The following is a 223,976-nucleotide window of genomic DNA, read 5'->3' on the forward strand; positions in this document are numbered from 1 at the left end:
GCAGTCGGACTGGCAGTGGCCGTTGCGTGGCGACTGGATGGCACAGCTGGAAGAGGCAGTGCTGTCCGCGCCGGGCCGTGTGCGGCTGGCCGCGCACAGCCTGGGCTGCCACCTCGTCGCCGCCTGGGCGGCACACTCCTCGCACACCGAGCGCGTCGCCGGCGCGCTGCTGGTCGCGCCGCCGGATCTGGAGCAACCCGACACGCCGCCGCCGGTCGCCCGCTGGCGCCCCGTCGTGCGCCGGCCGCTGCCGTTTCCCGCGCTCGTGCTCTACAGCGAGGACGACCCCTTCGCCTCGGCCGCCGCGTCGCGTGCGCTGGCCGCCGACTGGCGCGTGCCGGCCGAGAGCCTGGGTGCACGCGGCCATCTGAATGCCGAATCGGGCCTTGGCGACTGGCCCGAAGGCGTCGCGAAGCTCGCGGCGCTGGGCCCCGTCGCCGCTCGGTGACAATCACGACCATGGCGACCAAAAAACCGAAGGGGCTGGGCCTGGGCCTCGAAGCGCTGCTGGGCCCCAAAGTCTCCGAAACGCCGGCCGGCGACGGCCAGCCGACGACGCTGCGCCTGGAGCAGCTCGAGCCCGGCCGCTACCAGCCGCGCACGCGAATGGACGAGGGCTCGCTGTACGAACTGGCCGAGAGCATCAAGGGCCAGGGCGTGATGCAGCCCATCCTCGTGCGCCCCGTGGCCGAGGGCCGCTGGGAGATCATCGCCGGCGAGCGCCGCTTCCGCGCCGCGAAGATCGCCGGCCTCGACCGCGTGCCGGTGCTCGTCAAGCCGGTGCCCGACGAGGCCGCGGCGGTGATGGCGCTGATCGAGAACATTCAGCGCGAAGACCTGAACCCGCTGGAAGAAGCCCAGGGTTTGCGGCGTCTCGTCCAAGAGTTTGGACTCACTCACGAACAGGCGGCGCAGGCCGTCGGCCGTTCGCGCAGCGCCGCGACAAACCTGCTGCGCCTGCTGAACCTGGCCGACCCGGTGCAGCAGATGCTGCTCGCCGGCGACCTGGACATGGGCCACGCCCGTGCGCTGCTGGCGCTGGAGGCCGCGCCGCAGATCATGGCGGCGCACGAGATCGCCTCGCGCAAGCTCAGCGTGCGCGACGCCGAGAAGCTGGTGCAGCGCCAGTCGCGGCCCGAACCCACGCCGCGCGAGAAGGCCGCCGCCGGCAAGTCGCGCGACGTGTTGCGGCTCGAGGAGCGCCTGGCCGACACGCTGGGCGCTGCCGTCGAGATCCGCGTGCGCAGCCGCGGCCGGAAGCAGTCGGGCGAGATCACGATCGCCTTCGGCTCGCTCGACGAGTTGAACGGCCTGCTGGAACGTCTGGGCGCGGCCGAGGACTGACGCCGCTGGCCCGCCCCGGGCCGCACCCGCGCGGTGCGCGAGCACCATCGCCGCCTGACCCCGCAAGGCCAAACCGCCTGCAGGCTTTTCGCCGCCGTCGCATGATGGGCGCGCGACGTGTCCCGGCGTGCCTTCCACCACGGCAGGGCGCCGCGGGGACGGAAGGAGTCGTCTGCGCCCCTGGTGGGGCACGGCTCTTGCGAGAGGCGGGTGCGGCGGATTCCTCGGAACAGTCGGTCGATGACAGGCCAAACCCGGTGGAAATCGCAGCCCGCGCAGGGCAGGATTGATCTGCCTGCCGAGGCAAGCGGCCATGCCGCTGGCGTGACGGAAAGCTCTGATGGAGCCTGGGCCCGTACAGCCGGGACTTCATCAGAACTTCCCCAGGCGAGGAAGTCGGGGCCGCTGCGGCTCCGACAGCCCTCGCCGTCATCGACCAGGAGCTCGCATGGACGTGATCGGCAACCTGAAGGCGCGCTACGAACGCCTCAGTGCGGAGGAGATCTCGCTCGAGGACTACCTCGCGGAATGCAAGCGCAACCCGCTGGCCTACGCCACCGCGGCCGAGCGCATGCTCAAGGCCATCGGTGAGCCGAAGAGCATCGACACGCGCAACGACCCGCGGCTGTCGCGGATCTTCGCCAACAAGATCATCAAGGTCTACCCGGCCTTCGCCGAGTTCTACGGCATGGAGGACGCGATCGAGCAGGTCGTGTCCTACTTCCGGCACGCAGCGCAGGGGCTGGAGGAGAAGAAGCAGATCCTGTATCTGCTCGGCCCGGTGGGCGGCGGCAAGAGCTCGATCGCCGAGCGCCTGAAGCAGCTGATGCAGGAGGTGCCGTTCTACGCGATCAAGGGCTCGCCGGTGAACGAGTCGCCGCTGGGCCTGTTCGACCCCGACGAGGACGGCCCGATCCTGGAGAGCGAGTACGGCATCCCGCGGCGCTACCTCAACCGCATCATGAGCCCCTGGGCGGTGAAGCGGCTGGAGGAGTACGGCGGCGACATCCGCCGCTTCAAGGTCGTCAAGCGCTACCCGTCGATCCTGCGCCAGGTCGGCATCAGCAAGACCGAGCCGGGTGACGAGAACAACCAGGACATCAGCTCGCTGGTCGGCAAGGTCGACATCCGCCGCCTGGAGAGCTACGCCCAGGACGACCCCGACGCCTACAGCTACTCCGGCGGCCTGTGCCTGGCCAACCAGGGCCTGCTCGAGTTCGTCGAGATGTTCAAGGCGCCGATCAAGGTGCTGCACCCGCTGCTGACGGCCACCCAGGAAGGCAACTTCAAGGGCACCGAGGGCTTCGGTGCGATCCCCTTCGACGGCGTCGTGCTCGCCCACAGCAACGAGAGCGAGTGGAAGGCCTTCCGCAACAACAAGAACAACGAGGCCTTCCTCGATCGCATCTACATCGTCAAGGTGCCGTACTGCCTGCGCGTCAGCGAGGAGGTGAAGATCTACGAGAAGCTGCTGCGCAACTCGTCGCTGGCCCAGGCCACCTGCGCGCCGGGCACGCTGAAGATGATGAGCCAGTTCGCCGTGCTGACGCGCCTGAAGGAGCCGGAGAACAGCTCGCTGTTCAGCAAGATGCTGGTCTACGACGGCGAGAACCTGAAGGACACCGACCCGCGCGCCAAGAGCTACCAGGAGTACCGCGACTACGCCGGGGTCGACGAAGGCATGACCGGCATCTCGACGCGCTTCGCCTACAAGATCCTGTCCAAGGTCTTCAACTTCGACAGCACCGAGGTCGCCGCCAACCCGGTGCACCTGATGTACGTGCTGGAGCAGCAGATCGAGCGCGAGCAGTTCCCGGCCGAGCTGGAGCAGAAGTACGTCGGCTTCATCAAGGAGCTGCTGGCGCCGCGTTATGCCGAGTTCATCGGCAAGGAGATCCAGACCGCGTACCTGGAGAGTTATTCCGAGTACGGCCAGAACATCTTCGACCGTTACGTCACCTACGCCGACTACTGGATCCAGGACCACGAGTACCGCGACACCGACACCGGCGAGGTCTTCGACCGCGCGGCGCTCAACGCCGAGCTCGAGAAGATCGAGAAGCCGGCGGGCATCGCCAACCCGAAGGACTTCCGCAACGAGATCGTCAACTTCGTGCTGCGCGCGCGCGCCAACAACCAGGGCAAGAACCCGGTGTGGACGAGCTACGAGAAGCTGCGCACGGTGATCGAGAAGAAGATGTTCTCCAACACCGAGGAGCTGCTGCCGGTCATCAGCTTCAACGCCAAGGCCAGCGCCGACGAGGCCAAGAAGCACGAGGACTTCGTCACCCGCATGGTCGACAAGGGCTACACGCCCAAGCAGGTGCGCCTGCTGTGCGAGTGGTACCTGCGCGTTCGCAAGAGTTCCTGAGATGACGTCGAGCGCCGCACGCAGCTTCCCCCTCTCCCGTCTGCGGGAGAGGGCAGGGGTGAGGGTGCAGGCGCATCACCAGCCCTCACCCCAACCCTCTCCCGCCCTGCGGGAGAGGGAGTAATGCCATGCAGCAGATCATCGACAGACGGCTCGCCGGCAAGAACAAGTCGATCGGCAACCGCGAGCGTTTCCTGCGCCGGCACAAGGAGCAGATCCGCGAGGCGGTCAAACGCGCGATCGACGGCCGCGGCATCCGCGACATCGAGCGTGGCGAGGAGATCCACATCCCCAAGCGCGACCTGAGCGAACCCGTCTTCGGCCACGGCCAGGGCGGGGTGCGCGAGATCGTGCATCCGGGCAACCAGGAGTACATCCGCGGCGACCGCATCGAGCGCCCCAAGGGCGGTGGTGGCGGTGGCAGCGGCAGCGGGCAGGCCAGCGATCAGGGCGAGGGCGAAGACGACTTCGCCTTCGCGCTGAGCAAGGAAGAGTTCATGCAGGTCTTCTTCGAGGACCTGGCGCTGCCGCACCTGGTGCGCACCCAGCTCGCCGAGGTGCCCGAGTGGAAGACCCACCGCGCCGGCTTCAGCAGCGACGGCACGCCGAACAACCTGCACGTCGTGCGTTCGATGCGCGGCGCGATCGGCCGGCGCATCGCCATCGGCGCCGGCAGCCGGCGCGAGCTGCGTGAGCTGGAGGACCGGCTGGCGGTGATGAAGGCCGAACTCCAGCCCGGCGACGCCGTTGCCGAACGCGAGATCGAGGCGCTGGAGGACGAGATCGCCCGGCTGCGCACGCGCGTCGAGCGCATCCCCTACCTGGACCCGATCGACCTGCGTTTCCGCAACCGGGTGCGCGTGCCGGTGCCGACCAGCAAGGCGGTGATGTTCTGCCTGATGGACGTTTCCGGCTCGATGGACGAGGCGCGCAAGGAGCTGTCCAAACGCTTCTTCATCCTGCTGTACCTGTTCCTGACCAAGCACTACGAGCGCATCGAGCTGGTCTTCATCCGCCACCACACGCAGGCCCAGGAAGTCGACGAACACGACTTCTTCCACGCCCGCGAGACCGGCGGCACCGTCGTGTCGAGCGCGCTGGTGCTGATGGAGGAGATCATCCGCGCGCGCTACAGCCCGAGCGAGTGGAACATCTACGGCGCCCAGGCCAGCGACGGCGACAACTGGCACCACGACAGCGGCCGCTGCCGCGAGCTGCTGGGCGACAAGCTGCTGCCGCTGGTGCGCTACTACGCCTACGTGCAGGTCGCCGAGGAAGAGCAGAACCTCTGGGAGGAGTACACCCAGCTGCAGGCCGGGCACCGCCACTTCGCGATGCGCAAGGCCACCAGCGCCGACCAGATCTATCCGGTCTTCCGCGACCTGTTCAAGAAGGAAGGGAAGCAGGCGGCATGAAACACGGCACCGCGCGCACGCTGCTCACCGAGCCGATCCCGCCCGGCGAACGGCCCGGCGAACCCCTTCCCGGCCCGAGCGACTGGTCCTTCGAGCTGATCGACAAGTACCACGCGATCATCCGCGCGACCGCCGAACGTTTCGGCCTGGACACCTACCCGAACCAGCTCGAGATCATCACCGCCGAGCAGATGATGGACGCCTACGCGTCCGTCGGCATGCCGGTGAACTACCGCCACTGGAGCTACGGCAAGGAGTTCATCGCCACCGAGAAGAACTACAAGCGCGGCCACATGGGGCTGGCCTACGAGATCGTCATCAACTCCAACCCCTGCATCAGCTACCTGATGGAGGAGAACACGATGGCGATGCAGGCGCTCGTCATCGCCCACGCCGCCTACGGCCACAACAGCTTCTTCAAGGGCAACTACCTGTTCCGGATGTGGACCGACGCGTCGTCGATCATCGACTACCTCGTCTACGCCAAGGACTACGTCGCCAAGTGCGAGGAGAAGCACGGCCTGGAGGCCGTCGAGCTGTTCCTCGATTCCTGCCACGCGCTGGCCAACCACGGCGTCGACCGCTACCGCCGGCCCAGCCGCAAGTCGCTGGCGCAGGAGCTCGCCGAGCGCCAGGACCGCGAGGCCTACGTGCAGCAGCAGGTCAACGACCTCTGGCGCACGCTGCCGCGGCGCGCCGAGAAGGACGCCCCGTCACAGGAGAGCCGGCGCTTCCCCGAGGAGCCGCAGGAGAACCTGCTGTACTTCATCGAGAAGAACGCGCCGCTGCTCGAGCCCTGGCAGCGCGAGATCGTGCGCATCGTGCGCAAGATCGCGCAGTACTTCTATCCGCAGCGCCAGACCCAGGTGATGAACGAAGGCTGGGCCACGTTCTGGCACTACAAGCTGCTGAACACGATGTACGACGACGGTTACCTGACCGACGGCGTGATGATCGAGTGGTTGAAGTCGCACACCAACGTCGTCTACCAGCCGCCGGTGGGGCACCGCGCCTACAGCGGCATCAATCCCTACGCGCTCGGCTTCGCGATGTACAACGACATCCAGCGCATCTGCGAGAAGCCCACCGACGAGGACCGCCAGTGGTTCCCCGAGATCGCCGGCACGCCTTGGCTGCCGGCGCTGGACCAGGCGATGCGCAACTTCAAGGACGAGAGCTTCGTCGGCCAGTACCTGAGCCCGAAGCTGATGCGCGACCTGCGGCTGTTCACGATCCTCGACGACGAGAAGCAGAACGAGCTGGAGATCAGCGCCATCCACGACGAAGCCGGCTACCGGCGTGTGCGCGAGGCGCTGTCGCACCAGTACGACCTCGGCACGCGCGAGCCCAACATCCAGGTCTGGAACGTCAACCTGCGCGGTGACCGCTCGCTGGCGCTGCGCCACTTCCAGCACAACGACCGGCCGCTGCACGACAGCGCTGCCGAGGTGCTGAAACACGTCGCGCGGCTCTGGGGCTTCGCGGTGCACCTGGAGAGCGTCAACACGCGCGGCGACGTCACCAAGCGCTGGAACGTGCCGGCGCCGGCCTGAAACGACGAAGCCCCTTGCGGGGCTTCGTGTCGTGGAGGGCCTGGCGGGCCGTCTCAGTGGCTGCGCCGACGGCGCGTGCCGGCGACGGCCAGCAGCGCCAGGCCGCCCAGGGCCAGCGTGCCGGGTTCGGGCACGTCGTAGCTGAGCTTGTCCCAGTAGACGTCGTAGGCCGTGCTGCGGCCGTGGTTGTAGCTCTGGATGATCGCGTTGGCGATCGCCGTCGTGCCCGGGGCGACGTAGGCGTGCGACGCGAACAGCGCGCCGGCGCCGTCGAACACCTCGTACAGGAAGCTGCCGCCGCCGCCCAGCGTGATCGACAGCGTGTACCACTGGTCGAAGGCGTCACCGACGGCCACCACCGGAACCGTCCAGGAGCCCGGCTCGTTGCTGTCCCAGAAGCGGAAGCCGCCGGACGCGAACTCGATGATCGGATAGGCGCTGACCGCACCGGCGGTGTTGATGCCCGTGCCCCACAGGCCGGCCCAGCGTCCGCCGTAGCTGGCCGCTTCTTCGTCGATCCAGAGCTGCGCGCTCAGCTTGTAGGTGTCGGGCGCCAGGTCGTACTTGCGGCCTTGCGTGGCGTAGAAGTCCGCGGTGGCGCCGGCCGGGTTGGTCGTCACCTTGAGGCGGTTCTCGCCGTCGAACTCGGCGCTCTCGAAGGCCGCCGGCGCTGCGCGGTCGACGTACCAGACGCCGGGCGCGCGCGACCCGGTCACGACGGTGTCGAAGTCCAGGGTCACCGTGGCCGCCTGGGCGCTGACGGCCGACAGGGCCAGCACGCCGGCCGTGGCCGCCCACTTGATCGCGAACATTGAGGTTCCTCCGTAGTTTTGACGCGTTATCCGCAGAAGGCGATCGGGACGATCGCCGTGTTGCGGCGAATCGTTAGCAATTCGTGCGCCAAACTAGGGATATCTGCAAAAGTCTTTATTTGACAAAGACTTGCGCGCCTCTTGGGGAGGTTTGGAAACAACCTTGTCAGATATCTCGACAGTCTCTCGGCCGGTATCGAACGAGGCGTTCAGTTCCTGAATATCTTTCCCGGATTGAGTATTTGAAATGGATCAAGCGCCTGCTTGATCGCGCGCATCAGCGCAATGCCGCCGGCGCCGGCTTCCTCTTCCAGGAACGCCATCTTGTGCAGCCCGATGCCGTGTTCGCCGCTGCAGGTGCCTTCCATCGCGATCGCCCGGCGCACCATGCGTTCGCTCATCGCTTCGGCGGTCGCGCGCTCGGCGGCGTCGCCGTCGCGCACCAGGTAGGCGAGGTGGAAGTTGCCGTCGCCGACGTGGCCGACGATGTAGTAGGGCAGGCCGCTGGCCTCGGCGTCGGCCACCGAGGCTTCGACGATCTCGGCCAGGCGCGAGATCGGCACGCAGGTGTCGGTCGTCACCGAGCGTGTGCCCGGGTGCTGCTGCAGGCCGGCGAAGTAGGCGCGGTGGCGTGCGGCCCAGAGGCGGCTGCGCTCCTCGGGCGTGTCGGCCCACTCGAAGTCCTCGCCGCCCAGCTCGGCGGCGATGGCCTGCACGGTCTCGGCCTGTTCCTTGACGCCGGCCGGGCTGCCGTGGAACTCCATCAGCAGCATCGGCGCCTCGCGCAGCGCGAGCCCCGACTGGCGATTCACCGCGCGCACCGCGTTGACGTCCAGCAGCTCGCAGCGTGCGATCGGCACGCCGAGCTGGATGGTCTGGATCGTCGTGCGCACCGCCGACGCGACGTCGGGGAAGTGGCAGACCGCGGCGCTGACGGCCTCCGGCAGCGGGACCAGGCGCACCGTCAGTTCGGTGATCACGCCCAGCGTGCCTTCGCTGCCGACGAACAGCCGCGTCAGGTCGTAACCGGCGGCCGACTTGCGGGCGCGTGTGCCGGTGTGCACGAGCTCGCCGCGGCCGGTGACGACGGTCAGCGCCAGCACGTTCTCGCGCATCGTGCCGTAGCGCACGGCGTTCGTGCCGCTGGCGCGTGTCGCGGCCATGCCGCCGAGCGACGCGTTGGCGCCCGGGTCGACCGGGAAGAACAGGCCCAGTGAACGCAGCTCGGCGTTGAGCTGCTCGCGCGTGACGCCGGCCTCGACGGTGGCCGTCAGGTCGTCGGCGTCGATGCGCAGGATGCGTGTCAGACGCGAGACGTCGACGCTGAGCCCGCCCTGCACGGCCAGCAGATGGCCTTCGAGCGACGAGCCGGTGCCGTACGGGATGACCGGCACGCGGTGCTCGCCGGCCAGGCGCACGACCGCGGCAACCTCGTCGCTGCTCTCGCAGAACACGACCGCGTCGGGCGGCGTCACGGGGAAGGGCGACTCGTCACGGCCGTGCTGCAGGCGCACTGCCTCGGTGGTGCTGCAGCGCTCGCCGAAGCGTGTGCGCAGCGCGGCCAGCAGCGTCTCGGGCAGCGGGCGACGCGCCGCCTGGGCGGCGGCATCGTGGGGGACAGCGCTCATGACCAACTCCTCGCACGCGGCCGGCGCCGCAGCGTCATCGCCTGGGCGGGGCATTCTAGGAGGCCGGTCAGGCGCCGACCTCAGGCCTTGCGCCGCGCGCGAACCGCGGCCGCCAGGCCGTCGAGCACGCCGACCGAGTCGTCCCAGCCGATGCAGGCGTCGGTGATGCTCACGCCGTACTCCAGCGCCGACGCGCGGTCCTTGCCGGCGCTGAACTTCTGCGCCCCGGGCTTCAGGTGGCTCTCGACCATCACGCCGAAGATGCAGCGGTTGCCGGCGGCGATCTGGCCGCCGACGTCGCGCATCACGTCGATCTGGCGCTGGTGCTGCTTGCTGCTGTTGGCGTGGCTGGCGTCGATCATCAGCCGGCACGGCAGCTTGGTCGCCTCGATCTCGGCGCAGGCCGCGGCGACGCTGGCGGCGTCGTAGTTCGGCGCCTTGCCGCCGCGCAGGATGACGTGGCAGTCCTTGTTGCCGCGGGTCTCGACGATCGCCACCTGGCCGTTCTTGTGCACCGACAGGAAGTGGTGCGGGCGCGCGGCGGCCTGGATCGCGTCGGTGGCGATCTTGATGTTGCCGTCGGTGCCGTTCTTGAAGCCGACCGGCGCCGACAGCCCGGAGGCCAGCTCGCGGTGCACCTGGCTCTCGGTCGTGCGTGCACCGATCGCGCCCCAGGCGATCAGGTCGCCGATGTACTGCGGCGAGATCACGTCGAGGAACTCGCTGGCCGCCGGCACGCCTTCGCGGTTGATGTCGACGAGCAGCTGGCGCGCGATGCGCAGGCCTTCGTCGATGCGGAAGCTCTCGTCGAGGTAGGGGTCGTTGATCAGGCCCTTCCAGCCGACGGTGGTGCGCGGCTTCTCGAAGTAGACGCGCATCACGATCTCGAGGTCGGCGGCGTGGCGTTCGCGCTCGGCCTTCAGGCGACGCGCGTACTCGACGGCCGCGGCCGGGTCGTGGATCGAGCACGGGCCGATGATGACGAGCAGCCGGTCGTCCTCGCCGTGCATGATCTGGCGGATCTTGTGCCGCGTGCCCGACACCAGCGTCTCGACCGGCGTGCCGGCGATCGGGAAGAAGCGGATCAGGTGGTCCGGCGGCGGCAGCGGCGTGACGTCGCGGATGCGCTGGTCGTCGGTCTGGCTGGTCTTCTCGCTCAGCGCGTAGCGGCTCTCGGTCGCTGCGGCGGATTTCGGGCTCATGACGGGGCTTCCTGTGGTCGGGGACGGGGCGAAAAAAAACCGCCGGGGCTGCCGGCGGTTTTCTGGGTTCGCTCGCGTTTCTTCGGGTTACGCGTTTGCCTCTCCAGCCGCCGAACGGGGCGAGAACCAAAAGTACGCGAAGAAGAAGGCGGGCGAACGCATCGGGGTCGAATGTAGCACGCGGTGAGGATTGGGGTCAGGTCTTGCCTTTTGCACGCGGCGACGTTGGCGTCTTGCGCCGAGAGCGTCAGTGCAAAAGGCAAGACCTGACCCCGGCATTCGTCAGTACGCTTGCGCGCCGAAACCGGCGGCCTGCAACGCCTGCACGACGTCGGCGACGTGGCGCGGGTTGCGCGTCTGCAGCACCAGCTCGACCTCGACGTTCTGCGCCGACAGCGTCGAGAACGCGCGCTGGTGGTGGACCTCGTCGATGTTGGCGCCGGCCTGCGCGACCACCGTGGTGATGCGCGCCAGCACGCCGGGCGTGTCGCGCGCGCCGACGCGGATGCGCGCCAGCCGCCCGGCGCGAACCATGCCGCGGCCGATGATCGCCGACAGCAGCATCGGGTCGATGTTGCCGCCGCACAGCACGAGGCCGACCTTGCGCCCGGCGTAGCGCTCGGGCTCCTTCAGCAGCGCCGCCAGGCCGGCCGCGCCGGCGCCTTCGACCAGCGTCTTCTCGATCTCGAGCAGCATCACGATGGCCTGCTCGATGTCGCCTTCGTCGACCAGCACCAGGTCGTCGACCCGTTCGGCGATCAGCGCGCGCGTGATCTCGCCCGGCTGGCCGACGGCGATGCCTTCGGCGATCGTCGTCAGGCCTTGCGGGTGCTGCGTGCCCTTGACGGCGTTGACCATCGCCGGGAACCGCGCGGTCTGCACGCCGATGATGCGGATGTCCGGCCGCAGCGCACGCACCGCGGTGGCGATGCCGCTGATCAGCCCGCCGCCGCCGACGGCGACGACCAGCGTGTCCAGCTCGGGCTGCGCGCGCAGCATCTCCAGGCCGATCGTGCCCTGGCCGGCGATGACCAGCGGGTCGTCGAAGGGGTGCACGAACTCGAGCCTCTGCTCGGCGGCGATCTGCAGCGCGCGCTCGCGCGCCTCGTCGAAGGTCTCGCCGTGCAGCACGACCTCGGCGCCGAAGCCGCGCGTGCGCTCGACCTTCACCGTCGGCGTGTGCACCGGCATCACGATGACGGCGCGCAGCCCCAGGCGCTGGGCGTGGTGGGCGACACCCTGGGCGTGGTTGCCGGCCGAGGCGGCGACGACGCCGGCCACGCCGTGCTGCACCAGCGCACAGAGCTTGTTCAGCGCGCCGCGTTCCTTGAACGAGGCGGTGAACTGCAGGTTCTCGAACTTCAGGAAGACCTGGGCGCCGAGGATCTGGCCGATCGTGCGGCTCTCGACGCAGGGCGTGTCCAGCACGTGGCCGGCCAGGCGGCCGGCGGCGGCCTCGATGTCGGCGTACTCGACGGCAGCCATCAGGCGGTGCCCCCGACGGTCAGGCGCTCGATGCGCAGCGTCGGCTGGCCGACGCCGACCGGCACGCTCTGGCCTTCCTTGCCGCAGGTGCCGACGCCGGTGTCCAGCTCCAGGTCGTTGCCGATCATGCTGACGCGCTTGAGCGCATCCGGGCCGCTGCCGATGATCGTCGCGCCCTTCACCGGGTACTGGATCCTGCCCTTCTCGACCCAGAAGGCCTCGCTGGCCGAGAAGACGAACTTGCCGCTCGTGATGTCGACCTGGCCGCCGCCGAAGTTGGTGGCGTAGAGGCCGCGCTTCATCGACGCGACGATCTCCTCGCGCGTCTTGTCGCCGGCGAGCATGTAGGTGTTGGTCATGCGCGGCATCGGCAGGTGGGCGTAGCTCTCGCGCCGGCCGTTGCCGGTGGGCTTCACGCCCATCAGGCGCGCGTTCAGGCTGTCCTGGATGTAGCTGACGAGGATGCCGTCCTCGATCAGCACGTTGCGCTTCGAGGCCACGCCTTCGTCGTCGACATTCAGCGAACCGCGGCGGTCCGGCAGCGTGCCGTCGTCGAGCACGGTGACGCCCGGAGCGGCGACCCGCTGGCCCAGGCGGCCGGAGAAGGCGCTCGAACCCTTGCGGTTGAAGTCGCCTTCGAGCCCGTGGCCGACGGCCTCGTGCAGCAGCACGCCGGGCCAGCCGGGGCCGAGCACGACGCTCATCTCGCCGGCCGGCGCCGGGCGGCTCTCGAGGTTGGTCAGCGCCGCGTCGACGGCCTGGCGCACATAGCCTTCGATGACCGCGTCCTGGAAGTAGCCGAGGCCGAAACGGCCGCCGCCGCCGCCGGTGCCGACTTCACGCCGGCCGTCCTGCTCGGCGATCACGGTGAGCGACAGCCGCACCAGCGGCCGCACGTCGGCGGCGCGCGTGCCGTCGGCGCGCGCGACGAAGACGACGTCGTACTCGGCGGCCAGCCCGGCCATCACCTGGACGATGCGCGGGTCCTTGGCGCGGGCGAGCTTCTCGACACGCTCGAGCAGCGCCACCTTCTGCGTGCTGTCCAGCGTCGCGATCGGGTCCATCGGCGCGTACAGCGCACGGCTGGCGGCGATGCGCGGCGCACGCGCCAGCTTGACACGTTTGTTCTGGCCGGCCGCGGCGATCGTGCGCACGGTGCGCGCGGCGTCCAGCAGCGCGGCCTCGGACAGGTCGTCGCTGTAGGCGAAGGCGGTCTTCTCGCCGGCGACGGCACGCACGCCGACACCCTGGTCGATGCTGAAGCTGCCGCCCTTGACGATGCCTTCCTCCAGGCTCCAGCCCTCGTGGCGCGTGGACTGGAAATACAGGTCGGCGTCGTCGACACGATGCTCGGCGATCGTCGCCAGCGCCCGGGCGAGCTGCGCCTCGCCGATGCCGGCGGGTTCGAGCAGCGACGACTGCGCGATGGCCAGGCGTTCGAGGGTGGGTTCGCGGGTGATCATCGGCGCCTCCGGGTGGGGCGCGAATTGTAGGAGTCGCGTCTTGCCCGTGCCGCCGCGGTGGCGCTCGCCGGAGTTCAGCCGCGCCGCGCCAAGGCCTCCTGGTACAGCGCGTTGCGCGGCGCGCCGCTGATCTCGGCGGCCAGCGCGACCGCCTGCTTCAACGGCAGCTCGCGCAGCAGCACCTCCAGCGTCTGCAGCGCCGCCGGCGCCAGCCCTTCGGCCTCCACCGCCGGCAGTGCGTGCAGCACGAGCACGAACTCCCCGCGCACACGGTTCGCATCGGCGGCCAGCCAGCCCGGCAGCTCGCCGGCGGCCATCGTCGCCACGGTCTCGAACTGCTTGGTCAGCTCGCGGCACAGCGTCACGCGGCGCTCGGGCGCGCCTTCGGCCAGCGTCGCCGCCAGCGCCTCGATGCGGTGCGGCGCCTCGAACAGCACCTGCGTCGAACGCTCGCCCAGGCAGGCGGCCAGCGCGTCGCGCCGTTCGCCGCCGCGCGAAGGCAGGAAGCCGACGAAACGGAAGCCCGCGCCGACGGTGTCGCCGGCGACGCTGAGCGCCGTGACGGCGCTGCTCGCGCCCGGGATCGGGATCACCCGATGGCCGGCCGCCGCGGCCTGTGCCACCAGCACCGCGCCGGGGTCGCTGACCGCCGGCGTGCCGGCGTCGCTGACGTAGGCCACCGACTCGCCCGCCGCCAGCCGTGCCAGCACCGCGCCGCTGGCGCCTTGTTCGTTGTGGGCGTGCAGCGCGATCAGCGGCTTGTCCAGCCCCAGGTGGCGCAGCAGCTGCGCGCCGACGCGCGTGTCCTCGCAGGCGACGGCGTCGGCGCGGGCCAGCACGTGCACCGCCCGAAGCGTGATGTCGGCCAGATTGCCGATCGGCGTGGCGACGACGTAGAGTGCGCCGGGCGGGAACTGCTGGCTGCCGGCGGCGGCATCGGCTGCGGCGAGCAGCGCGGAGGGCGTGATGTTCAAGGGCGCGTCGGAGCAGGGGACGAAGGCGCTCGGCGATGCCGCCGAGTCTCGGGCGCTGGCCTGGCTGCAAGCGCGCGGCCTGACGCTGCTGGAGCGCAATTATCGGGTCGCACGCGGCCCGCACGCGCGCGGCGGCGAGGTCGACCTGATCCTGCGCGACGCCGACGGCACGCTGGTCTTCGTCGAGGTGCGTTCACGGCGCAGCCGCGGCTTCGGCGGTGCCGCGGCCAGCATCGGCGCGAGCAAGCGGGCCCGCATCGTCTATGCCGCGCGCCACTACCTGCAGCGCTGGCGCGTGCTGCCGCCGTGCCGCTTCGATGTCGTCTGCATTGATGACGGGCGCGTTGAATGGCTTCAGGCGGCCTTCGACGCCGCTTGAACCCGCCGCCGGCGGGGCCGTGCCAACCCCGGGCCTTATCATCCCCCGCCTATGCTCGAGCAGCGGATCCAGCAGCAATTCTTCGACAGCGCCGACCTGAAGTACCAGACCGCCGAGGCGCTCTCGCGCCCGATCGCCGAAGCCTGCGGCGCCCTGGTCGGGGCCATCACCTCCGGCGGCAAGCTGATGATCGGCGGCAGCGGCGCCGCCTCGGCGCTGGCGCTTCACTTCGGCCAGCGCCTCGTCACCGGCTACGAACGCGAGCGCCCGCCGCTGCCGGCGATGGTGCTGGGCGCCGACGCCGAGCCGCTGATCCTGGCGCTGGGCCATCCGGGCGACGTGCTGTTCTGGATCGAGCCCGCCGACGGCGACGGCCAGCTCGCTCGCGCGGCGATCGCCGCGGCGCACGACAAGGACATGACGGTGGCCGGCCTCAGCGCCGGCACCGGGGCGGCGGCTGCGGCCGTCGCGGCGCAGCTCGCCGAAACCGACGTCAAGGTCGCGCTGCCGCACGCCCGCGGCGGCCGGGCGCTGGAACTCCAGCTGCTCGTGCTGCACTGCCTGTGCGACGCGATCGACCTTCAACTGATGGGAGAACAGGAACCGTGAACACCCGACTCGTGATGCGCCCGCTGGCGCTGGCCCTGGCTGCGGCGGCTGCCGCGACGACGCTGTCGGCCTGCGCACCGCTGATCGTCGGCGGTGCGATGGTCGGCGGCAGCATGATGATCATCGACCGGCGCACCTCCGGCGCGCAGGTCGAGGACCAGGCCATCGAGCTCAAGGGCGCCTCGGTCGTGCGCGATCTGGCGACGCTGGGCCACGTCAACGTCACCAGCTACAACCGCATGGTGCTGCTGACCGGCGAGGTGCCGACCGAGGACGACCGCCTGCGCGTCGAGAACGCGGTGCGCCGCGTCGAGAACGTGCGCAGCGTCACCAACGAGCTGGCCGTCGCCGGCAACAGCTCGCTGAGCTCGCGTTCCAACGACCTCGTGCTGACCAGCAAGGTCAAGGCGACCTTCGTCGACGCCAAGGACCTGCAGGCGCCGTCGGTCAAGGTCATCACCGAGCGCGGGACGGTCTACCTGATGGGCCGCGTCACCGAACGCGAGGCGGCGCGGGCCGCGGATCTGGCGCGCTCGGTGTCGGGCGTGCAGAAGGTGGTGCGCGTCTTCGAGGTGATCTCCGAAGCCGAACTCGCCAACCTGCAGAAGGCCACGCAGCCTTCGCAGCCGGCTTCCGGCAACCGCTGAGCGCCTGCGGGGCGGGCCGTGGTGGGCCCGCCGCGCCCGCTCAGCCCAGCCGCTTGATCAGGCTGGACGTGTCCCAGCGGCCGCCGCCCTGGGCCTGGACCTCGGCGTAGAACTGGTCGACCAGCGCCGTCACCGGCACGCGCGCGCCGTTGCGGCGCGCCTCGTCGAGCACCAGGCCGAGGTCCTTGCGCATCCAGTCGACGGCGAAGCCGAAGTCGAACCTGCCTTCGACCATCGTCTTGCCGCGGTTGTCCATCTGCCAGCTCTGCGCCGCGCCCTTGCCGATGACGTCCAGCACCAGCGGCATGTCCAGCCCGGCGTGCCGGCCGAAGGCGATGGCCTCGGCCAGGCCCTGCACCAGCCCGGCGATGGCGATCTGGTTGACCATCTTCGCGAGCTGGCCGGCGCCGCTGTCGCCGATGCGCGTGACGGCGCGCGCGAAGGCCATCGCCACCGGCTTCATCGCGTCGAACGGCGCCTCGTCGCCGCCGCACATCACGGTCAGCACGCCGTTGACCGCACCGGCCTGGCCGCCGGAGACCGGGGCGTCGACGAAGGGCAGGCCGCGCCCTGCGGCGGTGGCATACAGCTCGCGCGCGACTTCGGCCGAGGCCGTGGTGTGGTCGACGAAGACCGCGCCCGGCGCCATGCCGGCGAAGGCGCCGGTCTCGCCCAGCGTCACGGCGCGCAGGTCGTCGTCGTTGCCGACGCAGCAGAAGACGAACTCGGCGCCGGCGGCGGCTTCGGCCGGCGTCGGTGCGTGGGCGCCGCCGTACTCGGCGACCCAGGCCTGGGCCTTGGCGGCGCTGCGGTTGTAGACGGTGACGCGGTGGCCGGCGCGGGCGAGGTGCCCGGCCATCGGGTAGCCCATGACGCCCAGGCCGATGAAGGCGACGGCGCGGGGCGGGACGGGGTCGTAGGTCTTGCTCATCGGCGGGCGGTCTCAGGCGGTGGGGACCGCCGATTCTGCCGCCCGGCCGCGCCGCGTCAGATGACGCGCATGTTCTCCGTGCCGGCGGCGAGGTCGCGGCTGCGCGCACGCTGGCTGTTGAGCTTGATCTGCAGGCGCAGGTCGTTGACCGAATCGGCGTTGCGCAGCGCGTCCTCGTAGCTGACGGCGTTGGCTTCGTAGAGGTCGTACAGCGACTGGTCGAAGGTCTGCATGCCGAGCTCGCGCGAGCGTTTCATCAGCTCCTTGATCTCGCCGATCTCGCCCTTGAAGATCATGTCCGACACCAGCGGCGTGTTGAGCATGATCTCCACCGCCGCAATGCGGCCGCGGCCTTCCTGGCGCGGCAGCAGGCGCTGGCTGATCAGCGCCTTGAGGTTCAGCGACAGGTCCATCAGCAGCTGGCCGCGGCGCTCCTCGGGGAAGAAGTTGATGATGCGGTCCAGCGCCTGGTTGGCGCTGTTGGCGTGCAGCGTGGCCATGCACAGGTGGCCGGTTTCGGCGAAGGCCACCGCGTGCTCCATCGTCTCGCGGTCGCGGATCTCGCCCATCAGGATCACGTCGGGCGCCTGGCGCAGCGTGTTCTTCAGCGCCTGCTCCCAGCCGTCGGTGTCGACGCCGACCTCGCGCTGCGTGACGATGCAGTTCTTGTGCGGGTGCACGAACTCGATCGGGTCCTCGACGGTGATGATGTGGCCGTAGGAGTGCTCGTTGCGCCAGTCGACCATCGCCGCCAGCGAGGTGCTCTTGCCCGAGCCGGTGGCGCCGACGAAGATCACCAGGCCGCGCTTGGTCATCGCGATGTCCTTGAGCACGCCGGGCAGGGCCAGCGTGTCGATCGTCGGCAGCGTCTGCGGGATCGTGCGCAGCACCAGGCCCACCTGGCCCTGCTGCATGAAGGCGTTGACGCGGAAGCGCCCGACGCCCTGCGGGCTGATCGCGAAGTTGCACTCCTTGGTGCGCTCGAACTCGGCGGCCTGCTTGTCGTTCATCACCGCGCGCGCCAGCTGCAGCGTGTGCTGGCCGGTCAGCGGCTGCGGCGAGACCTTGGTCACCTTGCCGTCGACCTTGATCGCCGGCGGGAAGTCGGCGGTGAGGAAGAGGTCCGAGCCGTTGCGCGCGATCATCAGGCGCAGCAGGTCGTTGACGAATTTCGAGGCCTGGTCGCGTTCCATCCGTGTACTCCCTTGTCCGATCAGGCGTCGCCGAGCAGCGCCGACAGCCGCGTGCTGGTCTGGCGCAGCCGCAGCGACAGCCGCCGTGCCAGCGCGGCGAGCAGCATCAAGGCCAGCTGCGCGTCGGCGTTCATCAGCGCCAGCAGCTGCGAGGTCTCGAGCACCGCCAGCACGCAGGGCTCGGTGCTGCGGCAATCCGACAGCCGCGGGCCGGCGTCCAGCAGCGACATCTCGCCGAGCACGTCGCCCGGCCGGATCTCGGCCAGCCGCGTGGCCGCGTTGCTGCCCTGGCGCTCGACGACGACCGCGCCTTCGAGCACCACGATCATGAACTCGCCCGGCTCGTCCTGGACGATCAGCCGCTGGCCCGCGCCGACGCGCACGAAGACGAGGTAGGGCGCCAGCCGCGCCATCGACGCCTCGTCGAACGGCCGCCGCCCGCCCGCCCACAGCCCAGCCAGCCGCCGCAGCCCTTCATCAGCGTCGAAGGCTTGTGCCCCCACCTGCGCCGCACGCTGCGCCCACGAAGCGGCGTCGCTCATGCGCGTTCCCGACCCAGCGCAGGCGTGCAGAGGGTGGCGAACCGACGGCCTGTCAAGCAGACGCCGCGGACGGGCTTTGCCCGGCCGCTGGCGTCGCCCCCCCGGGGGGGAGCGCCGAAGGCGCTACGGGGGGGGGCCATCGTCACCCGGGGAAGTTCTCGGGAATCTTCGCCTTGCCCCGCGCCTCGGCCGGCGTGATCACGTTGCGGCGCACCAGGTCGGCGAGGTTCTGGTCCAGCGTCTGCATGCCCAGGCTCTGGCCGGTCTGGATGGCCGAGTACATCTGGGCGATCTTGTTCTCGCGGATCAGGTTCTTGATCGCCGACGTGGCGATCATGATCTCGTGCGCCGCGACGCGGCCCGAGCCGTCCTTCAGCTTGCACAGCGTCTGCGAGATGACGGCGACGAGCGACTCCGACAGCATCGCGCGCACCATCTCCTTCTCGGCCGCGGGGAAGACGTCGACGACGCGGTCGATGGTCTTGGCGGCGCTGGAGGTGTGCAGCGTGCCGAACACCAGGTGGCCGGTCTCGGCGGCGGTCAGCGCCAGGCGGATCGTCTCCAGGTCGCGCATTTCGCCGACCAGCACCGCGTCCGGGTCCTCGCGCAGCGCCGAGCGCAGCGCGTTGGCGAAGGACAGCGTGTGCGGCCCGACCTCGCGCTGGTTGACGAGGCACTTCTTGCTCTCGTGCACGAACTCGATCGGGTCCTCGACGGTGAGCACGTGGCCGTACTCGTTCTCGTTGAGGTGGTTGACCATCGCCGCCAGCGTCGTGCTCTTGCCCGAGCCGGTGGGGCCGGTGACGAGCACCAGGCCGCGCGGCTTCAGCGCCAGCTCGGCGAAGACCTTGGGCGTGCCGAGCTGCTCCAGCGTCAGGATCTTGCTCGGGATCGTGCGGAACACCGCGCCGGCACCGCGGTTCTGGTTGAACGCGTTGACACGAAAACGTGCGAGGCCCTGGATCTCGAAGCTGAAGTCGCACTCCAGCGTGTCCTCGTAATGCTTGCGCTGGGCGTCGTTCATGATGTCGTAGACCATCGAATGGACCATCTTGTGGTCCAGCGGTTCGACATTGATGCGACGCACGTCGCCGTGCACGCGGATCATCGGCGGCAGCCCCGCCGACAGGTGCAGGTCCGAGGCCTTGTTCTTGACCGAGAATGCGAGCAGCTGGGTGATGTCCATGACGGGAGCGCGAGGGCGCCATTCGCCCAGTGATCGAACGATTATGGGCAGCATCGGAAGCAACCTGCAAGAAGTGAAGCGGCGTATCGCCGCAGCCGCGAATGCGGCCGGCCGGGACGCGCAAAGCGTCACGCTGCTGGCGGTGTCCAAGACCTTTCCCGCCTCGGCGGTGAGGGCCGCGCACGGTGAAGGGCAGCGGGCCTTCGGCGAGAACTACGTCCAGGAAGCGCTGGCCAAGATCGCCGAGCTCGTCGACCTGCGGCCCGAGCTCGAATGGCATCTGATCGGCCCGCTGCAGAGCAACAAGACGCGCCCGGTGGCCGAGGCCTTCGACTGGGTGCATTCGGTGGACCGGCTGAAGATCGCCCAGCGCCTGGCCGAGCAGCGCCCGGCCTGGCTGCCGCCGCTGCAGCTGTGCCTGCAGGTCAACGTCAGTGGCGAGGCCTCCAAGAGCGGCTGCGCGCCCGAGGACCTGCCGGCGCTGGCGCATGCCGTCGCCGCGCTGCCGGCCGAGCGTGTGCGGCTGCGCGGGCTGATGGCCATCCCCGAGCCGAGCGAGGACCCGGCGGCGCAGCGCCAGCCGCTGGCGCGGCTGCGCACGATGCTCGCCGCGCTGAACGCCGACGGCCTGGCGCTGGACACCTTGTCGATGGGCATGAGCGCCGATCTCGAGGCCGCGGTCGCCGAGGGCGCGACGCTGGTGCGCATCGGCACGGCGATCTTCGGCCGGCGCTGAGCCGGCACCGGCGCCTCAGGCCGGCTCAGTACAGCCCCAGCGCCAGCCCGAGTTCGAGCGCCATCGCGGCGACCAGCGCCACGATCGCCATGCCTTCGACGAACGCGAGCTGCCGGCGTTCATGGCCCGGCCGGGGCTCGGGCGGCAGCAGGGCGCCCGGCGGGTACTCGCCGATCCTGGACGAGGCGAAGCGCGAGACGGGGCCGTGTCGCCCCGCAGGTTTGGTGTTCGAGAACATTCGTACTCCCTGTCGTTCCCGATGTCGTCGTGCCGCACGGGCGGCCGGCGACGATCTAATCATCGTTTTTGGTGAATCGGCACAGGGATCACCCGGCTGCAGAGGGCAGGCCGTGGTGTCGTTCTCGTTTTCAGCGATTCGGCCCGTCGGCGGGCCGCCGGCAGGGCTCAGACCGGGATGCGGGCGCTGTTCTTCACTTCTTCCATCACCGCGTAGGTGCGGGTCTCGCGCACGCCGGGCAGCGTCCAGATGACGGTGCCGATGAACTCGCGGTAGGCCGCCATGTCGGCGACACGCGTCTTCAGCAGGTAGTCGAAGCCGCCGGCGACGAGATGCGCCTCGAGGATCTCGGGCCGCACCTGCACCGCCGCCTTGAAGGTGTCCATCACGTCGTGCACCGTGCGGTCGAGCAGGATCTCGACGAAGACCAGCAGCCCGGCGCCGAGCTTGCTCGGGTCCAGCCGGGCCTCGTAGCCGACGATGTAGCCGTCGCGCGTGAGGCGTTTGACACGTTCGAGCACCGCGGTCGGCGACAAATGCACCTCCTCGGCCAGCTTCAGGTTGCTGATGCGCCCGTCGGCCTGCAGCACGCGCAGGATGCGGCGGTCGATCTTGTCCAGTTCGCGGGGGCCGGATCGAAGGCCCTGCTCGGTGTTGGCGTCGTCCATCCGTGGGATTCTCGGTCAAACCGGCTTCATTCCGAATCGGATGCGGTGCGTCGGCCCCCACACTGCGCCCGTTTGTCGCCCAGGAGTGCCCCCATGCCCGTCCCGCCGCCGCGTGAACGCCTGCCGTTCCCGTACCGCCCCGAGTCCGAGGCCATCACCGCCGCGCTGGCGTCGCTGCAGGCCGCGCTCGACTGGCCGCGTGTGATCGCGACCGCCAAGCCCTGGGTCGAGCAGGTGCGCGCCCACCCGGCGCCGTTCTGGGCGATGGAGTCGCTGCTGCGCGAGTACCCGATCTCCAGTGCCGAAGGCCTGGCGCTGATGCGTCTGGCCGAAGCGCTGCTGCGCGTGCCCGACGCCGAGACCGCCGTCGCGCTGACCGCCGACCAGCTCGGCCGCGCCGACTTCGACGGCACGGGCGACGAAGGCCCGCACAAGATGCTGGCCAGCCTGTCGGCGAGCGCCATCGCGCTGTCGAAGAAGTTCCTGCCCGGCGCCGAGCAGCCGGCCGGCCTGCTGCAGCGCCTGGGCGCACGCACCGTCGTCGCCGCCACCGTGCGCGCGATCCAGCTGCTGGGCCGCCAGTTCGTGCTCGGCCGCAGCATCGACGAGGCGATGAAGGAAGCCGCGGCGCAGCGCAAGGCGCAACCGATGCTGCGCTTCAGCTACGACATGCTGGGCGAGGGCGCACGCACCGAAGCCGACGCCGAGCGTTATCTCGCCAGCTACGAGAACGCGATCGCCGCCATCGCCGCGGGCCGCGCCGAACGCGGGCCGCTGCCGCCGATGGAAGGCGACGGCATCTCGATCAAGCTGTCGGCGCTGTTCTCGCGTTACGAGGACGCGCAGCGCGAACGGGTCTTCGAGACCCTGCTGCCGCGTGTCTGGACGCTGGTCGAGCGCGCCGCCGCCGCCAACCTGAACCTGACGATCGACGCCGAGGAGGTCGACCGGCTGGAGCTGTCGCTGGACGTCTTCGACGCCGTCGCCGACCGCATCGCCGCCGCCTTCCCGCAGTGGCAGGGCTTCGGCCTGGCGATGCAGGCCTACCAGACGCGTGCGCTGGCGGTCATCGACGAGGTCGCCGCGATCGCGCGCCGTCACGGCCTGCGCTTCATGGTCCGCCTGGTCAAGGGCGCCTACTGGGACGGCGAGGCCAAACGCGCCCAGGAGCTGGGCCTGCCGGCCTACCCGGTGTTCACGCACAAGCACCACACCGATATCTCCTACCTGGCCTGCGCGCGCGCGATGCTGGGCCACGCCGACGTGCTGTACCCGCAGTTCGCCTCGCACAACGCCGGCACGATCGCCGCGATCCTGCAGATGGCACGTGCCGCCGGCGTGCCCTTCGAGATGCAGCGCCTGCACGGCATGGGCGAGGGCGTGTACCGCGAGGTGCTGAAGGACGGCAGCATCGCCTGCCGCGTCTACGCCCCGGTCGGCGAACACCGCGACCTGCTGGCCTACCTGGTGCGCCGGCTGCTGGAGAACGGCGCCAACTCGTCCTTCGTGCACCAGCTCGCCGACCCGGCGGTGGCGCCCGAGGAACTGCTGGCCTCGCCGCTGGCGCCCACCGCCGAATCCGGCCTGCCGCTGCCGGCGGCGCTGTACGGCCCGGCGCGGCCCAACTCGGCCGGTGCCGACCTGGCCTGCGAAGCGATGCGTGCGCCGCTGCTGGCCGCCGTCGCCGCGACGCGCGTGCCCGCCGTCGCCGAGGCACGTGCCGAGGACAGCGCCGCCGCGATGGCGCGCCTGGCCGCCGGCTTCGGCGCCTGGAGCGCGCGCCCGCTGGCCGGGCGTGCCGGCGCGCTGCGCCGCGCCGCCGACCTGCTCGAAGCACGCCTGCCCGAGTACTGCGGCCTGCTCGTCAAGGAGGCGCACAAGACGCTGGGCGACGCCGTCTCCGAGGTGCGCGAGGCCGCCGACTTCTGCCGCTACTACGCCGAACAGGCCGAGGCGCGGCTGGGCGAACAACTGCTGCCCGGCCCGACCGGCGAGCGCAACACGCTGCGCCTGCACGGCCGCGGCGTCTTCGTCTGCATCAGCCCGTGGAACTTCCCGCTGGCGATCTTCGCCGGTCAGGTGGTGGCCGCGCTGGTCGCCGGCAACACCGTCGCCGCCAAGCCGGCCGAGCAGACACCGGCGGTGGCCGAACGTTTCGTCGCGCTGCTGCACGAGGCCGGCGTGCCCGAGGACGCGCTGGTGCTGCTGCACGGCTCCGGCGAGACCGTCGGCGCCGCGCTGGTGGCCGACGCGCGCACCGCGGGCGTCTGCTTCACCGGCAGCACCCAGGTCGCGCGGCTCATCAACCGCACGCTGGCGGCCAAGGACGGCGCGATCGTGCCGCTGATCGCCGAGACCGGCGGCCTGAACGCGATGATCGTCGACAGCACCGCGCTGCCCGAGCAGGTGGTCGACGCGGTCGTGCAGAGCGCCTTCCGCTCGGCCGGCCAGCGCTGCTCGGCGCTGCGCCTGCTGGCGGTGCACGAAAGCGTCGCCGACGGCGTGTTCACGATGCTCGCCGGGGCGATGAAGGAACTCTCGCTCGGCGACCCGGCGCGGCTGGCCACCGACGTCGGCCCGGTGATCGACGACGAGGCTTTCGCCAACCTGGAACGCCACGTCGAGCGCCTGCGCCGCGAAGCGCGCCTGGTCGGCGAGACACCGCGCCCGGCGGCCCCGGCGGTGCCGCGCCTGGTGGCGCCGGTGGCTTTCGAGATCGGCGCCGTCGAGGATCTGCGCGAGGAGATCTTCGGCCCCGTGCTGCACCTGGTGCGCTGGAGCGGCGACGTCGAGCAGCTCGTCGCGCGCATCAACGCGCTGGGCTACGGGCTGACGCTGGGTGTGCAGACGCGCATCGACAGCCGCGCCGAACGCATCGCGCACTTGGCGCGCATCGGCAACGTCTACGTCAACCGCAACATCATCGGCGCGGTCGTCGGCGTGCAGCCTTTCGGTGGCGAAGGGATGTCGGGCACCGGCCCCAAGGCCGGCGGCCCGCACTACCTGTACCGCTTCTGCGCCGAGCAGACGCTGACGGTGAACACCGCCGCCGCCGGCGGCAACGCCGAACTGCTGGCCGGGATCGGCCACTGAGCGCGGGAGGCCTCGCGGCCTCCCGGGCGGGTCAGTTGAGGTACATCCCGAGGTAGCGCCGGCCGTGGCTGACGACCTCGGGGTCGGGGCAGACCTCGAACCACTCGACCATCTGCACCCGCGCCTTCTCGCGCCACTCGGCCTTGTCGCGCAGCACGATGTCCAGCAACTGCTCGAACGCGGAGCCGAAGTCGCCGCGGTGGGCGTGCAGCGCGGCGAGCGCAAAACGTGCGTCGAAGTCCTTCGGGTTGGCGGCGATGCGCGCCGCCAGCGCCACCGGGTCGCCTGCGGGCGCTTGCGAAGCCAGCGCCAGGCGCTTCAGCAGCTTGGCGTGGCGCTCGTCGCGTTCGGCTTCGGGGATCGCGTCCAGCAGCGCCTGGGCTTCGGCCAGCGCGCCTTCGCCGAGCAGGGCCTCGGCTTCGTCCAGCGGGCCCCATTGCGGCTCTTGCTCGGGCTGCTCGTCGGCCGGGCCGAGGTGGCGGTCGAGGAAGGCGCGGATCTGGCCTTCGGGCAGCGCGCCCATGAACTGGTCGACCGGGCGGCCGCCGGCGAACAGCGTCACCTGCGGGATGCTGCGGATGCCCATCGCCTGCGCGACCTGCGGCGACTCGTCGGTGTTCAGCTTGGCGAGCACGAAGCGGCCGCCGTAGGCCTGCACCAGCTTCTCGAGGATCGGGCCGAGCGAACGGCAGGGCCCGCACCACGGCGCCCAGCAGTCCAGCAGCACGGGCACGTCGAGCGAACGGTCGAGGACGGCGGTTTCGAAATCGGCGTCGGAGACGTCGTAGGAGAGCGGCGGGGTCGTCATGGCGGGTCTGGGTCTTGTCAGTCGAGCCGGACGCCCAGGCGCGTGATCACCGGGCCCCAGCGCTTGATGTCGGCGTCGATCGTACGACGGAAGTCGGCGGCGCTGCCGCCCACCGGCGCGAGGCCCTGCGCGTCCAGCGCCTGGCGCACCGCGGGCTCGCGCAGCACCGTGTTGACGTCGGCGGCGATGCGCGCAATCACCGCCTCGGGCGTGCCGGCCGGCGCCAGCAGGCCGTTCCAGGCCAGCGACTGCACGGCCGGATACCCGGCTTCGGCCATCGTCGGCAGCTCGGGCAGCGAGTGCACGCGCTCGGCGCTGGTCACGGCCAGCAGGCGCAGGCGGTTCGCGCGGGCGTGCGGCAGCAGCGCCGGCGCGACCATGAAGGTCGCTTCGGCTTCGCCCTGGGCCACCGCCAGCGCGGCCGGCGGCGAGCCGTTGTAGGGCACGTGCACGCCGGCGATGCCTGCCTCGTGCAGGAACAGCTCCATCGTCAGGTGCGCCGAGCTGCCGTTGCCCAGCGACGAGTAGGCGATGCCGTCGCGGCGTGTGCGCGCCCAGGCGACGAACTCGGCCACGGTGCGCGCCGGCACACGCTCGGCGTTGACCGCCAGCACGTTGGGCTGCGAGGTCGTCATCACGACGGGCCGCAGGTCGCGCGCCGGGTCGTAGGGCATGCGCCGGTAGAGGAAGGGCGCGAATGCCACCGGGCCGTTGAAGCCGAGTGCGAGGGTGTGGCCGTCGCGTGCCTTGGCCGCGGCGTCGACGCCGAGCATGCCGCCGGCGCCGGGTTTGTTGTCGACGACGACCGGCTGGCCCCAGCGTGCTGCCAGGCGTTCGCCGAGCAGGCGGGCGATCAGGTCCAGCGAGCTGCCCGGCCCGGTCGGCACGACCAGGTGCACGGGCCGCGTGGGCCAGGCGTCGGCAGCACGGGCCGTGGCGGCGCCCAGCGCGGCCAGACCGAGGAGGGCGGTTCGGCGTCTCATGTCGAAACGGGTTGTAACCCGGGGGGCGGAGCGGAACCTAAGATCCTAAGCACCTCTGCCGCGGCGCACCTTGTCGCAGTTCGTGGCCGAGGCTCCGTATCCGAACGAGGAGAAGACGAATGAATGCAAGACGTTTGGCCGCACGTGGCGTGGCCGTCGCGCTGGCGGTGACGGTGCTGGCCGGCTGCGAGACCATGGACGAACGCAGCAAGGGCACCGCCACCGGGGCCGCCATCGGTGCGCTCGGCGGGGCCGTGATCAGCAAGGCCACCGGCGGCAAGGCGGGCACCGGGGCGGTGATCGGCGGTGTCGTCGGCGCCGTCGGCGGCAACCTGTGGTCCAAGCGCATGGAGGAGAAGCGCCGGGCGATGGAGCAGGCCACCGCCGGCACCGGCATCGACGTCGCGCGCACGCCGGACAACGAGCTGAAGGTCAACGTGCCCAGCGACCTGTCCTTCGCCGTCGGCCGCGCCGACCTGCAGCCTTCGCTGCGCCCGGTGCTCGACCAGTTCGCCAAGGGGCTGGACCAGACGACGCACGTGCGCATCGTCGGCCACACCGACAGCACCGGCAGCGACGCGATCAACGATCCGCTGTCGCTGGCGCGCGCCCGCACCGTGCGCGACTACCTCGAAGACCGCGGCGTGCCCGCCGCCCGCCTGGAGATCGCCGGCCGCGGCTCGCGCGAGCCGGTGGCCGACAACGGCAGCGACGCCGGCCGCGCCAAGAACCGCCGCGTCGAGATCTTCCTCAGAGAGCCCGGCGCCTGAGTCCCGCCACGGCCCGTTTCCGCCGGGTCGTCGGTGCACCGCGTTAAGCCCGGGTACGCGGTCAGCGAGTGACCGCAACACCCGAGGTCCTCTGCGATCAAGCTTCCCGCCACGGCCCGGCTCCGCCGGGCCGTCGGCGGACGGCCTTGCAGGCCGCGCCGGGCCAGGGGCCCGGCCGCTCGGCAGGCGCCGACGGTCCACTGGACCGTCCGCGTCCTGCCGAGCCCCCTTGGGGGGTAGCGAGCGCTAGCGAGCTTGGGGGCTCACCTTCCTGGCTCACGGATACAGCCCGCGTTCCTCGCGCGCCATCAGGATGCGCTCGCAGGCCACCGCGAAGGTGGCGGTGCGCAGCGTGATCTGGTGGCGGTCGGCGGTGTCCCAGATGCGCTTCAGCGCGCCGATCATGATCTTCTCGAGGCGCACGTTGATCTCGTCTTCGGTCCAGAAGAACGAGCTGAAGTCCTGCACCCACTCGAAGTAGCTGACGGTCACGCCGCCGGCGTTGCAGATCACGTCGGGCACGACGAGCACGCCGCGCTCGGCGAGGATGTCGTCGGCGTCGGGCAGCGTCGGGCCGTTGGCGCCTTCGAGCACGATGCGGGCCTTCAGGCGCTGCGCGCGCGCGGCGGTGATCTGGCCTTCCAGCGCCGCCGGCACGAGGATGTCGCAGGCCACGTCCCAGAAGCTCTCGCCGTCGGCCGCTTCGCCGCCGCGGAAGCCGCCGACACCGCCGGTGGCCTTCACGTGCGCCGTCAGGTCGGCGATGTCCAGGCCGTGGTCGTTGACGACGGTGCCGGTGTGGTCCTGCGCCGCGACGATGCGCCCGCCGGCCTGGGCGAAGAGCTCCGCCGCCGACGAGCCGACGTTGCCGAAGCCCTGCACCGCGACACGCGCGCCGTTCAGGTCCAGCCCGATGCGGCGGGCCGCTTCGCGCCCGGTGACGAAGACGCCGCGGCCGGTGGCCTTGACGCGCCCCAGCGAACCGCCGAGGTGGATCGGCTTGCCGGTGACGACGCCGGTCGCGGTGGCGCCGGTGTTCATCGAGTACGTGTCCATCATCCACGCCATGATCTGCGGGTTGGTGTTCACGTCCGGCGCCGGGATGTCCTGCTGCGGCCCGATGATCAGCCCGATCTCGCTGGTGTAGCGCCGCGTCATGCGCTCCAGCTCCTTGTGCGTCAGCTGCTTCGGGTCGACGCGGATGCCGCCCTTGGCGCCGCCGTAGGGCAGGTTGACGGCGGCGTTCTTGATGCTCATCCACGCCGACAGCGCCATCACTTCCTCGAGCGTGACGTCGGGGTGGTAGCGCACGCCGCCCTTGCCGGGGCCGCGCGACATGTTGTGCTGCACGCGGTAGCCCTCGAAGTGCTCGATGCGGCCGTCGTCCATCTCGATCGGGATGTCGACGATCAGCGCACGTTTCGGGCGCTTCAGCGTCTCGACCCAGCGCGCGAGGTGGCCCAGATAGGGCACGACGCGGTCGACCTGCGCGAGGTAGGTGCCCCAGGGGCTGTGCGGTGTCGGGTGGACGAAGGAAAGCGGTTGCGGCATCGGTTCTTCCTGGTGGGAGAGGGCGGGCGGCCGGCGGTCTCGTGGACCGGGGCGCGCGGTGAGGGGCACTGTAGGCCGCGGGCCGCGGCGCGGGATTGGCGCCGACCCTGGTTTTGCATGCATTTTTCGCATGGCTTCAGGCCTGGGCAGGCGCGCGCGACAATCGCGCCATGACCCTCACCGAGCTCAAGTACATCGTCGCGGTCGCGCGCGAACGGCACTTCGGCCGCGCCGCCGAGGCCTGCTTCGTGTCGCAGCCGACGCTCAGCGTCGCGATCAAGAAGCTGGAGGAGGAGCTCGACGTCAAGCTCTTCGAGCGTGGCGCCAGCGAGGTCAGCGTCACGCCGCTGGGCGAGGAGATCGTGCGCCAGGCGCAGCAGGTCATCGAGCAGGCGCAGGCGATCCGCGAGATCGCCAAACGCGGCAAGGACCCGGTGTCGGGCCCGCTGCGCCTGGGCGTCATCTACACGATCGGGCCCTACCTGCTGCCCGACCTGGTGCGCAGCGCGATCGAGCACGTGCCGCAGATGCCGCTGATGATCCAGGAGAACTTCACCGCCAAGCTGCTGGAGTCGCTGCGCACCGGCGAGCTCGACTGCGCGATCATGGCCGAGCCCTTTCCGGACACCGGCATGGCAGTGGCGCCGCTGTACGACGAGCCCTTTCTCGCCGCGGTGCCGCGCAGCCACCCGCTGGCCGCACGCGACAGCGTCAGCGCCGAGGAGCTGAAGGCCGAGACCATGCTGCTGCTGGGCACCGGCCACTGCTTCCGCGACCACGTGCTCGAGGTCTGCCCGGAGTACGCACGTTTCTCCAGCGACGCCGAGGGCATCCGCAAGAGCTTCGAGGGCTCGTCGCTGGAGACGATCAAGTACATGGTCGCCGCCGGCATGGGCGTCACCGTCGTGCCGCGGCTGTCGCTGCCGGCCGAGCCCGACAAACACGTGGCCTACATCCCGTTCACCGAACCGGTGCCGACGCGGCGCGTGGTGCTGGTCTGGCGCCGCACCTTCACGCGCTACGAGGCGATTGCCGCGCTGCGCAACGCGATCTACGCCTGCGAGCTGCCGGGCGTGCGCCGCCTGACGGCCTGATCGAGCGATCGTCTGACGCCGGGCGCCCGCGCCGCGCGGGCGCGCTTTGCGTGAATTTGAGCGATTTGTCCGCCAGTCGCCCCGCTTATGGCGCGGCACGCGGCGAGCCGTCCTCCTACAGTCTTCGACAAACGACGCCCCGCGGCGGCGCAGTGTGCCGCGTACGTCCCGAATCGACAGAGAGGACCGTCCTGCCATGCGCGTCAACCTGCCCGTCACGCAGAAGGAATACGACTATCCGGCCGATGCGCTGATCGTCTCGACCACCGACGCTCAGGGCCGCATCACGCACTGCAACAGCACCTTCGTCGAGGTCAGCGGCTACGACTACGACGAGCTGATCGGCCAGCCGCACAACCTGATCCGCCATCCCGACGTGCCGCCCGAGGCCTTCAAGGACCTGTGGCAGACCATCGGCCGCGGCCGGCCCTGGACCGGCATCGTCAAGAACCGGCGTCGCAACGGCGACCACTACTGGGTGCGCGCCAACGTCACGCCGGTGATGGAGGGCGGCAAGCCGGTGGCCTACCTGTCGGTGCGGCTCAAGCCCACGCGCGAGGAGATCCTGGCCGCCGAAGCGCTGTACACGAAGATCGCCGCCGAACGCGAGTCGGGCCGCGCCACCTTGCGCCTGCATGCCGGCCGGGTGCGCTACCTGGGCTGGCGTGACCTGCCCGGGCGTGTGCACCGCATGTCGCTGACGGCACGCCTGGCCGCGGTGATGGGGGTCCAGCTGGCGCTGACGCTGGGCGTGGCCTCGGTCGCGCCGCTGCCGGTGGCCGCCGCCGTCGGCCTGGCTGGCGTCGTGCTGGCGGCGTATGGGTTTCGCCGCCACATCCAGCATCGCCTCGACGAAGCCGAACGTTTTGCGCAGGAGCTCGCCGGCTGCGACCTGACGACCTCGATCTCGCACGTGCACCCGCACCCGGTCAGCGGGCTGACGCGGGCGCTGATGCAGATCCAGCTGAACCTGCGTGCGGCGATCAGCGACGCCCGCCAGGAGGTGGCCGGCACGGCCAGCGCCACCGCCGGCATCGCACGCGGCAGCGAGGACCTGTCCAAGCGCACCGAGGCCCAGCACGACGCGCTGCAGAAGACCGCCTCGTCGATGGAGCAGATCGCCGGCACGGTGCGCCACGCGGCGGCGACCGCAGGCGAGGTGCTGCGCCAGAGCCTGCAGACGGCCGCCGTGGCCACCGACGGCGGCCAGGCGATGGAGCGTGTCGGCGCCACGATCCAGGCCATCGAGCACTCGTCGCGCAAGGTGACCGAGATCGTCCAGATCATCGAGGGCATCGCGTTCCAGACCAACCTGCTGGCGCTCAACGCCGCGGTGGAGGCTGCGCGTGCCGGCGAGCAGGGGCGCGGCTTCGCCGTCGTCGCCGCCGAGGTGCGGGCACTGGCGCAGCGCAGCGCCAAGGCGGCGCAGGACGTGCGCGGGCTGATCATGGCGTCGGTCGAGCAGGTCGCCGACAGCACGCGCCAGATGGACGAGGCCAACGACACGATCGGCCGCACCGTCGGCGAGGTGCAGCGTGTCGGCGAGATGATCCAGCAGATCACGCGGGCCGCCGAGGAGCAGTCGGCCGGCATCGAGCAGGTCAACGGCGCGGTCAACGAGCTCGGCCGCATGACCGAGGCCAACGCCGAACTCGTGCAGCAGACCGCCAGCGCGGTGCAGGCGCTGTACCAGCGCACCGAGACGCTGAAGCGCTCGGTGCAGCTGTTCCGCCTGTAGCGGCGCCCGGCGGCGCTATCGCCGCCTTCGAGACGATCAACTGGCCGGCGGCCGCCGCGGCCCGTACGCTGACACCCGCTCCGGTTATCCGGACGCGGCAAGGAGTACGAGATGAACACGATGAAGCGGCTGCGCAAGGGCCTGGGCGGTGCGATCGTCGCTTTCGGGCTGGCCGTGCTGGCCGGCGGGATCTGGCCCGTGGCCTGAGAGTTCCCGCGTGTTGACCGGGTCGAAACCGGGCCGTCGCGCGGCTTGGGTAGAGTCCGCAGGGAACCCGTCCCCTTCAGGAGAGAGCGAATGGCGAAGAAAAAAGCAGCCGGCGGCGCGCCGGCGATCAACATCGGCATCAGCGACAAGGACCGTGCGGCGATCACCGCCGGCCTCAGCAAGCTGCTGGCCGACACCTACACGCTGTACCTGACCACGCACAACTTCCACTGGAACGTCACGGGGCCGATGTTCAACACGCTCCACACGATGTTCATGACGCAGTACACGGAGCTGTGGAACGCGGTCGACCCGATCGCCGAGCGCATCCGCTCGCTGGGCCACCCGGCGCCGGGCTCGTACGCGCAGTTCGGCGCGCTGGCCTCGGTGGCCGACGCCCCGGCCACGCCGCCGAAGGCGCTGGAGATGGTCAAGATCCTCGTCGAGGGCCACGAGGCCGTGGCGCGCACCGCACGCAGCATCTTCCCGCTGGCCGACGCCGCCGGCGACGAGCCGACCGCCGACCTGCTGACGCAGCGCCTGACGGTGCACGAGCAAACGGCCTGGATGCTGCGCTCGCTGCTCGAGGAGTAAGTCCTCCCGCCCCGCGCTGCAGCGCGGGGCATGGCAGTTGCTGGGCGCAGACACGCCAGGCTGCCAGGCCACGGCCGCCGGGCGGCACGGTCGGAGGGGCGCAACGCCAGGACGGGGTCACGCCAGGACGGGGTCAGGTCTCACGAGACCTGACCCCGGGCTTCCGGGCTTCGGAATCTGCAAACGGCAAGACCTGACCCCGCCAGAGCACGCCCCGGCCGCCGTCTTTCGCGCCGGTGGTCGCGAGAAGACGGGGTCAGGTCTCACGAGACCTGACCCCGGACGGCGCAGCCGGCCGACGATAATTCGCGGTTCTGCCCGTAGAGCCGCCCCATGTCCTCCGACACCGCCTCCCGCATCGAGTCCGAAGTGCGCCGCCGTCGCACCTTCGCGATCATCAGCCACCCCGACGCGGGCAAGACCACGCTGACCGAGAAGCTGCTGCTGTTCTCGGGCGCGATCCAGATCGCCGGCTCGGTGAAGGCGCGCAAAGCCAGCCGCCACGCCACGTCCGACTGGATGGAGATCGAGAAGCAGCGCGGCATCTCGGTGGCCTCGTCGGTGATGCAGATGGAGTACCGCGACTGCGTCATCAACCTGCTCGACACCCCGGGCCACCAGGACTTCTCCGAAGACACCTACCGCGTGCTGACCGCGGTCGACGCGGCGCTGATGGTCATCGACGCGGCCAACGGCGTCGAGCCGCAGACGCGCCGCCTGCTGCAGGTCTGCCGCGCGCGCAACACGCCCATCCTCACCTTCGTCAACAAGATGGACCGCGAGGTCCGGCAGCCGCTGGACCTGATGGACGAGATCGAGCGCGAACTCGGCATGAGCGTCGTGCCCTTCACCTGGCCGGTGGGCATGGGCAAGTTCTTCGGCGGCGTGCTCGACCTCGGCAAGGACCAGATGCGTGTCTTCTCGCCCGGCGAGGAGCGTGCGACGCACGACGACGAGATCATCGAGGGCCTGGCCAACCCGGTGCTCGAGGAGCGTTTCGGCAGCCCCTACATGGAGGCGGCCAGCGAGGTCGAGCTGGTGCGCGAGGCGGCGCCGGGCTTCGACGAGGCCGAGTTCCTGGCCGGCCGCCAGACGCCGATGTTCTTCGGCTCGGCGATCAACAACTTCGGCGTGCGCGAGGTGCTGGACGCACTCGTCGACATGGCGCCGGCCCCGGGCCCGCGCCCGGCGCTGCAGCGCGAGGTGCAGCCGGGCGAGCCCAAGTTCACCGGCGTCGTCTTCAAGATCCAGGCCAACATGGACCCGGCGCACCGCGACCGCATCGCCTTCCTGCGCGTGGCCAGCGGCCACTTCGAACGCGGCATGCGGCTGAAGGTCGTGCGCTCGGGCAAGGAGCTGCGGCCGAACACGGTGGTGAGCTTCCTGTCGCAGCGCCGCGAGCTGCTCGAGGAGGCTTTCGGCGGCGACATCATCGGCATCCCGAACCACGGCGTGCTGCAGCTCGGCGACACGCTGACCGAGGGCGAGAGCCTGCAGTTCACCGGCCTGCCGTTCTTCGCGCCGGAAATGTTCCGCGCCGTCGAAGTGGCCGACCCGCTGCGCACCAAGCAGCTGCGCGCCGGCCTGACCCAGCTCGGCGAGGAAGGCGCGATCCAGGTCTTCCGCCCGGTCGCCGGCAGCGTGCTGCTGCTGGGCGCCGTCGGCCAGCTGCAGTTCGAAGTCGTCGCCCACCGCCTGGAGCACGAGTACGGCGTGAAGGCGCGCATCATGCCGGCGCGCTACAACGTCGCGCGCTGGGTCACCTGCGACGAGGCCGACGGCGGCGAGCGTGAGCTCAAGCGCTTCATCGACGGCAACTCGCACCGCGTCGCGCTCGACGCCGTCGACGCGCCCTGCGTGCTGCTCGAATACGCCGGCGAACTGCGGGCGATGCAGGAGAACTGGCCGAAGATCAAGTTCCACGCGCTGCGCGAGCACGCGGGGCTGGTGTTCCAGAAGCAGCTCGAGGGCTGAACGCCGGGCGCTAGCTTCGGCCGCAATCGCCGGCCTCCGGTGACAGGCCGTCGTCGTCCTGCCGGCCGGCCAGCATCGCCCGGGTGCGCGCGCCGGCTTCGGCCGTCAGTGCCGGGATCAGCGCCGCTTCGGGCAGGTGCTCGCGATAGCGGCGTGGCAGGTGCTGGTCGAGCGCACGCGTGTTCAGCCGCGCCGGGTTGAAGGTGCTGGCGTAATAGGTCAGCCACAGCGCCTCGCCGTCGTCGGCGCCCGGTGCGTCGTCGCGCCGTGCGCCGGGGCCGAAGGCGAGGCGCTCGCCGTCCCAGCGCGCGCTGCGCCGCGGCGTCAGCAGGCGCCAGCGCAGCGTCGCGAAGCGGCGGGCGAAGAAGGGCGCGACGGCGTCGACGACGTGGTGCGCGGGCTCGTACCAAGCCGTCTGCCAGGGCCGGCCGTCGGCATCGGCGGCGGTGCGAAAGCGCACGAAGGCTTCCATGTGGTGCTGCTCGCGGCGCACCGCCTGGGCCATGGCCACAGCGCGGTGGCGGTCGGTGTCCAGCGGGTCGCGGCGCAGCGCCGGCTCGCGCTGCAGCCGCCACAGCAGCCGGTACAAGAGCGCAAAACGCGCCGGGTCGGCGTGCTGCACGACGAGTTCGGCCAGCGCGACGAAGGCTGCCGGCACGGCCATGGGTGGCGCGTCGGCCAACGCGAACGCGGGCGCGGGTTCGGCGACGAAGAGATCGGCATCGGCGCCGCCGGCCACCTGCCAGCTCACCGCGTCGGGGGGCGTGCCGGCGGCCAGCAGCCGCCGCGCGGCGCTGCGGAAGCCGTCGAAGTCGGCTTCGTGCGTGAGCTCGATGCGTGTCATGCCGGCGCGGCGTCGAACAGCCCGAGCTGCTGCGCCGCGCGCGGCGCCGTCGCGGTGTCGAGTGCCTTGCCGGGCCGGTGGTCGGCGAGCACGACGAAAGGCAGGGCCTTGGCCAGCGGCACACGCAGCGCCTTCAGGTCGGCGTGGCGCAGGCGGCGGCCGTGCCGCGCCACCAGCAGGCGCTCGACGGTGCGCACACCCAGCCCGGGCACACGCAGCAGCAGTTCGCGTGGCGCGGTGTTCAGGTCGACCGGGAAACGCTCGCGGTGGGCCAGCGCCCAGGCGAGCTTGGGGTCGTGCTCCAGCGCCAGCATGCCGTCGTCACCGGTGACGATCTCGTCGTGGCCAAAGCCGTAGAAGCGCATCAGCCAGTCGGCCTGGTAAAGCCGGTGCTCGCGCGCGAGCGGCGGCGCCACCGGCGGCAGCGCGCGCGCGGCGTCGGGGATCGGGCTGAAGGCCGAGTAGTAGACGCGGCGCAGCCGCACCTCGCGGTACAGCGCGGCGGCGGTGCCGATGATCGTGCGGTCGTCGCTGGCGTCGGCGCCGACGATCATCTGCGTGCTCTGGCCGCCGGGCGCGAAACGCGGTGCCGGCGCGCGCCGCGCCGGGGCACCGGGCAGCGACACCGGGCCGCGTTCGCGCGCCGCCTCCTTCGCCGCTTCGATGCGGCGGTGCAGCCGCCCCATCGCGCCGCGGATCGCCACCGCGTCCTTCTGCGGCGCCAGCGTCGCCAGGCCTTGCGGCGTCGGCAGTTCGACGTTCAGGCTCAGCCGGTCGGCGTGGCGGCCGGCGGCGGCCAGCAGCTCGGGGCTGGCGTCGGGGATGGTCTTCAGGTGGATGTAGCCGCGGAAGTCGTGGTCCTCGCGCAACCGGCGCGCCACCTCGACCAGCTGCTCCATCGTGTGGTCGGGGCTGCGCACGATGCCCGAGCTGAGGAACAGGCCCTCGATGCAGTTGCGGCGGTAGAAGTCCAGCGTCAGCGCGACGATCTCGTCGACGCGAAAGCGTGCGCGCGGCACGTTGCTCGTGACGCGGTTGACGCAGTAGAGGCAGTCGTAGACGCAGTAGTTGGTCAGCAGCACCTTCAGCAGCGACACGCAGCGGCCGTCGGGCGTGTAGCTGTGGCAGATGCCCATCGGTGCCGTCGAGCCGATGCCGCGGCCGCCGCGCGAGTCGCGCGGGGCGGCCCCGCTGCTGGCGCAGGACGCGTCGTACTTGGCGGCGTCGGCGAGGATCGCGAGCTTCTTGGTCAAGTCCATGGCTGTATGAATATACAGCTCATGTCGGGCGCCCGCGAGCCCGCCCCATCGCCGTCGCGGCCAGGCCCGCCGCTCGCCGGATAATCGCTGCCGTGATCGCCGCGCGCCGCTTCCATCTCTACCTGGACCTGATCCGCTGGGACCGCCCGGCCGGCTGGCTGCTGCTGCTGTGGCCGACGCTGGCCGCGCTGTGGATCGCCGCCGACGGCTTCCCCGGTCTGCACCTGATCGCCGTCTTCACGCTGGGCACGGTGCTGATGCGCAGCGCCGGCTGCTGCATCAACGACGTCGCCGACCGCGAGTTCGACCGCCACGTCAAGCGCACGGCGCAGCGTCCGATCACCAGCGGCGCGCTCGGTGTGCCCGACGCGCTGGGCGTCGGCGCGGCGCTGGCCTTCGTCTCGTTCCTGCTGGTGCTGACGACCAACCCGCCGACGATCCTGCTGTCGTTCTTCGGCCTGGCGGTGACGCTGGTCTACCCCTACGCCAAGCGTTTCGTCTCCATGCCGCAGGCGGTGCTGGGCGTGGCCTTCAGCTTCGGCATCCCGATGGCCTTCGCCGCGGCGCAGGGCGGTCAGGAGTGGACCTTCGCCGCGGTGCCGCCGCAGGCCTGGTGGCTGCTGGTCGGCAACCTGTTCTGGGTGCTGGCCTACGACACCGAGTACGCGATGGTCGACCGCGACGACGACCTGAAGATCGGCATCAAGACCTCGGCGATCACGCTCGGCCGCTTCGACGTCGCCGGCATCATGGCCTTCTACGGCCTGTTCCTCGCGATCTGGGCCGTCGTCGGCGTGTCGCTCGGCCTGGGCGCGTGGTTCCTGCTCGGCATCGCCGCCGCCGCGGCGCAGGCGCTGTGGCACTGGTCGCTGATCCGCGACCGCGGCCGCGAAGGCTGCTTCCGCGCCTTCCGCGTCAACCACTGGGTGGGCTTCGCGGTGTTCGCGGGCGTTGTGCTTGATTTGACTCGTTTCTGACGCTTTACGCACCATTACACTCCGCCGCGACCTGCTCCTATCGGCAGGCAGATTCAGGGAGGCGGAGAGAAATGTTGAATCGTCATGGTGCCCGGCGATGCGTCGCCGGCTTCTCGATCGTGGCTTTCGGTCTGGCGGGTTGCTCGACCGCGTCGAAGGACATCTCGCCGACGTACGTGTCGCCGGTGCAGTTCCAGCCCTACGACTGCCAGCAACTGACTGCCGAAGGGCAGCGAATCCAGACCCGATACGTCGAGCTCGGCGGGCGCCTGGATCAGGCGGCAAGCAACGATCAGTTGCTCACAGGTGTCGGCATCGTCCTGTTCTGGCCCGCGCTCTTCGCGCTCGGCGGCACCAAGCAGCAGGAGGCCGAGTACGCCCGCCTGCGCGGCGAGTACGAGGCCGTCCAGCAGTCGCTGATCCAGAAAAAGTGCTCGCTGCCGGGCGCCCCCACGTCCGCGACCGTTGCGGCCCCCGCCGCGTCGGCCGCATCTGCGGCGTCTGCGACCGTCGTGGCGCCCGCCGCGTCCGCGGCCACCGTCGCGACCGCCGCATCGGCCGCGTCTTGATGCGCCGGAGATCCGTCATGAACCGTTTCGCCACGCTGGCTGCCTTGACCGGTGCCCTCGTGCTGGCCGGGTGCTCGACCCCGGCCCGCATGGAGCAGATGCAGGTCGAGTCTTCGCTCGGCGACCGGGCTGCGTTCCAGAATTCGATTCTGCGCAGTCAGATCGCCATGAAGGACGTCACCGGCGGCAAGGAAACGAATCCGATGTGGATTTCGAACGTCAGCAGCGAGGAGTTCGCCCGCGCGCTCGAAGCCTCCTTGCGTGGCGCAGGCCTGTTGGCGGATAACCGCCAGGGCAGCAAGTACCTGCTGACGGCGCATTTGCTCAAGCTGGATCAGCCGCTGATGGGGGCCAGCATGACGGTCACTGCGACGGTGCAATACACGTTGGTCGAACGTGCTACCGGCAAGGACGTGTTCAGTCGCACACTCGTCACCCCTTTTACCGCGGCCTGGAATGCTGCATTCCTCGGCGCCGAGCGTCTGAAGCTGGCGAACGAAGGGTCGATCCGGGCCAACATCGGTGCCCTGATCGAGGCCCTGAAGGGTGTGCAGGTCTCGCAGCTCTCGCTGCAGGGGAGCTGAGTCCCGCGAGTGACGGCGGCGTCCTCCGGGCTCAGCCGCCGAACTCGTCCCCCAGCTCCCGCGCGCGCTCTCGCGCCCGGCCGATCGCGCGCACGACGGCCGCGCCGACGCCGTCGGCTTCCATCGACGTGATCGCCGCGTAGGTCGTGCCGCCCTTGGACGTGACCTGGGCGCGCAGCTCGGCCGGCGGCAGCGGCGAGGCCTCGGCCAGCGCCGTCGCGCCGTCGAAGGTGGCCAGCGCCAGCGCACGCGCCTGGGCCTCGGGCAGGCCCATCTCGACGCCGGCCTTGATCATCGCCTCGAGCACGTAGAAGACGTAGGCCGGGCCCGAGCCCGACAGCGCCGTCACCGCGTCGAGGTCGGCTTCGCGTTCGACCCAGACCGTGCGCCCGGTCGGCGCCAGCAGCGCCTCGACGGCGCCGCGTTCGTCCGGCGTCACCGCGTCGCGTGCATAGAGCCCGGCGACGCCGCGGCCGATCAGCGCCGGGGTGTTGGGCATCGCGCGCACGACACGCTGGCTGCCGCTGGCGCGCGCGATCGCGTCGCTGCGCACCCCGGCCATCACGCTGAGCTGCAGCGCGCCGCCGACGTGCGCCGAGCAGGGCGCCGCCGCGTCGTGGAACAGCTGCGGCTTGACCGCCCAGACGACGATGCCGGCCGAAGCCAGCGCCGGCCCGGCTTCGGCCAGCGGCTCGAGGCCGAACTCGCGCTGCAGCCGCTCGCGCTGCGCCGCAAAAGGCTCGACGACGAGGATGGACGCCGGCGCACGGCCGCTCTTCAGCAGCCCGCCGATCAAGGCGCCGGCCATGTTGCCGCCGCCGATGAAGGCGATGTTCGAGGGGTTCATTCGGTCAGTTTAGCCATCGTCGCCTGCTAGCCGCAGAGCCGGGGGTGGCGGTCAGCGAGCCGGCTTCGATGCCCGGCGAACGCGAGCAAGCTTCCCGCCACGGATCCGGCTTCGCCGGTCCGTCGGCGGACGGCCTTGCAGGCCGCGCCGGGGCAGTGCCCCGGCCGCTCGGCGGGCGCAGCCGGTCCACTGGACCGTCCGCGTCCAGCCGAGCCCCCTCGGGGGTAGCGAGCGAACGCGAGCTTGGGGGCTCCAGCTCTTCAGGCCTTGAGGAACTCGGCCTTGCCGCCGAGCCAACGTTGGACGTGGGCCTTGGCGGCCGCCGGCTGCTCGCGCAGCAGCTTCGGCGCCAGCTCGCGCGCGCGTTCCAGCAGCGCGTCGTCTTCGGCCAGGTCGGCGAAACGCAGCAGCGCGTCGCCGCTCTGGCGCGAGCCCATGAACTCGCCGGGGCCGCGGATGTCGAGGTCGCGGCGCGCGATCTCGAAGCCGTCGGTGGTCTCGGCCATCGCGCGCAGCCGCGCCTTGCCGGTGGCCGACAGCGGCGCCGTGTAGAGCAGCACGCAGACGCTGGCCACCGCGCCGCGGCCGACACGCCCGCGCAGCTGGTGCAGCTGCGCCAGGCCGAAACGTTCGGCGTGCTCGATGACCATCAGGCTGGCGTTGGGCACGTCGACGCCGACCTCGATGACCGTCGTCGCCACCAGCAGCTGCATGCGCCCGGACGAGAACTCGGCCATCGTCGCGGCCTTTTCGGCGGCGGCCATGCGTCCGTGCAGCAGGCCGACCGACACGCCGGGCAGCGCCTCGCTCAGCTGGGCATGCGTGGCCGTCGCGTTCTGCAGGTCGATGTGCTCGCTCTCCTCGACCAGCGGGCAGACCCAGTAGACCTGGCGCCCGCGTGCGACCTCGTCGCGGATCTTCTCGATGACCATCTCGCGTTTGTCGTCGGCGAAGACCTTGGTGACGACCGGCGTGCGCCCGGGCGGCAGCTCGTCGATCGTGCTGACCGCCAGGTCGGCGAAGTAGGTCATCGCCAGCGTGCGCGGGATTGGCGTCGCGCTCATCATCAAGAGGTGCGGCTCCAGCGCCTGCAGCTCCAGCTTGCGCCGCAGCGCCAGACGCTGGGCGACGCCGAAGCGGTGCTGCTCGTCGACGACGGCCAGCCCCAGGCGCGCGAACACCACGTCCTCCTGGATCACCGCGTGCGTGCCGACGACCAGCGCCGCCTGGCCCGAGGCGATCTTCGCCAGCATCGCGGCTCGCTGCTTGCCCTTGCGGCTGCCGGTCAGCCAGGCGACCTCCAGCCCCAGCGGCAGCAGCCAGTCGACGAGCTTCTTGAAGTGCTGCTCGGCGAGGATCTCGGTCGGCGCCATCAGCGCGCACTGCCAGCCCGAGCCGATCGCGGTGGCCGCGGCCAGCGCCGCGACGACGGTCTTGCCCGAGCCGACGTCGCCTTGCAGCAGCCGGTGCATCGGCTGCGCCAGCGCCAGGTCGGCGTCGATCTCGGCGACGACACGCTCCTGCGCCGCGGTCAGCGTGAACGGCAGCACGGTGCGCAGGCGCGCCGGCAGCGTGCTGTCGCGCAGCGCCGGTGCGGCCAGGCGCGAACGCTCCAGCCGCGCCTGCAGCTGCGACAGCTGCTGCGCCAGCAGCTCGTCGAACTTCAGCCGCTGCCAGGCCGGGTGGCTGTGGTCCTCCAGCGCGCCCATCGCGATGCCCGGCGGCGGGTGGTGCAGCAGGCGCAGCGCCTCGCGCAGCGGCGGCAGCCCCGGTGGCACGACGCCGGGCGGCAGCACCTCGTCCAGCGGCGCACGCGACAGGCCGGCGGCCACCGCCTTGCGCAGATAGGCCTGCGGCAGCTGCGCGCTGGCCGGGTAGACCGGCGTCAGCGAGGCCGCCAGCGGCGTGTGCTCGTCGACGCGCTTGACCGTCGGGTGCACCATCTCGCGGCCGAGGAACCCGACGCGCACCTCGCCGCGCACGCGCACCCGGCTGCCGACGGCCAGCTGCTTCTGCGTCGACGGGTAGAAGTGCAGGAAACGCAGCGTCAGCTCGCCGCTGTCGTCGGCCAGGCGCACGACGAGCTGGCGGCGCGAGCGGATCTCGATCTGGCACTGGCGCACCACGCCCTCGACCTGCGCCGTGTCGCCGTCGTGCAGCGCGGCGACGGGCTCGATGCGCGTCTCGTCCTCGTAGCGCATCGGCAGGTGCAGCGCGAGGTCGATGTCGCGCAGCAGGCCCAGGCGTTCCATCGCGCGCTGCGGGGCCGATTTCGTGCTCTGGCGTGCGGTTTCCGGCATGGCGCGAGATTGTCGCCGCCGAGGGCATGGAACAATCGCCCCCGTCGCGACTCCAGGCCGGTACAGCCTGCACGATGACTTCCTACTCCCTCTCCGATTTCGACTTCCCGCTCCCGCCCGAGCTGATCGCCCAGCACCCGGCCCCTGAACGCAGCGCCTCGCGCCTGCTCGACGGCCGCGGCGCGCTGCCGGTGGACCGCGTGTTCCGCGAACTGCCGCAGCTGCTGGCCCCGGGCGACCTGCTGGTCTTCAACGACACCCGCGTCATCAAGGCCCGGCTGCACGGCGAAAAGCCCACCGGCGGCAGCGTCGAGGCGCTGGTCGAGCGTGTGCTCGGCGGCCACGAGGTGCTGGCCCACCTGCGCGCCAGCAAGTCGCCGCGGCCCGGCACGACGGTGCGTTTCGCCGACGCCTTCGACGCCGAGGTGCTGGGCCGCGACGGCGTCGACGGCTCGCTGTTCCACCTGCGTTTCCCCGACGACCCCTTCGTGCTGCTGGAGCGCCACGGCCACGTGCCGCTGCCGCCGTACATCACGCACGAGGACGCCGCCGAGGACGTCGAGCGCTACCAGACGGTGTTCGCCGCGCGCCCCGGCGCGGTGGCCGCGCCGACCGCGTCGCTGCACTTCGACGCCGGCGTGCTGGCGGCGCTGGACGCCCGCGGCGTGAAGCGCGCCGCGGTCACGCTGCACGTCGGCGCCGGCACCTTCCAGCCGGTGCGTGCCGAGAACCTCGACGAGCACCGCATGCACCGCGAGCGCTGGGAAGTCGACGCCGCCACCGTCGAGGCGATCCGCGAGACGCGTGCCCGCGGCGGGCGCATCGTCGCCGCCGGCACGACGACGCTGCGTGCGCTGGAGTCGGCGGCGATCGGCGGCGCTCTCGAAGCCGGCGCCGGCGACACCGACCTCTTCATCCGCCCGGGCTTCGAGTTCCGCGTCGTCGACCTGCTGGTCACCAACTTCCACCTGCCCAAGAGCACGCTGCTGATGCTGGTCAGCGCGTTCACGGGCTTCGAGCACATGCACGCGCTGTACCGCCATGCCGTCGAGGCGCGCTACCGCTTCTTCAGCTACGGCGACGCGATGCTGCTCGAGCGCCGCGCCTGACCCATTCCCATCCCATGCTGCGATACGAACTGCTGAAGACCGAGGGCCATGCGCGCCGCGGTCGTTTGACGCTGAACCACGGCGTCGTCGAGACGCCGATCTTCATGCCGGTGGGCACCTACGGCACCGTCAAGGGCGTGCTGCCGCGCTCGCTGGAGGAAGCCGGCGCCCAGATCATCCTCGGCAACACCTTCCACCTGTGGATGCGCCCGGGGCTGGACGTGCTGCAGAGCTTCGGCGGCCTGCACCGCTTCGAAGGCTGGAACAAGCCCATCCTCACCGACAGCGGCGGCTTCCAGGTCTGGAGCCTGGGCGAGATGCGCAAGATCAGCGAGGAGGGCGTCAAGTTCGCCTCGCCGGTCAACGGCGACAAGCTGTTCCTGACGCCCGAAGTCAGCATGCAGATCCAGACGGTGCTCAATTCGGACATCGTCATGCAGTTCGACGAGTGCACGCCGTACGAGACCAAGGGCCAGCTGACGACCGAGGCCCAGGCGCGTGCGTCGATGGAGCTGAGCCGGCGCTGGGCGAAGCGCTGCATCGCCGAGTTCACGCGGCTGCAGAACCCGAACGCGCTGTTCGGCATCGTCCAGGGCGGCATGTTCGAGCACCTGCGCCAGGAGTCGCTGGACGCGCTGGTCGAGATGGACCTGCCGGGCTACGCGATCGGCGGCGTCAGCGTCGGCGAGCCCAAGGACGAGATGCTGCGCATCATGGCGCACACGCCGCACCGGCTGCCGGCACACAAGCCGCGCTACCTGATGGGTGTCGGCACGCCCGAGGACCTGGTCGAGGGCGTGGCCTGCGGCGTCGACATGTTCGACTGCGTGATGCCGACGCGCAACGCGCGCAACGGCCACCTGTTCACGCGTTTCGGCGACCTGAAGATCCGCAACGCCAAACACCGCGCGTCCGACCGTCCGGTCGACGAGACCTGCAGCTGCTACTGCTGCCGCAACTTCAGCCGCGCCTACCTGCACCACCTCGACCGCTGCGGCGAGATGCTGGGCCCGATGCTGGCCAGCATCCACAACATCCACTACTACCTGAACCTGATGCGCGAGGTGCGCGAGGCGCTGGACGAAGGCCGCTTCGAGGCCTTCCGCCTGCAGTTCAAGGCCGACCGAGCGCGCGGGATCGGCTGACGCAAGCCGCCCGCCGCGCAACGGGTCAGGGGTCAGGTCTCGCAAGACCTGACCCCGCCTTTCGGCGCCAGTGGCCCGGGGTCAGGTCTCGTAAGACCTGACCCCGTCTTCTCGCATGACCCCGTCTTCTCGCAAGACCTGACCCCGTCTTCTGCGACCTGCCGCGTCTTGCGGCGCCATGCCGGCGTCAGGGCCGGCCGAGCGCCACGCCCCAGCTCAGCTCGACCAGCGGCGCCGACAGCTCGCCGCGCAGCGAGCGGATGTAACCGGCGCCCAGCTGCAGCCGGCCGTGGCGGCCGAGGTCGGTGCCGACCCAGAGCTTGGGCTGCACGATGGCGCCGCCCTGGCTCTCGACACCGCCGCCGCCGGCCGCACCGGCCAGCGCCTCGGCGCCGACGCGCCAGCCGCCGCCCATCGGCCAGCGTGCACCCAGCCCGACCAGGCCGACCGAGTACGCGCCGGCCCCGCCGGTCACCGCGCCGTAGGCCTGGCCGGTGACGTACCAGCGTTCGTCGATCGCACGGCTGATCTTCAGGCCGATGGTCTCCAGCCGGCGGCGGCTGCCGTCGCGGCGCTGGGCGTCGTAGCTCTGCGCGGCGAGCGCGAACTCGGTCTCGACCGCCGGTGCGCCGGCGTCGGGCGCGCCGAAGCTGCGGCCCAGCGACAGCATCGCGTAGTGGCTGTCCAGATCGCCGCCGCTGAAGGCGTGCACGCGCCCGCCTTCGAGTTCCAGGCTCCAGGGCCCGGCGACCTGCCAGCGTGCCAGCAGTGCGGCCTTGCCGATGATGCCTCCGCCGGTCGGCACGGCGCCGCCGCCGCCCAGGCCCAGCATCGTGCGGCCGCCGACACGCAGGCCGGGCAGCGGCGTCGGCCACAGCGCCGCCAGGCCGGCGCCGAACTCGGCATAACCGTCGCCGTCGCCCTGCACCGCGGCACCGGCTTCGGCCGTCGCGATCCAGACCGGGCCGAGGTCGTGTTCGGCGCGCAGGCTGACGACGCCCAGCGAATCGGCGCCCGGCGCCTGTTCGGCATAAGACCCGCCGCCGAACACCAGGCGGTCGACACGCAGCCAGGAGGCCTCGCCACCGTGCCAGGCGACGCCCGGCGTGCCGTGTCCGAAACGGTCGTCCACGCTCAGCACCAGCCCCAGTTGCGAGCTGCGGATGTCGCCGTTCGGGAAGCGCAGCTGCGAGGCCGAGACACCCAGCGCCCAGCCGTCGAAGCCGTAGAGCAGGTCGGCATGCGGGCGCAGCATCAGGCCGCCGCCCACCGGCGCGCTGGCGCCGCCGCCACCGCCGACGTACAGCCCGCCGACGGCCTGCCAGCGCGCGCCGAAGCGCCAGAGCTTCTGCGCCTCGGCACCCCAGGTGAACAGGCCGCCGCGCTGGCCGGTGGCGGCGCCGTACAGCGCCGGGCCGGCGCGCCAGCCGGGCGCGAACTCGACGAGGTAGGCGATCTGCGCCAGCCCCATGTGTTCGCCGCCGGGCAGCTCGGTGCGTTCGAAGCCGGCGATCAGCGCTGCGGGCGTCGTCTGCGCGGTCTGCGCATTCGCCATCGACGCCGCGAGCGCCAGCGCGCCGGCGACGAGGTGCGTCCTCCCGGTGCTCGTCATGTCGGCCTCAGGCGTGGGTCGATTTTTCGAGCGCGTGCTGGCCCTGGCCCTCGCCCAGCGTGCGCGCCAGCAGCGGCAGGCACGGCGCCAGCGCCTCGTGCAGCGTGTGCGGCGGGTTGGCGACGAAGACGCTGGAGCCCAGCATGCCGAAGCCGCGCGCGTCGGCGCTGGCCACCGTCAGCCGGGCGTTCAGCCAGCCTTTCTTGGCGTGCTTGTCGGCCGTGGCCTTCAGCCGCTGCGGCAGCTGGCGCGACTCCAGCAGCTGCAGCTGCGGCAGCCAGATGATCACGACGGCGTCGGCAAAACGTTCCAGCGCCTCGCGCAAGGCGGCCAGCGTGCGCGTGTAGTCGGTCTTGATCTCGTACGGCGGGTCGATCAGCACGACGCCGCGGCGGGTGGTCGGCGGCAGCTGCGACTTCAGCGACTCGAAGCCGTCCTTCATCGCCACCTGCACGTTCGGCGCGTCGGCCATGAACGAGGCCAGGATGCGGTGGTCGGTCGGGTGCAGCTCGAACAGGCGCAGCTGGTCCTGCGGGCGCAGCAGCTGCAGGGCGATGGCCGGCGAGCCCGGGTACTGCTTCAGGGCGCCGTCGCCGTTGAAGGCGCGCACCTGGGCGACGTAGTCGGCCAGTGCCGGCGGCAGGTCGGCGGCGTCGTAGAGGCGTTCGATGCCGGCGGCGTATTCGGCCTTCTGGCGCGCGTAGCGGCTCTCGAGCGAATAACCGCCGGCGCCGGCGTGCGTGTCGACGACGCGGAAGCCCTTCTCCTTCTGCGCCATGTGGCGCAGCACGGAGACGAGCACGAGGTGTTTGAGCACGTCGGCATGGTTGCCGGCGTGGAACGCGTGTCGGTAGGCGAGCATGGGGCCGGACTGTGCCATGCCCGGCCTGCAAGGAATGCTGCGCCGCAGTAATCTCGGCGGATGAGCACTCTCTTCGACCCCATCCGCTACGGCGACATCGACGCCGGCTCGCGCATCGTCATGGCCCCGCTGACCCGCAACCGCGCCAGCGCCGGCCAGGTTCCGAACGACCTGATGGTCGAGTACTACCGCCAGCGCGCCAACCCGGCCACCGGCGCCGGCCTGATCGTCACCGAGGCGGCGCAGATCTGCCCCGAAGGCCAGGGCTACCTGGACACGCCCGGGATCTACTCGCCCGAGCAGGTCGCCGGCTGGCGCCGCATCGCCGAGGCGATCCACGCCGAAGGCGGCCGCGCCGTGATCCAGCTCTGGCACGTCGGCCGCATCTCGCACGTCTCGCTGCAGCCCGGCGGCGTGGCGCCGGTGTCGTCCACCGCGCGCGTGGCCCAGTCCAAGACCTTCACCGCCGACGGCTTCGTCGACTGCTCGGCGCCGCGCGCGCTGCGCACCGACGAGATCCCGGGCGTCGTCGCCGCCTACGTGCATGCCGCGCGCTGCGCCATCGAGGCCGGCTTCGACGGTGTCGAGGTGCACGCTGCCAACGGCTACCTGATCGAGCAGTTCCTGCGCGACAGCATCAACGACCGCACCGACGCCTATGGCGGCTCGGCGGAGAACCGCGTGCGCCTGTTCGCCGAGGTGCTGACGGCGGTGGCCGGCGCGATCGGCGGCGGCCGCACCGGCGTGCGCATCTCGCCGGTGACGCCGGTCAACGACGCGGCGCAGGACAGCGATGCGCAATCGCTGTACGCGCTGGCGCTGGACAAGGTCGCCCCCCTGGGCCTGGCCTTCGTGCACGTCGTCGAAGGCCAGACCGGCGGCGCGCGCGACGTCGCCCCCTTCGACTACGCCGCGCTGCGCCGCCACTTCGCCGGCCCGTGGATCGTCAACAACGGCTACGACCGGGAGATGGCGCTGCAAGCCGTGGCCTCGGGGGCGGCCGACGCGGTGGCCTTCGGCCGCCCGTTCATCGCCAACCCCGACCTCGGCCTGCGCCTGCAGCGCGGCGCGGCGCTGAACGCGCTGAACGTGCCCAAGCTCTACGGCGGCGGCGCCGAGGGCTACACCGACTACCCGACGCTGGACGCCGCCTGAGCGCGGCCCCGCGACGCGGCGCTCCGGCGCCGCGTCGCGGTTCCAGCCGGGGACGGCGGGTTCAGGCCCGCACCCGGGCGCGGAAGAGTTCGCGGATGCTCACTTCGCGCGGCCCCGGCACCAGCTCGAAGTTTTGCCCGGCGGCGATCGTGCCCGGCTCGATGACCGCCAGGTAGCTGCCGCAGAAGCCCGACTGCGCCATCAGCTTGGACGCCTGCGGGAAACCCATCACCGCGTTGAACTTGAAGCAGGGGAACCGCGGCTCGCTGACGGCCAGCACGCAGCCCGGGAAGACGAGGCGGTCGCCGACGTGCAGGCCGTCCTCGAGCACGCCTTCGAGCGTCAGGTTCTCGCCGAGTGCGCCCGGCGGCAGCGTGTCGTCCCAGCCCGAGACCCGCGCCTGGGCGCGCACCGTGCGCCAGAAGGCGTAGTGCTCGCTCGGGTAGGCGTAGACCGCCTTGCTCAGGCCGCCGTGCACCGAGAGGTCGGCCTGTTCGTCGCCGGCCAGCCCCAGCGGCTGGACCGCCACCTCGCCGTCGACCGGGCGCTTGTCGATGGCCGTCAGCACCTTGCGCTGGCCGATCAGGCGTTCATGCGCCGCCGCGACGTTGACGCTGAGCAGCTTCATCGGGAATACACCGCTGCCGCCACCGCGGGCGGCATTGAACTATTCGGAATTTGCATGGGGCGGTCCGTCGAGCAAGGTACGACGCGATTACATTGCTTGCGCGAATTCTCATCTGCCCGGGAGGGCCCGGGATGGGCGGCATCCGGTGAACTTCTCCGCGAGGGGGAGCTGACCAGATTCCGCCTTTTTTTGACTGTCCGAACAGAACTGGAGTGTCCATGAACCGTCCCGCGTTGGAAGGCCTGCAGCTGAACGTGCCCGAGTACGTCAAGCATGCCCGCCTGGTGGCCTGGGTGGCCGAGATCGCCGCGCTGACCGAAGCCGCCGACGTGCACTGGTGCGACGGCTCCGAAGCCGAGTACGACGCGCTGTGCGCACGCCTGGTCGACGCCGGCACGATGCAGCGCCTGAACCCGGCCAAGCGCCCGAACAGCTACCTCGCCAAGAGCGACCCGAGCGACGTCGCGCGCGTCGAGGACCGCACCTTCATCTGCAGCGAGAAGAAGGAAGACGCCGGCCCGACGAACAACTGGATGGCCCCGGCCGAGATGCGCGCGCTGCTGCAGACCGGCGAGAAGGCGCTGTTCAAGGGCGCGATGAAGGGCCGCACGCTCTACGTCATCCCGTTCTCGATGGGCCCGCTGGGCTCGCACATCGCCCACATCGGCGTCGAGTTGAGCGACAGCGCCTACGTCGCGACCAACATGCGCCTGATGACGCGCATGGGCAAGGCCGTCTACGACGTGCTGGGGGCCGACGGCGAGTTCGTGCCCTGCGTGCACACCGTCGGCGCGCCGCTGGAGCCGGGCCAGAAGGACGTCGCCTGGCCCTGCAACAAGACCAAGTACATCGTGCACTACCCCGAGACGCACGAGATCTGGAGCTACGGCTCGGGCTATGGCGGCAACGCGCTGCTGGGCAAGAAGTGCTTCGCGCTGCGCATCGCCTCGACGATGGGCCGCGAACAAGGCTGGCTGGCCGAGCACATGACGGTGCTGGGCGTCACCAGCCCCGAGGGCCGCAAGTACCACATCGCCGCCGCCTTCCCGAGCGCCTGCGGCAAGACCAACTTCGCGATGCTCGTGCCGCCGGCCGGCTACGACGGCTGGAAGGTCACGACCATCGGTGACGACATCGCCTGGATCAAGCCGGGTGCCGACGGCCGCCTCTACGCGATCAACCCCGAGGCCGGCTACTTCGGCGTCGCCCCGGGCACGAACTACAAGACGAATCCGAACTGCATGGATTCGATCAAGGGCGACACCATCTTCACCAACGTCGCGCTGACCGACGACGGCGACGTCTGGTGGGAAGGCATGACCGACACGCCGCCGGCGCACCTGATCGACTGGCAGGGCAAGGACTGGACGCCGGCCATCGCCAAGGAAACCGGCGCCAAGGCCGCGCACCCGAACGCGCGCTTCACGGTGTCGTCGATCCACAACCCGGTGCTCGACCCCGACTACGACAACGCCGCCGGCGTGCCGATCGACGCCTTCGTCTTCGGCGGCCGCCGCTCGACGACGGTGCCGCTGGTGACCGAGGCGCGCAACTGGACCGAAGGCGTCTACATGGCCGCCACGATGGGTTCGGAGACGACCGCCGCCGCCGCCGGTGCGCAAGGCGTCGTGCGCCGCGACCCGTTCGCGATGCTGCCGTTCTGCGGCTACAACATGGCCGAGTACTTCCAGCACTGGCTGGACACCGGCGCCAAGCTGCAGGCCCAGGGCGCCAAGCTGCCGCGCATCTACTGCGTCAACTGGTTCCGCAAGGGCGCCGACGGCAAGTTCGTCTGGCCGGGCTACGGCGACAACATGCGCGTGCTGGAGTGGATGCTCAAGCGTGCCGACGGCACGGCCGGCGACGGCGTCGAGAACGTCTTCGGCGTCAGCCCGCGCTACGAGGACCTGCGCTGGGACGGCCTGGCCTTCACGAAGGAGCAGTTCGCCAGCGTCATCGGCATCGACCCCGAAGCCTGGAAGCAGGAGCTCAAGCTGCACGCCGAGCTGTTCAACCAGCTCGCCGCCGGCCTGCCGGCCGAGCTGCCGGCGACGATGGCGCGCCTCGAGGAGCGCCTCTCGGCCTGATCCCCTGCCGCGGCCGTGCCCGTCACGGCCCGTGCGAGACTGCAACGCCCGGCTTCGGCCGGGCGTTTTGTTTTGCTGCACGCGCCACGATGAAGATCCAGCTGCTGTCGGACCTGCACCTCGAAAGCGAACACTTCGACCCCGAGCCCGCGCCCGGCGCCGAGCTGCTGGTGCTGGCCGGCGACGTCGACGCCACCTGGACGGCCTACGAACGTTTCGCCGGCTGGCCGGTGCCGGTGCTCGTCGTCGCCGGCAACCACGAGTTCGACGGCCGCGAGCTCGACGAGGCCTGGCCGGCGCTGGCCGAGACCTGTGCGCGCCACGGGCTGAAGCTGCTGGAGCGCGAGACCGTCGTCGTCGGGGCCGCCGACGGACGCCGCATCCGCTTCGCCGGGACGGTGCGCTGGAACGACTTCGACCTCTTCGGCGCCGCCGAGCGTGAGCGCGCCCAGCGCGCCGCGGCCTATTTCATGCGCCTGATGGACGCGCGCCGCGGCGGCCGGCCGTTCGACGTCGAGGCGGTGCGCGCCGAGGCGCTGGCCTGCCGCGCCTGGCTCGAGGCCACGCTGGCCGAGCCGCCGCGCGGCCGCTGGGACGCCACCGTCGTCGTCACCCACTTCGGCCCCAGCCTGAGGAGCGCCGACCCGCGCTACGGCCGCCAGCCCGGCACGGCCAGCTTCTGCAACGCCGACGACGACCTGATCCCGCGCGCCGATCTCTGGCTGCACGGCCACCTGCACTGCCGCCACGACTACCGCGTCGAGCGCGCCGGGGCCCGTCCGACGCGTGTCGTCTGCCAGGCGCGCGGGCTGCAGAAGAAGGCCGAGCACGAGGGGCTCGACCCCTTCAAGCCGATCGAGGTCTGATCGAGTTCCGAGTGCCGCGCTGGGGGGAATCGCGCCGCGGCGGCGGTGCGGTGCCACACTCGATGCACCAGAACTAGGAGACCCCGCGCATGAAGATCCTCGCCGCAGTCGACGGCAGCCAGTTCACCAAGCGCATGCTGGCCTATCTCGCCGCCCACGACGACTGGTTCGGTGGCCAGCACCAGTACACGATCGTCAACGCCGTCGGCGCCGTGCCCCCGCGTGCCGCCGCGGTGCTCGACAAGGCGGTGCTGAAGTCGCACTACGAGGACGAGGCCGAGAAGGTCTTCAAGCCGATCCGCGCCTTCTTCGCCAAGCAGGGCATCAAGGCCGACTTCGTCTACAAGGTCGGCCCGGCGGCCGACGTCGTCGTCGCGCTGGCGGAGAAGGGCGACTACGACCTCGTCGTGCTCGGCTCGCACGGCCACGGCAGCCTGGCCAACCTCGTGCTCGGCTCGGTGGCGACCAAGGTGCTGGCGCGCTGCAAGACGCCGGCGCTGCTGATCCGCTGATTCAGCCGGCGGCGCGCGGGCGCAGCCCGTTCATGCAGACCGCGAGCACCCACTCGACGATCTGCTCGTCGCTGTAGCGGCCGCCGGCCTTCAGGTAGGCCGGCACCGGGTCGCAGGCGCGCGCGAAGATCGTGTACAGCGCCACCTCGGGCGGCAGCGCCGGGTCGATGTCGCCGTCGGCCTGGGCCTGCACGATCCACTCGCCGAGCCGGTCGCTGACTTCCATCAGCAGGTCCACGTAGGCCCGGTTGGCCAGCAGCTCGGCGCGCAGCGTCGAGTTCTGCGACGGCAGCGACGGCATCTCGCCGGCGATCTGCAGGTGCAGCGCCCAGCGTGTCACCGAGGCCAGCCGGTCGATGGCGCGTTCGGCATCCTGGCTCTCGACGATGCTGTGCGTCTGCTCGAGCAGGCGCACCATCGCCGCGGCGGCCAGGGCCTCCTTCGACGGGAAGTGCTTGTACAGGCTCGCCTTGGCGATGCCGACGTCGGCCGCCACCTCGTCGACCGTCATCAGGTCGAAGCCTTTTTCGGCCAGCAGCCGGTTGACCGAGGCGACGATCGCGTCTTCGCGAACCCTCAGCACCTGTTCGCGAAACGACAGTCTTGCCATGCGGAAATTCTATCGGCGCCGTGCAGCCGGCGCGGACGGCCGGGTTTCAGGTGGCAGGACGAGGCGCCGGCGCCGCCGCCGGCATCGGCGCCGGCCTCGGAGCCGGCGAGGGCCGGGCCCTCGCCTCGGCCTCGGCCTGCAGCACGGCCTCGAGGCCGAAGCAGGTGCCGAGGTCGGCCGCGTCCTGTTCGTCGGGAGACGCCGCGGCCGCACGGCGCGTCAGGCGGTGCCACCAACCGGTCGTGCGCTGCGTGTTCATGTCGGGTCTCCTCTTGTCGCTGTGTGTAACCAGCATCGGCCCTGCGCGCCCGGCGTGGAGCCCGGGTTGTCCCGTGTTCGTGACGCCGCGTGACGGAGTGCACGCACCGGCACGCGCCTCGTGCCGGCATCACTACAATCCGCGCCCCTTCGGCGAACGGCATCCCCCCATGAACCCAGCATCCGGCTTCGCCGCGATCGACTTCGGCACCTCCAACTCGGGCATCGCGTTGCCGGCGCACGACGGCGTGCGCCTGGTCGAACTCGAACCCGGCCATCCGACGATGCCGACGGCGGTCTTCTACCGGCTCGACGAGGCGCACCCTGCCGCCGAGCCGACGCGGCTGTACGGCCGCGCCGCGATGGCGGCCTACGTCGAGGGCCACGACGGCCGCCTGATGCGCTCGATGAAGAGCCTGCTCGGCTCGTCGCTGCTGGAACAGGCCACCGATCTCGGCGGTGGCCACTCGGTGCGTTATGTCGACGTCGTCGTCGGCTACCTGCGGCATCTGAAGCGCGCGGCCGAAGCCGCCGCCGGCGCGCCGCTGTCGCGCGTGGTGCTGGGCCGGCCGGTGTTCTTCGTCGACGACGACGCCGAGCGCGACGCCCAGGCGGCGGCGGCGCTGGAGGCCGCCGCGCGTGCCGCCGGCTTCGGCGACGTCACCTTCCAGTACGAGCCGATCGCCGCCGCGCTGGACCACGAGCGCCACGTCGACGCCGAGGAGCTGGTGCTCGTCGCCGACATCGGCGGCGGCACCTCGGACTTCTCGATCGTGCGTGTCGGCCCCGAGCGCCGCGGCCGCGCCGACCGGCGCGACGACATCCTCGCCAACCACGGCGTGCACGTTGCCGGCACCGACTTCGACCGCCGCGTCGAGCTGGAGACGCTGATGCCGCTGCTGGGCTACCGCAGCCTGGGGCCGTCCGAAGGCGGCCGCGCACCGCGCGAGGTGCCGAGCCGGGTCTACTTCGACCTCGCCACCTGGCACCTGATCAACACCGTCTACAACGCCGGCCGGGTCGCCGAGCTGCGCCGGCTGAAGAGCTGGTACGCCGACGCGGCGCACCACCGCCGTCTGATGTCGGTCGTCGAGCACCGCCTGGGCCACGCGCTGGCCGCCGAGGCCGAGCGCGCGAAGATCGAGGTCGCCGGGGCGGGCACGGCCCAACTCGACCTGTCGCTCGTCGAGTCCGGCCTGGCGGCGACGGTGGAGTCGGCGGCCGTCGCCGCGGCCATCGAGGACGACCTGGAGCGCATCGTCGAAGGCTCGCGCGAGACGCTGCGCCGCGCCGGCGTTGCCGCCGAGGCCGTCGGCACGCTGTACTTCACCGGCGGCTCGACCGGGCTGGATGCGCTGGTCGAGCGCATCGCCGCCGGCTTCCCGGCGGCGCGCCGCGTGCGCGGCGACCGTTTCGCGAGCGTCGCGCAGGGCCTGGGCCTGCACGCGCGCACGGTGTTCGGCTAGGCGTCTGCGCGGCTTCTGCCGCGCAGACGCCTAGCCTGCGGCATTACGCACAGCTCCCCCGAGCCCCCTCCGCGAGGGTGCTCCAGCGCGTCCGAGGGCTCCCTCCAGCCTCCCTCCGCGAGGGAGGCTCCGGTCAGTTCGACGAGCGGTCCTGCGCCTCTCGGGCCGCGCCGTGCACCCGCATGCAACGCCAGTTCAGCGCCAACGCCGCTGCGGGATCGGTTCTGCCGCGCGGACGGCTAGGACGCGCGGCGCGGCTTGGCGCCCTGGCGCTGCGCGCCGGCGCGTTTGGTCGCGGGGCGCTTGGCGGCCGGCCGGGTGTTGGGCTTGGCATTGGCCTTGGGCTCGTCGCGCGGCAGCGGGCGCGAGACGTCGGCGATCAGCATCAGCGCACGCACCAGGTCCTGCACCGCCTCGGCCAGGTCCTCGGCCGGCTCCAGCGTCTCGATGACGGCGACCAGCGCGTCGGCGTCCTCCAGGTCGGCGGGATCGAAGTGGCGGTACAGCAGCGCCAGCGGCTCGACAAGCTCCGGGTCCTCGATCGCCATCAGTGCCGGGAACAGGTCCATCGCCGCGGCGAAGCCGGCCACCCAGGGCAGCACGGCCTCGGACGGCGGCGCGTCCTCGTCGAGCTCGAAGATCCAGGGGTCGAACCAGTCGCGTTCGGCCACCGCGGTCTCGATCTCGGCGTGGCGACGGCGCACCAGCGCGTGCAGCTCGGCCGCGGGATAGGCCGCGGGCAGCGCCCGGCCCTCCAGGTCGGTCACCCAGCGCAGCCACTGCGTCGGCGGCACGGTCTGCGGCTGCAGCACGACGCCGGCGAGAAAACCGTCGAGCGCGACCGCGTCCAGCGGCTCCAGCGGCTCGGGCACGCGGTCGAGAAGGCTCTGCAGCCGGGTGATGTCGGCGTCGGTCAGCGGATTGGTGTTCATCGGCAGAGGGGACGTCCCCGTGCGTGGGGATGGTCGGTCAAGCGGCAGGCCGGTAGATTGCGCGGCCAGGGGAAGTGGCAATTGTGGTGCAAGCGCACCCGCCCCTCCCGCCGGTCCCAACGACGTCCTTTTCGAAGGACTTGCGGGGCCCGCCGTCACCGGCGGGCCTTTTTTTTGCTCGCCTGCCGGCGGCCTGCGGCCGCCGGCGTCGTCCGGCAGGCCGCCGCACTAGACTGGCGGGTCAGCTTCCGCCTCACCCGTCTTCCCGTTCAGGAGCCGTTTCCCATGGGCGCACCCGTTGCCTACACCGCCACCGCCGACATCGGTCACTGGATCGCCGGCCAGCCCACGCCCGGCACCGGGGCGCGCTCGCAGCCGGTCTACAACCCCGCCACCGGCGCCGTCGCGCGCCGCGTGCGTCTCGCCGAGCCGGCCGACGTCGACGCGGCGGTCGCCGCCGCCGTCGCCGCCCAGCCGGCCTGGGGCAACACGCCGCCGATCCGCCGTGCGCGCGTGATGAACAGGTTCCTCGCGCTGCTCAACGAGCACCGCGACACGCTGGCGGCGATGATCACCGCCGAACACGGCAAGGTCTTCACCGACGCCCAGGGCGAGGTCGCGCGCGGCATCGACATCGTCGAGTTCGCCTGCGGCATCCCGCAGCTGCTCAAGGGCGACTACACCGACCAGGTCTCCACCGGCATCGACAACTGGACGATGCGCCAGCCGCTGGGCGTGGTCGCCGGCATCACGCCGTTCAACTTCCCGGCGATGGTGCCGTGCTGGATGTTCCCGGTGGCGCTGGCCTGCGGCAACGCCTTCATCCTCAAGCCCAGCGAACGCGACCCCAGCGCCAGCCTGTTCATGGCCCGGCTGCTGAAGGAGGCCGGCCTGCCCGACGGCGTGTTCTCGGTCGTGCAGGGCGACAAGGTCGCGGTCGACGCGCTGCTCGTGCACCCGGACGTCAAGGCCGTGTCCTTCGTCGGCTCGACGCCGATCGCGCAGTACATCTACGAGACCGGCGCCCACCACGGCAAGCGTGTGCAGGCGCTGGGCGGCGCCAAGAACCACATGGTCGTGATGCCCGACGCCGACCTCGACCAGGCCGTCGACGCGCTGATCGGCGCCGGCTACGGCTCGGCCGGCGAGCGCTGCATGGCGATCTCGGTCGCGGTGCTGGTCGGCGACATCGCCGAGCGCATCGTGCCCAAGCTGGCCGAACGTGCGCGCACGCTGAAGATCAAGAACGGCATGGAGCTCGACGCCGAGATGGGCCCGATCGTCACGCGCGAGGCGCGCGACCGCATCGAGGGCTACGTCGCCACCGGCGTCGCCGAAGGCGCGACGCTGGTCGTCGACGGCCGCGGCTTCAAGGCGGCGGGTTTCGAGGACGGCTTCTGGACCGGCGGCACGCTGTTCGACCACGTCACGCCTTCGATGCGCATCTACCGCGAGGAGATCTTCGGCCCGGTGCTGGCCTGCGTGCGGGTGAAGGACTTCGCCGAGGCGCTGGCGCTGGTCAACGCGCACGAGTACGGCAACGGCGTCGCCTGCTTCACCAGCGACGGTGGCGTGGCGCGCGAGTTCGCGCGTGGTGTCGAGGCCGGCATGGTCGGCATCAACGTGCCGATCCCGGTGCCGATGGCCTGGCACGGCTTCGGCGGCTGGAAGCGCAGCCTGTTCGGCGACCTGCACGCCTACGGCGAGGAAGGCGTGCGCTTCTACACCCGCCAGAAGAGCGTCATGCAGCGCTGGCCGGCGAGCATCGGCAAGGGCGCCGAGTTCGTCATGCCGACGGCCAAGTGAACGACGACGACGGTCCCCAGGGCCTGGACGCGCGCCTGGCCGAGGTCGCGCGGCTGCGCGAGGCCGGCGATCTGGCCGCCGCGCGCGACGCCGCGCGGGCCGTCTTCGCCGCCGCCGCGGCCGCAGGCGCCGACGACATCGCGCTGGAGGCCGGCCTGGCCTGCTACGCGCTGGACCTGCGCCTGGGCGACCACGTCGGCATGCTCGACGACGGCGCGCTGCTGCGCCCGCGCCTGGCGGCCAGCGACCGCCGCCGCGAGCTCGGCGACCTGCTGCGCCGCATGGTGCTGTCGGCCTGCGAGCTGGCGCGTTTCGACCTCGCGCTGACGCTGGCGCACGACAGCTGCGAAGCCGCGCGCGACCAGGCCGACGACCGCGAACTGGCGCTGTCGCTGGCCGCGCTGGGCGCGTGTTTCGAGCGCATGGGCGATGCCTGGCAGGGCGAGCGGCTGATGTCCGAGGCGCTGGAGGTCGCGCTGCGCGTCGACGAGCCCTACGTGCGCATGGTCGTGCTGAACAACCTGTGCGCGGTCTGCATCGGCCGCTTCTACCGCATGCGCGGCGTCGACGACGCCGACGCGCAGGCCGCGGTCGAACGCGCCGTCGTGCACGCCCGCGCGGCGCAGGCGCTGCTGCCGCAGCTGCCCGACCCGCTGTTCGGCGTCTTCGTCGACGGCAACCTCGGCGAGGCGCTGCTGCATGCCGGCCGCCTCGACGAGGCCGAGCCGCTGCTGCACGACGCGCTGGCGCGCAGCCGGGCTCAGGGTTTTCACGCGCAGACCTGGCGCATCACCTGCTCGATCGCCGAGGCGGAGATCAAGCACGGGCTGCTGCACGAGGCGCTGGCACGGCTCGACGCGATCGGCCCGGCGGCCATCGCCGCCCGCCAGCACGCGACGCTGATCCGCCTGCACCAGACCATCTACCGCGCCGCACGCGAGCTGGGCGACACCTACCGCGCGCTGCGTGCGCTGGAGGCCCACGAGCGCCTGGAGCGCGAGCGTGCGACGCGCCAGCTGCGCGCCCAGTCCGAACTCTTCGTCACGCGCGCCGAGACCGACCGCGTGCGCCAGGAGGCGCTGGCCGCGCGTGAACACGCCCAGCGTTTCCGCGACGAGGCCCGGCGCGACGCGCTGACCGGCCTGGCCAACCGCCGCGACCTGCAGGAGCAGCTGCCGGCGCGGCTGGTGGCCGCGGCGGCACAGCAGCGGCCGGTGTCGCTGGCCGTCATCGACCTGGACCACTTCAAGCGCATCAACGACCGCCATGGCCATGCGCTCGGCGACCGCGTGCTGGTGTCGATCGCACGGCTGCTGCGCGAGGGGCTGCGCCACAGCGACGTGCTGGCGCGTGTCGGCGGCGAGGAGTTCGTCGTCGTGCTGTTCGACACCGCGCCGGACCTGGCCCTCGAGGTGCTGGAACGGCTGCGCCACCGCGTCGAGGGCCACGCCTGGAGCGCCTACGCCGAAGGCCTGGCGGTGACCTTGTCGATCGGCGTCGCGCACGCGCCCGGCTACGAGCTGGTGCCGCTGTTCGAGCGTGCCGACCGCGCGCTCTATCGCGCCAAGGCCGAAGGGCGCAACAAGCTGGTCCTCGCCGAACCGGGCGAACTGCGCTAAGGTGCCGCAGTGGGCGCCTTGCTGGCGTCTACTGCCGCCAAAGCCCGATGATCTGCCCGCATCTCGCCTGCATGCAGTTTGATCTGGAGAGGTTTTGTTTCCATTTCGGCGCTGCAGCATCCGACAACCTGCCGAAAGACCTGCCATGAGCACCACCACCGCGCGCCCGCAGACCCTGGCCGAGGAGATCGCCAACGCGATCAGCCACGGCATCGGGTTCCTGCTCGCGGTGGCCTCGCTGCCGATCCTGGTGCTGTTCTCGTCCGGCCACGGCGGCGCCACCCACGTCGTCGGCGCCTGCGTGTTCTCGGTGACGATGATGCTGCTGTACCTGGCCTCGGCCGTGTACCACGCGCTGCCGCAGGGGCGCCTGAAGCGCTGGTTCCAGCGTGTCGACCACGCGGCGATCTTCCTGTTCATCGCCGGCAGCTACACGCCGTTCGCGCTCGGCCCGCTGCGTGGGGCCTGGGGCTGGTCGCTGCTGGCGGCGGTGTGGTCGATCGCCATCGTCGGCATCGTCGCCAAGGCCCTCGACCGGCTGGCGCACCCGATGTGGTCCACCGGGCTGTACGTCGGCATGGGCTGGCTGGTCGTCGTCGCGATCGGCCCGCTGGTCGAGAACATGGCCGCCGGCGGGCTGGTGCTGCTGGTCGCCGGGGGCCTGGCCTACACCGGCGGCGCGGTGTTCTACCTGCTGGACAGCCGGATGCGCTTCGCGCACTTCGTCTGGCACCTGTTCGTCATCGCCGGCAGCGTCTGCCACTTCTTCGCGGCGCTGCTGCACGTGGCCTGAGCGCGGCGCCCGGCGCCGCCCCCGTTCACCGGCCGGCGTAGCCGCGCAGCAGCGCGAGCAGTTCGCCGGCCGCGTCGCGGGTCTGCGGCCCGCGGTGGCGCAGCCACGGCAGCACCAGGAACTCCGCCTGGTCGGCCACCGAGCCCCAGTGACGCGGCCCCGGCACGCGCGAGCGCAGGTCCTCGTAGCGCGAGCGCAGGCCGGGCAGGCGGCCGCCGAGCCCGCTCGCCGGGTCGTCGCCGTGGCCGAGCGCCTGCAGCAGATCCAGCTCGACGAGCCCGGCGGCGGCCCAGAACTCGGGTTGCTCGGCCATGCGGCTTTCGAGCGCCTGCCGCAGCTCGGCCACCGCGGCCGGGTCGGGCCCGGGCCAGTCGCCGTCGGCGGCGTGCAGCGCGATCTCGGCGGCCAGCCGGTTGGCGCCGGGGTAGAAGATCGCCGGGTCGCGCTGCTCGCGCGCCAGCGCTTCGGCGGCGCCGTAGGCCTCGTGCATCGCCTTCAGCGCCGCGAGCTCGGCGGCCGTGTCGGCGGCCACGCGCTCGAGCATCACGCGCCGCTTGTGCACCGAGCCGACCAGCGACAGGCGCTCGATGGTGCGGTGCAGCCCCAGCAGCCGCTCCAGCTGCGCCGCGGCGTCGTCGAGCGTCGCACGTGCCGCCGCCAGCGTCGTGGCCAGCGCGTCGGACGGCGCCGTGCCGCCACGGCTGCCGCGTCGCGGCCGCGTTGCGGCCGTGCCGGCGTCGCGGCTCGCCTGCTCGACCTCGCTCCAGGCCTGCCGCGCGCGCAGGTTGGCCAGCTGCTCGGCCACGCGCAGCGAGGCGCTGCCGTCGTTGGCCGCGAGGGCCCGCTCGTACCAGCCGATGGCGCGCCCGCGTTCGCCGTTGTCGGCCCAGGCCAGCCCGAAGGCCTCGGCGATCGCGCCCATGCCGCCCCACAGCGGCTGGAAACGCGCCTCCAGCTGCAGCAGGCGCTCGCTGCGCGCGGCGCGCCGTTCGGGTGCGCCGTGGCGGGCGTCGATCGTGATCTCCTCCAGCGCCAGCGCCAGGCCCACCGGGGAGGCGATGTCCTCGCCCGCGGCCTCGGCCGCGCGCGGCGCCGCCTGGGCGTCGCCGGTGCGCGGGCGGAAGGTCCAGTCCGGGTCGCCGTAACACTGGTAGGCGGCCCAGGTGTTGCCGCCGGCCTGCCAGGCCGCCAGCCGGGCCTGGGCGACGGCCTCGACGAAGGGCTCGCCGGCCAGCAGCGCGCGGTACAGCGTCGTCGCGAAGTCCATCGCCGGCTCGTCCTCCACCGCCCAGCCGGCGGCGATGACGCAGCGCACGCCGATGCCGATCAGCGCCTCGGCCACGGTGGCGGCGAAGCGCGCGCGGTCGAACGACGGCACCGTCAGCAGCTCCCGCGCATCGCGGGCGGCGAGGTGGCAGCAATTGACGAAGACCAGCTCGGGCACGGTGCGCATGGCGTCGATCTCGGCCGCGCCGAGCACGGTGCCGCCGGACAGCACGACGCCGCCGGCCGCACCGGGCTCGCCATGGCCGGCGATGTGCACGATGCGGTAGCGCCGCTCCAGCAGCGCGTTGACGATCGGCAGCGCCTCGTGGCCGCCTTGCTCGTTCGCGATCAGCGCGTTGACGCGTTCGGCGCCGACACCGCCGACGCCGCGCAACAGCGCGTCGACCGCCGCCGCCTCCTGCCGCGCGCCGGCCAGCCGGGCGTAGTTCTTCGGCGCGCACGAGGGCTCGCCGACGATCAGCACGGCGTCGTCGGCGCTGGCGTCGGCGACGTGCTCGCGCCAGGACGGGGTGCGCAGCTTGCGCAGCAGCCGGCTGCGGATCGCCCAGGGCCGCGGGTCGGCACCCGGGTGCGGGCTCGCGGGCGTGTCCAGCAGCTCCCACGGGATGCCGGCGGTCGCCTCGTCGACCTCGAGCAGCATGTTCGTCGTGCCGCCGAGGAAGGGCTCGAGCTCGACCGGCACCAGCAGCTGGTAGAGCGTGCGCCCGAGCCGCGGGTCGTCGTTGTCGTCGCGCGCGGCGCAGGCCACGATCTCGGCGATCAGCGTGCGCTGCGTCTTGCGCGCGCGCACCTCGCTGCGGGCGCGCCGCGAGTCGAGCGTGAAGTCGATGAAGTCCGGCCCCGGGGTCGTGACGCGGATGAAGTCGTAGTCGGTGCCGCGGTAGGCGTCCAGCGAGCGGCGCAGCGCGCCCAGCCCGCTCTCGACCGTCGGGTCCAGCTCGAGCGTGCCGGGCGCCGCGGTGGCCTGCACGCGCAGCCCCTTCCAGGCCTCGACGGCGCGTTCGAGGAAGAGCTCGACCAGCGTCAGGTGCAGCACCGTCGGCCAGCCCTGGCGCGCCAGCAGCGTGTTGGCGTCGCGCACGCCCTGCGTGATGGCGCGCGCGGCGCTGCCCGGCGACACGCCCAGCCCGCCGCTGCCCAGCAGCGTCGCGGCGAGCTCGTAGCCGGCCAGCGTGCCGCGCGTGCCCTCGACCAGGCGCTGCGTCCAGGCGAGCACGCCGCGGCGCACGCTGTCGGCCAGCTCGTCGGCCGACAGCCCGCCCTCGGGCCCGAGGCCGACGATGACGACGGCCTGCGGACGCGGCACCAGCGAGCCGCCGTCGGGCGGCGGCGACGGGTTCAGGAAGACCTGGTGGCTGCCCAGTCCGCAGGGGTAGAGCCCGAGCGCCAGCGCCTGGCTCAGCGCGCCGCCGACCAGCGCGTCGACCGCGCGCTCGGTGCCTTCGAGCCGCAGCGAGTCGTAGTGGCCCACCAGCAGCGGCTGGCGCACGAAGCTCAGGTTGCCGTTGTGCACCGTGACTCGCAGCGCCGGCGGGCCGCGGCGGGCCGGCGCCGCGTCGCGCGCGGGCAGCAGGAAGACCGAGCCGGCGCTGCCGGCCGGCAGCGCGTCGGCGGCCGTGCCGCGTGCCGGGCGGCTGCGCACGTGCTGCGGCACCGCGGCCGCCGCCGCAGCGCGGGTCGGTGTCGCCAGCGGCTTCAGGCGCAGCGTCTCGCCGCGTTCGAGCAGCTCGACATAGGCCTCGAAGGCGTCGGCACGCGAGGGCAGGGCGCCGTGTTCGCAGTCCAGCGACCAGGTGCGCACGCCGGGCAGCAGCGCCGAGGCCAGCGGCACGCGGCCGTCGCCGCCGTCGACGGCGTCGAGGTAGACGAGCCCGTGTTCGCTCCACTCGTAGCCGTCGGGCGTGAACTTCGCGTGGCCGGCGACGAGCAGCAGCCGGTCGGCGAAGGCCGGCAGCGTGTCGCGCACCTGCTCGTCCAGCCGCCGGCGCAGCGCGACGGCGCGGTCGAGCACCTTCTGCGGCGGCACGCCCCATTCGTAGGCCGGCACGCGCTCGTCGAGGCCGTCGGACGGCTGGTGCCACCAGTTGAAGCGCCGCGCGGCCTCCAGGTCGCGGTCGGCGATCGTCTTCCAGGCCGCCGCGTCGCCGAGGCCGTCGGCGCCGGCGGCCAGGCCGGCCTGCAGCTGCAGGAAGCCGGGGAAGCCGGCCATCAGCGTGCGCGCCTGGTGGTCGCGCAGCGGCAGGCCGAAGGCGGCCATCGCGTTGCCGAAGGTGTCGTCGCCCGAGAGCACCTGCATCGGCGACCACGAGCCGCCGTTGGGCGTGCCCAGCATCAGCAGCCGGGCGCCGGGGCGGGCCATCAGGCGCTGCCAGACCTCGGGGCACTCCAGCTGCATCGTGCGCGCCAGCAGGCCGCCCATCGAGTGCGCGAGCAGCCGCACCGGCTGTCCGCTGGCGGCGCGTGCGTCCAGCGCGTCGGCCACCGCGGCGCCCAGGCGGCGGGCCTCGTCCTCGAGCGGGCGGCGCCAGTCGTAGCCGAACGGGATCACCTGGTGGCTGCTCTCCAGGTGGCGCAAGAGATCGCCGTAGACCTCGCCCACCGGGCCGTCGGGCTCGACGGGGTCGGGCGTGTCGAGCTCGTACTTCAGCAGCGGCAGCCCGCCCAGGAAACACGGCCCGAGCCAGATGCGGTGGCCGCCGACCTTCAGGTGGCTGCCCAGGATGCCGGGCAGCACGAAGACCGCCGGCCGTTCGGCTGCGGGCCGGCCGCCGGCGGCGGCCGCGGCGCCGCGCACGCCGCCGGCGTCCTGCCCGCCCCAGGACAGCGGCCCGATCGGCCCGAAGCCGTCCGGCCGCGCCTCGGTCAGCCCCTGCACCACGGCGTCGGCGGTGCGCGTGTTGCGGAAGTAGTCGAAGTGCGTGACCTTGCCGCCGCGGTCGAGCAGGAAGCTCGCGCCGCCGGCGCGCGGCGTGCCGCCGTACATCGAGCGTGTCTGCACGACGATGTCGTTGTCGGTCCAGTAGAAGGCGTCGGCAAGCAGCGTCTTGACCCAGCTGCCCAGCGAGTCGCCTTCCAGGTCGCCGGCGACGACGCGCAGCTCGCCGGGGATCGTCGCGTCCGACAGGTTGAGCCACTGCACCAGCGGGTTGTCGGGCGTCATCGCCGCCAGGCCGGGCAGCTGCAGCCAGTCCTCGCGCCGCCGCGCGACCTCGCCGAGGAAGTCCACCAGCGTCGGCGCGACCGGGATGCGGGCCAGCTCCAGCGCCCACTTCAGCACCGAGACGTAGGCGTCGAGGCGGCGCGACGCGAGCAGCGTGCCGCGCGCCGGGCAGGCCACGCGCACGACGCGCTCGACGCTCACCTGGCGCTGGCCCAGCGCGTCGGCCAGCGCCTGCAGCTCGGGGCGCAGCACGCGCCCGGCATCGCCCCAGCCGCCGGCCAGGGCCTCCAGGCGGTCGAAGTCGGCGAGCGCGGCGGCCGGGTCGGCGGCCACGCGTGCCAGCACCTCGGCCACCAGGCCGCCGCGCGAGTGCGTCACCAGGTGCAGCCGCAGCGGCTGGCCCGGCGCCAACGCCTGCACCAGCGTCAGCGCGTTGCGCACCGGGCTCTCGCCGAGCGTCGGGTGGTCCAGCGCGTAGACCCGGCCGGCGTAGTGCGAGAACAGGCGCTGCACGGCCTGCGGGTGTTCCTTCCACAGCTTGGAGAAGGTGCTCTCGGTGTCGACGAAGGTGCCGTGGGCGAGCACGAGCAGCGGCCCGCCGTCCTCGCGCGCGCCGACGCTCGCCGGCGCGCAGGCCGGCCGGCCCTTGAGCGCCGGCAGCGCGCCGGGCCCGAGCGCATAGACGGCGTTGCCGGCCTGGCCGTCGACGCGCGCGGCGATCGCCGCCACCGCGGCGTCGGCCAGCGGCGCGCGCACGAGGTCGGTGAGGATCTCGACCGCGCCGACCAGCACCTCGCCGAGAAAGCCGGCGCCGCGGGTCGGCGCCGCCTGCTCCAGCCCGCTCCAGTGCAGCGCCGGCGGCACCTCGACCTCGGCGGGCGCCGCCGGCGCGGCGCCGCCGCGTGTCGCCGCCGGGCGGGACAGGCCGGCCTGCGCGAGCAGCAGGTCGCGCGCGTTCTCCGGGTGCAGCACCAGCACCGGGCCGCCGGCCAGGTGCAGCGCCACGGCGTCCTCGCCGACCCGGGCCACGAGGCGCTGCCGGTCGGCACCCGCGCGCACCGCGGCGACACGCACCGAGTCGCGCACGCGGCCTGGCAGCGGCGTGGCGGCGGCACAGGCGCCGGCCGGGCCGGCGGCCCCGCGCTGCAGGCGGCCGGGAACGATGAAGGTGATGCTGCGGTCCACGGTGCCCATCTCGCGCCTCTCGTCGTCTCGTCGATGTCGCGGACGAGCATCCGGGAAAGGCTGTGGGCGGACAAGGCGCCGCCGCCGCCAGCCTAGGGGCGGCGTTCGACGACCAGCGGCACGATCAGCAGCCGCGCGCGCACCCGCTCGGCCGCGGCCTGGGCCTCGGCGCGCGTGGCGTAGGGGCCGGCCTGCACGCGGAACGCGACGACGTCGTCGAAGACCGCGACGGCGAGCTCGCCGGCGGCGTCGAGCACCTGGCGGCGCAGCGTCGCGGCGCCCTCGGCCTGGCGGAAGGCGCCGAGCTGCAGCCAGAAGCCCGGCGCGGCGTCGGCCGGCGCGCCGTTCGTGCGGGCGGCCGCGTCGCGCGCCGGCGGGCGCTCGGCGCTGGCGGTCACCAGCGCCATCAGCGGGTCGTCGGCGTCCGGCGGCGCGGCTGCCGGCGCCGGTTCCGGCGCCGGCACGCTCTCGGGCGGCGGCGCGCCGCGGCGCCACAGCCCGGCGCGGATCTCGTCGTGCGTCAGGCGGCGCACCTCGACCGGCGCCACGCCGGCCAGCAGCCCCAGGCGCAGCGCCGCGGTGTAGCTCAGGTCGATGATGCGCCCGGCGACGAAGGGGCCGCGGTCGTTGACGCGCACCACGACCTCGCGGCCGTTGGCCGGGTTGCGCACGACGGCGTAGCTCGGCAGCGGCAGCGTCTTGTGCGCCGCCGTCATCGCGTACATGTCGTAGGGCTCGCCGCTGGAGGTGGACTTGCCGTGGAAGGCGGTGCCGTACCACGAGGCCAGGCCGCGTTCGCTGTACGGCAGGTCGGCGTCCATCGGCACGTAGCGCTTGCCGAACACCTCGTAGGGCTTGTTCGGGCCGCCGCGGCGCAGCGGCTCGACACGCGGCAGCGCGTCGGGGGTCGAGGCCAGGTCGCCGGGCGGCCGGGCCGGCGGGCCGTCACGGCCGGGCTTGGTCGCGCACGCGGCGACCAGCGCGGCGGCGGCGACGACGGCGAGGCGGCAGAGGCGGCGGGTGGCGGACATCGGCGTGCCGCACTGTAGCGGCCGCCGCAGGGCACGCAAGCGTGGCCGCCCGCCCCCCGACCGCGCGGGCCGCTGACCTGGCTGCGGGCCGCTGCGGCCGCGGCGGGCCTAGACTCGCGCCCGGCCACGAGCCGAGACCACACGAGAGCAACCCCCGATGAGTTCGATCTTCCGCTGGCGCGAAGTGCGCCCCGCCCCCGGTGCCGTCGTCGCCCCCGACGAGCGCCTGCCCTGGCCGCAGACCGCGGCGATGGGCGTGCAGCACGTCATCGCGATGTTCGGCGCCACGGTGCTGGCGCCGATCCTGATGGGCTTCGATCCCAACCTCGCGATCCTGATGAGCGGCATCGGCACGCTCGTCTTCTTCCTGATCACCGGCGGCAAGGTGCCGAGCTACCTCGGCTCGAGCTTCGCCTTCATCGGTGTCGTCATCGCCGCCACCGGCTACGCCGGGCAGGGCGCCAACGGCAACCTGGGCGTGGCGCTCGGCGGCATCATCGCCTGCGGCGCGCTCTACACGCTGATCGGCCTGATCGTGATGGCCGTCGGCACGCGCTGGATCGAGGCGCTGATGCCGCCGGTGGTCACCGGCTCGGTGGTTGCCGTCATCGGCCTGAACCTGGCGGGCGTGCCGATCAAGAACATGGCGCCGACCTCGTTCGACGCCTGGATGCAGGGCGTGACCTTCGTCTGCGTGGCTGGCGTCGCGGTCTTCACGCGTGGCTTCACGCAGCGGCTGCTGATCCTCGTCGGCCTGATCGTCGCGAGCATCGTCTACGCCGTGCTGACCAACGGCATGGGCCTGGGCAAGGCGATCGACCTGTCGGGCGTGGCCAACGCCGCGTGGTTCGGCGCGCCGTCGTTCACCTCGCCGGTGTTCGACGCCAGCGCGATGCTGCTGATCGCCCCGGTGGCGATCATCCTCGTCGCCGAGAACCTGGGCCACCTGAAGGCCGTCGGCGCGATGACCGGCCGCGACATGAACCCGCTGATGGGCCGCGCCTTCGTCGGCGACGGCGTCGCGACGATGATCTCCGGCTCGGCAGGCGGCACCGGCGTGACGACCTATGCCGAGAACATCGGCGTCATGGCGGCGACCAAGATCTACTCGACCGCGATGTTCGTCTGCGCGGCGCTGATCGCGCTGCTGCTGGGCTTCTCGCCGAAGTTCGGCGCGCTGATCCAGGCCATCCCGCTGGCGGTGATGGGCGGCGTGTCGATCGTCGTCTTCGGCCTGATCGCGGTGGCCGGCGCCAAGATCTGGGTCGACAACAAGGTCGACTTCTCGGACAACCGCAACCTCGTCGTCGCCGCGATCACGCTGGTGCTGGGCACCGGCGACTACACGCTGAAGTTCGGCGGCTTCACGCTCGGCGGCATCGGAACCGCGACCTTCGGCGCCATCCTGCTGTGGGCGCTGCTGGGCAAGAAGGAAGCGCACGGCTGAGTCTCGCCGTCGCCAGTCCGGGGTCAGGTCTCGCGAGACCTGACCCCGTCTTCACGTCTTCAGGAAACGACAACGGCTGCCCGATGGGCAGCCGTTTCATTTTTGGGGCTTTCGGGCGCTGAGAAGCCCGGTGTTGGCGCGACCGGCAAGAATCGAACTTGCGACGCGGCCTTCGGAGGGCCGCATGATATCCACTTCACCACGGTCGCCAGGTGAGCCGGCATTCTAGCCTGGGCCGTCGAGTCCCGGCGCGGCGGCGGCCCGGCCCCGACTGTGGTTGATCACCAGCGAACCCGGCCGGCCGGCCGATGCGACGAATACCGATGAGCGACCACGCCGATCCCACCGCGCCCGAGGGCCCCGCCAAGACCCCGCGCAGCATGACGCAGACCGTCGTGCTGGCCTTCCTGGTGCCGCTGACGCTGCTGCTGCTCGTCGCCGGCTACTTCGGCGCCCAGCCGCGCATGGATGCCGCCGGCGACGCCTTCGAGGAGCAGGCGATCGCGCTGCGCCTGCAGCCGGTGGGCCGCGTCGCGCTGGCCGACGCCGCTCCAGCCGGCGGCGGCGAGCCGCGCAGCGGCGAGCAGGTCTACCAGGCGGTCTGCAGCGCCTGCCATGCCGCCGGCACGCTGGGCGCGCCCAAGTTCGGCGACAAGGCGGCCTGGGCGCCGCGCATCGCGCTGGGCTACGACACGCTGCTGAACTCGGCGCTGAAGGGCAAGAACGCGATGCCGGCGCAGGGCGGCGGCGTGACGTCCGACGAAGAGATCGGACGTGCCGTGGTCTACCTGGCCAACGCCGGCGGCGGCAAGTTCGCCGAGCCGCCGTCGGCCGCCGCGGCGAACTGACGCCGCCGGTCCGCTGCCTGACGGCCGCCTGCGGGCGGCCGTCGCCGTTTCAGGCCGGCTGCGGCGTCAGCACGTAGCCGAAACGCGCCGGCATCTCGGCGAAGGCCAGCTCCTGCGGCAACCAGCGCCCGGCCTCCACCGCCTCGGCGGCGTGGCCCATGTCCAGCGTGTGCACGAGGCCGAAGCCGAGCGGGGTGTCGAGGAACAGCCGGCCGTGTTCGTCCAGCCAGGCGCCGCGCGGCTCGGCCGCCGCGCCGGTGTGGGCCTGAACCCCGAAGCCGGGGTCGACGCGCCAGACGAAGGGCGCGGCCTCCAGCTCGACGTAGACACGCTGCGGCCCGTTCTGGAAGAACCAGGCGCCGGCCTCGTCGTGCAGGTAGTTGCGGTGGATGAACTCGCGCAGCTTGTCGTGCACGATGCGGCTGCCCTTGACCTGCGGGAACGGCCCGGCGGCCTGCACACGCTCGTCGCGCATGTACCAGTCGCCGCGCGCGTCCAGCGCCAGCCAGCCCCAGCAGTGCGGCACGTTCGGCCACTTGCGCAGCGCGGCTTCGACGATCGCGTCCATCGGCCGATGCTGCCTCAGGCGGCGCGAGCCAGCCAGCCGACGACCGCGTCGGCGAAAGGGCGCACGTCGCCCGGAAAGCCGCCGTGCGGGAAGCCGACGTGGCCGCCCTCGGCCGGCTGCCACAGCGTCACGTGCCGGCCGACCTCCGCCGCCCCGGGCAGCGAGTCGCCGGGCACGAAGGGATCGTTGCGGGCGTTGAACACCAGCGTCGGCACACGCACCGCGTGCAGATGCGGCCTGGACGAGGCGCGGCGCCAGTAGTCGTCGGCGCCGGCGAAGCCGTGCAGCGGCGCGGTGAACACGTCGTCGAACTCCCACAGCGTCGTCGCGCGCAGCAGGCGCTCGCGGTCGAACAGCCCCGGGTGCTGCTGCCACTTGGCCAGCGCCCGCGGCTTCATCGTCTGCAGGAAGCGGCGGGCGTAGACGGCGCGGTTGAAGCCGCGGTCGATGGCCCGGCCGGCGGCCGTCAGGTCCACCGGCGCCGACACCGCGGCGACGGCGCTGACGGTGGCCGCGGCGGCGTCGCCGTGCTCCTCGGTCCAGCGCAGCAGCGCGTTGCCGCCCAGCGAGACGCCGGCGGCCAGCAGCGGCCGGTTCTCTCGCGCCCGCAGCCGCTCGAGGATCCAGCCGATCTCCTCGAAGTCGCCCGAGTGGTAGGCGCGCGGCGCGAGGTTGAGCTCGCCCGAGCAGCCGCGGAAGTGCGGCACCGTGAAGGCCCAGCCGGCAGCGCGTGCGGCGAGCGCGAAGGCGATCGCGTAGCGGCTCGTCGACGAGCTCTCCAGGCCGTGGAACAGCACCAGGCGCGGCGCGCCGGGCGTGGCGGCGTCGAGGTGGTCGAGGTCGACGAAGTCCTCGTCGGGCGTGGTCCAGCGCTCGCGCCGGTACGGCGGCGTCTCGCGTTGCCAGGGGCGCGAGAACAGCGACGGCCAGATCGTCTGGAGATGGCCGCCGGGCAGCCAGCGCGGGGCGCGGTAGTCGTGCATCGCGGCGCGGGCTCCGGGCCCGCTCAGTGCAGCGTCGTCGGCGCCGGTTCGGGCGGCGGCCGCTCGTCGGGGCCGGCGGCGGTGGCGTGGTGCACCACGATGCGCCAGCCCAGCGGCGTCTTCAGGTAGACGTTGGTCGCCAGCATGCGCAGCTCGCTGCGGCCGCGAGCGGAGTCGACGAGGATGCGTTCGACCAGGTGGTGCACCGCGACCTCGGCGCGCTGCAGCCGGTGCACCGCGTCGTAGGACACCGCGATGCCGCCGTCGGCGAGCAGGGTCTCGTAGCTGGCGCGCACGGCGGCGGTGCCGACGACGCGCCCGCCGCCCGGATGCACGCAGAGCACGTCCTCGTCGTCGGCCCACAGCGCCATCATGCGGCCGACGTCGCCGCCGGCCATCGCCTCGTAGAACGCGGCCTCGGCGTCCTCGGGCGTCAGCGCGATCGTCGGCGCCGCGGGCGGCTTCGGGCGCGCCATCGCCGCCTCAGCGGAAGACCACGCTCTTGTGGCCGTTGAGCAGCACGCGGCGCTCGACGTGCCAGCGCACCGCGCGGGCCAGCACGCGGCACTCGATGTCGCGGCCGACGGCGGTGAAGTCCTCGGCCGACAGCGTGTGGTCCACGCGCTCGACGTCCTGCTCGATGATCGGGCCTTCGTCGAGGTCGGCGGTGACGTAGTGCGCGGTCGCGCCGATCAGCTTGACGCCGCGCGCATGGGCCTGGAAGTACGGCCGCGCGCCCTTGAAGCTGGGCAGGAAGCTGTGGTGGATGTTGATCGCCCGGCCTCGCAGCACCTCGCAGAACTCGGGGCTGAGGATCTGCATGTAGCGCGCGAGCACGACGAGGTCGATGCGCTCGCGGTCGATGATCGCCTCGACCTCGCGCTCCTGGGCGCGCTTGGTCTCGGCGCTGCTGCCGCCGACCAGCGGCAGGTGCACGAACGGGATGCCGTAGCTGTCGGCCAGGCCGGCGAAGGTCGTGTGGTTGGAGACGATCGCCGGGATCTCCACCGGCAGCTGGCCGCTCTTCCAGCGGAACAGCAGGTCGTTCAGGCAGTGGCCGTGCTGGCTGACCATCAGCAGCAGCCGCGGGCGGCGCGAGACGGCGTGGAAACGCACGTCCATCTGGTGCTGCTCGCGAGTGTGGGCGAACAGCCGGTCCAGCGTCTGCACGTCGGCCAGCTGTTGCGGCGCCTCGAAGTGCACGCGCATGAAGAACAGGCCCGTCGCGTCGTCGCCGTCGAGGTCGCCGAACTGCTGCGAGTCGATGATGTTGCAGCCCGCCTGGTACAGCAGCCCCGAGACGGCGAAGACGATGCCTTTGGTGTCCCGGCACGAGAGCGTGAGGACGAACTGGTTTTCCGCAGCCATCCCGGCATTGTAGGGACCGCCGCGCGGCGTTCTTTCGCGGCATCCGTCACGGCGCCCGGCGGGGAAGTCCCTCAGCTCCGGGTGCATTCGTTCGATATCCCTCCGGATGTGCCCCGCTGCGTCCGCCCCCCTGCCGAGCCGCCGATGAAGCTGCGATCGATCTCGCGTGGCTTCTCCGCCGCGGTCCTGCTGACGCTGCTGGCCAACATCCTCGTCTTCTGGGGGCTCGTCTTCCCGGCCAACGAGGCGATGCGCCGCGCCACCGACGACCGCGACCGCGCGCTCGGCTTCGTGCAGCAGATCGAGAACGAGAACACGCTGCTCGCCGAGCTGGTGCAGGGGTTCACCGCGCGCACCGACCGCCAGGGCGACCTGCGCTACTTCAACACCTACTACGAGATCCTCGCCGTGCGCGACGGGCGCTCGCCGGCGCCCGAGGGCGTCGACCCGATGCTCTACTGGCGCGAACGCATGCGCGTGCGCGACGTCGCCGCGGCGCGCACCGGGCCCAGCGTGCCGATGCTCGAGCGCATGTCGCGGCTGGGTTTCGTGTCCGAGGAGCTGGCCGCGGCCGGCCGCATGCTGGCCGCGGCGCAGTACATGCAGGAGCTGGAGAAGATCGCGATGGCCGCGACCCAGGGCCTGTTCGACACCGCCGCCGGCGACTTCGTCGACGACGGCCATCCCGACCTGCCCTATGCCTTCGAGCTCGTGCGCTCGCGCGAGTACGAGGACCGCCGGCTGATGCTGGCCGAGGCCGTCAGCGAGCTGCGCGCCCAGGTGCGCGCGCGCACCGACGCGGCGATCGCCTCGTCGCGCGAGCAGCTCGCCGCCGGCATCCAGGCGGCCGTCGTCACCAATGCGGCGCTGGCGGCGCTGTTCTACGCCGTCGTGCTGGTGCTGCGCCGGCGCGTGCTGCAGCCCATCGGCACGCTCAGCGCCGTCGCGCGCCAGATCGCGCGCGGCGAGTACGGCGAGCGCACCCGGCGCCACGAGCGCGGCGTCGAGGAGCTCGCCGGGCTGGGCGATGCGCTGGACGCGATGGCCAACCGCTTCCAGGCCGACATCGCCGCGCGCGAGCAGGCCGGCCGCGAGCTGCAGCTCGCGCGCGAGGAGGCCGACGAGGCCAACGAGGCCAAGTCGCGTTTCGTGCGCAACATGAGCCACGAGATGCGCACGCCGATGAACACCATCGTGCTCGGCCTCACCCACCTGTCGCTGCAGACCGACCTGAGCGGCGAGCAGCGCGACTTCGTCGACAAGGCCCAGGCGGCCTCGCGCATGATGCTGGCGCTGATCAACGACGTGCTCGACTTCTCCAAGATCGAGGCCGGGCGCATGACGATCGAGTCGGCGCGCTTCTCGCTCGAGGAGGTGGTCGGCCAGGCCGTCGAGCTCGTGCGCCAGCCGGCGCAGCACAAGGAGCTGGAGCTGCTGTGCGACTGGGCCGACCCGTCGCTGCTCGTCGACCGCGGCACGCTGCGCGGCGACGCGCTGCGGCTGCAGCAGGTGCTGACCAACCTGCTGTCCAACGCCGTGAAGTTCACCTCCCGTGGCCAGGTCCGCCTGACCGTCGACAGCGCGACGAGCGGCGACGACGCCGTCGTCGATCTGCTGCTCGTCGTCGAGGACACCGGCATCGGCATGAGCGCCGAGCAGATCGGCCACCTGTTCCGCGAGTTCGCCCAGGCCGACGTCTCGATCACGCGCCACTACGGCGGCACCGGCCTCGGGCTGGCGATCACGCGGCGCCTGGTCGAGCTGATGGGCGGCACGATCGCGGTGCGCAGCGAACCGGGTGTCGGCAGCCGCTTCGAGGTGCGGCTGACGCTGCCGCGCGAGCGTGCAGCCGAGGCCCCCGCGGCCTCGCCGGAAGCGGCGGCGGCGCGTGTGCTCGTCGTCGACGACCAGCCCGACACGCGCCTCGTGCTGCTGGGCCAGCTGCACACGCTGGGCGTGGGCTCGGCGGGGCGCCTGGCCGGGGCCGGCGATGCGACCCAGGCGCTGGCGCTGGTGCAGGCGGCGGCGCGCGAGGGACGGCCCTTCGATTTCGTGCTGCTGGACTGGATGCTGCCCGACGCCGACGGCGCCGCGGTGCTGTCGCGGCTGCACGAGCTCGACCCGCGCACCCGCATCGCCGTCGTCTCGGCCTACGGCACCGACGAGGTGCGCCAGTGCGCCCGGGGCCTGGGTGCGACCGACTTCATCGCCAAGCCGGTGCTGCCGGCCGATCTGCGGCGGCTGTTCCGCCCGGCCGAGGCGGCGCCGCCTGCGCCTGCCGCCGCCGGCGCGGGGCTGGGCGGCCTGCGCGTGCTGCTCGTCGAGGACCATCCGCTGAACCAGGAACTCGCCGCCGCGCTGCTGCGCCGCCGCGGCGCCGTGGTCACGATCGCCGACAACGGCCTGGTGGCGCTGGAGACGCTGGCCGCGCGTGGCGCCGACGCCTTCGACGTCGTGCTGATGGATGTGCAGATGCCGGTGCTCGACGGCCTCGAGGCGACGCGCCGCCTGCGCCGCGACCCGCGTTTCGACCGCCTGCCGGTGGTCGCGATGACGGCGCACGCGCTCGACGAGGAGCGCCGGCGCTGCCTGTCCGCCGGCATGCAGGACCACATTGCCAAGCCGCTGGACGTGGCCGTGCTCGAGGTGGCGCTGGCGCCGTACCGGCGCGCGCCGGCGCCCACCGACGCGGCACCGCCGCCGCCGCCGGTCGTCGCCGCTCCGCTGCCGTCGCTGCCGTCGCTGGACACCTCGCGGGCGCTGCAGCAGTTCGACGGCAACGTCGCGTTGTTCAGGCGCACGCTGGCCGGCTTCGCCGCCGAGTACGGCGACGGTCTGCACGCCTGGGCCGCCTGGCTTGCCGACGGCCGCTGGCCCGAGCTGCGCCGCGCCGCGCACACGCTGCAGGGGCTGGCCGGGACGATCGGCGCCGTGGCCCTGCGCGAGCACGCGCTGGCGCTCGAGCGCGCCGCCGCGGCGCAGGCCGGCCCGCAGGCCGAGACGGCGCTGCTGCCGCTGGGCGACACGCTGGCGCAGGTGGTGGCCGAGATCGACGCCGCGCTGGCCGCCCCGCCGCCGTGGCTGGTCAGCGCCCCGGCGCCGCTGCGCGACGGTGCCGAGGTCGCGCCCGAACAGGCGCTGCGCCGCCTGCGCGAGCTGCTCGAGGCCGCCGACAGCGAGGCGCTCGAATGCTGGCGCACCCAGCAGCGCGCGCTGCGCGCGGCGCTCGCGCCGCCGGTGATGCGCCGGCTGACGCAGGCCATGGCGGCGCTGGACTTCGACGCCGCGCTGGACGCGCTGCCGCCGCCATGACGGCGTGGCGCAACCCGCCGCTGGCGGCGCTGCTGGCGGTCCTGCTGGCCTGGGCCGGCCTGGCCGTGCCGGGGCTGCTGACGCCGCTGCAGGCGGCGAGCTTTCCGGCGCTGGCGCTGCTGCTGGCCGTGCTCGCGTCGGCCTGGGAACGCTGGCCGGTGCACCGCCGCGTGCTCGGGCGCGTGGCGCTGGCGGCGCTCGTGCTGCAGGTGCTCGCGAGCGCGCTGGCCGCCCCGGACGCCCCCGAGGGCGCTGCGACCTGGGCGCTGCGGCTGACGCTGCTGCCGGCACTGGTGCTGCTGCTGCGCGCCTGGCCGGCCGCGAGCCTGCCGCAGCGCGATCCGCTGCCGGCCCCGGTGCCCGCGCCTGCGCCGGCCGCCGACACCGGCTCCCGGGCGCCGGCGGACTTCCTCGCCACGCTCGGGCACGAGGTGCGCACGCCGATGAATGCCATCGTCGGCCAGACCCGGCTGGCGCTGGAGGCCGAGCTGGCGCCGGCGCAACGCCGCCGTCTCGAGGAGGTCGCACGGGCCTCGCAGCAGTTGCTGGACCTCTTCGGCGCGATGACCGCGCTGGCGGCGCTGGACGGCGGCCGCCTGCAGCTGGCCTGCGCACCGCTGCGTGTCGAGGATCTCGTGGCCGAGGCCTTTGCCGCGGCGCGCGTGCTGGCGCGCGGCAAGCCGGTGGAGCTGCACTGCCGCTTCGAGGCTCCGGCGCTGCTGGGCGCCGCCGGCTGGCGCCTGGGCGACGCGGCGCAGCTCGGCCGCGTGCTCGGCCAGTTGCTGGGCAACGCGGTGAAGTTCACCGACGCCGGCCACGTGCGGCTGGCCGTCGGGCTGGACGGCGAGCGCCTGCGTTTCACCGTCACCGACACCGGCGTCGGCCTGGATGCGGCGCAGCTGGCGGCGTTGTTCGAGCCGCTCGCGCAGGCCGACGGCTCGGCCACGCGCCGCCACGGCGGCCTGGGGCTGGGGCTGGCGCTTGCGCGGCGGTTGGCCGAGCGCATGGGCGGCCGGCTGGACGCGCGCAGCACGCCGGGCCGCGGTTCGTGCTTCGAGCTGCAGGTGCCGCTGCCGCCGGCGCCGGCCTCGCCCGGCGAGGCGGCCGTCGAGGCCGGCGGCCCGCTGCTCGTCGTGCAGGCCCACGACGAGGCGCGTGCCGCTCTGGTGCAGATGCTGCACGCGCTGATGCCGCAGGCGCGCGTCGACGAGGCCGTCTCCGGACGCCAGGCCCTGGCCTGCGTGCGGCGGGCCGCGTCCGCCGACGGCGACTACGGCCTGCTCGTCGTCGACTGGGTGCTGCCCGACATGGACGGTGCCGAACTGCTGCGCCATCTGCGCAGCGCCGGCGCCCGGCCGCGGCGCACCGTGCTGCTGGTGCCCTTCGACGGCCCGGCGGTGCAGCAGGCCGCCGGCGGGCTGGGCGTGGGTGCGCTGCTGCCCAAGCCGGTGCTGCCGTCGGACCTGCGCCGCCTGCTGGCCGGCGCGGCGCCGGCTGCCGAGCCGGCGTCGGGCGACGGCCGGCCCGCGGGGCTGGAACTGCTGCAGCAGCTCGGCGAGCTTCTGGACGACAACGACGCCCGGGCCGTCTCGATGTGGGAGTCGCATGCCTCGGACTTCATCGGGCTGCTGCCCGCTGCCGAGGCCGAGCAGCTCAGCGGCGCGATGTCGCGATTCGAGTTCGACGCGGCACTGGCGGCGCTGCGCCGCACCGCGCCCCGGAAAGGCCCCGATGAACGTTGACGCCCCGGCGCCCGGCGCCGATCCGCCGCTGCGCCGCCCGGTCGTGCTCGTCGTCGACGACACGCCGGCCAACCTGACGCTGCTGGCCCAGGTGCTGAACCGGGACTACCAGGTGAAGATCGCGATCAACGGCCGGCGCGCGCTGGAGATCGCCGGGCGCAGCCCGCCGGACGTCATCGTGCTCGACGTCATGATGCCCGAGCTCGACGGCTACGAGGTCTGCCGCCGGCTCAAGGCCGACCCGCTGCTGGCCGACGTGCCGGTGCTGTTCCTGACGGCGCTGACCCGGCCCGAGGACGAGACGCAGGGTTTCCGTGTCGGCGGCGCCGACTTCATCCACAAGCCCTTCAATCCCGAGACGGTGCTCGCGCGCGTGGCCACGCAGCTCAAGCTGAAGGTCGCGCGCGACGTGCTGCGCGACCGCAACGCGCACCTGGGACAGGCGCTGGAGCGCCGCTGCCGCGAGGCCGAGCGGCTGCGCGAGACGACGCTGTTCCTGATGCTCGGCCTGGCCGAGTTCCGCGACAACGAGACCGCCAACCACATCAAGCGCACCGAGGAGTACGTGCGCACGCTGGCCAGCTGGTACGCCGCACGGCCCGGCGCGCCGGCCGACCTGAGCGCCGCGGCGATCGACGAGCTGGCCAAGGCCGCGCCGCTGCACGACATCGGCAAGGTCGCCATCCGCGACGCGATCCTGCTCAAGGACGGCCCGCTCGGCGCCGATGAATGGGCCAGCATGAAGACCCACACGGTTCGCGGCGCCGAGCTGCTGCAGAAGGCGATCGACCGGCTCGGCCACGATGCCGGGCCGATGCTGGTCTACGCCAAGCAGATCGCTCGCCACCACCACGAACGCTGGGACGGCAGCGGCTATCCCGACGGCCTGGCCGGCGAGGACATCCCGCTGGCGGCGCGGCTGATGGCGGTGGCCGACGTCTACGACGCGCTGACCACGGCGCGCCCGTACAAGCCGGCCTGGGACCACCGGGCGGCGATGGACTGCATCGTGCAGGGCGCCGGCCGCCACTTCGACCCGGTGCTCGTCGAGGGCCTGCGCGCCTGCGAGGCCGCCTTCGTCGAGATCGCCACCGAACTCCGCGATGCCGGCGACGACGGCAGCTCCCCGCCGCCGGCGCCCTGAGGCGGCGGCCACCCGACACGATGAAGAACAACAAGCCCTTGCGGGCGCTCGCCGCCGCCGCCGTCGCCGCCACCGTCAGCCTGCCCGCCGCGGCGCTGGACCTGTCCTGGTCGGGCTTCGGCACGCTGGGCTGGGCGCAGTCCAACCGCGGCTGGGCCGTCGAGCGCAGCATCGACCGCGGCGGCAGCGCCGAACGCGACACGCTGGTCGGCCTGCAGCTCGACGCGCGCCTGGCCGAGCGCTGGAGCGCGACGCTGCAGCTCAAGGCCGCCGAGTCGCTGGAGCGAGACCACCGCTGGGACGTGACGCCGGCCTGGGCCTTCCTCGCCTGGCGGCCGGACGACGACTGGCTGCTGCGCGCCGGCCGCATGCGGCTGCCGCTGTACCTGTACTCCGAGATCCTCGACGTCGGCGCCACCCAGGACATGGTGCGGCTGCCCACCGAGATGTACTCGATCGCGCCGTCCAACGAGTTCGACGGCCTGTCGGCGACCCGGACCTGGACGCTCGGCGACGACGAGCTCTCGCTGGACGCCTATGGCGGCCGCGCCCGCACCACGGCGCGCTTCTGGGCGCGCGACGGCCTGGCGCCGGCCAAGCCCGCGGGGGCCAACTTCGTCGAGGTCGAGGTGCACGCGGTCGGCGCCGCGCTGACGCTGCGCCAGCCCGACACGCTGTGGCGTGCCGGCATGCACCACGTGCGCACCGCGCAGACCGACGGCTCCCGCATCCCGGTGACGCTGCCCTGGGTCGAGCTGGCGCCCGGTGTCGGCTTCTACAAGACCGACGACTCGATCCCCTACGGCCCGCCGGTCGAGGCGGTGTCGACGATCACCAACCTGATCTTCACGCTCGGCGTCGAGCACCGTTTTGCGGCGCACTGGCGGGTTGCGGCCGAGTACGCGCGCGACATCCAGCACGACACCGAGCTGGGCTCCAACACCTCGGGCGGCTACGTGGCGCTGTTCCGCGAGTTCGGCGCGCTGACGCCGTACCTCGCCTGGTCGCAGCTGCGCTCGACGCGCGGCACGCGCGACTGGTATCGCCGCCTGACCGCCCACCCGCTGCCCGAGAGCCTCCCCGGGGCCGGGCCGATCAACGCCGCGCAGCGCCTGACGGCCGAGACGATCTGGGCCGCCGACCAGCGCTCGGTCGCGCTCGGCGCGTCCTGGACTCCGGCGCCCGGTCACAAGCTCAAGGCGGAGTGGAAGCGCACCGCGATCGGCCAGATGAGCCGCCTGGTCGACACGCCGGCGGACGCCGGGACGATCCACGACACGCACGTGGACGTCTGGTCGATCAACTACGGCTTCGCCTTCTGAGGGCGCGTCGGATGCGCCGCCGCCGCCTCCTCCTCGTCGCCGGGCTGCTGCCGGCCTGCAGCGCCTGGGCCGGACCGCCCGTCGACATCGTCGTCATCGCCCACCCGGGCATCGTGCGCGTGGACCTGCCGACGCTGCAGCGGCTGTACACCGGGCGCGCCGTCGAGGTCGGCGGCACGGCGGCCAACGTCGTCAACGCGCCGCCGGGCACGCCGTCGCGCGAGCGTTTCCTGTCGCAGGTGGTGCAGCTCGACGACGGCCGCTACATCGCCTACTGGACGGTGCGCCGCCATGTCGGCAAGGGCGTGCCGCCGCGCGAGCTGCGCAGCAGCGCGGAGATCATCGCCTACGTGCAGGCGACGCCCGGCGCGATCGGCTACATCCCGGTGTCCGAGCTGCGGCCCGGCCTGAACGTCGTGCTGCGGCCCTGATCAGGCCGCCGGCAGCGTCACGGTGAAGCTCGAGCCCCGGCCGGGTTCGCTGTCGACCTCGATGCGCCCGCCCATCAGCACGACCAGGTCCTGCGTCAGCGCCAGGCCGATGCCGGTGCCTTCGACGCGGCCGCGCACCGCACGGCCGCGGTAGAAGGGCTCGAACAGGCGCTCGCGCTCGTCGCGCGCGATGCCGATGCCGGTGTCGTGCACCGCCAGCGGCTGCCAGCGGCCTTGCGGGGCCGCGATCTCCAGCTCGACGCGGCCGCCGGCGCGGTTGTACTTGATCGCGTTGGTCAGCAGGTTCAGCAGCACCTGACGCAGCCGCGTGCCGTCGGCGCGCACGCGCGCACCGGGGGCGGAGTCGGCCAGCGCCAGCGTCACCTGGGCGCGTTCGGCGCTGCCGGCGACCATCGCCAGCGCCTCCTCGGCCAGCGGCCGCAGCGGCACCGCGGCCAGGCGCAGCTCGATGCCGCCGGACTCGATGCGCGTCAGGTCGAGCAGGTCGCCGATCATCTGCAGCAGGTGCTCGCCGGCTTCGCGGATCAGCTTGATCCGGCGCTGCTGGCTTTCGCTCGGCGGCTCGACCGGATCGCTCTCGAGCAGCTGGGCGAAGCCGAGCACCGCGTTCAGCGGCGTGCGCAGCTCGTGGCTCATGCGCGACAGGAACTCGGTCTTGGCGCGGTTGGCGGCCGCGGCGACCGCGGCGTCCTGGCGCGCCTGCTCCAGCTCGCGGCGTTCGGTGGCGTCTTCGAGGTAGCCGTGCCAGACGGTCGAGCCGTCGGCCTGGCGGCTCGGCGTCGCCTCGCCGCGCACCCAGCGCAACTGGCCGGCGCGGCGCACGCGGAACTCGGCGCGCCAGGGCTCGAGCGTGCGTGCCGAGGCGCGGATCGCCGCGCGCAGCGGGCCGCGGTCTTCGGGCTCGACGCAGTCCAGCAGCGCCCGCCCGTCACGCGCCAGTTCGGCCGGCTCGATGCCGAACAGCGCCCGGCAGCGTTCGCTGGCGTAGGGGAAGGTGATCCGGCGCTCGGCGTCGGCGTGGATCTGCACCAGCGTGCCCGGCACGTGGCGCGCGATGCGCGCCAGCCCTTCCAGCGCCTGCTGCGCCGTGTCGGCCAGCTCGCGCAGCTCGGTGATGTCGGTCTGCGTGCCCAGCATGCGCCGCGGGCGGCCGTCGGCGCTGCGCTCGACGATGCGGCCGCGCTCGCGCACCCAGCGCCAGCGGCCCGCGGCGTCGCGGATGCGGTAGCAGTGTTCGTAGACGTCGACCTCGCCGCGCGCGTGGCGCAGATAGGCCTCGTGGTTGGCGGCCAGGTCGTCGGGGTGGATCAGCCGGTCCCAGTCGGCCTGGGTGGGGCCGATGTCCCCGGGGCGGTAGCCCAGCATCGCCAGGCCTTCTTCGACGTCGCTGAGCCGGTCGGTGTCCAGGTCCCAGCCCCAGACGAAGGTGCCGGTGCCGGCCAGCGCGGCGTGGAACAGCGCGTGGCGCGCATCGCCGGCGTCGCCCGGTTCGGGCGGGGGCGGCGGGGCAGCCTGCTCCGGCGAGGGGGGCGGCTGCGTGCCCACCTCGCCGTGCCTCCTCAGTGGCCGGAAGCGTGCACGCCCGGCGCCAGCTTGTAGACCGTGCCGCAGTACGGGCAACGGCCTTCGCCGGTGGTCGCGACGTCGATGAAGACGCGCGGGTGGTTGCTCCACAGCGGCATCTTCGGGTTCGGGCAGAACACGACGCCCGGCCCGGCGAGGTCGGCCGCCTGGACCTCGACAGTGGCTTTGGGTTCGTTCATGTCAGTTCAGACCTGGGTGAGCCATTCGGCGTATTTCGGGTTGCGGCCGTTGACGATGTCGAAGAAGGCCGCCTGGATCTTCTCCGTGACCGGGCCCCGCGCGCCAGCCCCGATCTGGATGCGGTCGAGCTCGCGGATCGGCGTGACTTCGGCGGCGGTGCCGGTGAAGAAGGCCTCGTCGGCGACGTAGACCTCGTCGCGCGTGATGCGCTTCTCGACGACGTCGATGCCCAGGTCGCGGCAGATCGCGAAGATCGTGTTGCGCGTGATGCCGTTGAGCGCGCCGGCCGACAGGTCGGGCGTGTAGACGGTGCCGCCGCGCACGACGAACAGGTTCTCGCCGGCGCCTTCGGAGACGAAGCCCGAGGCGTCGAGCAGCAGCGCCTCGTCGTAGCCGTCGTCGGTGGCCTCCATGTTGGCCAGGATCGAGTTCGTGTAGTTGCTCACCGCCTTGGCCTGCGTCATCGTGATGTTGACGTGGTGGCGGGTGTAGCTGCTGGTCTTGACGCGGATGCCGCGGCGCAGGCCTTCCTCGCCGAGGTAGGCGCCCCAGGGCCAGGCGGCGATCATCAGGTGCACGGTGTTGCCCTTGGGGCTGACGCCGAGCTTCTCGGAACCCAGCCAGGTCAGCGGGCGCAGGTAGCAGCTCTCCAGCTTGTTGGCGCGCACGACCTCGCGCTGCGCGTCCATCACCTCCTGCAGCGAGAAGGGGATCTTCATGCGCAGGATCTTGGCGCTGTTGAACAGGCGCTCGGTGTGCTCCTGCAGGCGGAAGATCGCCGTGCCCTGGGCGGTGTTGTAGGCGCGCACGCCCTCGAAAGCGCCGCAGCCGTAGTGCAGCGTGTGCGTCAGGACGTGGATCTTGGCGTCGCGCCAGTCGACCAGCGCGCCGTCCATCCAGATCTTGCCGTCGCGGTCGGACATCGACATGGTGGTTCCTCGGGAATTGAGAGCGGTTCTAGAGACGGACGATTCTAGGCGGCGGGGTGCGTGCCGGCATCGGGGCCTGCGGTGGCGCGCAGCAGCTGCCAGCGGCCGACGCGGCCGCCGGTGAAGGCCACGTGCACCGCGTCGCCGCCGGCGTCGCGCCAGGCGAAGGTCTCGGGGTCGTCGCCGACCTTCTCGCCGATGCTGCCGGTGAGTTTCATCACCTGCAGCATCGACAGGCCGGGTTCGAGCTTCGCATGCAGCGCCACGGCGCTGGCCACGCTGGCCCGCGGGCGCTTGGCCGCCTGCTGCATCGCGCGCAGCGCGCGGCTGAACTGCAGCAGCAGCCAGAACACGGTGACGGTGATGCCGAGCACGACACCTTGCCAGCCCCAGCCGACATAGCCGGCGGCGATGGCGGCGGCGGCCAGCGCCCAGCCGATCCAGGCGTTCATCGTCCTTCTCCCGATTCGGATTCGCGCCGGCCGACGCGGCCGCTGCGCAGCGCGTCGGCCCAGTCGCCGCGGCCCCGGGCCTCGGCGCGGCGGGCGGCGCTCTCGTGGTCGTAGTCGACGGCGCGCAGCGTCGCCGTCCAGCCCGTGGGGCCGAGCTCCAGCCAGGCGTAGCGCGCCTGCGGCGTGCCGGTCTCGGCGACGTGCGGTGCCGGCTGGTCGTGGTCGAAGGCCGGCAGGCCGACGCTGCCGGGGTTGAGCACCGTCGTCGTGCCGACGCGGCGCTGGCGCGGCAGGTGGCTGTGGCCGCAGAGCAGCCAGGCCGGCGCCGCGGCCGGCAGGCGCTGGGCGATCTCGGCCTCGTCGGCCTCGTGCAGGCCGTCGGCGCGCACGCTGTGCAGCAGGTATTCCAGGTCGCTGCGGCCGCTGCCGTGCACGGCGAGCACGTCGGCATGCGGCGCCATCGTCGGCGGCAGCGCCGCCAGCCAGGCGAGTTCGGCCTCGCCCAGCGCGTCGCAGGCGAAACGGTCGCTGGCGCCCAGGTGGTCGTGCGGCAGCGTCAGCAGCTGGCGCTCGTGGTTGCCGGCGATCGTCGGCCAGGCCAGCGCCATCAGCCGGCGCGCGGTCTCCAGCGGCCACAGCGGGCCGGAGACGATGTCGCCCAGGTTCAGCCAGCCGTCGACCGCGCCGGCGTCGGCGATCACCGCCTCGAGCGCCGGGAGGTTGCCGTGGATGTCGGAGACGACGGCCCAGCGCATCGTCACAACCCGCGCACGATGTCGATCGCCTGCTCGATGCGCTCGACGGCGTGCACCGTCAGGCCTTCGATCGGCTTCTTCGGCGCGTTGGCCTTGGGCACGACGGCGACCGAGAAGCCGAGTTTGGCGGCTTCCTTCAGCCGCTCCTGGCCACGCGGCGCCGGGCGCACCTCGCCGGCCAGGCCCACTTCGCCGAAGGCGACGAAGCCGCGCGGCAGCGGCTTGCCGCGCAGCGAACTGGTGATCGCGAGCAGCACCGCCAGGTCGGCCGCCGGCTCGCCGATGCGCACGCCGCCGACGGCGTTGACGAACACGTCCTGGTCCATGCACGAGACGCCGGCGTGGCGGTGCAGCACCGCCAGCAGCATCGCCAGGCGGTCGCGGTCCAGGCCCACCGACAGCCGCCGCGGGCTGGCGCCGCCGCTGTCGACCAGCGCCTGGATCTCGACCAGCAGCGGCCGTGTGCCTTCCAGCGTGACCAGCACGCAGGAGCCCGACACCGGTTCGCCGTGCGCGGACAGGAAGATCGCGCTCGGGTTGCTGACGCCGCGCAGCCCCTTCTCGGTCATCGCGAAGACGCCGATCTCGTTGACGGCGCCGAAGCGGTTCTTGATCGCCCGCACCAGGCGGAAGCTGGAATGCGTGTCGCCCTCGAAGTACAGCACCGTGTCGACGATGTGCTCCAGCACGCGCGGCCCGGCCAGCGCGCCTTCCTTGGTGACGTGGCCGACGAGCACCATCGCGCAGCCGCCGGTCTTGGCGACACGCGTCAGCTGCGCCGCGCATTCGCGCACCTGGGCCAACGAGCCCGGTGCCGACGTCAGCTGGTCGGAATAGAGCGTCTGGATCGAGTCGATGACGCAGAAGGCCGGTTGTTCGGCGTCCAGCGTCGCCAGGATCTTCTCCAGCGAGATCTCGGCGACGACACGCACCTTGGCGCCCGACAGGCCGAGCCGGCGCGCGCGCAGCGCGACCTGGGCGCCCGATTCCTCGCCGGTGACGTAGAGCACCGGCATCTGCGCCGACAGCGCGTCCAGCGCCTGCAGCAGCAGCGTGCTCTTGCCGATGCCGGGGTCGCCGCCGATCAGCGTCACGCCGCCGGCGACGATGCCGCCGCCGAGCACGCGGTCGAGCTCCTCCTGGCCGGTCGGGGTGCGCGCCACGTCGGCGGCGTCGATGTCGGCCAGCGTCGCCACCGGCTGGCTCCTGGCCAGCGCCTGGAAGCGGTTGTTCTTCGTCGCCGGCTCGGCCAGGCCCTCGTCGAGCGAGTTCCAGGCGCCGCAGGCCGGGCACTTGCCCAGCCACTTGGGGCTGGTGCCGCCGCACTCGCGGCAGGTGTAGATCGTTTTCGCCACGGGGGTGATGCTGTCAGAAGTCGCGCACGCGGCCGCGTCCGGCCTTGACCTGGGCGTCGCGCGCCTTGCCCTGCAGCCGGCGCTGCTTGGACGACCAGGTCGGTTTCGTCGCCCGGCGTTCGGTGGGCACCTCGGCCGCGGCGTCGACCAGCGCCTGCAGCCGCGCCAGCGCGTCGGCCTGGTTGCGCGGCAGGCTGCGGTGGGTCTGGGCCTTGATGACGACGACGCCGTCGGCGCCGATGCGCTGGTCGGGTGTCGCCAGCAGGCGCTCCTTGATCGGATCGGGCAGCGACGAGGCGCGGATGTCGAAACGCAGGTGCACCGCGTTCGAGACCTTGTTGACGTTCTGCCCGCCGGCGCCCTGGGCGCGGATCGCCGCGAACTCGACTTCGCGCCGGTCGATGCGCGGCGCGCCGGCCATCAGTCTTCGGCGACGCGCATCGTCACGCGCGGCGCGACGGCGCACATCAGCTCGTAGCCGATCGTGCCGGCGGCACGTGCCACCTCGTCGATCGGCAGCACGCTGCCGCCCGGGCCGCGACCCCAGAGCGTGACTTCGCTGCCGATGCCGGCGTCGGGCAGTTCGCTCAGGTCGACCTCGAGCATGTCCATCGACACGCGGCCGATGGTGCGCGTGCGACGGCCGTTCACCAGCGCCGGCGTGCCGGTGGGGCACAGCCGCGGGTAACCGTCGGCGTAGCCGCAGGCGACGATGCCCACGCGCATCGGCCCCGGCGCGGTGAAGCTGCTGCCGTAGCCGACGGTGTCGCCGGCGGCCAGGGTCTGCGTGGCGATGATGCGCGAGCGCAGCGTCATCGTCGGCTGCAGGTCCCAGTGGGCGATGTCGTGTTCGGGGAAGTCGGGCGCGCTGCCGTACAGCAGGATGCCGGCGCGCACCCAGTCGTTCTTCACGCCGTGGCGCAGCAGCGCGGCGCTGTTGGACAGGCAGCGTTCGCCGGGCAGGTCCTGCGTCGCGGCCTCGAAGGCCGCGATCTGGTGGGCGATGCCGCGCGGGCCGTCGGCGTCGGAGAAGTGCGTGATCGCCGAGATCTCGTCGACCTGCGGCAGCGCGCCCAGGCGCGCCCAGGCGCCGCGGAAGGCCGCCGGCGTGAAGCCCAGGCGGTTCATGCCGCTGTTCATCTTCAGGAACACGCGGTGCGGGCGATGTGTCTTGTGCGCTGCCAGCCAGTCGATCTGCTCGTCGCAGTGCACCGCGTGCCACAGGTCCAGGCGCGAACAGAGTTCCAGGTCACGCGGTTCGAACACGCCCTCGAGCAGCAGGATCGGCCCGCGCCAGCCCAGCGTGCGCAGGCGCTCGGCTTCGTCCAGGTCCAGCAGCGCGAAGCCGTCGGCGCCGCGCAAACCGTCGTACGCACGCTCGATGCCGTGGCCGTAGGCGTTGGCCTTGACGACCGCCCAGACGCGCGCGTCGGGGGCCTGGGCGCGGGCGCGCTGCAGGTTGTGGGCAAGGGCGGGGACGTGGACGAGGGCTTCGATCGGGCGCGGCATGGCCGGGCCATTTTGCCAGCCGACTCGTGGGTTTCGCCCTTCGGAACGGCGTTGGCCGCGTGCTATAAACCGCCTGCCCGAAAGGATGGAGAGACAGGACTGGCGCCCGGAACCGGCGTTCCCGGCTGCGCGCGCGACAGATGAAAAAAGGTTTCTCGACCATCATGTCGGCGCAGTTCTGCAGTTCGCTGGCCGACAACGGGCTCACCGTCGCCGCGATCGAACTCCTGCGCAGCAGCCAGGCGCCCAGCTGGCACGTGCCGGTTCTCGCGGTCGTCTTCGCGCTCTTCTACGTCGTGCTCGCGCCCTTCCTCGGCGCCTTCGCCGACGCGATCCCGAAGGGCCGCGTGATGCTGATCTCCAACGGCATCAAGATCGTCGGCTGCCTGCTGATGCTCTTCGGCGGCCACCCGCTGCTGGCCTACTCGATCGTCGGCCTGGGCGCGGCGGCCTACTCGCCGGCCAAGTACGGCATCCTCACCGAACTGCTGCCGCCGTCGCAGCTGGTCAAGGCCAACGGCTGGATCGAGGGCCTGACGATCGCCAGCGTCATCCTCGGCACCGTGCTCGGCGGCCAGCTCGTCGGGCCGCACATCGCGCCGGTGCTGCTGGGCCTGGACCTGCCGTTCGTGGACACCGGCGTCGACATGCCGGCCGAGGCCGCGATCTGCGTGCTGCTCTTCGTCTACGCGCTGGCGGCGCTGTTCAACCTCTACATCCCGCGCACCGACGCGCCGCTGCAACCGCTGCCGTCCAACCCGCTGTGGCTGGTGCGCGACTTCTCGCGCTGCAACGCCCGCCTGTGGTCGGACAAGCTGGGCCAGATCTCGCTGGCCACGACGACGATGTTCTGGGGCGTCGGCGGCAACCTGCGCATCATCGTCTTCCCCTGGGCCGCGGCGGCGCTGGGCTACTCGACGACGCAGGCCTCGTCGCTGGCCGGCGTGGTGTCGATCGGCGTGGCCGCCGGGGCCGTCGTCGCGTCGATGCGCATGCGGCTGGACCGCGCCACCGCGGTGATCCCGCTGGGCGTGCTGATGGGCGTGCTGCTGATGGGGCTCAACCTGATCCGCGACCTCTACGTCGCGATCCCGTTCCTGCTGCTGCTGGGCGCCGCCGGCGGCTACCTCGTCGTGCCGATGAACGCGCTGCTGCAGCACCGCGGCCACAACCTGATGGGCGCCGGGCGCTCGATCGCGGTGCAGAACTTCAACGAGCAGGCCTGCATCCTGGCGCTGGGCGCCTTCTACGCCGGCATGACACGTTTCGAGCTCTCGGCCTTCGCCGCGATCACGGTCTTCGGCCTGGTCGTCGCCGGCATCATGGAGACGATCCGGCGCTGGCATCGGCGCAACCTGCTGCAGCACCGCGACGAGGTCGAGCGCCTGCTCGTGATCGCCCGCACCGATGGCCATTGACGCCGCCGCGCCGCGCGCCGGCAGCCCCGGCGCGGCGGCGCCGGCGCTGGCCTTGCTGGCCAACGCCTTCGTCTGGGGCGTCTCGTGGTGGCCGCTGCGCGAACTGCAGGCGCTGGGCCTGCACCCGCTGTGGGCCACCGTGTTCGTCTACGGCAGCGTCGTGCTGGCCATCAGCGCCTGGCGGCCGTCGGCCTGGCGCGAGCTGTTGCGCACGCCGGTGCTGTGGGTGCTGGTGGCCGCCGCCGGCACGACCAACGCCACCTTCAACTGGGGCGTGACCGTCGGCGACGTCGTGCGCGTCGTGCTGCTGTTCTATCTGATGCCGCTGTGGACGGTGCTGCTGGCGCGGCTGCTGCTCGGCGAGCGTCTGACACGCGCGGCGGCGTTTCGCGTCGCGATGGCGCTGGTCGGCGCGGCCGTCGTGCTCTGGCCCGAGGGCGGCGGCCTGCCGCTGCCGCGCACGTTGCCCGAGTGGCTGGGCATCGCCGGCGGCTTCAGCTTCGCGCTGAACAACGTGATGCTGCGCCGCGAGGCGCACCGGCCGCAGTCGGCGCGCGCACTGGCGATGTTCCTCGGTGGCGTCGTCGTCGCCGGGCCGCTGGCGGCGATGCTGGCCCTGAACGGCTTCGTGCCGCCGCCGCCGGCCCCGGCACCGGGCTGGATCGCCGGTGCGCTGCTGCTGGCCGTGTGTTTCCTCGGCGGCAACCTGGCGCTGCAGTACGGCGCGGCGCGCCTGCCGGCCAACGCGACGGCGGTGGTCATGATCACCGAGGTGCTGTTCGCCTCGGCCTCGGCGGTGCTGCTGGGCGCGGCGGCGATCACGCTGCCGCTGGTCATCGGGGGCACGCTGATCGTCGGCGCGGCGCTGCTGGCCGCGCGCTGACGTCTCAGTGGCTGGCCGGTGCCGCGGCGCGCGGCGGCCGCGACACCAGCCGGCTCAGCTCGTCGTCGTCCAGCGGCTTGCCCAGGTAGGCGTCGGCCCCGGCGAGCGCGCCGCGCACGCGGTCGACCTCGCCGTGCTGGGCCGAGACCAGCACCAGAACCGCGTCGCGTGCGCCCGGGCTGGGCTGGCGGCGCAGCCTGCGGCACAGCGCGAGGCCGTCGAGCTCGCTGGCCTCGCCGAGCTCGACATCGACGAAGACGAACTCGAAACGCTGGCGCGCCAGCCGTTCGAGGGCCTGGCCGCTGGTGCGCGCCGCGACGCTGGGCAGGCCCAGGCGCTGCAGCCGGCCGGCGAGGTGGCGTGTCGCGGCTTCGCAGTCGTCGACGATCAGCGCCTGCGGCAGCGCCGGCGTGTCGGCCGCCGCCGCGCCGCGCAGCGCGACGATGGCGTCGAGTTCACGCAGCAGCAGCAGCGCGTCCAGCGGCCGCGGCATCCAGGCGGCTGCACCTTCGGGGGCGTGGCGGCCGACGAAAACCGCGTCGCTGACGCGTGCGCCGGCGCTGGCCGTCAGCACGGCGTCGACGTTGTCGGCGTCGACGACCAGGAAGTCGGCGTCCTCCGGCGTGGCGACCTGCACGTAGCCCGGCTGTCGCGAGCCCGCCAGGCGCACGCAGCTGGCCAGCGTGCTGCGCTCGAAGGCGCTGAAACCGAGCAGATGGAGGCGGTGCAGCATGGCGGCGGCAGGGGTCTGCGGCGATGCTGCGCGGCGGCGGTTCGCGCTGTCAACGCCGGTCGTGGGATGGGGGCTTACGATGCACGTTTCGTCACGATCGGAGCGCTCATGGCCGCGACCCTGTCCGATTTCGACGCCGTCACGATCGACGGCCGCCCCGCACCGTTGTCCGCCCACGCCGGCCAGGTGGTGCTCGTCGTCAACACCGCCAGCCGCTGCGGCTTCACGCCGCAGTTCGCCGGGCTCGAGGAGCTGTGGCAGCGCTACCGCGAGCGCGGTCTCGTGATCCTCGGCTTCCCGAGCAACGAGTTCGGCGGCCAGGACCCGGGCAGCAACGACGAGATCGCCTCGTTCTGCCAGCTCAACTACGGCGTCAGCTTCCCGATGATGGCCAAGGTGAAGGTCAACGGCGGCGATGCGCATCCGTTGTGGCAATGGCTCACCGCCGAGGCGCGCGGCGTGCTCGGCACCCAGGCGGTGAAGTGGAACTTCACCAAATTCCTCGTCGGCCGCGACGGACGCGTGCTCAAGCGTTACGCGCCGACCGACTCCCCGGCCTCGCTGGCCGCCGACATCGAGAAAGCGCTTTCGGCATGACCGTCTTCTCCCACCTCGAGCCCTACGCGGGCGACCCGATCCTGTCGCTGAACGAGGCCTTCGGCCGAGATCCGCGCCCGGCCAAGGTCAACCTGTCGATCGGCATCTACTTCGACGACGCCGGCCGCATCCCGGTGCTGGACTGCGTGCGCCAGGCCGAAGCGCAGCTGCTGGCCGAAGCCGGCCCCAAGCCCTACCTGCCGATGGAGGGTTCGGCTCCGATGCGCGCCGCGGTGCAGGCGCTGCTCTTCGGCGCCGGCAGCGCCGCGGTCGCCGAAGGCCGCGTCGCGACGCTGCAGACCATCGGCTCCAGCGGCGGCCTGAAGGTCGGCGCCGACTTCCTGCGGCGCTGGTTCCCGCAGTCCACCGTCTGGGTCAGCGACCCGACCTGGGACAACCACCGCTCGATCTTCGAGGGCGCCGGCATGGCCGTGAAGGCCTATCCGTACTACGACGCGGCGACCGGCGGCGTGGCCTTCGAGCGCCTGTGCGAGACGCTGCGCGGCCTGCCCGCCGGCGACGTCGTGCTGCTGCACGCCTGCTGCCACAACCCGACCGGCGTCGACCTGTCGCGCCTGCAGTGGGGCGAGATCGTCACCCTCGTGCGCGAGCGCGGGCTGATCCCGTTCCTGGACATCGCCTACCAGGGCTACGGCGACGGCATCGAAGAGGATGCGCACGCGATCCGCGCGCTGGCCGACGCCGGGCTGTCGTTCTTCGTCTCGAACTCGTTCAGCAAGAGCATGAGCCTGTACGGCGAACGCGCCGGGGCGCTGTCGGTGGTCTGCGCCGACCGCGCCGAAGCCGAACTCGTGCTCGGCCAGATGAAGGCCACGGTGCGCCGCAACTACTCCAGCCCGGGGCTGCACGCCGCCGGCGTCGTCGCGCGCGTGCTCGGCGATCCGGGTCTGCGTGCGTCCTGGGAGGCCGACGTCGCGGCGATGCGCGAGCGCATCCTGGCGATGCGCCGCGCGCTGCACGAGGTGCTCTGCGCGCGCAAGCCGGGGCGCGACTTCGGCTACTTCCTCAGCCAGCGCGGCATGTTCAGCTACACCGGGCTGCTGCCCGAGCAGGTCGACCGGCTGCGCGAGGAGTTCGGCGTCTACCTCGTGCGCTCGGGCCGCATCTGCGTGGCCGGGCTCAACAGCGGCAACGTCGAGCGCACCGCCGAGGCGATCGCCGCGGTCGTCTGAGGCTCACTCGGCCGGCACCTCCCGGCCGACCGCCTGCTGCACCAGCTGGCGCAGCCAGCGGTGTGCCGGGTCGGCGTCCTGGCGCACCGGCCAGACCATCTGCACGCCCACCGGCGGCAGCGTCACCGGCCCCGGCAGCGGCCGCGTGACCAGCCGGTGCGAGGTGCCGGTGGCGGCGACGAAGGACAGCGGCAGCACCGTGATCAGGTCCGACTGCGTGACGACGCGGCCGGCGGTGAAGTACTGGTTGACGGTCAGCACGATGCGCCGCCGCCGGCCGAGCGCCGCCAGCGCCTCGTCGATCATGCCGTGCGGCCGGCCCGAGAAGCTGACCAGCAGGTGGTGCGCTTCGCAGAAGGCGTCCAGCGTCAGCGTGTCGGCCAGCGGGTGGCCGCGGCGCATCACGCAGACGTAGTGGCTGCGGTGCAGCTGGCGGTGCAGCAGGCCGGTCTGCGCGCCGCCGGCGACGAGCGCGGCGATCGCCTCCGGGAAGTGGCCGACGGCGAGATCGGCCTCGCCGTCGCGCAGCATCGCGCGCGGGTCGCGGCTGGTCAGCGGCACGATGCGCAGGTTGACCCGGGCCTGCCGCGACTCGATCGCGCGCACGAACATCGGCGTCAGCACGGCGGCCGGTGCATCCGGCATCGTGATGCGGAAGTTCGCCTCCTGGGTGCGCGGGTCGAACTCCTCCGGCGCCAGCGCCCGCTGCAGCTCGCCCAGCCCCTCGCGCACCACCGGCCACAGCGCCTGCGCGCGCGGCGTCGGCTTCATGCCGTGCGCGCCGCGCACGAACAGCGGCTCGCCGACGGCCTCGTGCAGGCGCTTGAGCGAATGGCTGGCGGCCGGCTGCGTCACCGAAAGCACCTGCGCCGCCCGCGTCAGGCTGCCTTCGGTCATCACCGCGTCGAAGACACGAAGCAGGTTCAGGTCCAGCGTGCGGAAGTTCATGAACCGATTCTGATATGAACGCTGCTTATGTGCCAGATGCAGAACATTCAGTAGATCGTGATCGGGTAAACCCTGAAAATGCCTTCATCGCAGCCCCACGAGGGCTGTGCCGACAGGAAACAAGATGGGCATGTACGTTGAGGTTCAATCGGTCGCACCGGCGCAGGACACCCCTCGCGGCGCCTTGATCGCGGCCGAGCTGTTCTCCCGCCTGATGAAGCGGCTGGCGCATCACCCGGAGACCCCGGCGCGTGTGCACGACATCGCGTCGGTCCGTGAGCTGGCGCACCAGGTCGAGAACACCGACCCCGGCTTCGCCGCCGACCTGTACGCCGCTGCCGCCCGCCACGAAGGCCTGGGCGACTGATCACCCCCCCCGGCGGCCCGCGCGGCCGCCACCCCCGGCCCCGCCGCCTCGTGCGCCGGGGCCGTTCTTTCGCCGGGCCGCCCGGACGCATCGGGCATCATTGCCCGCGATGTCCGTGTTCCTGCTGCGCCGCTTCGCGACCTTCGTGCTGACGCTCGTCGCGGCGTCGATGATCGTTTTCGTGGTGCTGGAATGGCTGCCCGGCAGTGCCGCCGAGGTGGTGCTCGGCGAGACCGCGACGCCCGAGGCCGTGGCCGCCCTCGAGGCCCGGCTGGGCCTGGACCGGCCGGCGCCGCAGCGTTATGCCGAGTGGGTCGGCGCCCTGCTGCAGGGCCGCACCGCCGACAGCATCGCCTATGACACGCCGACCGCCGAGCTGATCGCCGAGCGCCTGCGCGTGTCGCTGCCGCTGGCGGCGCTGGCGATGGTGCTGACCGCCGTGGTCGCGCTGGCCGCGGGCGTCTACGCCGCGGCGCGCCGCGGCCGCGCCGGTGACGTCGGCGTGATGATCGCCACCCAGCTCGGGCTGGCGGTGCCCGGCTTCTGGCTGGCGATGCTGCTGATCCTGCTGTTCGCGGTGCAGCTGCAGTGGGTCGGTGCCGGCGGTTTCCCGGGCTGGAGCGCAGACGAAGGCGGCGGCCTGCTCGAAGGACTGAAGGCGCTGGCGCTGCCGGCGCTGGCGCTGGCGGCGGTGCAGGCGGCGATCCTGGCGCGCGTCACGCGCTCGGCGGTGCTCGACACGATGGGCGAGGACTACGTGCGCACCGCGCGGGCCAAGGGCCTGTCGCGGCGCCAGACGCTGCACCGCCACGTGCTGCGCAACGCCGCGATCCCGGTGCTGACCGTCGCCGGCCTGCAGTTCGCCAACCTCGTCGCCGGCACCATCGTCGTCGAGAACGTGTTCGTGCTCCCCGGGCTGGGCCGGCTGGTGTTCCAGGCGGTGGCCAACCGCGACCTCGTCGTCGTGCGCGACGTCGTGCTGCTGCTGGCGGCGCTGGTCGTCGCCGTCAACTTCGTCGTCGACGTGCTGTACGCGCTCGTCGACCCGCGGCTGCGGCACGCATGAGCCCCGGGGCTCATTCCCGCCTGGCGGGGCCGGCCGGCGTCTCCTTCGCCGCGCGGGCGCGGCGCAGTCCGGGCTTCGTGCTCGGCGCGCTGCTGGTCGGCAGCGTGCTGCTGCTGGCGCTGGTCTCGCTGGTCTGGACGCCGTGGGCGCCGGACGAGCTGGACATCGGCGCGCGGCTGCAGCCGCCGTCCGCGGCGCACTGGCTGGGCACCGACAGCCTCGGGCGCGACATCGTCTCGCTGCTGATGGCCGGCGCGCAGACCAGCCTGCTCGTCGGCGTCGTCGCGGTGGCCATCGGGCTCGTCCTGGGCGTCACGCTCGGCTGCGTGGCCGCCGCGCGCCGCGGCTGGCTCGACGAGCTGCTGATGCGTGCCGCGGACTTCACCTTCGCGTTTCCGGCGCTGCTGTCGGCGATCCTGCTCGCCGCGGTCTACGGTCCGGGACTGGCGACCAGCGTCGTCGCCATCGGGCTGTACAACGTGCCGGTGTTCGCCCGCGTGACGCGCGGCGCCGCGCTCGGCATCTGGGCGCGCGAGTACGTGCTCGCCGCGCGCGCCGCCGGCAAGGGCGGCTGGCGCATCACGCTCGACCACGTGCTGCCCAACATCGCCGCGGCGCTGGTCGTGCAGGCGACGATCGCCTTCGCCACCGCGATCCTCGCCGAGGCCGCGCTCAGCTACCTGGGCCTGGGCACGCAGCCGCCGCGGCCGAGCTGGGGACGCATGCTCAACGAGGCGCAGACGCAGTGGTTCCAGGCACCGATGCAGGCCGTCTACCCGGGCCTGGCGATCATGACCACGGTGCTCGGCCTGAACCTGCTGGGCGACGCCTTGCGCGACCTGCTCGATCCGAGGCTGGCGCGTGGCGGCGCCGTGGCGCGATGATCGTGTCCGGGCAGGCAGCGCATGGCACGCAACATCGAGATCAAGGTCCGGGTCGGCTCGATCGACCCGCTGCGCGAGCGGGCACGGGCGCTGGCCGGCGGCGTGCTGACCCGCCTCGAGCAGGACGACGTGTTCTACGCCGTGCCCACCGGGCGGCTCAAGCTGCGCCGCCTCGGTGACGGCACGGCCGAGCTGATCCACTACGAACGCCCCGACACCGACGCGGCCCGCGCCTCGGACTACGAGCGTGTGGGCGTCGGCGGCACGGCCGACGCGCTGCACCGGGTGCTCGGCCGCGGCCTGGGCGTGCGCGCCCGCGTGCGCAAGCAACGCTGGCTGGCGCTCGTGGCTGGCGCCCGGCTGCATCTCGACCGCGTCGAGGGTCTGGGCGACTTCGTCGAGGTCGAGGTCGTGCTCGCCGAAGACCAGTCCGATGCCGACGGGCAGCGCATCGCCGAGGCCCTGCTGGAGGCGCTCGGTTTGGCCGCGGCGCCCCGTGTGGCGCCGTCCTACGCCGATCTTCTGGCCTCGCAAGGCCCGCGCTGAGCGTGGAACCGGTCTTCGGCGTTGCGCTGCAGCAACGTCCTGGGCTGTTGCGTGAACGCAGCAGCCGCCGTCTGCAGCCGGTGTCGAACTGGCGCGCGGGTGCTTGCCCAGGCGCGCGCAAACTGTCATATGGGCCCGTTACGCGGGGGCGCGCGCCGCGCAAGCGCGAGTAAGCGCTTGTCATGACGAATTGGCGAAGGCAATCGGGGTTTATTATTTCTCCTGGCGTAGCGCACTATTGCAATAGAAGAGCTAGTTGAGCCTCCGGACGGTTCGTAGCCTCTCGTTCGCTGAGGTGCCGCCTCGCTGCGGCCTGTGTGTCTGAATCTCCATCCCCCAACGAGGAATCCAAATGAAGAAGTCCCTCATCGCTCTGGCCGTCCTGGCCGCTGCCGCCGGCAGCGCGTCGGCCCAGTCGTCGGTCACCGTGTTCGGTGTCCTGGACGTCGCCTACCGTCATCTGGACAACGACACCGCCGGCACGCGTGACGTGCTCGGCAGCAGCGGCCTGAGCACCGGCCGCCTCGGCTTCCGCGGCGTCGAAGACCTGGGCGGCGGCCTGAAGGCCGGCTTCTGGCTCGAGTCCGAAGTCAAGCCGGACGAAGGTTCGCAGCCGAACGCCCGCTTCTGGCACCGCCGTGCGACGGTCAGCCTGATCTCCGACTCGCTGGGCGAAGTGCGCCTGGGCCGTGACTTCGCGCCGACCTACTCGGCGCTGGCCGACTTCGACGCCTTCGGCACGACCGGCATCGGCGACACCACCCGCATCTACAAGGTCTGGGGCAGCGTCGACTCCAAGGTCCGCAACGACAACCAGGTCACCTACTTCCTGCCGGCCAACCTCGGCGGCGTGTACGGCCAGCTGTCGGTCGCCGCTGGCGAAGGCACCGCGGGCAAGAAGTACTACGGTGGTCGCCTCGGCTACGCCGCCGGCCCGCTGAACGTCAACGTCGGCTACGGCCAGACCGAAGTCACCAACAGCGACGTCAAGCTGACGGTCATCGGCGGTTCGTACGACCTCGGCGTCGCCAAGCTGATGGCCGCCTACCAGCAAGGCAAGTACCAAGGCAACAAGGACAAGCATTACACCGTCGGCGCGACCGTGCCGGTCGGTGCCTTCGTGCTGCGCGCCGCGTACTCGAAGAGCAAGTCCAACGACGCCACCGATCGCGATGCCGACCGCATCGCCCTGGGCGCCGTCTACAACCTGAGCAAGCGCACCGCGCTGTACGGCACCTATGCGGTGATCGACAACGACGACGCCGCCAAGTTCACGGTGTCCAACGACTACTCGACGATCGACGCCGGCGACAAGTCGCAAGGCCTGGAAATCGGCATCCGCCACTCGTTCTGATCGAACGGTCGCCGGCGGCCACGGCCGCCGGTCGATCCGGAGTGGCGACACTCCCCGAAGCCCCCGCGCCCCGGCGCCGGGGCTTTTTTCATGCCGTCCTGGCGACGGCGCTATCGTTGCCGCCCGTGTCCGCTCCCCTGCTTGCCGTCGACGACCTGCGTGTCCGGTTGCCCGTGCCCGATGGCGCCCATGCCGCCGCGATCGACGGCATCTCGTTCACGCTCGGCCGAGGCGGCACGCTGGGCCTGATCGGCGAGTCCGGCTGCGGCAAGTCGCTGACCGCGCTGGCGCTGATGGGCCTGCTGCCCGAGGCCGCGCGCACGAGCGGCTCGATCGTCCTCGACGGCCGCGAGCTGACGACGCTCGCCGAACGCGACTGGTGCGCGCTTCGCGGCGACCTCCTGGCAATGGTGTTCCAGGAGCCGATGACGGCGCTGAACCCGCTGCACACCGTCGGCCGCCAGATCGCCGAGCCGCTGCGCCTGCACCGCGGGCTGTCGGCCGCGGCTGCGCGCGCCGAGGCGCTGCGGCTGCTCGAACGTGTGCACCTGCCCGACGCCGCGCGCCGGCTCGACGCCTACCCGCACCAGCTCTCGGGCGGCCAGCGCCAGCGTGTCGTCATCGCGATCGCGCTGGCCTGCGCGCCCGACCTGCTGATTGCCGACGAGCCGACCACCGCGCTCGACGCCACCGTGCGCCGCGAGGTGCTGGACCTGATCGCCGAACTGCGTGCCGCCACCGGCATGGCGCTGCTGCTGATCAGCCACGACCTCGGCGTGATGGCGCAGTCGGTCGAGCGCCTGCTCGTGATGTACGCCGGCGTCGTCGTCGAGAGCGGCCCGACGGCCGCCGTCTTCGAGCGCCTGGCGCATCCGTACACGCGCGCGCTGTTCGCCGCCCAGCCGCGCCTGGGCCTGCCGCGCGGCACCCGCCTGGCGACGATCCCCGGCCGCGTGCCGGCGCTGGGCCGTCGCCCCGCCGGCTGTCCCTTCGCCGAGCGCTGCCCGCAGGCCGTTGCCGAGTGCCGCGCCGCGCTGCCGGCGCCGGTGGCCGTCGGCCCGGGCCACGAGGCGCGCTGCATCCGCGTGCACGCATGACGGCGCCGCTGCTGCAGGTCCACGGGCTCGGCAAGCGCTACCGCCTGCCGCGCGAACAGCTCTTCGCGCCGGCGACCGAACTGCAGGCGCTGGCCGACGTGGACTTCACGCTTGAAGCCGGGCGCACGCTGGGCATCGTCGGCGAATCGGGCTCGGGCAAGAGCACGCTGGCGCGCCTGGTGATGGCGCTCGAGGCGCCGAGCGCCGGCCACGTGCGGCTCGACGGCGAGGACCTGCACACGCTGGCGCCCGAGGCGCTGCGGCGCGCACGCGCCAAGTTCCAGATGGTCTTCCAGGACCCGTACGGCTCGCTGGACCCGCGGCGCAGCGTGCTGCAGACCGTCACCGAGCCGCTGGCCGTGCTGCACGGCGCCGGGCGTGACGAGCAGCTCGCACGCGCCGTCGAGGTGCTGGAAGCCGTCGGCCTGGGCCCGGCCGATCTGCCGAAGTACCCGCACGAGTTCAGCGGCGGCCAGCGCCAGCGCATCGCGATCGCACGCGCCCTCGTCACGCGGCCGAAGCTGATCGTCGCCGACGAGCCGGTCAGCGCGCTCGACGTCTCGGTGCAGGCGCAGGTGCTGAACCTGATGCAGGACCTGCAGCAGCGCTACGGCGTCGCCTATCTGTTCATCAGCCACGACCTGGCCGTCGTCGACCTCGTCAGCGACGAGGTGCTGGTGCTGTACCGGGGCCGGGTCGTCGAGCGCGGCACGCCGGAGCGCCTGTTCCGCGCCCCCGAGCACCCGTACACGCGCCGGCTGCTGGCCGCGGCCCTTGGCGCAGAATCGCGCGGCCATGAATCCCACCCGTAGAACCGTCAACACGCTGCTGGCCGGCCTGCCGCTGGCCGCGGCGCAGCCTCTTGCGCAGGCCCAGGCGGCGAAGAAGCGCCTGGTGCTCGGCATGGTGCTCGAGCCGCCCGGCCTGGACCCGACCGTCGCGCCGGCCGCGGCGATCGGCGAGATCGTGCACTACAACGTGCTCGAAGGGCTGACGAAGATCGGCATGGACGGCAGCGTGTCGCCGCTGCTGGCCGAGTCCTGGACCGTCTCGCCCGACGGCAAGAGCTACGTCTTCCGGCTGCGCCGCGGGGTCGCCTTCTCCGACGGCGCGGCCTTCGACGCCGAAGCCGTGCGCTGGAGCTTCGAGCGCGCGCGCGCCGAGGGCAGCACGAACAAGGCGAAGAAGGCGGTGTTCGACAACATCGCCCGCATCACCGTCGAGAACCCGCAGACCGTCATCCTGACGCTGACCCACGCCGATGCGGCGCTGCCGTTTCGCCTCGGCGAGAGCAGCGCCGTCATCCTGCACCCGGCCAGCGCCGCGAATGCCGCGACGCGGCCGGTCGGCACCGGGCCGTACCGCGTCGAGGACTGGAAACGCGGCGTCAGCGTCACGCTGGCCAAGTGGGCCGGCCACCGCGACGCCGCGCGCGTGGCGCTCGAACGGGTCGTCTTCCGCTTCATCAACGACCCGGCGGCCCAGGTCGCGGCGCTGCTGGCCGGCGACGTCGACGCGATGCCGCGTTTCGCCGCGCTGCAGGCGCTGCCGCAGCTGCGTGCCGACCGGCGTTTCGTCGTCGAGGTCGGCGCCACCGCCGGCAAGGGCATCCTGGCGGTCAACCACCGGCGCAAGCCGTTCGACGACGTGCGCGTGCGCCGCGCGCTGACGCACGCCATCGACCGCCGCGCCTTCATCGCCGGCGCCCAGGAAGGCCTGGGCCAGCCGATCGGCAGCCATTTCGCGCCCACCGACAGCGGCTACGTCGACCTGTCGGGCCTCGTCGCCTACGACCCCGACAAGGCGCGTGCGCTGCTGAAGGACGCCGGCGTGACGACGCCGCTGCAGGTCACGCTGACGCTGCCGCCGCCGCCGTACGCGCGCAAGGGCGGCGAGATCGTCGCCGCGATGCTGGCCAAGGTCGGCGTCGTCGCGAAGATCGAGAACGTCGAGTGGGCGCAGTGGCTGTCGGGCGCGTTCAAGGGCCAGTTCGACCTCACGCTGATCAACCACGTCGAGCCGTTGGACTACGCCACCGCCTACGCCGACCCGAAGTACTACTTCGGCTACGACAGCGCCGACTTCCGCCGCCTCGTGACGACCCACGCCGCGAGCAACGACGCACGCGAGAAGGCGCGGCTGTGGCGCGAGATCCAGCGCAAGCTGGCCGACGACGCGGCCAGCGTCTTCCTCTGGAACCCGGCGCAGGTGGCGGTCTGGCGCAAGGGCCTGCGCGGGCTGTGGACACGCTCGCCGATCTTCGCCAACGACCTGGCCGCCGTCTCCTGGGGCGGCTGATGACGGCGCTGCACGCGCTCGACGCCGCGACGCTGGCCACGCTGTACCGGCGCGGCGAGCTGTCGCCGGTGGAGGCCACGCGGGCCGTCATCGAGCGTGTCGAACAGCTCGAACCCACGCTGCACGCGACCTGGGGCTTCGACCCCGACGGCGCGCTCGCCGCGGCGGCCGAGTCGGAACAACGCCACCGCCGCGGCCGGCCGCTGTCGGCGCTGGACGGCGTGCCGGCGATGCTCAAGGAGAACGTCGGCACACGCGGCTGGCCCAAGCCGCTGGGCTGCGCCGCCGTCGAGGCCGCGCCCGAAGCCGAGGACTCGCCGCCCGCGGCGCGCCTGCGCGAGGCCGGCTGTGTCTTCGTGGCGCGCACGACGATGCCCGACTACGGCATGCTGTCCTCGGGACTGTCCAGCCTGCACGCCGCCGCACGCAACCCGTGGAACCCGGCGCTGACGCCCGGCGGCAGCAGCGCCGGCGCGGGCGCCGGGGCCGCCGCCGGTTACGGCCCGCTGCACGTCGGCACCGACATCGGCGGTTCGATCCGCCTGCCCGCCGGCTGGTGCGGCGTCGTCGGCTTCAAGCCCAGCCTGGGCCGTGTGCCGATCGTGCCGCCGTACGCCGGCCGCTGCGCCGGGCCGATCACGCGCACGGTGGCCGACGCCGCGCTGCTGATGGCCGAGCTGTCGCGCCCCGATGCGCGCGACGCGACCAGCCTGCCGCCGCAGGCCATCGCCTGGGACCGGCTCGACGACCTGGACCTGCGTGGCCTGCGCCTGGGCCTGCTGCTCGACGCTGGCTGGGGCCTGGCGCCCGAGCCGCGTCACGTCGAGATCGTCACCGCCGCCGCTCGCGCTTTCGAGGCCGCCGGCTGCATCGTCGAGCCGCTGGCGCCGTTCACGACGCCCGAGATGGCCGAGGGCATCGACCTGTTCTGGCGCATGCGCTCGTGGCTGGACCTGCAGGCGCTGCCGCCCGGGCGCCGCGAGCGTGTGCTGCCGTTCATCCGCGACTGGGCCGGCCGCGGGGCCGGCTACAGCGCCGCCCAGGTCTTCCACGGCCACGCGCAGATGGCCGCGCTGCGCGACGCCGCGGTCGCCGCCTGCGCGCGGTTCGACTTCGTGCTCTCGCCGGTGGCGCCGGTGCCGGCCTTCCCGGCGCTGCACGCCAGCCCGACGAACGACCCGGCGCGGGCGATGGCGCACATCGGCTTCACGCTGCCGTTCAACATGAGCGAGCAGCCGGCCGTCGCGGTGCCGGCCGGCATGACCGCCGACGGCCTGCCGGTCGGGCTGCAGATCGCCGGCCGGCGCCACGACGACCTCGGCGTGCTGCAACTGGCGCGCGCCTGGGAACGGCTGCGGCCGCCGCTGCCGGCCGGGCCGCCGATCTGAGGCCGGACGCAGGACGCCGGAAGGCGTTCTGCGCCTGCCGAAGGCCCGAGCGCGATGGCACGCGCGAGGACTGAGCCCCGCCGGGGCGTGTTACAGGCTCGCGCTACAGTCCCGCCATGGCGTTTTTCGATCTGCGAGGCAATCCCGTCGGCTGCGGTGTCGCCGCGGCGCGTGATGCCGCGGAGTCGGCGCTGTGGCGGCTGATGTCGTTCTACGACTCGCCGCTGGCCGATCTCGACGCGGCGATCGCGGCCGATCCCGGCTGGGCGATGCCGCACCTGATGAAGGCGGGCTGGCTGCTCGCCGCCACCGACCCCGGCGAACTCGGCGCGGTGGTCCGACACCTGGACGCGGCGCGCGAGCGTCTGGGCGGTGCCGGTGTGCGCGAGCGGGCCCACCTCGAGGCGCTGCAACTGGTGTTCGAAGGCCGCTGGCACAACGCCTGCCGCCGCTGGGACGACCTGCTGCTCGAGTACCCGCGCGACGCGCTGGCGCTGCAGTGGACGCACCAGTGGGACCTGCACCGCGGCGACAGCGCCGGCATGCGCATGCGCCCGGCGCGTTCGCTGCCCGACTGGGACGCCGACGACCCGCTGTACCCCTTCGTGCTCGGCCTCTACGCCTTCGGGCTGGAGGAGTGCAACCTGTACCCGCAGGCCGAGGAGGCCGCGCGCCAGGCGCTGCAGGCCGACCGCCGCGTCACCTGGGCGGTGCACGCCGTGGCCCACGTGCTGGAGATGCAGGGCCGGCACGACGAAGGCTCGGCCTGGCTGCGTCTGCACCAGCACGACTGGGCCGACGGCAACGCCTTCGCGTCGCATCTGTGGTGGCACAAGGCGCTGTTCCGCGTCGAGGCGATGGACTGCGCCGGTGTGCTGCGCCTGGTCGACGGCCACCTGACGGCCGAGACGCTGACGACGACGCCGCAGCGTGTCGACGCCGCGGCGATGCTGTGGCGGCTGCACCTCGTCGGCGAGGACGTCTCGGCGCGTGCGCTGGCGCTGGCCGACGCCTGGGCCGAGGCCGACGACGAGCCCGGCCACTACGCCTTCAACGACCTGCACCGTGTCATCGCGCTGCTCGCCGCCGGCCAGGTCGGCCGCGCCGAACGCTGGGTGGCGCGCTGCGCCGAACGTGCGCTCGCCCTCGACGACGCGCGCCGCGTCAACCACACGATGGCACGCGAGGTCGGCCTGCCGTTGATGCGCGCCTTGCTGGCCTTCGCGCGCGGCGACTTCGACACTGCCGCCGACAGCCTCTACCCGGCGCGCATGTCGGCGCCTGCGCTCGGCGGCAGCCATGCGCAGCGCGACCTGATCGACCAGACCCTGCTCGCCGCGGCGGTGCAGGGCCGGCGGCGCGACCTCGGCCGCGCGCTGCTCAACGAGCGCCTGATGGCCAAGCCGGCGACGGCGCTGACGCGCCACTGGGTGTCGCGCCTGGGCCTGGCGCGCGAGGCGCGCGCCTGAGGACGCGGGCATGGCGACGCGGCGTGAAGACGAGCGCCTCGAGCGCCTGCGCACGCTGGACGAGCAGATCGCCGACGCGCTGCGCGAGAGCCAGGACAACGGCGAGCTGAAGTCCGCGCCCAGCTGGGGCCGGCCGCTGGCGCTGGACGACGGCTACGACCAGACGCCCGACGGCCTGAAGATGCCGTTCAAGATCCTGAAGGACGCCGGCCACGTGCCGGCCGAGGTCGAGCTGATGCGCGAGATCGCCGCGCTGCAGGCCGAGCTCGACGCCGCGCCGGCGGCCGAGGCCGACACGCCGGCCTGGCGCGCCAAGCGCCAGCGTGTCGCCGAGAAGCGCCAGCTGCTGGCGTTGCGTCTCGAACACCTGCGCCGCAGCGGCAGCCTCTGATCGCCGTCCGGGCGGCGTGTGCAGGCGCACAATGCCGTGGTCCAGTCGTCCGCGAGGGGCCATGTCCGAACACCACGCCCAGGTCGAATGGCGGCGCCAGCCCGCCGAGGCCTTCACCGACCAGCGCTACAGCCGCTTGCATGCGCTGCGTTTCGACGGCGGAGCCGAGATCGCCGCCTCGGCTTCGCCCGGTGTCGTGCCGTTGCCGTACTCCAACGCCAGCGCCGTCGACCCCGAGGAGCTGTTCGTCGCCTCGCTGGCCAGCTGCCACATGCTCTGGTTCCTGTCGCTGGCGGCCAGCGCCGGCTGGCGCGTCGACTCCTATGTCGACGATGCCGTCGGCACGATGGGGCGCGACGAGCAGGGCCGGCCCTTCCTGACCACCGTGACGCTGCGCCCGCGTGTGCGTCTGGCCGGCGACGCCGTGCCCGAAGCGGCCCGCCTGGCGGTGCTGCACCACCGTGCGCACGAGGCGTGTTTCATCGCCAACTCGGTGAAGACCGAGGTGCGCCTGGAGCCGCAGCCATGACGCGGCTGCGCACCGCGCGCCTCGTGCTGCGCAGTTTCGGCCCGGCCGACGTCGAGCCCTATGCCGAGATGTGCGCCGACGCCGAGGTCATGCGCCACATCGGCGCCGGCGGCCCGGTCGGGCGCGACGTCGCCTGGCGCCAGGTGGCGATGTTCATCGGCCACTGGACGCTGCGCGGCCACGGCATGTGGGCCGTCGAGCGCCAGAGCGACGGCCGCATGCTCGGCCGCGTCGGCTTCATGCACCCCGAGGGCTGGCCCGGCTGCGAGCTCGGCTGGCTGCTCGCGCGCGACGCCTGGGGCCAGGGCTACGCCGAGGAGGCGGCGCGTGCCGCGCTCGCCTGGGGCCGCGACGTGCGCGGCATCGTCTCGCCGATCAGCCTGATCCGGCCCGCCAACGAGCGCTCGATCCGCCTCGCCGAACGCCTGGGCGCGGTGGCCGACACCGAGATCGACTTCCTCGGCGACCGTGCCGTCGTCTGGCGCCACGTCGCGCCGTAACGGGCCGGCCGCACGGCGCATTGCATTTCATCTGCCGGACGAACGCTGGCCCATAAGCGCCGATCACACGGCCTCGTCAATGGCCGGTGCGCCCGTCAATTCAGCGAAATTGCGGTCGCGATTCGAGCGTTTCATGGGGCCCGCTGACGAATTGCATTGGCGATGGCCGGCGCCACGGCATTCGGATCGCCGTCGTGGTAAGTTCCGCGCTGCGCGGGCCGCCGGCCCGCGCGAATCACCCGCCGTCGTCGGCAGGCGGGCGGGCCGGTCAACGTAACCGGCCCGTGGGGAGGACGTTGGCGGCTGCGTCCAGCACGGAATGAAAATGACGAAAACATACAGCCAGGTTCTCCAGCAGATCGAATCGCTGAAGGCCGAAGCCGAGAAGATCCGGCGTCGTGAACTCGACGCCGTCATCACCACCATCCGCGAGCAGATCGCCCAATACGGCCTCACCGCCGCCGATCTCGGCCTCGTGGCCGCCAAGCCGCGTGCGCGCAAACGCAAGCTGGTCGTCGCCAAATACCGCGACGAAGCCGGCAATACCTGGGTCGGCCGCGGCAAGCGCCCGCAATGGGTTCGCGACGCATTGGCCGCCGGCAAGACGCTGCGCGACCTCGAGTCCAAGGCCTGAGGCGGCGCGCCGCCGACGCTCATTCGGCGACGGTCTGGCGCACGGCGCGTTCCCAGCGGGCCATCAGCTCGGCGGCGCGGTCGCGCGCCATCGTCGGCAGGAAGCGGCGCTCGGCCTGCCACAGCGCCGCCAGCTCCGCGCGGTCGCGCCAGATGCCGACGCCCAGCCCGGCGAGGTAGGCCGCGCCCAGCGCGGTCGTCTCCGTGACCTGCGGGCGCAGCACCGGGATGCCCAGCAGGTCGGCCTGGAACTGCATCAGCAGATCGTTGACGCAGGCGCCGCCGTCCACGCGCAGTTCGGTCAGCGGCCGGCCGCCCGGCTGCGCCGCGGCGTCGCGTGCCATCGCCTGCAGCAGTGCCGCGCTCTGGAAGGCGATGCTCTCGAGCGCCGCACGCGCGATGTGCGCCACCGTGCTGCCGCGTGTCAGGCCGACGATGGTGCCGCGCGCGTCGGCGTTCCAGTACGGCGCGCCCAGGCCGGTGAAAGCCGGCACGAACATCACGCCGCCGGCGTCGGGCACGCTCTCGGCCAGCGCCTGCACCTCGCCGCTGGCGCGGATCGCCTGCAGGCCGTCGCGCAGCCACTGCACGACGGCGCCGCCGATGAAGACGCTGCCTTCCATCGCGTACTCGCGTGCCGTGCCGGTGCGCGCCGCGGCGGTCGACACCAGGCCGTTGGCCGAACGCTCGAAACGCTCGCCGGTGTGCATCAGCATGAAGCAGCCGGTGCCGTAGGTGTTCTTCGCCAGGCCGGGCTCGAAGCACGCCTGGCCGAACAGCGCCGCCTGCTGGTCGCCGGCGACGCCGGCGATGGCGATCGGTGCGCCGAACAGCCCGGCGTCGGTCTCGCCGAAGGCATGGCTGGATGGCAGCACCTGCGGCAGCAGGCTGTCGGGCACGTGCAGCGCGGCCAGCAGCCCGTGGTCCCAGGTGTCGTGGCGGATGTCGTAGAGCATCGTGCGCGACGCGTTGCTGACGTCGGTGGCGTGCACGCGGCCGCCGGTCAGCTTCCAGATCAGCCAGCTGTCGACGGTGCCGAAGGCCAGTTCGCCCTGCGCCGCGGCGAGATGCGCACCGTTGACGTGGTCCAGGATCCAGCGGATCTTGGTCGCCGAGAAATACGGGTCGATGACCAGGCCGGTGCTGCGCCGCACCGTCTCCTCGAGCCCGTCGGCGCGCAGCCGCGCGCACAGCGGCTCGCCGCGGCGGTCCTGCCAGACGATGGCGTTGCACACCGGCTGGCCGGTGCGGCGGTTCCAGACGACGGTGGTCTCGCGCTGGTTGGTGATGCCGATCGCGGCGATGTCGTGTGCCGTCAGCCCGGCGCGGGCGATGGCCTCGCGTGCGGTGGCGAGCTGGCTCTGCCAGATCTCCTCGGGGTCGTGCTCGACCCAGCCGGGCTGCGGGTAGTGCTGGCGGAACTCGCGCTGCGCCAGCGCGACGATGCGCCCGGTCTCGTCGAAGACGATGCTGCGCGAGCTGGACGTGCCCTGGTCGAGCGCGAGGACGTGGCGGGACATGCGGTGCTCCTGTTCGGTGCCGGCGAGCATAGGAGCGGCGCGCCGCCGGCGGAAGCCATCGCCCGCGGGCCGCGGTAGATTGCGGCACCCGCCATGACGATCACGCCCGCCGCGTCCATGCCCGGTGTCCCGCAGGCTTTCGAGGCCCGCGAGGACGCCGCCGAGTTCCGCCGCCCGGCGCACCGCCCGGGCGTGGAGCTGTACCGCGCGGCGATCGTGCGCCATGCCTTCGAGCCGCACGCGCACGACGGCTTCGGCGTCGGTGCGATCGAGGCCGGTGCCGAACGTTTCCGCTACCGCGGCAGCGAGCTGCTGGCGCCGGCCGATTCGCTGGTGCTGATGAACCCCGGCGAGCTGCACACCGGCCGCGCCGAGACCGAGGCCGGCTGGCGCTACCGCATGGCCTATGTCGACGAGGCGCTGGTCCAGGCTCTGACCGGCGAGCGCTGGTGCTTCGCCGACGCGGTGGCGGCCGACGCGCCGCGTGCGCGACGTGTCGGCCGGCTGCTGGCCGCGCTGTGGCAGGCCGCCGACGAGCCGCTGGCCTTCGACGGCCTGCTCGCCGAGCTGCTGGACGTGCTGCGCCCGCACGCCCGTGCCGACCGCGCCGCGGCACGCGAGGCGGCACCGCGTTTCGGCGTGGTGCTGGACTGCATGCAGGCGCGCCTGGCCGAACGCCTGACGCTGGAGGAGCTGGCCGCCGTGGCGGGGCTGAGCCCCTTCCACTTCCTGCGCCGCTTCCGCGAGGCGCAGGGCGCGACGCCGCAGCAGGTGCTGATGTCGCTGCGCCTGCAGGCCGCGCAGCGCCAGCTCGCCGCTGGCGTCGCGCCGGCCGAGGTCGCCGCAGCCACCGGGCTGGCCGACCAGGCGCACCTGACACGCGCCTTCGCGGCGCGTTACGGCGTCACGCCCGCGCGTTACCAGCGGCAGGTGCGCGCGCGCTAGGAGTCTGCGCGGCTTCTGCCGCGCAGACTCCTAGCTTGCGGCTGTCACGCACAGCTCCCCCGAGCCCCCTCCGGGAGGGTGCTCCAGCTCGTTCCACCACACCCTCCAGCCTCCCTCCGCGAGGGAGGCTCCAGTCAGCTTGATGAGCCGCTTTGCCGTGCCGCGTTGCAGGGGGCGGCGGGGCTCGCCCTCAGCGCCGCGCCTCGCGCCCTTGGGAGTCGATGGCGTCGCTTTCAGCGTCGCCGCGCCTCGCGCCCTTGGGAGTCGATGGCGTCGCTTTCAGCGTCGCCGCGCCTCGCGCGCGATCCACTCGTCGACCAGCGTTTCCAGCGTCGACAGCGGCAGCTCGCCCTGGTCGATCAGCGCGTTGTGGAAGCGGCGCAGGTCGAACTTCGGCCCCAGCCGGGCCTGGGCGCGCGCGCGCAGCTCGTCGAGCTTCAGCCGGCCGACCATGTAGCCCAGCGCCTGGCCGGGGTCGGAGGTGTAGCGGTCGACCTCGGCCTCGACGAAGGGGCGGTCGACGCCGGTGCGCTCGACCATGAAGTCGATCGCCTGCTGGCGGCTCCAGCCCCGGGCGTGGAGGCCGGTGTCGACGACCAGGCGCGCGGCGCGGAAGGCCTGCCACTGCAGGTGGCCGAACAGGCTGTACGGATCGTCGTAGGCGCCGAGCTCGCGCATCAGCGTCTCGGCGTACAGCGCCCAGCCTTCGACGTAGGCGGTGTAGCCGCCGCCTTCGCGGCGGAAGTCGGGCAGGTCGCTGAGCTCCAGCGCGCGTGCGCCCTGCAGGTGATGGCCCGGCACGGCCTCGTGCGCCACCAGCGTGGCCATGCCCCAGGTCGTCTGCTGGCGCCAGCCGACGAGGTTGGCGTTGAACCAGCCCGGCCGGCTGCCGTCGGCGGCGCCGCCTTCGTAGAACTCGGCGGCATCGGGGCCCAGGTGCTCGGGCATGCCGCGCACGCCGTAGGTGCCGCGCGGCAGCTCGGCGAACAGCCGCGGCATCTCGGCGTCGAAACGCTTGGCGATCGCGCGGTAGCGCTGCAGCAGCTCGTCGGGGCCGGAGACGAAGAAACGCGGGTCGGTGTTGAGCCACTTCACGAAGGCCGCGAAGTCGCCGCTGAAGCCGGTCGAGCGTTTCACGTCCTCCATCTCGGCACGCAGCTGGGCCAGCTCGCGCAGGCCGAGCGCGTGGATGGCGTCGGCGCCCAGGGCGGTCGTCGTGCGCTGGCGCACCAGCATCTCGTAGACGCGTGCGCCGTCCGGGTAACGCGCCAGCGAGCCGTCGGCCGGCGCCTTCGCGCGGTACTCGCCGGCGACGAACTCGCGCAGCCGGCGCATCGCCGGCACGACGTCGCGCTCGATCGCCTCGCGGGCCTGGGCCTCCAGCGCCGCACGCTCGGCCGCGGGCAGTGTCGGCGGCAGGCGGCGCCAGGGCTCGAAGAACGGGCCGGCGGTCGGGTCGGCCGGGAGCTGGGCGTCGATCTGCGCCAGCGCGCGGTCGAGCACCGGCGCCGCCGGCACCCAGCCCAGCGCCAGGCCGCGGCGCATCAGCGCGATCTCCTGGTCGATGCGCCGCGGCAGCGCCGCCATGCGGGCCAGCACCTTGGCGGCGTCGGCGCGGCCGGTCATCGGCATCATGCGCAGCAGGCTGGAGAACTCGGACTGCACGCCGCCCATCGCGGCGATGCGCAGGCTGCGCCAGCCTTCGAAGGGCTGCTCGGCGAGGTGGCGTTCGCGCTGCTCGATGAACAGGTCCAGCGAGACGCGGTCGGCCGGCGACAGCCGCGCGCGCGGGATCGCCCGCGCCTCGGCCAGCCAGCGGCGTTCCTGGGCCAGGGCCGCCTGTTCGGCCTCGGGCGACACCTCGCCGAGCCGGTCGTCGTAGCGGTGGTCGCCGCGCCAGGTGGCCCACTCGGGGTAACGGCGCGCGCTGTCCTCCCACTGGCGCGCGAACAGCGCGTGCAGCGTGCGGGTCGCGCCGACGTCGGCCTTGGTGGTGGCCTTGGCGGTGGTGGCCGCCGGGGCGGCGAGGGCGGTCGGGGTGGTGGCGGCGCTGCCCAGCGTCAGGGCGGCGGCGACGGCCAGCAGGCGAAGCGGCATCGGGAGGTCTCGTGGACGGCGAAGCCGTCGATTCTGGCGGCGGCCGGGCCGGCGCGCCGCCGGTGCGACGAAGCGCGGCGGGCGCCGACGAAGCTGGCGCAATCCGGTACAAGACCGCCGCCGGCCGCTGCGGCACGATCGCCCCATGTCCCACCGTGCCGCGCTCGTCTCCGGAACCCTGTTCGCACTCGCCGCCGGGCTGATGTGGGGGCTGATCTTCGTCGCCCCGCTGCTGCTGGCGGCCTACCCGCCGGCGATGCTGTCGGTCGGGCGCTACCTGGCCTTCGGCCTGATCGCGCTGCCGCTGGCCTGGCTGGACCGGGCGCGCATCCGCGAGCTGACCCGCGCCGACTGGGCCGACGCGCTGCGTCTGGCAATGGTCGGCAACCTGCTCTATTACCTGCTGCTGTCCTCGGCGATCCAGCGCGCCGGCGGGCCGCTGCCGACGATGATCATCGGCACGCTGCCGCTGGTCATCGCGGTGGCCTCCAACCGCCGCAACCGGCACCGCGACGGGCTGCTGTCGTGGCGCCAGCTGGCGCCCTCGCTGCTGCTGATCGGCGCCGGGCTGGCGCTGGTCAACCGCGCCGAGCTGGCGCAGCTCGCGCCCGATGCCGACCGCGGCCGTTACGCCCTGGGCGCGCTGCTGGCCGTCGGCGCGATGGCCTGCTGGACCTGGTACCCGATCCGCAACGCCGACTGGCTGCGCGCCCACCCCGACCGATCGCCGTCGACCTGGGCCACCGCGCAGGGGCTGGCGACGCTGCCGCTGGCGCTGGCCGGGGCGCTGATGCTGGCCCTGGCGTCGGCCGCGGGCTGGATCGAGCTCGGCGGGCCGCTGGGGCCGACGCCGTGGCGCTTCGTCGGCCTGATGCTGGTCGTCGCGCTGCTGTGCTCCTGGCTGGGCACGCTGTGCTGGAACGAGGCCAGCCAGCGCCTGCCGACGACGCTGGCCGGCCAGCTGATCGTCTTCGAGTCGCTCGCCGGCCTGGCCTACGCCTTCATGCTGCGCGGCCAGTGGCCGCCGGCCGACACGCTGGCCGGCATCGTGCTGCTGATCGCCGGCGTCGCCTGGGCGCTGCGTGCGAAGCCGCAGCCGGTGCCGGCCGCCGCCTGAATCACGCGATCAGCTCGTCCAGCAGCTCGATCCAGTGCCGCACCGGCGTTTTCGTGCCGCCCTGCAGGTGCTGGATGCAGCCGAAGTTGGCCGAGACGATGACGCCGGCTTCCAGCGGCTCCAGCTGCGCCAGCTTGCGCCGGCGCAGCGCCTGCGACAGCTCGGGCTGCAGCACGCTGTAGGTGCCGGCCGAGCCGCAGCACAAATGGCTCTCGCTGCCCGCCAGGCGCACGTCGAAACCCAGCTCGCGCAGCCCGTCCTCGACGCCGCCACGCAGCTTCTGGCCATGCTGCAGCGAACACGGCGGGTGGTAGGCGACGCGCGTGCCGGGGGCGATCTTCAGCCGCGGTTTGAGCGCCGCGACGATGTCGGGCAGCAGCTCGCCGACGTCGCGCGCCATCTCGGCGACGCGGCGCGCCTTGTCGGCATAGGCCGGGTCGTGGGCCAGCGCGTGGCCGTACTCCTTGACCGTCGTGCCGCAGGCCGAGGCGTTGAGCACCAGCGCCTCGACACGCCCCTGCGAGGTCAGGCCCTCGATCAGCGGCCACCAGGCATCGATGTTGCGGCGCATGTCGGCCAGCGCGCCCTCGGTGTCGCCGAGGTGGCCGCGGATCGCGCCGCAGCAGCCGGCTTCGTCGGCGACCAGGGTCTGGATGCCGGCGGCGTCGAGCACACGCGCGGTCGCCGAGTTGATGTTCGGCGCCAGCGAGGGCTGCACACAGCCCAGCAGCATCAGCACCTTGCGCTTGTGCTCGCGCTGCGGCCAGAGCCTGGCGCGTGCGCCCGGCGCGGCGGTGACCTTGTCCTTCACGCGCGCCGGCAGCAGCGGCCGCAGCGCGCGCCCGGCGGCGACCGCTGGGCCGAAGGCCGGGGAGGTGAGGCCTTCCTTCAGCAGCCAGCGTGCCGTGCGTTCGCCGCGCGGGCGCTCGACACGCTGCTCGACGAGGTGGCGGCCGATGTCGACCAGGCGGCCGTACTGCACGCCGCTGGGGCAGGTGCTCTCGCAGTTGCGGCAGGTCAGGCAGCGGTCCAGGTGCAGCTGGGTGCTGCGCGTGACCGGCGCGCCTTCGAGCAGCTGCTTGATCAGGTAGATGCGGCCGCGCGGTCCGTCGAGCTCGTCGCCGAGCAGCTGGTAGGTCGGGCAGGTGGCGGTGCAGAAGCCGCAGTGCACGCATTGGCGCAGGATGGCCTCGGCCTCCTCGCCTTCGGGTGTGCCGCGGAACTCCGCCGACAGATGGGTCTGCATCAGGCGAGGGTGTAGGTCAGGACCCAGAAGTGCTCGCGCTCGGTCCAGAGCAGGTCGCGGGCGCGTGTGCCGGCGGCGGCGACGGCCTCTTCGCGGGTCGGGTAGTTCTTGAGGATCTCGTGCTCCGAGCCGTCGTCCAGGCGGCGGCGCTGCCAGGTGTCGCCCTGGGCGTCGGTGCGGGCAATCGGCGTGCTGCGCCCGGGCACGAACACGTTGTCCAGCAGCACGACGCGGGCGCCGGGCTCGAGGCGTGTGTGCAGCGCCTGCAGCCAGGGCGCCCAGCGCGCTCGCTCCAGGTGGCTGCACCAGCAGCCGGCGAAAGCGCCGTCGAAGCGTTCGTCGCCGAGGTGGGTGAAGTCGGTCGCGTCGCCGAGGCGCCACTCGACGCAGCCCGGCACCGGCTTGGCGCGGGCGACGGCCAGCGGGCCGGGGTTCAGGTCGGTGGCCAGCCAGCGCCGCGCGTCGCGTGCGCCGTGCGGCGTCCACCAGCCGGTGCCGCAGGCCAGTTCGAGCACCGAACGCCCGGCGAAGGCGGTGGCGAGTTCGGCTTCCAGCACGCGCAGCTCGTTCTGGCGCTCGGGGCGGCGGTAGATGCGTTCGTACTCGGCGGCGCGGCGTTCGTAGTAGTCGAGCATCGTCAGAGGTCCGGGAACAGGCGGCCGGGGTTGAAGACCCTTGCCGGGTCGAACGCGTCCTTCAGCTGGCGGTGCAGCCGGTCCAGCGGCGGCTTGGGTGGTGTGAACACCGGGCCCTCGCCGGCGCCGCGCCAGCGGGTCGCGTGGCCGCCGGCGGCCGCGGCGGCGGCACGCACCGCGGCGGCCGGCAGCGGCGTGCACAGCCAGCGCTGGCCGCCGCCCCATTCGATCAGCTGCTCGCCGGCCAGGCCCAGCGGCGGCGCGGTCGGCGGCAGCGACAGCCGCCACAGCGCGGCGCCGCGTTCGACCGCGGCCCGGGCGCCGGCGAAGAACTCGTCGCCCTGGTCGCGCAGCCCGGTCCAGAAGCCGTCGGCGAGCGTCGGCTCGATCGGCTCGCCGCCCAGCTTCTCGTAGGCCGACTGCACCGCGGCGGCGGCACCGGCTAGGCGCAGCACCAGCGTGCCGTCCCACCAGGCGCTGGCCGAGATCGGCAGCGGCTGCGCCGACCAGGCCGCCAGGCGCTGCAGCGCCTCGGCCTCGGCGAACTCGTAGCGCAGCGTCGCCACCGCCGGCGGCCGTGGCAGCACCTTCAGCGAGACTTCGCAGATCAGGCCCAGCACGCCCAGCGAGCCGGCGAGCAGGCGCGGCACGTCGTAGCCGGCGACGTTCTTCATCACCTGGCCGCCGAAGGTGAGCACCTCGGCGCGGCCGCTGAGCATCGTCGCGCCGAGCACGAAGTCGCGCACGCTGCCCGACGCGGCGCGGCCTGGGCCGGCCAGGCCCGAGGCGACCATGCCGCCGACGGTGCCCCCGGCGGCGAAACGCGGCGGCTCGAAAGCCAGCCACTGGCCCTTTTCGGCCAGCGCCGCCTCCAGTTCGGCCAGCGGTGTGCCGGCGCGAGCGGTGACGACGAGTTCACTCGGTTCGTAGGAGCTGATGCCGGCCAGCTCGGCCGTTTCCAGCGGCTCGCCGGCAGGCGCCTCGCCGTGCCAGCGCTTGGTGCCGCCGCCGACGATCTCGAGCTTCGTGCCGTCGGCCGCCGCGGCCCGCACGCGTTCGACCAGGCGGCCCAGGGCCGCGTCCTCGTGTGCCGTCATCGTCAGAAGCGCTCCAGTTCCGCGAAGGCCAGCAGGCCGCGCCGCACGTGCTGCTTGCCGCCTTCGACGCAGCGCACCAGCGTCGGGATCACCTTGCCGGGGTTCAGCAGCCCGGCCGGGTCGAAGGCGGTCTTCAGCGCCGCCATCTGGGCGCGTTCCTCGGGGCTGAACTGCACGCACATGCTGGCCAGCTTCTCGACGCCGACGCCGTGCTCGCCGGTGATCGTGCCGCCCAGGCGCACGCTGGTCTCCAGGATGTCGGCGCCGAAGGCCTCGCAGCGGCGCAGCTGGTCGGGGTCGTTGGCGTCGTAGAGGATCAGCGGGTGCAGGTTGCCGTCGCCGGCGTGGAAGACGTTGGCGCAGCGCAGGCCGTAGGTCTGCTCCATCTGCTGGATGGCGAGCAGGATGTCGGCGAGGCGCTTGCGCGGGATCGTCGAGTCCATGCAGAGGTAGTCCGGGCTGATGCGGCCCGAGGCCGGGAAGGCGTTCTTGCGCCCGCTCCAGAAGCGCAGCCGCTGGGCCTCGTCGCGGCTGACCTCCAGCCGCGTCGCGCCGCAGCCGGTCAGCACGTCGAGCATGCGCTGTATCTCTTCGGCGACCTCCTCGGGCGTGCCGTCGCTCTCGCACAGCAGGATGGCCTCGGCCGTCAGGTCGTAGCCGGCGTGCACGAAGTCCTCGACCGCGGCGGTCATCGGCTTGTCCATCATCTCCAGCCCGGCGGGGATGATGCCGGCGGCGATGATCGCCGCCACTGCGTCGCCGGCACGGCGCACGTCGTCGAAGCTGGCCATGATGCAGCGCGCGAGCTGCGGCTTGGGCACCAGGCGCACCGTGACCTCGGTGGCGACGGCCAGCATGCCTTCGCTGCCGATGACCGCGGCCAGCAGGTCCAGCCCCGGCGCGTCCAGCGCCAGGCCGCCGAACTCGACGGCCTCGCCCTCGGCGGTGAAGCCGCGCACGCGCAGCACGTTGTGGATCGTCAGCCCGTACTTCAGGCAGTGCACGCCGCCCGAGTTCTCGGCGACGTTGCCGCCGATCGTGCAGGCGATCTGGCTCGACGGGTCGGGCGCGTAGTACAGGCCGTGCGGCGCCGCCGCCTCGCTGATGGCCAGGTTGCGCACGCCGCACTGCACGGTGGCCGTGCGCGCCAGCGGGTCGACGGCGAGGATGCGGTTGAACTTGGCCAGCGACAGCGTGACGCCCAGCGCGTGCGGCATCGCGCCGCCCGACAGCCCCGTGCCGGCGCCGCGTGCGACCACCGGCACGCCCAGCGCGTGGCAGGCACGCAGCACGCCCGAGACCTGGGCCTCGGTTTCCGGCAGCGCGACGGCCAGCGGCAGCTGGCGGTAGGCGGTGAGGCCGTCGCATTCGTAGGGCGTGGTGTCCTCGCGCTGCCAGAGCAGCGCGTGCGCCGGCAGGACCTTGCCGAGCGCGGCGACGACTTCGGCCTGGCGGCGGGCGCGCGTGGCGGCGTCGGGCGGGGCCTCGGCGGCGGAAGTCGCGGCATCGGCGGGCAGGGGAGCGTTCATGCGCGGGGAGCTGGCGGCGGGCTGCGGGGGACTTTAGCAAGCGCGGCACGCCCCGCGCCGCCCCGGGGTCAGGGCTTGCAGGGGCGGCGTGCGGCGCTCAGGCCGGCTCCTGCGACGGGGCGGGCGGGCTGTCGGCCGGTGGCGGCGCCGTCTCGGTCGCCGCGGGCGGCGGGGCGACGATGGCGGGTGCGGTGGCGGCCGGGGCCGGCGGCAGCGGCCGAGCGGCCTCGTGCGTCTCCTTCCACCACACGCCCAGCCCCAGCGCCGCGGCGAGCGCGAAGGCCGCAAACATCCAGCCGGCGACGCCGTCGCGTGGTGGCGGCTCCAGCGAAGGCGCGGCCCGCTCGTGCATCGCCGCCGGCTCGCGCCGGGGCGGCGCCGGCGGGAGGGTGTCGATGACCCGCTGGATCAGGTCGACGGTGGCCGCGTCGGGTGCCCGCGCGGGCGGGACGTCGGCGGCGGAGAAGGAGAACGGCGCCAGCGGCGGCGCCGAGCGCGCTGCCGGCCGCCGCGGCGGCCCGTGGGCCAGCCAGGCGGCGAAGTCGACGATGCTCTGCGGCCGCGCGCCGATGTCGGGCGACACCGCGGCGTCCAGCGTCGCCAGCAGCGCGGCGCCGTAGCGTGCCGACGGGTGGTCGAAGAACAGGCGCTCGACGACGCCGGCCAGCGGCTCGGGCGTGCGGCCGGCCGGCGGCGGCAGCAGGCCGGTGATCGCGAAACGCGCGAGCTGGGCCAGCGCGTAGACGTCGGTCCAGGCGCCGACGCGGGTTGCGTCGCCGTCGAGTTCGGGCGCGCTGAACCCGGGTTCCAGCGCCGTCAGCCCGCCGCGTGCGATGGCGCGCTCGGCGTACCCGGGCCCGAGCAGCAGCGGCCGGTCGTCGTCGAGCAGCAGCACGCCGGCCGGGTGCAGGCCGCCGTGCACGCCGTTGACGCGGTGCCACTCGTGCAGCGCGGCCAGCAGCGCGTCGAGCAGCGCACGCAGCGCCGGCTCGTCGGGCGGGCCGCTCATCTCGCGGCGCAGCTCGGCCAGCGGCCGGCCGGCATACCAGGGCATCACCAGGCAGGCGCTGCCGTGCGCCGGCAGCAGGTGCAGCACGCGCGCGATCGACGGGTGGTCGCAGCGCGCCAGCCGCCGCCCCTCGTCGATGAAGGCGCGCAGCCCGCGCTCGAAGGCCTCGGCCTGCGCCGGCTCGGCCGGCCCGATGTCGCCATCGGGCCCGCGCCGCGCGATCGCCGCCGGCAGGTACTCCTTCAGTGCCACCGGCACCTCCAGGCCGTGGTCCCAGCCGCGGTAGACGATGGCCGTGGCGCGCAGCGCGACGACGCCGCGGAACTCGAAGCCGTCGATGCGGTGGCCCGGCGGCCAGGCGCTGACGCCGGGCAGCGGGGGCTGGGCGGCCTGGGCGAGGTGTTCGGGGGTGGTCGGCTGGTCGTTCATCGCGCGCGTTCCGGCCCGTGAAGGTAGCCGTGCCGGCGCGGCGACGCTGTAAGCCCTTGTTCCGGCGCCCGGGCCGCCGCCGCGCCGGGCGGCTGAGCTCCGCCTTCAGGCGCGGCCGGTGAAGACCGTCAGCACCCCGGTGTAGCCGTAGACGTGGCGGTGGGCGATCTCGCCGCCGGCGAAGAAGCCGACGAGCGGCACGTCGCCGAGCGCGTGGCGCACGATCTGCAGCTCGGCCGAGGGGCCGCCGAAGTGCGGCCCGCCGCGGCCGGCGCAGCTGACGTAGATCGCGCCTTCGATGCGCCGCGCCGGGGCGGCTTCGGTGCCGTCGGCGGCCGGGTGTAGCTCCTCGCGGATCTCGCTGCACACGCGCACCAGGTCGCGCCGCGCGGCGTCGACGTCGCGGGTGCAGAACGCCAGCCGCATGCCGGGCTCGACGATGTCGGCGACCGCCACCGCGCGCCGGCCCGGGTCCAGGCCGACGAGGTGGCGCACGCGCACGTCGGCCCCGAACTGGCCGCCGCGGCCGACGGCCTGCTGGTCGCCGTCGGTCAGGCCGGCGAGCGTGGCCCGCAGCCGCGGCAGCGCCTGGCGCGGGTCGTGGTCCGCGTCCAGGCCCAGGTCGTGCAGCAGGCAGGGCAGGGCGGGCGCGCCGTCGAGCTCGGCGACGATGTTGCGCTCGGCGCGGGTAATCGTGCGCACCGGGCCCACCGGCTGGCAGCCCTGCGTGACGCGTGACAGCAGCGCCACGTCCTCGCTGAAGGCCACGCCCGACAGCCCGCCCTGCCAGACGCCGTCGGCCAGCTGCACGGCGTTGCCGCGCGAGGCCGCCAGGCCGCCGAACAGGTAGCCGCTGTCGACGCGGTCGCTCAGCTCGGCGATCAGCTCGGCCAGGTCGGGGGTCGCGGCGTCGGCGTGCACCAGCGCGCTGTAGGCGGCGATGCGGTGCAGCGGGCGCACGCCGGAGAAGACCTCGAAGCAGCCCGCCGGCAGGTCGCACAGCATCAGCGCCAGCGCCGGCTCGTCGAAGTACTCGACGCCGCTGGCGGCGACGCCGACACCGACGCTGCCGACCCAGGCGACGCCGGGCCAGCGCTGGCGCAGGTCTTCCAGCAGCGCCTCGGCCTGCGCCGCGTAGGCGTCGGTGAAGTAGGCGAAGCCCAGCGTCGGCGGCCCGCTGGGGCCGGCCTCGAGCGCGGCCCGCTGGGCGTCGATCTGGGCCGCGGCCAGCGCCAGCGCCATGCGCCAGTCGGGGTGGGTGGCGTGTCCGGTGACGAAGCTCGGCATCGTGGCGCGGCTCAGGTCGAGCGTTTGCGTCGTGGCGCGGCCGCGCGTGGGGCGGCCGGGCGCGCCGCCGCCTTCCTGGCGGCCTTCTTCGCTGGAGCGGGCGCGGGTGCCGGGGCCGGTGTCGCGGCGCTGCGCACGTCCTGCATCGCGGCGCTGGCGATCTCGCCGAACTGCTGGGTGAGCGCGCCCCACCACTGCATCGGGTCGATGCCCGGCGGCGGCGGGGGCGGCGTTTTGGCGGCGGGTTCCGGCGCCGGCGCCGCCGCCGCGGCCGGCGGACGCGGCTTCAGCGCCTCGCGCAGGTCGGGCATCGGCACGTTCATCGAGCGCAGCGTCGACAGCGTCATGCGCTGCACCTCCAGCGCCTGGATCGTCGTGCCCAGCAGGCGCGCGTTCTGCTCGAGCCAGAACTGCACCGTGCGCAGCTCGCCGATGCGTTTTTCCAGCTCGTCGGGGTTCAGCGTCGGCGCGATCCACTGGCCGATGTTCGGCATCCCGGCCCCGGCGTTCTGCAGCAGGCCCTGCAGGAAGTCGTAACCCGGCAGCATCTTCGCGAAGTCGGTCGGTCCCGTCATCCCTGTCTCCTGGCGGCGTGGTCGGCCGATTGTGCGCTGCGGCCGTTCAGCGTGCCGGCACCGGCCGCACGGCGAAGCCGCGTTCGGCGAGCAGCCGCGGCAGCCCCTGCTCGCCGACCATGTGCAGCGCGCCGACGGCGGCGAACACGCGCGCGCCGCGTGCATGCAGCGCGGCGATGCCGTCGGCCAGGCCGGGGTTGCGCGCGTCGACCATCTCGCGCATCGCGGCGCGGTCGCCGTCGTCGGCGATGCAGTCGCACCAGCGTTCGTAGTCGGCCAGCGTGGCCACGTCGGCCTCTTCCCAGGCCCGGGCCAGGCGCGCCAGCGCGGCCGTGCCGCGGCCCGACTCCAGCGGCGCCAGCGTGCGTTCGACCAGCCCGGCGATCGCTGCGGCGTCACGCGGCAGCAGCACCGCGAGCTGCTGCTCGACGCGCTCCAGCGCCACCAGCGGCCGGCCGCGGTCGCGCGCGCTGCGCGCCAGCGCGCCTTCCTGGCCCCAGGCCGGGTCCAGCCCTGCGCGGCGCGCCTCGGCCAGCGTCAGCACGATGGCCTGCATCGCCGGGTGCAGCGGCGCCAGCGCCCGCGTGTCGAGGCAGGCGGCGCGCAGCGCGTCGGCCAGCCGCCGGGCCAGCGCCGGCGGCAGCGGCGGCGTCGGGCGCAGCGCCTCGGCCATCAGCTGGCGCTGCACGCCGGGGTCTTCGGGGTCGAGCTCGAGCGCGACGAGGTCGCTGGCCTCCAGCGCCGCGGCCACGCGCGGCCCGGGCGTCGTCCATCCGGCCTTGCCGACGTGCAGCGTGCCGTACAGCCAGGAGCGGCGGCCGTCGCGTTCGATCTCCCACAGCGGCCCGCGGTCGGCCAGCGCCGCGGGCTGCGGGTCCGGCGGTGGCGGGCAGTCCTGGGCCAGCGCCGGCGGCAGCAGCCACAGCGCGGCCAGCGTGGCGGCGATGCGGCGGCGCCAGCGCGCCAGCGGGCTCATTCGTCGCGCTCCGAGACACGCTGCTCGAGCGCGCCGAAGACGCTGCCGCCGTCGGCGCCGAAGGCCTCGACGCGCACCGTGTCGCCGAAGGCCAGCCAGGGCGTGGCCGGCTCGCCGCCCGCCGCGGCCTCGACGGCGCGGCGCTCGGCGATGCAGCCGGCGCCGTCGGCGGCGTCGCGGGCCCCGACCGGGCCGGTGCCGACGATGGCCCCGGCGCCCAGCGTGCGTGTCGTCGCCGCACGCGCGATCAGGCGGCCGAAGTGCCAGCGCATGCCGGCGGCGGCGTCCAGGCGCGAGAAGCGCCGGTCGTTCAGTCGGGTCTCGATGGCCAGCTGCAGCTTGCCGCCGCGCCAGGCCTCGCCCAGTTCCTCGGGCGTCACGGCCACCGGCGCGAAGGCCGCCGGCGGCGCGGCCGCGGCTTCCTCGCCGCTGCGCCAGGCGTTGGCCAGCAGCACCAGCCGCACGCCGTCGAGCGCGCGGTCGGCCGGTGTGCCGGCCTCGACGTCGCCGGTGACGACGGCCAGCTGCGGCCCGAAGTCCGGCGCCGGCGCGGTGGCGGCGAAGCGGGCCTCGTCGTGGGCGCCGAGCAGGCCGTCGCCGGCCGCGGCGCGCACCGCGGGCGTCTCGCGCAGCGCCGCCGGCGGCTCGACGCCCAGCGCGCGCAGCATGCGTTCGGCGGCGTCGGGGTAGGCGTCGACCTGCACCCAGTGGAAGGCGCGCGGCAGCGGCGCCATGCACTGGCGCGCGTCGAAGGCGAAAGCGTGGCGCGCCTTGCCGTGGTTCAGCGTCGTGTACAGGTCCTCGAGCTGCGGGCTGACGAAGTTCCAGTCGTCCAGCACCTGCTGCATGCGGGTGGCGATGCCGGTGGCGAAATGGGCTTGCGCCAGATCGCGCGAGACGACGGCGAGCTGGCCGTCGCGCGACCCGTCCTTCAGGGTGACAAGTTTCATGGGCGAGGGGGATCGGCGGGCGTTCCGCGGGTGGGCAGCATTGTCCGATGGCTTCGTGTCCCGGTCGTGCGCCGCGCCGCGCCCGGCCTGCCGTGCTGCCGGCGGGCGCCGCGGTGCTGGCGCTGCACCTGCTGCTGCTCGACGCGCTGCAGCCGCCGCCGCCGTCACCGCCGTCACCGCCTCTGCGGCCCGACGCGGCGCGTGCCGCGATGCACGTGCGCCGGGTGCCGGCCGAGGTGCCGGCCGTGCGGCCGGCCGCACGGCGACCGTTGCGCCCTGCCGCCCCGGGGGCCTTGCCGTCGGCCGCCGCCGGCCCGGCGCCGCCGCTGTACGCCGCCCGCCTGCCACCGGCGCTGCAGCTGCGCTGGCAGCGCCGTGGCGGCCGGGCCGACGGCGAGCTGCGGCTGGACTGGCAGCCCGGCGCCGACGGCTACCACCTCGTGCTGGCCGACGACGGCGGCGACGGCTGGAGCAGCCGCGGCCGCATCGGCCCGCACGGGCTCGAACCCGAGCGCCTGGTCGAGCGCCGCCGCACGCGCGAGGTGCGGGCGGCCAACTTCCGCCGTGACGTCGGCGTCGTCAGCGCCTCCGGCGGCGGCGCCGAGCATGCACTGCTGCCGGGCGCGCAGGACCGCGCCGGCTGGCTGCTGCAGCTGGCGGCCGTGGTCGCCGCGGCACCCGAGCGTTTTGCCCCCGGCGCGGTGGTCGAGCTCTTCGTCGTCGGCACCCGCGGCGACGCCGCGTGGCGGCGTTTCGAGGTCGAGGCCGTCGAGCCGCTGGACCTGCCGGCCGGCCCGGCCACGGCGCTGCGGCTGGCCAGCGCCGCGCCGGGGCCTTACCAGCCGCGCTGGGAGGTCTGGCTGGACCCGGCGCGCGGCTGGCTGCCGGTGCGCTGGACGAGCCGCGTCGCCGAGACCGGCGCCGAGGCCGACCACCGCCTCGTCGCGGCCGGCTCTTGAAATGGCCGTTGCCGGGGCCAACTGCGGCCCATGCAGATGCTGTACCAGTCCGACACCTTCGTCGTCGTCCAGGTCGAGTTGCCGGCCGAAGCCGGCGCGCCGGCACGCGGCGGCTACGAGATCGTCGACAAGCTCGCGCGCACCGACATCTGGATCGAAGGGGCGGTGGCCGAGAGCTTCCGCCGCGGTGTCGAGGCGCTGGCCGAACGCGACCCGGGCCCCGAGGCCTTCGACGACTTCATCGCCGGCTACGCCCGGCTCGCCCAGCAGCCGCTGAGCCTGCACTGAACGGGCGGGCACAATGGCGCGATGAACGCCCGCACGCCCGCCTACACCCGCGGCCAGGCCCTGGCCGACCTGCTGCCCCGGCGCATCGTCGTCATCGACGGTGCGATGGGCACGATGATCCAGCGCTGGAAGCTCGGCGAAGCCGACTTCCGCAACGACGCGCTGCGCGAGCACCCGAAAGACCTGAAGGGCAACAACGACCTGCTGTCGATCACGCGCCCCGACGTGATCCGCGAGATCCACGCCCAGTACCTGGCGGCCGGCGCCGACATCATCGAGACCAACACCTTCGGCGCGACGACCGTCGCCCAGGAGGACTACGACCTGGCGCCCATGGCGCGCGAGATGAACCTCGCGTCGGCGCGTGTCGCGCGCGAAGCCGCCGACGCCGCGGCCACGCCGGACAAGCCGCGTTTCGTCGCCGGCGCGCTGGGCCCGACGCCGCGCACCGCCAGCATCAGCCCCGACGTCAACGACCCCGGCGCGCGCAACATCACGTTCGACCAGCTGCGCGAGGCCTACCGCGAGCAGGCCGAGGCGCTGCTCGACGGCGGCGTCGACCTGTTCCTCGTCGAGACGATCTTCGACACGCTGAACGCCAAGGCGGCGATCTTCGCGCTCGACGAGCTGATGGAAGCGCGCGGCGAGCGCCTGCCGGTCATCGTCTCGGGCACCGTCACCGACGCCTCGGGCCGCATCCTGTCGGGGCAGACGGTGGGCGCGTTCTGGCACTCGGTGCGCCATGCGCGGCCGCTGGCCATCGGCCTGAACTGCGCGCTCGGCGCGGCGCTGATGCGGCCGTACATCGAGGAGCTGTCGCGCATCGCCGACGACACCTACGTCAGCTGCTACCCGAACGCCGGCCTGCCCAACCCGATGAGCGAGACCGGCTTCGACGAGACGCCGCCGGTCACCGGCGCGCTGATGGCCGACTTCGCCAAGGCCGGTTTCCTGAACATCGTCGGCGGCTGCTGCGGCACGACGCCGGACCACATCGCCGAGATCGCGCGCCGCGTCTCGGCCTACCGGCCGCGCTCGCGCCGCGACCCGCTGTTCACCGGGCTGGTCGCGGCGGCCTGATCGCGGCCGTGTCCGCATCCCCAGAGGGCGCCTTTGGCGCCCTTTGGGGAGAGGCGCTGGCATACGGGCCGGATCCGATCCGGGTCTCCCGGTCGGATCCGGAGCCCCCTCGGGGGGCGGCCGCCAGGCGGCCGGGGGCTCAAGGTGCAGCGCACTCGCAGTGCGCCATCGCCGCCGGGCGGCGGCCGTCGCTGGCCTGGATCAGCCAGGCTGCCTGTTGCCGCAGCTCGGCCAGCGGCGCCGGCAGCGGCGGCGGCAGCGCCGCCTGCAGGGCCGGCTGCAGCGCCGTGACGCCGAGGCCGCCGAACCACGCCATCAGGCGTTCGGCACGGCCGGGCATCTCCTCCATGTACTGCACGCGGTAGCCCGGCGCCAGCTTGGCGCGCGCCGCGGCCACGGCCAGAGCGTCGCGCAGGCCACCGGTGCGGTCGACCAGGCCGCGCACGCGGGCCTGCGCGCCGCTCCAGACGCGGCCCTGGCCGATCTCGTCGATGCGCTCCGGCGTCGTCTTGCGCGCCGTGGCGACACGTTCGAGGAACTGGCCGTAGACGTGGCCGATGCTCGACTGCAGCACCTGCTCGGTGCGTGCGTCCAGCGGCGCGCGCGGGTCGTAGGCGTCGACCGCCCAGCTCGTGCGGTAGCCCTCGGTGTGCAGGCCCAGGCGTTCGAGCGCACGTTCGGCGGTCGGCAGCACGGCGATGACGCCGATCGAGCCGGTGATCGTCGCCGGGTCGGCGACGATCTCGTCGGCCGAGGTCGAGATCCAGAAGCCGCCCGAGGCCGCGACGTCGCCCATCGACACCACCACCGGCTTGCCGGCGGCGCGGGCCAGCTCCAGCTCGCGGCGGATCAGCTCCGAGCCGAAGGCGCTGCCGCCGGGCGAGTTGACGCGCAGCACGATGGCGCGCACCGCGTCGTCGTCGCGGGCGCGCCGCACCAGCGCCGCAGTCGACAGCCCGCCCACCGTGCCCGGGGCGGCCTCGCCGTCGACGATCATGCCCTCGGCGACGACCACCGCCACCGCGGGGCCGGCGGCCGGCGGCGTGAAACGCGCCGCGTAGGCGGCGAAGCCGATCTGGCGGAAGCTCTCGCCGTCGCGTTCGCCGCGGGCGATCAGCGCCGCGCGCATCTGGTCGCGGGTCTTCATCGCGTCGATCAGGCCTTCACGCGCGGCCAGCTTGGCGGCGTCGCCGCCGGCGGCGGCCAGGCGCTCGGGCAGCTCGGCGATGGCCCGCGACAGGCTGCCGGCGGGCAGGCGGCGCGCATGCTCGATGGTCGCCGCGTAGTCGGCCCACAGGCCGTCGTAGAGCTCGCGGTCGGCCTGCTCGGTCTCGGGCGACGGCCCGCTGGCGGCCAGCGTCTCGGCGGCGTTCTTGAAGCGCCCGGCACGCACCACGTGCGCGGTGACGCCGAGCTGGTCCAGCGCGTCCTTGAAGTAGGTGCGCCGGCCGCCGTAGCCGCTGATCTCGATGCCGCCCATCGGGTGCAGCCAGACCTCGTCGGCGTGGGCCGCCAGGTAGTACTGGCGCTGGTCGTAGCTGGAGCCCCAGGCGACGACCTTCTTGCCGCCGGCGCGGAAGCGGTCGACGGCGGCGGCCACCTCGCGCAGCGTCGGCAGGCCGGCGCCGGCGAAGTCGTCGAGCACCAGCAGCGCGCTGGTGATGCGGGCGTCGGTGGCACCGGCGTCCAGCGCGGTCAGCAGGTCGCGCAGCCGGGTCTGTTCAAGGTCCGAGCCGCGCACCTTCTGCAGCGCGTTGTCGCGCAGGCTGCCGCTGAACTGCTCCCGGATCGGCCCCTGCGGGTTGAGCACCAGCACCGTCTTGTCGGCCAGCGGCGGCGGGCCGCGGTGCAGCAGGGCCCAGGCCACGGCGGCGAGCACCGCCAGCAGCAGCAGGTTCAGGATCGCCCGCCGTCCGGTGTCCACGAGCCACCACAGGCCGTGCAGCACGCGCATCGTCCGGGAACGGGGTTTCGTCTCGTCGGCCATCGAATCCTCCTCTGACGGGTGCGAGGCTAGCAGGACGTCGAAGAACGGATCGCCAACGCGTCGCCGATCGTCGGCAATGAAGCGGTCGTCAGCCTGACTGGAGCCTCCCTCGCGGAGGGAGGCTGGAGGGTGCCGTCAAACGAGCTGGAGCACCCTCTCGGAGGGGGGCTCGGGGGAGCTGTGCGTGACAGCCGCAGGCCCGGCATCCGGGCGGCGCAAGCCGCCTGGATGCCGGGCCGATTGCGATACTCGCGGCGATGTGGTCCATCCTCGCCGTGACGGCGCCCTTCTTCGCGCTGGTGGCGGCGGGTTACGCGGCCGGGCGGCTGCGCCTGCTGCCCGAGAGCGCGATTCCCGGGCTCAACGTCTTCGTCCAGTGCTTCGCGCTGCCGGCGATGCTGCTGCGCCTGGCGATGGCGACGCCGATCTCGCAGCTGCTCGACCCGGCGGTGCTGCTGTGCTGGCTGGGCGCGGCGGCCCTCGTCGTCGGCGCGGTGCTCGCGGCCACCTGGCGGCGCGCCGGGCTCAAGGACGCGGCCTTCGGCGCGCTCGTCGCCACCTTCCCGAACTCGGGCTTCATGGGCGTGCCGTTGCTCGTCGCGCTGCTCGGGCCGCAGGCCGCCGGGCCGACGATCGCCGTGCTGCTGATCGACGTCTTCGTGACCAGCTCGCTGTGCATCGCGCTGGCCCAGGCCGGCGACGCCGCCGGCCACGGCACGCGGCGCGCGCTGGCGCTGGCGCTGCGCGGCGCCGTCGGCAACCCGCTGCCCTGGGCGACGGCGCTGGGCGCCGTGTTCTCGGTGGCCGGCGTCGGCCTGCCGGGCCCGGTGGACACCGTCGTGCGCCTGCTGGCCGACGCGGCGACGCCGGTGGCGCTGTTCACCGTCGGCGCCGTGCTCTGGCGCGCCGGCCAGCGCGCCGGCCACGGTGAGCGCTGGGGCGACGTGGCGGCGATCACCGCCGTCAAGCTGTTCGTTCACCCGGCGCTGGTGGCCGGGCTGGGCCTGGTGCTGGTCGCCGCCGGCGTGCCGCTGACGCCGGCGCAGCTGACGGTGCTGACGCTGGCCGCGGCGCTGCCCAGCGCCAGCAACGTGCCGCTGCTGGCCGAGCGCTACCGCGCCGACGCCGGGCGCATCGCGCGCATCGTGATGCTGTCGACGGCGCTGGCCTTCGGCAGCTTCAGCGCGCTGGTCGGCTGGCTGGGCCCGGGCTGAGCGGCAGCGTCGTGCACCGGGCCGGCGTGTGTCAGCGCCGGCCGGCGCGCCACTCGGGCAGGCGGATGCCGCGCCACAGCGTCCAGCCGCGCAGGCCGCACGCGAGCGCGGCCCCGGCGAACAGGCCCGGGCCCGGCGGCCAGCCGAGGTGCTCGCCGAGCACGACGAGCCAGCCGCCGGCGAAGGCGCAGACGGCGTAGGGCTGGTGGTCGTTGAAAGCGGCCGGCACCTCGGCGCAGGCGATGTCGCGCAGCACGCCGCCGCAGGCCGCGGTCATCGTGCCCATCAGCACCGCGATCAGCGCCGGCATGCCGGCGGCGAGCGCGATCTGCGTGCCGCTGGCGGCGAACAGGCCCAGGCCCAGCGCGTCGGGCCACTGGATCGCGCGCTGCGTCGTCGCGACGTGGCGCCGGTCGAGGTAGCGCATGGCCAGCAGCGTCAGCAGCAGCAGGCCCCAGAGCCAGTCGGCGTTGTGCACCCAGAAGAAGGGCCGGCGGTCGAGCAGCAGGTCGCGCATCGTGCCGCCGCCGAAGGCCGACAGGCAGGCCACCGAGAACGAGCCGACGGCGTCCAGCCGCTTGCGCGCTGCGGTCAGCAGCCCGGCGATGAAGAAGGCCAGCGTTCCGGCGACCTCGATGGTCAGGTGCAGCAGATCCAGAGGCATCGTCAGATCGCCAGCGGGTCGACGTCGACGGCCCAGCGGATCAGGCCCTTGTGATGCGGCCGAAGCGCGTGCAGCTGCGGCAGCCAGCCGGCGAGGAAACGCTGCAGCGCCGGCCGCGACGTCGACTCGACGAGCATCTGCACGCGTTCGACATCGGCCACGCGGGACACCGCCGGCGGCACCGCCGGGTACAGGCCGATGCTGTCGATGCCCTCGGCCAGCGTCGCCGCTTCGTCGAGGAAGGCGGTGGCGACCTCGGCGCTCCTGGCTTCCGCCCGCAGCAGCGCCAGGTGGCTGAACGGCGGCAGCCCGGCGCTGCGGCGCTCGTCGAGCTGGCTGGCGGCAAACGCCGCGTAGTCGTGGCGCTTCAGCGCGTCGAACAGCGCGTGCTGCGGGTTCCAGGTCTGGATCCACATCTCGCTGCGTGCCGCCTGCTCGGCGTCGCGGCCGGCGCGGCCGGCGGCCTGCATCAGCAGCGCGAACAGGCGCTCCGGGGCGCGGAAGTCGCTGGCGAACAGCGCCGAGTCGGGGTTCACCGCGACGACCAGCGTGATGCGGCGGAAGTCGTGGCCCTTGGCCACCATCTGCGTGCCGACGAGCACGTCGACCTCGCCGGCGTGCACGGCGCCCAGCTGCTGCTCCAGCGCGCCGGCGCCGCGCGTGCTGTCGGCGTCGATGCGCGCGACACGCGCTTCGGGCAGCAGCTCGGCCAGTTGCTCGGCGAGCTTCTCGGTGCCGCGGCCGATCGGCGCGATGTCCTGGTTGCCGCAATCGGGGCAGGCGCGTGGCACACGCTCGGTGAAGCCGCAGTGGTGGCAGCGCAGCGTGCGGTCGGCCTTGTGGAACACGCGCCAGGCGCTGCAGTGCGGGCAGCCGCTCTTCCAGCCGCATTCGCCGCAGTGCAGCACCGGCGCGTAGCCGCGGCGGTTGAGCAGCAGCAGGCTCTGTTCGCCGCGTTCGAGCCGCTGCTTCAGCGCCTCGAGCACCGGCGGCGCCAGCGGCGGCCCGTCGACACCGCGCTGGCGCGGCAGCCGGCTCATGTCGAAGACACGCACCCGCGGCATCGCGCCGCCGCCGATGCGCGCGTCCAGCGCCAGGCGGCGGTAGCGGCCTTCCTGCACCCGCTGCCAGGTCTCCAGCGACGGTGTCGCCGAGCCCAGCAGCACCGGCACGCCGGCGTCGTGGGCGCGCCAGACGGCCAGGTCGCGCGCCGAGTAGCGGGCGCCTTCCTGCTGCTTGAACGAGGGGTCGTGCTCCTCGTCGACGACGACCAGACCCAGCCGCGGCAGCGACGCGAACACCGCCAGCCGCGTGCCGAGCACGAGGTCGGCGGTGCCCAGGTGGGCCTGCAGCCAGTTCTTCAGCCGCTGCGCCGGCGTCAGCGCGCTGTGCAGGCTGACGAGGCGCCGGCCGGGAAAACGTGCGGCGAAACGTGCTTCGAGCTGCGGCGTCAGGTTGATCTCGGGCACCAGCACCAGCACCTGGCGGCCGGCGTCCAGCGCCTGCTCGGCGGCGCGCAGGTAGACCTCGGTCTTGCCGCTGCCGGTGACGCCGTGCAGCAGCGCCGGCGCCGTGCTCTCGGCCAGCGCGGCCAGCGCCGCCTGCTGCTCGGCGCTGGGTTCGGGCCGCGGCGGCGGCTCGGCGGCCGGCGGCGGCGCGAGCTTGGCCAGCTTGGCGACGCGGCGTGCGAGCTGCACGTCGTCCAGCTTGCGCAGCTCGGGCGGCAGCACCGACAGCGCCAGCTCGCCGACACCCCGCTGGTAGTAGCCGGCGGCGAACTCGACGAGGCGGCGCCAGGCGTCGCCCAGCGGCGGCAGCGCTTCGAGCGCCGCGCCGGCCGGGCGCAGTGCGTCGTCGGCGAGCTCGGTGTCGCCTTCGCGGTGCCAGACGATGCCCGGCACCTCGCGCCGCCCCAGCGGCACACGCAGCAGCGTGCCGGGCGGCCAGGCCTGCTCGGCGAGGTAGTCGAGCACGCCGACCCCCGTGTGCTGGGGTGTCTCGACGGCGACGGCGATGCGCTGGGTCATCGGCTCGTCACTTGCGTGCGAAAGCTCGGTGGCTTCTCAAGGATCGTCCCCAAGTCCTTGTGTTGGAAGGCTTTTCGGACCTGCCCACAGCTTCTGTGGATAACTTTGTGCAGAAGCTGCGTCCAGCGCCTCCAAGTTGTTGATTCTCCAAGCCCCGAGGTTCTTTGCGCGATTTCGTGGCAGCGGAGTGATCGTATATGAATCAACAACTTAGCGAAGACAAACGGCCCCAGTGGGGCCGTTGCGGGGAAGCTGCTGCGGGCCGGTGCCGCAGCACGTTTACTGGGGATAAGTCAAGCCTTCAGGCAGGGCAAACGCTGCCCTGAGCACTCACTTACCGGCCGAGCGAAGCAGGCGGCCGTGGTTGTGCACCGCTTCGACAAGCGCGGTGACGTTGTCCGGCGGCGTGTGCTGGCTGATGCCGTGGCCGAGGTTGAAGACGTGGCCGCCCCAGCCGCCGTCGGCACGCTGCGGCGCGCCGAAGCTGTCGAGCACCTTGACCGCTTCCTTGGCGATGACCTCGGGGTTGGAGAACAGCACCGCCGGGTCCAGGTTGCCCTGCAGCGCGACGCGGTCGCCGGTGCGGCGGCGGGCGTCGCCCAGGTTGGCCGTCCAGTCCAGGCCGACGACGTCGGCGCCGATCGCGGCGATCTGTTCCAGCCAGATGCCGCCGCCCTTGGTGAAGACGATGACCGGGATCTGCTGGCCGTCGTGCTGGCGCTTCAGGCCGGCGACGACGCGGCGCGTGTACTCCAGGCTGAATTCCTGGAACACGCCGTCGGCGAGCACGCCGCCCCAGCTGTCGAAGATCATCACGGCCTGCGCGCCGCACTCGATCTGCTGGTTCAGGTAGGCGGTGACGGCCTGCGCGTTGACGTCGAGGATGCGGTGCAGCAGGTCGGGGCGCGCGTACAGCATCTGCTTGACGACGCGGTAGTCGTCCGAGCCGGCGCCTTCGACCATGTAGCTGGCCAGCGTCCAGGGGCTGCCGGAGAAGCCGATCAGCGGCACGCGGCCGTTGAGCGCCTTGCGCAGCATCGTCACGGTGTCGAAGACGTAGCGCAGCTTGTCCAGGTCGGGCACCTGCAGCGCGGCGACCGAGGCTTCGTCACGCAGCGGGTGGGCGAAACGCGGGCCTTCGCCGGCGCCGAAGCTCAGGCCCAGGCCCATCGCGTCGGGCACGACCAGGATGTCGGAGAACAGGATCGCCGCGTCCAGCGCGTAACGGTCCAGCGGCTGCAGCGTCACCTCGGTGGCGTACTGCGGGTTGGTGGCCAGACCCATGAAGCTGTTGCCCGCCTTCTCGCGCGTGGCGCGGTACTCCGGCAGGTAACGACCGGCCTGGCGCATCAGCCAGAGCGGCGTGTGGGTCGTGGGCTGGCGCAGGCACGCGCGCAGGAACTGGTCGTTTTGGAGGGGGGCGAACATCGGAGGATTATCGCCGGCCGGCCTGCGGCCGATTTGATCTCGGCTTGGTTCTCGTCAGCCTCGTCGGCCGCGGGCGCACCACCGCGTGGCCACCGGCCGGCGTAGCATCGGGCGCCAACCAAGGAGGACACGATGGGTTTGACGAGGTGGATCGCCGCGATCGGTGTCGTGCTGGCCCTGTCGGGCTGCGGCTACAACGACTTCCAGCGCCTGGACGAGCAGGCCAAGTCGCGCTGGGCCGAGGTGCTGAACCAGTACCAGCGCCGCGCCGACCTGGTGCCCAACCTGGTGGCCACCGTCAAGGGCGAAGCGAACTTCGAGCAGGAGACGCTGACCCGTGTCGTCGAGGCGCGCGCGCGTGCGACCTCGATCCAGGCCACGCCCGAGCTGGTCGACAACCCCGAGGCCTTCCGCAAGTTCCAGGCGGCGCAGGGCGAGCTGTCGGGTGCGCTGTCGCGGCTGCTGATGGTCAGCGAGAACTACCCCAGCCTGCGCGCCAACCAGGGCTTCCAGGACCTGCGCGTGCAGCTCGAGGGCACCGAGAACCGCATCACCGTCGCGCGCAACCAGTACATCCAGGCGGTGCAGGAATACAACGTGCTGGCGCGCAGCTTCCCGAGCAACCTGACGGCGATGGTCTTCGGCTACGAGGTCAAGCCCAGCCTGCAGGTGCAGGACGAGGCGGCGATCAGCCGGCCGCCGGCGGTCAACTTCGAGAGCCCGGCCTCCAGGTGAGCGCCTGAGCATGCCGCGCCTGCTGCGCGCGCTGGTCCTGCTGCTGGCGCTGTTCGTGCCGGCGGTCTTCGCCCAGGGCGGGTTGAAGCCCGTGCCGGCGCTGACGGCGCGTGTCATCGACCAGACCGCGACGCTGGCGCCGGCGGCGCGTGACGCGCTGGAGGCCAGGCTCGCCGCCTTCGAGGCCGAGGCCGGGCCGCAGATCGTCGTGCTGATCGTGCCCGACACCGCCCCCGAGGACATCGCGGCCTACGCCTGGCGCGTGGCCGACCAGTGGAAGATCGGCCGGCGCGAGGTCGGCGACGGCGTGCTGGTGCTGGTGTCGATGGGCGACCGGCGCGTGCGCATCGAGGTCGCGCGCGCGCTCGAAGGCGCGATCCCCGACCTGGCGGCGCGCCAGATCATCGACCGCGCGATCCGGCCCGCGTTCCGCGAAGGCGACTACGCCGGCGGGCTGGAGGCTGGCGTCGACCAGCTGATCGCGCGCATCCGCGGCGAGAACCTGCCGCTGCCGGCCGCCGCCGGCCGCGGCGAGGACGGCACGCAGTTCGAGGACTGGGTGGTGCTGCTGTTCTTCGGCGTGCCGGTGATGGCCTCGGTGCTGTCCGGGGCGCTGGGGCGCAAGCTCGGCGTGCCGCTGACGGCGGCCATCGCCGGCGGCATCGCCTGGTGGGTGACGGCCAGCGTGCTGGTCGCGCTCGGTGTCGGCGTCGCGGCGCTGGTTTTCGCGCTGGTCTTCAGCGTCGCGTCGGCGCTGCGCCAAGTTGGCGGCGGGTCCGGCCGCGGCGGCGGTGGCTGGGGCGGAGGCGGCGGCTTCGGCGGTGGCGGGTTCCGCGGCGGTGGTGGCGGCGGCGGTTTCCGCTCCGGCGGCGGCGGCAGTTTCGGCGGCGGCGGCGCCTCGGGGGGCTGGTGATGGGTCTGGGACGTGCGTTGCGCCATCTGTTCGCCGACCACGGCGACGTGCGCCGGGTGCTCGACGATGCCGCGATGGCGCGTCTGGCCGAGCGCGTGCGCGCCAGCGAGGCGCGCCATTCGGGCGAGATCCGGCTGTGCGTCGAGGCCGGCCTGCCCTGGGGCTGGCTGCAGCGCCCGGTGCGCGAACGTGCGCTGGAAGTCTTCGCCGAACTGGGGGTCTGGGACACCGAGGCCAACAACGGCGTGCTGATCTACCTGCTGCTGGCCGACCATGCGATCGAGCTCGTCGCCGACCGCGGCGTGATGCGCCACGCGCCGGCCGGTCACTGGGACGGCGTCGTCGCGACGATGCGCGAGGCGTTCCGCGCCGGGCGTTTCGAGGACGGGCTGGCGCAGGCCGTCGACGCCGTCGACGCGCTGCTGGTGCGGCACTACCCGCTGGCCGAAGGCGAGGCCAACCCGAACGAGCTGCCCGACGCGCCGCACGTGCGCTGACGGCGGCGCGCCGGCCCGGCGCTAGAAGAAGTAGCGCGCGGTCAGCGTCGCGGTCCGGGGCGAGCCGAAGACGTTGCCGCCGGTCGCCCAGCCGAGGGTCTCGTAGTAGCGCCGGTCGAAGACGTTGTCGACGTTGAGCTGCAGGTCCAGCGCCGCGCTCGCCTGGTAGCCCGCGCTCAGGCCCCAGACCGCCCAGCCGCCCTGGCGGATGCGGCTGTCGTCGCTCGACACCACGCTGTTCTGCGCGTAGACCTTGGCGCCGACGCGCCAGCGCGAGAGTTCACCCGGCAGCCGGTAGCGCGTCGAGAGCTTGAACTGGTGGCGCGGCAGATCGCTGTCGTAGAGCCGGCCGATGTTGGCGGCGCTGCTGTCCTGCGTGTACTTGGCGGCAGCGTAGGTGTAGCCGGCGGTCAGTTGCCAGGCCGGGGTCAGCGCGCCGCTGAGCTCCATCTCGACGCCCTTGCTCTCGACCTCCCCCGACGCGCGCTTGCAGTAGCCCCAGCTGCTGCCGGGGCAGGGGTTGGGACCGTCGAGGTCGTCGGTGGGGCGGTTGCGCTGCTCGATCAGGAAGACGGCGAGGCTGGCGTTGAGCCGGCCGTCGAGGTACTCGCCCTTCACCCCGAGCTCGTAGTTGCGGCCGGTGATCGGGTCGAGCAGCTGGCCGTCGCGGTCGCGGCTGGACTGGGGTTCGAAGATCTCGGTCCAGCTGGCGTAGGCCGAGTGGCGTGCATCGATCTCGTAGACCAGCCCGGCGTACGGGGTGAACTCGTCGTCGACCTCGTAGCCCGTGCCCGCGCCGTGGTTGCGGAACTCGTAGGCGCTCAGCCGCGCGCCGAGCACCAGCTTCAGCGGGTCGGCGAGCTGCAGCCGCGTCGCCGCGTAGAGCGCCTTCTGGCGCGTCGTGTACGAGTAGCGCCACAGCGACATGTCGATGTCGGGCTCGGCGACCGCCGAGGCGTCCCAGTCGTAGGGGTCGACCACGGGACCGTCGGCGCTCCAGGCGTAGTCGGCCCAGCCGCCCCAGTTGCGGTTGTCGTAGCGGCGGTAGCTGGCGCCGAGCACGAACTCGTGGCGCCGGCCCCAGAGCTCGAACGGCCCCTGCAGCGAGGCGTCGTAGCTGTCCTGCCGGTTGTCGAGGCGGTAGTGCTGGGTGTCCTGGTGCAGCACGCCGTCGATGCGGCTCAGGTTGGAGAACACCATGTCCTGTTCGGGGCGCTTCCAGGTGGCGGCCAGTCGCACCTGCCAGCCACCGGCGAAGCGGTGCTCGAGTTCGGCGAAGGCGGTGTTGTCGGTCTGGTGCCAGTAGTCGAAGTCGTTGGCGTAGTTGCTCGAACGGGACAGGCCCGGCAGGAAGCTGCCGTCGGCCGCGGTCGGCAGGCCCGGGATGAAGCCGTCGTTGTCCACCTTGCGGTGGTACAGCCCGAGGGTCGCCGTCGTGGCCGGCGTCAGGTCGGCATCGACGATGGCGTAGAAGAGGTGGTTGCGGTCGTGCGCGGTGTCGTAGAAACGATCCCTGTCCTGCGCGCTGACGACGGCGCGGCCGCGCAGCGAGCCGGCCTCGTTCAGCGGCCCGCTGACGTCCACCACGCCGCGCTTGTCGTTCCAGCGGCCCAGGCTCAGGCCGACGCTGCCCTGGAACTCGTCGGTCGGGCGCTTGCGCACGAGGTTGATCGCGGCCGACGGCGTGCCGGCGCCGGTGGTCAGGCCGGTGGCGCCGCGCACGACCTCGACGCGGTCATAGATGTCCAGCGCGTCGTTGTCGGCGTTGAAGGTGCCATTGGCCCCGGTGCTGGTCGGCAGGCCGTCGATCAGCAGGTTGGAGACGGCGAAGCCGCGCGCGCTGAAGCTGCCCGACTCGCCGGCGTAGTAGCCCTTCTGCATCGTCAGGCCGGTGACGCTGCGCACCGCGTCGTCCAGCGTCGTCAGGTTCTGGTCCTCGATCTGGCTGCGGGTCAGCACGCTGACCGACTGCGGCGTTTCGCGCACCGACATCGGCAGCTTCGTCGCGGTGTTCATGCGGCGCGTGGTGTAGGAGCCGCTGCCTTCGGTGGCGCCGTTGTCGGCGCTGGCGCGTGCCGTCAGCGCCGGCAGGCTTTGCCCGGCAGCGGCTTCGCTGCCGCCCGCCGGGGGTGCCTCGCGCAGCACGTAGCCCGCCGGGCCGAGAGACAGGGCCTGAAGTCCGGTGCCGTCGAGCAGCAGGCGCAGGCCGTCGGCCGCGCTGTGCTGCCCCTGCAGGCCGCGCGTGCGGCGTGCACCCAGCAGCGCCGGGTCGGCGCTGACGCTCACCCGGGCCGCTGCGGCGAACGCGGGCAGCGCGGCGCCCAGCGGGCCGGCGGGCACCTGGAAGTCGTGGATGGCCGCGTCGGCGGTCGCCTGCGTCCTTGCCTGGGCGTGGGCGGCGGGGATCGCCGAGGGCATCGCGCCCAGCGCGAGCGCGGTGGCGCAAGCGCCTGCGGCGCGGCTCAGGGGCATGGCGCCGGGCCGGCGGCGCGTCTGCGCGCGGCGGCTGCGGGGTCCTGGGGTCATGGAGTTTCCTTCGCTGTGGTCGCTGTCCGGCAATGAGCTGCCATCGAACAGGACACGCGAACGGGCCGAAAGGGGCCAGGCGGGCGGTTTCAGCGTGGGCCGCGAGGGGCCACGGTGATCCAGTAGCGCGTGCGTTCGAGGACACGCACCGGCAGCAGCCGGGCGAGGTTGTCCAGCACGGCGTCGGTGTCGTTCAGCATGAAGGCGCCGCTCAGGCGCAGCCCGGCCACGGCGGGCTCGCAGCGGATCCAGCCTGGCCGGTAGCGCGACAGTTCGGCGAGGAACTCGTCCAGCCGCAGGTCTTCGACGGCCAGCACGCCGCGCGCCCAGAGTGCCCCGTCGGCGGGGGCGGCACGCGGGGTGCGCACCGCGTGACGGTCGAAGTCGACCTGTTCGCCGGCCTGCAGGCGGCCGGGCGCGCCGCCGTCACGCGGCGCGATCTCCACCGCGCCGGTCAGCACGGCGACGCGGCACCGATCGTCGAGCATCCGGACCGTGAAACGCGTTCCGACCGCCCGCACGCGCCCGGCGTCGACGTCGACGACGAAGGGCCGTGGCGGCTGCTGCGGGTCGCGTGCGGTCTCGACGAGCAGCGCGCCGGCGTGCAACTGCAGCCGGCGCAGCTCGGGGCCGAAGTGCGCGTCGGCGGCGCTGGCGGTGTCCAGCACCATGCGGCTGCCGTCGGCAAGCGTCCATTCGCGCCATTCGCCGGTCGCCGTGGTGTAAGCGGCCGAAGTGCGCGACGCGGCGGGCAGCATCTGCCAGCCCAGCCAGCCGGCGCCCGGGGCTGCGATGAGCAGCGCCAGCGTGCGCAGCTGGCGCCGGCGCTGCGGCCGCGCGAGCGTCGGCCGCGCCAGCGCCGCGGGCACGGCGGCCGCCTGGCGGCTGACCAGCAGGGCGCGCTGCCATGCGAGTTCGTGTGCCGGGGCCTGGGCACGCCAGGCCTCGAGTGCGTCGTGCTCGGACGGACTCGCCTTGCCGTCGTTCAGGCGCACGTACCACTCGGCCGCCTGCATCGCCACGTCGCGTGTCAGCACGCGGTCCGGCGGGGGGCTCACCGGGGCACCCCAAGGCCTGCGGCCGATCCCGCCACGCGGGAAGGAGCCCCTGACAAGCCCTGAGGGTGTCTCATGCCGCCAGCAGGATGCATTCGGCCATCGCCTGGGCCATGTAGCGCTTCACCGAACGCAGGCCGACGCCCAGTTCCTCGGCGATCTCGGCGTAGCTCAGGCCCTCGACCTGGGCCAGCACGAAGACCGTGCGCACCTTGGGCGGCAGGCCGTCGAGCATCGTGTCGACCTCCTGCAACGCTTCCAGCATGAGCAGCCGCTGCTCCGGCGAGGGCTGATGGTCCGCCGGCAGCGCCGCGAGGGCCTGCAGGTAGGCCGCTTCCAGCGACTGGCGGCGCAAGTGGTTGAGCAGCAGTCGCCGGGCGACGGTGGCCAGGTAGGCCCGCGGTTCGCGCAGCGCACCGACCTCGGCCGCCGACGGCGTGCACAGCAGGCGCGCGAAAGTGTCCTGGGCCAGATCCGCGGCCTCGAAGGCATTGCCCAGCTTGCGCCAGAGCCAGCCGTGCAGCCAGCCATGGTGCTCGCGGTACAGGCCGGCGAGCTCTTGGTGTGGGGGGCTCAGGACCTGGGACATGCGGGGTGAGCTGAGGTCAATGGTCGGGAATGCGAAGCGTTCGCATCTGATTCTAAGGGCCCCCAGCCCCCGCGGCGGGTTCAGCCGACGGCGCTGCGGGCGCGGCCGCCCTGCCAGTCGGCCAGCGGCCCGTCCAGCGCCGCGCCGCGGCGTACGGCCGTCATCTCCGCGACGATCGCCAGCGCGATCTCCGGCGGCGTGCGGCCGCCGAGGTTCAGGCCGACCGGGCCGTGCAGGCGCGCGATCTGCGCCTCGTCGAGCTCGAAATCGAGCAGTCGCCTGCGGCGCGCGTCGTTGTTGCGCCGCGAGCCGAGCGCGCCGACGTAGAAGGCCGGCGTCTTCAGCGCTTCCATCAGCGCCAGGTCGTCGAGCTTGGGGTCGTGGGTCAGCGCGACGACGGCGGTGTGCGCGTCGGGGCGCATCTCGACGACGAGGTCGTCGGGCATCGTGCGCGACAGCAGGACGCCGGGCAGCGCGTCCCAGCCTTCGCGGTATTCCTCGCGCGGGTCGCAGACGGTGACGGCGTAGTCCAGCAGCAGCGCCATCTGCGCCAGGTAGCGCGAGAGCTGGCCGGCGCCGATGACGATCAGCCGCAGGCGTGGGCCGTGCACCGTCGCCAGCGTCGTGCCGTCGCAACGCAGCGTGTCGCCTTCGCGTGCCGGCTCCAGCGTGACTCGCCCGCTGCCCAGGTCCAGCCGGCGCCTGACCAGCGCATGCTGTTCGACGGCCGCCAGCAACTCGGGCAGCGCCGAAGCCTCGGACAGCGGCTCGAGCACGATCTCGACGCTGCCGCCGCAGGGCAGGCCGAAGCGCTGCGCCTCGTCGGCGCTGACGCCGTAGCGTGTGACGGCCGGCATGCCCGACGCCAGTTCGCCGGCACGCATGCGCGAGATCAGATCGTCCTCGATGCAGCCGCCCGACACCGAGCCGGCGACCTGGCCGTCGTCGCGCAGCGCCATCAGCGAGCCCGGTGGACGCGGCGAGCTGCCCCAGGTGCGCACGACGGTGGCGAGCACGACCCGCCGCCCGGCGCGCTGCCATGCGAGCGCGCTGCGAAGCACCTCGACGTCCACGCCCTGCGTCACGCGTGTTCCGCGGTTGGAGCCGCCAGCGTGCGGGCGGCGCCGGGGTCGCTTGTCGCGGCCGTCCCGCGTCGGGAGCGCATCGGGCTCAGATCGGCTTCAGCGGGCCGTCGAAACGTTCGAGCAGCGGCGCGTGGCCCAGCGGCGGGAACTCGATCTTCGCCTCGGGCACCTTGCGGTCGGGGATGCGGTCGAGCAGGTCGCGGATCAGGCGCAGCCGGCCGATGCGCTGGTCGTTGAAGTCGACCAGCGTCCACGGTGCGTGCGCGGTGTGCGTGGCCTTCAGCATCAGGTCGCGCGCGTGGCCGTACTCGGCGTAACGCGTGCGCGCCTGCAGGTCCACCGGCGAGAGCTTCCAGCGCTTCAGCGGGTCGGCCAGGCGGTCGGCGAAACGCAGTTCCTGGCGCTCCTGGTCGACGGTGAGCCAGTATTTCAGCAGCAGGATGCCGTCGTCGACGAGCAGTTTCTCGAACACCGGCGCCTGCTTCAGGAAGGCCTTGGCCTGGGCTTCGCTGCAGTAGCCCATCACGCGCTCGACGCCGGCGCGGTTGTACCAGCTGCGGTCGAAGAGCACGATCTCGCCGGCCGCCGGCAGGTGCGCGACATAACGCTGGAAGTACCACTGCGTGGCCTCGCGCTCGGTCGGCTTGGGCAGCGCGACGGTGCGGCACTGGCGCGGGTTGAGCGTCGAGGCGATGGCCGAGATCACCCCGCCCTTGCCGGCGGTGTCGCGGCCCTCGATCAGCACCAGCAGGCGCTTGCCGGTGTGCTGCAGCCAGCGCGCCAGGTCGTTGAGCTGCAGTTCCAGCGGTTCGAGCTGCGCCAGGTAGTCGGCCTTCGAGATCTTGCCGTTGGTGCCGTCGCCGTGCTTGGTCTTCTTGCTCATGGGCCGATGATGCGCCCGGCATGCGGCCAATGAAAAGGCCGCCGGCGCTGTCGCGCGGGCGGCCCGTCGTGCGGACGTCGCAGCTTACTTGCGGCGCAGCTTCTGGATCGCGGCGATCTGCGCGGCCATGGCCGCGAACTCGCTCTGCGCCTTCGCCAGGTCGATGTCGCTCTTGGCGTTGCGCATCGCTTCCTCGGCCAGGCGCTTGGCCTCGGTGGCCTTGGCCTCGTCGAGGTCGTGGCCGCGGATGGCCGTGTCGGCGAGCACCGTCACGACGTTGGGCTGCACTTCCAGGATGCCGCCGGCGACGAAGACGAACTCCTCTTCGCCGTTGTCGGCGCGCTCGATGCGCACCGCGCCCGGCTTGATGCGGGTGATCAGCGGCGTGTGGCGCGGCAGGATGCCGAGCTCGCCGTTCTCGCCCGGCAGCGCGACGAACTTGGCCTCGCCCGAGAAGATGCTCTCCTCGGCAGAGACGACGTCGACGTGAATGGTCTTGGCCATGGGGGTCCTCGGATGGAAGAAAGATCAGGAAGCGGCGGGGCGCCAGGCGCCCCGGAGTCCGCTTACTGCAGCTTCTTCGCCTTCTCGAACGCCTCGTCGATCGTGCCGACCATGTAGAAGGCCTGCTCCGGCAGGTGGTCGCACTCGCCGTTGACGATCATCTTGAAGCCGCGGATCGTTTCCTTCAGCGGCACGTACTTGCCCGGCGTGCCGGTGAACACTTCGGCGACGTGGAAGGGCTGCGACAGGAAACGCTGGATCTTGCGGGCGCGGGCGACGGCCAGCTTGTCTTCCGGCGACAGCTCGTCCATGCCCAGGATCGCGATGATGTCGCGCAGTTCCTTGTAGCGCTGCAGCGTGGCCTGCACCGCACGCGTCGTGCTGTAGTGCTCCTCGCCGACGACGTTCGGGTCGATCTGGCGCGAGGTCGAGTCCAGCGGGTCGACGGCGGGGTAGATGCCCAGCGCGGCGATGTCACGCGACAGAACGACGGTGGCGTCCAGGTGGGCGAAGGTCGTGGCCGGCGACGGGTCGGTCAGGTCGTCCGCAGGGACGTACACGGCCTGGATCGAGGTGATCGAGCCGACCTTGGTCGACGTGATGCGCTCCTGCAGGCGGCCCATTTCCTCGGCCAGCGTCGGCTGGTAGCCCACCGCCGACGGCATGCGGCCCAGCAGCGCGGACACTTCGGTGCCGGCCAGCGTGTAGCGGTAGATGTTGTCGACGAAGAACAGCACGTCACGGCCTTCGTCACGGAACGCCTCGGCCATCGTCAGGCCGGTCAGCGCCACGCGCAGACGGTTGCCCGGCGGCTCGTTCATCTGGCCGTAGACCATCGCCACCTTCGACTCGGACAGGTTCTCCTGCACGACGACGTTGGAGTCCGACATCTCGTGATAGAAGTCGTTGCCCTCGCGGGTGCGCTCACCGACGCCGGCGAACACGGACAGACCCGAGTGCGCCTTGGCGATGTTGTTGATGAGCTCCATCATGTTGACGGTCTTGCCGACGCCGGCGCCGCCGAACAGGCCGACCTTGCCGCCCTTGGCGAACGGGCAGATCAGGTCGATGACCTTGATGCCGGTCTCGAGCAGTTCCTGCGACGGCGACAGCTCGTCGTAGGCCGGGGCCTTGCGGTGGATCGTCGCGGTGTGGGTCTGGTCGACCGGGCCACGCTCGTCGATCGGGTTGCCGAGCACGTCCATGATGCGGCCCAGCGTCGCCTTGCCGACCGGCACGGTGATGCCGGCACCGGTGTCGGTGACCATCAGGCCGCGGCGCAGGCCGTCCGACGAGCCGAGCGCGATGGTGCGCACGACGCCGTCGCCGAGTTGTTGCTGAACTTCCAGCGTCAGCGGCGAGCCTTCGAGCTTCAGTGCGTCGAAGATCTTGGGCATCTGGTCGCGCGGGAACTCCACGTCCACGACGGCGCCGATGCACTGAACGATCTTGCCTTGTGCCATTTTGAGCTTCCTTCGATTCGTATCTTTAGACGGCGGCGGCGCCACCCACGATTTCCGACAGTTCCTTCGTGATCGCGGCCTGGCGGGTCTTGTTGTAGACGAGCTTGAGCTCGGCGATCAGGTTGCCGGCGTTGTCCGTGGCGGCCTTCATCGCGACCATGCGCGCGCTCTGCTCGCTGGCCATGTTCTCGGCCACGGCCTGGTAGACCAGCGCCTCGATGTAGCGCGTGAGCAGCTCGTCGATGACCACCGACGCCTCGGGCTCGTAGATGTAGTCCCAGGCGTAGGCCTTCTTCTCGGTGGCGGTCTGCTCCAGGCGCGACGGCGCCAGCGGCAGCAGCGGCTCGACCATCGGCTCCTGCTTCATCGTGTTGATGAACTTCGTGTAGCAGAGATGCACTTCGTCGATCTCGCCGGCCACGAAGGCGTCGAGCATGACCTTGACCGGGCCGATCAGCTTCTCGAGCTGCGGCGCGTCGCCGAGCTGGATCGCGTGGCCGATGACCTGCGCGCCGATCCGGTTCAGGAAGCCGAAGCCCTTGTTGCCGATCGCCACCGTCGCGATCGAGCCGCCGGCCGCCTGCACGTCCTTCATCTTCTGCGTGACGGCACGCAGGATGTTGGTGTTCAGGCCGCCGCACAGACCCTTGTCGGTGGTCACGACGATGAAGCCGACCTTCTTCGTCGTGCCGCCGGCGCGCAGGTAGGGCGACTTGTATTCAGGATTGGCTTCCGACAGGTGCGCAGCGATGTTGCGCACCTTGTCGGCGTACGGGCGCGCAGCGCGCATGCGCTCCTGCGCCTTGCGCATCTTGGACGCGGCGACCATTTCCATGGCCTTGGTGATCTTCTTGGTGTTCTCCACCGATTTGATCTTGCCGCGAATCTCTTTTCCGACTGCCATGTGGCACTCCAGTCAAGCGGACGCCGCAGAACCGGCCGAGGCCGGTCCGCCGGCGACGCCCCGAAGCCCCGCAACGGCCCGCTGCGGGCCGAAGGGACAGACGCCGAAGGCGCTCCGGGGGCGGGCCATGTTCAGGCGAAGGACTTCTTGAACGCGGCGATCGCGCCGGCCAGCTCTTCCTCGGCGGCCTTGTCCATCGCCTTGTCGTTCTCGAGCTTGGCCAGCAGCGCGGCGTGGCTCGACTTCAGGTGCTGGTGCAGGCCGTGTTCGAAGGCCAGAACCTTCTTCACGTCGATGTCGTCCAGGTAGCCCTTGTTCGCGGCGTACAGCGTCGCGGCCATCAGGCTGATCGGCAGCGGCGAGTACTGGGCCTGCTTCAGCAGTTCGGTCACGCGCGCGCCGCGGTCGAGCTGCTTGCGGGTGGCAGCGTCGAGGTCCGAGGCGAACTGCGCGAACGCGGCCAGTTCACGGTACTGCGCCAGGTCGGTACGGATGCCGCCCGACAGGCTCTTGATCAGCTTGGTCTGCGCGGCGCCACCGACGCGCGACACCGAGATGCCGGCGTTGATCGCAGGACGGATGCCGGCGTTGAACAGGCTGGTTTCCAGGAAGATCTGGCCGTCGGTGATCGAGATCACGTTCGTCGGCACGAAGGCGGACACGTCGCCGGCCTGCGTCTCGATGATCGGCAGCGCGGTCAGCGAACCGGTCTTGCCCTTGACCTCGCCCTTCGTGAAGGCCTCGACGTAGTCGGCGTTCACGCGAGCGGCACGCTCGAGCAGGCGGCTGTGGAGATAGAACACGTCGCCGGGGAAGGCTTCGCGGCCCGGCGGGCGGCGCAGCAGCAGCGAGACCTGGCGGTAGGCGACGGCCTGCTTGGACAGATCGTCGTAGATGATCAGGGCGTCCTGGCCGCGGTCGCGGAAGTACTCGCCCATCGTGCAGCCGGAGTAGGCCGACACGTATTGCATCGCCGCCGATTCCGACGCCGAGGCCGCGACGACGATGGTGTAGTCCATCGCGCCGGCTTGTTCCAGGGAGCGCACCACGTTCTTGATCGACGAAGCCTTCTGGCCGATCGCGACGTAGATGCAGGTCATGTTCTGACCCTTCTGGTTGATGATCGTGTCGATCGCCACCGCGGTCTTGCCGGTCTGGCGGTCGCCGATGATCAGCTCGCGCTGGCCGCGGCCGATCGGCACCATCGAGTCGATCGACTTCAGGCCGGTCTGCACCGGCTGGTCGACGGACTTGCGGGCGATGACGCCCGGCGCGACCTTCTCGATGACGTCGGTCATCTTGGCGTTGATCGGGCCCTTGCCGTCGATCGGCTGGCCGAGCGCGTTGACGACGCGGCCGATCAGCTCGGGGCCGACCGGCACCGACAGGATCTGGCCCGTGCACTTGACGGTGTCGCCTTCGGAGATGTGCTCGTACTCGCCCAGAATCACCGCGCCGACGGAGTCGCGCTCGAGGTTCAGAGCCAGGCCGTAGGTCGGCTGGCCGCTCGCGGTGGGCGGGAACTCCAGCATTTCGCCGGCCATCACCTCGGACAGGCCGTGAACGCGGCAGATGCCGTCGGTCACCGAGACGACCGTACCCTGGTTGCGGATGTCGGTCGAGACGCCAAGGCCTTCGATGCGGCTCTTGATCAGCTCGGAAATTTCAGCGGGATTCAGGTTCATAGGTTCTCCTCGAAGGGCGCACGCTCGACGGCTGTCAGGCGGTCAGGGCGGCCTTCATCTGTTCGAGACGGGCGCGGACCGAGGTGTCGAGCACCTCGTCGCCGACGACGACACGCACGCCGCCGATCAGCTCCGGGTCGACTTCGACGTGCGCGTTCAGCTTGCGGCCGAAGCGCTTCTCGAGCGAGGCCGTGACCTCGGCGAGCTGCGCGCCGTCGAGCGGGAACGCGCTGTAGACCGTCGCGTCGGAGACGCCGCCGGAAGCGTTGACCAGGGTGCGGAACTGCGCCGCGACCTCGGCCAGCGCCACGAGGCGGCCGTTTTCGATGACGGTGCGCAGCAGGTTGGCCGCGCGCGGGTCGAGCGCCTGGCCGACGACGCCGGCGATGACGTCGTAGACCTGCGAGGCCGGCACCTTCGGGTGGTCGGCGAACTGGCGCAGTTCGGCGTTGCCCGCCACGGCGGCCAGCGCGTCGATCTGCGGCGCCAGCGCCGCGGCATCGCTGCCGGCGGCCTGGAACAGCGCTTCGGCGTACGGCCGGGCGATCGTCGCGAGCTCTGCCATGTCAGAGCTCCGCCTTCAGGCGCGACAGCAGCTCGGCGTGAACGCCGGGATTCACTTCGCGACGCAGGATCTGCTCGGCGCCCTTGACGGCCAGCCCGGCGACCTGCTCGCGCAGCGCCTCACGGGCCTTCACGGCTTCCTGCTCGGCTTCGGCTCGCGCCGCAGCGATGATCTTGGCCCCTTCCTCGGTGGCACGCCCCTTGGCTTCCTCGATCATCTGCTGCGCGAGACGCTCGGCGTCGGCGAGACGCTTCTGGGCATCGTTGCGCGCAGCCGAGAGTTGCTGCTCGACGCGCTGGTTCGCAGCCGCCAGATCGGACTTGGCCTTGTCGGCCGCCGACAGACCGTCGGCGATCTTGGCGGCGCGCTCGTCGAGCGCCTTGACGATCGGCGGCCAGACGAATTTCATCGTGAACCCGACCAGGATCAGGAACACGATCATCTGGATGATCAGTGTCGCGTTGATGCTCACTTTGTGTCCTCGAAACGCTTGTGGCGAAAAACGGCTGCCTCGCGCTGAGCCGTCCGATTCGCGGCGATCAGGCCGCGTGCCGGATTACTTCGCCAGGGCGGCGATCTGGCCGAGGAACGGGTTGGCGGTGGTGAACCACAGCGCGATACCCGTGCCGATGATGAACGAGGCGTCGATCAGGCCGACCAGCAGGAACATCTTGGTTTGCAGTTCACCCATCAGCTCGGGCTGACGCGCGGCCGATTCCAGGTACTTGCTGCCCATGACGCCGATACCGATACAGGCGCCGGCGGCGCCGAGACCGATGATCAGGCCGGCGGCGAGAGCGACGAGACCGATGAGTTCCATGATGACTCCTTGCTAAATGCGAAAGTGGAGAAAGGGGAAGAAGGGGCAGGAACTGCCCCGGGGCAAACCGTCAGTGCGAGTCGTGCGCCTGACCGACGTACACCAGCGTCAGCATCATGAACACGAACGCTTGCAGCGTGATGATCAGGATGTGGAAGATGGCCCACACCGTCCCGGCCACGATGTGCAGCAGGGACAGCGCCAGACCGCTGGCGGAAAGGGTGAACGCACCGCCGAGCAGCGCGATCAGCAGGAAGATCAGCTCGCCGGCGTACATGTTGCCGAACAGCCGCATGCCGTGCGAAACCGTCTTCGCGACGAACTCGACGAGCTGCATCGCGAGGTTGACGATGCCCAGCAGCACGGCGAACAGCGGGTTCTTGCTCGTGCCGAACGGGGCGGTGACGAGCTCGTGCGCCCAGCCGCCCAGGCCCTTGATCTTCAGGTTGTAGTACAGGCACAGCAGCAGCACGGTGCCCGACAGCGCCATCGTGATCGACAGGTCGGCGGTCGGCACGACACGCAGGTAGGCCTCGGGGTTGCCGCTGGCGGTCTGCCACAGCCAGGGCAGCAGGTCGACCGGCAGCAGGTCCATCGCGTTGAGCATGAACACCCAGACGAAGACCGTCAGCGCCAGCGGAGCGACGAACTTGCGGCTCTGGGCGTTGTGGACGATGTCCTTGGCCTGGTTGTCGACCATCTCGACGAGCATCTCGACGGCGGCCTGGAAGCGGCCCGGCACGCCCGAGGTGGCCTTGCGCGCCGCCATCCACAGCAGGCCGCAGGTCAGGATGCCCAGCGTGACGGCGAAGAACACCGAGTCGAGGTTGATGACCGAGAAGTCGACGACCCCGGTCTGGTGACCGGTCTGCGCGTGGTGCAGGTGGTGGACGATGTACTCGCCCGCGGTCGGCGCGTGTCCTGCGGTTCCTTCGGCTGCCATGTTCTGGTCGTCCCGTGTCGTCGTGTCAGCGGCCGCGCCACAGGAGCGCGACCCAGTATGTCTTGATGCACAGCACCAGACTCGCCAGCAATGCCGGCCAGTTCAGGTCCTGCACGAGCTTCGGCGCCAGCATCAGCATGGCGACCGAGACCGCGATCTTCACCGACTCCCACAACATGAAGCTGACGACACCGGCGCCGGGCGACATGCTGCTGAATCGGCTGGTCGCACCGCGCGCCATCAGGGCGCTCGGCAGGACCACGATGGCGGCGCCGTAAAGCGCCGACCATCCGGCTGCCAGGCGGCCCGTGATCGTCGCTGCGAGCAGCGCGACCACCACGCCGACCACCACCTGCGCAAGGATCACCCGCCACGGAGACAGCAGCGGGTTCTTCTGGCGCAGGGCACGAGCTTGCTCGCGGGTCAGCGGCTTGAAGGCAGCCAGGGCTGCCGCGTCATCGTCCTCCCAAGGGTCGGCCTGCAATTTACGGTCGATCGCCATGGTGAGTCGGGGGATGCGGACAGCAAAGCCGGCGCATTATACGGATAAACCCCGGTCAAGTCGGAACACCCGGAAACGCTGTAAGGCGGCCCTTCGGCAGGCCGGGTCGGCGCCCTCGGGCGCGCGGGCGCTGGCGGACAATCGGGCCCTTCGGCGCCTGCTGCGCCCCACTCGACGGCCCGGCCGTCGGCCCGTCATCCGATGCTGCTCCTGCGCCCGCTGCTGACCCTCGCCGCCTTTGTCCTCGCGCTGGCCGCGCCGCCCGTCTCGGCGGCCCCCGGCGCGGTCGTGACGACCCCCCAGGTGCGGGCCGAACTCGTCGTCCACGCGCCCGAGGGCCTGGGGGCCGGCCGGCCGATGGCGCTGGGCCTGCTGCTGCGCCACCAGCCCGGCTGGCACAGCTACTGGAAGAACCCGGGTGACTCGGGCCTGCCGACGACCTTCGCCTGGACGCTGCCCGAAGGCGCTGCCGCCGGCGACATCCGCTGGCCGACGCCGCAGCGCCTGCCGGTGGGGCCGCTGATGAACTTCGGCTACGACGGCACGCTGCTGCTGCCGGTGCCGCTGTCGCTCGCCGACGGCTTCAAGGCCGAGCGTCTCGACGTCACGCTGCACGCCGAGTGGCTGGTCTGCAAGGAGGTCTGCATCCCCGAGTCGGGCGACTTCGTGCTGTCGCTGCCGCGCGAGCAGGCGATCGCGGCGCATGCCGCCGAGTTCGCCGCCGCCGAGGCCGCGCGGCCGGTGCCGGCTGCGGGCGCGACGGCCAGCGCCCGCATCGACGGCCAGGCCGTCGTCGTCGAGGTCCAGGGCCTGCCGGCCGACTGGCAGGGCGCCGCGCTCGACGTGCTGCCGGCCACCGCCGGCGCGCTGCGCAACGCCGCCGTGCCGCAGGCCTCGTGGTCGGGCTCGACCTGGACCGCGCGGCTGGAGATCGACGCGCAGCGCACCGAGGCGCCGCCGGCGCTGGAGCTGGTGCTGGTGCGCGACGGCGTGCCGGCCGGGCTGGAGCTCACGGCCGCCGTCGCCGGCGCCTGGCCGCCGGTGGCCGAGGCTGGGGCGGGCGCCGAAGCCGTGGCCCCGCCGGCCGCGCCGCCGGCCGACACCTCCCTGGCGCTGGCGCTCGCACTGGCCTTCGGCGGCGGCCTGCTGCTGAACCTGATGCCCTGCGTCTTCCCGGTGCTGTCGCTGAAGGTGCTGGGCTTCGCCGCCCACGCGCACGACCGCGCCAAGCTGCTGGCCGGCGGCCTGGCCTACACCCTGGGTGTCGTCGTGTCCTTCGTCGCGCTGGCCGGCCTGCTGCTGGCGCTGCGCGCCGGCGGCGAGCAGCTCGGCTGGGGCTTCCAGCTGCAGCAGCCGGGAGTCGTCGCGGCGCTGGCCCTGCTGTTCACGCTGATCGGCCTGAACCTGGCCGGTGTCTTCGAGTTCGGCTCGGTGCTGCCGTCGTCCTGGGCGGCGGCGCGCGCGCGCCATCCGCTGGTCGACTCGCTGCTGACCGGCGTGCTGGCCGTCGCCGTCGCCTCGCCGTGCACGGCGCCGTTCATGGGCGCGTCGCTGGGCGTCGCGGTGACGCTGCCGCCGGCGCAGGCGCTGACGGTCTTCGCCGCGCTGGGCCTGGGCATGGCCGCGCCCTATCTGCTGGCCAGCGCCTGGCCGCGGCTGGCCGGCGCGCTGCCGCGCCCGGGGGTCTGGATGGCGCACTTCAAGGTCGTGATGGCCTTCCCGATGTTCGCCACCGTGGTCTGGCTGGTCTGGGTGCTGGGCCAGCAGACGGGCATCGACGGTGCCGCGGCGCTGCTGGCGCTGCTGGTCGCGCTGGCCTTCGCCGCCTGGGCCTTCGGGTCGCGTTCGCTCGGCGTGCGGGCACGCACCGGCTTCGGCCTGCTGGCGCTGGCGCTGTTCGGCGCGACGCTGGCCTGGGCGCTGCCGGCCTGGCGCGAGGCGCCGCCGGCGGCCACCGCTGCCGTCGAAGCCGACTGGCAGCCCTGGAGCGCCGAGCGTGCCGCGCAGGCGCTGGCCGAGGGCAAGCCGGTCTTTGTCGACTTCACCGCCGCCTGGTGCGTGACCTGCCAGGTCAACAAGCGCACGACGCTGGCGCGCGACGAGGTGCTGGCCGAGTTCCGCGCCCGCGGCGTGGTGCTGCTGCGCGCCGACTGGACGCGCCGCGACGCCGCGATCACCGCCGAACTGGCGCGCCTGGGCCGCAGCGGCGTGCCGGTCTACGCGCTGTACACGCCGGGCGGCGCTGCGCCGCGGGTGCTGAGCGAGATCCTCAGCCCGGCCGAGGTGCGCGAGATGCTGGCCGAACTGCCGGCGGTCGGCGCGCCGGCCTGATCAGGGCAGCCGCGTGTAGCGCGCGGCCAGCGCCTCGAACGGCGCCGGGTCGAGTTCACGCTCCAGCTCGTCGCCGAGGATCGTGGCCACCACGCCGGCCAGGCGGCCGGCCTCGGCGGCGTCCAGGAACAGCAGCCGCGAGCGCCGCGCCAGCACGTCCTCGACCGTGCGCGCCGCCTCGTGGCGGGCGGCGAAACGCACCATCGCCTCGCTGAGGCCGCCGTCGCCGTCGCGCCAGAGCCAGTGCTCCGCACCCGGCAGCCCACGCAGCGCCGCCGCTTCGCTGCCGTAGAGGTGTTCACCCGGCGGTGCCGTCAGCGAGCGCCCGGGTGCCGCGCCGACGAGCTGCAGCCGTGCCGTCGCGCCGGCCGGCCGGCGCGGCAGCAGGCCTTGCGCCATGCAGCGGTCGAGCACGTCCTCGGCCATCGCGCGGTAGGTCGTCCACTTGCCGCCGGTGACGGTGACCAGGCCGCTGGGCGACACCAGCACCGTGTGCTCGCGCGACAGCGCCTTGGTGTCGCCGGCTTCGCCCTCGTGGCGCACCAGCGGGCGCAGGCCGACCCAGACCGAACGCACGTCCTCGCGCCGCGGCGCCTGCTGCAGATAGCGCGCGCTCTCGCGCAGGATGAAGTCGACCTCGGCCGGGAAGGGCTGCGGCTCGCGCGCCAGGTCCTCGCGCGGCGTGTCGGTCGTGCCGAGGATCAGCTTGCCCAGCCAGGGCACGGCGAAGAGCACGCGCCCGTCGGCGGTCTTGGGCACCAGCAGCGCGTGCGTGCCGGGCAGGAAGCGGCGGTCGACGACCAGGTGCACACCCTGGCTGGGCGCGACCAGCGGCTTGCGCGGCGCGGCGCCGGCCTCGCGGTCCAGCTCGCGCAGCGTGTCGACCCAGACGCCGGCGGCGTTGACGACGCAGCGCGCCGACAGCGTCGCCTCGGCGCCGGTCTCGGCGTCGCGCACGACGACGCCGTGCACGCGGCCGTCGCGGCGCTGCAGCGCGACGGCGGCACAGTGGTTCAGCACGACCGCGCCGCGTGCGGCCGCGGTGCGCGCCAGCAGCACGGCGTAGCGGGCGTCGTCGAACTGGCCGTCCCAGTACTTGACGCCGCCCCAGAGCCCGCGGGGCTGCACGCCGGGCAGCAGCGTGCGCACCTGCCCGCTGCCGAGCCACTCGGTGGCGCCCAGGCCGCGTGCGCCGGCCAGCGCGTCGTAGAGCTTGAGCCCGGTGCCGTAGAAGCCGCGCTCCCACCAGTGGTAGCCCGGCATCACGAAGGGCAGCGGCTGGGCGACGTGCGGCGCGTTGGACAGCATCGCCGCGCGTTCGTGCAGCGCCTCGCGCACCAGGTTCACGTTGCCCTGCGCCAGGTAGCGCACGCCGCCGTGCACGAGCTTGGTGGCACGCGACGAAGTGCCCTGGGCGAAGTCGTGCGACTCGACGAGCGCGACCGAGAAGCCGCGCGCCGCGGCGTCCAGCGCCACGCCCAGGCCGGTGGCGCCGCCGCCGACGACGACCAGGTCCCAGTCGCGTGTTTCGCTCAGGCGCGCCCAGCGGCGCGCGCGATCCTCGTTGGCGGGCTTCACGCGTGCACGAAGTTCACCGGCAAACCGGGCACGTCCACGCGCAGCGCCAGCACACGGCCGTCCAGCGGGCCGGCGTCGCCCTTGGGCATGGCGCTGGTGACGTACAGCGTGCGCAGGTCGGCACCGCCGAAACACGGCATCGTCGGGCAGCGCACCGGCAGCGCCAGGTCGGCCAGCACGCGGCCGTCGGGCGCGAGACGCAGCAGCCGCGCGCCCTCGTACATCGCCACCCAGTAGCCGCCCTCGACGTCGACCGCGGCGCCGTCGGGCCGGCCGCCGTAGCCGGCCAGCGAGCCGTCGGCGGGCTTCGGCGGGAACTGGTGGAAGACCCGGCGCCGCGACAGCGAGCCGTCGCTGGCGTCGAAGTCGAAGGCCTCGATGCGGTGGGCCTGCGTGTCGCACCAGTACATCGTCGCTCCGTCGGGGCTCCAGGCCAGGCCGTTGCTGGTGCTGGCGGTGTCGAGCTGCGGGTCCAGTGCGCCGTCGGCCCAGCGGTACAGCGCGGCGCGCGGCGGCAGCCGCGGCTCGCAGATCGTGCCGACCCAGAAGCGGCCCTGCGGGTCGGCCTTGCCGTCGTTGAAACGCTGCGAGGTGCGGTCGTAGGGCGGCGGCGCCAGGCGCTGCGTCGCGCCGGTGGCCAGGTCCAGGCGGAACAGGCCGTCGCGGCGCGCCAGCATCAGGCCGCCGTCCAGGTGCGGCGCGATGCAGCCGACGTCTTCGGGCTGGTCCCAGCTGTCATGCACGCCGTCGCGCGCGCGCCAGCGGTGCACGCGCCGGCCCGGGATGTCGCACCAGTACAGCGCGCCCTGCTCGGGCCACCAGAACGGCGACTCGCCGGTGCCGCAGGGCGCGACGGGCAGCGCGTCGACCTGCATGGCCTCAGACGGGGGCGATGTCCAGCCGCATCCAGGCTTCGGTGCCGGCGCCCGGCGCGACGTCGACCAGGCCGTGGGCCAGCGGGTCGGCCATGTGCACGGCGTTGCTGACGTGGCTCACCGGCTCGACGCAGAAGTAGGGTTTGGTCGGCGGCGTGTAGACCACCAGGCGCGACATCGACGACGTCAGGCGCAGCGACAGCTTCTCGTCGCGGATGCGCGCCGGCCCGCGCCAGCCGTCGAAGCAGTGGTCGAAGCTCAGGTGGGCGACGTCGGCGTCGATGCCCGGCTGCGGCACGGCGCGCGTCGGCAGGCCGCTGGGGTCGCTGTCCCAGCGCTGGGCGACCTCGGCATGCAGCCGGCTGCGCGCGCGCTTCGGGAAGTAAGGGTGCCAGCCCAGGCCGACCGGCTGCGGCTCGGCGCCGGTGTTGCGCAGTTCCAGCGAGACCTTCAGCGCGTCGGGCTCGAGCACGAAACGCTGCCGCACCTCGAAGGCGAACGGCCAGTGCGAGTCGCCGGGGTGCACCAGGCCCAGCGTGGCGCTGGCGGCGTCGGCCTCCAGCACCTCCCAGCCGCGCTGCCAGGCGATGCCGTGCAGCGAGTGCGGGCTGCCGGCCTCGTTCGGCGCGGTCGTGTGGTCGTGGCCGTGCCAGCGCAGGCGGCGGTAGCCCAGGCGGTTGGAGTAGGGCACCAGCGGGTAGCAGGCGGCGAGGCGCGAACTCGCCAGCTCGGCCGGCTCGGTGCTGCGCAGCACCGGCAGCTCGCCGAGCCAGAGGCCGGCGATAGCGCCGCCGAGGTCGGGGCGAAGGGCCAGGCGCAGCTCGCCGGCGCGCAGTTCGAGGGCGGAAGGGGTCATCGGGTCACCAGCGTGTCAGACCGTCGGCCAGGTCGGCGCGCAGGTAGTGCGCCCCCGGAATCGGGTTGTAGTAGTAGGGCGGGATCTCCTCGAAGCCGAGCGACTCGTAGAGGCCGCGCGCGGCCTCCATGTCGTCCAGCGTGTCGAGCAGCATGTTGGAGTAGCCGGCCTGCACCGCACGTTCGAGCAGCGCCTGCGCGACGATGCGGCCGATGCCGAAGCCGCGGAAGGCGCGCCGCACGTACAGGCGCTTCATCTCGCAGGCGTTGGTGTAGTCGACGTCGGCCAGCGCGCGGAACGCGCCGCAGCCGGCGACCTGGCCGTCGACCAACGCCAGCAGCAGCGCGCCGTCCGGCGCGGCGTAGTCGCCGGGCAGCTGCGCCAGCTCCTCGTCGAAGGACTGGAAACACAGGTCGATGTCCAGGCCCTCGGCGTATTCGCGCAGGATCTCGCGTGCCGCGTCCAGCAGGGTCTCGTCGCCGGCGGCGGGTTCGACGAGCTGGATGTCGGGCGTGTCCACGGCGTCAGTTCAGCGCGCCGAGCGAGACCACCCAGCTGACCAGCGCCCAGGCCGCGGCGCCGAGCACCAGCGCCAGCAGGCGCTGCGACCAGCCGTCGGCGCTGGCCGGCGTGCCGGCGGGCAGCGGCTTGTCGCCGGTGAGCATCGGCAGCACCAGGTTGTGGCCGCGCAGGCGGTGGAACACGATCGAGGCGATGTGCAGGGACACGAGGGCGATGATGATCCACTGTCCCGGCCCCTTGTGCCAGGACGTGGCGTCGAGCGCGGTCTCGCTTTCGACGAAACGCCACAGCGGCCCGGTGTTGGCGATCTCGTCGTCGGCGACGAGGCCGGTGGCGACCTGGATCGACACGATGCCCAGCAGCGCGAAGACCGAGAAGCTGCCCAGCGGGTTGTGGCCGACCTCGATCATCTCCTCGGGCCGCGAGCGGCCCTTCAGGTAGCGCAGGACCGTGCCGGGCGCGTAGATGAAGTTGACGAAGCGCGACCAGCGGCCGCCGACCAGGCCCCAGGCGAGGCGGAAGGCGATCAGCCCGAAGGCGACGTAACCGGCCTTGAAGTGCCACTCCATCGCGTTGCCGCCGATCTTGCCGCTGACGAAGCAGACGACGATCGAGGCGGCCAGCGCCCAGTGGAACAGGCGCGTGGGCAGGTCCCAGATGCGGGTCGGGCGGGGCGAGAGGTCGGGCGCGGCCATGGGGTGCGGGGGCTCCTTCTTCGAGGTGGGAGGTGCAACCATAACCCCATCCCGGGGCGCCGCGGCCGAATGCCGGCGATCCGCGCCGAGTTTGTCGAAACCCGGGGCGGTATCGATCGTGGGGGCTTTAGACTCGCGCCGCCGGGCCCCGTGCCCGAGCGTTCACGCATAACCCCAACGGAGTGCCTGCATGAAAAAGATGTCCCTCGCCGCCGCTGCCGTGGCCGGCCTGGTCACCGCCCTGCCCGCCGCCGCGCAGTTCCAGAAGCCCGGTGACGCGATCGAGTACCGCCAGAGCGCGTTCACGCTGATCGCCAGCCACTTCGGCCGCGTTGCCGCGATGGCCCAGGGCAAGGCGCCGTTCGATGCCAAGGTCGCCGCCGAGAACATCGCGATCGTCTCGACGCTGGCCAAGCTGCCGCTGACGGCCTTCGGCCCGGGCACCGACAAGGGCCATGGCACCGAAGCCAAGGCCGCTGTCTGGAGCGACGCCGCCGGCTTCAAGGCCGCCGCCGACAAGTACGTCGCCGCGATCGACAAGCTCGACGCGGCCGGCAAGACCGGTGACTTCGCCCAGATCAAGGCCGCGGTCGGCGAGACCGGCGGCTCGTGCAAGGGCTGCCACGACAAGTTCAAGGAAAAGTGATCGCCGCGGCGCTGCGGCGCCGCTGATCCCACGCCCGTCGGCGAAGCGAGGTTCCGGCCCGCTTCGCCGATTTCGTTTCAGGTGTCCGCGAAGCCGAGCACGACGCGCCGCGTCTTGGCTGATTTCTTCTCGATCTTGGTCACGACGACGGCGCCGATCTCGGCCGTGTTGGCGACGTGCGTGCCGCCGCAGGGCTGCAGGTCCAGGCCCTCGATCTCGACCAGGCGCACGCGGCCCTGGCCGCGCGGCGGCTGCACGCTCATGCTGCGCACGAGTTGCGGGTTGGCGTCGAGCTCGTCCTCCGAGATCCAGCGGGTGTGCACCGGCCGCGCCTCGGCGACCAGGCGCGCCAGGCCGGCGCCGAGCAGGTCCTTGTCCAGCGGCTCGGTCATGTGGAAGTCGAGCCGCGCGTAGCCGGCGGTGATCGAGCAGCCGTCCACCGGCTGCGGCACCAGCGCACACAGCAGATGCGTCGCGCTGTGGAACCGCCGGTGCGCCTGGCGGCGCGCGACGTCGATCGCCGCGCGCACGGCGGTGCCCGGCGCCAGCCACGACAGGTCGGCGCCTTCGGCCGCGCGGTGCACGACGACGCCCGGGTGCTCGGGGTGTTTGCGTGTGTCGGCGATGGCGACGCGGCGGCCGTCGGTGGCGAGCAGCTCGCCGGCATCGCCGGCCTGGCCGCCGCCTTGCGGGTAGAACACCGTGCGGTCGAGCACGATGCCGCCGTCGGTCTCGACGGCCAGCACCGTCGCGTCGCATTCGGCCAGCGTCGCGTCGTCGCGGAACAGTTCTTCGGTGGGTTGCATGCGGTCCCTTCAGAGCGTGACGCGGCCTTCGATGCAGGGCGTGACCTCGCCGCCGATCCAGACCGTGTCGCCGTCGGATTCGACGTGCACCCGCCCGGCGCGCCCCAGCGCCGTGCCCTGCGCGGCGACATAACGCCCGGGCAGCACGCCGCTGCCGATCAGCCACAGCGCCAGCCCGGCGTTCAGGCTGCCGGTCACCGGGTCTTCGGCGACACCGATGCCGGGCACGAAGGCGCGCACCTCGGCGGCGGTCTCGCCGTCGTCGTCGACGGCGACGACGCCGAGCTTCAGCCGCCCCATCGCCGCCATGTCGGGCTTCAGCGCCAGCACCTGGGCGCGTGTGCGCAGCCGGATCGCCAGCCACTCGGGGCCGTTGACCACCCACTGGTGGCCGACGACGTCCTCCGGCGCCACGCCCAGCGCGTGCACGGCCTGCGCCAGCGTCGGCGCGTCGGCCGGGCCGCTGCGCAGCAGCGGTGGTGCCGCGAACGCCAGCCGGCCGCCGGCCTGGCGCAGCCGCACGAGGCCGATGCCGCACTGCTGGACGACGAACCCGGCTTCACGCGGCGTGCCGCCGGCGGCACGCCAGGCCCAGGCGCTGCCCAGCGTCGGATGGCCGGCGAACGGCAGCTCGCCGCCGGGCGTGAAGATGCGCACCCGGTAGTCGGCGCCCGGCTCGGTGGGCGGCAGCAGGAAGGTCGTTTCGGACAGGTTGGTCCAGCGCGCGAACGCGGCCATCTGCGTGTCGTCCAGCCCGTCGGCGTCGTGCACGACGGCCAGCGGGTTGCCCTGGGTCGCCTCGGCGGCGAAGACGTCGACCTGGTGGAAGCGGCGTGTGGTCATTTCGCCGCCTCCTTCAGCACCTCGCCGAGCAGCGCGATGCCGCGTTCGATCTGCTCCGGCGACACGGTGACGAAACTCAGCCGCAGCGTGTTGGTGTGGCCGCCGTCGGCGAAGAACGGCGCGCCCGGCACGTAGGCGACGCCGGCGGCCACCGCGGCCGGCAGCAGCGCCGTCGCGTCCAGGCCGGCCGGCAGCTCGACCCAGAAGAACATGCCGCCGTTGGGCACCTGCCAGCGGCAGCCGGCGGGCAGGTGTGTTTCCAGCGCGGCGCGCATCGCGTCGCGGTGCGCGGCGTAACGCGCGCGGATCGTCGGCACGTGCTGGTCCAGGAAGCCGTCCTTCACGACCTCGTGCACGATGCGCTGGTTGAAACCCGGCGTGTGGAGGTCGGCGGCCTGCTTGGCCTGCAGCAGCTTGGGGAAGAGCGCGCGCGGCGCCAGCATCCAGCCCAGCCGCAGGCCCGGCGCCAGCACCTTGGAGAACGAGCCCAGGTAGAGCGCGTTGTCGCCGGCGTGTGCCGACACCGGCGCCGGCGGCGCTTCGTCGTACCAGAGGTCGCCGTAGGGGTTGTCCTCGACGATCGGCAGGCCGGCAGCCGCCGCCGCGGCGGCCAGCGCACGCCGGCGCTCGTCGCTCAGGCAGCGGCCGCTCGGGTTCTGGAAGTTGGGCAGCAGATAGATGAAACGGGCGCCGGCAACGGCCGCCAGACCTTCCGGGCGCGGGCCCTGATCGTCACCGTCGACGGCGACGAACTCGGGCTCGTAGGCGTTGAAGGCCTGCAGCGCGCCGAGGTAGGTGGGCGACTCGACGGCGACGCGGCTGCCCGGGTCGATCATCACCTTGCCGACCAGGTCCAGCCCCTGCTGCGAGCCGGTGGTGACGAGGATGCGCGCCGGATCGGCGTCCAGGCCCTGCGCCGCCAGGCGCGTGGCGATCCATTCGCGCAGCGGACCGTAGCCTTCGCTGGCGGCGTACTGCAGCGCTTCGCGGCCGCTGTCGCGCAAGACGCGGGCGGTGGCCTCGGCCATCGCCTCGACCGGGAAACCGTCGGCCGCCGGCAGGCCGCCCGCCAGCGAGACGATGCCCGGCTTCTCGGTCAGCTTCAGGATCTCGCGGATCGTCGAAGGATTCAGCCGCTCGGCGCGGCGGGCCATCTGCCAGCTCATCGGATCATTGCTCCAGGTTCGGGATCGGGTTCGGCCGGCGGCCATGCCGGCGACGGCGCGCGGGGCGCGGCCGCGGGTGCCGCCGAGAAGCGGCGCCCCAGCGCCACCAGGCCCACCGCCGCGGCGGCGAAGCCGACGGTGGCCGCATCCAGGGTCTCGCCCAGCAGCGGCACGGCGGCCAGCAGGGCGACGAAAGGCTGCAGCAGCTGCACCTGGCTGACACGCAGCACGCCGCCCAGGGCCAGGCCACGGTACCACGCGAAAAAGCCCAGCCACATCGAGAACAGCGCGACGTAGCCCAGCGCCGCCCAGGCGCCGGCGCGCACCGGCGCGGCCGGCCACTGCAGCAGCGCGGCCGGCAGTGTCAGCGGCAGCATGAACAGCAGCGCCCAGCAGACGGTCTGCGCCGGCGGGATCTCCAGCGAGACCCGTGCGCCGGCGACGTAGCTCGCCGCAGCGCTGAACAAGGCCAGCAGCAGCAGCCCGTCGGCCGCCTGCACGCGGCCGTGGCCGCTCCAGGCGGCAAAGCCCAGCACCAGCGCGCAGCCGGCCACGGCGCAAGCCCAGAAGCCCGCCGATGCCCGCTGGCGCAGCCAGATCGCGGCGACGACGGCGGTGGCCAGCGGCAGCACGCCGCTGATGACGGCGGCGTGCATCGCGTCGACCTGGCGCAGCGCCAGCGCGCTGAACAGCGGGAACCCGACCACCGAGCCGGCGGCGCAGACCGCCAGCGCCGGCCACAGCGAGCGCCGCGGCGGCCGGGCGCGCACCGCCAGCAGATAGGCCGCGCTGCACAGCCCGGCGATCGCCGCGCGTGCGGCGGTGACGAAACCCGGCGGCAGCTGCGGGTCGGACGCGTCGCCGACCGCCAGCCGCGTCACCGGCAGCGTCATGCCGAAGACGACGACGGCGAGCAGACCCAGCCACAGGCCGCGGCGGGCGTCTCGGGCAGGGGGCGGCATCGTCATGGCCGCAGTCTAGGGTCGACAAGCAGCACAGTGTCAGTACACTTTCCCGGTACACAACCACGATCTGTATCGATGTCGCCACCGATACAGCCACCGACGGCGATGGACGAGACCCCCGTGCTGGCGCGCGCCGCCGGCGAGACGCTGGCCGAACAACTGGCCGCCCGTTTCACCGAGCGCATCACCCAGCGCCTGCTGGCGCCGGGCGCACGCCTGCCGTCGGTGCGCGACTGCGCGCGCCGGCACCGTGTCAGCGCCAGCACCGTCGTCGGCGCCTACGAGCGGTTGCAGGCGCGCGGCCTGGTCGAGGCCCGGCCGCAGCGTGGTTTTTTCGTGCGCGAGACGCAGCCGGCGCGCGCGCTGCCCGCGTCGCGCGCCGCGGCGCCGATGCCGCTGCCGGTGGACGCCACGGCGCTGATCCGCAGCATGTTCCAGGCGCAGTCGGGCCGGCCGGCGCCCGGCATGGGCACGCTGCCGCAGGAGTGGCTGGACGGCGAACTGCTGCAGCGTGCGCTGCGCCGCCTGGGCGGCGGCGACACCGGCGCCTGGCTGCGCTACGGCGAGCCGGCCGGCGACGCCGCGCTGCGCGAGGCGCTGGCGCAGCGCCTGGCCGACCTGGGCATCGCCGCGTCGCCGGCGCAGATCATGACCTCGATCGGCGCGACGCACGGGCTGGACATCGTCTCGCGCACGCTGCTGCGCCCGGGCGACGCGGTGCTGGTCGACGAGCCCGGCTGGTCGGTCGAGTTCGCGCGCCTGACGGCCGCCGGCATGCGCCTGCTGCCGGTGCCGCGTGCTGCCGACGGCCCCGACCTGGCGGCGATGGAGGCGCTGGCGCGCGAGCACCGGCCGCGGCTGTACGTCACCGTCTCGGTGCTGCACAACCCGACCGGCACCTCGCTGACCGCGGCCGCCGCGCACCAGGTGCTGCGCCTGGCCGAGGCCCACGACTTCGTCGTCGTCGAGGACGACACCTACGCCTGGCTGGCACCGGCCCACGCGCCGCGCCTGGCGCAGCTCGACGGTCTGCGGCGCACGGTCTACGTCTCGGGTTTCTCGAAGATCCTGACGCCGCAGTGGCGCGTCGGTTTCGTCGCCGCGGCGCCGGCGCTGGTCGAACGGTTCATCGACACCAAGCTGCTCGGCTCGCTGGGCACGCCGGGGCCGCTGGAACACGCGCTGGCCTGGTGCCTGTCGCAGGGCCTGCTGCGCCGCCATGCCGAGCGCATCACCACGCGGCTGGAGGTCGCGCGCAACCGGGTCGTGGCGCTGGCCGAGGCGGCGGGCTGCCGTTTCGTCACGCCGCCGCAGGGCCTGTTCGGCTGGATCGACGTCGGCGCCGACACCGAGCGAGTGGCTCAGAACTTGCTCGACGAAGGCTGGCTGACGGCGCCGGGCGTGCTCTTCCATCCGACGCGGCGGCCGACGACGCTGATGCGGGTGAACTTCGCCACCTCGTCGGAGCCGGGCTTCTGGCAGCGCCTGCAGCAGCTGTCGCGTGCCGGCTGATGGGCGTTCCACTTGTCACCGGGCGTCCGTACCATCGGTCCCACGGCTTCCGAGTGAGGCGGGCATGAGCGGCATGTTCGAGTCCACGCTGCCGGCAGGTGTCCCCGACCTGCTGAGCGTCAGCGCGTTCCGACGTTACCTCGACGAGATCTCCCGGCGCCCCGACGTCGACGCCGGGGCCAGCCGGCTGTCCGGGCTGAACCCGTCGCTGCTGCAGGACCTGCTGCGTTTCGATGCCCACGACGCCGACGGGCTGGAGGTGCTCGAGGTGCTGGCCGCCTGCGTGCGCCACGGCCGCGCGCTGCTGCTGCACCTGCAGGACGGGCAGCGTGTCGTGCCGCTGACGGTGTTCCCGGCGCAGCGCCTGGTGCACACCCCGGTGGCGCCGGCCGAGCTGCTGGCCGGCGACCCGACCGCGCTGCGTGTGCTGCACGTCGAGCCGGCGCTGCTGCGCCCGCCTGGCGACCCCGACCGGGCGCGTGTCGGCGAGGCCGAATGCCACGCGCCGCTGGGTCCGCTGCTGTGGGAACTGGCCTTGCACGGCGCGCGCGAGGAGCTGCTGCCCGAGATCGCCGGCCCCGCGGCCTACCGTCTGGCGCCGGGCGCGGACCTGTCGGCGCTGAAGATGGCCGGCACCCAGGCCGCAGCGGTGCACCGGCTGCGGCGATCGGCGAGCTTGCTGCGCGAGATCGCCGAATGGCCGGGTTTCGACCGCGGCCGCGCGATGCGCCTGCTCAACGGCCTGTACCTGCAAGCCGGGCTGATCGTCTCGCGCACCCATCCGGCCGCCGGCGGCGACGGCTGGTTCTGAGTCTGCTGCTCAGCCCTCGCGCGTGCAATCGCGCTCGGGCCCTCGGCAGGCGCACGACGCCTTCCGGCGTCCTGCGTCCAGCCTCAGCCACCGAACGAGGCCAGCGTCTCCCAGCGCTCCAGCGCCGCCATCAGCTCGGTCTCGATCTCGTCGTGGCGGGCCTGCAGCCCGGCGACGGCCTGCGGCTCCTTGACGTAGAGCTCGCTGCTGGCCAGGCGCTCGGCGATCTGCTTCTGCTCGGCCTCCAGCGCCTCGATGCGTGCGGGCAGCGCGTCCAGCTCCCGCTGCTCCTTGTAGCTGAGCTTGGTGCGCACCGCCGCCGGCCGCGGCGCGGGGGCGGCGGCCGGCGCCGGTGGCGGCGGCGCCGCGGCTTCGGCGGCAGCGCGCGAGCGTGCGCGCTGGATCTTCCAGTCCTCGTAGCCGCCTTCGTACTCGCGCCACAGCCCCGGGCGCCCGCCCCAGGCCGGGTCGCCTTCCCAGGCGATCGTGCTGGTGACGACGTCGTCGAGGAAGCGCCGGTCGTGGCTGACGAGGAAGACGGTGCCGGCGTAGCCCTGCAGCAGTTCCTCCAGCAGGTCCAGCGTGTCGATGTCCAGGTCGTTGGTCGGCTCGTCGAGCACCAGCACGTTGGCCGGCAGCGCGAACAGCCGCGCCAGCAGCAGGCGGTTGCGCTCGCCGCCGGACAGCGTGCGCACCGGCGAGTTGGCACGTTCCGGCGAGAACAGGAAGTCGCCGAGGTAGCTCTTGACGTGCTTGCGCGTGCCGCCGAACTCGACCCACTCGCTGCCCGGGCTGATCGTGTCGGCCAGCGTCGCGTCCAGGTCCAGCCCGGCGCGCATCTGGTCGAAGTACGCGACCTGCAGGTTGGTGCCGCGGCGCACGCTGCCCGAGGTCGGCTCCAGCTGGCCGAGGATCAGCTTCAGCAGCGTCGTCTTGCCGACGCCGTTGGGGCCGATCAGGCCCACCTTGTCGCCGCGCAGGATGGTGGCGGTGAAACGTTCGATCAGCGTGCGCTCGCCGTAGCGCATCGTCACGTCCTGCAGCTCGGCGACGATCTTGCCCGGCGGCAGGCCGGCGTCGAGCTCCAGCCGCACCTGGCCCAGCACCTCGCGGCGCGCGCGGCGCTGTTCGCGCAGCCTCACCAGGCGCGCGACGCGGCCGACGCTGCGTGTGCGTCGCGCCTCGACGCCCTTGCGGATCCAGACCTCCTCCTGCGCTAGCAGCTTGTCGGCGCGGGCGTTGGCCAGCGCCTCGGCTTCGAGTTCACGCTGCTTGGCGGCCTCGAAGGCGGCGAAGTTGCCCGGGTAGCTGCGCAGCTGGCCGCGGTCGAGCTCGACGATGCGCGTGGCCACCGCGTCGATGAAGGCGCGGTCGTGCGAGATGAAGACGATCGCGCCGCGCGCCCCGGCGGCCGAGCCGCGCCAGCCGGTCAGCAGGTCCTGCAGCCACTCGATGGCGTCGATGTCGAGGTGGTTGGTCGGCTCGTCGAGCAGCAGCACGTCGGGCGCGGCGACCAGCGCGCGCGCCAGCGCGACGCGTTTCTTCATGCCGCCGGACAGCGCGTCGACGCGGGCCTCGGGCGCCAGCTGCAGGCGCTGCAGCGCCTCGTCGACGCGCTGCTCCCAGGTCCAGCCGTCCAGCGCCTCGATGCGCGATTGCAGCGCGTCCAGGTCATCCCCTGCCGCATGGGCCTCGAAGCGCGCACGCAACTCGCGCGCTTCGGCCACGCCTTCGGCGACGGCGTCGAAGACCGTGCTGCCGGCCTCGAACACCGGCTCCTGGGCGACGTAGACGCGGCGCACGCCGGTCTGCAGCTGCAGCGTGCCGTCGTCGGCCTTCTCCAGGCCGGCGAGGATCTTCAGCAGCGAGGACTTGCCGGCGCCGTTGCGCCCGATCAGCGCCAGGCGTTCGCCGGCTTCGAGGGCAAGGGCCGCGCCGTCGAGCAGCGGCACGTGGCCGTACGCGAGGTGGGCGTCGGCGAGGGTGATCAGGGCCATGGCGGGATTGTCGCCGCTCGAGTCCGGGGTCAGGTCTCGAGAGACCTGACCCCGTCGGCCGCTCGGAAGTCCGGGGTCAGGTCTCGCAGAAGTCTGGGGTCAGGTCTAGAAGTCCGGGGTCAGGTCTTGCGAGACCTGACCCCGCCGGCCGCTCAGCTAGACCCCGCCGGCCGCTAGACCCCGCCGGCCAGACTCACCCCGCCAGCGCCGCCTCCAGCGCGTCGACGAACATCGCCGCGACGTCGAAGCCGGTCTGCTGCTGGATCTCCTGGAAGCAGGTCGGGCTGGTGACGTTGATCTCGGTGATGCGCTCGCCGATGACGTCCAGGCCGACGAGCAGCAGCCCGCGTGCCGCCAGCACCGGGCCCAGCGCCTCGGCGATCTCGCGGTCGCGCGGCGTCAGCGGCTGGGCCACGCCCTTGCCGCCGGCGGCCAGGTTGCCGCGGATCTCGCTGCCCTGCGGGATGCGCGCCAGCACGTGCGGCACCGGCTTGCCACCGATGATCAGCACGCGTTTGTCGCCCTGCACGATCTCGGGCAGGTAGCGCTGGACCATCAGCGTCTGCGTGCCGCCGGCGTTCAGCGTCTCGATGATGCTGCCCAGGTTCAGGCCGTCGGCGCCGACGCGGAAGATGCCCATGCCGCCCATGCCATCCAGCGGCTTCAGGATGATGTCGCGGTGCTCGGCATGGAAGGCGCGCACCGCCGCGGCGTCGCGGGTCACCAGCGTCGGCGGCGTGAACTGCGGGAACTCCATGATCGCCAGCTTCTCGGGGTGATCGCGCAGCGCCGCCGGCTTGTTGAAGACACGCGCACCTTCGCGTTCGGCCTGGCCGAGCAGGTGCGTGGCGTAGAAGTATTCGCTGTCGAACGGCGGGTCCTGGCGCATCAGCACGGCGCCGGTGTCGGCGACGCGCGTCTCGGCGGTCTCGACGACGCGGAACCAGTCGTGTGCGTCGCCGGTGAGTTCGATGCGGCGCGTCGTCGCGACGACGCTGCCGCCGCTGTGCCAGCGCAGCGCACGCGCTTCGCAGTGCAGCAGGCCGTGGCCGCGGCGCGCGGCCTCGCGCATCATCGCGAAGGTGCTGTCCTTGGTGGTCTTGAAGCCTTCCAGCGGGTCGGCGACGAAGAGCAGGTCCATGCAGGGTCCTAACGGGTGGGGCGCCAGTGTTGCACGGCCAGCGCCAGCGCGCCGGCGACCACGCCCCAGAAGGCGGCGCCCACGCCCCACAGGCTCAGGCCGCTGGCGGTGACGAGGAAGGTGATCAGCGCCGCCTCGCGGCTCTTCTCGTCCTTCGTCGCGATCGCCAGACCGCTGCCGATCGTGCCCAGCAGCGCGAAGCCGGCCAGTGCCAGCACCAGCTCCTTCGGGAAGGCGGCGATCAGGCCGACGACGGCGCCGCCGAGCAGGCCGACGACCACGTAGAACAGGCCCGCCATCGTCGAGGCCCAGTAGCGCCGCGCCGGGTCCTCGTGGGCTTCGCGGCCCATGCAGATCGCGGCGGTGATCGCCGCCAGGTTCAGCGCGTAGCCGCCGAACGGCGCCAGCAGCAGCGAGGCGATGCCGGTCGTCGCGACCACCGGCGACACCGGCGTGTCGTAGCCGGCGGCGCGCTGCGCGGCGACACCCGGCAGGTTCTGCGAGGCCATCGTGACGATGAAGAGGGGCAGCGCCAGACTGATCGTCGCCGCCAGGCTGAACTCGGGCATCGTGAACACCGGCTCGGCCCAGTGCCAGGCGATGCCGCCCATGTGCAGCTGGCCGCGCGCCGCGGCGATCACCGCGCCGACGGCGAGCACGCCAGGCACCGCGTAACGCGGCCACCAGCGCCGGCCGGCCAGGTAGGCCAGCAGCATCGCGAAGACCAGCGTGAACTCGTGCTGCATCGCGCCGAAGGCGTCGAAGGCGAACCGCGCCAGCACGCCGGCCAGCAGTGCCGCGGCCAGCGACTGCGGCAGCCGGTTCATCACGCGCGCGAACAGCCCGCTGGCGCCGGCGGCCGTGATCAGCAGCGCGCAGAGCACGAAGGCGCCGACCGCCTCGCCCATCGAGAAACCTTGCCCGGCGGTGGCCAGCAGCGCCGCGCCGGGCGTCGACCAGGCGGTCAGCACCGGCTGGCGGTACCAGAGGCTCAGGCCCGCGCTGGTCAGCCCCATGCCCAGGCCCAGCGCCCACATCCACGACACCGTCTGCGCCGGCGTCGCGCCGAAGGCCGCGGCGGCCTGGAAGACGATGACCACCGAACTCGTGAAGCCCACGAGCACGGCGACGAACCCGGCGACGACGGCGGGCAGGGACAGGTCGCGCAGCGAGATCCGCGCTCGCATCGTCTCAGGCACTCAGATCTCGACCTTGGCGCCGAGCTCCACGATGCGGTTGGCCGGCAGGTTCAGGAAGTCGCCGGCCGCGGCCGCGTTGCGGTGCATGCTGGCGAAGAGCTTCTCGCGCCACATCGCCATGCCGCTGCCCAGGCTGGGGATGATGGCGTCGCGGGACAGGAAGTAGCTGGTCTCCATCTCGTCGAGCGGCACGCCGCGGCCCTGAAGCAGCTTCAGCGCCTCGGGCACGTCGGGGTCGTTCATGAAGCCGAAGTGCAGCCGCACCTGCCAGCAGCGGTGGCCCAGCGGCTCGACCTCCAGCCGCTTGTCGAAGCCGATCCACGGCACCTCGTGGTGCTGCACGGTGACGAAGACGTTGAAGTCGTGCAGCACCTTGTTGTGCTTCAGGTTGTGCATCAGCGCGTTGGGCGTCAGCCCGGCCTCGCCGGACAGGAAGATCGCGGTGCCCGGCACGCGTGTCGGCGGGCTGACGAACACCGCCTCGAGAAAACTCTTCAGGTCGATCGCTTCGTCGCGCAGGCGCTCGGCGACGAGCCGGCGGCCGTCGACCCAGGTGCGCATCAGCGTGAACATCGCGATGCCGATGACCAGCGGGAACCAGCCGCCGGCCAGCAGCTTCAGCACGTTGGAGGCGAAGAAGGTGATGTCGATCGCGAAGAAGAAGCCGGTCGCGCCGAGCGCCAGCCACAACGGGTACTTCCAGCCGTGGCGGATGACGAAGAAGGTCATGATCGTCGTGATCGTCATGTCCAGCGTCACCGTGATGCCGTAGGCCGCGGCCAGCTTGGACGAGCTGCCGAACAGCCCGACGGCGAGCACGATGCAGGCGTACAGCCCCCAGTTCACGAACGGCACGTAGATCTGGCCGGTGTCGCGCACCGAGGTGTGCACCACACGCAGCCGCGGCAGCAGGCCGAGCTGGATCGCCTGCTTGGTCACCGAAAACGCCGCGGTGATCAGCGCCTGCGAGGCGATGACGGTGGCCGCCGTCGCCAGCAGCACCAGCGGCAGCCGCGCCCAGCCGGGGGCGAGCAGGAAGAACGGGTTCTCGACGGCCGTCGGGTCCTCGAGCAGCAGCGCGCCCTGGCCGAAGTAGTTGATCACCAGCGCCGGCGCCACCAGCCCGTACCAGGCGATGCGGATCGGCAGCTTGCCGAAGTGGCCCAGGTCGGCGTAGAGCGCCTCGCCGCCGGTGACCACCAGCACCACCGAGCCCAGCGCGATGAAGGCGATCAGCGGCTGGTCGACGATGAAGTGCAGCGCGTAGGTCGGCAGCATCGCGATCAGCACCCCCGGGTGCTCGGCGATCTGCGGCGCGCCCAGCGCGATCAGTGTCGCGAACCAGACCAGGGTCACCGGCCCGAAGGCGCGGCCGATGCCGCCGGTGCCGAAACGCTGCACCGTGAACAGCCCGGTCAGCACGATCAGCGTGATCGGCACGACCCAGTGCTCGAGCTGCGGTGCGGCCACTTCCAGGCCCTCGACGGCCGACAGCACCGAGACTGCCGGCGTGATGACGCCGTCGCCGTAGAAGATCGCGGTGCCGAACATGCCCAGTGCCAGCAGGCCGCGGCGCAGCCGGGGCTTCTCGGCGACGGCCGTCGTCGCCAGCGCCAGCATCGCGATCAGGCCGCCCTCGCCGCGGTTGTCGGCGCGCAGGATCAGCAGCACGTATTTCAGCGAGACGATGATCGTCATCGTCCAGAAGATCAGCGACAGCACGCCGAGGATGTTCTCGCGCGACATCGGCACGTGGCCGGCGTGGAACACCTCCTTCAGCGCGTACAGCGGGCTGGTGCCGATGTCGCCGTAGACGACGCCCAGCGCGCCGAGCGTGAGCGCGGCGAGGGCGGCAGGCGTGCGGGGGGTGGGCGGGTGCGGGGTCACGAGACGACGGCCGTCGCGGCCGCGCAGTGCGGCGCGATCGTAGCGAAAGCCGGGCCGACGTGCGCGCGCACGCCGGCGGGCCGCGCTCGGTTACTCGTAGATCTCGGCGTCCGGGTCGGTGGCTTCGAGCTCGTAGGCCGCGGCCAGCATCGCCAGGCGGCCGATGACGCCGTACATGTAGAAGCGGTTCGGCGCGCTGGCGCCCGGCTTGGCGCCCGGACGCGGCAGCTGCGTCGACTCGGCGAAGGCCAGCGGCACGACGTCCGAGCCCGGCGCGTTGAGGTTCTCGTCGATGCCGCGTTCGCCGTGCACGCGGTAGAAGCCGCCGACGACGTAGCGGTCGATCATGCAGACCACCGGCTCGGCGGCGGCATCGGCCACGCGCTCGTGCGTCGGCACGCCTTCCTGGATGATGACCTCGCCGATGGGCTGGCCGTCCTTGGCGACGCTCATGCGCTCGCGGGTGAGCCGGCTCAGCTCGTCGAGCTCCTTGGCGTCGCGCACCGTCATCACGCCCATGCCGGCGGTGCCGTTGTCGGCCTTGACGACGACGAAGGGCTTCTCGGTGATGCCGTATTCCTTGTACTTGCGGCGCACCTTGGTCAGCAGCTGGTCGGCGGCGGACTGCACGCATTCCAGGCCGGTGGCCTCGCCGAAGTCGACCTGGCCGCACTGCCCGAACATCGGGTTGATCAGCCAGGGGTCCATGCCCAGCAGCTTGGCGAACTTCTTGGCCACTTCCTCGTAGCTGCGGAAGTGGCGGCTCTTGCGGCGCACCGCCCAGCCGGCGTGCAGCGGCGGCAGCAGGTACTGCTGGTGCAGGTCCTCGAGGATCGCCGGCGTGCCCGCCGACAGGTCGTTGTTCAGCAGGATCGTGCAGGGGTCGAAGTCCTTGAGCCCCAGGCGGCCGCGGGCGCGCACCAGCGGCTCGAGCAGCAGCGTGCCGCCATCGGGCAGCGCCAGCGGCACCGGCGCCTTCAGCTCGTCGTCCAGCGCGCCCAGGCGCACGTTCAGGCCGGCCTGGTTGAAGACCTGGATCAGGCACTGCAGGTTGGCCAGGTACCCGGGGCTGCGCGTCTGGCGCTCGGGGATCAGCAGCAGGTTCTTGGCTTCGGGGCAGATCTTCTCGATCGCCGCCATCGCCGCCTGCACCGCCAGCGGCAGCATCTGCGGCGTCAGGTGGTTGAAGCTGCCGGGGAACAGGTTGGTGTCGACCGGCGCGAGCTTGAAGCCGGCGTTGCGCAGGTCCACCGAGGTGTAGAACGGCGGCGTGTGCTCCATCCACTCGAGCCGGAACCAGCGTTCGATCGCCGGCATCGACTCCAGGACGCGCGCCTCGAGCTCGTTGATCGGGCCGGTGAGAGCGGTGACGAGATTGGGGACCATGGCCAGGCGGGAAGGGTGGGGCGGAAATTCTGGCACGTGGGGACGGCGGGGCGAAGCACAAGCGGCGTGCCCGGCCGCGCCCGCATCCGTCCGCACCATGAAAAAGGGCCGCCCGAAGGCGGCCCTGGTGTCGCGGAGCAGGCGGCTTACTTGTTGTAGGCCGTCTCGCCGTGCGAGGTGATGTCCAGACCTTCGCGTTCCTCTTCCTCCGGGACGCGCAGGCCGATCGTCAGGTCGACGATCTTGTACGAGACCGCGGCGACGACGGCCGACCAGACGATGGTCACGCCGACCGCCTTGGCCTGGATCAGCACCTGGGTCAGGATGTCGTTGGAGCCGACCGAGGCCGTGACCCAGTCGGTCACCAGGCCCGGGCCGCCGAGCGCCTGGTTGTTGAAGACACCGGTCAGCAGCGCGCCGACGATGCCGCCGACGCCGTGCACGCCGAACACGTCCAGAGAGTCGTCGGCGCCCATCAGCTTCTTCAGGCCGTTGACACCCCACAGGCAGGCGAAGCCGGCGACGAAGCCGATGACCAGGCCGCCGACGATGCCGACGTTGCCCGCGGCCGGCGTGATCGCCACGAGGCCGGCGACGGCACCCGAGGCGGCACCCAGCATCGAGGCCTTGCCCTTCATCAGCGCTTCGCCGATGCACCAGGCCAGCACCGCGGCGGCGGTGGCGGAGAAGGTGTTCAGGAAGGCCAGCGCGGCGCTGTTGCCGGCTTCGAGGGCCGAGCCGGCGTTGAAGCCGAACCAGCCGACCCACAGCAGCGAGGCACCGACCATCGTCAGCGTCAGGTTGTGCGGGGCCATGGCTTCCTTGCCGTAGCCGATGCGCTTGCCGATCATGTAGGCGCCGACCAGGCCGGCGACGGCGGCGTTGATGTGCACCACGGTGCCGCCGGCGAAGTCCAGCGCGCCCCACTGCCACAGCATGCCGGCCTTGGCGTTCATCGCTTCGACGACTTCAGGGCCGGTGTAGGCGTCCGGGCCCATCCAGTACCAGACCATGTGGGCGATCGGCGTGTAGCTGAAGGTGAACCACAGCACCATGAACAGCAGCACGGCGGAGAACTTCACGCGTTCGGCGAACGCGCCGACGATCAGCCCGCAGGTGATGGCCGCGAACGTGGCCTGGAAGGCGACGAACACGATCTCGGGGATCACGACGCCCTTGCTGAAGGTCGCGCCCATCGCGAACGCGCCGGTCGCGGGGTCGAAGACGCCCTTCAGGAACAGCCGGTCGAAGCCGCCGATGAAGGCGTTGCCCTCGGTGAAGGCCAGGCTGTAGCCGTAGACGACCCACAGCACGGTGATCAGCGAGAAGGTGACGAACACCTGCATCAGCACCGACAGCATGTTCTTGCTGCGCACCAGGCCGCCGTAGAACAGCGCCAGGCCGGGGATCGACATCATGATCACCAGCAGCGTGGCGACGAGCATCCAGCTGACGTCACCCTTGTTGGGCACCGGAGCGGCCACCTCGGCGGCGGCTTCGGCGACTGCGGAGGCGGCTTCGGCGGGGGCCGCGGCCACGGCGGAGACGGCGTCGGAGGCGGCAGCGGCGGCCGAGGCGGCATCCTGTGCCAGCGCCACGTCCACCGAGCCGAGGAGCGCGAGCCCCACGGCCAGGATCGAGAGCAGTTTCTTCATGATGGGGTGGTTTCTCTGGTTGGTCTCGGGTCGCGCCTTCAGAGGGCGTCGGAGCCGGTCTCGCCGGTCCGGATGCGAACCACCTGCTCGAGCGAGCTGACGAAGATCTTGCCGTCACCGATCTTGCCGGTGCGGGCAGCGCCTTCGATCGCCTCGATGACGCGGTCGACGATGGCCTCGTCGACGGCGGCCTCGATCTTCACCTTGGGCAGGAAGTCGACGACGTACTCGGCGCCGCGGTAGAGCTCGGTGTGGCCCTTCTGGCGCCCGAAGCCTTTCACCTCGGTCACGGTGATGCCCTGAACGCCGATGCCGCTGAGGGCCTCGCGCACTTCATCGAGCTTGAATGGTTTGACGATCGCGGTCACCATCTTCATGGTCGGTCCTCTGGTTCCTCTAGGGTTGCGTGTGCCCGCCCGCCGACGGCGCGCCGGAGCGCGACGTGCGGACGTGGCCGGCCTTGGCGACGGGGATGTGCTTCGGCACCGGATGCGCGCGGCCCGTTGCCTGCACCGCGGGAGTCGCTGCGGTGTCGGGGCCGGCCGGGATCAGTCTCTTCATGAGGGGCTGCAGTGCGGAGGTGACGAGTGCCGCAGCCGCTACTGCAGCTTCCATGCCAGTCGCTACAAAAGGTGACTGCACCGTCGAGGCGGGGCCGCCACCGCCGGCAGCGTGTGCACGCGCCCGTGCATCCCTCTTTTGGTGCACTCCTTTGGTGCGGTCCCGGCCCCCCGTGCGCGCCCGGCACGGGCCGGACAATCGCCGCCGGGAGGTGGACGATGAGCCTGGCGGTCGTGATGAGCCGCGCGCTCGACGGGCTGGACGCGCCGGCGGTGCACGTCGAGGTGCAGCTCGCCAACGGCCTGCCGAGCTTCACGCTGGTGGGCCTGGCCGACACCGAGGTCAAGGAGTCGCGCGAGCGAGTGCGTGCCGCGCTGCAGTCCAGCGGTTTTTCGTTCCCGCACAACCGCCGCATCACCGTCAACCTGGCGCCGGCCGACCTGCCCAAGGAGTCCGGACGCTTCGACCTGCCGATCGCGCTGGGCATCCTGGCCGCCGACGGCCAGCTCGACGCGCCGCGGCTGGCGGCCTGCGAGTTCGCCGGCGAGCTGTCGCTGGCCGGCGAGCTGCGCCCGGTGCGCGGCGCGCTGGCCCTGGCGCTGGCCGCCCGGCGCGACGGCGGCGGCCGCACGCTGGTGCTGCCGGCGGCCAGCGCCGGCAGCGCGGCGCGTGTCGCCGGGCTCGACGTGCGCGGCGCGGCGACGCTGCTCGAGGTCGTGCAGGCGCTGCTGCCCGGCGAGGCCGCCGAGCCGTTGCCGCCGGCGCTGCCGCCGCCGGCCGAGCCCGGCGAGGCGCCGCCCGACCTGCGCGACGTGCGTGGCCAGGCCGCGGCCAAGCGCGCGCTGGAGATCGCCGCGGCCGGCCAGCACTCGCTGCTGCTCGTCGGCCCGCCGGGAGCCGGCAAGTCGATGCTGGCCGCGCGCCTGCCGGGCTTGCTGCCGCCGATGGACGACGACGAGGCGCTGGTCGCCGCCGCGCTGCAGGGGCTGGCGCCGCAGGCGCTCGACGGCGCGGGTTTCGGCCGCCGCCCGGTGCGCTCGCCGCACCACAGCGCCAGCGCGGTGGCCCTGGTCGGCGGCGGCTCGCCGCCGCGGCCCGGCGAGATATCGCTGGCCCACGGCGGCGTGCTGTTCCTCGACGAGACGCCCGAGTTCCCGCGTGCGGCACTGGAGGCGCTGCGCGAGCCGCTGGAGACCGGGCGCATCACGATCTCGCGCGCGGCGCGCCAGGCGCAGTTTCCGGCGCGTTTCCAGCTCGTCGCGGCGCTGAACCCCTGCCCCTGCGGCTGGCTCGGCGCTTTCGCCGCCACCGGCCGCGCCTGCCGCTGCAGTGCCGACGCGGTGGCGCGTTACCAGGGCCGGCTGTCGGGGCCGCTGCTGGACCGCATCGACCTGCAGATCGAGGTGCCCGCGGTGCGGCCTGCCGAGCTGATGGCCGCGCCCGACGGCGAGGCCACGGCGGTGGTCGCCGCCCGTGTGGCCGCGGCGCGCCAGCGTCAGTTGGACCGCCAGGGCGAGCCCAACGGCCTGCTCGACGCCGCGCGCACCGACGCCTGCTGCGCCGCCGAGCCGGCCGCACGGCGCTTCCTGCAGGCCGCGGCCGAGAAGCTGGGCTGGTCGGGCCGGCGGCTGCACCGCACGCTGCGCGTCGCGCGCACGATCGCCGACCTGGACGGCGCCGCGTCGATCGGCGTCACCGCGACGGCCGAGGCGCTGCAGCTGCAGCGCGGGCTCGGCCGCGTGGCTTGAGCGGATGCCGCGGCCTGCGCGGCCGCGGCGACCTCAGCGCCGCTGCGTCGCCAGCCGGCGTTCGGCGTCCTCCGGGCTGATGCCTTCGCGCGCGGCGAAGTCGGCCACCTGGTCGTCGCCGACCGGGCCGACGTTGAAGTAGCCCGCTTCCGGGTGCGCGAGATAGAAGCCGCTGACGCTGGCTGCCGGCGTCATCGCCAGGTTCTCGGTCAGGCCCATGCCGATCTCCGAGGCCTTCAGCAGCTCGAACATCGCACGCTTCGGGCCGTGGTCAGGGCAGGCCGGGTAGCCCGGCGCCGGGCGGATGCCGCGGTAGCGTTCGCCGATCAGCTCGTCGACGGCCAGCGCCTCGTCGGGCGCGTAGCCCCAGAGCTCGGTGCGCACCCGCTGGTGCAGGCGTTCGGCGAAGGCTTCGGCCAGGCGGTCGGCCAGGGCCTTGACCATGATCGCCGAGTAGTCGTCGTGGGCCTCGGCAAAACGCTGGGCGCGCTCCTCGCAGCCGATGCCGGCGGTGACGGCGAACATCCCGATCCAGTCGGGCTTGACGCCTCGCGGCGCGACGAAGTCGGCGAGGCTGCGGTTGGGCCGCGGCACGCCGTCGATCACCGGGCGTTCGCCCTGCTGACGCAGCGGCGTCCAGCGCATCGCGACCTGGCTGCGGCTGTCGTCGGTGTAGACCTCGATCGTGTCCTCGTCGACCGTGTTGGCCGGCAGCAGCGTGACGACGCCGTTGGCCTGCAGCCAGCGGCCTTCGATGAGGCGCTCCAGCATGCGCTGGCCGTCGGCGAAGACGCGCCGTGCGGCCTCGCCGACGATCTCGTCGTCGAGGATCGCCGGGTAGGGGCCGGCCAGGTCCCAGGTCTGGAAGAACGGGCCCCAGTCGATGACGCGCGCCAGGTCGGCCAGGTCGTAGTGGCGGAACAGGCGCCGGCCCGGCGCACGCGGCGCCGGCGGCTCGTAGGCCGCCCAGTCGGGGCGGGCGCGGTTGGCGCGCGCGGCGGCCAGCGTCACCAGCGGCGTCGCCTTCTTGCTGGCGTGCAGCCGGCGCACGTGCTCGTAGTCGGCGCGCACCTCGGCGACGTAGGCCGTCTGGCGCTCCTCGGACAGCAGGTCCGAGCAGACGCCGACGCTGCGCGACGCGTCGGGCACGTAGATCACCGGGCCGTCGTAGTGCGGCGCGATCTTCACCGCGGTGTGCACGCGGCTGCAGGTGGCGCCGCCGATCAGCAGCGGCGTGCCGCGCTCGCGGAACCAGGCGTCGCGCTGCATCTCGGCGGCGACGTGCTGCATCTCTTCCAGGCTGGGCGTGATCAGCCCCGACAGGCCGACGATGTCGGCGCCTTCGACACGCGCCTTCTCGAGGATGTCCTGGCACGGGACCATCACGCCCATGTTGACGACCTCGAAGTTGTTGCACTGCAGGACGACGGTGACGATGTTCTTGCCGATGTCGTGCACGTCGCCCTTGACGGTGGCGATGACGACCTTGCCCTTGGGTTTGACGTCGCCGCCGGCGTCCTGCAGCGCCTGCTTCTCGGCCTCGATGTAAGGCAGCAGGTGGGCCACCGCCTGCTTCATCACGCGCGCGCTCTTGACGACCTGCGGCAGGAACATCTTGCCCTGGCCGAAGAGGTCGCCGACGGTGTTCATGCCGGCCATCAGCGGGCCTTCGATGACATGCAGCGGCCGCCCGCCGCGGGCCTCGATGGCGCGCCAGGCTTCCTCGGTGTCGGTGCTGATGAACTCGGTGATGCCGTGCACCAGCGCGTGCGCCAGGCGCTCCTCGACCGTGCCGGCGCGCCAGGCCAGGCGCGCCGAGTCGTCTCGGGCCGCGCCCTTGGCGCGCTCGGCGATCTCGATCAGGCGCTCGGCGGCGTCGGGCCGGCGGTTCAGCACCACGTCCTCGACACGTTCGCGCAGCTCGGCGTCCAGGTCGTCGTAGACGCCGACCATGCCGGCGTTGACGATGCCCATGTCCAGGCCGGCCTTGATCGCGTGGTACAGGAAGACGGTGTGGATCGCCTCGCGCACCGGGTCGTTGCCGCGGAAGCTGAACGAGACGTTGCTGATGCCGCCCGAGACCTTGGCGCCGGGCAGGTTCTGCTTGATCCAGCGTGTCGCCTCGATGAAGTCGACGGCGTAGTTGGCGTGCTCCTCGATGCCGGTGGCGATCGCGAAGACGTTGGGGTCGAAGACGATGTCCTCGGGCGGGAAGCCGACCTCGTCGACGAGGATGCGGTAGGCGCGCGCGCAAATCTCGGTCTTGCGCTGGTAGGTGTCGGCCTGGCCCTGCTCGTCGAAGGCCATGACGACGGCGGCGGCGCCGTAGCGGCGCACCAGCTTCGCCTGGCGCTTGAACTCGGCCTCGCCTTCCTTCAGCGAGATCGAGTTGACGATGCCCTTGCCCTGCAGGCACTTGAGCCCGGTCTCGATGACGCTCCACTTGGAGCTGTCGACCATCACCGGCACACGCGCGATCTCGGGCTCGGTGGCCAGCAGCTTCAGGAAGCGGTCCATCGCCGCGGCCGAGTCGAGCATCGCCTCGTCCATGTTGACGTCGATGACCTGGGCGCCGTTCTCGACCTGCTGGCGTGCGACCGACAGCGCGTCCTCGAAGCGGCCTTCGAGGATCATGCGGGCGAAGGCGCGCGAGCCGGTGACGTTGGTGCGTTCGCCGATGTTGACGAACAGCGTCCCGTCGCCGATCGAGACGGGTTCGAGGCCCGACAGGCGCATCGCGGGCAGGGCAGCGGTCATCGTGTCACTCCGGAGGAATGGGACGAGCGCCGTTGCCTGGGGCCGCGGCGGGCGCCGCGGCTCGCCCCGAGCCTGGTGGCCGACGCCATCGCAACGCTCCTCGGGGCGGAGCCCGCGATTTTATCGGCTGTGCGCGGTCAGATGGGCCAGCGGGCCGGCGGTGCTGATGCCGGGGCCGGCGCGGCGCGCGCCCGGCGGCGGCGCCTCCAGCGGCGCCTCGTCGAAGCCGGCGATCTCCTCGCGCGGCAGCTCGGCGACACGCTCGGCGCCGCGGCGCATCGCCACGCCGACGGCCAGGATGTCGATGACGAGCAGGTGCAGGATGCGGCTGATCATCGGCACGTGCGTCGACGGGTCCTCGAGGTGGTCGACGATGATCGCGACGTCGGCCTTCTTCGCCAGCGGCGACTGGCTGGCGGTGATCGCCAGCACCGGCGTGCCGCGTTCGTGGGCCTTGTCGGCCACCGCCAGCAGGTCCTCGACCTGGCCGCTGCTGCTGATGATGACGGCGACGTCGGTCGGCCGCATCACGTTGGCTGTCAGCACCTGCAGGCGGTGTTCGGTGACGGCCATCGACGGCACGCCGAAGCGCAGGAACTTCAGCTGTGCGTCGTCGGCGACGACGCCGTAGTGGCCGACGGCGAAGAACTCGACACGCTCGGCCGCGGTCAGCAGGTCGATCGCGCGGTCGATGGCGTCGCGGTTGAGCTGGTCGCGCACCTGCAGGATCGCCGACGCGGTGTTGCCCAGCACCTTGACGCCGAGTTCCAGCATCGTGTCCTCGCCGGTCACCTGGGTGTGCGTGACCGGGATCGTGCCGGTCAGGCTGGAGGCCAGGCGCAGCTTGAAGTCGGACAGGCCCTCGCAGCCCAGCGAGCGGCAGAAGCGGATCACGGTCGGCTGGCTGACCGACGCGGCGCGTGCGATCTCGGCGATCGGGTCCGACAGCGTCGGCCGCGGGTGCGCGAGCACGTGGTCGGCGACGCGGCGCTCGGCCGGCGACAGCTTGTTGCGCACGCGCCGGATCAGGCCGAGCACGGCGGTGTCCTGCTGCGCGTCCATGCGCCGCAGCTGCTCGGCGAGGATCGCCGAGGCGCCGGCGAAGGTCGCGTTGTCGGCGGTGACGACGAAGGTCGGGATCGTGCGCACGTAGTCGCTGAAACGGCCCTTGTCCTCGAAGCGGGCACGGAACGGCGAGCGTTCGAAGTACTCGCCCAGCCGCGGCACGATGGCGCCGCCGATGTAGATGCCGCCGAAGGCGCCCAGCGTCACCGCCAGGTTGCCGGCGGCGGTGCCGAGGATCGAGCAGAAGGCTTCCACCGCCTGCAGGCACAGCGCGTCGCCGCCGTCGATCGCGCGGCGTGTGATCTCGGTGGCCGCCAGCGGCTCGCCGCCGCGGCCTTCGGAGACGGCGCGGTAGATCAGCTCCAGCCCCGGGCCCGACAGCAGGCGCTCGAAGGACACGTGCTCGTGCTGGCGCGCGGCGTAGCGCAGGATCGCGATCTCGCGTTCGTCGCGCGGCGCGAAGCTGGCGTGGCCGCCTTCGGTGCCCAGCGCGATGTAGCCGTCGGCCGTCGGGATCAGGCCCGAGACGCCCAGCCCGGTGCCGGCGCCGATGACGCCGATGACGCTGCGCTCGCGCGCCTCGCCGGGGCCGACCTGGCGGCGCTGGGCGTTGGACAACCGCGGCAGCGCCATCGCCAGCGCGGTGAAGTCGTTGATGACGACCAGCGTCTGCAGCCCCAGCCGCTCGCGCATCTGCTCGATCGAGAACTGCCAGTGGTAGTTCGTCATGCGCACCAGGTCGCCCTCGACCGGGTTGGCGATGGCGACGGCGGCGTGTTCGATGCTCTCGGCCAGCGCGGCCGGCAGCGAGCCCAGATAGGCGCGCACCGCGGAATGGAAGTCCGGGTGCGCCGCGCAGGGAATCGAGGCGACGTGGCCGAAGACCGCGGGGGCGGCCTCGACGGCGAAGCGGGCGTAGTTGCCGCCGATGTCGGCGATCAGGCGGGGGTGTTCGAAAGGCGTCATGGCCGTTGGCGAGCTCCGGGCCGTCTGACGGTGCGGCCGGGGTAACGATGTAGCCGGACTACCGATCCCGTCAGATCCGCGTCCAAGGGTGCCTGCACCAGAAGGTGGCCAGGACAGCCCTGCTTCAAGGAAGCCCAAGCAGGCCGCGTGCCCGGCGAGCCTGGGGTCAGGGGGAAGCCCTCAGTTGCCCTCATGCAACATTGGCTTGTCGCGCACTTGTAGTTTTGCTACCTTTTCTCCGCTTTGCAAGCATCTTGCCGTGCATCGCAGCGGCGCCGATCCGGCGCGCCTGGTTCGAGTCGAGGAGGGCTTGCGTGAACCATCACCCGATCGTCGCCGTGTGCGCCGGCCGGCCCTCGTCGAGCGCGGCGGGGGAGGGATTGTCGTGAACCTCGACGCCGCGGCCGGGCAGACGTGGCTGGTGGCCGACATCGGCGGCACCAACGCCCGTTTTGCGCTCGTCGACGGCCCCGGGGGCGCGCCGCGCGACATCCACCGCGTGCGCTGTGCCGACCATCCCGGCCCGGTCGAGGCCGCGGGCGCCTACCTGGCCGAGCGGCAGGCCGCGGCCGGGGCTGCCTGGCGCCCGCCGTCGTGGGCCGCGTTCGCGGTCGCCACGCCGGTCGGGCAGGACCGCATCGAGCTGACCAACAGCGCCTGGTCGTTCTCGCGCGCCGCGAGTGAGGCCGCGCTCGGGCTGGACGGCCTGCTGATGCTCAACGACTTCGAGGCGCTCGCGCTGTCGCTGCCCGGGCTGGCGCCGCGGCAGCTGCGCGCCCACGGCGCGCTGCCCAGCGCGCGCGGAACGCTGGCCGTGCTGGGGCCCGGCACCGGCCTGGGTGTCGGCGGCCTGCTCGAGACCGCGCACGGCTGGCGCGCGATCGCCGGCGAAGGCGGGCACGCGACGCTGGCGGCGGCCGACGACTTCGAGGCCGAGGTCCTGCGCACCGTGCGCGGCGAGTTCGCCCACGTCTCGGCCGAGCGGCTGCTGTCGGGCATCGGCCTGCCGACGCTGTACCGCGCCGTCGCCCGGGTGCGCGGCGAGACGGCCGCCGAGCTGACGGCCGAGGACATCGGCACGCGCGGCGCCAGCGGCCAGGACACGTTGTGCGCCGCCACGCTGGACACCTTCTGCGCGATGCTGGGCGGCTTTGCCGGCAACGTCGCGCTGACCTTCGGGGCGCGCGGCGGCGTCTTCATCGGCGGCGGCATCGTGCCGCACTTCGCCGACTTCTTCTTCGCGTCGCGTTTTCGCGAGCGTTTCGAGTCCAAGGGGCGTTTCCGCGCCTATCTCGAGGCGATCCCGACGGCGCTGATCGTCGAGCCGTACGCGGCGCTGTATGGCGCCGCCGCGGCCATCGAGGCGCGGCGCCGCCGCGCCGGCTCAACCGGCCACGCCGCATGAACGCGCCGTGGCATCCAGGCGCCCGTCGGGCCGGGGGACCGCGAGACCCCGCGCGCGACGGCACAGCCGCGACCGCCTGGACGACGGTCGCGATTCGGGTCGGGGCTTGCACGACGGGCGCCCGCCGAATTCCCTTCCTGTCCCCATCACCAATAGACCACGAATGAGGAGTTCATGATGTCTCGCCTTCACACCCGACTTCTTCCGCTCGCCGCCGCTGCCGCGCTGTGCAGCGGCAGCGCGTTCGCGCTGGACTTCAACGGCTACCTCCGCTCGGGCGGCGGCAGCAACTCCGAGGACGGCGGCCAGGTCTGCTTCGCGCTGCCGGGCACGCCGGGGCTGACCGGCACCAAGTACCGCCTCGGCAACGAATGCGACACCTACGCCGAGCTCGGCTTCACGCAGGAGCTCTTCGAGTCCAAGAAGGACGGCGTGAAGTTCATCTACCACGGCATGCTGTCGTACTCGATCAACAACAACGACAACAGCGACAGCTACGCGAGCCTGGTCGACGATGGTGACATCGCGGCGCGCCAGAACTACATCGAGGTGAAGAACCTGCCGATGATGAACGGTGCGGCGGTCTGGGTGGGCAAGCGCTACTACCAGCGCCAGGACATCCACATCAACGACTTCTACTACTGGGATACCTCGGGCACCGGCTTCGGTGTCGAGGGCTACAAGATCGGCGACAGCGGCCTGAACCTCAGCTATGCGCTGTTCCGCAACACGATGGGCCAGGACACGGCGGCCACGCGGCACGACTTCCGCGTCGGCGGCATCGGCCTGGGCGCCTACGGCGACCTGACGCTGGGCCTGCAGTACAACACCGCCGACACCAGCGTCGACGCCAACGACAACAACGGCTGGGGCTTCACGGTCCAGCACTTCAAGGGCGGCGTGCTCGGCGGCTTCAACAAGGCGGCGCTGCAGTACTCGAAGGGCACCGTCGCGCAGTTCGACTACGGCTACCCGGCGACCGACGAGGTGGCCAACTCCGACGGTGCCAAGAAGTGGCGCTTCGTCGAAATCCTGAACTGGCAGACGACGCCGAAGTTCGGCGGCATGGCGACCTTCATCTACCAGAAGTCCGACACGCCGAAGAACGACTGGATCGGCTTCAACGGCACCTGGATGTCCGCCGGCGTGCGTCCGGTCTACGCGATCAACGACTACTTCCGCATCGTCGCCGAACTCGGCCACGACCGGATCAAGCCGAACGACGACGCCAGCTACCAGAAGACGATCAACCTGACGAAGTTCACCATCGCGCCGACGCTGGCGGTGGGCCCGAGCTTCTGGGCGCGTCCTGAGCTGCGCCTGTTCTACACCTACGCCAAGTGGAACGAGGCGGCGCGCGACATCTACGCCGGCGCGATCGCCGGTGGCAAGTTCGGCACGGCCACGCACGGCAGCACGATCGGCTTCCAGGTCGAGGCCTGGTGGTGACGAGCTGAGCGACGGCCGCCTCGGGCGGCCGTCCGGCCAGCAAAAAGGCGCTCCGACGGAGCGCCTTTTTTCATGGGGCCGTGTCGCCGGCCCCCGCGGGCCGCGTCACTTGCGTGCCTTCAGCGCCTCTTCCAGCGTCAGGTAGGCCGTGCAGTCGCCCTGGTTGATGAAGATCTGGCGGCCCTGCGGCAGGAACCAGGCCGAGTCCTTCACGCAGTCCTTGCTGTCACCGCGGTGGATGATGTAGTTGATCTTGCCGTTGCGGAACTCGTTGGCCGGCACCTGCCAGTACACGCCGAAGCCGTCCTTGCCGGTGGGCTGCATCGGGTTGCCCCAGGTGATGCCCATGATCGGCGCGTCGGACTTGGTCTTGGCGCCGACGACCTGGCCGTCCTGCACCTTCTCGAACGATTCCCAGAAGTGCACGCCCCAGCCGGCGTAGTTGCCGTCCGGGCGGTAGTAGTGCAGCGAGACCGAGTCGGCCGGCACCTCGGCGGCCTTGACGGCGTCCTGCGCGGCGGCCGGGCCGGACGAGAGCAGGGCGGCGGTTCCGAGTGCGGCGATCCAGGCGAGTCGTTTCATCTTTGCTCCTTCGGTGGGGTTCGAACGGGCCGCCCACCCGCGGCCTCCTTGGTTCACTTCAGCGCTTCGAGCAGCACCACGCCGCGCGGGTCGGCGTCGAGCGTGACCTTGCCGGCCGCCACCGTCGCGCGGCCGCCGCCGTAGGCGTCCTGCACGCGCGTGCCGTCGGCGAAGACCTCGGCGACGTCGATCGTCACCGTGCCGCGGGCGCCGATGGCCGCGACGATGCGGTCCTCGGGCAGCACGCGGGCGAAGGTGTAGGGCTGGGCCGCGATCTGGCGGTGCTGGCCGCGTGCGATGGCGACGTGGCGGGCGCGGAACTGGCCCAGCTTGCGCCAGTGCGCCAGCGCCGCCGTGTCCAGGCTGGCCCAGTTCATGTCCGAGCGGGTGGACTGCTGCGGGTCGCCGTAGGCCGCGGGGCCGTCGGGGCGCGCGCTCTCGTCGCCGTAGTAGATCTGCACGCCGCCGGGTGCCAGCATCAGCGCCGTGGCGCCGTCGAGGATCGCCTTGCGGTCGAAGAGCTGGGTGTCGTGCGAGGAGAGGTAGGACAGCACGTTGTGCGTCGCCGGCGCGGCCAGCGTGCGGGCGTACTCGGCGTAGACCGGCTCGAGTTCGGCTCCCTTGGCCTCGGCGCGGCGCTGGAAGTCGAAGTTGATCATGTTGTCGAAGCCGATGTCGTAGTGCCGCGTGCGCGCGATGCCCTGGCCCCAGTGTTCGCCGGTCATCCAGAACGGCGCGTCGTCGATCGCGGCCTTCGGGTTGGCGGCCTTCCACTCGGCCAGCGCCTTCGTCGACGCGTCCTTCAGCGCCGTCCACGAGGCGTATTCGACGTGCTTGACGGTGTCGGCGCGGAAGCCGTCGATGCCGTAGTCGCGCACCCAGCGCGAGAGCCAGTTGACGAGGTAGCCGCGCACCGTCGTGTCGGGCAACTCCACCGCCTCGGTGTCGGCCTTCTTCTTCAGGAACGGCGGCAGGCCGACCGGCTTGTCCGACTCGGTCTTGAAGTCGGGCAGGTAGGCGAGCTGCTTCGTCAGGTCGTCGCTGCCGCCTTCGGTGTAGCCGCGCAGCCCGGAGCGGATCCAGTCCGGCCCCCACCACTGCAGCCAGGCCGGGTCGTTGTAGTCGATCCACGAGTGGTAGTCGCGCAGCGTCGCGGCCTCGTAGCCCTTCCAGAGCATGCCGCGCTTCCTGTCGGTCTCGGGCTCGGTGACGTACTCGGACAGGCTCTGGATGTCGCCGTAGCCCGGGTGGTTCATCACGACGTCGAACAGGATGCGGATGCCCTGGCCGTGCGCGGTGGCCACCAGCTCGCGCAGCTCGGCCGGCGTGCCCATGTTCGCGTCGAGCTTCGTGAAGTCGAGCGCGAAGTAGCCGTGGTAGCCGTAGTGCTTGAACTCCTTGCTGCCGCCGACCACCCAGCCGTGGATCTGCTCGTAGGGCGCGGTGATCCAGATCGCGTTGACGCCCAGCTCGCGGAACCAGCCTTCGCGCAGCTTCTGCGTGATGCCGGCGAGGTCGCCGCCGTGGAAGCTGCCGATGTCGTCCTGCGGCCGGGCTTCGCGCGTGCGGCCGTAGCTGCCGTCGTTGGCCGGGTTGCCGTTGGCGAAGCGGTCGGTGACGACGAAGTAGACGATCGGGTTGTCGGCGAAGCGCCCGGGGCGCGCGGCGGGCTCGTCGGCGGCCCAGACGGACGAGACGGCAAGGGCGGCCGCGAGCGCGGCGAAGGTGCGGCGGAACATCATGCGGCGCAGTCCGGTGAGGTGCGTCAGCCCTTCACGCCACCCGCCGTGAGGCCGGAGACGATCCACTTCTGGGCGAACAGGAAGACGAGCGTGATCGGCAGGCCCGACAGCACCGCCGCGGCGGCGAAGTCGCCCCACAGGTAGCGTTGCTCGTAGAGGAAGTACTTGGAGCCGACGGCCAGCGTCAGGTTGTGCTCCTGGCGCAGCAGGATCGACGCCACCGGGTACTCGATGACCGCGCCGATGAAGGCGAGCACGAAGACCACCATCAGGATCGGCACCGCCATCGGCAGCAGCACGTAGCGGAAGGCCTGCCAGTGCGTCGCGCCGTCGACCTTGGCGCATTCCTCGATCTCGACGGGGATGGTGTCGAAGTAGCCGCGGATGGTCCAGATGTGCATCGCCACGCCGCCGAGGTAGGCGACGATCAGCCCGGCGTGGGTCTCGATGCCCAGCCAGGGCACGTAGCTGCCGATGGCCTCGAAGATCGCGTAGATGGCCACCAGCGCCAGCACCGCCGGGAACATCTGCAGCAGCAGCATCGAGTTCAGGATCTGCGTCTTGAAGCGGAACTTCAGCCGCGCGAAGGCGTAGGCCGCGGTCGTCGAGATCGCGACGATCAGGAAGGCCGAGATGCCGGCGATCTTCACCGAGTTCCACAGCCAGCGCAGCACCGGGAAGGGCGGCTGCACGAGGCTGCCGTCGGCGGCCTGGTACGGGATGCCGAGCGCCAGCTTCCAGTGCTCGAAGCTGATCGTCTCGGGGATCAGCGAGCCGGTGGCGAAGTTGCCCGGGCGCAGCGAGATCGAGACGATGGCCAGCAGCGGGAACACCGTCACCGCGATCAGCGTGATCAGGAACAGGTGCGCGCCGATCAGGCGCCAGCGTTGCGACTTGCCGGTGACGATGGCCATGCGCTACTTCCGTTCGTCGTTGACCTTGGCCAGCTTCAGGTTGGCCATCGACAGCATCGCCACGAGGAAGAAGATGATCGTCGAGATCGCCGCGGCGAGCCCGAAGTTCTGCCCCGAGTCCTGGAACGCGATGCGGTAGGTGTAGGACACCAGGATGTCGGTCGTGCCGGCCGGCACCTTGGTGTTGAGGAAGTCGGGCCGCCCGTTGGTGAGCAGCGCGATCAGCACGAAGTTGTTGAAGTTGAACGCGAACGACGCGATCAGGAGCGGCGTCAGCGGCTTGACGATCAAGGGCGCCGTGATCTTCCAGAAGTTGGTCAGCGGCTTGGCGCCGGAGATCGCCGAGGCCTCGTACAGGTCCGACGGGATCGCCTTGATGAGCCCGGTACAGAGCACCATGATGTACGGGTAGCCCAGCCAGGTGTTGACCAGCAGGATCATCACCTTGGCCAGGAACGGGTCGGCGAACCACGACGGCTTGATGCCGAACAGCGCGTTCAGGATCAGGTTGATCTCGCCGAAGTTCTGGTTGAACAGGCCCTTGAAGACCAGGATCGAGATGAAGCCCGGCACCGCGTAGGGCAGGAACAGCAGCGTGCGGTAGACGGTGCGGAAACGCAGCGCCTCCCAGTTCAGCAGCACCGCCAGCGTCGTGCCGACGGCCAGCGTCAGCAGCACCGTCAGCCCGGCGAAGACGACGGTCCAGACGAAGATGCGGATGAACGGGCCGCGGAAGTCCGGGTCCTCGACCATGCGCAGGTAGTTGCCCAGGCCGATGCCGACCTTGAAGCCCGGCTGCAGGCGCTCGCCGGCCTCGTTCTCGTAGAAGCCGGTGTCGTGGTTGGCGCGGAAGAGCTCGCCGGTGGCGGTCTGCCGCAGCACGCCGTCGGCTTCACGCGTGAAGGTCGGCACCAGCGGCGCGAACTCGCGCACGCCGGCATAGGACAGCGCGCTGCCGTCGGGCAGCACGAGCTTCAGCGCTGCCAGCGCCTGGCGGTTCTTCAGCACCGCGCCCAGCGGCAGCGGTTCGCCGGGCGTGTAGCCCGACGCGGCCAGCGGCTCGAGCCTGAGCTCCTGCGCGCCGCCCAGCGTCAGCGCCGGCGTGACGACGCTGCGCGCCGCGCGGGTCTCGGGTTCCTCGTCGTCGTCGGCCTGGCCCGGCGCCAGCACGAGCCGCAAACGCTCGCCGTCGGGATGCAGCGTGAAGCCCCAGCCGTGGCCTTCGCCGGGTGTCGTCTGCTCCAGCAGGTAGGCGCTGGCGCGCTCGTAGCTCAGCAGGTTGGACGAGGAGTAGTTCGTGAACCCGATCTGCACCGTGTACAGCAGCGGGAAGGCGACGAACACCAGCATCCCGGCCAGGCCGGGGAACAGGTAGCGGTAGGCGAAGGCGACGTTGGACAGGTAGACGAAGAAGCCCAGCCCGAACAGCCCGAGCAGCGCCACCGCCCACAGCGGCTGGCCGCTGGCGTAGATGCGGAACACCAGCCACAGGCAGGCCAGCGCCGTGACCGTCGTGAACGGCCACTTCAGCAGTCGGCCCCAGTCGGTTCGTCCCATCGTCGTCCCGTGGCGCCTCCCTCGCGGGCGCCGTCGCTCGAACCGGGGCGGCGCCAGGCCGCCCCGTGCGTGTGCCACCGGGCGGGGCCGCGCGGGCGCCCGCCGGTGGCCGGCCGTGCCGGCTTACTTGCCGAGCATGCGCGCGGCGGCCGCGTCGAGCGCTTCCTTCGGGGGCTGGCGGCCGTTGGTGATGTTCTCCAGCGCCGAGGCCATCGACGACCAGAAGCGGCCCATCTCGGGGATGTTGGGCATCGGCTCGCCGCGGCGGGCGTTCTCCATCGTCGCCTTGATGTTGGGGTCGTTGGAGAGCTCCTTGAAGAACGCCTTGTTCGCCGGCGTGCCCAGCGGCACGTCGGCGTTGATCGTCTTCAGCGAGTCGACCTTCAGCAGCGTGTTCTCGATGAACTCCTTGGCCACGTCCTTGCTCTTGCTGGGCGCGGAGATCATGCAGCCGAGCACGCCGACGAACGGGCGCGAGGGCTTGCCGGCGACGTCGGGGATCGGCGCGACGCCGAAGTCGATCTTGCTCTTGCGCAGGTTGTCCCAGGCCCAGGGGCCGGTGATCATCATCGCCACGTCGCCCTTGTTGAACGCGGCTTCCATCTCGGCGTAGCCCGAACCCTTGGGCATGTTGCCGTTCTTGATCATCGAGGCCAGCAGCTCGGCACCCTTGACGGCACCGGCCGAGTTGACGCCGACCTTGGCCGGGTCGTAGTCGCCCTTGGCGTCACGGCCGAAGACGCTGCCGCCGCCGGCGGCCAGGATCGGCCAGGTGAAGTAGGTGTTGTTGTAGTCCCAGAGGATGGCGTGCTTGCCCTTGGCCGACAGCTCCTTGTCGAGCTTGATCACGTCGTCGAAGCTCTTCGGCGGCGTCTTCACCAGCGCCTTGTTGTAGACCAGGCCGATGGCCTCGACCGAGATCGGGTAGCCCCAGGTCTTGCCCTGGTAGCCGAACGCCTTCCAGGCGGTGTCCTCGATCTCGTCGCGCACCTTCTTCGACGGGTTGACCGGCACGATCAGGCCCGACTTGGCCCACTCGCCCATGCGGTCGTGCGGCCAGCAGAAGACGTCCGGGCCCTTGCCGGCGGCGGCGGCCTGCTGGAACTTGCCCGGGGCGTCTTCCGGGTGCTCGACGGTGACCGGCACGCCGGTGGCCTTGGTGAAGGCGTCGCCGACCTTCTGCAGCCCGTTGTAGCCCTTGTCGCCGTTGATCCAGACCAGCAGCTTGCCGGCTTCCTGCGCGCTGGCGGCGCCGGCGAAGGCGAAGGACGCGACGATGGCTGCTGCGGCGGCGATCGGCTTGATGGTTGTCGTCATGGTGGCTCCTCAGTCGTTGTCTTGACGGTGTGGGAACGAAAGCGTCGCGGGGCGGGGCGCCGTCAGGCGGCCTCGCGCTGCGGCAGGCGGTACAGGCGCCGGAAGGCGCGGCCCTCGGCGTCGAACAGGTGGCAGTGCGACGGCGGGATGCCCAGCTTCAGCCGGTCGCCGGCGATCGCGGTCGAGCCGCCACCGAGTTCGCAGGTCATGGCCTCGTCGACACCGGCGCAGCTGACGTAGCCGTGCGTCTGGCTGCCCAGCGACTCGACGAAGGTCAGCTCGACCTCGATCGTGTTGTGCTCCGCGCCGAGCTCGAAGTGCTCGGGGCGCACGCCCAGCGTCACCTTGTCGCCCGGGCGTGCGGCGGCGGCGTCGACCTCGGCGCGCAGCACGGCGCCGGAAGGCAGGCGCACGCTGGCGCCGCTGGCGTCGGCCGAGACGATCTCGCCGCTGATGAAGTTCATCTTCGGCGAGCCGATGAAGCCGGCGACGAAGAGGTTCACCGGGTACTCGTAGAGCTCCAGCGGCGCGCCGACCTGCTCGACCTTGCCGGTGGACAGCACGACGATGCGGTTGGCCAGCGTCATCGCCTCGACCTGGTCGTGCGTGACGTAGACCATCGTCGTCTTCAGGCTCTCGTGCAGCTTGGCGAACTCGTAGCGCATGCGCACGCGCAGCGCGGCGTCCAGGTTGGACAGCGGCTCGTCGAAGAGGAAGACCTCGGGCTTGCGCACGATCGCGCGGCCGATCGCCACACGCTGGCGCTGGCCGCCGGACAGCGCCTTGGGCTTGCGGTCCAGCAGGTGCTCGATGTTGAGGATCTTCGCCGCGCCGTGCACCGCGCGGTCGATCTCGTCCTTCGGCATCTTGGCCAGCTTCAGGCCGAAGGCCATGTTGTCGTACAGCGTCATGTGCGGGTACAGCGCGTACGACTGGAAGACCATCGCGATGCCGCGCTCGGCCGGCGGCACGTCGTTGACGACGCGTCCGCCGATGCGCAACTCGCCCGACGTGATGTCTTCCAGCCCGGCGATCACGCGCAGCAGCGTGGACTTGCCGCAGCCCGAGGGCCCGACGAAGACCATGAACTCGCCGTCGTGGATCTCCAGATTGATGTCGTGAAGCACTTTCGTCTCGCCGAAAGCCTTGTTCACGTTCGTCAACCGGACGTCTGCCACCTCTCGCACCTCCGCCATCGCGCCCCGGATCGGGCTCGACCACCACGACCCTTGCGCTCCTGGCGCATGCCGATGTAGAGAATATACATCGGTGTACCTCGATGAAACCGGGTTTACTCTATTGGTTGGCTTTGTCAATCGTTGCGAATCAAGGACTTAGCGTGATACCCCGCGGGCTGATGTAGGATTGTTACGGCGGCTCGCCCTCGGCCGTGTCGCGGCGGCGCCATGCCGCCCGGGGCCGCGGGGTGCGACACTGGCCGTCTCCAGACATGAGGAGCTTGTCGATGCGTGCGTTCCCGTCCGGCGCCTGGCGCCCGGTGTCCTGCGCGGCCGTGCTGGCCTGCGCCGCCTCGATCGCGTTCGCCCAGGCGCCCGGTGGGCGCAGCGAGCGTTTTCTGCGCGACAGCAGCGCCGACCGCGTGGTGTCGACGGTGCTGGCGGCGACCCACGACTACGTGCGCATCGAGCGCGCCGAACCCGGTGCGGCGCCGTCGCTGCACCCGGCCGTCGTGCCCTCGGAGCAGCTGCGGGCCCTGCTCGTGCCGCTGCGCAACGCCGTCAAGGACGACGAGCTGTTCACCGCCGACGAGCTCGACGTGCTCGCGCCGGCGCTGGCCAAGGCGCTGGCCCAGGCCGAGCCCGGGCAGGACGTCGCGTTCGCGGTCACCGGGCGTCACGGCGGTTTCGGGCCGCTGGTGCCGCGCACCGTGACCACCGGGCGCGTGTTCCGCAGCGCCGACGGCCTGCAGCTGATCGCCGGCATGGTCTGGGCGCCGTTCGAGAGCCAGTACCTGGCGACCGGCGTGCGCGTCGCGTTCGAGCCCGGCCGCCGCGCGGCGCCGGTCGACGCCGGCGTGCGCATCGCCGCGCCCAACGGCCGCAGCGTGCGTGCCGACTGGGTGTCGCTGCTGGTGGCGCCTGCCGCGGCGCCGGCCCCCCGGGCTGCGACGCCGGCTCCCGCTGCGGCCGCACCGGTGGCGCCCGCGGCGGCCGGCGCCGCCGTCCCGCCGGCGGCCGCCCCGGCCCCGGCGCCGCAGCGTCCGCGTGACGCGGGCTTCTACGAGGATCAGGAGCAGCGGCTGCGCACCCTCAAGCGTCTGCACGACAACGGCCTCATCACCGACGAGGAGTACCGGCAGAAGCGCTACGAGGTGCTGCAGCAGCTCTGAGGCCGGACGCAGGGCGCCGGGAGGCGTTCTGCGCCTGCCGAAGGGCAGAGCGCGATTGCACGCGCGAGGGCTGAGAGCGCCGCGGCCGGCATGTGCCGGCCGCCGCCCGCGCCGGTTCAGCGCACGTCGAACACACGCACCGAGCGCGCGGCCATCGTGATCGAGGCCTCGCCGCCGGCGCTGGCCGTGGTGTCGCCGCCGCCGCTCGGGTACAGGCTGCCCAGCGTCGCGCTGGCCGGCAGGCCGGTGACCGTGGCGGTGGCGCTGCTCGTGCCGTAGTTCAGCACCACCAGCGTGCGCTCGCCGCCTTGCGTGCGCTGGAAGCTCAGCAGCGTGCCGCTGGCCTGCGGCTGCAGGTAGTCGCCGGCCGAGATCGACGGCCGCTCGCCGCGCAGCGCCAGCATCGCCTTGTAGAACGCGAGCAGCGAGTCCGGGTCGGCGGCCTGGGCCTGCACGTTTTGCGTCGCGGCGTTGGCCGAGCGTGCCCGGTACGGCGTGCCGGTCGTGAAGCCGCCGGCGGCCGTCCAGCTCATCGGCGTGCGCAGCTTGGGGTCGCCTTCCAGCGTCGAGGCGCCGGCCATGCCGATCTCCTCGCCGTAGTAGACGAAGGGCACGCCCGGCTGCAGCAGGTAGGTGGCCGCGGCGAGCTTGTACTGCGCGACGTTGCCGCCGAACTGGTCCCAGGGGCGCTGGCCGGCGAAGCTGTCGTGGTTGGACAGGAAGGTCGCCGCCCCGGCCGGCGCCGTGACCGGGTAGGCGGCGACGGCGGCGACGGCCGCCGTGTCGCCCTTGGCCGCGGCGATCAGCTGGCCCTGGTAGCCGAAGGCGAAGGCGCTGCCGCAGCTGGCGGCGTAACCGGCCGGGTCGCTCGGGCCTTCGCAGACCATGTAGCGGCGGCTGTAGCCGCCGACGAGGTCGCGCACCCCGGCCATCAGCACGTGGTTCTGCGGCTGATTCTCCCAGGCTGCCGGGCCGTTCTCGACCAGGTTGCCGACGGCGTCGAAGCGGAAGCCGTCGACCCCCAGGTTCAGCCAGAAGCGCAGGTTGTCGTGGTGCCAGGCCACGACCGCCGTGTTCTGCAGGTTGAAGTCGGGCATCTGGTCCCAGAACGGCGCGAAATACCAGCTGCCGTTGGCCGAGCGCCAGGGGTCGCCGCCGTAGATGTTCCAGCCGGCCGGACGCGAGCTCTGCCAGACGTACCAGTCGCGGAAGGTGTTGGTGCTGCCGGCACGCGAGTTCACGAAGGCCGGGTGCTGGGCGGCGCTGTGGTTCATCACGTAGTCGACGATGACGCCCAGGCCGCGCGCGTGCGCGGCGGCGACCAGCGCCTCGAGGTCCGCGACGCTGCCGTAGTCGCGCTCGATCGCGCGGTAGTCCTTGACCGCGTAGCCGTGGTCGCCGTCCTGGCTGGCGGTGACCGGCATCAGCCAGATGCCGCCGACGCCGAGCGCCTGCAGGTAGTCCAGGCGCGAGATCAGGCCCTGCAGGTCGCCCTTGCCGTCGCCGTCGCTGTCCTGGTAGCCGCGCACGAAGACCTGGGCGATGCCGCGGCGCTGCCAGCCTTCGGCCAGCGGGCTGCCGGGGTCGGCGGCGGTGACGCTGCTGGTGTCGACGTCGGGCAGCGGGGCGTCGCCGCCTCCGCCGCCGCCGCCACAGGCGACGAGCAGGGCGGCCGCGGCGGCGACGGCGGGCAGGCGGAAGGCGCGGAGGGGCGTGGACATGATTCGGACGAGCAATGGTGGTGTGTCGGACTGTAGTCCTGCTACACCGCCGCTTCACCAACTTCGTCGGCGAACCCGTGCGACCCAGGTGGGTTGGCGCTCTGGCGGCCCTGGTGTTTTCCCCGACGTCGGTGGCGGCGTGTATTTATGCAACATGCCGTGGTCACCGGCGGCAGCGGCGCCGTGCCGCGGGCCCGGCACGGCCGGCGGCCAAGGCCTATGATGCGCGCCCCTTTTGCCCGCCCCCGACACCGCCACCGATGGCCGAAGCTCCCGCCACGCTCAACCCCGCCCAGCTCGCCGCCGTCCATCACCTGGAAGGCCCGTGCCTGGTGCTGGCCGGCGCCGGCTCGGGCAAGACGCGGGTCATCGTGCACAAGATCGCGCGCCTGCTGCAGGCCGGGCTGGAGCCGCGCCAGATCGCGGCCATCACGTTCACGAACAAGGCCGCCGCCGAAATGCGCGAGCGTGCCAAGCAGATCGTCGGCGGCCGCGCCGCCAAGGATCTGGCGATCAGCACCTTCCACTCGCTGGGCGTGCGCATGCTGAAGACCGACGGCTCGCGCCTCGGCCTGAAGGAGCAGTTCTCGATCTTCGACAGCGACGACGTGCTGGGCGTGCTGCGCGAGGCCGGCGGCTGCAACGACAACGCGGTGGCGCGCAGCTGGCAGTGGACGATCAGCCTCTGGAAGAACCAGGGCCTGGACAGCGATGCCGCGGCGCGCGCCGCCGCCGACGAGGACCAGCGCGTCGCCGCGGTCGTGATGAAGCGCTACGAGGAGCGGCTGGCCGCGTTCCAGGCGGTGGACTTCGACGACCTGATCTCGCTGCCGCTGAAGCTGCTGGCGCGTGATGCCGAGGCGCGCGAGAAGTGGCAATCGACCTTCCGCCACATCCTCGTCGACGAGTACCAGGACACCAACGCCGTGCAGTACGAGCTGCTGAAGGCGCTGGTCGGCGAGCACACGCCGTTCACCGCGGTGGGCGACGACGACCAGAGCATCTACGGCTGGCGCGGCGCGACGATCGAGAACCTGAAGCGCCTGCCGCAGGACTTCCCGCGGCTGAAGGTCATCCCGCTGGAGCAGAACTACCGCTCCACCGGCAACATCCTGCGCGCCGCCAACAACGTCATCGCCCAGAACCCGAAGATCTACGAGAAGAAGCTCTGGAGCGAGTTCGGCGACGGCGAGCCGGTGCGGCTGCTGGAGTGCGACAGCGAGGAGCACGAGGCCGAACGCGCCGTCGCGCGCATCCAGGCGCTGCGCGGCGCCGACGCGCGCATCGCCTGGGCCGACTTCGCGATCCTCTACCGCGCCAACCACCAGGCCCGCATCCTCGAGCAGAAGCTGCGTCAGGCGCAGATCCCGTACAAGGTCTCGGGCGGCCAGAGCTGGTTCGACCGCGCCGAGATCAAGGACCTCTGCGCCTGGCTGCGCCTGCTGGTGAATCCCGACGACGACCCGGCCTTCCTGCGTGCCGTGACGACGCCCAAACGCGGCATCGGCCACCAGACGCTGGCCTCGCTGGGCGAGTTCGCCGGCAAGTGGAAGGTCAGCCTGTTCGAGGCGCTGTTCTCGCCGACGCTGAAGACCGCGCTGAAGGGCAAGGCGATCGACTCGTTGCACGAGTTCGGCCGCTACGTGAACGCGCTGGAGGAGCGCGCGCGCCACACGCGCGGCGGCGAGGAGGCGCGCAAGCTGATGCTGGAGTTCCTCACCGACATCGGCTACGAGCGCCACCTGCACGACGGCGAGGAGAGCGAGAAGATCGCCGCCTCGCGCTGGAGCAACGTCGTCGATTTCGTCGACTGGATCGCGCGCCGCGCCGGCGGCGACGAGGACCGGCCCGAGCAGACGGTGCTGGAGGTGGCGCAGACGATCGCCGTCATCATCAGCCTGGCCGAACGCAGCGAGGACCAGGACGTCGTCACGCTGTCGACGCTGCACGCCTCCAAGGGCCTGGAGTGGCCGCACGTCGTGCTGGCCGGCGTCAACGAAGGCCTGCTGCCGTTCCGCGCCGGCGAGGAGGAGATGACGCCCGAGCGCCTGGAAGAGGAGCGCCGGCTGATGTACGTCGGCATCACGCGCGCCCGGCGCACGCTGGTCGTCAGCACGCTGCGCCGGCGCAAGAAGGGGCGCGAGCTCGTCGCCGCAGTGCCCAGCCGCTTCATCGCCGAGATGAAGCTCAACGAGTCCACCGGCCGCGAGGATCCGCGCGAACGCCTGGCCAAGCTGCGCGCCGCGCTCGCGGCCAAGGCCTCGGCGCCGGCGCCGAGCGCTGACTCCTAGACGCCCAGCTCCTTCAGCAGCGGCCGCACCCAGGTGTCGAGGTCGGCGGCGCGCAGCGCGCCGATGCGGCGCAAGCGCACGCGACCGGCGGCGTCGACGACGAAGGTCGCCGGCACGCCCGGCAGCCGCCAGGGCGCGGCCAGCGCGCCGTCGGCGTCCTCGAGCACGATGCCGTACGGGTTGCCCTGGCGCGCCAGCCAGCCGCGTGCGGCGTCGCGGCGGTCCTGGTGGGCGACGCCGACCATCGTCAGCCGGCGCTCGGCCGCCAGTGTCACGAGCAGCGGATGCTCGTCGCGGCACGGTGCGCACCACGAGGCCCAGAAGTTCAGCAGCCAGGGCCGGCCGGCGAGCGTGGCCGAGGACCACGCGGCCGCCGGATCGTCCAGCCGCGGCCCGGCCAGCGGTGGCGCCGGTTCGTCGACGAGCGGCGACACCCCGGCGGGGCCGAAGCGGCGCATCAGCTCGCCGGCGCCGACGGCCAGCACCGCCACGCCGGCGGCTCCGAGCACCACCCGGCGCCGCGTCACGCTCACATGCCCTTGAACAGGCCGTTGTAGCTGCGGCTGACTTCCAGCTTCTGCGGGTGGCCGCGCACGCTGACGATCTGGCGGCCGCGGAAGTCGCGCGTGACGCCCGAGATCGCGTTGACGTTGACCAGCGCGCTGCGGTGGATCTGCCAGAAGCGCTGCGGGTCGAGCTCGTCGACCAGCTCCTTGATCGGCTTCCTGATCAGCGCCTCGACCTGCGCCGTCTGCACGCGCGTGTACTTCTCGTCGCTGACGAAGAACAGCACGTCCTGCACCGGGATCATCTGGATCGCGTTGCCGACGCCGGCCTGGATCCACTCGAGGTAACGCGGTGCGGCCGCCGGGTTCGGCTGGGCGGCCAGCCGGTGCAGCAGCTGCTGCATGTTCGGCCCGGTCGGGGCCTCGTCGCCGTCGCCGCGGCGCGCCGCCAGGCGCTTGCGCAGCCGCTCGACGGTGAGCTGCAGGCGCTCGCGCTCGGCGGGCTTGAGCACGTAGTCGGCGACACCCTGCTCGAAGGCCTCGACCGCGTACTGGTCGTAGGCGGTGATGAAGACGATCTCCGGCAGCGGCTCGTCGTCGTCGCCGCCGTCGCGCGGCGGCAGCTGGGCGATCTGGCGCGCCGCGTCGACGCCGGTCAGCCCCGGCATGCGGATGTCGAGGAAGACGATGTCCGGGCGGTGCTGGCCGACGAGCTCGACGGCTTCGAGGCCGTTGCGCGCCTCGGCGACGATCTCGAGTTCGGGCCAGACCTCGGCCAGGCGGGCGCGGAGCTGGTCGCGCATCAGGCGCTCGTCGTCGGCGAGCACGGCGCGCACGGGGGCGTTGTCGTTCATCGTGGGTTCCTGACGGGGTTCAGGCCGTGGCGGCGGCGGCCGTCGCCGCGCCTTCGACCGGGCGGTACGGTACCGTGATCGTGACCACCGTGCCGCCGGGCTGGTTCTCGGTGATCGCCAGCGTGGCCTTGCCGCCGTAGAGCATCTGCAGGCGTTCGCGCACGTTGGCCAGGCCGACGCCGGTGCCGGCGGTCGCGGCCTTGCCGAAGCCCAGGCCGGTGTCGGCCACCGTCACCTGCAGCTTGCCGTGCACGACCTGGGCGCGCACCGTCAGCGAGCCGCCTTCGGGCTTGGGCTCCAGGCCGTGCTTGATCGCGTTCTCGACCAGGGTCTGGATCATCATCGGCGGGAACTCGGCCGACAGCAGGCCGTCGGGCACGTCGACCACCGTGGCCAGGCGTTCCTCCATGCGCACCTTCAGGATCTCCAGGTAGGGGCGGATGACGGCGATCTCGCGGCCGAGCTCGCGCACGCCGCCGTCGCTGGTCTCGCGCATCGTCGGCATGCTGGCGCGCAGCAGCGCGATCAGGTTCTTCTGCATCTGGCTGGCGCGCTGCGGGTCGGTCTCGATCAGGTGGTCGATCGAGGCCAGCGTGTTGAACAGGAAGTGCGGCTCGACCTGGGCCTGCATCGCCGCCATGCGCGCCTCGACGACCTGGCGGCGCAGCGCCTCGGCCTCGGCGGTCTCGGTGGCCTGTGCGGCCTTGGCCTCGGCCTGGATGCGGCCCTTGTAGGTCGCCTTGATCAGCGCCGAGCCCATGATCCACAGCAGTGCCAGGTCGCTGAGAAAGTCGCCCCAGTGGATGCGGCGCACGCGGCGGCCGCCGCTGTCGATGACGACGTCCTCCTCGGCCGCCGCCTCGCGCGCGGCGGCGGCAGCTTCGCGTGCGGCTTCGGCGGCGTCGCGGGCGGCCTGCTTCTGGTCCTCGATGGCCTCGCGGATCGCGTCGCGCGCTTCCTGGATCGCCTCGCGGATGGCTTCGCGGTCGACGTTGGCCGGCACGTTGATCGTGATGCCGTCGTCGGCCGTCGACGCGGCGTTCTGCGCGATCTCGGCCGCCGAGGCCGCGGCCGACGCCGCCTGGGCGGCCGGCTCGGCGTCCTTGGGCGTGATACGGATGCCGTGTTCGTCGATGCGGATGTCCAGCGACCCGCCGGTGCCTGCGGAGGCGCCGGAGGCCGGCTGCGGCGGCGCTGCGACCACCGGCGGCGCGGGCGGCGCCGGCGGCTCGACCGGCTTGCGCGCCGGGCGGGCCGGCCGGTCGTTCTCGATCGTCTCGGTGACCGTCCAGCGGAACGGCGGCATCTCCTCGAGGATGGAGGCGGCCACCAGCAGCAGGATGGACAGCACGACGAAACGCTTCCAGCTGATGCCGACCAGCCAGTTCGCGTAGACGTGGAAGGCGCGAACGGTCTGGTCGCGCAGCCGCGCCCAGTCGATGTCGTCTTGATAGCGGTAGGCGGAACTCATGGTGATCGGGGCGCGCCGTGGGCGATGGGAGCACTGTACGCAGGCACCGTCGTGGTGCCACCGTCGGGCGACGCGCTGCAGCCGAGGGCGACAGGATGCGGCGATGTCCGACAAGACGAAGGGGAACTTTTACCCCGCGCCGGCCTTCTGTAGCGCAGATGCTCGCTCCAGCCACCCGATGCCGCCGATGTCCTGCGTATTCCTCCGCCACCGAGACGCTTCCCGCAAGCGGTGTCTCGGTGTCGGCGGCTCGGGTGTGAGCATGCACTCACCTGCGCCTTGGGGGCTGTCGGCCGATTGTGCGGAACCAACCGCGCCGGGGGCGGTCTTCCGTGGGACGGCCAGACGCCGCCCGAGGGCGCCGCAGGCCGTCCGGGGCGCGTGCCGTGCCCCGGTACCCGAGCAGGTGCTCGAAGAAGATCCTTCGAGAAAAGCGAAGCTTGCTGATTCAAATATCGCATTTACACGAAGTGAATGCGGCCCTAGATTCTCCGTCGGACCCAAGAAAGGAAACCTGCCATGCGCATGAGCACCCGCACCCGATTCGCGGTCAACGCCCTCGTCGACCTCGGCCTGCGCCAGCAGGCCGGCCCCGTGGCCCTGGCGGCCATCTGCGGCCGGCTGCAGGTGTCGCTGTCGTACATGGAGCAGGTGTTCGCCCGCCTGCGTCGCCAGGGGCTCGTCGAGAGCACGCGCGGCCCGGGCGGCGGCTACACGCTCGGCCGCCGCGCCGACGCGATCACGATCGCCGACGTCGTCTCCGCGGTCGAGGACCGTCCGGCGCCGGCCGCCGAGGTCACGCCCGGCCAGGCGCTGTGGTCCGAACTCGACGCGGTGATGATGCAGCACATGTCCGGCATCACGCTGGAGTCGCTGCTCGAGGAGCAGCGTGCCAAGGGTGTCGACATCGACGTCACGCCGCGCCGCCGCGCGCTGGCGATGCCGCGTCCGGCGCCGCGTGCGGTGACGACGCGCGCGCCGAACTCGGTGTTCGCCTTCGCGCGTTCGCTGGCCGACTGACCGTTCGACAGGCGGCGGGGTTCGCCCCGCCGCCCGGCCTCAGCGGTACAGCAGCTGCGGCAGCCACAGCCCGATCGCCGGGAAGGCGTAGAGCAGCGCGATGGCGATGATCTGGATCCCCATGAACGGCAGCATGCCGGCGAAGATCTGGTTCAGCGTCACGTGCGGCGGGCTGACCCCCTTCAGGTAGAACGCGGCCATCGCCACCGGCGGCGACAGGAAGGCGGTCTGCAGGTTCAGCGCGACCAGCAGCCCGAAGAACAGCGGGTCCACCCCGAAGTGGTCCAGCAGCGGCACGAAGATGGGCATGAAGATCACGATGATCTCGGTCCACTCCAGAGGCCAGCCGAGGATGAAGATCAGCACCTGCGACAGCAGCAGGAACTCGGTCTTCGTCAGGTTCATCGACAGCACCCACTGCTCGACCAGCTCCTGCCCGCCCAGCAGCGCGAAGGCTGACGAGAAGATCGCCGAGCCGACGAACAGCCAGCACACCATCGCGCTGGTCTTGGCCGTCAGGAACACGCTCTCCTTGACGACGTTGAAGGTCAGCTGACGGTAGGCCGCGGCGAGCACGAAGCCGCCGAGCGCGCCGACGGCCGCGGCCTCGGTCGGCGTCGCCAGGCCGAAGACGATCGAGCCCAGCACCGCCATGATCAGCGCCATCAGCGGGAAGAACGAGCTCAGCAGCATCTTGAAGATCTCGAGCCGCTGGAAGCTGAGCAGCGCGTAGAAGGCCAGCAGCGCCACCGCGCCGGTGCCGACGCCGATCCAGTAGCCGCGTGGGGCGCTGCGGGCCTGCGCTTCGGCAGGTGGCGCCGCGGCCGCCGCGGCGGCGGTCGCCGGGTCCGCGGGCGGCGCGGCCTCCGCGCCCGGCGGCTCGCCCAGCGCCTCGGCACCGGGCGGCTCGGACAGATCGGCGCTGCCGGGCGGCTCCTCCAGGCCGCCGGCCGGCGGCTCGGCGAGACCGCCGGCGTCGCCCGCCGCGCCGAGTTCGGTCAGGCCCTCGATCGCCGGCGCCGGGCCTGCTGCCGGCGCGGTCACGACCCGGTGCGCGCCGACGGCGACGAGCGCGAACACCAGCGCCGGCAGCAGCACGACCGCGAGCTGGCGCAGCAGATGGCCGGTCGGCACGTCGGCGTTGCGCCGGCCCTTGAGTGCCTGCAGCAGCGCCGGCAGCGCACGCTGCGCGCCTTCGGCGAAACGCGCGGTGGCCAGCGGCAGCCGCACCGTGCGCAGCTCGGGCGCCAGCGGCGGCGCCCAACCCGGCTTGATGAGCGCGACGCCGATGACGAACAGCACGTACAGCCCGGCCAGCATCAGCCCCGGGAAGAAGGCGCCGGCGTAGAGCTGCACCACCGACACGCCGGCGGTCGCGCCGTAGACGATCAGCATCACCGACGGCGGGATCAGGATGCCCAGGCAGCCGCCGGCGGTGATCGCTCCGGCCGACAGGCGGATGTCGTAGCCGCTCTTGAGCATCTGCGGCAGCGCCAGCAGCCCCATCAGCGTGACGACGGCGCCGACGATGCCGGTGGCGGTGGCGAAGATCGCGCAGGTGAACAGCGTCGCCACCGCCAGCGAGCCCGGTACCCGCGCCATCGCCAGGTGCAGACTCTTGAACAGCTTCTCGATCAGGTTGGCGCGTTCGACCAGATAGCCCATGAAGACGAACAACGGGATCGAGATCAGCACGTCGTTGCTCATCACCTTGAACGCCGACTGCACCATCAGGTCCAGCGTCTTGCCGGTGTCGCGCTCGTAGGCCAGCCAGGTGAAGATCATCCCCATGCCCATCAGCGTGAACGCCGTGGGGAAGCCGAGCATGATCGCGACGACGATCAGCGCCAGCATCAGCAGCCCGATGTGGCCGTTGGTGATGGTCTCGGCACGCCCGAGCACGACGGCGATGCCGGCCAGGATCAGCGCCATCAGCGTGAAGCCGAACCACAGTTCCTTGCGCAGCTTCACTCAGCGCTCCTTCGCTTGCACGTAGCGGTCCAGCGCGGCGATGTCCTCGTCCTTCACGTGCACCATCGCCTTCAGCTTGTCGACGTCGACCTCCTCGACGTCCTCGCCGCGCGAGGGCCAGCGGCCGTCGCGCAGGCACAGCACGCAGCGCGCGATCTCCACCGCGCCCTGCAGCAGCAGCAGCGCGCCGGCCAGCGGGATGACGAACTTGAACGGATACAGCGGCAGCGGCGTCGCCGAGAAGGTCTTCTCGCGGATCGCCCAGGACTCCATCGCGTAGGTCCAGCCGGCCCAGGTCAGCGCGACGATGCCGGGCAGGAAGAACAGCAGGTACAGCACGAGGTCGACGGCGGCCTGCGTGCGCGGGCGGAAGAAGCCGTAGAGCACGTCGCCGCGCACGTGGTTGTTCTTGGCCAGCGTGTAGGCGCCGGCCATCATGAACAGCGCGCCGTAGAGCATGATCTGGCCGTTGAGCGCCCAGTCGTGCGGTTCGTTGAGCACGTAGCGCGAGAACACCTCGGCGCTGATGCCGAAGGTCAGCAGCACGATGGTCCAGGCGAACAACTGGCCCATCCAGGTGGACAGGCGGTCCACCGCGAGCAGCAAGGATTGCATCGACTCCCTCGGGAGGGGCGGTCGCGAGGACCGAGAGACCGAAGAAAAGGCCACCGGGGCCGCCGGTGGCCTGGCTGGGGGAAGGCCGGCCGCGTCAGCCGCGCGCGAAGTAGTGGTTCCAGGCCATCTTCATGTCGACGCCGTAGTCCTTCTGCCAGGCGCCGGCGCGTTGCGCGAAGGTGCGCTGGCTCTCGATGACACGCTTGAAGAACGGGTTCTCGGCCGACTTCTTCTCGACCACCTTGTCGTAGGCGGCGAGCTGGGCGCGCAGGATCGCGTCGGGCGTCTTGTAGAACTTGACGCCGTCCTTGGTCTTCAGCTCGATGTAGTCCTTGGAGTTGCGGTCGATCGCCTTCCAGCTCATGTCCGAGCTGGAGGCCTCGACGGCGTGCTCGATGATCTTCTTCATGTCCGCCGGCAGGCCGTTGTACTTGGCGCCGTTGAACAGGATCTCGAACTGCTCGCTGCTCTGGTGGAAGCTCTGCAGCATGCAGACCTTGCTGACGTCGGGGAAGCCGAGCACGCGGTCGGAGCTGGCGTTGTTGAACTCGGCGCCGTCGATCAGGCCGCGGTCCAGCGCCGGCACGATCTCGCCGCCGGGCAGCGGGTTGACCGCCGCGCCCATCTCGGTGAAGACGTCGACGGCGATGCCGACGGTGCGGAACTTGACGCCCTTCAGGTCCTCGACACGTGCGATCGGCTTCTTGAACCAGCCCAGCGGCTGCGTCGGCATCGGCCCGTACAGGAACGAGCGCACGTCCATGTTCAGGCTCTTGTAGATCTCGGCCAGCAGCGCGTCGCCGCCGCCGTACTTGTGCCAGGCCAGCAGCATGTTGGCGTCCATGCCGAAAGACGGGCCCGAGCCCCACAGCGCCAGCGCGGTGTTCTTGCCGTAGTGGTAGGCCATGACGCCGTGGCCGCCGTCGAGCGTGCCCTTGGCGACGGCTTCGAGCAGCTGGAAGGCCGGCACGACGGCGCCGGCGGGCAGCACCTCGATCTTCAGCCGGTTGCCGGCCATGTCGTTGACCTTCTTCGCGAAGTCCTGGGCGTACTCGTGGAAGATGTCCTTGGCCGGCCAGGTGCTCTGGAAGCGCAGCGTGACGGTCTGCGCGGTGGCGACCATCGGTGCGGCCAGCGCGCCGGCACCGGCGGCGCCGGCGGCGGCGTTCTTCAGGAATCGGCGGCGGCGGGGGGCCGGCGGGGAGGCGTCGTGCATGAAGGGTCTCCTGGACATCGCCCGTCTGCTGCGGGCGGCTGGACGACTATTCAGGCCGGCTTGATCGCGGGCAACCCGGTGTAACCCCCTGTTCCCCGCGCCCGCGCGTGTCGCGAAACGGAACAGGGCCGCACGCGGCGGCCCTGTGTCGGCGGGACGCGGCGAGCCTTACTGGCGCACGGCTTCCACCTGGATCTGCATCTCGACCTCGTCGGCGAAGCCGTACTCGAGGCCGTAGTTCACGCCCCACAGGCTGCGCTTGATCGTGGTCTCGAAGTCGCCGCCGCAGACCTCGCGCTTGAGCATCGGGTTCTGGTAGCAGTTGAAGCGTTCGGCCTCCAGCGTCACCGGGTGCGTCTTGCCGAGCATCGTCAGCGAGCCGTGGACCTTCTCCACCTTGTCGCCCTTGAACTCGAAGCGGTCGGCGACGAAACGCGCCGTCGGGTACTGGTCGGTGCTGAAGAAGTCGCTGCCGCGCAGGTGCTTGTCCATCGCCGCGACACCGCTGTTGACGCCGGCCATGTCCAGCGTGATGTCGACCTTGCCGGCCTTGGCCGCGCGGTCGATCGTGACGCTGCCCTCCTTGACCGGGAAGCGACCGCGGTTGGTGCTGGTCGCGAAGTGGCCGATCTCGTAGAAGGCGGCGGCGTGGGTCGCGTCGACCTTGTAGGTCACGGGCTCGGCCTGGGCGGCGAAGGCGGCGGCGGCGAGCAGTGCGGCGGTGGCGAAGGTCTTCATCGGGACTCCTGGTTGCAGGTGGGGAAAACGCAAGCTCACAGCGGCGCCAGGCCGGTGAGCGCGAGCTTGAAGCGGATCTGCACGTCGTCGGCGAGCATCGAGGTGTCGGCCCATTCGCCGTCGCCGACCTTGAAGGCCAGGCGCTTGATCTTCAGCGTGCCGGTGGCGGTGCTGGTGCCGCCGGCCTGCGTGACCTGCACCGGCACGACGACGTCCTGCGACGCACCCTTGATCGTCAGCTTGCCGGCGACCTGGAAGCGCCCGCCGCCGGCGGCGCTGATGCGCGTCGACTGGAAGCTGGCCTGCGGGAACTTGGCCGTCGACAGCCACACCGGCTTGCCGATCTCGCCGTCGAGCTCGGGCGTGCCGAAACGGGCGCTGCCGGTGTCGATCGTCAGCACGACCTTGCCGGTCTCGGGCTTCTTCGGGTCAAGCGCGACCTGGGCCGAGAACTTGCCGAACCGGCCTTCGACCGGCACGCCCATCGGCGTCGTCGTGAAGGCGATCTCGCTGGCGGCCGGCACCAGCGTCGCGGGGGTCTGGGCCTTCACGGCCCAGGGTGTGGCCAGCAGCGCGGCGGCCAGGGCCAGCGGCGCGGTGGTGCGGGAGAGCAGGGAGGAGGACATCGTGGGTCTTTCTCGGGTGATGGGTCAGCGGCGGCCGAAGCGCATGCGCTCGAGCAGGCCGTCGCGGTCGATGAACTGGTGCTTGACCGCGGCGGCGACGTGCAGCACGACGACGGTGGCCAGCGTGTAGGCCAGCAGGCCGTGCAGCGGCTTGATGGTCTCGGCGAAGGCGCGGTCGGCGGCGACGAAGTCGGGCAGCGGCAGCACGCCGAAGAGCACGATCGGGAAGCCGGCGGCCGAGCTGTAGGCCCAGCCCGACAGCGGCACGGCGAAGAACAGCGCGTACAGCGCCCAGTGCACGGCGTGCGCCGCACGCTGCTGCCAGGCCGGGCCCGGCAGGTCGGCCGGCGGGCGGTGCGCCAGGCGCCACAGCAGGCGCAGCGCCGAGGCCGCGAGGATCAGCACGCCGGCCCACTTGTGCCAGTTGTAGAGCTTCAGCCGCGTCGGCGACAGCGGCAGGTCGGCCATGTAAACGCCGACGCAGAAGGCGCCGACGATGGCCAGGGCCAGCAGCCAGTGGAAGGCGACGGCGACGGCGTCGTAGCGGGCGGGGTGCGTCATGGCCGGCAGTATTCCGGCCGGCCCCCGCGCGACGGTTCAACGGATTTGATCGCCCCGGTGAGCCCAGGTGAAAGCGCCCGGTCGCTGCCGGGCCTTGACGGCGCCTAGCCGGACAGCCCGACGACCAGCGGTTGCAGCCGCGCCAGCGTGGCCTCGTCGTCGACGAGGCCGTGGCGCACCGCGAAGTCCAGCGTCACCAGCGCCGCGTCGACCGTCATCGCCGCGGTGGCGGCCAGCGCCAGCGCGGCCTCGACGTCCAGCAGGCGGAAGGCGTGCACCTCGCCGTCCTGGTTGCAGGGCACGACGCCGGCCGGCAGCTCGAGGTCCCAGCCGTGGATCAGCTCGTGCTGCAGGCCTTCGGGGATGTCGCGCGCGGTGCGCAGCACGCGGCCGGGGCGGCGGGCCGCCATCAGCGCGGGCGTGAGGCCGGCTTCCTCCCAGGCTTCGCGCACCAGCGTCTCTTCGGGCGTCTGGCCGATCGGCACGCCGCCGCCGATCAGGTTGTCGTGCAGCCCGGGGTCGGTGGACTTGGTGAACGAACGCTGCGCGACCCACAGCGCCGCCGGGCGGCCGTCGGGCCCGGCGACCCAGCCGGTGGCGTGCGCCCCGAGCGTCAGCGTGCCCCAGTAGCGCGCCGCGGCGCGCTCGAAGTGCGCCAGAACGGTCAGCGTCGCCGGGTCGTAGAGCGGGAACAGCTCGTCGCGCCAGCCGCGCAGCCGGCCGGCGTCGCGCAAGGCGGCATTGACGCGCGCCAGCGCGGCGTCGCGTTCTTCGGGCGCGACGGCGAGCACGACGCCGTCGTCTTGCACCTGCAGTTCGTCGAAGGCGGCCAGCGCGGCCAGTTCGTTTGCCGCGACCGCGCCGACGACGAGGTCGCCGACGATGAACGGCACTCGCCGCAGGTCGGCGCGCATCGCGGCGCCGAGTGCGTACCAGGTCGATGGCGCCGGGGCTTTCATGCGCCCCAGTCTATCGGGCGCTGGCGGCCACCTGCGTGACCGGCGCGGGGGTGTTGCTGCGCCAGCGCGCCAGCAGCGCCTCCCAGCGCGGGCGCACCGCGGCGAGGTGGCGTTCCTTCACGTGGCCGTAGCCGCGGATGTCTTCCGGCAGGCGCGCGATCTCCAGCGCCAGCGGCAGCCGCGCCGCGTCCAGCCCGGCGAGGATCTCCTCGATCGTGGCGCGGTAGTCGGCGATCAGCCGGCGCTCGACGACACGCTCGGGGTTGCGGCCGAAGGGGTCGAGCGCCGTGCCGCGCAGGCGCTTGAGGCGCGCCAGCAGCGGGAAGACGTGGTGCAGCCAGGGCCCGTAGCGGCGCTTGACGAGCTCGCCGCGTTCGTTGCGCGACGCGAACATCGGCGGCGCCAGGTGGTGCACGAGCTTGATGTCGCCTTCGAACATCGTGTCCAGCCTGGCGTGGAACGCCGGGTCGCTGTGCAGCCGCGCGACCTCGTACTCGTCCTTGTAGGCCATCAGCTTGAAGAGGTAGCGCGCGACGGCTTCGGCGAGCTTGCTGCTGCCCAGCGGCCGCTCGGCCTCTCGCACACGCTCGACGAAGGCGCGGTAGTCGGCGGCGTAGGCCGCGTCCTGGTAGCCGACGAGGAAGTCGGCGCGGCGCGCGACGATCTCGTCCAGCGAGGGCCGGCGCACGATGTCGATGACCTGGCGCGCGGCGGTCAGCGACTGCACGGCGGCGAGGTCGTGGGCGCAGCGCCGGCCCCATTCGAAGGCCGCCTGGTTCTTCTGCACCTGCACGCCGTTGAGCTCGATCGCGCGCATCAGCGCCGCACGCGACAGCGGGATGCGGCCCATCTGCCAGGCGTAGCCCAGCAGCAGCGGGTTGGTGTAGATCGTCTCGCCGAGCAGGCGCTCGGCGGCCTGCTCGGCGTCGAAGGCGCCGAGCGCGGCGTCGCCGACGCTGGCACGCAGCGCGGCCTCGCAGGCGCCGGCGGGCGACTGCCAGTCGGGGTTGCCCATCAGCGCCGCGGTCGGCGTGCCGTGGGTGTTCAGCACGACGGCGCTGCGGCCCGGGGCCAGCGTCGCCAGCGTCGACTTCGACGCGGCGACGATCGCGTCGCAGGCGATCAGCAGGTCGGCCTTGGCGGTGTCGACCTTGCTCGTGCGCAGCAGTTCCGGGTGTTCGGCGATCTGCACATGGCTCCAGGCGGCGCCGCCCTTTTGCGCCAGGCCGCCGGCGTCCTGCGTGATGACGGCCTTGCCTTCCAGGTGCGCGGCCATGCCCAGCAGCTGGCCGAGGGTGATGACGCCGGTGCCGCCGATGCCGGCGACGAGGATGCCCCAGGCCTGTTCGGCCGAAGGCAGCACCGGCTCGGGCACCGCGGGCAACGCGTCCAGCGTCGGCCGCGCCTGCGGCGCCGGCTTGCGCAGCGTGCCGCCCTGCACGGTGACGAAGCTCGGGCAGAAGCCCTTCACGCAGGAGAAGTCCTTGTTGCAGGTGTTCTGGTTGATGCGGCGCTTGCGGCCGAACTCGGTCTCCAGCGGCTCGACCGACAGGCAGTTGCTCTGCACGCTGCAGTCGCCGCAGCCTTCGCAGACCAGTTCGTTGATGACGACCCGCGAGTCCGGCTCGGCCATCGTGCCGCGCTTGCGGCGGCGGCGCTTCTCGGTGGCGCAGGTCTGGTCGTAGACGATGACCGTCGTGCCGCGCAGCGTGCGGAACTCGCGCTGCAGCCGGTCGAGCTCGTCACGGTGGTGCACCGTGACACCCGGCTCGAGCAGCACGCCGCTGTACTTGGCCGGCTCGTCGGTGACGACGACGAGCCTGGCCACGCCTTCGCTGACCAGGCTCTTGACGATCTGCGGCACCGAATGGCCTTCGGGGCGTTCGCCGACACGCTGGCCGCCGGTCATCGCGACGGCGTCGTTGTAGAGCAGCTTGTAGGTGATGTTGACGCCGGCGGCGATGCTCTGGCGCACCGCCAGGATGCCGCTGTGGAAGTAGGTGCCGTCGCCGAGGTTGGCGAAGACGTGGCCGTCCTTGGAGAACGGCGCCTGGCCGACCCAGGCGACACCTTCGCCGCCCATCTGCGAGAAGGTCGTCGTCGCGCGGTCCATCCAGGTCGCCATGTAGTGGCAGCCGATGCCGGCCAGCGCGCGGCTGCCTTCGGGCACGCGGGTGCTGGTGTTGTGCGGGCAGCCGCTGCAGAACCACGGCGGGCGCGCGCCGGCGTCGGGGCCGGCGGCGGCGAGTTCACGTTCGCGCCGGTCGACCACGGCCAGCCAGGCGTCCATGCGCGCGGCCACGTCGGCCGGCACGCCGAGTTTCTTCAGCCGCCGGGCGATGGCGCGCGCGATGATCGCCGGCGTCAGGTCGGCCTTGGCGCGCAGCAGCCAGTTCTCGCTCGGGTTGGGCCGGCTCCATTCGCCGCCGCTGTCGTCGCCTTCGGGCTCGTCGAACTTGCCGAGCACGTTGGGGCGCACGTCGGGGCGCCAGTTGTAGAGCTCCTCCTTCAGCTGGTACTCGATGATCTGGCGCTTCTCCTCGACGACGAGGATCTCCTGCAGCCCTTCGGCGAAGGCGCGCGTGGTCGTCGCCTCCAGCGGCCAGACCACCGCCACCTTGTGCAGCCGGATGCCGAGTGCGCGGCAGACGGCATCGTCCAGGCCCAGGTCGGCCAGCGCCTGGCGGGTGTCGTTCCAGGCCTTGCCGCTGGCGATGATGCCGAAGCGGTCGTGCGCGCCGCGCACGACGTCGTGGTTCAGCCGGTTGGCGCGCACGTAGGCCAGCGCGGCATACCACTTGTGGTCCATCAGCCGCGCTTCCTGCTCCAGCGGCGTGTCGGGCCAGCGGATGTGCAGGCCGCCGGGCGGCATCGCGAAGTCCTCGGGCAGCACGATGCGCACGCGGCCCGGGTCGATGTCGACGGTGGTGCTGCTCTCGACGATGTCCTGGATCGTCTTCATCGCCGTCCACAAGCCGCTGAAGCGGCTCATCGCGATCGCGTGCAGCCCCAGGTCCAGGATCTCCTGCACGCTGGCCGGGAAGAACACCGGCAGCCCGCAGGCCTTGAAGATGTGGTCGCTCTGGTGCGCCGCGGTCGAGCTCTTGGCGACGTGGTCGTCGCCGGCGATCGCGACGACGCCGCCGTGACGCGCGGTGCCGGCCATGTTGGCGTGCTTGAAGACGTCGGAGCAGCGGTCCACGCCCGGGCCCTTGCCGTACCAGAGGCCGAACACGCCGTCGAACTTCTTCGCCTCGGGGAACAGGTCGAGCTGCTGCGTGCCCCAGACCGCGGTGGCGCCGAGCTCCTCGTTGACGCCGGGCTGGAAGACGATGTTCTGCGCCTCCAGGTGCGGTTTCGCCGCCCACAGCGCCTGGTCGTAGCCGCCCAGCGGGCTGCCGCGGTAGCCGCTGATGAAGCCGGCGGTGTTCAGCCCGGCGAGCTCGTCGCGGCGGCGCTGCAGCATCGGCAGCCGCACCAGCGCCTGCACGCCGCTCATGAAGGCGCGGCCGGACGCCAGCGCGTACTTGTCGTCCAGCGACACGCGGGCCAGCGCCTCGCGGACCGCATCGCTCATCGGTGCGTTCATCTCGTCTCCTGCCGGCCTCTGGCGGACCGATGGTCGCGGACCAGTGTAGGCAGCAGGGTTCGCCCTGTCTTTCCGGGTCTTGCCGCGTCGGCGACGATTTGGGCAATCTGGTTTCGCCAATCGGTCAGTAGGAGAAAGAGTCGTGCTCAAAGCCGCCGTTTCAGGGAAAACCACGAGCGGCGAGACCGAGCCCGCCGACGCCTCGCGCCAGGGCCTGGACCGCCACGACCTCGCGATCCTGGCGGCGCTGCAGCACGACGCGCGCCTGTCCAACGCCGAGCTGGCGACACGCATCGGCCTGTCGCCGGCGCCGACCTGGCGGCGCGTTCGCCGGCTCGAGCAGCAGGGCTACATCACCGGCTACCGCGCCGAGATCGACCGCCGCCGCGTCGGCCTGGGCGTGCTGGCCTTCGTGCGCATCGACGCCGAGCGCAACAACGCCGAGGCGACGCAGGCGCTGGAGCAGGCGCTGGCGGCGCTGCCCGAGGTCGTGGCCTGCCACTACATCAGCGGCGCCGGCACCTTCGAGCTGCACGTCGTCGCCACCGACCTCGACGCCTTCTCGCGCTGGACGATGCAGACGCTGTTCAAGCTGCCCAACGTGAAGGACCTGCACACCAGCTTCTCGCTCGGCGAGGTGAAGGCCGGTGCGGCGCTGCCGCTGTCGCACCTGCTGTCGCGGCTCTGAGCCCGCGCGGACGCGCGAGTGCGATACCCTCGGGGGCTGACGTCATTCCTCGAGGATCCTGCGGCCGATGCGTCTGCTCGATGCACTGCTGACACCCGACCCGGTCCGCCGGGCGCGGCTGCTGCAGTCGCTGCTGGCGATGTCGACGATGTGCGCCGGCATCGCCGCGATGCACTACTTCGTCTGGATCGGCGTCGCCTCGGCCACCGGCGTCGCGGTCTGGACGGCGGTCGCCTTCGCCGGCATGGCCGCGCTGTACGCGGCGATCCGCAGCGGCTGGAGCGAGCGCCTCGCCGACCCCTCGCTGTCGGTGCTGCAGATGGACTTCGCGATCGCCTGCAGCGCCGCCGCCTACGCGCTGCTCGGCCCCGGCCGCGGCGGCGTGTTCCCGGTCGTGATGGTCATCCTGATGTACGGCATGTTCAAGTCGACGATGCGCCAGATGGCCGGGGTCTGCGTCTTCGGCGTGGCCGTGCTCGGCGCGACGATGGCCGCGATGGCGCTGGCCGACCCGGCGCGCTACCCGCCGGCCATCGAGCTGGGCCACTTCCTGATGGTGGCGACGATGATGCCGGCGGCCTCGATCCTCGCCGCGCGGCTGTCGCGGCTGCGCCAGATCTCGCGTGAGCAGAAGGAGGAACTGAGCGCCGCGCTCGAGCGCATCCGCCAGCTCGCCACGCGTGACGAGCTCACCGGGCTGATCAACCGCCGCCACATGGTCGAGCTGATGGAGCAGGAGCACCAGCGCTGCATCCGCTCGGGCCACACCTTCTGCATCGCGATGCTGCAGATCGACGACTTCGCCGCCGAGGCGCGTGCGCTCGGCGACGGCGGCGAGACGCGGCTGCTGCGCGGCATCGCCCAGGAGGCGGCGCACCGCGTGCGCGTCGCCGACGTGCTGGCCCATTGGGAAGATGCCCGCTTCATGCTGTTGATGTCGGACACGCGTGCGTCGCTGGCGCGCGCCGGACTGGACCGTCTGCGCGAGGCCGTGGCCGGTGCGCGTGTGCTCACCGAGGCGCCGCTGCTGCGCTTCAGCCTCTCGGCGGGGCTCGCCGAACACCATGCGGGAGAGACCGTCGAGCAGACCATCGCACGCGCCGAGCAGGCGCTGCAGGACGCGCTGCGCCAGGGCGAGAGCCGGGTGGTCGTCGCGTGACGGCGGGGGCGGGGCACGGCGGCCTGCCCGGCCGCCACCTGCTGCTGGCGCTGGCCGTCGTCGCGGTCTGGGGCACCAACTTCGTCGTCATCAAGCTGGCACTGGCGACGCTGCCGCCGCTGCTGTTCGCGGTGCTGCGTTTCGCCTTCGTGCTGCTGCCCGCGGCCTTCTTCATCCGCCGGCCGCCGGTGCCCTGGCGCCATCTGGCGGCCTACGGCGTGCTGATCGGCGCCGGCCAGTTCGGCCTGCTCTACGTCGCGATGCGCGGCCACATCGCGCCGGGGCTGGCGTCGCTGGTCGTGCAGACCCAGGTGTTCTTCACGATCGGGCTGGCGATCGTGCTCGCCGGCGAACGCGTGCGCCTGTTCCAGTGGGGCGCGCTGGCGCTGGCGGTGGCCGGCATCGGTGTCATCGCCTGGCACACCGACGCGCAGACGACACCGTTCGGGCTGGCGCTGGTGCTCTGCGCCGCGGCCTCGTGGGCCGGCGGCAACCTCGTCGCGCGCCACAGCGGCAAGGTCGACATGCTGGGCTACGTCGTCTGGTCCAGCCTGTTCGCGCTGCCGCCGCTGGCGGCGCTGTCGCTGTGGCTCGAAGGGCCGACGCTGATCCTGCAGTCGCTGGCCCACGCCGATGCCGGCGCCTGGGCGGCGGTGGCCTGGCAGTCGGTCGGCAACTCGCTGTTCGGCTACGCCGCCTGGGGCTGGCTGCTGGCGCGCCACCCGGCGGCCACCGTCGTGCCGATGGCGCTGCTGGTGCCGGTGTTCGGCATGGGCGCCTCGGCGCTGCTGCTGGCCGAGCCGCTGCCGGGCTGGAAGCTGGCGGCGGCGGCGCTGGTGATGTCGGGGCTGGCGCTGAACCTGTTCTGGCCGCGGCTGCGCGAACGCCTGGCGCGCGGCTGAAGAACTACTGCGGCCGCAGCCCTCGCGGCCACAGCACCCACAGCCTCAGCGGCTGCTTCATGCGCCCGGCCTGGGCCTCGGCTTCCTCGCCCCAGCCCCAGAAGTAGTCGGCGCGCACCGCGCCGACGATCGCGCTGCCGGTGTCCTGGGCGACGACGAGGCGGCGCAGCGGCGTCGCCGACAGCGGCTCGGTCGTGTCCAGCCAGACCGGCGTGCCGTAGGGGATGCTGCCGGCGTCGACCGCGATCGAACGCCCCGGCACCAGCGGCACGCCCTGCGCGCCGCGCGGGCCGACGCTCGGATCGGGCAGCGGTTCCTCGCGGAAGAAGACGACGCGCGGGTTGGCCCACAGCATCTCCTGCACCCGCTGCGGGTTGCGCCGCGCCCAGGCGCGGATCGCCGGCCAGGAGGCGGTGTCCAGCGTCAGCTCGCCGCGCTCGACCAGCCAGCGGCCGACCGACTTGTAGGGCTGCTCGTTGTGGCCGGCGAAGGCCAGGCGCACCAGGCGGCGGCTGCCGTCGGCCTCGGTCAGCGCCAGCCGGCCCGAGCCCTGCACCTGCAGCAGCAGCGCGTCCAGCGGGTCGGCGACCCAGGCGATCTCGCGCCCGCGCAGCGCCGCCCGGGCCGCCGGCAGCGTGTCCAGCTGCTGGCGGGTCCAGCCGGGTTTGGGCATCGCCCCGGGCGTCGGCAGGCCGTGCAGCGGCACGCGGAACGCGCCGCGCGGCTGGCGCTGGGCCTCGACCAGCGGCTCGAAGTAGCCGGTGGCCAGGCCTTCGGTCTGGCCATCGGGCGATTCGACGCGCCAGGGCTGCAGCCAGCGGGCGAGCCACTCGCGCGCCGCGCCGTCGTCGGCTGGCGGCTCCAGCATCGCGCGGGCGCAGACCTCGGCCCAGCCGCGCGCCGGCCGGCCGCAGCTGGCGCGCAGTGCCGGCCAGACCTCGGCGACACGGTCCTCGTTCCAGCCGGGCAGCTCGCCCCAGTCGGCCGGGATCCAGCGTGAACGCGGGCGTTCGACGCCGGCGTCCGGCGGCGCCGGCGGATGCGCCGGGCGGGCGTCTTCGACGGGGGCCGGCCGCTCGGGCGGCAAGGGCACGGAGGTGCAGGCGGCGAGCGCCGCGGCCGCGATCGCGGCCGCGACCCGGTGGCGCCGCGGCGCGAGAGTCCAGGGCATGGCGCCGATTGTGCGGGAGCGGCCCGCGGCACTCGCCACGCGGGGTCGCCGCCCCGCACGGCCGGTTCGCCGACACGCCGGCAAGCCTGCGTCCGACATCGGCCGGGCCGTGCCCACGGAACTCCGCCCCGCGGCCGGGGTCTCTCCTCTTCAACAAGGAGAGAGGGATGCTCGAGGACATTGCAGGTTATCTGCAGATCGAGTCGTGGCCGCTCGTGCCGCAGATGCCGTTCTGGGGCGCGCTGGCGCTCGTGGCCGGTGCGCTGCTGGGCGAGGGCGTGCGACGGGCGTTCGGCGTGCCGCGCATCATCGGCTACAGCGCCGTCGGCCTGGCCATCGGCCTCGGCGGCTGGGGCGGCGGGGTGCTGCAGGGTCCGGCGCGGCTGGTCGTCGACCTGGCGCTGGCGCTGCTGCTGTTCGAGCTGGGCAGCCGCGTGCGGCTGCGCTGGCTGCAGGCCAACCCGGCGCTGCTGGCGACCAGCGCGCTGGAGGCCTTCGCCAGCCTGGCGGCGATCTACCTGGCGCTGCGCGCCTTCGGCCAGCCGGTCAACGTCGCGCTGGCCTGCGCGACGCTGGGCACCTGCGCCTCGGGCGCGGTGATCGCACGCGTGGCCAGCGAGCTGAAGTCCGCCGGCCAGGTGACCGAACGCATGATCGTGCTGACGGCGCTGAACACGCTGCTGGCGGTGCTGGCGCACAAGCTGGTCATCGGCTGGCTGCACCTGGACGTGGCCGGCGACTGGGTGCGCGCGGTGTCGCAGCCGCTGTGGGTCTTCGGCGGCTCGGTGCTGCTGGCGGCGCTGCTGTCGCGGCTGGTCGCCTGGGTCGCGCGCCGCCTGGATCTGCGCGACGAGAACGCCGCGCTGCTGCTGCTCGGCATGATCGTGCTGGCGCTGACCATCGCCCAGCTGCTGAACCTGTCGACGCTGCTGGTGCCGCTGCTGGCCGGCGTGCTGCTGCGCAACTCGACCGAACGCCCCTGGGTCTGGCCGCGCCACTTCGGCACCGCCGGCGGGGTGCTGGTGCTGATGCTGTTCGTCGTCGTCGGCAGCGTCGTGACGCTGGACGCGGTGCTGGTCGGCGGCGGCCTGGCGATCGTGCTGCTGCTCGCGCGCGGCATCGCCAAGACGGCGTCGGTGTTCGCCTTCGCGCGCTGGAGCGGCATCGGCCTGCGCCAGGCCGCCGGGCTGTCGCTGGCGCTGACGCCGATGTCGGGCACGGTGCTGGTGCTGCTGACCGACCTGCAGCTCACGCACCCGGGCTTCGCGCCGGCGGTGGTGCCGATCGTGCTGTCGGCGATCGCCTTCATGGAGCTGCTCGGGCCGCTGGCCGTGCAGTGGGGCCTGCGCCTGGCCGGCGACCACCGCCCCGAACCCACCTGGCGTGCGCCCGAGACGGAGGTCACGGCATGAGCCTCGAGAAGTTCTCCGATTCGCGTCCGCTGACGCTGGGCGTCGAGCTCGAGCTGCAGATCGTCTCGACGCACGACTACGACCTGACGCCGGCCGCCGCCGACCTGCTGCGTGTGCTGGGCAAGCGCAAGCTGCCCGGCAGCATCGTGCCCGAGATCACCGACAGCATGATCGAGCTGTCGACCGGCATCTGCGAGGACCACGCCGACGCGCTGGCGCAGCTCACCGAGATCCGCGACGCGCTGGTGCAGGCCGCCGACAAGCTGGGCGTGGCGCTGTCGGGCGGCGGCACGCACCCGTTCCAGGACTGGAGCCAGCGGCGCATCTTCGACAAGCCGCGCTTCAAGCAGATCAGCGAGCTCTACGGCTACCTGTCCAAGCAGTTCACGATCTTCGGCCAGCACGTGCACGTCGGCTGCTCGACGGCCGACGAGGCGCTGGTGCTGCTGCACGGCCTGGGGCGCTACATCCCGCACCTGATCGCGCTGTCGGCCTCGTCGCCGTTCGTGCAGGGCACCGACACCGCGTTCCATTCGGCGCGGCTGAACTCGGTGTTCGCGTTCCCGCTGTCGGGGCGTGCGCCGTTCGTGCTGACCTGGGAGGACTTCGGCGTCTTCTTCGCCAAGATGACGCGCACCGGCGTCGTCAAGAGCATGAAGGACTTCTACTGGGACATCCGGCCCAAGCCCGAGTTCGGCACGATCGAGGTGCGGGTGCTGGACACCCCGCTGACGATCGAGAAGGCTGCGGCGATGGCCGGGCTGATCCAGTGCCTGGCGCGCTGGCTGCGCATCGAGCGCCCGTTCCAGCCGGCCGAGGACGACTACCTGCCGTACACCTTCAACCGCTTCCAGGCCTGCCGCTTCGGGCTGGACGCGCTGTACGTCGACCCCGGCAGCGGCGAGCACCGCCCGCTGCGCGAAGACCTGCAGGCGCTGCTGGTGCGGCTGGAGCCGCACGCCGCCGACCTGCGTGCCGAAGGCGCCTTGCAGTTCCTGCGCCGCGAACTCGCCGGCCACGGCAACGACGCCTGCTGGATCCGCGCGACGCAGTCACGCGAGCACCTGCTCAACGAGGTCGTGCGGCGGCAGACGCTGAGGTGGGCGGGGCGGGGGTGAGCGGCGAGGGGGCGGCGGTGCCCCCTCACGGCCGCGTCATTCAGCGCCCGTAGGCCGCCTTGGCCTGGCGGCGGCTGTCGGCCAGCGAGGCCAGGGCCTTGTCCAGGTCCACGTTGCCGACCGCGGCGTTGATCGCCTCCATCAGCAGCTCCTCGGCCTTGTCCTGGCTGGCGTACTCGTGCGTGCTCGTCGACACGCCGCTGTACTCGTTGGTGAAGATCATCAGGTTCTTGTCCTTCAGGCCCACCGCCGCCCAGCCGATCGACTGGTTGCCCAGCACCGTGGCCTGGCCGTGGATGTACAGAACGGCGTTGGCGGCGTTGAGCTTCTTGCAGATGACGTCGTAGTTGTCGAAGCCCCAGCCGTTCTGGCGCACGACCTTCACGATCTTGTCGGAGGCGGTGTTGTAGGTGACGTTGCAGGCGGCCGCGGCCTGGAAGGAGACGGCTGCGGCGGCGACGGCGAAGGCGAACTGCTTGAGCATGGAATGTCGATGAATGGAGGCCGCGGCGCATCGAGCCGCCGCGGCGTCTGGCCAGGAGATCCGCCGGGGGCTGCCCGGCGCTGTCGTGCCGCCGCGCGGCGGCACGCCCTTCGTCTTTCGACCAACCGCGGCGGGAGTTGAGCGGACGCCGCCGCAGCAGCGCCGGTGCCGGACGGTGCATGCATGGGTCACGGCTTCCTTGCGGGTGTGGAAAGCTGCTCAGGTCGACGGCCGGTTTGGCCGGGAGGCGAAACCTAGAATCCATGTGGACATGGTGGCCGGCACCGAGCGTCGTGCCATCCGGTCCACGGGACGCGGTCGGGCGTTCGTTCTCCTGCAGGCTGGGCTCTGGCCTGCTGCGGCCGACCGTCCGACTCCGGTCGTGCCGAAGGTCGGCTCCTGCCGGTGACCCGCTGCCGACGACAGCTTCTGCGCCGCGGTCCGGCGCCTTTGCATGCACAGCAACATGACACTTCCCGATACCCGGTACCGCCTGCGATCGGCAGCCCGCTGGCTGGTCGTTGCCGTCATGGCCACTGCCGGGGCCTTGCCCGCGGTGCGGGCCGCCGACGCCACGACCACCCACCGCATCGTCGTCGGCTATGCGTCCGACGACAGCACGCTGCGCACGACGGCGGCGTCCGATGCGCGCCGCTCCCGCCTGTCGGCGCTCGTCGCCGCGGCCCGGCCCGACGGCTCGCTGCGCCTGCAGAGCGCCGAAGCGCGCCGTGGCGGCGCCTGGCTGCTGCGCCTGGACCGCGAAGTCTCGCTGGCCGAGGCGCGCCGCATCGCCGCGTCGATGCGCGGCGCCGAGAAGTCGATCCGCTACGCCGAGCCCGACCTCCGCGTGCGGCGTCTGGACTACGACGACCCGTACTTCTCCACCCAGTGGAACATCGGCGCGGGCGGCGTCCCCGCGGCCGGTGCGGCCGACTTCGTCAGCGCCTGGGCGCACGTGGCCCCGCCGGCGGTCAAGCCGGTGGTGGCGGTCATCGACACCGGCTACCTGCCGCATGCCGACATGGGCGCCGACTACCTGAAGGGGCCGAGCTTCATCACCGACCCGACCGTCGCCGGCAACGGCGTGGCGCGTGGCGGTGACGGCACCGACCCGGGCGACTACTGCGACGACACCAGCGACCCCTCGAGCTGGCACGGCCTGAAGGTCGCCAGCCTCATCGCCGCCCAAGGCGGCAACGGTGCCGGCATCGTCGGCGCCGCAAGCGGCTATGCCCGGGTGCTGAGCGTCCGGGCCCTGGGCCGCTGCGGCGGCTGGCTCAGCGACGCCTCCGACGCGATCGCCTGGAGTGCCGGCGCGTCGGTGCCCGGCATCGCGCCGAACGCCACGCCGGCCAAGGTGCTGAACCTGAGCCTGGGCGGCGACGCCGGCGTCGCCTGCCCGGTCTACATGCAGGAGGCCGTGAACACCGCGCGCTCGCTGGGCGCGCTGGTGGTCGCCGCGGCCGGCAACGACGGGCTGCCGACGATCGGCAGCCCGGCCAACTGCGACGGTGTGCTGGCGGTCGGGGCGCACACCCGATCCGGCGACCTGGCCGACTACTCCAACTATTCCAGCCGCGTCACGCTGACGGCGCCGGGTGGCGGTGACTGCCTGCGCCAGGGAGGCAGCTGCCAGTCCGACCTGACGGTCTCGCTGGGCAACAGCGGCCTGAGGGAGCCGGGCGTGGACCTCGACCACGCGCGCTTCAACGGCACCTCGGCGGCCACGCCGCACGTCGCCGCCGCGGCCGCGCTGCTGTGGGCGGCCAAGCCGACCCTGACCGCGTCCCAGGTCGAGTCGATGCTGCTGAGTTCGGCCAAGCCTTTTGTCAGCGACAGTTTCTGCGCCATCGCGTCCGGTTGCGGCGCCGGCATGCTCGACCCTGCGCAGGCGGTGCTGCTGGTCGACCAACCCATCCTCACGGTGGTCGCGCCGTCGGGGGCGCAGCGCGGCCAGTCCGTCGTGCGCTTCAGCGCCACGCTGGACCGCGTGATGGCCGGCACCGTCTGGACCTGGACCCAGGTGTCGGGCGCTACCGTCAGCGCGACCCAGCTGGACGCCGCCGACGGCGGCAGCAGCGAGCTCAGCTTCACCTTGCCGGCCGTGCGCAGCGGCCCCATCCGCTTCAACGTGACCGCAGTGCTGCCCGACTCGAGCCAGGTCACGGGCACCGGCGTCACCTATGTCAACAACGCCCCGACCCTGGACTCGCCGGGCCGCCTGACGACGCGGCTGGAGGCGGTGTCGCACCAGCTCGGCGGCGCGGCCGACGTCGACGCCGACACGCTGACCTTCGTGCTGGACAGCGCCCCCGATGGCGTCAAGCTCAGCAGCAGCGGCCTGCTGACCTGGGGGTCGGCGCAGGTCGGCACCTTCGACGTCGTCTACCACGTCACCGACGGCGAGCTCGACAGTCCGTCGCGCTCGCTGGAGATCGTGGTCACGGCACGCGGCGGCACCGGCGGCTCCGGTGGCGGCGGCGCCTTCGGCTTCGCTTCGCTGCTGCTGCTGGCCCTGGCGAGCTGGGCGCTGCGCCGCACGCGGGCGTGAGCGCCGGGCGGGCCGCGCCGGCGGCCGGCGCCTTGGTGGCGCTGGCCCTGCTGAACGTGGCCGCCTGGGGGTCTCCGGCGCTGCTGGAAGCGCTGCGCTGGACACCCGCGGCCGCGGGCCAGCCCTGGCGCTACCTGAGCGCCCACCTCGTGCACCTGACCCCGTTGCACTGGGCCGGCAACATGGCCGGGCTGGCCGTCGTGGCGGTCTTCCTGCGTTCGGTCTTCGGGCCCGAGCTGCCGTCCTGGCGCTGGGCGCTCGGCGGTGCGCTGGCGCTCGGCGTGTCGCTGCATGCGACGTCGCTCGGCAGTTATGCCGGCCTCAGCGCCTGGCTGCATGGTGCGGTGGCGTTTGCCGCCATCGGGCTGCTGGCCGGCGCCGCCGGCCGCCGCCGCCTCGTTGGCGTGGCGGTGCTCGCCGGGCTCCTGGTCAAGTGCCTGCTCGAGCGCCCGTGGGTGCCGGTGGCCGACGACGCGTTCTACGACATGCCGGTGGCCGTCGTCGCGCACGCGCTGGGCTGCGCGCTCGGCATCGCCGGCGGGCTCGTCTACCGGCTGCGGCGCGGCGCCGGCACGCCGGCCGCGACGGACGCCGGCGGCTGACGCTCCTCGCCGGCCCGGCGGCGGTCAGCCCTTGGGCGGCCGCACGAAGGACAGCGGGTCCTGCAGCAGCCGGCGGCGGATCGCCGCGGTGATGCGCTGGCGCTCGCGCACCTGGATGCCGCGCGAGCGCAGCGCCACCTTGAACGCGAGCCAGAAGCTCACCGTCAGGTTCAGCACGCCGGTCAGCAGGATGCCGGCCGCGCACCACCAGAACGCCGGCTGGCGCAGCACGTCCAGGCCCAGCGCGCCGGCCGCCGCGGCGAGCTGGCCGGTGGACAGCGTCACGTGGCGCACTTCCAGCGGCAGCGCGAAGAACGAGGCCAGCGCCGGCACCAGCCCGAGCATCATGCCCAGCGACACGTTGGCCACCAGGCCCGAGATGTTGGCGCGCCACCAGGCCGCCCAGCGCTGCGCGCGCGGCGCACCGAGCCGGGCGACGAAACGCGGGTTCCAGGCGATCGCGCTGTCGAGCCGGTGGTAGACGAACCAGTTCTCGGCCCAGCCGGCGATCAGCGAGCTGGCGAACAGCAGCACGCCGGTGAACGCCGCGAACAGCAGCGTCGGCCCGAGCAGCGTCAGCGAGTGCAGCACGTAGCCGGCCTGCTGCTCGCCGACCAGCGGCACGCCGAACAGCCCTTCCCAGGCGAGCTGGATGGCCAGCGCCAGCGGCCCGCAGACCGCCAGGTTGCCGATGATGCCGGCGGCCTGCGAGCGGATCAGCTGCGCGACGCGGTCGACGAAGGCCTCGACCTCGGCGTCGCCGGTGCCGGCGGCCAGCGTCTCGGCCATCGCCGGCGCCGTCATCGCCGGCTGCTTGGTCGCCACCGTCCAGTGCAGCAGCATGATGACGACGAAGCTGGCGGCGTAGTTCACGCCCGACCAGAAGCCCGACCAGAAGGCCGCCAGCCCGAGCGCCGCGATGGCGAACTTCAGGTAGGTGGTGCCGGCGATGACGGCACCGCCGCCGGCGGCCATGCGCAGCATCTCGCGCCACTCGCCGCGGTCGCGCGTGATGTAGTGCGAGCCGGTCTCGGCGCTGCGTTCGGCCACCTGGCGCGCCAGCAGCGAGTAGTGGCGGGCCAGCAGCCGGCGCAGGCCGCGCTCGTCGTCGGCCACGCGCAGCAGGTGCAGCACCAGCGCACGCAGCGCCGGCATCGGCTGCGGCGCGAGCACGCAGTCCAGCAGCATGCCGATGCGGCGCGTGCGCCGGCGCATCTGGTCGAGCTCGTAGACGATGTCCACCGAGACGCCGTATTCCTCCAGGTGCCCGGTGACGCTGGCCGCGGCGCGGCGGCAGGCGTCGAGCAGGCCGCGCAGCACGTTGGCCTCGCGCAGCGCGTCGGCCTGGCGGCCCTCGGCCAGCGCCTCGCGCAGCGCGTCGGCCGAGCGCGTGAGCTGGCGGAACGGCTCGGTGGCCAGCGCCTGGCGGTCCATGCGCCGGCGCAGCGGCGACAGGTAACCGCTGGAGTGCACGGCGCTGACGAGGATCGTGATCGCGTCGAGCATCGCCGTGCGCCAGCCGCTGGCGCCGTCGGGGTCGACCAGCGTCGCGATGCGCTCCAGCGTCGCGTCGTCCAGGCGCTCGATCCAGCGCGCGTCGGACGGGCGGAACAGCAGCTGGAAGAGCTCGGCCAGATCGGGCGTGTCCGGCGTCTGCGGCAGCCACTGCACGCGCAGCCGGCGGCCGACCTCGCCGAACAGCGAGTGGCGCGCGCCGAAGCCGAACTCGGCGAACAGCGCCGCCTTGTCGACCTCGCGCCAGAAGCCGGCCAGCATGCCCTGCAGCCGGGCGCGGAACTCGGGCTGGCCTTCGGCGGCCTTGAGCAGCAGGCCCAGGCGCGCCATCTGCGGCGCGACGTCGGCGCGGGGCCGCGCGCGGCGCGTGGCCGGGGCGTGGCGCAGCCATTCGAGCAGGCGCACCAGCCAGAGGTGGCGTTCGGCCAGGCCGGCCGACGGGTCGGCGGCGTTGACGAGGGCGCTGAGATCCCAGGTCGGCTGCGTCATCGGCGCGGGCGGCCGCTCAGTGCAGCTGGCTCGGCGACACGAGCGAGAACTCGGCCACCGGCGCGTCGAACGCGTGCGCGTCCTCGGTCATGCAGAAGAAGGTGCCGCTCATGCGGCCGACCGGCGTGGCGATCATCGTCCAGCTGGTGTACTCGAAGCTCTGGCCCGGGGCGATGACCGGCTGCTGGCCGACGACGGCCAGGCCGCGCACCTCCTCGACCTGGCCCTGGGCGTCGGTGACGACCCAGTGGCGCGCGACGAGCTGCGCGGCGATGTCGCCGGTGTTGCGGATGGTCACCGTGTACGCGAACGCGAACGGGCCGTCCGGCGGGTCCGAACGGTCCGCCAGATACTGCACGCGCACGCTGCAATCGAACCGGGGCTGGGCCATCGGGGCATTGTAGGCAGGCCCCTAGAATTTCCGGATGACCACGTACCGCATCGCTCCTTCGCTGCTGTCGGCCGATTTCGCCCGCCTAGGCGAGGAGGTCCGCAACGTCGTCGCCGCCGGCGCCGACTGGATCCACTTCGACGTGATGGACAACCATTACGTCCCGAACCTGACCTTCGGCCCGATGGTCTGCCAGGCGCTGCGCAAGCACACCGAAGCGCCGATTGACGTGCACCTGATGGTGCAGCCGGTGGACGCGCTGGCCACGGCCTTCGCCAAGGCCGGCGCGGACCTCGTGAGCTTCCACCCCGACGCCAGCACGCACGTCGACCGCACGCTGCAGCTGATCAAGGCCGAGGGCTGCCAGGCCGGCCTCGTGTTCAACCCCGCCGAGCCGCTGGACGTGCTGGAGTGGGTGATCGACAAGGTCGACCTGGTGCTGATCATGAGCGTCAACCCGGGCTTCGGCGGGCAGTCGTTCATCGACAGCGCGCTGAGGAAGATCGAGAAGGCGCGCCGGATCATCGACGCCTCGGGCCGCGACATCCGGCTGGAGGTCGACGGCGGCATCAAGGTCGACAACATCCGGCGTGTGGCCGATGCGGGGGCCGACACCTTCGTTGCCGGCAGCGCGATCTTCAGCCAGCCCGACTACGCCGCGGTCATCGCGGCGATGCGGGCGGAGCTGGCGCGCTGAGGTTCTTGTGCCGCGCCGCCGCTGGCTCAGCGGCGCTGGTCTGATGGTGGGGAGTCCGCGGTACGCCCGCACCGGCGCGAGAGCCGGCCGCCGGGGCGTGTCCCTGCGTTCATGTCCCCCGGGCGGGCTGCGCCCGCCCTCCTCCTGAGACTTCACTCCTGGACACGCCCCGACGACCGGCTCGGAGGCGGGGAGGGGTGCTGAGAGTCGCGACGCGATGGGCTCAGCGCTTGGCCGAACCCTCCGCGCGGCCCAGGCCCTGCGCGATGAAGGCCAGAACCAGCGCGTTCAGCGAAACGCCCTCGGCGCGGGCGCGCGTGGCCAGTTGTGCGTGGACCGTCTTCGGCACGCGTGCGACGAACTTGCCCGACGCCACGCCGCCGCTGTTGGGCGCCGGCACCGGCAGCTGCTTGGCCTGCAGCGCCGCGATCGTCGCCTGCAGCGCGTCCCGGCCGTTGGCGATGGCGTCCTCGACGGTCTCACCGTCGGCGATGCACTCGGCGAAGTCGGGGTACGAGATCAGGTAGCCGCCGCCCTCGGCCGGCGACAGCGGGCGGATCTCGAACGGGTAGTCTGCGAGCGGGGTCATGCCTCGCCTCCTTCGACGAGTTCGACGAACTTGCGGATGTAGACGGGCTTGATCGGCCGGTGCGCCGGCACCGGCAGCGTCCGCCCGTCTTCGCGGATGAACACGCAGTGGCTGCCGCCGTCATGCCGCCAGTCGATGCCGTGCTTGCGGGCGACGGTTTGCAGGTCGCCCAGCTGCCAGTCCAGCGGGTTGCGCCGCATCGACGCCAGGAGCTTGGCCGCCGAGTTCATTGCTGCATGGTACTACTGGTGAGATCGCCGCGCTGGCTGGCCCAACCCACCGCGCGCTTGTCGCAGCCTGCTGACGCGGCGGGCCTTGAACTCACCGATTTCTCCAGGCGTGCGGCAGAAGATGCATCACACAGGTCAGACCGGCGGTGGGCAAGCTCGACTAATCAAACCCGCGCCACAGGCGACGACGAAGAGGGAATGGAGGCCCGGCGAGCGGTTCATCTCTGGGCCGGCAGGGCCAAGCCGTGCAACAAGGCCGTCTGTAGATGTGCAGTCTGTTCTCTGTGCCAATGCAGCCTCGTGGCGCACGCATCAGCTGGAAGACGATTTGCCGGAGCCGTCGCGTGTTGACTCGGTGGGAAGCCCCTGTAGATACATCGCGACAAGCGACGGGATGTCGGCCATGGCGTCTAACGTGGAAGCGAGGGGCAGCCGGAGCGAAGCGTAGGGAACCACAAGCGCAGCTTGTGGCTGTCCCGCTCGACTGCAGGGTTATGTGGCTTCACGTTGCCACCGCTTAATAAGCCGGGGTTCCCGCGCCGTTCCCGGCCAGAGGTACACACGGTATAAATCCTCGGCAGGCTCCCACTCGGATTGGATGGTGTCGATACCACCTGCCACCGACAAGAGTTGAAAAGTTCCGGGTTTTACGGAGATTCGCGGTGCGTCAGGTAGATAGCCGGTGCAACCCATGACGACGAGCTTGCCTGATGGGATGTTGATTGAGGCTTCAACTGCATTGTCCCAAGCGGACAAATCGATCTCTGGCGATTGATCAAGAACTTCAACTTCCACTGAGACATCAATATTTCGCAGTGTGCCGGGACAGATGGCGGAGTGACCAACTGCCAGCATTCTGCTTAAAGCATCTTCCGTCCAGATAACAGAGAAGTCATCTTGAGAGTCCTCGTCCATGAGAACGAACTGGAAGTAATCTGCAAAGACTGTAAATCTATGCACTGGCACACTCTCCTGACGCACAACGTTCGAGTTGAGCGGCGACCGATGGCATTGCGTCCCGAGGTGCACGATAACCGTGGGAACCTCGCGGCGCAATGCCGTTGGGCGTCCGTTCCAGCAAGGGTTAGGCAACACCGGGGCGCTTCCACTCACTTGAAGCGGAGACAAGGTCTGCTCGCTGCGGGTCAAGAAGCTTTATGAATGGCTTTGGCTGGCCTTTCGTGACGATTACCAAACACTGATGATCTCCCTGCTTAAGTAGAAAGCGCCGTGAGTAGTGCTGGAGAGAGAAGAAGCCGTACTTTATGTCTTCGGTTCCGTAGGCAACTTCTGCTATGGCGCCGTCGATAAGAAGACTGCCATCGGTGCTTTGCACCTTTGTTTGACGGATCAGTTCAGCGGTCGCGCCTCGTTGGTGTTGCACTTCGGCTCTACTTGAAGAGAACGTCAGCACGAGGGCTCCGACAACTAGAATGACTGGAAGAAACGGAACAACGTCAGCGAGCGACATGAGCATCTCTTGCAAGGGGCGATTGCTGTGTTGCCTCGTTATATGCAGCGCTTGAACGCCGCATAACACATCCGACGCTCGCGTAACGGCTGCCTGCAGATTTGACGTAAGTTATTGTCGCACCTGAAGTTCTCGCTGCCGGACCACCCGCGCCACACACGTACAAGCGACGCCCAAAACGGCGTCGGTTACAGACGATTCTGAGCCGGCCGGCCTAGCCCGCCAACCCTTCCGCCCGCCTTCGAGGGGAGGCCGGCCACGCCAAGCGAACAGACTCCGCACCGCCCGCCTCGGACGTCGGGTGGCCGGTGGAGTGAAGTAAAGGAGGAGGGCGGGCGCAGCCCGCCCGGGGGACATGAACGGAACCGGCCACCCGGCGGCCGAGGCCCGCGCCGATGCGGGCGTGCCCGCTGTCGGCAAGCAACGCGGCCGAGATAACGAAGGGTCGAGGCGAGAACCGCCTCAGCTTCACCCCCCCGCCGCCGCCCGCTCCAATTTGCGCCGCTGCATCCATGCCAGCGCCTCCCCGACGAACCCGCGGCGGAAGGCGACGACGCAGGCGACGAAGATCGCGCCGATGATCACCGTCACCCAGGAGCCGACGCGGTCGGCCAGGAAGTTCTGCAGGCCGATGATCGTGAAGGCGCCGATCACCGGGCCGGCGAAGGTGCCCATGCCGCCCAGGAGCGTCATCAGCACCACCTCGCCCGACAGCGACCAGTGCGCGTCCGACAGCGTCGCGAACCCGAGCACCAGCGTCTTCAGCGCCCCGGCCAGCCCGGCGATCGCCGTGCTCAGCACGAAGGCCAGCAGCTTGTAGCGGTCGACCGCGTAGCCCAGCGACACGGCCCGCGGCTCGTTCTCGCGGATCGCCTTCAGCACCTGGCCGAACGGCGAGTGCACGATGCGGATGATCGCCAGGAACACCGCGACGAAGACCGCCAGCACGACGTAGTACATCACCCGGTCGTCGGCCAGAGAGAGCACGCCGAACAGCGTGCCGCGCGGCACGCCCTGCAGCCCGTCCTCGCCGCCGGTGAACGGCGCCTGCAGGAAGACGAAGTAGACCATCTGCGCCAGCGCCAGCGTCACCATCGCGAAGTAGATGCCCTGGCGGCGGATGGCGATCAGCCCGACCACGAGGCCGACGGCCGCGGCGATCAGCGTGCCGGCGACGATGCCCATCTCCGGCGACCAGCCGGCGCTGCGCACCAGCCAGCCGGTGGAATAGGCCGCCGCGGCGAAGTAGGCCGCGTGGCCGAAGGACAGCAGCCCGGTGTAGCCCAGCAGCAGGTTGAAGGCGCAGGCGAAGATCGCGAAGCACAGCGCCTTCATCACGAAGATCGGGTAGATGCCCAGCCACGGCGCCAGCAGCAGCGCCAGCAGGCCCAGGGCCCAGCCGAAACGGGCGAGACGGTCGCGGTCCATCACTTCTCCTTCCCGAACAGCCCGGCCGGCCGCAGCATCAGCACGATCGCCATGATCACGAAGACGACGATGTTGGAGGCCTCGGGGTAGAAGACCTTGGTCAGGCCCTCGACGATGCCCAGCACCAGCCCGGTGAGGATGGAGCCGAGGATCGAGCCCATGCCGCCGATCACCACCACCGCGAAGACGACGATGATCAGGTTGGCGCCCATCAGCGGCGTGATCTGGATGACCGGCGCGGCTAGCACGCCGGCCAGCGCCGCCAGCCCGGCACCGGCGGCGTAGGTCAGCGCCACCATCGCCGGCACGTTGACGCCGAAGGCCTGCACCAGCGACGGGTTCTCGGTGCCGGCGCGCAGGTACGAGCCCAGCCGCGTGCGTTCGATGACGAACCAGGTGCCGAAACACACCGTCAGCGACGCGACGATGACCCAGGCGCGGTAGTTCGGCAGGATCATGAAGCCCAGGTCGGTGGCGCCCTGCAGCGCCTCGGGCACCGGGTAGCTCTGGCCCGACACGCCGTACTGGTCGCGCAGCACGCCTTCGGCGATCAGCGCCAGGCCGAAGGTCAGCAGCAGGCCGTAGATCGGGTCGACCTTGTACAGGCGCTTGAGCAGCGTGCGTTCGATGACGATGCCCAAAGCGCCCACGACCAGCGGCGCCAGCACCAGCGCCGCCCAGTAGTTCAGGCCGAACTTCTCCAGCGACAGCCAGGCCACGTAGGCGCCCAGCATGTACAGCGCGCCGTGGGCGAAGTTCACGATCCCCAGCAGCCCGAAGATCACCGCCAGCCCCAGGCTGAGCATGGCGTAGAACGAGCCGTTCACCAGGCCGAGCATCAGCTGGCCCAGGAAGGCCTGCAGCGGGATGCCGAGGATTTCCATCGCGTCAGGCCGCCGTCACTTCCACAAGGCGCACTTCGATTCGGCCTTGGTCGTCCAGGCCTCCTCGCCCTTGAAGGTCTGCACGACGTTGTAGTAGTCCCAGGGCTCGACCGACTTGTCCGGTGCCTTCACCTGCATCAGGTACATGTCGTGCACCATGCGGCCGTCGCCGCGGATGAAGCCGTCCTTGGCGAAGATGTCGTTGACCTTGGTCTTGCGCATCTGCGCCAGCACCTTGTCGGCGTCGTCGGTGCCGGTGGCCTTGACGGCGGCGAGGTACTGCGTGGCGGCCGAGTAGTCGCCGGCCTGCAGCGACGACGGCATGCGCTTCATCTTCTCGAAGAACCGCCGGCCCCAGGCGCGCGTCTCGGCGTCGCGGTTCCAGTACCAGCTGTCGGTCAGGTACATGCCCTGGGTCGTCTTCAGGCCCAGCGAGTGGATGTCGTTGATGAAGACCAGCAGGCCGGCCAGCTTCATCGACTTGGTGATGCCGAACTCGTTGGCCGCCTTGATGGCGTTGATCGTGTCGCCGCCGGCGTTGGCCAGCCCGAGGATCTGCGCCTTGCTGGCCTGGGCCTGCAGCAGGAAGGACGAGAAGTCGGTGGCCGACAGCGGGTGCTTGACCGCGCCGACGACGTTGCCGCCGGCGGCCTTCACCACCGCCGAGGTGTCGTTCTGCAGCTGCGCGCCGAAGGCGTAGTCGGCGGTCAGGAAGTACCAGCTCTTGCCGCCGGCCTTGACCACCGCGTTGCCGGTGCCCTTGGCCAGCGCCACGGTGTCGTAGGCCCAGTGCACGGTGTAGGCGTTGCACTGGTCGTTGGTCAGCGCCGAGGTCGCGGCGCCGACGGCGATGAAGGGCTTCTTCTTCTCGGCCGCCACCTTGGCCATCGCCAGGCTGGTGCCCGAGTTGGTGCCGCCGATCAGCAGGTCAAGGCCCTGGGTGTCGAACCACTCGCGCGCCTTGGCGGCGGCGACGTCGGCCTTGTTCTGGTGGTCGGCGAACACGACCTCGATCTTCTTGCCGGCGATGCTGCCGCCGGCGTCGGCGATGGCCATGCGGATGGCCTCGACGCCGCCGGCGCCGTCGATGTCGGAGTACAGCCCCGACATGTCGGTGATCAGGCCGATGCGGATCACGTCGCCCGAGATCTGGGCGTGGGCGCTGGTGCCGACAGCGGCCCCCAGCAGCAGCGAGCAGGCGGTGGCGATCTTGCCGAGTTTCATGCTTGTCTCCGTCGTGGTTGTGGGGCGGCCGCGGCCGCGTTCAGACACCCAGGATCTCGTGCAGGCGCTCGCGGCGCGCCGGCAGCTCGGCCTGGGTGAACTCCTGCGTCACCTGGCCGTGTTCCATCACCAGAAAGCGGTCGGCCAGCGGCGCCGCGAAACGGAAGTTCTGCTCGACCATCACGATCGTGTAGCCCTGCTTGCGCAGCGTGACGACCATCTCGGCGAGCTTGTGCACGATCACCGGGGCCAGGCCCTCGCTGATCTCGTCGAGCAGCAGCAGCCGCGCGCCGGTGCGCAGGATGCGCGCCACGGCCAGCATCTGCTGCTCGCCGCCCGACAGCCGCGTGCCCTGGCTGGACGCACGTTCGCGCAGGTTGGGGAACATCGCGTAGATCTGCTCGACCGACATGCCGCCGGTGGCCAGCGTCGGCGGCAGCAGCAGGTTCTCCTCGGCCGACAGGCTGGAGAAGATGCCGCGCTCCTCGGGGCAGTAGCCGATGCCCAGGCGCGCGACGCGGTGCGTCGCCATCGTGATGGCCTCGGTGCCGCGCACCTTGACCGAGCCGCGGCGGGCGCCGGTCAGCCCCATGATCGCGCGCAGCGTGCTCGTGCGGCCGGCGCCGTTGCGCCCCAGCAGCGTGACGACCTCGCCTTCGTCGACGTGGAAGTTCACGCCGTGCAGCACGTGCGACTCGCCGTACCAGGCGTGCAGGTCGCGCACCTCGAGGAAGCGGCTCATCCGTGCGCCCCCACCAGTTCGGCGTCGGCGCTGCCCATGTAGGCCTCGACGACGGCCGGGTTGCGCGAGACCTCGGCGTACGGGCCTTCGGCCAGCGTCGCGCCGCGCTGCAGCACGGTGATCGTGTCGGCGATGCTGGAGACG

199 protein-coding genes, 1 tRNA gene and 1 riboswitch (2 of these 201 cut by a window edge) are annotated in these 223,976 nt (G+C 72.1%); of the genes, 80 read left to right on the forward strand and 120 right to left on the reverse strand.

The genetic code is table 11. The annotated features are described in order from the left end of the window. From G5B56_RS04225 to G5B56_RS04245, 5 genes are all read left to right on the forward strand, one after another. Positions 1-448, forward strand: the 3' portion of a protein-coding gene (locus G5B56_RS04225; RefSeq protein ID WP_164962430.1) for an alpha/beta hydrolase. 104 nt of this gene lie to the left of the window's left edge; the window shows 448 of its 552 coding nt (coding positions 105-552); its start codon lies off the left edge, out of view; its stop codon occupies positions 446-448. A gap of 11 nt (positions 449-459) precedes the next feature. Further along, positions 460-1,344, forward strand: a complete 885-nt coding sequence (locus G5B56_RS04230) for a ParB/RepB/Spo0J family partition protein (RefSeq protein WP_009856032.1) — start codon at positions 460-462, stop codon at positions 1,342-1,344. A gap of 448 nt (positions 1,345-1,792) precedes the next feature. Continuing rightward, complete coding sequence (locus G5B56_RS04235; protein ID WP_164962431.1) at positions 1,793-3,715, forward strand: PrkA family serine protein kinase; 1,923 nt, start codon at positions 1,793-1,795, stop codon at positions 3,713-3,715. Positions 3,716-3,843: 128 nt separating this feature from the next. Further along, positions 3,844-5,130 (forward strand): YeaH/YhbH family protein, encoded by a 1,287-nt coding sequence (locus G5B56_RS04240; protein ID WP_164962432.1) that lies wholly within the window; start codon positions 3,844-3,846, stop codon positions 5,128-5,130. Then, positions 5,127-6,683 carry a SpoVR family protein gene (locus G5B56_RS04245; RefSeq protein WP_009856239.1) on the forward strand — a complete coding sequence of 519 codons (1,557 nt, stop codon included), beginning with the start codon at positions 5,127-5,129 and terminating at the stop codon, positions 6,681-6,683. Before G5B56_RS04240 ends, G5B56_RS04245 begins: the two co-directional genes overlap by 4 nt. 53 nt (positions 6,684-6,736) lie before the next feature. On the opposite strand, the gene G5B56_RS19790 is transcribed toward G5B56_RS04245, so the two are convergent. From G5B56_RS19790 to rsmI, 6 genes are all read right to left on the reverse strand, one after another. Beyond that, the gene (locus tag G5B56_RS19790; RefSeq protein WP_206023479.1) at positions 6,737-7,495 is read right to left on the reverse strand and encodes a PEP-CTERM sorting domain-containing protein; all 759 of its coding nucleotides are present in this window, start codon (positions 7,493-7,495) and stop codon (positions 6,737-6,739) included. Between the two features lie 209 nt (positions 7,496-7,704). Further along, positions 7,705-9,123, reverse strand: coding sequence for an FAD-binding oxidoreductase (locus G5B56_RS04255; RefSeq protein WP_009856241.1), 1,419 nt, complete (start codon positions 9,121-9,123; stop codon positions 7,705-7,707). 80 nt (positions 9,124-9,203) lie between these two features. Continuing rightward, on the reverse strand, positions 9,204-10,325 hold the full coding sequence (locus G5B56_RS04260; RefSeq protein WP_009856242.1) for a 3-deoxy-7-phosphoheptulonate synthase: 1,122 nt from the start codon (positions 10,323-10,325) through the stop codon (positions 9,204-9,206). Between the two features lie 282 nt (positions 10,326-10,607). Next, positions 10,608-11,810, reverse strand: a complete 1,203-nt coding sequence (locus G5B56_RS04265; protein WP_164962433.1) for a threonine ammonia-lyase — start codon at positions 11,808-11,810, stop codon at positions 10,608-10,610. After that, positions 11,810-13,273: a metalloprotease TldD gene (gene tldD, locus G5B56_RS04270; protein WP_164962434.1), complete on the reverse strand. Its 1,464-nt coding sequence runs from the start codon at positions 13,271-13,273 to the stop codon at positions 11,810-11,812. The genes G5B56_RS04265 and tldD overlap by 1 nt, the downstream gene beginning before the upstream one ends. A 74-nt stretch (positions 13,274-13,347) precedes the next feature. Next, positions 13,348-14,247, reverse strand: a complete 900-nt coding sequence (rsmI, locus tag G5B56_RS04275) for a 16S rRNA (cytidine(1402)-2'-O)-methyltransferase (RefSeq protein ID WP_164962435.1) — start codon at positions 14,245-14,247, stop codon at positions 13,348-13,350. On the opposite strand from rsmI, the gene G5B56_RS04280 reads away from it, so the two are divergent. From G5B56_RS04280 to G5B56_RS04290, 3 genes are read left to right on the forward strand one after another with little or no spacing between them, the layout of a single operon-like run. Beyond that, the gene (locus G5B56_RS04280) at positions 14,240-14,626 is read left to right on the forward strand and encodes a YraN family protein (protein ID WP_009856246.1); all 387 of its coding nucleotides are present in this window, start codon (positions 14,240-14,242) and stop codon (positions 14,624-14,626) included. The two genes, rsmI and G5B56_RS04280, sit on opposite strands and share 8 nt — an antisense overlap. 51 nt (positions 14,627-14,677) lie before the next feature. Continuing rightward, positions 14,678-15,235, forward strand: a complete 558-nt coding sequence (locus G5B56_RS04285; RefSeq protein ID WP_009856247.1) for an SIS domain-containing protein — start codon at positions 14,678-14,680, stop codon at positions 15,233-15,235. Positions 15,236-15,249: 14 nt separating this feature from the next. After that, a complete protein-coding gene (locus G5B56_RS04290; RefSeq protein ID WP_009856248.1) occupies positions 15,250-15,882 on the forward strand; it encodes a BON domain-containing protein in 633 nt (210 codons plus the stop codon). A 40-nt stretch (positions 15,883-15,922) separates the two neighbouring features. On the opposite strand, the gene G5B56_RS04295 is transcribed toward G5B56_RS04290, so the two are convergent. From G5B56_RS04295 to G5B56_RS04310, 4 genes are all read right to left on the reverse strand, one after another. After that, on the reverse strand, positions 15,923-16,813 hold the full coding sequence (locus G5B56_RS04295; RefSeq protein WP_164962436.1) for an NAD(P)-dependent oxidoreductase: 891 nt from the start codon (positions 16,811-16,813) through the stop codon (positions 15,923-15,925). A 56-nt stretch (positions 16,814-16,869) separates the two neighbouring features. Next, complete coding sequence (locus G5B56_RS04300; RefSeq protein ID WP_009856250.1) at positions 16,870-18,006, reverse strand: PilT/PilU family type 4a pilus ATPase; 1,137 nt, start codon at positions 18,004-18,006, stop codon at positions 16,870-16,872. A gap of 20 nt (positions 18,007-18,026) precedes the next feature. Next, the gene (locus G5B56_RS04305) at positions 18,027-18,548 is read right to left on the reverse strand and encodes a cyclic nucleotide-binding domain-containing protein (RefSeq protein WP_240920653.1); all 522 of its coding nucleotides are present in this window, start codon (positions 18,546-18,548) and stop codon (positions 18,027-18,029) included. A gap of 142 nt (positions 18,549-18,690) precedes the next feature. After that, entirely contained in the window at positions 18,691-19,734 is a 1,044-nt protein-coding gene (locus tag G5B56_RS04310) for a type IV pilus twitching motility protein PilT (RefSeq protein ID WP_009856252.1), read from the reverse strand. A gap of 43 nt (positions 19,735-19,777) precedes the next feature. On the opposite strand from G5B56_RS04310, the gene G5B56_RS04315 reads away from it, so the two are divergent. Continuing rightward, positions 19,778-20,470: a YggS family pyridoxal phosphate-dependent enzyme gene (locus G5B56_RS04315; RefSeq protein WP_164962437.1), complete on the forward strand. Its 693-nt coding sequence runs from the start codon at positions 19,778-19,780 to the stop codon at positions 20,468-20,470. Between the two features lie 25 nt (positions 20,471-20,495). Here G5B56_RS04315 and G5B56_RS04320 read toward each other — a convergent pair whose 3' ends face one another. Next, a complete protein-coding gene (locus G5B56_RS04320; protein ID WP_009856254.1) occupies positions 20,496-20,708 on the reverse strand; it encodes a hypothetical protein in 213 nt (70 codons plus the stop codon). A gap of 167 nt (positions 20,709-20,875) precedes the next feature. Then, a complete protein-coding gene (locus G5B56_RS04325; RefSeq protein ID WP_009856255.1) occupies positions 20,876-21,376 on the reverse strand; it encodes an Lrp/AsnC ligand binding domain-containing protein in 501 nt (166 codons plus the stop codon). 93 nt (positions 21,377-21,469) lie between these two features. Between G5B56_RS04325 and G5B56_RS04330 the strand changes: the two genes are divergently transcribed. Next, complete coding sequence (locus G5B56_RS04330; protein ID WP_164962438.1) at positions 21,470-24,469, forward strand: L-glutamate gamma-semialdehyde dehydrogenase; 3,000 nt, start codon at positions 21,470-21,472, stop codon at positions 24,467-24,469. Between the two features lie 31 nt (positions 24,470-24,500). On the opposite strand, the gene G5B56_RS04335 is transcribed toward G5B56_RS04330, so the two are convergent. Continuing rightward, entirely contained in the window at positions 24,501-25,277 is a 777-nt protein-coding gene (locus G5B56_RS04335) for a tetratricopeptide repeat protein (protein ID WP_164962439.1), read from the reverse strand. Positions 25,278-25,294: 17 nt separating this feature from the next. Beyond that, complete coding sequence (locus G5B56_RS04340) at positions 25,295-26,260, reverse strand: tripartite tricarboxylate transporter substrate binding protein (RefSeq protein ID WP_164962440.1); 966 nt, start codon at positions 26,258-26,260, stop codon at positions 25,295-25,297. 119 nt (positions 26,261-26,379) lie between these two features. Here G5B56_RS04340 and G5B56_RS04345 point away from each other — a divergent pair, with 119 nt between their 5' ends. Further along, complete coding sequence (locus tag G5B56_RS04345; protein ID WP_164962441.1) at positions 26,380-27,030, forward strand: OmpA family protein; 651 nt, start codon at positions 26,380-26,382, stop codon at positions 27,028-27,030. Positions 27,031-27,306: 276 nt separating this feature from the next. Here G5B56_RS04345 and G5B56_RS04350 read toward each other — a convergent pair whose 3' ends face one another. Then, entirely contained in the window at positions 27,307-28,581 is a 1,275-nt protein-coding gene (locus tag G5B56_RS04350; RefSeq protein ID WP_009856260.1) for a Glu/Leu/Phe/Val dehydrogenase, read from the reverse strand. Positions 28,582-28,751: 170 nt separating this feature from the next. Here G5B56_RS04350 and G5B56_RS04355 point away from each other — a divergent pair, with 170 nt between their 5' ends. The 4 genes from G5B56_RS04355 (at position 28,752) to G5B56_RS04370 (ending at position 34,188) form a co-directional block, all read left to right on the forward strand. Further along, positions 28,752-29,675, forward strand: a complete 924-nt coding sequence (locus G5B56_RS04355; protein WP_164962442.1) for a LysR substrate-binding domain-containing protein — start codon at positions 28,752-28,754, stop codon at positions 29,673-29,675. A gap of 196 nt (positions 29,676-29,871) precedes the next feature. Continuing rightward, the gene (locus tag G5B56_RS04360) at positions 29,872-31,413 is read left to right on the forward strand and encodes a PAS domain-containing methyl-accepting chemotaxis protein (RefSeq protein ID WP_164962443.1); all 1,542 of its coding nucleotides are present in this window, start codon (positions 29,872-29,874) and stop codon (positions 31,411-31,413) included. A 297-nt stretch (positions 31,414-31,710) separates the two neighbouring features. Beyond that, complete coding sequence (locus tag G5B56_RS04365) at positions 31,711-32,214, forward strand: Dps family protein (RefSeq protein ID WP_009856264.1); 504 nt, start codon at positions 31,711-31,713, stop codon at positions 32,212-32,214. Between the two features lie 333 nt (positions 32,215-32,547). Continuing rightward, positions 32,548-34,188 (forward strand): peptide chain release factor 3, encoded by a 1,641-nt coding sequence (locus G5B56_RS04370; RefSeq protein WP_009856265.1) that lies wholly within the window; start codon positions 32,548-32,550, stop codon positions 34,186-34,188. A 10-nt stretch (positions 34,189-34,198) separates the two neighbouring features. Here the strand turns inward: G5B56_RS04370 and G5B56_RS04375 are convergent, their stop codons facing one another. Together G5B56_RS04375 and G5B56_RS04380 are read right to left on the reverse strand one after the other, a co-directional pair. After that, positions 34,199-35,032 (reverse strand): TIGR03915 family putative DNA repair protein, encoded by an 834-nt coding sequence (locus tag G5B56_RS04375; RefSeq protein ID WP_240920655.1) that lies wholly within the window; start codon positions 35,030-35,032, stop codon positions 34,199-34,201. Next, positions 35,029-36,291 carry a putative DNA modification/repair radical SAM protein gene (locus tag G5B56_RS04380; protein ID WP_164962444.1) on the reverse strand — a complete coding sequence of 421 codons (1,263 nt, stop codon included), beginning with the start codon at positions 36,289-36,291 and terminating at the stop codon, positions 35,029-35,031. Before G5B56_RS04380 ends, G5B56_RS04375 begins: the two co-directional genes overlap by 4 nt. A 92-nt stretch (positions 36,292-36,383) precedes the next feature. Between G5B56_RS04380 and ubiA the strand changes: the two genes are divergently transcribed. From ubiA to G5B56_RS04395, 3 genes are all read left to right on the forward strand, one after another. After that, positions 36,384-37,268 (forward strand): 4-hydroxybenzoate octaprenyltransferase, encoded by an 885-nt coding sequence (gene ubiA, locus G5B56_RS04385; protein ID WP_164962445.1) that lies wholly within the window; start codon positions 36,384-36,386, stop codon positions 37,266-37,268. 71 nt (positions 37,269-37,339) lie between these two features. Continuing rightward, positions 37,340-37,837, forward strand: a complete 498-nt coding sequence (locus tag G5B56_RS04390) for a hypothetical protein (RefSeq protein ID WP_206023480.1) — start codon at positions 37,340-37,342, stop codon at positions 37,835-37,837. Positions 37,838-37,854: 17 nt separating this feature from the next. Continuing rightward, positions 37,855-38,421: a hypothetical protein gene (locus tag G5B56_RS04395; RefSeq protein WP_164962446.1), complete on the forward strand. Its 567-nt coding sequence runs from the start codon at positions 37,855-37,857 to the stop codon at positions 38,419-38,421. Between the two features lie 31 nt (positions 38,422-38,452). Here the strand turns inward: G5B56_RS04395 and proC are convergent, their stop codons facing one another. Both proC and recG read right to left on the reverse strand, forming a co-directional pair. Beyond that, positions 38,453-39,268 (reverse strand): pyrroline-5-carboxylate reductase, encoded by an 816-nt coding sequence (proC, locus tag G5B56_RS04400; RefSeq protein ID WP_164962447.1) that lies wholly within the window; start codon positions 39,266-39,268, stop codon positions 38,453-38,455. A gap of 260 nt (positions 39,269-39,528) precedes the next feature. Further along, positions 39,529-41,568, reverse strand: a complete 2,040-nt coding sequence (gene recG, locus G5B56_RS04405) for an ATP-dependent DNA helicase RecG (RefSeq protein WP_164962448.1) — start codon at positions 41,566-41,568, stop codon at positions 39,529-39,531. Between the two features lie 74 nt (positions 41,569-41,642). Between recG and queA the strand changes: the two genes are divergently transcribed. Next, complete coding sequence (queA, locus tag G5B56_RS04410; RefSeq protein WP_014426336.1) at positions 41,643-42,677, forward strand: tRNA preQ1(34) S-adenosylmethionine ribosyltransferase-isomerase QueA; 1,035 nt, start codon at positions 41,643-41,645, stop codon at positions 42,675-42,677. 14 nt (positions 42,678-42,691) lie between these two features. Beyond that, a complete protein-coding gene (gene tgt, locus G5B56_RS04415) occupies positions 42,692-43,822 on the forward strand; it encodes a tRNA guanosine(34) transglycosylase Tgt (protein WP_164962449.1) in 1,131 nt (376 codons plus the stop codon). A 187-nt stretch (positions 43,823-44,009) separates the two neighbouring features. On the opposite strand, the gene G5B56_RS04420 is transcribed toward tgt, so the two are convergent. Beyond that, complete coding sequence (locus G5B56_RS04420) at positions 44,010-45,434, reverse strand: hypothetical protein (protein WP_164962450.1); 1,425 nt, start codon at positions 45,432-45,434, stop codon at positions 44,010-44,012. 7 nt (positions 45,435-45,441) lie between these two features. Beyond that, the gene (locus tag G5B56_RS04425; RefSeq protein ID WP_029718421.1) at positions 45,442-46,296 is read right to left on the reverse strand and encodes a 23S rRNA (adenine(2030)-N(6))-methyltransferase RlmJ; all 855 of its coding nucleotides are present in this window, start codon (positions 46,294-46,296) and stop codon (positions 45,442-45,444) included. Between the two features lie 60 nt (positions 46,297-46,356). Between G5B56_RS04425 and G5B56_RS04430 the strand changes: the two genes are divergently transcribed. Beyond that, positions 46,357-47,451, forward strand: coding sequence for an alkene reductase (locus G5B56_RS04430; protein ID WP_164962451.1), 1,095 nt, complete (start codon positions 46,357-46,359; stop codon positions 47,449-47,451). 61 nt (positions 47,452-47,512) lie between these two features. Here the strand turns inward: G5B56_RS04430 and G5B56_RS04435 are convergent, their stop codons facing one another. Continuing rightward, entirely contained in the window at positions 47,513-48,079 is a 567-nt protein-coding gene (locus G5B56_RS04435) for an MOSC domain-containing protein (RefSeq protein ID WP_164962452.1), read from the reverse strand. Positions 48,080-48,297: 218 nt separating this feature from the next. Here G5B56_RS04435 and G5B56_RS04440 point away from each other — a divergent pair, with 218 nt between their 5' ends. The 3 genes from G5B56_RS04440 to G5B56_RS04450 all read left to right on the forward strand — a co-directional run bounded on the left by G5B56_RS04440 (position 48,298) and on the right by G5B56_RS04450 (position 51,544). Next, the gene (locus tag G5B56_RS04440; RefSeq protein ID WP_164962453.1) at positions 48,298-50,166 is read left to right on the forward strand and encodes a phosphoenolpyruvate carboxykinase (GTP); all 1,869 of its coding nucleotides are present in this window, start codon (positions 48,298-48,300) and stop codon (positions 50,164-50,166) included. Positions 50,167-50,255: 89 nt separating this feature from the next. Further along, positions 50,256-51,032, forward strand: coding sequence for a metallophosphoesterase (locus G5B56_RS04445; protein WP_164962454.1), 777 nt, complete (start codon positions 50,256-50,258; stop codon positions 51,030-51,032). An 89-nt stretch (positions 51,033-51,121) separates the two neighbouring features. Next, positions 51,122-51,544 (forward strand): universal stress protein, encoded by a 423-nt coding sequence (locus G5B56_RS04450; protein ID WP_009856283.1) that lies wholly within the window; start codon positions 51,122-51,124, stop codon positions 51,542-51,544. 1 nt (position 51,545) lies between these two features. Here G5B56_RS04450 and G5B56_RS04455 read toward each other — a convergent pair whose 3' ends face one another. Both G5B56_RS04455 and G5B56_RS04460 read right to left on the reverse strand, forming a co-directional pair. Then, the gene (locus tag G5B56_RS04455) at positions 51,546-52,154 is read right to left on the reverse strand and encodes a TetR/AcrR family transcriptional regulator (RefSeq protein WP_164962455.1); all 609 of its coding nucleotides are present in this window, start codon (positions 52,152-52,154) and stop codon (positions 51,546-51,548) included. A gap of 46 nt (positions 52,155-52,200) precedes the next feature. Beyond that, positions 52,201-52,413, reverse strand: coding sequence for a hypothetical protein (locus tag G5B56_RS04460; protein ID WP_009856285.1), 213 nt, complete (start codon positions 52,411-52,413; stop codon positions 52,201-52,203). A gap of 169 nt (positions 52,414-52,582) precedes the next feature. On the opposite strand from G5B56_RS04460, the gene G5B56_RS04465 reads away from it, so the two are divergent. After that, complete coding sequence (locus G5B56_RS04465; RefSeq protein WP_009856286.1) at positions 52,583-53,878, forward strand: Hsp70 family protein; 1,296 nt, start codon at positions 52,583-52,585, stop codon at positions 53,876-53,878. A gap of 239 nt (positions 53,879-54,117) precedes the next feature. Here the strand turns inward: G5B56_RS04465 and G5B56_RS04470 are convergent, their stop codons facing one another. Then, positions 54,118-54,810 (reverse strand): YecA family protein, encoded by a 693-nt coding sequence (locus G5B56_RS04470; protein WP_164962456.1) that lies wholly within the window; start codon positions 54,808-54,810, stop codon positions 54,118-54,120. A gap of 285 nt (positions 54,811-55,095) precedes the next feature. Between G5B56_RS04470 and G5B56_RS04475 the strand changes: the two genes are divergently transcribed. The 3 genes from G5B56_RS04475 (at position 55,096) to G5B56_RS04485 (ending at position 59,028) form a co-directional block, all read left to right on the forward strand. Continuing rightward, complete coding sequence (locus tag G5B56_RS04475; RefSeq protein ID WP_164962457.1) at positions 55,096-56,616, forward strand: CoA-acylating methylmalonate-semialdehyde dehydrogenase; 1,521 nt, start codon at positions 55,096-55,098, stop codon at positions 56,614-56,616. After that, positions 56,613-58,235, forward strand: a complete 1,623-nt coding sequence (locus G5B56_RS04480) for a diguanylate cyclase (RefSeq protein WP_009856289.1) — start codon at positions 56,613-56,615, stop codon at positions 58,233-58,235. Before G5B56_RS04475 ends, G5B56_RS04480 begins: the two co-directional genes overlap by 4 nt. A gap of 145 nt (positions 58,236-58,380) precedes the next feature. Continuing rightward, positions 58,381-59,028 carry a hemolysin III family protein gene (locus tag G5B56_RS04485; RefSeq protein ID WP_164962458.1) on the forward strand — a complete coding sequence of 216 codons (648 nt, stop codon included), beginning with the start codon at positions 58,381-58,383 and terminating at the stop codon, positions 59,026-59,028. A gap of 25 nt (positions 59,029-59,053) precedes the next feature. On the opposite strand, the gene G5B56_RS04490 is transcribed toward G5B56_RS04485, so the two are convergent. Both G5B56_RS04490 and G5B56_RS04495 read right to left on the reverse strand, forming a co-directional pair. Continuing rightward, on the reverse strand, positions 59,054-64,669 hold the full coding sequence (locus G5B56_RS04490) for a CHAT domain-containing protein (protein WP_164962459.1): 5,616 nt from the start codon (positions 64,667-64,669) through the stop codon (positions 59,054-59,056). Positions 64,670-64,752: 83 nt separating this feature from the next. Beyond that, positions 64,753-65,691, reverse strand: coding sequence for a septal ring lytic transglycosylase RlpA family protein (locus G5B56_RS04495; protein ID WP_164962460.1), 939 nt, complete (start codon positions 65,689-65,691; stop codon positions 64,753-64,755). Between the two features lie 157 nt (positions 65,692-65,848). Here G5B56_RS04495 and G5B56_RS04500 point away from each other — a divergent pair, with 157 nt between their 5' ends. After that, positions 65,849-67,138 (forward strand): solute carrier family 23 protein, encoded by a 1,290-nt coding sequence (locus G5B56_RS04500; RefSeq protein WP_164962461.1) that lies wholly within the window; start codon positions 65,849-65,851, stop codon positions 67,136-67,138. Positions 67,139-67,272: 134 nt separating this feature from the next. On the opposite strand, the gene G5B56_RS04505 is transcribed toward G5B56_RS04500, so the two are convergent. Then, positions 67,273-67,347: transfer RNA gene (locus G5B56_RS04505), tRNA-Arg, on the reverse strand. A 114-nt stretch (positions 67,348-67,461) separates the two neighbouring features. Between G5B56_RS04505 and G5B56_RS04510 the strand changes: the two genes are divergently transcribed. Next, a complete protein-coding gene (locus G5B56_RS04510; RefSeq protein ID WP_009858963.1) occupies positions 67,462-67,986 on the forward strand; it encodes a cytochrome c5 family protein in 525 nt (174 codons plus the stop codon). Between the two features lie 49 nt (positions 67,987-68,035). Here G5B56_RS04510 and G5B56_RS04515 read toward each other — a convergent pair whose 3' ends face one another. Genes G5B56_RS04515 through purU form a run of 4 tightly spaced genes read right to left on the reverse strand, consistent with a single transcriptional unit; the run spans position 68,036 to position 70,905 of the window. After that, positions 68,036-68,554, reverse strand: a complete 519-nt coding sequence (locus G5B56_RS04515) for a DUF2946 family protein (protein WP_164962462.1) — start codon at positions 68,552-68,554, stop codon at positions 68,036-68,038. Between the two features lie 14 nt (positions 68,555-68,568). Further along, positions 68,569-69,537 (reverse strand): YheT family hydrolase, encoded by a 969-nt coding sequence (locus G5B56_RS04520; RefSeq protein ID WP_009858965.1) that lies wholly within the window; start codon positions 69,535-69,537, stop codon positions 68,569-68,571. A 23-nt stretch (positions 69,538-69,560) separates the two neighbouring features. Next, the gene (locus G5B56_RS04525; protein WP_009858966.1) at positions 69,561-70,013 is read right to left on the reverse strand and encodes a nuclear transport factor 2 family protein; all 453 of its coding nucleotides are present in this window, start codon (positions 70,011-70,013) and stop codon (positions 69,561-69,563) included. A gap of 7 nt (positions 70,014-70,020) precedes the next feature. Then, the gene (gene purU, locus G5B56_RS04530) at positions 70,021-70,905 is read right to left on the reverse strand and encodes a formyltetrahydrofolate deformylase (RefSeq protein WP_009858967.1); all 885 of its coding nucleotides are present in this window, start codon (positions 70,903-70,905) and stop codon (positions 70,021-70,023) included. Between the two features lie 144 nt (positions 70,906-71,049). On the opposite strand from purU, the gene G5B56_RS04535 reads away from it, so the two are divergent. From G5B56_RS04535 to G5B56_RS04555, 5 genes are read left to right on the forward strand one after another with little or no spacing between them, the layout of a single operon-like run. Beyond that, the gene (locus G5B56_RS04535) at positions 71,050-74,217 is read left to right on the forward strand and encodes a response regulator (protein ID WP_009858968.1); all 3,168 of its coding nucleotides are present in this window, start codon (positions 71,050-71,052) and stop codon (positions 74,215-74,217) included. Then, a complete protein-coding gene (locus G5B56_RS04540; RefSeq protein ID WP_164962463.1) occupies positions 74,214-75,959 on the forward strand; it encodes an ATP-binding protein in 1,746 nt (581 codons plus the stop codon). The genes G5B56_RS04535 and G5B56_RS04540 overlap by 4 nt, the downstream gene beginning before the upstream one ends. Continuing rightward, entirely contained in the window at positions 75,949-77,103 is a 1,155-nt protein-coding gene (locus G5B56_RS04545) for an HD-GYP domain-containing protein (RefSeq protein ID WP_164962464.1), read from the forward strand. Before G5B56_RS04540 ends, G5B56_RS04545 begins: the two co-directional genes overlap by 11 nt. A gap of 20 nt (positions 77,104-77,123) precedes the next feature. Then, complete coding sequence (locus G5B56_RS04550) at positions 77,124-78,425, forward strand: hypothetical protein (RefSeq protein WP_164962465.1); 1,302 nt, start codon at positions 77,124-77,126, stop codon at positions 78,423-78,425. 11 nt (positions 78,426-78,436) lie between these two features. Beyond that, entirely contained in the window at positions 78,437-78,856 is a 420-nt protein-coding gene (locus tag G5B56_RS04555; RefSeq protein ID WP_164962466.1) for a hypothetical protein, read from the forward strand. On the opposite strand, the gene G5B56_RS04560 is transcribed toward G5B56_RS04555, so the two are convergent. The 8 genes from G5B56_RS04560 to alr are packed head-to-tail and all read right to left on the reverse strand — an operon-like array spanning position 78,857 to position 85,641. Next, entirely contained in the window at positions 78,857-80,422 is a 1,566-nt protein-coding gene (locus G5B56_RS04560) for a PAS domain-containing sensor histidine kinase (protein ID WP_164962467.1), read from the reverse strand. A gap of 14 nt (positions 80,423-80,436) precedes the next feature. Further along, entirely contained in the window at positions 80,437-80,640 is a 204-nt protein-coding gene (locus G5B56_RS04565; RefSeq protein WP_009858974.1) for a zinc-finger domain-containing protein, read from the reverse strand. A gap of 6 nt (positions 80,641-80,646) precedes the next feature. Continuing rightward, positions 80,647-81,570 carry a branched-chain amino acid transaminase gene (locus tag G5B56_RS04570; RefSeq protein WP_164962468.1) on the reverse strand — a complete coding sequence of 308 codons (924 nt, stop codon included), beginning with the start codon at positions 81,568-81,570 and terminating at the stop codon, positions 80,647-80,649. A gap of 44 nt (positions 81,571-81,614) precedes the next feature. Further along, positions 81,615-82,022 carry a hypothetical protein gene (locus tag G5B56_RS04575; protein WP_009858976.1) on the reverse strand — a complete coding sequence of 136 codons (408 nt, stop codon included), beginning with the start codon at positions 82,020-82,022 and terminating at the stop codon, positions 81,615-81,617. Continuing rightward, positions 82,019-82,777 carry a metallophosphoesterase gene (locus tag G5B56_RS04580; protein WP_164962684.1) on the reverse strand — a complete coding sequence of 253 codons (759 nt, stop codon included), beginning with the start codon at positions 82,775-82,777 and terminating at the stop codon, positions 82,019-82,021. The genes G5B56_RS04575 and G5B56_RS04580 overlap by 4 nt, the downstream gene beginning before the upstream one ends. A gap of 2 nt (positions 82,778-82,779) precedes the next feature. Beyond that, positions 82,780-84,132 carry a DNA repair protein RadA gene (gene radA, locus G5B56_RS04585; protein WP_164962469.1) on the reverse strand — a complete coding sequence of 451 codons (1,353 nt, stop codon included), beginning with the start codon at positions 84,130-84,132 and terminating at the stop codon, positions 82,780-82,782. Between the two features lie 13 nt (positions 84,133-84,145). Then, positions 84,146-84,553, reverse strand: coding sequence for an alternative ribosome rescue aminoacyl-tRNA hydrolase ArfB (arfB, locus tag G5B56_RS04590; RefSeq protein WP_009858979.1), 408 nt, complete (start codon positions 84,551-84,553; stop codon positions 84,146-84,148). Beyond that, positions 84,553-85,641, reverse strand: coding sequence for an alanine racemase (gene alr / locus G5B56_RS04595; RefSeq protein ID WP_009858980.1), 1,089 nt, complete (start codon positions 85,639-85,641; stop codon positions 84,553-84,555). Before alr ends, arfB begins: the two co-directional genes overlap by 1 nt. A 140-nt stretch (positions 85,642-85,781) precedes the next feature. Between alr and lplT the strand changes: the two genes are divergently transcribed. Then, a complete protein-coding gene (gene lplT / locus G5B56_RS04600; protein WP_029718422.1) occupies positions 85,782-87,059 on the forward strand; it encodes a lysophospholipid transporter LplT in 1,278 nt (425 codons plus the stop codon). Then, on the forward strand, positions 87,049-87,942 hold the full coding sequence (locus G5B56_RS04605; protein ID WP_164962470.1) for a DMT family transporter: 894 nt from the start codon (positions 87,049-87,051) through the stop codon (positions 87,940-87,942). Before lplT ends, G5B56_RS04605 begins: the two co-directional genes overlap by 11 nt. A 4-nt stretch (positions 87,943-87,946) precedes the next feature. Here the strand turns inward: G5B56_RS04605 and G5B56_RS04610 are convergent, their stop codons facing one another. Next, positions 87,947-88,675: a two-component system response regulator gene (locus G5B56_RS04610; protein WP_164962471.1), complete on the reverse strand. Its 729-nt coding sequence runs from the start codon at positions 88,673-88,675 to the stop codon at positions 87,947-87,949. 108 nt (positions 88,676-88,783) lie between these two features. Here G5B56_RS04610 and G5B56_RS04615 point away from each other — a divergent pair, with 108 nt between their 5' ends. Further along, positions 88,784-89,272: a glutathione peroxidase gene (locus tag G5B56_RS04615; protein WP_009858984.1), complete on the forward strand. Its 489-nt coding sequence runs from the start codon at positions 88,784-88,786 to the stop codon at positions 89,270-89,272. Beyond that, positions 89,269-90,465, forward strand: coding sequence for an amino acid aminotransferase (locus tag G5B56_RS04620; protein ID WP_009858985.1), 1,197 nt, complete (start codon positions 89,269-89,271; stop codon positions 90,463-90,465). Before G5B56_RS04615 ends, G5B56_RS04620 begins: the two co-directional genes overlap by 4 nt. 3 nt (positions 90,466-90,468) lie before the next feature. On the opposite strand, the gene G5B56_RS04625 is transcribed toward G5B56_RS04620, so the two are convergent. Then, complete coding sequence (locus tag G5B56_RS04625) at positions 90,469-91,413, reverse strand: LysR family transcriptional regulator (protein WP_009858986.1); 945 nt, start codon at positions 91,411-91,413, stop codon at positions 90,469-90,471. A 124-nt stretch (positions 91,414-91,537) separates the two neighbouring features. On the opposite strand from G5B56_RS04625, the gene G5B56_RS04630 reads away from it, so the two are divergent. The 14 genes from G5B56_RS04630 (at position 91,538) to G5B56_RS04695 (ending at position 103,936) form a co-directional block, all read left to right on the forward strand. After that, complete coding sequence (locus G5B56_RS04630) at positions 91,538-91,780, forward strand: hypothetical protein (RefSeq protein WP_050801800.1); 243 nt, start codon at positions 91,538-91,540, stop codon at positions 91,778-91,780. Positions 91,781-91,889: 109 nt separating this feature from the next. Further along, positions 91,890-92,846: an ABC transporter permease gene (locus G5B56_RS04635; protein WP_164962472.1), complete on the forward strand. Its 957-nt coding sequence runs from the start codon at positions 91,890-91,892 to the stop codon at positions 92,844-92,846. After that, on the forward strand, positions 92,843-93,730 hold the full coding sequence (locus tag G5B56_RS04640) for an ABC transporter permease (RefSeq protein ID WP_164962473.1): 888 nt from the start codon (positions 92,843-92,845) through the stop codon (positions 93,728-93,730). Before G5B56_RS04635 ends, G5B56_RS04640 begins: the two co-directional genes overlap by 4 nt. A 21-nt stretch (positions 93,731-93,751) precedes the next feature. After that, positions 93,752-94,276, forward strand: a complete 525-nt coding sequence (locus tag G5B56_RS04645; RefSeq protein WP_009858990.1) for a class IV adenylate cyclase — start codon at positions 93,752-93,754, stop codon at positions 94,274-94,276. Between the two features lie 352 nt (positions 94,277-94,628). Continuing rightward, entirely contained in the window at positions 94,629-95,630 is a 1,002-nt protein-coding gene (locus G5B56_RS04650) for a porin (protein WP_009858991.1), read from the forward strand. 125 nt (positions 95,631-95,755) lie between these two features. Continuing rightward, on the forward strand, positions 95,756-96,727 hold the full coding sequence (locus tag G5B56_RS04655; RefSeq protein WP_240920657.1) for an ABC transporter ATP-binding protein: 972 nt from the start codon (positions 95,756-95,758) through the stop codon (positions 96,725-96,727). Further along, the gene (locus tag G5B56_RS04660) at positions 96,724-97,539 is read left to right on the forward strand and encodes an ATP-binding cassette domain-containing protein (RefSeq protein WP_009858993.1); all 816 of its coding nucleotides are present in this window, start codon (positions 96,724-96,726) and stop codon (positions 97,537-97,539) included. The genes G5B56_RS04655 and G5B56_RS04660 overlap by 4 nt, the downstream gene beginning before the upstream one ends. After that, positions 97,523-99,025 (forward strand): ABC transporter substrate-binding protein, encoded by a 1,503-nt coding sequence (locus G5B56_RS04665; protein WP_164962474.1) that lies wholly within the window; start codon positions 97,523-97,525, stop codon positions 99,023-99,025. The genes G5B56_RS04660 and G5B56_RS04665 overlap by 17 nt, the downstream gene beginning before the upstream one ends. Continuing rightward, the gene (locus tag G5B56_RS04670) at positions 99,025-100,413 is read left to right on the forward strand and encodes an amidase (protein WP_164962475.1); all 1,389 of its coding nucleotides are present in this window, start codon (positions 99,025-99,027) and stop codon (positions 100,411-100,413) included. Before G5B56_RS04665 ends, G5B56_RS04670 begins: the two co-directional genes overlap by 1 nt. 116 nt (positions 100,414-100,529) lie before the next feature. Continuing rightward, positions 100,530-101,882 carry a tetratricopeptide repeat protein gene (locus G5B56_RS04675; RefSeq protein ID WP_164962476.1) on the forward strand — a complete coding sequence of 451 codons (1,353 nt, stop codon included), beginning with the start codon at positions 100,530-100,532 and terminating at the stop codon, positions 101,880-101,882. 10 nt (positions 101,883-101,892) lie between these two features. Beyond that, entirely contained in the window at positions 101,893-102,273 is a 381-nt protein-coding gene (locus tag G5B56_RS04680) for a DUF1992 domain-containing protein (RefSeq protein WP_009858997.1), read from the forward strand. 61 nt (positions 102,274-102,334) lie between these two features. Further along, positions 102,335-102,802: an OsmC family protein gene (locus tag G5B56_RS04685; protein ID WP_009858998.1), complete on the forward strand. Its 468-nt coding sequence runs from the start codon at positions 102,335-102,337 to the stop codon at positions 102,800-102,802. After that, complete coding sequence (locus G5B56_RS04690; protein WP_164962477.1) at positions 102,799-103,302, forward strand: GNAT family N-acetyltransferase; 504 nt, start codon at positions 102,799-102,801, stop codon at positions 103,300-103,302. The genes G5B56_RS04685 and G5B56_RS04690 overlap by 4 nt, the downstream gene beginning before the upstream one ends. Positions 103,303-103,627: 325 nt before the next feature. Further along, positions 103,628-103,936: an H-NS family nucleoid-associated regulatory protein gene (locus tag G5B56_RS04695; RefSeq protein ID WP_009859000.1), complete on the forward strand. Its 309-nt coding sequence runs from the start codon at positions 103,628-103,630 to the stop codon at positions 103,934-103,936. A 19-nt stretch (positions 103,937-103,955) separates the two neighbouring features. On the opposite strand, the gene glpK is transcribed toward G5B56_RS04695, so the two are convergent. Beyond that, the gene (gene glpK / locus G5B56_RS04700) at positions 103,956-105,455 is read right to left on the reverse strand and encodes a glycerol kinase GlpK (RefSeq protein ID WP_164962478.1); all 1,500 of its coding nucleotides are present in this window, start codon (positions 105,453-105,455) and stop codon (positions 103,956-103,958) included. A 93-nt stretch (positions 105,456-105,548) separates the two neighbouring features. Between glpK and G5B56_RS04705 the strand changes: the two genes are divergently transcribed. Continuing rightward, entirely contained in the window at positions 105,549-106,400 is an 852-nt protein-coding gene (locus G5B56_RS04705; protein WP_164962479.1) for an AraC family transcriptional regulator, read from the forward strand. A gap of 279 nt (positions 106,401-106,679) precedes the next feature. On the opposite strand, the gene G5B56_RS04710 is transcribed toward G5B56_RS04705, so the two are convergent. Next, positions 106,680-108,497 (reverse strand): DUF885 family protein, encoded by a 1,818-nt coding sequence (locus G5B56_RS04710; protein WP_164962480.1) that lies wholly within the window; start codon positions 108,495-108,497, stop codon positions 106,680-106,682. A 145-nt stretch (positions 108,498-108,642) separates the two neighbouring features. Here G5B56_RS04710 and G5B56_RS04715 point away from each other — a divergent pair, with 145 nt between their 5' ends. Next, the gene (locus tag G5B56_RS04715; RefSeq protein ID WP_164962481.1) at positions 108,643-109,614 is read left to right on the forward strand and encodes a DMT family transporter; all 972 of its coding nucleotides are present in this window, start codon (positions 108,643-108,645) and stop codon (positions 109,612-109,614) included. A 1-nt stretch (position 109,615) separates the two neighbouring features. Here the strand turns inward: G5B56_RS04715 and glcF are convergent, their stop codons facing one another. From glcF to G5B56_RS04760, 9 genes are all read right to left on the reverse strand, one after another. Further along, positions 109,616-110,860, reverse strand: a complete 1,245-nt coding sequence (glcF, locus tag G5B56_RS04720; RefSeq protein WP_164962482.1) for a glycolate oxidase subunit GlcF — start codon at positions 110,858-110,860, stop codon at positions 109,616-109,618. Then, positions 110,860-111,495, reverse strand: a complete 636-nt coding sequence (locus G5B56_RS04725; RefSeq protein WP_164962483.1) for a class I SAM-dependent methyltransferase — start codon at positions 111,493-111,495, stop codon at positions 110,860-110,862. Before G5B56_RS04725 ends, glcF begins: the two co-directional genes overlap by 1 nt. A 2-nt stretch (positions 111,496-111,497) precedes the next feature. After that, positions 111,498-112,592 carry a glycolate oxidase subunit GlcE gene (gene glcE, locus G5B56_RS04730; protein ID WP_164962484.1) on the reverse strand — a complete coding sequence of 365 codons (1,095 nt, stop codon included), beginning with the start codon at positions 112,590-112,592 and terminating at the stop codon, positions 111,498-111,500. Between the two features lie 2 nt (positions 112,593-112,594). Next, positions 112,595-114,121, reverse strand: coding sequence for an FAD-linked oxidase C-terminal domain-containing protein (locus G5B56_RS04735; protein WP_164962485.1), 1,527 nt, complete (start codon positions 114,119-114,121; stop codon positions 112,595-112,597). Positions 114,122-114,218: 97 nt separating this feature from the next. After that, a complete protein-coding gene (locus G5B56_RS04740; RefSeq protein ID WP_164962486.1) occupies positions 114,219-115,559 on the reverse strand; it encodes a hypothetical protein in 1,341 nt (446 codons plus the stop codon). 105 nt (positions 115,560-115,664) lie between these two features. Beyond that, positions 115,665-116,846, reverse strand: coding sequence for an FIST N-terminal domain-containing protein (locus tag G5B56_RS04745; protein ID WP_164962487.1), 1,182 nt, complete (start codon positions 116,844-116,846; stop codon positions 115,665-115,667). A gap of 11 nt (positions 116,847-116,857) precedes the next feature. Further along, positions 116,858-117,421 carry a PhaM family polyhydroxyalkanoate granule multifunctional regulatory protein gene (locus G5B56_RS04750; protein WP_164962488.1) on the reverse strand — a complete coding sequence of 188 codons (564 nt, stop codon included), beginning with the start codon at positions 117,419-117,421 and terminating at the stop codon, positions 116,858-116,860. Positions 117,422-117,467: 46 nt separating this feature from the next. Next, positions 117,468-118,397: a TraB/GumN family protein gene (locus G5B56_RS04755; protein ID WP_164962489.1), complete on the reverse strand. Its 930-nt coding sequence runs from the start codon at positions 118,395-118,397 to the stop codon at positions 117,468-117,470. Beyond that, positions 118,394-119,347, reverse strand: coding sequence for a fumarylacetoacetate hydrolase family protein (locus tag G5B56_RS04760; protein ID WP_164962490.1), 954 nt, complete (start codon positions 119,345-119,347; stop codon positions 118,394-118,396). Before G5B56_RS04760 ends, G5B56_RS04755 begins: the two co-directional genes overlap by 4 nt. A 47-nt stretch (positions 119,348-119,394) precedes the next feature. On the opposite strand from G5B56_RS04760, the gene G5B56_RS04765 reads away from it, so the two are divergent. From G5B56_RS04765 to G5B56_RS04775, 3 genes are read left to right on the forward strand one after another with little or no spacing between them, the layout of a single operon-like run. Beyond that, on the forward strand, positions 119,395-120,306 hold the full coding sequence (locus G5B56_RS04765) for a hypothetical protein (protein WP_164962491.1): 912 nt from the start codon (positions 119,395-119,397) through the stop codon (positions 120,304-120,306). A 30-nt stretch (positions 120,307-120,336) separates the two neighbouring features. Further along, entirely contained in the window at positions 120,337-120,594 is a 258-nt protein-coding gene (locus tag G5B56_RS04770) for a DUF3567 domain-containing protein (protein ID WP_009858599.1), read from the forward strand. Positions 120,595-120,615: 21 nt separating this feature from the next. Beyond that, on the forward strand, positions 120,616-121,674 hold the full coding sequence (locus tag G5B56_RS04775) for a homocysteine S-methyltransferase family protein (protein ID WP_164962492.1): 1,059 nt from the start codon (positions 120,616-120,618) through the stop codon (positions 121,672-121,674). A gap of 139 nt (positions 121,675-121,813) precedes the next feature. On the opposite strand, the gene sppA is transcribed toward G5B56_RS04775, so the two are convergent. Then, positions 121,814-123,661 (reverse strand): signal peptide peptidase SppA, encoded by a 1,848-nt coding sequence (gene sppA, locus G5B56_RS04780; protein ID WP_138938915.1) that lies wholly within the window; start codon positions 123,659-123,661, stop codon positions 121,814-121,816. Between the two features lie 257 nt (positions 123,662-123,918). Between sppA and G5B56_RS04785 the strand changes: the two genes are divergently transcribed. Next, on the forward strand, positions 123,919-124,875 hold the full coding sequence (locus tag G5B56_RS04785; protein WP_009858596.1) for an AEC family transporter: 957 nt from the start codon (positions 123,919-123,921) through the stop codon (positions 124,873-124,875). Between the two features lie 31 nt (positions 124,876-124,906). Here G5B56_RS04785 and G5B56_RS04790 read toward each other — a convergent pair whose 3' ends face one another. From G5B56_RS04790 to hemE, 3 genes are all read right to left on the reverse strand, one after another. After that, the gene (locus G5B56_RS04790; RefSeq protein WP_009858595.1) at positions 124,907-125,539 is read right to left on the reverse strand and encodes a trimeric intracellular cation channel family protein; all 633 of its coding nucleotides are present in this window, start codon (positions 125,537-125,539) and stop codon (positions 124,907-124,909) included. Between the two features lie 2 nt (positions 125,540-125,541). Beyond that, positions 125,542-127,566 carry a primosomal protein N' gene (locus G5B56_RS04795; protein ID WP_164962493.1) on the reverse strand — a complete coding sequence of 675 codons (2,025 nt, stop codon included), beginning with the start codon at positions 127,564-127,566 and terminating at the stop codon, positions 125,542-125,544. A 330-nt stretch (positions 127,567-127,896) separates the two neighbouring features. After that, on the reverse strand, positions 127,897-128,994 hold the full coding sequence (gene hemE, locus G5B56_RS04800) for a uroporphyrinogen decarboxylase (RefSeq protein WP_164962494.1): 1,098 nt from the start codon (positions 128,992-128,994) through the stop codon (positions 127,897-127,899). Positions 128,995-129,126: 132 nt separating this feature from the next. On the opposite strand from hemE, the gene G5B56_RS04805 reads away from it, so the two are divergent. From G5B56_RS04805 to G5B56_RS04815, 3 genes are read left to right on the forward strand one after another with little or no spacing between them, the layout of a single operon-like run. Beyond that, positions 129,127-129,729, forward strand: a complete 603-nt coding sequence (locus G5B56_RS04805; RefSeq protein ID WP_206023481.1) for a LemA family protein — start codon at positions 129,127-129,129, stop codon at positions 129,727-129,729. A gap of 10 nt (positions 129,730-129,739) precedes the next feature. After that, entirely contained in the window at positions 129,740-130,642 is a 903-nt protein-coding gene (locus tag G5B56_RS04810; protein WP_164962495.1) for a YgcG family protein, read from the forward strand. Next, on the forward strand, positions 130,642-131,139 hold the full coding sequence (locus G5B56_RS04815; protein ID WP_164962496.1) for a TPM domain-containing protein: 498 nt from the start codon (positions 130,642-130,644) through the stop codon (positions 131,137-131,139). Before G5B56_RS04810 ends, G5B56_RS04815 begins: the two co-directional genes overlap by 1 nt. 21 nt (positions 131,140-131,160) lie before the next feature. Here G5B56_RS04815 and G5B56_RS04820 read toward each other — a convergent pair whose 3' ends face one another. From G5B56_RS04820 to G5B56_RS04885, 14 genes are all read right to left on the reverse strand, one after another. Next, entirely contained in the window at positions 131,161-133,665 is a 2,505-nt protein-coding gene (locus G5B56_RS04820) for a TonB-dependent siderophore receptor (protein ID WP_206023482.1), read from the reverse strand. 89 nt (positions 133,666-133,754) lie between these two features. After that, positions 133,755-134,723, reverse strand: coding sequence for a FecR domain-containing protein (locus G5B56_RS04825; protein ID WP_240920660.1), 969 nt, complete (start codon positions 134,721-134,723; stop codon positions 133,755-133,757). Between the two features lie 70 nt (positions 134,724-134,793). After that, positions 134,794-135,309, reverse strand: a complete 516-nt coding sequence (locus G5B56_RS04830) for a sigma-70 family RNA polymerase sigma factor (RefSeq protein ID WP_164962497.1) — start codon at positions 135,307-135,309, stop codon at positions 134,794-134,796. Positions 135,310-135,389: 80 nt separating this feature from the next. Continuing rightward, positions 135,390-136,394, reverse strand: a complete 1,005-nt coding sequence (locus G5B56_RS04835; protein ID WP_240920661.1) for an XdhC family protein — start codon at positions 136,392-136,394, stop codon at positions 135,390-135,392. 85 nt (positions 136,395-136,479) lie between these two features. Further along, positions 136,480-137,277, reverse strand: a complete 798-nt coding sequence (gene ppk2 / locus G5B56_RS04840; protein WP_206023483.1) for a polyphosphate kinase 2 — start codon at positions 137,275-137,277, stop codon at positions 136,480-136,482. Between the two features lie 84 nt (positions 137,278-137,361). Continuing rightward, entirely contained in the window at positions 137,362-137,781 is a 420-nt protein-coding gene (locus G5B56_RS04845; protein ID WP_009858588.1) for a F0F1 ATP synthase subunit epsilon, read from the reverse strand. Between the two features lie 62 nt (positions 137,782-137,843). Next, positions 137,844-139,244, reverse strand: a complete 1,401-nt coding sequence (gene atpD, locus G5B56_RS04850; protein WP_009858587.1) for a F0F1 ATP synthase subunit beta — start codon at positions 139,242-139,244, stop codon at positions 137,844-137,846. A 25-nt stretch (positions 139,245-139,269) separates the two neighbouring features. Next, on the reverse strand, positions 139,270-140,148 hold the full coding sequence (atpG, locus tag G5B56_RS04855; RefSeq protein ID WP_009858586.1) for a F0F1 ATP synthase subunit gamma: 879 nt from the start codon (positions 140,146-140,148) through the stop codon (positions 139,270-139,272). A 131-nt stretch (positions 140,149-140,279) separates the two neighbouring features. Continuing rightward, a complete protein-coding gene (gene atpA, locus G5B56_RS04860) occupies positions 140,280-141,833 on the reverse strand; it encodes a F0F1 ATP synthase subunit alpha (RefSeq protein WP_009858585.1) in 1,554 nt (517 codons plus the stop codon). Positions 141,834-141,867: 34 nt separating this feature from the next. Beyond that, entirely contained in the window at positions 141,868-142,398 is a 531-nt protein-coding gene (locus tag G5B56_RS04865) for a F0F1 ATP synthase subunit delta (RefSeq protein WP_009858584.1), read from the reverse strand. Position 142,399: 1 nt separating this feature from the next. Further along, positions 142,400-142,870, reverse strand: coding sequence for a F0F1 ATP synthase subunit B (locus G5B56_RS04870; protein ID WP_009858583.1), 471 nt, complete (start codon positions 142,868-142,870; stop codon positions 142,400-142,402). Between the two features lie 84 nt (positions 142,871-142,954). Continuing rightward, a complete protein-coding gene (gene atpE / locus G5B56_RS04875; protein WP_009858582.1) occupies positions 142,955-143,218 on the reverse strand; it encodes a F0F1 ATP synthase subunit C in 264 nt (87 codons plus the stop codon). A 70-nt stretch (positions 143,219-143,288) separates the two neighbouring features. Beyond that, positions 143,289-144,161 carry a F0F1 ATP synthase subunit A gene (gene atpB, locus G5B56_RS04880; RefSeq protein WP_009858581.1) on the reverse strand — a complete coding sequence of 291 codons (873 nt, stop codon included), beginning with the start codon at positions 144,159-144,161 and terminating at the stop codon, positions 143,289-143,291. Between the two features lie 25 nt (positions 144,162-144,186). Next, a complete protein-coding gene (locus G5B56_RS04885) occupies positions 144,187-144,663 on the reverse strand; it encodes an ATP synthase subunit I (protein WP_164962498.1) in 477 nt (158 codons plus the stop codon). Positions 144,664-144,864: 201 nt separating this feature from the next. On the opposite strand from G5B56_RS04885, the gene G5B56_RS04890 reads away from it, so the two are divergent. After that, positions 144,865-146,994 (forward strand): protein-disulfide reductase DsbD, encoded by a 2,130-nt coding sequence (locus G5B56_RS04890; RefSeq protein ID WP_164962499.1) that lies wholly within the window; start codon positions 144,865-144,867, stop codon positions 146,992-146,994. Here G5B56_RS04890 and G5B56_RS04895 read toward each other — a convergent pair whose 3' ends face one another. The 5 genes from G5B56_RS04895 to G5B56_RS04915 are packed head-to-tail and all read right to left on the reverse strand — an operon-like array spanning position 146,995 to position 151,520. Next, positions 146,995-148,572: a glycerol-3-phosphate dehydrogenase/oxidase gene (locus G5B56_RS04895; RefSeq protein WP_164962500.1), complete on the reverse strand. Its 1,578-nt coding sequence runs from the start codon at positions 148,570-148,572 to the stop codon at positions 146,995-146,997. Next, positions 148,569-149,447 carry an SMP-30/gluconolactonase/LRE family protein gene (locus G5B56_RS04900; protein WP_164962501.1) on the reverse strand — a complete coding sequence of 293 codons (879 nt, stop codon included), beginning with the start codon at positions 149,445-149,447 and terminating at the stop codon, positions 148,569-148,571. Before G5B56_RS04900 ends, G5B56_RS04895 begins: the two co-directional genes overlap by 4 nt. A gap of 4 nt (positions 149,448-149,451) precedes the next feature. Then, on the reverse strand, positions 149,452-150,303 hold the full coding sequence (locus G5B56_RS04905; RefSeq protein ID WP_164962502.1) for an aldose 1-epimerase: 852 nt from the start codon (positions 150,301-150,303) through the stop codon (positions 149,452-149,454). Positions 150,304-150,307: 4 nt separating this feature from the next. Further along, positions 150,308-150,823 carry a GNAT family N-acetyltransferase gene (locus G5B56_RS04910; RefSeq protein WP_009857420.1) on the reverse strand — a complete coding sequence of 172 codons (516 nt, stop codon included), beginning with the start codon at positions 150,821-150,823 and terminating at the stop codon, positions 150,308-150,310. Positions 150,824-150,827: 4 nt separating this feature from the next. Beyond that, complete coding sequence (locus G5B56_RS04915) at positions 150,828-151,520, reverse strand: cytochrome b/b6 domain-containing protein (RefSeq protein WP_009857421.1); 693 nt, start codon at positions 151,518-151,520, stop codon at positions 150,828-150,830. A gap of 190 nt (positions 151,521-151,710) precedes the next feature. Between G5B56_RS04915 and G5B56_RS04920 the strand changes: the two genes are divergently transcribed. After that, positions 151,711-152,166 (forward strand): cytochrome c, encoded by a 456-nt coding sequence (locus G5B56_RS04920; protein ID WP_164962503.1) that lies wholly within the window; start codon positions 151,711-151,713, stop codon positions 152,164-152,166. A 77-nt stretch (positions 152,167-152,243) separates the two neighbouring features. On the opposite strand, the gene G5B56_RS04925 is transcribed toward G5B56_RS04920, so the two are convergent. From G5B56_RS04925 to G5B56_RS04940, 4 genes are read right to left on the reverse strand one after another with little or no spacing between them, the layout of a single operon-like run. After that, positions 152,244-152,972, reverse strand: coding sequence for an alanyl-tRNA editing protein (locus G5B56_RS04925; protein ID WP_009857423.1), 729 nt, complete (start codon positions 152,970-152,972; stop codon positions 152,244-152,246). 9 nt (positions 152,973-152,981) lie between these two features. Further along, positions 152,982-153,815: a PhzF family phenazine biosynthesis protein gene (locus tag G5B56_RS04930; RefSeq protein WP_009857424.1), complete on the reverse strand. Its 834-nt coding sequence runs from the start codon at positions 153,813-153,815 to the stop codon at positions 152,982-152,984. After that, on the reverse strand, positions 153,812-154,981 hold the full coding sequence (locus tag G5B56_RS04935; RefSeq protein ID WP_009857425.1) for a PLP-dependent aminotransferase family protein: 1,170 nt from the start codon (positions 154,979-154,981) through the stop codon (positions 153,812-153,814). Before G5B56_RS04935 ends, G5B56_RS04930 begins: the two co-directional genes overlap by 4 nt. Continuing rightward, positions 154,978-155,949, reverse strand: a complete 972-nt coding sequence (locus tag G5B56_RS04940; RefSeq protein ID WP_009857426.1) for a DMT family transporter — start codon at positions 155,947-155,949, stop codon at positions 154,978-154,980. The genes G5B56_RS04935 and G5B56_RS04940 overlap by 4 nt, the downstream gene beginning before the upstream one ends. Before the next feature lie 102 nt (positions 155,950-156,051). Between G5B56_RS04940 and G5B56_RS04945 the strand changes: the two genes are divergently transcribed. Next, positions 156,052-157,458, forward strand: coding sequence for a PLP-dependent aminotransferase family protein (locus tag G5B56_RS04945; protein ID WP_009857427.1), 1,407 nt, complete (start codon positions 156,052-156,054; stop codon positions 157,456-157,458). Positions 157,459-157,522: 64 nt separating this feature from the next. After that, positions 157,523-158,269, forward strand: a complete 747-nt coding sequence (locus tag G5B56_RS04950; RefSeq protein WP_230247267.1) for a hypothetical protein — start codon at positions 157,523-157,525, stop codon at positions 158,267-158,269. 83 nt (positions 158,270-158,352) lie between these two features. On the opposite strand, the gene G5B56_RS04955 is transcribed toward G5B56_RS04950, so the two are convergent. The 7 genes from G5B56_RS04955 to G5B56_RS04985 form a co-directional block, all read right to left on the reverse strand. Beyond that, positions 158,353-160,266 (reverse strand): ATP-binding cassette domain-containing protein, encoded by a 1,914-nt coding sequence (locus G5B56_RS04955; RefSeq protein WP_164962504.1) that lies wholly within the window; start codon positions 160,264-160,266, stop codon positions 158,353-158,355. A 193-nt stretch (positions 160,267-160,459) separates the two neighbouring features. Further along, positions 160,460-161,407, reverse strand: coding sequence for a glutathione synthase (gene gshB, locus G5B56_RS04960; RefSeq protein WP_164962505.1), 948 nt, complete (start codon positions 161,405-161,407; stop codon positions 160,460-160,462). Between the two features lie 8 nt (positions 161,408-161,415). Then, a complete protein-coding gene (locus G5B56_RS04965; protein WP_164962506.1) occupies positions 161,416-162,594 on the reverse strand; it encodes a benzoate/H(+) symporter BenE family transporter in 1,179 nt (392 codons plus the stop codon). A gap of 12 nt (positions 162,595-162,606) precedes the next feature. Continuing rightward, positions 162,607-164,493: a potassium transporter Kup gene (locus G5B56_RS04970; protein ID WP_009857449.1), complete on the reverse strand. Its 1,887-nt coding sequence runs from the start codon at positions 164,491-164,493 to the stop codon at positions 162,607-162,609. Positions 164,494-164,583: 90 nt separating this feature from the next. Then, complete coding sequence (gshA, locus tag G5B56_RS04975; RefSeq protein WP_164962507.1) at positions 164,584-165,879, reverse strand: glutamate--cysteine ligase; 1,296 nt, start codon at positions 165,877-165,879, stop codon at positions 164,584-164,586. Between the two features lie 146 nt (positions 165,880-166,025). Continuing rightward, a complete protein-coding gene (locus G5B56_RS04980; RefSeq protein WP_009857451.1) occupies positions 166,026-167,534 on the reverse strand; it encodes an ammonium transporter in 1,509 nt (502 codons plus the stop codon). 38 nt (positions 167,535-167,572) lie between these two features. Beyond that, positions 167,573-167,911, reverse strand: a complete 339-nt coding sequence (locus G5B56_RS04985) for a P-II family nitrogen regulator (RefSeq protein ID WP_009857452.1) — start codon at positions 167,909-167,911, stop codon at positions 167,573-167,575. 402 nt (positions 167,912-168,313) lie between these two features. On the opposite strand from G5B56_RS04985, the gene G5B56_RS04990 reads away from it, so the two are divergent. Then, positions 168,314-169,843: a YifB family Mg chelatase-like AAA ATPase gene (locus G5B56_RS04990; protein WP_029718435.1), complete on the forward strand. Its 1,530-nt coding sequence runs from the start codon at positions 168,314-168,316 to the stop codon at positions 169,841-169,843. Between the two features lie 33 nt (positions 169,844-169,876). Here G5B56_RS04990 and metH read toward each other — a convergent pair whose 3' ends face one another. Both metH and G5B56_RS05000 read right to left on the reverse strand, forming a co-directional pair. Next, positions 169,877-172,600 (reverse strand): methionine synthase, encoded by a 2,724-nt coding sequence (gene metH, locus G5B56_RS04995; RefSeq protein ID WP_164962508.1) that lies wholly within the window; start codon positions 172,598-172,600, stop codon positions 169,877-169,879. Positions 172,601-172,617: 17 nt separating this feature from the next. Continuing rightward, positions 172,618-172,708, reverse strand: a riboswitch (S-adenosyl-L-homocysteine riboswitch). Positions 172,709-172,720: 12 nt separating this feature from the next. After that, entirely contained in the window at positions 172,721-174,631 is a 1,911-nt protein-coding gene (locus tag G5B56_RS05000; protein WP_009856696.1) for a glucokinase, read from the reverse strand. A 385-nt stretch (positions 174,632-175,016) separates the two neighbouring features. Here G5B56_RS05000 and glk point away from each other — a divergent pair, with 385 nt between their 5' ends. Together glk and G5B56_RS05010 are read left to right on the forward strand one after the other, a co-directional pair. Then, positions 175,017-176,036, forward strand: coding sequence for a glucokinase (gene glk / locus G5B56_RS05005; protein ID WP_164962509.1), 1,020 nt, complete (start codon positions 175,017-175,019; stop codon positions 176,034-176,036). 174 nt (positions 176,037-176,210) lie between these two features. Then, complete coding sequence (locus G5B56_RS05010) at positions 176,211-177,485, forward strand: carbohydrate porin (protein ID WP_009856694.1); 1,275 nt, start codon at positions 176,211-176,213, stop codon at positions 177,483-177,485. A gap of 105 nt (positions 177,486-177,590) precedes the next feature. Here G5B56_RS05010 and G5B56_RS05015 read toward each other — a convergent pair whose 3' ends face one another. The 6 genes from G5B56_RS05015 to G5B56_RS05040 form a co-directional block, all read right to left on the reverse strand. Continuing rightward, a complete protein-coding gene (locus tag G5B56_RS05015; RefSeq protein ID WP_009856693.1) occupies positions 177,591-178,067 on the reverse strand; it encodes a pullulanase-associated domain-containing protein in 477 nt (158 codons plus the stop codon). A 53-nt stretch (positions 178,068-178,120) separates the two neighbouring features. Further along, complete coding sequence (locus G5B56_RS05020) at positions 178,121-179,809, reverse strand: alpha-amylase family glycosyl hydrolase (RefSeq protein WP_009856692.1); 1,689 nt, start codon at positions 179,807-179,809, stop codon at positions 178,121-178,123. 23 nt (positions 179,810-179,832) lie between these two features. Beyond that, positions 179,833-180,723 (reverse strand): maltose ABC transporter permease MalG, encoded by an 891-nt coding sequence (gene malG, locus G5B56_RS05025; protein WP_009856691.1) that lies wholly within the window; start codon positions 180,721-180,723, stop codon positions 179,833-179,835. 3 nt (positions 180,724-180,726) lie between these two features. Then, positions 180,727-182,280 carry a maltose ABC transporter permease MalF gene (malF, locus tag G5B56_RS05030; protein ID WP_164962510.1) on the reverse strand — a complete coding sequence of 518 codons (1,554 nt, stop codon included), beginning with the start codon at positions 182,278-182,280 and terminating at the stop codon, positions 180,727-180,729. A gap of 123 nt (positions 182,281-182,403) precedes the next feature. Next, positions 182,404-183,597: a maltose/maltodextrin ABC transporter substrate-binding protein MalE gene (gene malE, locus G5B56_RS05035; RefSeq protein ID WP_009856689.1), complete on the reverse strand. Its 1,194-nt coding sequence runs from the start codon at positions 183,595-183,597 to the stop codon at positions 182,404-182,406. 62 nt (positions 183,598-183,659) lie between these two features. Then, positions 183,660-184,775 (reverse strand): ABC transporter ATP-binding protein, encoded by a 1,116-nt coding sequence (locus G5B56_RS05040; protein ID WP_029718438.1) that lies wholly within the window; start codon positions 184,773-184,775, stop codon positions 183,660-183,662. A gap of 287 nt (positions 184,776-185,062) precedes the next feature. Here G5B56_RS05040 and G5B56_RS05045 point away from each other — a divergent pair, with 287 nt between their 5' ends. Beyond that, positions 185,063-185,947, forward strand: a complete 885-nt coding sequence (locus G5B56_RS05045) for an SHOCT domain-containing protein (protein ID WP_029718439.1) — start codon at positions 185,063-185,065, stop codon at positions 185,945-185,947. A gap of 116 nt (positions 185,948-186,063) precedes the next feature. Here the strand turns inward: G5B56_RS05045 and G5B56_RS05050 are convergent, their stop codons facing one another. After that, positions 186,064-187,668 (reverse strand): alpha-amylase family glycosyl hydrolase, encoded by a 1,605-nt coding sequence (locus G5B56_RS05050; protein ID WP_164962511.1) that lies wholly within the window; start codon positions 187,666-187,668, stop codon positions 186,064-186,066. Between the two features lie 260 nt (positions 187,669-187,928). Between G5B56_RS05050 and G5B56_RS05055 the strand changes: the two genes are divergently transcribed. Beyond that, positions 187,929-189,959, forward strand: coding sequence for an ATP-dependent helicase (locus tag G5B56_RS05055; RefSeq protein WP_164962512.1), 2,031 nt, complete (start codon positions 187,929-187,931; stop codon positions 189,957-189,959). Here G5B56_RS05055 and G5B56_RS05060 read toward each other — a convergent pair. Genes G5B56_RS05060 through G5B56_RS05070 form a run of 3 tightly spaced genes read right to left on the reverse strand, consistent with a single transcriptional unit; the run spans position 189,956 to position 192,790 of the window. Continuing rightward, positions 189,956-190,468 carry a redoxin family protein gene (locus tag G5B56_RS05060; RefSeq protein WP_240920664.1) on the reverse strand — a complete coding sequence of 171 codons (513 nt, stop codon included), beginning with the start codon at positions 190,466-190,468 and terminating at the stop codon, positions 189,956-189,958. The genes G5B56_RS05055 and G5B56_RS05060 overlap by 4 nt on opposite strands. Before the next feature lie 20 nt (positions 190,469-190,488). Next, on the reverse strand, positions 190,489-191,319 hold the full coding sequence (locus G5B56_RS05065; protein ID WP_164962514.1) for a LytTR family DNA-binding domain-containing protein: 831 nt from the start codon (positions 191,317-191,319) through the stop codon (positions 190,489-190,491). 19 nt (positions 191,320-191,338) lie between these two features. After that, positions 191,339-192,790, reverse strand: a complete 1,452-nt coding sequence (locus G5B56_RS05070) for a sensor histidine kinase (RefSeq protein ID WP_009855470.1) — start codon at positions 192,788-192,790, stop codon at positions 191,339-191,341. Positions 192,791-193,309: 519 nt separating this feature from the next. Between G5B56_RS05070 and G5B56_RS05075 the strand changes: the two genes are divergently transcribed. Then, a complete protein-coding gene (locus tag G5B56_RS05075; RefSeq protein WP_009855469.1) occupies positions 193,310-193,810 on the forward strand; it encodes an Rrf2 family transcriptional regulator in 501 nt (166 codons plus the stop codon). 39 nt (positions 193,811-193,849) lie between these two features. On the opposite strand, the gene G5B56_RS05080 is transcribed toward G5B56_RS05075, so the two are convergent. The 8 genes from G5B56_RS05080 to G5B56_RS05115 form a co-directional block, all read right to left on the reverse strand. After that, positions 193,850-195,781 (reverse strand): TRAP transporter large permease subunit, encoded by a 1,932-nt coding sequence (locus tag G5B56_RS05080; RefSeq protein ID WP_029718440.1) that lies wholly within the window; start codon positions 195,779-195,781, stop codon positions 193,850-193,852. Continuing rightward, a complete protein-coding gene (locus tag G5B56_RS05085; protein ID WP_164962515.1) occupies positions 195,782-196,396 on the reverse strand; it encodes a TRAP transporter small permease subunit in 615 nt (204 codons plus the stop codon). Positions 196,397-196,490: 94 nt separating this feature from the next. Continuing rightward, positions 196,491-197,612 (reverse strand): TRAP transporter substrate-binding protein, encoded by a 1,122-nt coding sequence (locus G5B56_RS05090; RefSeq protein ID WP_164962516.1) that lies wholly within the window; start codon positions 197,610-197,612, stop codon positions 196,491-196,493. Between the two features lie 168 nt (positions 197,613-197,780). Beyond that, a complete protein-coding gene (locus G5B56_RS05095; protein WP_009858272.1) occupies positions 197,781-198,350 on the reverse strand; it encodes a YceI family protein in 570 nt (189 codons plus the stop codon). Positions 198,351-198,385: 35 nt separating this feature from the next. Beyond that, a complete protein-coding gene (locus G5B56_RS05100; protein WP_164962517.1) occupies positions 198,386-198,976 on the reverse strand; it encodes a YceI family protein in 591 nt (196 codons plus the stop codon). 24 nt (positions 198,977-199,000) lie between these two features. Next, positions 199,001-199,537: a cytochrome b gene (locus tag G5B56_RS05105; protein ID WP_009858274.1), complete on the reverse strand. Its 537-nt coding sequence runs from the start codon at positions 199,535-199,537 to the stop codon at positions 199,001-199,003. 104 nt (positions 199,538-199,641) lie between these two features. Further along, positions 199,642-200,496 carry an NUDIX hydrolase family protein gene (locus G5B56_RS05110; protein ID WP_164962518.1) on the reverse strand — a complete coding sequence of 285 codons (855 nt, stop codon included), beginning with the start codon at positions 200,494-200,496 and terminating at the stop codon, positions 199,642-199,644. A 10-nt stretch (positions 200,497-200,506) separates the two neighbouring features. Continuing rightward, positions 200,507-204,085, reverse strand: coding sequence for an indolepyruvate ferredoxin oxidoreductase family protein (locus G5B56_RS05115; RefSeq protein ID WP_164962519.1), 3,579 nt, complete (start codon positions 204,083-204,085; stop codon positions 200,507-200,509). 142 nt (positions 204,086-204,227) lie between these two features. On the opposite strand from G5B56_RS05115, the gene G5B56_RS05120 reads away from it, so the two are divergent. The 3 genes from G5B56_RS05120 (at position 204,228) to G5B56_RS05130 (ending at position 206,834) form a co-directional block, all read left to right on the forward strand. Continuing rightward, positions 204,228-204,773 carry an Lrp/AsnC family transcriptional regulator gene (locus G5B56_RS05120; protein WP_009858277.1) on the forward strand — a complete coding sequence of 182 codons (546 nt, stop codon included), beginning with the start codon at positions 204,228-204,230 and terminating at the stop codon, positions 204,771-204,773. Between the two features lie 67 nt (positions 204,774-204,840). Then, positions 204,841-205,932, forward strand: a complete 1,092-nt coding sequence (locus tag G5B56_RS05125; protein WP_164962520.1) for a diguanylate cyclase domain-containing protein — start codon at positions 204,841-204,843, stop codon at positions 205,930-205,932. A 23-nt stretch (positions 205,933-205,955) separates the two neighbouring features. After that, positions 205,956-206,834, forward strand: coding sequence for an EamA family transporter (locus G5B56_RS05130; RefSeq protein ID WP_206023488.1), 879 nt, complete (start codon positions 205,956-205,958; stop codon positions 206,832-206,834). Positions 206,835-206,838: 4 nt separating this feature from the next. Here G5B56_RS05130 and G5B56_RS05135 read toward each other — a convergent pair whose 3' ends face one another. After that, the gene (locus G5B56_RS05135) at positions 206,839-208,005 is read right to left on the reverse strand and encodes a murein transglycosylase A (protein WP_164962522.1); all 1,167 of its coding nucleotides are present in this window, start codon (positions 208,003-208,005) and stop codon (positions 206,839-206,841) included. Between the two features lie 167 nt (positions 208,006-208,172). Here G5B56_RS05135 and G5B56_RS05140 point away from each other — a divergent pair, with 167 nt between their 5' ends. Next, complete coding sequence (locus G5B56_RS05140; RefSeq protein ID WP_009855877.1) at positions 208,173-209,417, forward strand: cation:proton antiporter; 1,245 nt, start codon at positions 208,173-208,175, stop codon at positions 209,415-209,417. Continuing rightward, on the forward strand, positions 209,414-210,535 hold the full coding sequence (locus G5B56_RS05145) for a YbdK family carboxylate-amine ligase (RefSeq protein WP_164962523.1): 1,122 nt from the start codon (positions 209,414-209,416) through the stop codon (positions 210,533-210,535). The genes G5B56_RS05140 and G5B56_RS05145 overlap by 4 nt, the downstream gene beginning before the upstream one ends. 40 nt (positions 210,536-210,575) lie before the next feature. On the opposite strand, the gene G5B56_RS05150 is transcribed toward G5B56_RS05145, so the two are convergent. Continuing rightward, on the reverse strand, positions 210,576-211,019 hold the full coding sequence (locus tag G5B56_RS05150) for a hypothetical protein (protein ID WP_009855875.1): 444 nt from the start codon (positions 211,017-211,019) through the stop codon (positions 210,576-210,578). Positions 211,020-211,548: 529 nt separating this feature from the next. Here G5B56_RS05150 and G5B56_RS05155 point away from each other — a divergent pair. After that, positions 211,549-213,570: a S8 family serine peptidase gene (locus tag G5B56_RS05155; protein ID WP_164962524.1), complete on the forward strand. Its 2,022-nt coding sequence runs from the start codon at positions 211,549-211,551 to the stop codon at positions 213,568-213,570. Beyond that, entirely contained in the window at positions 213,567-214,172 is a 606-nt protein-coding gene (gene rrtA, locus G5B56_RS05160) for a rhombosortase (RefSeq protein WP_164962525.1), read from the forward strand. Before G5B56_RS05155 ends, rrtA begins: the two co-directional genes overlap by 4 nt. Positions 214,173-214,196: 24 nt before the next feature. On the opposite strand, the gene G5B56_RS05165 is transcribed toward rrtA, so the two are convergent. Continuing rightward, positions 214,197-216,176: a site-specific recombinase gene (locus G5B56_RS05165; RefSeq protein WP_164962526.1), complete on the reverse strand. Its 1,980-nt coding sequence runs from the start codon at positions 216,174-216,176 to the stop codon at positions 214,197-214,199. 16 nt (positions 216,177-216,192) lie between these two features. After that, a complete protein-coding gene (apaG, locus tag G5B56_RS05170; RefSeq protein ID WP_164962527.1) occupies positions 216,193-216,567 on the reverse strand; it encodes a Co2+/Mg2+ efflux protein ApaG in 375 nt (124 codons plus the stop codon). A 34-nt stretch (positions 216,568-216,601) separates the two neighbouring features. Between apaG and rpe the strand changes: the two genes are divergently transcribed. Beyond that, positions 216,602-217,264, forward strand: a complete 663-nt coding sequence (gene rpe, locus G5B56_RS05175; protein WP_164962528.1) for a ribulose-phosphate 3-epimerase — start codon at positions 216,602-216,604, stop codon at positions 217,262-217,264. A 223-nt stretch (positions 217,265-217,487) separates the two neighbouring features. Here the strand turns inward: rpe and G5B56_RS05180 are convergent, their stop codons facing one another. The 9 genes from G5B56_RS05180 to G5B56_RS05220 form a co-directional block, all read right to left on the reverse strand. After that, positions 217,488-217,853 (reverse strand): toxin-antitoxin system HicB family antitoxin, encoded by a 366-nt coding sequence (locus G5B56_RS05180; RefSeq protein ID WP_164962529.1) that lies wholly within the window; start codon positions 217,851-217,853, stop codon positions 217,488-217,490. After that, entirely contained in the window at positions 217,850-218,083 is a 234-nt protein-coding gene (locus tag G5B56_RS05185) for a hypothetical protein (protein WP_164962530.1), read from the reverse strand. The genes G5B56_RS05180 and G5B56_RS05185 overlap by 4 nt, the downstream gene beginning before the upstream one ends. A gap of 492 nt (positions 218,084-218,575) precedes the next feature. Beyond that, complete coding sequence (locus G5B56_RS05190) at positions 218,576-218,998, reverse strand: hypothetical protein (RefSeq protein WP_164962531.1); 423 nt, start codon at positions 218,996-218,998, stop codon at positions 218,576-218,578. Between the two features lie 169 nt (positions 218,999-219,167). Then, positions 219,168-219,569, reverse strand: a complete 402-nt coding sequence (locus G5B56_RS05195; protein ID WP_164962532.1) for a hypothetical protein — start codon at positions 219,567-219,569, stop codon at positions 219,168-219,170. A 453-nt stretch (positions 219,570-220,022) separates the two neighbouring features. Continuing rightward, complete coding sequence (locus tag G5B56_RS05200) at positions 220,023-220,982, reverse strand: branched-chain amino acid ABC transporter permease (RefSeq protein WP_164962533.1); 960 nt, start codon at positions 220,980-220,982, stop codon at positions 220,023-220,025. Beyond that, the gene (locus tag G5B56_RS05205) at positions 220,982-221,866 is read right to left on the reverse strand and encodes a branched-chain amino acid ABC transporter permease (protein ID WP_164962534.1); all 885 of its coding nucleotides are present in this window, start codon (positions 221,864-221,866) and stop codon (positions 220,982-220,984) included. The genes G5B56_RS05200 and G5B56_RS05205 overlap by 1 nt, the downstream gene beginning before the upstream one ends. Before the next feature lie 15 nt (positions 221,867-221,881). Beyond that, on the reverse strand, positions 221,882-223,090 hold the full coding sequence (locus tag G5B56_RS05210; RefSeq protein WP_164962535.1) for an ABC transporter substrate-binding protein: 1,209 nt from the start codon (positions 223,088-223,090) through the stop codon (positions 221,882-221,884). A gap of 40 nt (positions 223,091-223,130) precedes the next feature. Further along, positions 223,131-223,832, reverse strand: a complete 702-nt coding sequence (locus G5B56_RS05215) for an ABC transporter ATP-binding protein (protein ID WP_164962536.1) — start codon at positions 223,830-223,832, stop codon at positions 223,131-223,133. Beyond that, a protein-coding gene (locus G5B56_RS05220) for an ABC transporter ATP-binding protein (protein WP_164962537.1) crosses the window boundary here: on the reverse strand, positions 223,829-223,976 show its end. It continues 629 nt past the right edge of the window; only the last 148 of its 777 coding nucleotides appear in the window; the start codon falls outside the window, past its right edge; the stop codon is at positions 223,829-223,831. The genes G5B56_RS05215 and G5B56_RS05220 overlap by 4 nt, the downstream gene beginning before the upstream one ends.

It is taken from the genome of Rubrivivax sp. JA1026, from assembly GCF_011065555.1.
Taxonomy (GTDB): domain Bacteria; phylum Pseudomonadota; class Gammaproteobacteria; order Burkholderiales; family Burkholderiaceae_C; genus Rubrivivax; species Rubrivivax benzoatilyticus.

Coding starts and splice junctions, on each gene's coding strand:
- G5B56_RS04230 (WP_009856032.1), top strand. CDS start 460: ATGGCGACCAAAAAACCGAAGGGGCTGGGCCTGGGCCTCGAAGCGCTG.
- G5B56_RS04235 (WP_164962431.1), top strand. CDS start 1,793: ATGGACGTGATCGGCAACCTGAAGGCGCGCTACGAACGCCTCAGTGCG.
- G5B56_RS04240 (WP_164962432.1), top strand. CDS start 3,844: ATGCAGCAGATCATCGACAGACGGCTCGCCGGCAAGAACAAGTCGATC.
- G5B56_RS04245 (WP_009856239.1), top strand. CDS start 5,127: ATGAAACACGGCACCGCGCGCACGCTGCTCACCGAGCCGATCCCGCCC.
- G5B56_RS19790 (WP_206023479.1), bottom strand. CDS start 7,495: ATGTTCGCGATCAAGTGGGCGGCCACGGCCGGCGTGCTGGCCCTGTCG.
- G5B56_RS04255 (WP_009856241.1), bottom strand. CDS start 9,123: ATGAGCGCTGTCCCCCACGATGCCGCCGCCCAGGCGGCGCGTCGCCCG.
- G5B56_RS04260 (WP_009856242.1), bottom strand. CDS start 10,325: ATGAGCCCGAAATCCGCCGCAGCGACCGAGAGCCGCTACGCGCTGAGC.
- G5B56_RS04265 (WP_164962433.1), bottom strand. CDS start 11,810: ATGGCTGCCGTCGAGTACGCCGACATCGAGGCCGCCGCCGGCCGCCTG.
- tldD (WP_164962434.1), bottom strand. CDS start 13,273: ATGATCACCCGCGAACCCACCCTCGAACGCCTGGCCATCGCGCAGTCG.
- G5B56_RS04280 (WP_009856246.1), top strand. CDS start 14,240: ATGTTCAAGGGCGCGTCGGAGCAGGGGACGAAGGCGCTCGGCGATGCC.
- G5B56_RS04285 (WP_009856247.1), top strand. CDS start 14,678: ATGCTCGAGCAGCGGATCCAGCAGCAATTCTTCGACAGCGCCGACCTG.
- G5B56_RS04290 (WP_009856248.1), top strand. CDS start 15,250: ATGCGCCCGCTGGCGCTGGCCCTGGCTGCGGCGGCTGCCGCGACGACG.
- G5B56_RS04295 (WP_164962436.1), bottom strand. CDS start 16,813: ATGAGCAAGACCTACGACCCCGTCCCGCCCCGCGCCGTCGCCTTCATC.
- G5B56_RS04300 (WP_009856250.1), bottom strand. CDS start 18,006: ATGGAACGCGACCAGGCCTCGAAATTCGTCAACGACCTGCTGCGCCTG.
- G5B56_RS04305 (WP_240920653.1), bottom strand. CDS start 18,548: ATGAGCGACGCCGCTTCGTGGGCGCAGCGTGCGGCGCAGGTGGGGGCA.
- G5B56_RS04310 (WP_009856252.1), bottom strand. CDS start 19,734: ATGGACATCACCCAGCTGCTCGCATTCTCGGTCAAGAACAAGGCCTCG.
- G5B56_RS04315 (WP_164962437.1), top strand. CDS start 19,778: ATGGGCAGCATCGGAAGCAACCTGCAAGAAGTGAAGCGGCGTATCGCC.
- G5B56_RS04320 (WP_009856254.1), bottom strand. CDS start 20,708: ATGTTCTCGAACACCAAACCTGCGGGGCGACACGGCCCCGTCTCGCGC.
- G5B56_RS04325 (WP_009856255.1), bottom strand. CDS start 21,376: ATGGACGACGCCAACACCGAGCAGGGCCTTCGATCCGGCCCCCGCGAA.
- G5B56_RS04330 (WP_164962438.1), top strand. CDS start 21,470: ATGCCCGTCCCGCCGCCGCGTGAACGCCTGCCGTTCCCGTACCGCCCC.
- G5B56_RS04335 (WP_164962439.1), bottom strand. CDS start 25,277: ATGACGACCCCGCCGCTCTCCTACGACGTCTCCGACGCCGATTTCGAA.
- G5B56_RS04340 (WP_164962440.1), bottom strand. CDS start 26,260: ATGAGACGCCGAACCGCCCTCCTCGGTCTGGCCGCGCTGGGCGCCGCC.
- G5B56_RS04345 (WP_164962441.1), top strand. CDS start 26,380: ATGAATGCAAGACGTTTGGCCGCACGTGGCGTGGCCGTCGCGCTGGCG.
- G5B56_RS04350 (WP_009856260.1), bottom strand. CDS start 28,581: ATGCCGCAACCGCTTTCCTTCGTCCACCCGACACCGCACAGCCCCTGG.
- G5B56_RS04355 (WP_164962442.1), top strand. CDS start 28,752: ATGACCCTCACCGAGCTCAAGTACATCGTCGCGGTCGCGCGCGAACGG.
- G5B56_RS04360 (WP_164962443.1), top strand. CDS start 29,872: ATGCGCGTCAACCTGCCCGTCACGCAGAAGGAATACGACTATCCGGCC.
- G5B56_RS04365 (WP_009856264.1), top strand. CDS start 31,711: ATGGCGAAGAAAAAAGCAGCCGGCGGCGCGCCGGCGATCAACATCGGC.
- G5B56_RS04370 (WP_009856265.1), top strand. CDS start 32,548: ATGTCCTCCGACACCGCCTCCCGCATCGAGTCCGAAGTGCGCCGCCGT.
- G5B56_RS04375 (WP_240920655.1), bottom strand. CDS start 35,032: ATGACACGCATCGAGCTCACGCACGAAGCCGACTTCGACGGCTTCCGC.
- G5B56_RS04380 (WP_164962444.1), bottom strand. CDS start 36,291: ATGGACTTGACCAAGAAGCTCGCGATCCTCGCCGACGCCGCCAAGTAC.
- G5B56_RS04390 (WP_206023480.1), top strand. CDS start 37,340: ATGTTGAATCGTCATGGTGCCCGGCGATGCGTCGCCGGCTTCTCGATC.
- G5B56_RS04395 (WP_164962446.1), top strand. CDS start 37,855: ATGAACCGTTTCGCCACGCTGGCTGCCTTGACCGGTGCCCTCGTGCTG.
- proC (WP_164962447.1), bottom strand. CDS start 39,268: ATGAACCCCTCGAACATCGCCTTCATCGGCGGCGGCAACATGGCCGGC.
- recG (WP_164962448.1), bottom strand. CDS start 41,568: ATGCCGGAAACCGCACGCCAGAGCACGAAATCGGCCCCGCAGCGCGCG.
- queA (WP_014426336.1), top strand. CDS start 41,643: ATGACTTCCTACTCCCTCTCCGATTTCGACTTCCCGCTCCCGCCCGAG.
- tgt (WP_164962449.1), top strand. CDS start 42,692: ATGCTGCGATACGAACTGCTGAAGACCGAGGGCCATGCGCGCCGCGGT.
- G5B56_RS04420 (WP_164962450.1), bottom strand. CDS start 45,434: ATGACGAGCACCGGGAGGACGCACCTCGTCGCCGGCGCGCTGGCGCTC.
- G5B56_RS04425 (WP_029718421.1), bottom strand. CDS start 46,296: ATGCTCGCCTACCGACACGCGTTCCACGCCGGCAACCATGCCGACGTG.
- G5B56_RS04430 (WP_164962451.1), top strand. CDS start 46,357: ATGAGCACTCTCTTCGACCCCATCCGCTACGGCGACATCGACGCCGGC.
- G5B56_RS04435 (WP_164962452.1), bottom strand. CDS start 48,079: ATGAAGCTGCTCAGCGTCAACGTCGCGGCGGCGCATGAACGCCTGATC.
- G5B56_RS04440 (WP_164962453.1), top strand. CDS start 48,298: ATGAACCGTCCCGCGTTGGAAGGCCTGCAGCTGAACGTGCCCGAGTAC.
- G5B56_RS04445 (WP_164962454.1), top strand. CDS start 50,256: ATGAAGATCCAGCTGCTGTCGGACCTGCACCTCGAAAGCGAACACTTC.
- G5B56_RS04450 (WP_009856283.1), top strand. CDS start 51,122: ATGAAGATCCTCGCCGCAGTCGACGGCAGCCAGTTCACCAAGCGCATG.
- G5B56_RS04455 (WP_164962455.1), bottom strand. CDS start 52,154: ATGGCAAGACTGTCGTTTCGCGAACAGGTGCTGAGGGTTCGCGAAGAC.
- G5B56_RS04460 (WP_009856285.1), bottom strand. CDS start 52,413: ATGAACACGCAGCGCACGACCGGTTGGTGGCACCGCCTGACGCGCCGT.
- G5B56_RS04465 (WP_009856286.1), top strand. CDS start 52,583: ATGAACCCAGCATCCGGCTTCGCCGCGATCGACTTCGGCACCTCCAAC.
- G5B56_RS04470 (WP_164962456.1), bottom strand. CDS start 54,810: ATGAACACCAATCCGCTGACCGACGCCGACATCACCCGGCTGCAGAGC.
- G5B56_RS04475 (WP_164962457.1), top strand. CDS start 55,096: ATGGGCGCACCCGTTGCCTACACCGCCACCGCCGACATCGGTCACTGG.
- G5B56_RS04485 (WP_164962458.1), top strand. CDS start 58,381: ATGAGCACCACCACCGCGCGCCCGCAGACCCTGGCCGAGGAGATCGCC.
- G5B56_RS04490 (WP_164962459.1), bottom strand. CDS start 64,669: ATGGGCACCGTGGACCGCAGCATCACCTTCATCGTTCCCGGCCGCCTG.
- G5B56_RS04495 (WP_164962460.1), bottom strand. CDS start 65,691: ATGTCCGCCACCCGCCGCCTCTGCCGCCTCGCCGTCGTCGCCGCCGCC.
- G5B56_RS04500 (WP_164962461.1), top strand. CDS start 65,849: ATGAGTTCGATCTTCCGCTGGCGCGAAGTGCGCCCCGCCCCCGGTGCC.
- G5B56_RS04510 (WP_009858963.1), top strand. CDS start 67,462: ATGAGCGACCACGCCGATCCCACCGCGCCCGAGGGCCCCGCCAAGACC.
- G5B56_RS04515 (WP_164962462.1), bottom strand. CDS start 68,554: ATGGACGCGATCGTCGAAGCCGCGCTGCGCAAGTGGCCGAACGTGCCG.
- G5B56_RS04520 (WP_009858965.1), bottom strand. CDS start 69,537: ATGCACGACTACCGCGCCCCGCGCTGGCTGCCCGGCGGCCATCTCCAG.
- G5B56_RS04525 (WP_009858966.1), bottom strand. CDS start 70,013: ATGGCGCGCCCGAAGCCGCCCGCGGCGCCGACGATCGCGCTGACGCCC.
- purU (WP_009858967.1), bottom strand. CDS start 70,905: ATGGCTGCGGAAAACCAGTTCGTCCTCACGCTCTCGTGCCGGGACACC.
- G5B56_RS04535 (WP_009858968.1), top strand. CDS start 71,050: ATGAAGCTGCGATCGATCTCGCGTGGCTTCTCCGCCGCGGTCCTGCTG.
- G5B56_RS04540 (WP_164962463.1), top strand. CDS start 74,214: ATGACGGCGTGGCGCAACCCGCCGCTGGCGGCGCTGCTGGCGGTCCTG.
- G5B56_RS04545 (WP_164962464.1), top strand. CDS start 75,949: ATGAACGTTGACGCCCCGGCGCCCGGCGCCGATCCGCCGCTGCGCCGC.
- G5B56_RS04550 (WP_164962465.1), top strand. CDS start 77,124: ATGAAGAACAACAAGCCCTTGCGGGCGCTCGCCGCCGCCGCCGTCGCC.
- G5B56_RS04555 (WP_164962466.1), top strand. CDS start 78,437: ATGCGCCGCCGCCGCCTCCTCCTCGTCGCCGGGCTGCTGCCGGCCTGC.
- G5B56_RS04565 (WP_009858974.1), bottom strand. CDS start 80,640: ATGAACGAACCCAAAGCCACTGTCGAGGTCCAGGCGGCCGACCTCGCC.
- G5B56_RS04570 (WP_164962468.1), bottom strand. CDS start 81,570: ATGTCGATGTCCGACCGCGACGGCAAGATCTGGATGGACGGCGCGCTG.
- G5B56_RS04575 (WP_009858976.1), bottom strand. CDS start 82,022: ATGAACGCCTGGATCGGCTGGGCGCTGGCCGCCGCCGCCATCGCCGCC.
- G5B56_RS04580 (WP_164962684.1), bottom strand. CDS start 82,777: ATGCGCTGGGCCGTCGTCTCCGACATCCACGGCAACCTCCCGGCGCTC.
- arfB (WP_009858979.1), bottom strand. CDS start 84,553: ATGGCCGGCGCGCCGCGCATCGACCGGCGCGAAGTCGAGTTCGCGGCG.
- alr (WP_009858980.1), bottom strand. CDS start 85,641: ATGCCGCGCCCGATCGAAGCCCTCGTCCACGTCCCCGCCCTTGCCCAC.
- lplT (WP_029718422.1), top strand. CDS start 85,782: ATGAAAAAAGGTTTCTCGACCATCATGTCGGCGCAGTTCTGCAGTTCG.
- G5B56_RS04605 (WP_164962470.1), top strand. CDS start 87,049: ATGGCCATTGACGCCGCCGCGCCGCGCGCCGGCAGCCCCGGCGCGGCG.
- G5B56_RS04610 (WP_164962471.1), bottom strand. CDS start 88,675: ATGCTGCACCGCCTCCATCTGCTCGGTTTCAGCGCCTTCGAGCGCAGC.
- G5B56_RS04615 (WP_009858984.1), top strand. CDS start 88,784: ATGGCCGCGACCCTGTCCGATTTCGACGCCGTCACGATCGACGGCCGC.
- G5B56_RS04620 (WP_009858985.1), top strand. CDS start 89,269: ATGACCGTCTTCTCCCACCTCGAGCCCTACGCGGGCGACCCGATCCTG.
- G5B56_RS04625 (WP_009858986.1), bottom strand. CDS start 91,413: ATGAACTTCCGCACGCTGGACCTGAACCTGCTTCGTGTCTTCGACGCG.
- G5B56_RS04630 (WP_050801800.1), top strand. CDS start 91,538: ATGGGCATGTACGTTGAGGTTCAATCGGTCGCACCGGCGCAGGACACC.
- G5B56_RS04635 (WP_164962472.1), top strand. CDS start 91,890: ATGTCCGTGTTCCTGCTGCGCCGCTTCGCGACCTTCGTGCTGACGCTC.
- G5B56_RS04640 (WP_164962473.1), top strand. CDS start 92,843: ATGAGCCCCGGGGCTCATTCCCGCCTGGCGGGGCCGGCCGGCGTCTCC.
- G5B56_RS04645 (WP_009858990.1), top strand. CDS start 93,752: ATGGCACGCAACATCGAGATCAAGGTCCGGGTCGGCTCGATCGACCCG.
- G5B56_RS04650 (WP_009858991.1), top strand. CDS start 94,629: ATGAAGAAGTCCCTCATCGCTCTGGCCGTCCTGGCCGCTGCCGCCGGC.
- G5B56_RS04660 (WP_009858993.1), top strand. CDS start 96,724: ATGACGGCGCCGCTGCTGCAGGTCCACGGGCTCGGCAAGCGCTACCGC.
- G5B56_RS04665 (WP_164962474.1), top strand. CDS start 97,523: ATGAATCCCACCCGTAGAACCGTCAACACGCTGCTGGCCGGCCTGCCG.
- G5B56_RS04670 (WP_164962475.1), top strand. CDS start 99,025: ATGACGGCGCTGCACGCGCTCGACGCCGCGACGCTGGCCACGCTGTAC.
- G5B56_RS04675 (WP_164962476.1), top strand. CDS start 100,530: ATGGCGTTTTTCGATCTGCGAGGCAATCCCGTCGGCTGCGGTGTCGCC.
- G5B56_RS04680 (WP_009858997.1), top strand. CDS start 101,893: ATGGCGACGCGGCGTGAAGACGAGCGCCTCGAGCGCCTGCGCACGCTG.
- G5B56_RS04685 (WP_009858998.1), top strand. CDS start 102,335: ATGTCCGAACACCACGCCCAGGTCGAATGGCGGCGCCAGCCCGCCGAG.
- G5B56_RS04690 (WP_164962477.1), top strand. CDS start 102,799: ATGACGCGGCTGCGCACCGCGCGCCTCGTGCTGCGCAGTTTCGGCCCG.
- G5B56_RS04695 (WP_009859000.1), top strand. CDS start 103,628: ATGACGAAAACATACAGCCAGGTTCTCCAGCAGATCGAATCGCTGAAG.
- glpK (WP_164962478.1), bottom strand. CDS start 105,455: ATGTCCCGCCACGTCCTCGCGCTCGACCAGGGCACGTCCAGCTCGCGC.
- G5B56_RS04705 (WP_164962479.1), top strand. CDS start 105,549: ATGACGATCACGCCCGCCGCGTCCATGCCCGGTGTCCCGCAGGCTTTC.
- G5B56_RS04710 (WP_164962480.1), bottom strand. CDS start 108,497: ATGCCGCTTCGCCTGCTGGCCGTCGCCGCCGCCCTGACGCTGGGCAGC.
- G5B56_RS04715 (WP_164962481.1), top strand. CDS start 108,643: ATGTCCCACCGTGCCGCGCTCGTCTCCGGAACCCTGTTCGCACTCGCC.
- glcF (WP_164962482.1), bottom strand. CDS start 110,860: ATGCAGACCCATCTGTCGGCGGAGTTCCGCGGCACACCCGAAGGCGAG.
- G5B56_RS04725 (WP_164962483.1), bottom strand. CDS start 111,495: ATGCTCGACTACTACGAACGCCGCGCCGCCGAGTACGAACGCATCTAC.
- glcE (WP_164962484.1), bottom strand. CDS start 112,592: ATGACGGCACACGAGGACGCGGCCCTGGGCCGCCTGGTCGAACGCGTG.
- G5B56_RS04735 (WP_164962485.1), bottom strand. CDS start 114,121: ATGAACGCTCCCCTGCCCGCCGATGCCGCGACTTCCGCCGCCGAGGCC.
- G5B56_RS04740 (WP_164962486.1), bottom strand. CDS start 115,559: ATGAACGACCAGCCGACCACCCCCGAACACCTCGCCCAGGCCGCCCAG.
- G5B56_RS04745 (WP_164962487.1), bottom strand. CDS start 116,846: ATGCCGAGCTTCGTCACCGGACACGCCACCCACCCCGACTGGCGCATG.
- G5B56_RS04750 (WP_164962488.1), bottom strand. CDS start 117,421: ATGACGGGACCGACCGACTTCGCGAAGATGCTGCCGGGTTACGACTTC.
- G5B56_RS04755 (WP_164962489.1), bottom strand. CDS start 118,397: ATGAGCCCGCTGGCGCGCTGGCGCCGCCGCATCGCCGCCACGCTGGCC.
- G5B56_RS04760 (WP_164962490.1), bottom strand. CDS start 119,347: ATGAAACTTGTCACCCTGAAGGACGGGTCGCGCGACGGCCAGCTCGCC.
- G5B56_RS04765 (WP_164962491.1), top strand. CDS start 119,395: ATGGCTTCGTGTCCCGGTCGTGCGCCGCGCCGCGCCCGGCCTGCCGTG.
- G5B56_RS04770 (WP_009858599.1), top strand. CDS start 120,337: ATGCAGATGCTGTACCAGTCCGACACCTTCGTCGTCGTCCAGGTCGAG.
- G5B56_RS04775 (WP_164962492.1), top strand. CDS start 120,616: ATGAACGCCCGCACGCCCGCCTACACCCGCGGCCAGGCCCTGGCCGAC.
- sppA (WP_138938915.1), bottom strand. CDS start 123,661: ATGGCCGACGAGACGAAACCCCGTTCCCGGACGATGCGCGTGCTGCAC.
- G5B56_RS04785 (WP_009858596.1), top strand. CDS start 123,919: ATGTGGTCCATCCTCGCCGTGACGGCGCCCTTCTTCGCGCTGGTGGCG.
- G5B56_RS04790 (WP_009858595.1), bottom strand. CDS start 125,539: ATGCCTCTGGATCTGCTGCACCTGACCATCGAGGTCGCCGGAACGCTG.
- G5B56_RS04795 (WP_164962493.1), bottom strand. CDS start 127,566: ATGACCCAGCGCATCGCCGTCGCCGTCGAGACACCCCAGCACACGGGG.
- hemE (WP_164962494.1), bottom strand. CDS start 128,994: ATGTTCGCCCCCCTCCAAAACGACCAGTTCCTGCGCGCGTGCCTGCGC.
- G5B56_RS04805 (WP_206023481.1), top strand. CDS start 129,127: ATGGGTTTGACGAGGTGGATCGCCGCGATCGGTGTCGTGCTGGCCCTG.
- G5B56_RS04810 (WP_164962495.1), top strand. CDS start 129,740: ATGCCGCGCCTGCTGCGCGCGCTGGTCCTGCTGCTGGCGCTGTTCGTG.
- G5B56_RS04815 (WP_164962496.1), top strand. CDS start 130,642: ATGGGTCTGGGACGTGCGTTGCGCCATCTGTTCGCCGACCACGGCGAC.
- G5B56_RS04820 (WP_206023482.1), bottom strand. CDS start 133,665: ATGACCCCAGGACCCCGCAGCCGCCGCGCGCAGACGCGCCGCCGGCCC.
- G5B56_RS04830 (WP_164962497.1), bottom strand. CDS start 135,309: ATGTCCCAGGTCCTGAGCCCCCCACACCAAGAGCTCGCCGGCCTGTAC.
- ppk2 (WP_206023483.1), bottom strand. CDS start 137,277: ATGAGCAAGAAGACCAAGCACGGCGACGGCACCAACGGCAAGATCTCG.
- G5B56_RS04845 (WP_009858588.1), bottom strand. CDS start 137,781: ATGGCCAAGACCATTCACGTCGACGTCGTCTCTGCCGAGGAGAGCATC.
- atpD (WP_009858587.1), bottom strand. CDS start 139,244: ATGGCACAAGGCAAGATCGTTCAGTGCATCGGCGCCGTCGTGGACGTG.
- atpG (WP_009858586.1), bottom strand. CDS start 140,148: ATGGCAGTCGGAAAAGAGATTCGCGGCAAGATCAAATCGGTGGAGAAC.
- atpA (WP_009858585.1), bottom strand. CDS start 141,833: ATGAACCTGAATCCCGCTGAAATTTCCGAGCTGATCAAGAGCCGCATC.
- G5B56_RS04865 (WP_009858584.1), bottom strand. CDS start 142,398: ATGGCAGAGCTCGCGACGATCGCCCGGCCGTACGCCGAAGCGCTGTTC.
- atpE (WP_009858582.1), bottom strand. CDS start 143,218: ATGGAACTCATCGGTCTCGTCGCTCTCGCCGCCGGCCTGATCATCGGT.
- atpB (WP_009858581.1), bottom strand. CDS start 144,161: ATGGCAGCCGAAGGAACCGCAGGACACGCGCCGACCGCGGGCGAGTAC.
- G5B56_RS04885 (WP_164962498.1), bottom strand. CDS start 144,663: ATGGCGATCGACCGTAAATTGCAGGCCGACCCTTGGGAGGACGATGAC.
- G5B56_RS04890 (WP_164962499.1), top strand. CDS start 144,865: ATGCTGCTCCTGCGCCCGCTGCTGACCCTCGCCGCCTTTGTCCTCGCG.
- G5B56_RS04900 (WP_164962501.1), bottom strand. CDS start 149,447: ATGCAGGTCGACGCGCTGCCCGTCGCGCCCTGCGGCACCGGCGAGTCG.
- G5B56_RS04905 (WP_164962502.1), bottom strand. CDS start 150,303: ATGACCCCTTCCGCCCTCGAACTGCGCGCCGGCGAGCTGCGCCTGGCC.
- G5B56_RS04915 (WP_009857421.1), bottom strand. CDS start 151,520: ATGGCCGCGCCCGACCTCTCGCCCCGCCCGACCCGCATCTGGGACCTG.
- G5B56_RS04920 (WP_164962503.1), top strand. CDS start 151,711: ATGAAAAAGATGTCCCTCGCCGCCGCTGCCGTGGCCGGCCTGGTCACC.
- G5B56_RS04925 (WP_009857423.1), bottom strand. CDS start 152,972: ATGCAACCCACCGAAGAACTGTTCCGCGACGACGCGACGCTGGCCGAA.
- G5B56_RS04930 (WP_009857424.1), bottom strand. CDS start 153,815: ATGACCACACGCCGCTTCCACCAGGTCGACGTCTTCGCCGCCGAGGCG.
- G5B56_RS04935 (WP_009857425.1), bottom strand. CDS start 154,981: ATGAGCTGGCAGATGGCCCGCCGCGCCGAGCGGCTGAATCCTTCGACG.
- G5B56_RS04940 (WP_009857426.1), bottom strand. CDS start 155,949: ATGACGATGCCGCCCCCTGCCCGAGACGCCCGCCGCGGCCTGTGGCTG.
- G5B56_RS04945 (WP_009857427.1), top strand. CDS start 156,052: ATGGACGAGACCCCCGTGCTGGCGCGCGCCGCCGGCGAGACGCTGGCC.
- G5B56_RS04950 (WP_230247267.1), top strand. CDS start 157,523: ATGAGCGGCATGTTCGAGTCCACGCTGCCGGCAGGTGTCCCCGACCTG.
- G5B56_RS04955 (WP_164962504.1), bottom strand. CDS start 160,266: ATGGCCCTGATCACCCTCGCCGACGCCCACCTCGCGTACGGCCACGTG.
- gshB (WP_164962505.1), bottom strand. CDS start 161,407: ATGGACCTGCTCTTCGTCGCCGACCCGCTGGAAGGCTTCAAGACCACC.
- G5B56_RS04965 (WP_164962506.1), bottom strand. CDS start 162,594: ATGCGAGCGCGGATCTCGCTGCGCGACCTGTCCCTGCCCGCCGTCGTC.
- gshA (WP_164962507.1), bottom strand. CDS start 165,879: ATGGTCCCCAATCTCGTCACCGCTCTCACCGGCCCGATCAACGAGCTC.
- G5B56_RS04980 (WP_009857451.1), bottom strand. CDS start 167,534: ATGAAGAAACTGCTCTCGATCCTGGCCGTGGGGCTCGCGCTCCTCGGC.
- G5B56_RS04985 (WP_009857452.1), bottom strand. CDS start 167,911: ATGAAGATGGTGACCGCGATCGTCAAACCATTCAAGCTCGATGAAGTG.
- G5B56_RS04990 (WP_029718435.1), top strand. CDS start 168,314: ATGAGCCTGGCGGTCGTGATGAGCCGCGCGCTCGACGGGCTGGACGCG.
- metH (WP_164962508.1), bottom strand. CDS start 172,600: ATGACCGCTGCCCTGCCCGCGATGCGCCTGTCGGGCCTCGAACCCGTC.
- G5B56_RS05000 (WP_009856696.1), bottom strand. CDS start 174,631: ATGACGCCTTTCGAACACCCCCGCCTGATCGCCGACATCGGCGGCAAC.
- G5B56_RS05010 (WP_009856694.1), top strand. CDS start 176,211: ATGATGTCTCGCCTTCACACCCGACTTCTTCCGCTCGCCGCCGCTGCC.
- G5B56_RS05015 (WP_009856693.1), bottom strand. CDS start 178,067: ATGAAACGACTCGCCTGGATCGCCGCACTCGGAACCGCCGCCCTGCTC.
- G5B56_RS05020 (WP_009856692.1), bottom strand. CDS start 179,809: ATGATGTTCCGCCGCACCTTCGCCGCGCTCGCGGCCGCCCTTGCCGTC.
- malG (WP_009856691.1), bottom strand. CDS start 180,723: ATGGCCATCGTCACCGGCAAGTCGCAACGCTGGCGCCTGATCGGCGCG.
- malF (WP_164962510.1), bottom strand. CDS start 182,280: ATGGGACGAACCGACTGGGGCCGACTGCTGAAGTGGCCGTTCACGACG.
- malE (WP_009856689.1), bottom strand. CDS start 183,597: ATGACGACAACCATCAAGCCGATCGCCGCCGCAGCAGCCATCGTCGCG.
- G5B56_RS05045 (WP_029718439.1), top strand. CDS start 185,063: ATGCGTGCGTTCCCGTCCGGCGCCTGGCGCCCGGTGTCCTGCGCGGCC.
- G5B56_RS05050 (WP_164962511.1), bottom strand. CDS start 187,668: ATGTCCACGCCCCTCCGCGCCTTCCGCCTGCCCGCCGTCGCCGCCGCG.
- G5B56_RS05055 (WP_164962512.1), top strand. CDS start 187,929: ATGGCCGAAGCTCCCGCCACGCTCAACCCCGCCCAGCTCGCCGCCGTC.
- G5B56_RS05065 (WP_164962514.1), bottom strand. CDS start 191,319: ATGAACGACAACGCCCCCGTGCGCGCCGTGCTCGCCGACGACGAGCGC.
- G5B56_RS05070 (WP_009855470.1), bottom strand. CDS start 192,790: ATGAGTTCCGCCTACCGCTATCAAGACGACATCGACTGGGCGCGGCTG.
- G5B56_RS05075 (WP_009855469.1), top strand. CDS start 193,310: ATGCGCATGAGCACCCGCACCCGATTCGCGGTCAACGCCCTCGTCGAC.
- G5B56_RS05085 (WP_164962515.1), bottom strand. CDS start 196,396: ATGCAATCCTTGCTGCTCGCGGTGGACCGCCTGTCCACCTGGATGGGC.
- G5B56_RS05090 (WP_164962516.1), bottom strand. CDS start 197,612: ATGCACGACGCCTCCCCGCCGGCCCCCCGCCGCCGCCGATTCCTGAAG.
- G5B56_RS05095 (WP_009858272.1), bottom strand. CDS start 198,350: ATGAAGACCTTCGCCACCGCCGCACTGCTCGCCGCCGCCGCCTTCGCC.
- G5B56_RS05100 (WP_164962517.1), bottom strand. CDS start 198,976: ATGTCCTCCTCCCTGCTCTCCCGCACCACCGCGCCGCTGGCCCTGGCC.
- G5B56_RS05105 (WP_009858274.1), bottom strand. CDS start 199,537: ATGACGCACCCCGCCCGCTACGACGCCGTCGCCGTCGCCTTCCACTGG.
- G5B56_RS05110 (WP_164962518.1), bottom strand. CDS start 200,496: ATGAAAGCCCCGGCGCCATCGACCTGGTACGCACTCGGCGCCGCGATG.
- G5B56_RS05115 (WP_164962519.1), bottom strand. CDS start 204,085: ATGAACGCACCGATGAGCGATGCGGTCCGCGAGGCGCTGGCCCGCGTG.
- G5B56_RS05125 (WP_164962520.1), top strand. CDS start 204,841: ATGCGTCTGCTCGATGCACTGCTGACACCCGACCCGGTCCGCCGGGCG.
- G5B56_RS05135 (WP_164962522.1), bottom strand. CDS start 208,005: ATGCCCTGGACTCTCGCGCCGCGGCGCCACCGGGTCGCGGCCGCGATC.
- G5B56_RS05140 (WP_009855877.1), top strand. CDS start 208,173: ATGCTCGAGGACATTGCAGGTTATCTGCAGATCGAGTCGTGGCCGCTC.
- G5B56_RS05145 (WP_164962523.1), top strand. CDS start 209,414: ATGAGCCTCGAGAAGTTCTCCGATTCGCGTCCGCTGACGCTGGGCGTC.
- G5B56_RS05150 (WP_009855875.1), bottom strand. CDS start 211,019: ATGCTCAAGCAGTTCGCCTTCGCCGTCGCCGCCGCAGCCGTCTCCTTC.
- G5B56_RS05155 (WP_164962524.1), top strand. CDS start 211,549: ATGGCCACTGCCGGGGCCTTGCCCGCGGTGCGGGCCGCCGACGCCACG.
- G5B56_RS05165 (WP_164962526.1), bottom strand. CDS start 216,176: ATGACGCAGCCGACCTGGGATCTCAGCGCCCTCGTCAACGCCGCCGAC.
- apaG (WP_164962527.1), bottom strand. CDS start 216,567: ATGGCCCAGCCCCGGTTCGATTGCAGCGTGCGCGTGCAGTATCTGGCG.
- rpe (WP_164962528.1), top strand. CDS start 216,602: ATGACCACGTACCGCATCGCTCCTTCGCTGCTGTCGGCCGATTTCGCC.
- G5B56_RS05180 (WP_164962529.1), bottom strand. CDS start 217,853: ATGACCCCGCTCGCAGACTACCCGTTCGAGATCCGCCCGCTGTCGCCG.
- G5B56_RS05185 (WP_164962530.1), bottom strand. CDS start 218,083: ATGAACTCGGCGGCCAAGCTCCTGGCGTCGATGCGGCGCAACCCGCTG.
- G5B56_RS05190 (WP_164962531.1), bottom strand. CDS start 218,998: ATGGACGAGGACTCTCAAGATGACTTCTCTGTTATCTGGACGGAAGAT.
- G5B56_RS05200 (WP_164962533.1), bottom strand. CDS start 220,982: ATGGACCGCGACCGTCTCGCCCGTTTCGGCTGGGCCCTGGGCCTGCTG.
- G5B56_RS05205 (WP_164962534.1), bottom strand. CDS start 221,866: ATGGAAATCCTCGGCATCCCGCTGCAGGCCTTCCTGGGCCAGCTGATG.
- G5B56_RS05210 (WP_164962535.1), bottom strand. CDS start 223,090: ATGAAACTCGGCAAGATCGCCACCGCCTGCTCGCTGCTGCTGGGGGCC.
- G5B56_RS05215 (WP_164962536.1), bottom strand. CDS start 223,832: ATGAGCCGCTTCCTCGAGGTGCGCGACCTGCACGCCTGGTACGGCGAG.